At 59.2% G+C, this 228,528-nt stretch carries 209 protein-coding genes, 4 tRNA genes and 1 riboswitch (2 of these 214 cut by a window edge); of the genes, 152 read left to right on the forward strand and 61 right to left on the reverse strand.

Annotation, left to right across the window (positions count from 1 at the left end; translation table 11 throughout):
- The 3 genes from scpB to rluB all read left to right on the forward strand — a co-directional run.
- Window positions 1-229: the end of an SMC-Scp complex subunit ScpB gene (gene scpB, locus HU718_RS08645; RefSeq protein WP_186616388.1), read on the forward strand. 767 nt of this gene lie to the left of the window's left edge; the window shows 229 of its 996 coding nt (coding positions 768-996); the start codon falls outside the window, past its left edge; its stop codon occupies window positions 227-229.
- A 128-nt stretch (window positions 230-357) separates the two neighbouring features.
- Window positions 358-549, forward strand: a complete 192-nt coding sequence (locus tag HU718_RS08650; RefSeq protein WP_007919669.1) for a DUF1289 domain-containing protein — start codon at window positions 358-360, stop codon at window positions 547-549.
- 143 nt (window positions 550-692) lie between these two features.
- Entirely contained in the window at window positions 693-1,913 is a 1,221-nt protein-coding gene (gene rluB, locus HU718_RS08655; RefSeq protein ID WP_095122761.1) for a 23S rRNA pseudouridine(2605) synthase RluB, read from the forward strand.
- 197 nt (window positions 1,914-2,110) lie between these two features.
- On the opposite strand, the gene HU718_RS08660 is transcribed toward rluB, so the two are convergent.
- Both HU718_RS08660 and HU718_RS08665 read right to left on the reverse strand, forming a co-directional pair.
- Window positions 2,111-3,076, reverse strand: coding sequence for a M29 family metallopeptidase (locus HU718_RS08660; RefSeq protein ID WP_186616387.1), 966 nt, complete (start codon window positions 3,074-3,076; stop codon window positions 2,111-2,113).
- A 71-nt stretch (window positions 3,077-3,147) separates the two neighbouring features.
- Window positions 3,148-3,285: a hypothetical protein gene (locus HU718_RS08665; protein WP_003222780.1), complete on the reverse strand. Its 138-nt coding sequence runs from the start codon at window positions 3,283-3,285 to the stop codon at window positions 3,148-3,150.
- An 893-nt stretch (window positions 3,286-4,178) separates the two neighbouring features.
- Between HU718_RS08665 and HU718_RS08670 the strand changes: the two genes are divergently transcribed.
- Window positions 4,179-5,597, forward strand: a complete 1,419-nt coding sequence (locus HU718_RS08670) for an amino acid permease (RefSeq protein WP_095122757.1) — start codon at window positions 4,179-4,181, stop codon at window positions 5,595-5,597.
- A gap of 68 nt (window positions 5,598-5,665) precedes the next feature.
- Here the strand turns inward: HU718_RS08670 and glyA are convergent, their stop codons facing one another.
- Window positions 5,666-7,015 carry a serine hydroxymethyltransferase gene (gene glyA, locus HU718_RS08675; protein WP_186616386.1) on the reverse strand — a complete coding sequence of 450 codons (1,350 nt, stop codon included), beginning with the start codon at window positions 7,013-7,015 and terminating at the stop codon, window positions 5,666-5,668.
- A gap of 532 nt (window positions 7,016-7,547) precedes the next feature.
- On the opposite strand from glyA, the gene HU718_RS08680 reads away from it, so the two are divergent.
- Both HU718_RS08680 and HU718_RS08685 read left to right on the forward strand, forming a co-directional pair.
- On the forward strand, window positions 7,548-8,153 hold the full coding sequence (locus HU718_RS08680; protein WP_186616397.1) for a helix-turn-helix transcriptional regulator: 606 nt from the start codon (window positions 7,548-7,550) through the stop codon (window positions 8,151-8,153).
- A complete protein-coding gene (locus tag HU718_RS08685; RefSeq protein WP_016987923.1) occupies window positions 8,137-9,015 on the forward strand; it encodes a queuosine precursor transporter in 879 nt (292 codons plus the stop codon). Before HU718_RS08680 ends, HU718_RS08685 begins: the two co-directional genes overlap by 17 nt.
- A gap of 53 nt (window positions 9,016-9,068) precedes the next feature.
- On the opposite strand, the gene queC is transcribed toward HU718_RS08685, so the two are convergent.
- From queC to HU718_RS08710, 5 genes are all read right to left on the reverse strand, one after another.
- Window positions 9,069-9,767 (reverse strand): 7-cyano-7-deazaguanine synthase QueC, encoded by a 699-nt coding sequence (gene queC / locus HU718_RS08690; RefSeq protein ID WP_007919656.1) that lies wholly within the window; start codon window positions 9,765-9,767, stop codon window positions 9,069-9,071.
- A 197-nt stretch (window positions 9,768-9,964) separates the two neighbouring features.
- Complete coding sequence (locus tag HU718_RS08695; RefSeq protein ID WP_186616385.1) at window positions 9,965-10,432, reverse strand: SUKH-3 domain-containing protein; 468 nt, start codon at window positions 10,430-10,432, stop codon at window positions 9,965-9,967.
- Between the two features lie 200 nt (window positions 10,433-10,632).
- Window positions 10,633-11,184, reverse strand: a complete 552-nt coding sequence (locus HU718_RS08700; RefSeq protein ID WP_225936848.1) for an Imm15 family immunity protein — start codon at window positions 11,182-11,184, stop codon at window positions 10,633-10,635.
- On the reverse strand, window positions 11,185-15,762 hold the full coding sequence (locus tag HU718_RS08705) for an RHS repeat-associated core domain-containing protein (protein WP_225936849.1): 4,578 nt from the start codon (window positions 15,760-15,762) through the stop codon (window positions 11,185-11,187).
- A 116-nt stretch (window positions 15,763-15,878) separates the two neighbouring features.
- Window positions 15,879-16,142 (reverse strand): PAAR domain-containing protein, encoded by a 264-nt coding sequence (locus tag HU718_RS08710; protein WP_150730758.1) that lies wholly within the window; start codon window positions 16,140-16,142, stop codon window positions 15,879-15,881.
- Between the two features lie 455 nt (window positions 16,143-16,597).
- Between HU718_RS08710 and arfB the strand changes: the two genes are divergently transcribed.
- The gene (gene arfB, locus HU718_RS08715) at window positions 16,598-17,011 is read left to right on the forward strand and encodes an alternative ribosome rescue aminoacyl-tRNA hydrolase ArfB (RefSeq protein WP_007920134.1); all 414 of its coding nucleotides are present in this window, start codon (window positions 16,598-16,600) and stop codon (window positions 17,009-17,011) included.
- On the opposite strand, the gene HU718_RS08720 is transcribed toward arfB, so the two are convergent.
- From HU718_RS08720 to phhA, 6 genes are all read right to left on the reverse strand, one after another.
- Window positions 17,008-18,195: an MFS transporter gene (locus HU718_RS08720; RefSeq protein ID WP_186616396.1), complete on the reverse strand. Its 1,188-nt coding sequence runs from the start codon at window positions 18,193-18,195 to the stop codon at window positions 17,008-17,010. The genes arfB and HU718_RS08720 overlap by 4 nt on opposite strands.
- Before the next feature lie 114 nt (window positions 18,196-18,309).
- Complete coding sequence (locus tag HU718_RS08725) at window positions 18,310-18,492, reverse strand: hypothetical protein (RefSeq protein WP_025113527.1); 183 nt, start codon at window positions 18,490-18,492, stop codon at window positions 18,310-18,312.
- 70 nt (window positions 18,493-18,562) lie between these two features.
- Complete coding sequence (locus HU718_RS29805; protein WP_016987951.1) at window positions 18,563-18,694, reverse strand: hypothetical protein; 132 nt, start codon at window positions 18,692-18,694, stop codon at window positions 18,563-18,565.
- Between the two features lie 267 nt (window positions 18,695-18,961).
- Window positions 18,962-20,155 (reverse strand): amino acid aminotransferase, encoded by a 1,194-nt coding sequence (locus HU718_RS08730; RefSeq protein WP_186616384.1) that lies wholly within the window; start codon window positions 20,153-20,155, stop codon window positions 18,962-18,964.
- On the reverse strand, window positions 20,155-20,511 hold the full coding sequence (locus HU718_RS08735) for a 4a-hydroxytetrahydrobiopterin dehydratase (protein ID WP_003222798.1): 357 nt from the start codon (window positions 20,509-20,511) through the stop codon (window positions 20,155-20,157). The genes HU718_RS08730 and HU718_RS08735 overlap by 1 nt, the downstream gene beginning before the upstream one ends.
- A 117-nt stretch (window positions 20,512-20,628) precedes the next feature.
- Entirely contained in the window at window positions 20,629-21,420 is a 792-nt protein-coding gene (phhA, locus tag HU718_RS08740; RefSeq protein ID WP_007920123.1) for a phenylalanine 4-monooxygenase, read from the reverse strand.
- A gap of 374 nt (window positions 21,421-21,794) precedes the next feature.
- Here phhA and HU718_RS08745 point away from each other — a divergent pair, with 374 nt between their 5' ends.
- From HU718_RS08745 to HU718_RS09005, 53 genes are all read left to right on the forward strand, one after another.
- Window positions 21,795-23,354 (forward strand): sigma-54-dependent transcriptional regulator, encoded by a 1,560-nt coding sequence (locus HU718_RS08745; RefSeq protein ID WP_077571627.1) that lies wholly within the window; start codon window positions 21,795-21,797, stop codon window positions 23,352-23,354.
- Window positions 23,355-23,665: 311 nt separating this feature from the next.
- On the forward strand, window positions 23,666-24,406 hold the full coding sequence (locus tag HU718_RS08750; RefSeq protein WP_038363771.1) for a flagellar basal body rod protein FlgF: 741 nt from the start codon (window positions 23,666-23,668) through the stop codon (window positions 24,404-24,406).
- A 45-nt stretch (window positions 24,407-24,451) separates the two neighbouring features.
- Entirely contained in the window at window positions 24,452-25,237 is a 786-nt protein-coding gene (flgG, locus tag HU718_RS08755) for a flagellar basal-body rod protein FlgG (RefSeq protein WP_007920118.1), read from the forward strand.
- 52 nt (window positions 25,238-25,289) lie between these two features.
- Entirely contained in the window at window positions 25,290-25,985 is a 696-nt protein-coding gene (gene flgH / locus HU718_RS08760) for a flagellar basal body L-ring protein FlgH (protein WP_007920116.1), read from the forward strand.
- Between the two features lie 27 nt (window positions 25,986-26,012).
- Window positions 26,013-27,101 (forward strand): flagellar basal body P-ring protein FlgI, encoded by a 1,089-nt coding sequence (locus HU718_RS08765; protein WP_163013628.1) that lies wholly within the window; start codon window positions 26,013-26,015, stop codon window positions 27,099-27,101.
- Between the two features lie 11 nt (window positions 27,102-27,112).
- Entirely contained in the window at window positions 27,113-28,405 is a 1,293-nt protein-coding gene (gene flgJ, locus HU718_RS08770; RefSeq protein ID WP_186616383.1) for a flagellar assembly peptidoglycan hydrolase FlgJ, read from the forward strand.
- Window positions 28,406-28,429: 24 nt separating this feature from the next.
- The gene (gene flgK, locus HU718_RS08775; RefSeq protein ID WP_102900438.1) at window positions 28,430-30,475 is read left to right on the forward strand and encodes a flagellar hook-associated protein FlgK; all 2,046 of its coding nucleotides are present in this window, start codon (window positions 28,430-28,432) and stop codon (window positions 30,473-30,475) included.
- A gap of 13 nt (window positions 30,476-30,488) precedes the next feature.
- Window positions 30,489-32,057, forward strand: a complete 1,569-nt coding sequence (locus tag HU718_RS08780; protein WP_095122737.1) for a flagellar hook-associated protein 3 — start codon at window positions 30,489-30,491, stop codon at window positions 32,055-32,057.
- A 108-nt stretch (window positions 32,058-32,165) separates the two neighbouring features.
- Entirely contained in the window at window positions 32,166-35,759 is a 3,594-nt protein-coding gene (locus HU718_RS08785) for a glycosyltransferase (RefSeq protein WP_186616382.1), read from the forward strand.
- An 848-nt stretch (window positions 35,760-36,607) separates the two neighbouring features.
- Complete coding sequence (gene rfbF / locus HU718_RS08790; protein ID WP_095122733.1) at window positions 36,608-37,381, forward strand: glucose-1-phosphate cytidylyltransferase; 774 nt, start codon at window positions 36,608-36,610, stop codon at window positions 37,379-37,381.
- Entirely contained in the window at window positions 37,363-38,445 is a 1,083-nt protein-coding gene (gene rfbG, locus HU718_RS08795; RefSeq protein WP_095122731.1) for a CDP-glucose 4,6-dehydratase, read from the forward strand. Before rfbF ends, rfbG begins: the two co-directional genes overlap by 19 nt.
- Window positions 38,442-39,002, forward strand: coding sequence for a dTDP-4-dehydrorhamnose 3,5-epimerase family protein (locus HU718_RS08800; RefSeq protein ID WP_150730752.1), 561 nt, complete (start codon window positions 38,442-38,444; stop codon window positions 39,000-39,002). Before rfbG ends, HU718_RS08800 begins: the two co-directional genes overlap by 4 nt.
- The gene (locus HU718_RS08805; protein WP_186616381.1) at window positions 38,999-40,225 is read left to right on the forward strand and encodes a class I SAM-dependent methyltransferase; all 1,227 of its coding nucleotides are present in this window, start codon (window positions 38,999-39,001) and stop codon (window positions 40,223-40,225) included. Before HU718_RS08800 ends, HU718_RS08805 begins: the two co-directional genes overlap by 4 nt.
- Window positions 40,222-41,073 carry an NAD-dependent epimerase/dehydratase family protein gene (locus tag HU718_RS08810; protein WP_102900442.1) on the forward strand — a complete coding sequence of 284 codons (852 nt, stop codon included), beginning with the start codon at window positions 40,222-40,224 and terminating at the stop codon, window positions 41,071-41,073. The genes HU718_RS08805 and HU718_RS08810 overlap by 4 nt, the downstream gene beginning before the upstream one ends.
- Window positions 41,070-42,140, forward strand: coding sequence for a class I SAM-dependent methyltransferase (locus HU718_RS08815; protein WP_150708281.1), 1,071 nt, complete (start codon window positions 41,070-41,072; stop codon window positions 42,138-42,140). The genes HU718_RS08810 and HU718_RS08815 overlap by 4 nt, the downstream gene beginning before the upstream one ends.
- 17 nt (window positions 42,141-42,157) lie before the next feature.
- Window positions 42,158-42,895, forward strand: coding sequence for a cephalosporin hydroxylase family protein (locus tag HU718_RS08820; protein WP_093439633.1), 738 nt, complete (start codon window positions 42,158-42,160; stop codon window positions 42,893-42,895).
- Window positions 42,896-42,949: 54 nt separating this feature from the next.
- Entirely contained in the window at window positions 42,950-45,865 is a 2,916-nt protein-coding gene (locus HU718_RS08825; RefSeq protein ID WP_186616380.1) for a glycosyltransferase family 2 protein, read from the forward strand.
- A gap of 23 nt (window positions 45,866-45,888) precedes the next feature.
- Window positions 45,889-46,890 (forward strand): UDP-N-acetylglucosamine 4,6-dehydratase (inverting), encoded by a 1,002-nt coding sequence (gene pseB / locus HU718_RS08830; protein ID WP_095122719.1) that lies wholly within the window; start codon window positions 45,889-45,891, stop codon window positions 46,888-46,890.
- Window positions 46,887-48,044, forward strand: coding sequence for a UDP-4-amino-4,6-dideoxy-N-acetyl-beta-L-altrosamine transaminase (gene pseC, locus HU718_RS08835; RefSeq protein WP_150730748.1), 1,158 nt, complete (start codon window positions 46,887-46,889; stop codon window positions 48,042-48,044). The genes pseB and pseC overlap by 4 nt, the downstream gene beginning before the upstream one ends.
- Before the next feature lie 31 nt (window positions 48,045-48,075).
- Window positions 48,076-48,696, forward strand: coding sequence for a pseudaminic acid biosynthesis-associated methylase (locus tag HU718_RS08840; RefSeq protein WP_110719977.1), 621 nt, complete (start codon window positions 48,076-48,078; stop codon window positions 48,694-48,696).
- Window positions 48,693-49,388, forward strand: a complete 696-nt coding sequence (pseF, locus tag HU718_RS08845) for a pseudaminic acid cytidylyltransferase (RefSeq protein ID WP_186616379.1) — start codon at window positions 48,693-48,695, stop codon at window positions 49,386-49,388. Before HU718_RS08840 ends, pseF begins: the two co-directional genes overlap by 4 nt.
- Complete coding sequence (gene pseG, locus HU718_RS08850; RefSeq protein WP_095122711.1) at window positions 49,385-50,890, forward strand: UDP-2,4-diacetamido-2,4,6-trideoxy-beta-L-altropyranose hydrolase; 1,506 nt, start codon at window positions 49,385-49,387, stop codon at window positions 50,888-50,890. Before pseF ends, pseG begins: the two co-directional genes overlap by 4 nt.
- Window positions 50,883-51,935, forward strand: coding sequence for a pseudaminic acid synthase (gene pseI / locus HU718_RS08855; protein WP_186616378.1), 1,053 nt, complete (start codon window positions 50,883-50,885; stop codon window positions 51,933-51,935). Before pseG ends, pseI begins: the two co-directional genes overlap by 8 nt.
- 226 nt (window positions 51,936-52,161) lie before the next feature.
- Window positions 52,162-53,088: a ketoacyl-ACP synthase III gene (locus HU718_RS08860; RefSeq protein WP_095122707.1), complete on the forward strand. Its 927-nt coding sequence runs from the start codon at window positions 52,162-52,164 to the stop codon at window positions 53,086-53,088.
- Window positions 53,089-53,175: 87 nt separating this feature from the next.
- Complete coding sequence (locus HU718_RS08865; protein ID WP_186616377.1) at window positions 53,176-54,465, forward strand: motility associated factor glycosyltransferase family protein; 1,290 nt, start codon at window positions 53,176-53,178, stop codon at window positions 54,463-54,465.
- A complete protein-coding gene (locus HU718_RS08870; RefSeq protein WP_150708275.1) occupies window positions 54,462-54,728 on the forward strand; it encodes a hypothetical protein in 267 nt (88 codons plus the stop codon). Before HU718_RS08865 ends, HU718_RS08870 begins: the two co-directional genes overlap by 4 nt.
- A gap of 242 nt (window positions 54,729-54,970) precedes the next feature.
- Window positions 54,971-55,822, forward strand: coding sequence for a flagellin domain-containing protein (locus HU718_RS08875; RefSeq protein WP_007920059.1), 852 nt, complete (start codon window positions 54,971-54,973; stop codon window positions 55,820-55,822).
- Between the two features lie 73 nt (window positions 55,823-55,895).
- Complete coding sequence (locus tag HU718_RS08880) at window positions 55,896-56,252, forward strand: flagellar protein FlaG (RefSeq protein ID WP_007920057.1); 357 nt, start codon at window positions 55,896-55,898, stop codon at window positions 56,250-56,252.
- 82 nt (window positions 56,253-56,334) lie between these two features.
- The gene (gene fliD / locus HU718_RS08885) at window positions 56,335-57,777 is read left to right on the forward strand and encodes a flagellar filament capping protein FliD (RefSeq protein ID WP_186616376.1); all 1,443 of its coding nucleotides are present in this window, start codon (window positions 56,335-56,337) and stop codon (window positions 57,775-57,777) included.
- 129 nt (window positions 57,778-57,906) lie between these two features.
- Window positions 57,907-58,305: a flagellar export chaperone FliS gene (gene fliS, locus HU718_RS08890; RefSeq protein WP_095122701.1), complete on the forward strand. Its 399-nt coding sequence runs from the start codon at window positions 57,907-57,909 to the stop codon at window positions 58,303-58,305.
- A gap of 11 nt (window positions 58,306-58,316) precedes the next feature.
- The gene (fliT, locus tag HU718_RS08895; RefSeq protein WP_095122700.1) at window positions 58,317-58,613 is read left to right on the forward strand and encodes a flagellar protein FliT; all 297 of its coding nucleotides are present in this window, start codon (window positions 58,317-58,319) and stop codon (window positions 58,611-58,613) included.
- A 172-nt stretch (window positions 58,614-58,785) separates the two neighbouring features.
- The gene (locus tag HU718_RS08900; RefSeq protein WP_007920053.1) at window positions 58,786-60,261 is read left to right on the forward strand and encodes a sigma-54 dependent transcriptional regulator; all 1,476 of its coding nucleotides are present in this window, start codon (window positions 58,786-58,788) and stop codon (window positions 60,259-60,261) included.
- Window positions 60,262-60,388: 127 nt separating this feature from the next.
- Window positions 60,389-61,582 carry a sensor histidine kinase gene (locus HU718_RS08905; protein WP_180988111.1) on the forward strand — a complete coding sequence of 398 codons (1,194 nt, stop codon included), beginning with the start codon at window positions 60,389-60,391 and terminating at the stop codon, window positions 61,580-61,582.
- Between the two features lie 5 nt (window positions 61,583-61,587).
- On the forward strand, window positions 61,588-62,979 hold the full coding sequence (locus HU718_RS08910) for a sigma-54-dependent transcriptional regulator (RefSeq protein ID WP_150708274.1): 1,392 nt from the start codon (window positions 61,588-61,590) through the stop codon (window positions 62,977-62,979).
- 128 nt (window positions 62,980-63,107) lie between these two features.
- Window positions 63,108-63,437 (forward strand): flagellar hook-basal body complex protein FliE, encoded by a 330-nt coding sequence (fliE, locus tag HU718_RS08915; protein ID WP_095122696.1) that lies wholly within the window; start codon window positions 63,108-63,110, stop codon window positions 63,435-63,437.
- Between the two features lie 15 nt (window positions 63,438-63,452).
- Window positions 63,453-65,240, forward strand: a complete 1,788-nt coding sequence (fliF, locus tag HU718_RS08920) for a flagellar basal-body MS-ring/collar protein FliF (RefSeq protein WP_038363829.1) — start codon at window positions 63,453-63,455, stop codon at window positions 65,238-65,240.
- Entirely contained in the window at window positions 65,233-66,252 is a 1,020-nt protein-coding gene (gene fliG / locus HU718_RS08925) for a flagellar motor switch protein FliG (RefSeq protein WP_007920042.1), read from the forward strand. The genes fliF and fliG overlap by 8 nt, the downstream gene beginning before the upstream one ends.
- Before the next feature lie 4 nt (window positions 66,253-66,256).
- Window positions 66,257-67,063 (forward strand): flagellar assembly protein FliH, encoded by an 807-nt coding sequence (fliH, locus tag HU718_RS08930; RefSeq protein WP_186616375.1) that lies wholly within the window; start codon window positions 66,257-66,259, stop codon window positions 67,061-67,063.
- Complete coding sequence (gene fliI, locus HU718_RS08935; RefSeq protein WP_095122692.1) at window positions 67,053-68,411, forward strand: flagellar protein export ATPase FliI; 1,359 nt, start codon at window positions 67,053-67,055, stop codon at window positions 68,409-68,411. The genes fliH and fliI overlap by 11 nt, the downstream gene beginning before the upstream one ends.
- A gap of 6 nt (window positions 68,412-68,417) precedes the next feature.
- Window positions 68,418-68,870 (forward strand): flagellar export protein FliJ, encoded by a 453-nt coding sequence (gene fliJ / locus HU718_RS08940; protein ID WP_034153294.1) that lies wholly within the window; start codon window positions 68,418-68,420, stop codon window positions 68,868-68,870.
- 158 nt (window positions 68,871-69,028) lie between these two features.
- On the forward strand, window positions 69,029-69,334 hold the full coding sequence (locus HU718_RS08945; RefSeq protein ID WP_102900456.1) for an STAS domain-containing protein: 306 nt from the start codon (window positions 69,029-69,031) through the stop codon (window positions 69,332-69,334).
- A gap of 5 nt (window positions 69,335-69,339) precedes the next feature.
- The gene (locus HU718_RS08950) at window positions 69,340-71,043 is read left to right on the forward strand and encodes an ATP-binding SpoIIE family protein phosphatase (RefSeq protein WP_186616374.1); all 1,704 of its coding nucleotides are present in this window, start codon (window positions 69,340-69,342) and stop codon (window positions 71,041-71,043) included.
- Between the two features lie 31 nt (window positions 71,044-71,074).
- The gene (locus HU718_RS08955; RefSeq protein ID WP_186616373.1) at window positions 71,075-71,422 is read left to right on the forward strand and encodes an Hpt domain-containing protein; all 348 of its coding nucleotides are present in this window, start codon (window positions 71,075-71,077) and stop codon (window positions 71,420-71,422) included.
- A 104-nt stretch (window positions 71,423-71,526) separates the two neighbouring features.
- Entirely contained in the window at window positions 71,527-72,897 is a 1,371-nt protein-coding gene (locus HU718_RS08960) for a flagellar hook-length control protein FliK (protein ID WP_186616372.1), read from the forward strand.
- Window positions 72,898-73,594: 697 nt separating this feature from the next.
- Complete coding sequence (gene fliL / locus HU718_RS08965) at window positions 73,595-74,098, forward strand: flagellar basal body-associated protein FliL (protein WP_007920033.1); 504 nt, start codon at window positions 73,595-73,597, stop codon at window positions 74,096-74,098.
- Between the two features lie 9 nt (window positions 74,099-74,107).
- The gene (gene fliM, locus HU718_RS08970; RefSeq protein ID WP_007920032.1) at window positions 74,108-75,076 is read left to right on the forward strand and encodes a flagellar motor switch protein FliM; all 969 of its coding nucleotides are present in this window, start codon (window positions 74,108-74,110) and stop codon (window positions 75,074-75,076) included.
- A 57-nt stretch (window positions 75,077-75,133) separates the two neighbouring features.
- Window positions 75,134-75,583: a flagellar motor switch protein FliN gene (fliN, locus tag HU718_RS08975; protein ID WP_095122682.1), complete on the forward strand. Its 450-nt coding sequence runs from the start codon at window positions 75,134-75,136 to the stop codon at window positions 75,581-75,583.
- The gene (fliO, locus tag HU718_RS08980) at window positions 75,584-76,036 is read left to right on the forward strand and encodes a flagellar biosynthetic protein FliO (RefSeq protein WP_150708268.1); all 453 of its coding nucleotides are present in this window, start codon (window positions 75,584-75,586) and stop codon (window positions 76,034-76,036) included.
- Window positions 76,036-76,794, forward strand: coding sequence for a flagellar type III secretion system pore protein FliP (gene fliP / locus HU718_RS08985; protein WP_095122677.1), 759 nt, complete (start codon window positions 76,036-76,038; stop codon window positions 76,792-76,794). Before fliO ends, fliP begins: the two co-directional genes overlap by 1 nt.
- Complete coding sequence (gene fliQ / locus HU718_RS08990) at window positions 76,791-77,060, forward strand: flagellar biosynthesis protein FliQ (protein ID WP_041072975.1); 270 nt, start codon at window positions 76,791-76,793, stop codon at window positions 77,058-77,060. Before fliP ends, fliQ begins: the two co-directional genes overlap by 4 nt.
- Before the next feature lie 3 nt (window positions 77,061-77,063).
- A complete protein-coding gene (fliR, locus tag HU718_RS08995) occupies window positions 77,064-77,849 on the forward strand; it encodes a flagellar biosynthetic protein FliR (RefSeq protein WP_038363857.1) in 786 nt (261 codons plus the stop codon).
- Between the two features lie 3 nt (window positions 77,850-77,852).
- Window positions 77,853-78,992 carry a flagellar biosynthesis protein FlhB gene (gene flhB, locus HU718_RS09000; RefSeq protein ID WP_102900461.1) on the forward strand — a complete coding sequence of 380 codons (1,140 nt, stop codon included), beginning with the start codon at window positions 77,853-77,855 and terminating at the stop codon, window positions 78,990-78,992.
- 139 nt (window positions 78,993-79,131) lie between these two features.
- Window positions 79,132-79,368, forward strand: a complete 237-nt coding sequence (locus HU718_RS09005) for a hypothetical protein (RefSeq protein ID WP_095122673.1) — start codon at window positions 79,132-79,134, stop codon at window positions 79,366-79,368.
- 165 nt (window positions 79,369-79,533) lie between these two features.
- On the opposite strand, the gene HU718_RS09010 is transcribed toward HU718_RS09005, so the two are convergent.
- The 3 genes from HU718_RS09010 to HU718_RS09020 form a co-directional block, all read right to left on the reverse strand.
- Window positions 79,534-79,893 (reverse strand): DUF6124 family protein, encoded by a 360-nt coding sequence (locus HU718_RS09010; RefSeq protein ID WP_186616732.1) that lies wholly within the window; start codon window positions 79,891-79,893, stop codon window positions 79,534-79,536.
- A 616-nt stretch (window positions 79,894-80,509) separates the two neighbouring features.
- On the reverse strand, window positions 80,510-84,127 hold the full coding sequence (locus HU718_RS09015; RefSeq protein ID WP_217868272.1) for a hypothetical protein: 3,618 nt from the start codon (window positions 84,125-84,127) through the stop codon (window positions 80,510-80,512).
- 289 nt (window positions 84,128-84,416) lie between these two features.
- Window positions 84,417-84,776, reverse strand: a complete 360-nt coding sequence (locus HU718_RS09020) for a DUF6124 family protein (protein WP_217868273.1) — start codon at window positions 84,774-84,776, stop codon at window positions 84,417-84,419.
- A 587-nt stretch (window positions 84,777-85,363) separates the two neighbouring features.
- On the opposite strand from HU718_RS09020, the gene HU718_RS09025 reads away from it, so the two are divergent.
- The 15 genes from HU718_RS09025 to HU718_RS09095 all read left to right on the forward strand — a co-directional run bounded on the left by HU718_RS09025 (window position 85,364) and on the right by HU718_RS09095 (window position 100,856).
- The gene (locus tag HU718_RS09025; RefSeq protein WP_186616609.1) at window positions 85,364-86,032 is read left to right on the forward strand and encodes a hypothetical protein; all 669 of its coding nucleotides are present in this window, start codon (window positions 85,364-85,366) and stop codon (window positions 86,030-86,032) included.
- Between the two features lie 281 nt (window positions 86,033-86,313).
- Window positions 86,314-88,443: a flagellar biosynthesis protein FlhA gene (gene flhA, locus HU718_RS09030; RefSeq protein ID WP_095119910.1), complete on the forward strand. Its 2,130-nt coding sequence runs from the start codon at window positions 86,314-86,316 to the stop codon at window positions 88,441-88,443.
- An 11-nt stretch (window positions 88,444-88,454) separates the two neighbouring features.
- On the forward strand, window positions 88,455-89,795 hold the full coding sequence (flhF, locus tag HU718_RS09035; protein WP_008077677.1) for a flagellar biosynthesis GTPase FlhF: 1,341 nt from the start codon (window positions 88,455-88,457) through the stop codon (window positions 89,793-89,795).
- A gap of 116 nt (window positions 89,796-89,911) precedes the next feature.
- Window positions 89,912-90,742 (forward strand): flagellar synthesis regulator FleN, encoded by an 831-nt coding sequence (fleN, locus tag HU718_RS09040; RefSeq protein ID WP_003222917.1) that lies wholly within the window; start codon window positions 89,912-89,914, stop codon window positions 90,740-90,742.
- Complete coding sequence (gene fliA, locus HU718_RS09045; protein WP_093439777.1) at window positions 90,739-91,479, forward strand: RNA polymerase sigma factor FliA; 741 nt, start codon at window positions 90,739-90,741, stop codon at window positions 91,477-91,479. The genes fleN and fliA overlap by 4 nt, the downstream gene beginning before the upstream one ends.
- Window positions 91,480-91,645: 166 nt before the next feature.
- Window positions 91,646-92,017 (forward strand): chemotaxis response regulator CheY, encoded by a 372-nt coding sequence (locus HU718_RS09050; RefSeq protein WP_161986607.1) that lies wholly within the window; start codon window positions 91,646-91,648, stop codon window positions 92,015-92,017.
- Between the two features lie 18 nt (window positions 92,018-92,035).
- Window positions 92,036-92,824 (forward strand): protein phosphatase CheZ, encoded by a 789-nt coding sequence (locus HU718_RS09055; RefSeq protein ID WP_007920000.1) that lies wholly within the window; start codon window positions 92,036-92,038, stop codon window positions 92,822-92,824.
- A gap of 54 nt (window positions 92,825-92,878) precedes the next feature.
- Entirely contained in the window at window positions 92,879-95,149 is a 2,271-nt protein-coding gene (locus HU718_RS09060) for a chemotaxis protein CheA (protein WP_150729829.1), read from the forward strand.
- 49 nt (window positions 95,150-95,198) lie between these two features.
- Window positions 95,199-96,347: a protein-glutamate methylesterase/protein-glutamine glutaminase gene (locus HU718_RS09065; protein WP_038363876.1), complete on the forward strand. Its 1,149-nt coding sequence runs from the start codon at window positions 95,199-95,201 to the stop codon at window positions 96,345-96,347.
- Window positions 96,347-97,087: a flagellar motor protein gene (locus HU718_RS09070; RefSeq protein ID WP_186616610.1), complete on the forward strand. Its 741-nt coding sequence runs from the start codon at window positions 96,347-96,349 to the stop codon at window positions 97,085-97,087. Before HU718_RS09065 ends, HU718_RS09070 begins: the two co-directional genes overlap by 1 nt.
- 12 nt (window positions 97,088-97,099) lie before the next feature.
- Window positions 97,100-97,990, forward strand: coding sequence for a flagellar motor protein MotD (gene motD / locus HU718_RS09075; RefSeq protein WP_034151519.1), 891 nt, complete (start codon window positions 97,100-97,102; stop codon window positions 97,988-97,990).
- Window positions 97,991-98,033: 43 nt separating this feature from the next.
- Window positions 98,034-98,822 (forward strand): ParA family protein, encoded by a 789-nt coding sequence (locus tag HU718_RS09080; protein WP_008077691.1) that lies wholly within the window; start codon window positions 98,034-98,036, stop codon window positions 98,820-98,822.
- 105 nt (window positions 98,823-98,927) lie between these two features.
- Window positions 98,928-99,887, forward strand: coding sequence for a CheW domain-containing protein (locus HU718_RS09085; RefSeq protein WP_186616611.1), 960 nt, complete (start codon window positions 98,928-98,930; stop codon window positions 99,885-99,887).
- Between the two features lie 90 nt (window positions 99,888-99,977).
- Window positions 99,978-100,463, forward strand: coding sequence for a chemotaxis protein CheW (locus HU718_RS09090; protein WP_007919980.1), 486 nt, complete (start codon window positions 99,978-99,980; stop codon window positions 100,461-100,463).
- Window positions 100,464-100,856, forward strand: a complete 393-nt coding sequence (locus HU718_RS09095; RefSeq protein ID WP_186616612.1) for a DUF2802 domain-containing protein — start codon at window positions 100,464-100,466, stop codon at window positions 100,854-100,856.
- Between the two features lie 105 nt (window positions 100,857-100,961).
- On the opposite strand, the gene HU718_RS09100 is transcribed toward HU718_RS09095, so the two are convergent.
- Window positions 100,962-101,291 carry an EscU/YscU/HrcU family type III secretion system export apparatus switch protein gene (locus tag HU718_RS09100; protein ID WP_016987484.1) on the reverse strand — a complete coding sequence of 110 codons (330 nt, stop codon included), beginning with the start codon at window positions 101,289-101,291 and terminating at the stop codon, window positions 100,962-100,964.
- A complete protein-coding gene (fliK, locus tag HU718_RS09105) occupies window positions 101,288-102,862 on the reverse strand; it encodes a flagellar hook-length control protein FliK (protein WP_186616613.1) in 1,575 nt (524 codons plus the stop codon). Before fliK ends, HU718_RS09100 begins: the two co-directional genes overlap by 4 nt.
- A 197-nt stretch (window positions 102,863-103,059) precedes the next feature.
- On the opposite strand from fliK, the gene ccmA reads away from it, so the two are divergent.
- From ccmA to HU718_RS09165, 12 genes are all read left to right on the forward strand, one after another.
- Window positions 103,060-103,695: a cytochrome c biogenesis heme-transporting ATPase CcmA gene (gene ccmA, locus HU718_RS09110; protein ID WP_108226830.1), complete on the forward strand. Its 636-nt coding sequence runs from the start codon at window positions 103,060-103,062 to the stop codon at window positions 103,693-103,695.
- Window positions 103,692-104,360 carry a heme exporter protein CcmB gene (gene ccmB, locus HU718_RS09115; protein ID WP_007919970.1) on the forward strand — a complete coding sequence of 223 codons (669 nt, stop codon included), beginning with the start codon at window positions 103,692-103,694 and terminating at the stop codon, window positions 104,358-104,360. The genes ccmA and ccmB overlap by 4 nt, the downstream gene beginning before the upstream one ends.
- Before the next feature lie 78 nt (window positions 104,361-104,438).
- A complete protein-coding gene (locus HU718_RS09120) occupies window positions 104,439-105,194 on the forward strand; it encodes a heme ABC transporter permease (RefSeq protein WP_186616614.1) in 756 nt (251 codons plus the stop codon).
- Window positions 105,191-105,367 carry a heme exporter protein CcmD gene (ccmD, locus tag HU718_RS09125; RefSeq protein ID WP_003222944.1) on the forward strand — a complete coding sequence of 59 codons (177 nt, stop codon included), beginning with the start codon at window positions 105,191-105,193 and terminating at the stop codon, window positions 105,365-105,367. Before HU718_RS09120 ends, ccmD begins: the two co-directional genes overlap by 4 nt.
- Window positions 105,364-105,819: a cytochrome c maturation protein CcmE gene (gene ccmE, locus HU718_RS09130; RefSeq protein WP_186616615.1), complete on the forward strand. Its 456-nt coding sequence runs from the start codon at window positions 105,364-105,366 to the stop codon at window positions 105,817-105,819. Before ccmD ends, ccmE begins: the two co-directional genes overlap by 4 nt.
- A gap of 3 nt (window positions 105,820-105,822) precedes the next feature.
- A complete protein-coding gene (locus HU718_RS09135) occupies window positions 105,823-107,811 on the forward strand; it encodes a heme lyase CcmF/NrfE family subunit (RefSeq protein ID WP_127926331.1) in 1,989 nt (662 codons plus the stop codon).
- Window positions 107,808-108,344 carry a DsbE family thiol:disulfide interchange protein gene (locus HU718_RS09140; protein WP_095119917.1) on the forward strand — a complete coding sequence of 179 codons (537 nt, stop codon included), beginning with the start codon at window positions 107,808-107,810 and terminating at the stop codon, window positions 108,342-108,344. Before HU718_RS09135 ends, HU718_RS09140 begins: the two co-directional genes overlap by 4 nt.
- The gene (locus HU718_RS09145; RefSeq protein WP_110720776.1) at window positions 108,341-108,811 is read left to right on the forward strand and encodes a cytochrome c-type biogenesis protein; all 471 of its coding nucleotides are present in this window, start codon (window positions 108,341-108,343) and stop codon (window positions 108,809-108,811) included. The genes HU718_RS09140 and HU718_RS09145 overlap by 4 nt, the downstream gene beginning before the upstream one ends.
- Entirely contained in the window at window positions 108,808-110,010 is a 1,203-nt protein-coding gene (gene ccmI / locus HU718_RS09150; RefSeq protein ID WP_150729783.1) for a c-type cytochrome biogenesis protein CcmI, read from the forward strand. The genes HU718_RS09145 and ccmI overlap by 4 nt, the downstream gene beginning before the upstream one ends.
- A gap of 25 nt (window positions 110,011-110,035) precedes the next feature.
- Complete coding sequence (locus HU718_RS09155) at window positions 110,036-110,440, forward strand: hypothetical protein (protein ID WP_095119920.1); 405 nt, start codon at window positions 110,036-110,038, stop codon at window positions 110,438-110,440.
- 208 nt (window positions 110,441-110,648) lie between these two features.
- Window positions 110,649-110,861 carry a type II toxin-antitoxin system HicA family toxin gene (locus HU718_RS09160; RefSeq protein WP_186616616.1) on the forward strand — a complete coding sequence of 71 codons (213 nt, stop codon included), beginning with the start codon at window positions 110,649-110,651 and terminating at the stop codon, window positions 110,859-110,861.
- The gene (locus HU718_RS09165; RefSeq protein ID WP_064390887.1) at window positions 110,861-111,265 is read left to right on the forward strand and encodes a type II toxin-antitoxin system HicB family antitoxin; all 405 of its coding nucleotides are present in this window, start codon (window positions 110,861-110,863) and stop codon (window positions 111,263-111,265) included. Before HU718_RS09160 ends, HU718_RS09165 begins: the two co-directional genes overlap by 1 nt.
- A 69-nt stretch (window positions 111,266-111,334) precedes the next feature.
- Here the strand turns inward: HU718_RS09165 and HU718_RS09170 are convergent, their stop codons facing one another.
- A complete protein-coding gene (locus HU718_RS09170; RefSeq protein WP_186616617.1) occupies window positions 111,335-112,522 on the reverse strand; it encodes an MFS transporter in 1,188 nt (395 codons plus the stop codon).
- Window positions 112,523-112,765: 243 nt separating this feature from the next.
- On the opposite strand from HU718_RS09170, the gene HU718_RS09175 reads away from it, so the two are divergent.
- A complete protein-coding gene (locus HU718_RS09175) occupies window positions 112,766-113,386 on the forward strand; it encodes a DUF5666 domain-containing protein (RefSeq protein ID WP_150707789.1) in 621 nt (206 codons plus the stop codon).
- Window positions 113,387-113,626: 240 nt separating this feature from the next.
- On the opposite strand, the gene HU718_RS09180 is transcribed toward HU718_RS09175, so the two are convergent.
- The 8 genes from HU718_RS09180 to gcl form a co-directional block, all read right to left on the reverse strand.
- The gene (locus tag HU718_RS09180; RefSeq protein ID WP_150707790.1) at window positions 113,627-114,625 is read right to left on the reverse strand and encodes a sulfate ABC transporter substrate-binding protein; all 999 of its coding nucleotides are present in this window, start codon (window positions 114,623-114,625) and stop codon (window positions 113,627-113,629) included.
- 104 nt (window positions 114,626-114,729) lie between these two features.
- Entirely contained in the window at window positions 114,730-115,554 is an 825-nt protein-coding gene (locus tag HU718_RS09185; protein WP_038363916.1) for an ion transporter, read from the reverse strand.
- Window positions 115,555-115,575: 21 nt separating this feature from the next.
- Window positions 115,576-116,490, reverse strand: a complete 915-nt coding sequence (locus tag HU718_RS09190) for an urea transporter (protein WP_150707791.1) — start codon at window positions 116,488-116,490, stop codon at window positions 115,576-115,578.
- A 146-nt stretch (window positions 116,491-116,636) separates the two neighbouring features.
- Window positions 116,637-118,052 (reverse strand): pyruvate kinase, encoded by a 1,416-nt coding sequence (gene pyk, locus HU718_RS09195; protein WP_099758384.1) that lies wholly within the window; start codon window positions 118,050-118,052, stop codon window positions 116,637-116,639.
- Window positions 118,049-119,323, reverse strand: a complete 1,275-nt coding sequence (locus HU718_RS09200; RefSeq protein WP_186616618.1) for a glycerate kinase type-2 family protein — start codon at window positions 119,321-119,323, stop codon at window positions 118,049-118,051. The genes pyk and HU718_RS09200 overlap by 4 nt, the downstream gene beginning before the upstream one ends.
- Before the next feature lie 154 nt (window positions 119,324-119,477).
- Entirely contained in the window at window positions 119,478-120,371 is an 894-nt protein-coding gene (locus HU718_RS09205; RefSeq protein WP_007919937.1) for a 2-hydroxy-3-oxopropionate reductase, read from the reverse strand.
- A gap of 162 nt (window positions 120,372-120,533) precedes the next feature.
- Window positions 120,534-121,316 carry a hydroxypyruvate isomerase gene (gene hyi / locus HU718_RS09210; protein ID WP_150729788.1) on the reverse strand — a complete coding sequence of 261 codons (783 nt, stop codon included), beginning with the start codon at window positions 121,314-121,316 and terminating at the stop codon, window positions 120,534-120,536.
- A gap of 179 nt (window positions 121,317-121,495) precedes the next feature.
- Window positions 121,496-123,271, reverse strand: coding sequence for a glyoxylate carboligase (gcl, locus tag HU718_RS09215; protein WP_007919935.1), 1,776 nt, complete (start codon window positions 123,269-123,271; stop codon window positions 121,496-121,498).
- A gap of 268 nt (window positions 123,272-123,539) precedes the next feature.
- On the opposite strand from gcl, the gene HU718_RS09220 reads away from it, so the two are divergent.
- Together HU718_RS09220 and HU718_RS09225 are read left to right on the forward strand one after the other, a co-directional pair.
- Window positions 123,540-123,980, forward strand: coding sequence for a GlcG/HbpS family heme-binding protein (locus HU718_RS09220; RefSeq protein WP_186616619.1), 441 nt, complete (start codon window positions 123,540-123,542; stop codon window positions 123,978-123,980).
- Between the two features lie 213 nt (window positions 123,981-124,193).
- On the forward strand, window positions 124,194-124,652 hold the full coding sequence (locus HU718_RS09225) for an REP-associated tyrosine transposase (RefSeq protein ID WP_016987507.1): 459 nt from the start codon (window positions 124,194-124,196) through the stop codon (window positions 124,650-124,652).
- 114 nt (window positions 124,653-124,766) lie between these two features.
- Here HU718_RS09225 and HU718_RS09230 read toward each other — a convergent pair whose 3' ends face one another.
- Window positions 124,767-125,372, reverse strand: coding sequence for a TetR/AcrR family transcriptional regulator (locus HU718_RS09230; protein ID WP_007919931.1), 606 nt, complete (start codon window positions 125,370-125,372; stop codon window positions 124,767-124,769).
- Between the two features lie 135 nt (window positions 125,373-125,507).
- Here HU718_RS09230 and HU718_RS09235 point away from each other — a divergent pair, with 135 nt between their 5' ends.
- Complete coding sequence (locus HU718_RS09235) at window positions 125,508-126,422, forward strand: DUF808 domain-containing protein (RefSeq protein ID WP_110720785.1); 915 nt, start codon at window positions 125,508-125,510, stop codon at window positions 126,420-126,422.
- A 174-nt stretch (window positions 126,423-126,596) separates the two neighbouring features.
- Here the strand turns inward: HU718_RS09235 and HU718_RS09240 are convergent, their stop codons facing one another.
- Entirely contained in the window at window positions 126,597-127,385 is a 789-nt protein-coding gene (locus tag HU718_RS09240) for an MlaA family lipoprotein (protein ID WP_095119931.1), read from the reverse strand.
- A complete protein-coding gene (locus HU718_RS09245; RefSeq protein ID WP_095119932.1) occupies window positions 127,378-128,676 on the reverse strand; it encodes a serine/threonine protein kinase in 1,299 nt (432 codons plus the stop codon). Before HU718_RS09245 ends, HU718_RS09240 begins: the two co-directional genes overlap by 8 nt.
- 224 nt (window positions 128,677-128,900) lie before the next feature.
- Here HU718_RS09245 and HU718_RS09250 point away from each other — a divergent pair, with 224 nt between their 5' ends.
- Window positions 128,901-129,269 carry a hypothetical protein gene (locus HU718_RS09250; protein WP_102900806.1) on the forward strand — a complete coding sequence of 123 codons (369 nt, stop codon included), beginning with the start codon at window positions 128,901-128,903 and terminating at the stop codon, window positions 129,267-129,269.
- Between the two features lie 107 nt (window positions 129,270-129,376).
- On the opposite strand, the gene HU718_RS09255 is transcribed toward HU718_RS09250, so the two are convergent.
- Window positions 129,377-130,972: a glycoside hydrolase family 17 protein gene (locus HU718_RS09255; protein ID WP_186616620.1), complete on the reverse strand. Its 1,596-nt coding sequence runs from the start codon at window positions 130,970-130,972 to the stop codon at window positions 129,377-129,379.
- Between the two features lie 285 nt (window positions 130,973-131,257).
- On the opposite strand from HU718_RS09255, the gene HU718_RS09260 reads away from it, so the two are divergent.
- The 3 genes from HU718_RS09260 (at window position 131,258) to HU718_RS09270 (ending at window position 134,317) form a co-directional block, all read left to right on the forward strand.
- Window positions 131,258-132,109, forward strand: coding sequence for a glycine betaine ABC transporter substrate-binding protein (locus HU718_RS09260; protein WP_095119935.1), 852 nt, complete (start codon window positions 131,258-131,260; stop codon window positions 132,107-132,109).
- Between the two features lie 241 nt (window positions 132,110-132,350).
- On the forward strand, window positions 132,351-132,662 hold the full coding sequence (locus HU718_RS09265; RefSeq protein ID WP_007919908.1) for a DUF485 domain-containing protein: 312 nt from the start codon (window positions 132,351-132,353) through the stop codon (window positions 132,660-132,662).
- Window positions 132,659-134,317: a cation acetate symporter gene (locus HU718_RS09270; RefSeq protein WP_186616621.1), complete on the forward strand. Its 1,659-nt coding sequence runs from the start codon at window positions 132,659-132,661 to the stop codon at window positions 134,315-134,317. Before HU718_RS09265 ends, HU718_RS09270 begins: the two co-directional genes overlap by 4 nt.
- Before the next feature lie 1,315 nt (window positions 134,318-135,632).
- On the opposite strand, the gene gltA is transcribed toward HU718_RS09270, so the two are convergent.
- Complete coding sequence (gene gltA, locus HU718_RS09275; protein WP_007919904.1) at window positions 135,633-136,922, reverse strand: citrate synthase; 1,290 nt, start codon at window positions 136,920-136,922, stop codon at window positions 135,633-135,635.
- Between the two features lie 363 nt (window positions 136,923-137,285).
- Between gltA and sdhC the strand changes: the two genes are divergently transcribed.
- The 12 genes from sdhC to HU718_RS09335 all read left to right on the forward strand — a co-directional run bounded on the left by sdhC (window position 137,286) and on the right by HU718_RS09335 (window position 151,664).
- Window positions 137,286-137,660, forward strand: a complete 375-nt coding sequence (sdhC, locus tag HU718_RS09280; protein ID WP_016773673.1) for a succinate dehydrogenase, cytochrome b556 subunit — start codon at window positions 137,286-137,288, stop codon at window positions 137,658-137,660.
- Window positions 137,654-138,022 carry a succinate dehydrogenase, hydrophobic membrane anchor protein gene (gene sdhD / locus HU718_RS09285; RefSeq protein WP_003222999.1) on the forward strand — a complete coding sequence of 123 codons (369 nt, stop codon included), beginning with the start codon at window positions 137,654-137,656 and terminating at the stop codon, window positions 138,020-138,022. Before sdhC ends, sdhD begins: the two co-directional genes overlap by 7 nt.
- Before the next feature lie 3 nt (window positions 138,023-138,025).
- Window positions 138,026-139,798, forward strand: a complete 1,773-nt coding sequence (gene sdhA / locus HU718_RS09290) for a succinate dehydrogenase flavoprotein subunit (protein ID WP_186616477.1) — start codon at window positions 138,026-138,028, stop codon at window positions 139,796-139,798.
- 11 nt (window positions 139,799-139,809) lie between these two features.
- On the forward strand, window positions 139,810-140,514 hold the full coding sequence (locus HU718_RS09295; protein WP_038364054.1) for a succinate dehydrogenase iron-sulfur subunit: 705 nt from the start codon (window positions 139,810-139,812) through the stop codon (window positions 140,512-140,514).
- Between the two features lie 251 nt (window positions 140,515-140,765).
- Complete coding sequence (locus HU718_RS09300) at window positions 140,766-143,597, forward strand: 2-oxoglutarate dehydrogenase E1 component (protein WP_093439917.1); 2,832 nt, start codon at window positions 140,766-140,768, stop codon at window positions 143,595-143,597.
- A gap of 42 nt (window positions 143,598-143,639) precedes the next feature.
- A complete protein-coding gene (gene odhB / locus HU718_RS09305; RefSeq protein WP_077571706.1) occupies window positions 143,640-144,863 on the forward strand; it encodes a 2-oxoglutarate dehydrogenase complex dihydrolipoyllysine-residue succinyltransferase in 1,224 nt (407 codons plus the stop codon).
- 97 nt (window positions 144,864-144,960) lie between these two features.
- Entirely contained in the window at window positions 144,961-146,397 is a 1,437-nt protein-coding gene (lpdA, locus tag HU718_RS09310; RefSeq protein ID WP_095119941.1) for a dihydrolipoyl dehydrogenase, read from the forward strand.
- Between the two features lie 182 nt (window positions 146,398-146,579).
- Window positions 146,580-147,746, forward strand: coding sequence for an ADP-forming succinate--CoA ligase subunit beta (gene sucC, locus HU718_RS09315; protein ID WP_007919879.1), 1,167 nt, complete (start codon window positions 146,580-146,582; stop codon window positions 147,744-147,746).
- On the forward strand, window positions 147,746-148,627 hold the full coding sequence (sucD, locus tag HU718_RS09320) for a succinate--CoA ligase subunit alpha (protein WP_008082972.1): 882 nt from the start codon (window positions 147,746-147,748) through the stop codon (window positions 148,625-148,627). The genes sucC and sucD overlap by 1 nt, the downstream gene beginning before the upstream one ends.
- A gap of 319 nt (window positions 148,628-148,946) precedes the next feature.
- Window positions 148,947-150,260, forward strand: a complete 1,314-nt coding sequence (brnQ, locus tag HU718_RS09325) for a branched-chain amino acid transport system II carrier protein (protein ID WP_007919876.1) — start codon at window positions 148,947-148,949, stop codon at window positions 150,258-150,260.
- A gap of 265 nt (window positions 150,261-150,525) precedes the next feature.
- Window positions 150,526-151,263: a DUF599 domain-containing protein gene (locus HU718_RS09330; protein ID WP_064117359.1), complete on the forward strand. Its 738-nt coding sequence runs from the start codon at window positions 150,526-150,528 to the stop codon at window positions 151,261-151,263.
- On the forward strand, window positions 151,263-151,664 hold the full coding sequence (locus HU718_RS09335) for an MAPEG family protein (protein ID WP_186616478.1): 402 nt from the start codon (window positions 151,263-151,265) through the stop codon (window positions 151,662-151,664). The genes HU718_RS09330 and HU718_RS09335 overlap by 1 nt, the downstream gene beginning before the upstream one ends.
- 77 nt (window positions 151,665-151,741) lie before the next feature.
- Here HU718_RS09335 and HU718_RS09340 read toward each other — a convergent pair whose 3' ends face one another.
- A complete protein-coding gene (locus HU718_RS09340; RefSeq protein ID WP_102900808.1) occupies window positions 151,742-151,978 on the reverse strand; it encodes a hypothetical protein in 237 nt (78 codons plus the stop codon).
- Window positions 151,979-152,136: 158 nt separating this feature from the next.
- Between HU718_RS09340 and HU718_RS09345 the strand changes: the two genes are divergently transcribed.
- The 4 genes from HU718_RS09345 to HU718_RS09360 all read left to right on the forward strand — a co-directional run bounded on the left by HU718_RS09345 (window position 152,137) and on the right by HU718_RS09360 (window position 155,846).
- Window positions 152,137-152,613: a PaaI family thioesterase gene (locus tag HU718_RS09345; RefSeq protein ID WP_186616479.1), complete on the forward strand. Its 477-nt coding sequence runs from the start codon at window positions 152,137-152,139 to the stop codon at window positions 152,611-152,613.
- Complete coding sequence (locus HU718_RS09350) at window positions 152,610-153,062, forward strand: PaaI family thioesterase (RefSeq protein WP_134175169.1); 453 nt, start codon at window positions 152,610-152,612, stop codon at window positions 153,060-153,062. Before HU718_RS09345 ends, HU718_RS09350 begins: the two co-directional genes overlap by 4 nt.
- A gap of 82 nt (window positions 153,063-153,144) precedes the next feature.
- Window positions 153,145-155,049 (forward strand): molecular chaperone HtpG, encoded by a 1,905-nt coding sequence (gene htpG, locus HU718_RS09355; protein WP_186616480.1) that lies wholly within the window; start codon window positions 153,145-153,147, stop codon window positions 155,047-155,049.
- A 68-nt stretch (window positions 155,050-155,117) separates the two neighbouring features.
- Complete coding sequence (locus HU718_RS09360; RefSeq protein ID WP_150729798.1) at window positions 155,118-155,846, forward strand: dienelactone hydrolase family protein; 729 nt, start codon at window positions 155,118-155,120, stop codon at window positions 155,844-155,846.
- A gap of 231 nt (window positions 155,847-156,077) precedes the next feature.
- On the opposite strand, the gene HU718_RS09365 is transcribed toward HU718_RS09360, so the two are convergent.
- Window positions 156,078-156,944, reverse strand: coding sequence for a pirin family protein (locus HU718_RS09365; protein ID WP_150729799.1), 867 nt, complete (start codon window positions 156,942-156,944; stop codon window positions 156,078-156,080).
- Between the two features lie 61 nt (window positions 156,945-157,005).
- Window positions 157,006-157,422, reverse strand: coding sequence for an OsmC family protein (locus HU718_RS09370; protein ID WP_150707804.1), 417 nt, complete (start codon window positions 157,420-157,422; stop codon window positions 157,006-157,008).
- 130 nt (window positions 157,423-157,552) lie between these two features.
- Here HU718_RS09370 and HU718_RS09375 point away from each other — a divergent pair, with 130 nt between their 5' ends.
- Window positions 157,553-158,608, forward strand: coding sequence for an amidohydrolase family protein (locus HU718_RS09375; RefSeq protein WP_189684098.1), 1,056 nt, complete (start codon window positions 157,553-157,555; stop codon window positions 158,606-158,608).
- A 130-nt stretch (window positions 158,609-158,738) separates the two neighbouring features.
- Window positions 158,739-160,364, forward strand: a complete 1,626-nt coding sequence (locus tag HU718_RS09380; protein ID WP_150729801.1) for a methyl-accepting chemotaxis protein — start codon at window positions 158,739-158,741, stop codon at window positions 160,362-160,364.
- 271 nt (window positions 160,365-160,635) lie between these two features.
- Here HU718_RS09380 and HU718_RS09385 read toward each other — a convergent pair whose 3' ends face one another.
- The 3 genes from HU718_RS09385 to purM are packed head-to-tail and all read right to left on the reverse strand — an operon-like array spanning window position 160,636 to window position 163,066.
- The gene (locus tag HU718_RS09385) at window positions 160,636-161,349 is read right to left on the reverse strand and encodes a DUF3108 domain-containing protein (protein WP_102900814.1); all 714 of its coding nucleotides are present in this window, start codon (window positions 161,347-161,349) and stop codon (window positions 160,636-160,638) included.
- Between the two features lie 8 nt (window positions 161,350-161,357).
- Window positions 161,358-162,008: a phosphoribosylglycinamide formyltransferase gene (gene purN, locus HU718_RS09390; protein ID WP_186616482.1), complete on the reverse strand. Its 651-nt coding sequence runs from the start codon at window positions 162,006-162,008 to the stop codon at window positions 161,358-161,360.
- Window positions 162,008-163,066: a phosphoribosylformylglycinamidine cyclo-ligase gene (gene purM, locus HU718_RS09395; protein ID WP_034156237.1), complete on the reverse strand. Its 1,059-nt coding sequence runs from the start codon at window positions 163,064-163,066 to the stop codon at window positions 162,008-162,010. Before purM ends, purN begins: the two co-directional genes overlap by 1 nt.
- A 373-nt stretch (window positions 163,067-163,439) precedes the next feature.
- Here purM and HU718_RS09400 point away from each other — a divergent pair, with 373 nt between their 5' ends.
- The 5 genes from HU718_RS09400 (at window position 163,440) to HU718_RS09420 (ending at window position 168,106) form a co-directional block, all read left to right on the forward strand.
- Window positions 163,440-164,498, forward strand: coding sequence for a DUF2066 domain-containing protein (locus HU718_RS09400; protein ID WP_186616483.1), 1,059 nt, complete (start codon window positions 163,440-163,442; stop codon window positions 164,496-164,498).
- 34 nt (window positions 164,499-164,532) lie between these two features.
- Window positions 164,533-165,606, forward strand: a complete 1,074-nt coding sequence (locus HU718_RS09405) for an AI-2E family transporter (protein WP_034156235.1) — start codon at window positions 164,533-164,535, stop codon at window positions 165,604-165,606.
- Between the two features lie 206 nt (window positions 165,607-165,812).
- Window positions 165,813-166,517, forward strand: coding sequence for a DnaA regulatory inactivator Hda (hda, locus tag HU718_RS09410; protein WP_007919828.1), 705 nt, complete (start codon window positions 165,813-165,815; stop codon window positions 166,515-166,517).
- A 215-nt stretch (window positions 166,518-166,732) separates the two neighbouring features.
- Entirely contained in the window at window positions 166,733-167,350 is a 618-nt protein-coding gene (locus HU718_RS09415; protein ID WP_007919826.1) for a C40 family peptidase, read from the forward strand.
- 219 nt (window positions 167,351-167,569) lie between these two features.
- Window positions 167,570-168,106, forward strand: coding sequence for a C40 family peptidase (locus HU718_RS09420; protein ID WP_007919825.1), 537 nt, complete (start codon window positions 167,570-167,572; stop codon window positions 168,104-168,106).
- Window positions 168,107-168,178: 72 nt separating this feature from the next.
- On the opposite strand, the gene HU718_RS09425 is transcribed toward HU718_RS09420, so the two are convergent.
- Complete coding sequence (locus tag HU718_RS09425) at window positions 168,179-169,492, reverse strand: PQQ-dependent sugar dehydrogenase (protein WP_186616484.1); 1,314 nt, start codon at window positions 169,490-169,492, stop codon at window positions 168,179-168,181.
- Between the two features lie 66 nt (window positions 169,493-169,558).
- The gene (locus tag HU718_RS09430) at window positions 169,559-170,143 is read right to left on the reverse strand and encodes a hypothetical protein (protein WP_077571724.1); all 585 of its coding nucleotides are present in this window, start codon (window positions 170,141-170,143) and stop codon (window positions 169,559-169,561) included.
- A gap of 162 nt (window positions 170,144-170,305) precedes the next feature.
- A riboswitch (cobalamin riboswitch) is annotated at window positions 170,306-170,535 on the forward strand.
- 80 nt (window positions 170,536-170,615) lie between these two features.
- On the opposite strand from HU718_RS09430, the gene cobO reads away from it, so the two are divergent.
- The 14 genes from cobO to HU718_RS09495 all read left to right on the forward strand — a co-directional run bounded on the left by cobO (window position 170,616) and on the right by HU718_RS09495 (window position 182,201).
- Complete coding sequence (gene cobO / locus HU718_RS09435; protein WP_003223053.1) at window positions 170,616-171,227, forward strand: cob(I)yrinic acid a,c-diamide adenosyltransferase; 612 nt, start codon at window positions 170,616-170,618, stop codon at window positions 171,225-171,227.
- Window positions 171,224-172,624 carry a cobyrinic acid a,c-diamide synthase CobB gene (locus tag HU718_RS09440; protein WP_186616485.1) on the forward strand — a complete coding sequence of 467 codons (1,401 nt, stop codon included), beginning with the start codon at window positions 171,224-171,226 and terminating at the stop codon, window positions 172,622-172,624. The genes cobO and HU718_RS09440 overlap by 4 nt, the downstream gene beginning before the upstream one ends.
- Complete coding sequence (gene bluB, locus HU718_RS09445) at window positions 172,621-173,271, forward strand: 5,6-dimethylbenzimidazole synthase (protein WP_186616486.1); 651 nt, start codon at window positions 172,621-172,623, stop codon at window positions 173,269-173,271. Before HU718_RS09440 ends, bluB begins: the two co-directional genes overlap by 4 nt.
- The gene (gene cbiB, locus HU718_RS09450; RefSeq protein WP_186616487.1) at window positions 173,268-174,176 is read left to right on the forward strand and encodes an adenosylcobinamide-phosphate synthase CbiB; all 909 of its coding nucleotides are present in this window, start codon (window positions 173,268-173,270) and stop codon (window positions 174,174-174,176) included. Before bluB ends, cbiB begins: the two co-directional genes overlap by 4 nt.
- On the forward strand, window positions 174,169-175,161 hold the full coding sequence (gene cobD / locus HU718_RS09455; protein WP_102900824.1) for a threonine-phosphate decarboxylase CobD: 993 nt from the start codon (window positions 174,169-174,171) through the stop codon (window positions 175,159-175,161). The genes cbiB and cobD overlap by 8 nt, the downstream gene beginning before the upstream one ends.
- On the forward strand, window positions 175,158-176,609 hold the full coding sequence (locus tag HU718_RS09460; protein ID WP_150707814.1) for a cobyric acid synthase: 1,452 nt from the start codon (window positions 175,158-175,160) through the stop codon (window positions 176,607-176,609). The genes cobD and HU718_RS09460 overlap by 4 nt, the downstream gene beginning before the upstream one ends.
- Window positions 176,610-176,745: 136 nt before the next feature.
- A complete protein-coding gene (cobU, locus tag HU718_RS09465) occupies window positions 176,746-177,267 on the forward strand; it encodes a bifunctional adenosylcobinamide kinase/adenosylcobinamide-phosphate guanylyltransferase (protein ID WP_064390933.1) in 522 nt (173 codons plus the stop codon).
- Entirely contained in the window at window positions 177,264-178,319 is a 1,056-nt protein-coding gene (cobT, locus tag HU718_RS09470) for a nicotinate-nucleotide--dimethylbenzimidazole phosphoribosyltransferase (RefSeq protein WP_186616488.1), read from the forward strand. Before cobU ends, cobT begins: the two co-directional genes overlap by 4 nt.
- Entirely contained in the window at window positions 178,316-178,891 is a 576-nt protein-coding gene (gene cobC / locus HU718_RS09475; RefSeq protein ID WP_186616489.1) for an alpha-ribazole phosphatase family protein, read from the forward strand. The genes cobT and cobC overlap by 4 nt, the downstream gene beginning before the upstream one ends.
- Before the next feature lies 1 nt (window position 178,892).
- Window positions 178,893-179,624 carry an adenosylcobinamide-GDP ribazoletransferase gene (locus HU718_RS09480; RefSeq protein WP_186616490.1) on the forward strand — a complete coding sequence of 244 codons (732 nt, stop codon included), beginning with the start codon at window positions 178,893-178,895 and terminating at the stop codon, window positions 179,622-179,624.
- Between the two features lie 175 nt (window positions 179,625-179,799).
- A complete protein-coding gene (locus HU718_RS09485) occupies window positions 179,800-180,204 on the forward strand; it encodes a MarR family winged helix-turn-helix transcriptional regulator (RefSeq protein WP_007919794.1) in 405 nt (134 codons plus the stop codon).
- A gap of 53 nt (window positions 180,205-180,257) precedes the next feature.
- Window positions 180,258-181,466 (forward strand): MFS transporter, encoded by a 1,209-nt coding sequence (locus HU718_RS09490; RefSeq protein WP_186616491.1) that lies wholly within the window; start codon window positions 180,258-180,260, stop codon window positions 181,464-181,466.
- Window positions 181,463-181,585: a hypothetical protein gene (locus tag HU718_RS29810; protein ID WP_263596898.1), complete on the forward strand. Its 123-nt coding sequence runs from the start codon at window positions 181,463-181,465 to the stop codon at window positions 181,583-181,585. The genes HU718_RS09490 and HU718_RS29810 overlap by 4 nt, the downstream gene beginning before the upstream one ends.
- Window positions 181,586-181,640: 55 nt before the next feature.
- Window positions 181,641-182,201, forward strand: coding sequence for a glutathione peroxidase (locus tag HU718_RS09495; protein WP_095119966.1), 561 nt, complete (start codon window positions 181,641-181,643; stop codon window positions 182,199-182,201).
- Window positions 182,202-182,380: 179 nt separating this feature from the next.
- On the opposite strand, the gene HU718_RS09500 is transcribed toward HU718_RS09495, so the two are convergent.
- The 3 genes from HU718_RS09500 to HU718_RS09510 all read right to left on the reverse strand — a co-directional run bounded on the left by HU718_RS09500 (window position 182,381) and on the right by HU718_RS09510 (window position 184,782).
- On the reverse strand, window positions 182,381-183,652 hold the full coding sequence (locus tag HU718_RS09500; RefSeq protein ID WP_102900832.1) for an OmpP1/FadL family transporter: 1,272 nt from the start codon (window positions 183,650-183,652) through the stop codon (window positions 182,381-182,383).
- A gap of 146 nt (window positions 183,653-183,798) precedes the next feature.
- Window positions 183,799-184,281 (reverse strand): hypothetical protein, encoded by a 483-nt coding sequence (locus tag HU718_RS09505; RefSeq protein WP_095114106.1) that lies wholly within the window; start codon window positions 184,279-184,281, stop codon window positions 183,799-183,801.
- Between the two features lie 276 nt (window positions 184,282-184,557).
- The gene (locus HU718_RS09510) at window positions 184,558-184,782 is read right to left on the reverse strand and encodes a hypothetical protein (protein ID WP_034156218.1); all 225 of its coding nucleotides are present in this window, start codon (window positions 184,780-184,782) and stop codon (window positions 184,558-184,560) included.
- Between the two features lie 962 nt (window positions 184,783-185,744).
- Here HU718_RS09510 and HU718_RS09515 point away from each other — a divergent pair.
- Together HU718_RS09515 and HU718_RS09520 are read left to right on the forward strand one after the other, a co-directional pair.
- Complete coding sequence (locus tag HU718_RS09515; RefSeq protein ID WP_095119969.1) at window positions 185,745-186,068, forward strand: SEL1-like repeat protein; 324 nt, start codon at window positions 185,745-185,747, stop codon at window positions 186,066-186,068.
- Window positions 186,069-186,243: 175 nt separating this feature from the next.
- Complete coding sequence (locus HU718_RS09520) at window positions 186,244-187,608, forward strand: DNA recombination protein RmuC (RefSeq protein ID WP_186616500.1); 1,365 nt, start codon at window positions 186,244-186,246, stop codon at window positions 187,606-187,608.
- Window positions 187,609-187,718: 110 nt separating this feature from the next.
- Here the strand turns inward: HU718_RS09520 and HU718_RS09525 are convergent, their stop codons facing one another.
- Together HU718_RS09525 and HU718_RS09530 are read right to left on the reverse strand one after the other, a co-directional pair.
- Window positions 187,719-191,189, reverse strand: coding sequence for a hybrid sensor histidine kinase/response regulator (locus HU718_RS09525; protein ID WP_186616492.1), 3,471 nt, complete (start codon window positions 191,187-191,189; stop codon window positions 187,719-187,721).
- A gap of 258 nt (window positions 191,190-191,447) precedes the next feature.
- Window positions 191,448-191,990, reverse strand: coding sequence for a TetR/AcrR family transcriptional regulator (locus tag HU718_RS09530; protein WP_186616493.1), 543 nt, complete (start codon window positions 191,988-191,990; stop codon window positions 191,448-191,450).
- Between the two features lie 91 nt (window positions 191,991-192,081).
- Between HU718_RS09530 and HU718_RS09535 the strand changes: the two genes are divergently transcribed.
- The 4 genes from HU718_RS09535 to HU718_RS09550 all read left to right on the forward strand — a co-directional run bounded on the left by HU718_RS09535 (window position 192,082) and on the right by HU718_RS09550 (window position 196,862).
- The gene (locus HU718_RS09535; protein WP_186616494.1) at window positions 192,082-193,269 is read left to right on the forward strand and encodes an MFS transporter; all 1,188 of its coding nucleotides are present in this window, start codon (window positions 192,082-192,084) and stop codon (window positions 193,267-193,269) included.
- 50 nt (window positions 193,270-193,319) lie between these two features.
- Entirely contained in the window at window positions 193,320-193,631 is a 312-nt protein-coding gene (locus tag HU718_RS09540; protein ID WP_108227172.1) for a cupin domain-containing protein, read from the forward strand.
- Between the two features lie 105 nt (window positions 193,632-193,736).
- Window positions 193,737-194,888: a TDT family transporter gene (locus HU718_RS09545; protein WP_186616495.1), complete on the forward strand. Its 1,152-nt coding sequence runs from the start codon at window positions 193,737-193,739 to the stop codon at window positions 194,886-194,888.
- A gap of 99 nt (window positions 194,889-194,987) precedes the next feature.
- Window positions 194,988-196,862, forward strand: coding sequence for an MFS transporter (locus tag HU718_RS09550; protein ID WP_150707825.1), 1,875 nt, complete (start codon window positions 194,988-194,990; stop codon window positions 196,860-196,862).
- Window positions 196,863-196,976: 114 nt separating this feature from the next.
- Here the strand turns inward: HU718_RS09550 and sugE are convergent, their stop codons facing one another.
- The 3 genes from sugE to rdgC form a co-directional block, all read right to left on the reverse strand.
- Window positions 196,977-197,291, reverse strand: a complete 315-nt coding sequence (gene sugE / locus HU718_RS09555; protein WP_003223093.1) for a quaternary ammonium compound efflux SMR transporter SugE — start codon at window positions 197,289-197,291, stop codon at window positions 196,977-196,979.
- Window positions 197,292-197,410: 119 nt separating this feature from the next.
- Window positions 197,411-198,376, reverse strand: a complete 966-nt coding sequence (locus HU718_RS09560) for a bile acid:sodium symporter family protein (protein WP_160056940.1) — start codon at window positions 198,374-198,376, stop codon at window positions 197,411-197,413.
- Between the two features lie 148 nt (window positions 198,377-198,524).
- Window positions 198,525-199,445, reverse strand: a complete 921-nt coding sequence (gene rdgC / locus HU718_RS09565) for a recombination-associated protein RdgC (RefSeq protein ID WP_007919763.1) — start codon at window positions 199,443-199,445, stop codon at window positions 198,525-198,527.
- Between the two features lie 159 nt (window positions 199,446-199,604).
- Between rdgC and HU718_RS09570 the strand changes: the two genes are divergently transcribed.
- From HU718_RS09570 to HU718_RS09590, 5 genes are all read left to right on the forward strand, one after another.
- Window positions 199,605-199,680, forward strand: a tRNA-Val gene (locus HU718_RS09570).
- Between the two features lie 19 nt (window positions 199,681-199,699).
- Window positions 199,700-199,776 (forward strand) — tRNA-Asp (locus tag HU718_RS09575).
- Window positions 199,777-199,966: 190 nt separating this feature from the next.
- Window positions 199,967-200,042, forward strand: a tRNA-Val gene (locus HU718_RS09580).
- 19 nt (window positions 200,043-200,061) lie between these two features.
- Window positions 200,062-200,138: transfer RNA gene (locus tag HU718_RS09585), tRNA-Asp, on the forward strand.
- Between the two features lie 205 nt (window positions 200,139-200,343).
- On the forward strand, window positions 200,344-201,726 hold the full coding sequence (locus tag HU718_RS09590; protein WP_186616496.1) for a hypothetical protein: 1,383 nt from the start codon (window positions 200,344-200,346) through the stop codon (window positions 201,724-201,726).
- On the opposite strand, the gene HU718_RS09595 is transcribed toward HU718_RS09590, so the two are convergent.
- Together HU718_RS09595 and HU718_RS09600 are read right to left on the reverse strand one after the other, a co-directional pair.
- Window positions 201,708-202,871, reverse strand: a complete 1,164-nt coding sequence (locus HU718_RS09595; RefSeq protein ID WP_225936850.1) for a catalase family protein — start codon at window positions 202,869-202,871, stop codon at window positions 201,708-201,710. The genes HU718_RS09590 and HU718_RS09595 overlap by 19 nt on opposite strands.
- Window positions 202,868-204,676, reverse strand: coding sequence for a di-heme-cytochrome C peroxidase (locus HU718_RS09600; protein WP_186616497.1), 1,809 nt, complete (start codon window positions 204,674-204,676; stop codon window positions 202,868-202,870). The genes HU718_RS09595 and HU718_RS09600 overlap by 4 nt, the downstream gene beginning before the upstream one ends.
- Window positions 204,677-204,945: 269 nt before the next feature.
- Here HU718_RS09600 and bamJ point away from each other — a divergent pair, with 269 nt between their 5' ends.
- From bamJ to HU718_RS09635, 7 genes are all read left to right on the forward strand, one after another.
- Window positions 204,946-205,662, forward strand: coding sequence for a BamJ family beta-barrel-assembly machinery protein (gene bamJ, locus HU718_RS09605; protein WP_007919751.1), 717 nt, complete (start codon window positions 204,946-204,948; stop codon window positions 205,660-205,662).
- 294 nt (window positions 205,663-205,956) lie between these two features.
- Entirely contained in the window at window positions 205,957-206,412 is a 456-nt protein-coding gene (locus tag HU718_RS09610; protein ID WP_016987828.1) for a YkvA family protein, read from the forward strand.
- Window positions 206,413-206,524: 112 nt separating this feature from the next.
- Window positions 206,525-206,866 carry a helix-turn-helix domain-containing protein gene (locus HU718_RS09615; RefSeq protein WP_095119981.1) on the forward strand — a complete coding sequence of 114 codons (342 nt, stop codon included), beginning with the start codon at window positions 206,525-206,527 and terminating at the stop codon, window positions 206,864-206,866.
- Window positions 206,863-207,234, forward strand: coding sequence for a hypothetical protein (locus HU718_RS09620; RefSeq protein WP_003223109.1), 372 nt, complete (start codon window positions 206,863-206,865; stop codon window positions 207,232-207,234). Before HU718_RS09615 ends, HU718_RS09620 begins: the two co-directional genes overlap by 4 nt.
- The gene (locus HU718_RS09625; protein ID WP_186616498.1) at window positions 207,235-207,642 is read left to right on the forward strand and encodes an SEL1-like repeat protein; all 408 of its coding nucleotides are present in this window, start codon (window positions 207,235-207,237) and stop codon (window positions 207,640-207,642) included. It begins immediately after the preceding gene.
- Between the two features lie 239 nt (window positions 207,643-207,881).
- Window positions 207,882-212,645, forward strand: coding sequence for an RHS repeat-associated core domain-containing protein (locus HU718_RS09630; RefSeq protein WP_217868274.1), 4,764 nt, complete (start codon window positions 207,882-207,884; stop codon window positions 212,643-212,645).
- On the forward strand, window positions 212,645-213,004 hold the full coding sequence (locus HU718_RS09635; protein ID WP_186616720.1) for a hypothetical protein: 360 nt from the start codon (window positions 212,645-212,647) through the stop codon (window positions 213,002-213,004). The genes HU718_RS09630 and HU718_RS09635 overlap by 1 nt, the downstream gene beginning before the upstream one ends.
- 69 nt (window positions 213,005-213,073) lie before the next feature.
- On the opposite strand, the gene HU718_RS09640 is transcribed toward HU718_RS09635, so the two are convergent.
- Window positions 213,074-214,858: a bifunctional diguanylate cyclase/phosphodiesterase gene (locus HU718_RS09640; protein WP_186616721.1), complete on the reverse strand. Its 1,785-nt coding sequence runs from the start codon at window positions 214,856-214,858 to the stop codon at window positions 213,074-213,076.
- Between the two features lie 134 nt (window positions 214,859-214,992).
- Complete coding sequence (locus tag HU718_RS09645) at window positions 214,993-217,077, reverse strand: carboxy terminal-processing peptidase (protein ID WP_186616722.1); 2,085 nt, start codon at window positions 217,075-217,077, stop codon at window positions 214,993-214,995.
- A 138-nt stretch (window positions 217,078-217,215) separates the two neighbouring features.
- On the opposite strand from HU718_RS09645, the gene HU718_RS09650 reads away from it, so the two are divergent.
- Window positions 217,216-218,178 carry a zinc-binding dehydrogenase gene (locus tag HU718_RS09650; RefSeq protein WP_095119987.1) on the forward strand — a complete coding sequence of 321 codons (963 nt, stop codon included), beginning with the start codon at window positions 217,216-217,218 and terminating at the stop codon, window positions 218,176-218,178.
- A gap of 145 nt (window positions 218,179-218,323) precedes the next feature.
- Here the strand turns inward: HU718_RS09650 and HU718_RS09655 are convergent, their stop codons facing one another.
- From HU718_RS09655 to HU718_RS09680, 6 genes are all read right to left on the reverse strand, one after another.
- Window positions 218,324-218,977, reverse strand: a complete 654-nt coding sequence (locus HU718_RS09655; protein ID WP_007916329.1) for an HAD family hydrolase — start codon at window positions 218,975-218,977, stop codon at window positions 218,324-218,326.
- A 111-nt stretch (window positions 218,978-219,088) separates the two neighbouring features.
- Window positions 219,089-220,078, reverse strand: coding sequence for an ABC transporter ATP-binding protein (locus HU718_RS09660; protein ID WP_186616723.1), 990 nt, complete (start codon window positions 220,076-220,078; stop codon window positions 219,089-219,091).
- Window positions 220,075-220,875 carry an ABC transporter permease gene (locus tag HU718_RS09665; RefSeq protein WP_034156555.1) on the reverse strand — a complete coding sequence of 267 codons (801 nt, stop codon included), beginning with the start codon at window positions 220,873-220,875 and terminating at the stop codon, window positions 220,075-220,077. The genes HU718_RS09660 and HU718_RS09665 overlap by 4 nt, the downstream gene beginning before the upstream one ends.
- Window positions 220,862-221,698, reverse strand: coding sequence for an ABC transporter permease (locus HU718_RS09670; RefSeq protein ID WP_172604543.1), 837 nt, complete (start codon window positions 221,696-221,698; stop codon window positions 220,862-220,864). Before HU718_RS09670 ends, HU718_RS09665 begins: the two co-directional genes overlap by 14 nt.
- Before the next feature lie 5 nt (window positions 221,699-221,703).
- On the reverse strand, window positions 221,704-222,510 hold the full coding sequence (locus HU718_RS09675; protein WP_150708792.1) for an alkaline phosphatase family protein: 807 nt from the start codon (window positions 222,508-222,510) through the stop codon (window positions 221,704-221,706).
- Window positions 222,511-222,691: 181 nt separating this feature from the next.
- Window positions 222,692-223,759, reverse strand: a complete 1,068-nt coding sequence (locus tag HU718_RS09680) for an ABC transporter substrate-binding protein (RefSeq protein ID WP_186616724.1) — start codon at window positions 223,757-223,759, stop codon at window positions 222,692-222,694.
- Between the two features lie 351 nt (window positions 223,760-224,110).
- Between HU718_RS09680 and HU718_RS09685 the strand changes: the two genes are divergently transcribed.
- Window positions 224,111-224,824, forward strand: a complete 714-nt coding sequence (locus tag HU718_RS09685) for a UTRA domain-containing protein (protein ID WP_102901192.1) — start codon at window positions 224,111-224,113, stop codon at window positions 224,822-224,824.
- A gap of 566 nt (window positions 224,825-225,390) precedes the next feature.
- Here the strand turns inward: HU718_RS09685 and HU718_RS09690 are convergent.
- Window positions 225,391-226,725: an amidohydrolase gene (locus tag HU718_RS09690; protein ID WP_186616552.1), complete on the reverse strand. Its 1,335-nt coding sequence runs from the start codon at window positions 226,723-226,725 to the stop codon at window positions 225,391-225,393.
- A 64-nt stretch (window positions 226,726-226,789) separates the two neighbouring features.
- Window positions 226,790-228,528 carry the 3' portion of a mechanosensitive ion channel family protein gene (locus HU718_RS09695; protein ID WP_186616553.1) on the reverse strand. The gene runs 415 nt beyond the window's last position, so only the last 1,739 of its 2,154 coding nucleotides appear in the window; its start codon lies off the right edge, out of view; its stop codon occupies window positions 226,790-226,792.

A 228,528-nucleotide genomic window follows, 5' to 3' on the forward strand; every position in this document is an offset into this window, starting at 1 on the left:
GCCGCAGATCGCCGAGCCAACCATTGAAGTTGAACTTGAAGCTGAGCCAGAAGCCGAACCGGAAGAAGACATTCTTGGCGTCGCCGAAGCCCGCGAGAAGCTGTTGGCCGCCGTCGCCGCCCTCGAACAACCGGCGCCAGCGCCCGAGCCGGAGCTAAGCGAAGAAGAAGCCGAAGCCCGCGCCCTGGCCGAAGCCATCGAAGCCGAGCGCCGCGAATTCGAAGACTGATTACGAACAACTGTGGGAGCGAGCCTGCTCGCGAATGCGGTGTGTCAGACAACGATGATGTCGACTGACAGAGCCCTTTCGCGAGCAGGCTCGCTCCCACAGGAAACGGTGCATATTCGGAGTGAGTGATGAGTTCCACCAAAGACCCGTGCATCAGCCTCTGCAAATTCACCGACGACATCTGCCTCGGCTGCGGCCGCAGCAAGCGTGAAATCAAGGCCTGGAAGAAACTCGACAAGGACGACAAGCGCACCGTACTGGCCGAAGCCGCGCTGCGCCTGATCAAACTCGGTGGCGCCGGTCGGCGGAAAAAGAAATAACTGTCGATCGATCAGCTAGTCTCTGATGCGCGACGGCGCACATCCGCGTATGATTCGCGACCCTTCGCCGATCCCTTCGGCCGAGAACCCAGATTTCAATGCTTCAGGCGCCGCCTGAACAGACCACACCGGGAGGTGCCCAGATGAGCGACATCATTCAGAAAGACGACCAGGAAATCGGCCCAGCAGGCGAAAAGCTGCAGAAAGTCCTCGCCCGTATCGGCGTCGGTTCGCGCCGTGACGTGGAATCCTGGATCAGCCAGGGCCGGATCAAGGTCAATGGCAAAGACGCCACCCTCGGTCTGCGCGTCGACATGCACGACGCCATCACTATTGATGGCAAGGTGATCAAGCGCGAAGAGGCGGCCGAATCGGTGCGCCGCGTGATCATGTACAACAAGCCCGATGGCGAGATCTGCACCCGTGACGACCCGGAAGGCCGTCCGACCGTGTTCGACAAGCTGCCGCGTCCGAAAGAAGGGCGCTGGATCAACATCGGTCGTCTCGACATCAACACCACCGGTCTGCTGATGTTCACCACCGACGGTGAACTGGCCAACCGCCTGATGCACCCGTCCTACGAGATGGACCGTGAGTACGCCGTGCGTGTACGCGGTGAAGTCGACGACGAGATGATCGAGCGTTTGAAGGCTGGCGTGGTGCTGGAAGACGGCCCGGCCAAGTTCACCGACATCAAACAGGCACCGGGCGGCGAAGGCTTCAACCACTGGTATCACTGCGTGGTGATGGAAGGCCGTAACCGTGAGGTTCGTCGTCTGTGGGAATCGCAAGGTCTGGTGGTCAGCCGTCTGAAGCGCGTGCGTTTCGGCCCGGTGTTCCTCAACTCCGACCTGCCGATGGGCCGCTGGCGCGAAATGAGCCAGTACGAAGTCGACATCCTCAGTGCTGAAGTCGGCCTGACGCCGGTTGCCATGCCGCAGCTGAACGCCAAGAGCAAAGACAAACTTGAGCGTATGCAGCGCAAATCGTCGCGGCCGATGGCCAAGACCGAGCGCGTCCGCACGCTGCGTCCAGCCGCTGGCGCGCCGACCGGCCCACGTCCAAGCCGTGAGCCGCAGATCGAAGGCGAGCGTCCAGGTCGCAAGCCAGTCGCCCGTGACGGCGAGCGCACTCCGCGTCCAGCCAACGGTCGTACTGAACGTGGCGAGCGTGGTGCGCCTGCCGGTCGCGGTACGCCAGTGGCGGATCGTCCAGCGGACACCACCAACAAGCGTCCGGCCAAACCTGCGCCGAAGCGTCCGGGGATCAAGCTGGTTGATGGCGACAAGCCGTCGGGCAAGCGTCGTGGTGCGCCGGCCGGTTCCGGTCAGCGTCCAGGGTTTGGTCGCAAGAAACCGGAGTAAGGCAGCTGTGAGCTTCTAGCGGCAAGCTTCAAGCTAAAGCAGAAACGCCAACCTCAGGGTTGGCGTTTTTTTTCGTCTGGCAGAAGTCATGTAGCGACTGATTCGGCCTCTTCGCGAGCAGGCTCGCTCCCACATTGGAATTGCGTGGAACATAAATTCCCTGTGGGAGCGAGCCTGCTCGCGAAGGCGTCAGTCGCCTAAAACACAAAACGCCCATCAAACACCGGCTTGTCATCCAGCGCCAACACCCCGCCAGAAAAGATCAGATCCAGATGATGACTACCCTTGGCGCCACCGCCCAAGCCAAGGTGCAAGCCACAATGCCGCTCCTCAAATCCGGCATTACGCGCATACAAATCCTTCACGCCTTCATTGGTGCCAATCCCCAACTCCTCAATCCGCCGGTTTGAAGGGTTGGCATCCAGATACTTGTTGAAATCATGCTCCAGCCCCGGCACCTCGGTGGCGATGCGGCTGATGGTGGAATTCTCGATCCACAGCTCCAGCGGCGACTCCAGCACGCCGTACTTGCGCGCGAACGGAATGGTGCTGAGGAACGTGCCCTTGAACTTCACATGGCCATTGATGGCTTCACTGTGCGTGGCGATTTCGCCGGGCGCCAGGTCGAAGTTGCCGACGCCGTTGATGTCGGTCCACTTCTTGATGCTGCTCAGCGGCGTTTCGAACCATGAGCCGTCATCGTCCTTGAAGCTCAGCGTGGTCGCCTGGGACATGCGCTGGATCAGGTGACTGTTGAGCCCGGCGATGCGCTGCGGGGTGACGCTGAAGGTGTCGTAGAAATAATCGCCGTAATCCTTGAACAGCAGCGACTTCTTCCAGTTTTCTGCCATCACGCCTTGCAGCGCACGGACGAACTCCGGGCCGTCGGGACGCGGGTTGGGCAGGGTGGAAGAGTCGTAGAAGAAAATGTACAGATCGCTGTCGGTAATCGCCGAAGTCAGCGTTGCGGTGCTATCCAGGTCCAGACGTCGGGCGCTGAACTGGAAACGAGGATGATCGCCAGCCTGTTCGGCGATCGCGCCGGTCAGCGCTTCATAATCAGCCGTGTGGCCGAGCAGTACCTTCGCCGAGTCGAGGCCGGCAAGGGCAGGGTGGTGTTCTAGGTAGTAAAGGAAATGCGAGATCGCGCGGGGCTTATCCATGAGTCCTCCCTGACTGACCGTGAAGAAAGTGGCAGGCACGACCGGCCGGATCGTGCCTGCCCGGTGATGTCTTACAGAGGCCACATCGCCGTGCCGAACGGAACTACCGCGTCGGCTTGCATCATTTCTACTGCTGCCTCGTGGGTCGGTGCTTCAAACCATTCGTCCAGTTGCAGTTCGGTATCCAAGTCTTTTTCCAGTGCTTGCATGGTCGATCTCCTAGATGACTTTCACGGTTGTGACTGGCCGGTCGAGGTGGCCGGCAAGACGTGAAGAACCTAGTTCAGGGTTTTTTGTAATGCAAAAAATTATTCATTTAATTTTTAAATAGACTTTTTATTCTGTTTTTTTTCTGGGTTTTTCTTATTTGAAAACAAAAAACTAAGTCGTGGTTTTCATTAGCAAGCTAGCGACCGTCAATTTGCAGACGTCCGACAGAATTTTCTGAAATGGAAACTCTGCGTTACGCATCGTAAAGAAATGTTTACGAAAAACCCGATAAAACCGAGTGAAACCAACCCGTCATGACCGCTGTAAGGAAAAGCTGCCGCAGCCTGCTCCGCCGCGGGCCGGGCAGGGCTCTGGCACGCTTGTTTCAGCGGCGTTTGCAGGGTGAGATGCGCCCCATGCCTGTCGTGCAGGTGCATAACAAGAAGGAGGCGCAATGAACGCCGTGACTGATCTCCACCTCTCTCCGTGGGACGGTTTTTTCCTCGTCCACGCCGATGGCCTGCAAAGGCCTGACTCAATTTTTGCAGCCGCTCGGGTGTCTCGAGGCGGACACACGCAATCCCGGCAACCATCACGCTGATCCAGCGGGGTCTGGCAGCAGGGGGTTAGCGGTGTACAATGCGCCGCGTTTTAACTGTGACCCTCTGCGTAATCGCAAAAATCTCAAGGCTATCCGCCTTGTTCACTCCGTCGCGCCACAAGCGTTTCGGGTTCGATTTCGTCACAGATAAAAACAAACAGGTGACGCATGACCGTTGTAAATAAGCTGAACTCCTGGTGCCTGCGCTGGGGTTTGATCGGGGCTGCTTGAAATCGCAACCTTGCAGCAACGTCTACTGAACATCATCAAACCTTGCGTGAGACCTTTTTCATGAGTGGACAACCCTCGCAATCAGGCGAGCTGAAACGCGGCCTGAAAAATCGCCATATTCAACTGATCGCCCTCGGTGGCGCGATCGGTACCGGATTGTTCCTCGGCTCGGCCGGGGTACTGAAATCCGCCGGCCCGTCGATGATTCTCGGCTACGCCATCTGCGGCTTCATCGCCTTCATGATCATGCGCCAGCTCGGCGAGATGATCGTCGAAGAGCCGGTGGCCGGTTCCTTCAGCCATTTCGCGCACAAGTACTGGGGCGGCTTTGCCGGCTTTCTGTCGGGCTGGAACTGCTGGATTCTGTACATTCTGGTGGGCATGTCGGAGCTGACCGCAGTCGGCAAATACATCCACTATTGGGCCCCGGACATCCCGACCTGGGTCTCTGCGGCAGCCTTCTTCGTGCTGATCAACGCGATCAACCTGGCCAACGTCAAAGTCTTCGGTGAAGCCGAGTTCTGGTTCGCGATCATCAAGGTTGTGGCGATCGTCGGCATGATTGCGCTCGGCAGCTACCTGCTGGTCAGCGGCAACGGCGGTCCGCAAGCGTCGGTAACCAACCTGTGGTCGCACGGCGGGTTCTTCCCGAACGGCGTCAGCGGACTGGTGATGGCCATGGCGATCATCATGTTCTCCTTCGGCGGTCTGGAAATGCTCGGTTTCACCGCCGCTGAAGCCGACAAGCCGAAAACCGTGATCCCGAAAGCGATCAACCAGGTGATCTACCGGATCCTGATTTTCTACATCGGTGCACTGGTGATCCTGCTGTCGCTGACCCCATGGGACAGCCTGCTGGAAACCCTCAACGCGTCCGGCGATTCGTACAGCGGCAGCCCGTTCGTGCAAGTGTTCTCGATGCTCGGCAGCAACACCGCCGCGCACATCCTCAACTTTGTGGTGTTGACCGCAGCGTTGTCGGTGTACAACAGCGGCACCTACTGCAACAGCCGCATGCTACTGGGCATGGCCGAGCAGGGCGATGCGCCGAAAGGTCTGGCGAAGATCGACAAGCGTGGCGTGCCGGTGCGGTCGATTCTGGCTTCGGCGGCGGTGACCCTGGTCGCTGTGTTGCTCAACTACTTTATTCCGCAGCACGCGCTGGAACTGCTGATGTCGCTGGTGGTTGCGACGCTGGTGATCAACTGGGCGATGATCAGCTTCTCGCACTTCAAGTTCCGCCAGCACATGAACAAGACCCAGCAGACGCCGCTGTTCAAGGCGCTGTGGTATCCGTACGGCAACTACATCTGCCTGGCGTTCGTTGCGTTCATCCTTGGCGTGATGCTGCTGATCCCGGGCATTCAGATCTCGGTGTATGCGATTCCGCTGTGGGTCGTGTTCATGTGGGTCTGCTACGTGATCAAGAACAAGCGCGGTGCGCAGCAGGCCGTGCACGCGGCAGGTGCTGCCAAGTAAGCGCTGACGCAGAAACACAAAACCCGGCCTGAGCGCCGGGTTTTTTTATGGCTGCAAATGTTGGAACGCTATTGATAGTCGGCGAGAGGATAGTCCCTGCACAGGGTTTCGACCTCTGAGCGAAACTGCGTGAGGAGCAGCGGTTCCAGGGTGTAATCCTGTTCGCCGAGCGGCGCCACCGTATTCAGAATCCGCACGATCAAATCGACGATCTGGCGGCTGCCGTGGACATCGACCCGGCGTTGCGCCAGCGCGCCCGTGCCGATACGCAGCCCGCTGGTAACCAGTGCCGAGCGGGGATCCTCGGGTACGCGATGTTTGCTGACGATGATCCCGCAGTGCCCCAGCGCCGCCTCCGCGATAGCCCCCGTGATGCCACCCCGCAAGCGAACCAGCACCGTGTGGTTTTCACTGCAGCCGCCGACCACTTCATACTCCTTGGCCTGAAACGCTTTGGCCATTTCATCCGCCGTGCTGCGGATCTGCGCCATGCAGGCATCGAATGCTGCGGACATTGCATAACCCAGCGCGGCAGCTTTCGCAGCGATCATGTTGGCAGCAGGCGCGCCCTGCATTCGCGGGTAAACGGCTTGATCAAGCAGGCGACTGAAGGTGGTCCGCAAGCCAGGAATCTTGGTGTTCGCATCAGCACCGCTGAGAATCACGCCACCACGAGGCCCGGCGAGTTGCTTGTGCGTGCAGGTGACGGTGACATGGGCGGCGTCGATCGGACTTGGGTGGCGCCCGGTGGCGACCAGCCCGGCGATATGCGAAATGTCGGCGAGCAGGATGGCCCCGGCTTCATCGGCAATTTCGCGAAACCGCTTGAAGTCCACTTCGCGCGAATAGGCGCTGGCGCCGCAGAGGATCACGCGTGGGCGATGGGCGAGTGCGAGCAGGCGCACCTTGTCGTAATCGATCAGGCCGTCTGCTGTCGTGCCGTACTGAATCGCCTTGTAGTAGGCGCCGGAAAACGCGGCGAGGCTGCCATGCGTGAGATGACCGCCGTGTTCCACCGCCATGCCCAACAAGGTATCGCCCGGCTCTAGCAAAGCTGTGAGCACTTGGTAAACGGCGTTTGACGCTGAGTGTGGCTGCACGTTGGCGTATTGCGCGCCGAACAGTTGCCGCGCCCGGCGGATGGCCAGCGATTCGACCCGCTCGACGTTCTCGCACCCTGCGCTGTGGTGCTTGCCGGACATGCCTTCAGCGGTCACGTTGACCAGCACGGAAGCGGAGGCCGCCAAGGTTCGCGGCTGGACTGCGCAGGAGGAGGAGACCAGTGAAAGCGTGTGCTGTTGACGCGTGACTTCAGCGTCGAGAATGGCCGCCAGTTCGGCGTCTTCTGCGCGAAGATCCGCCAGGCCGCGTCGCAGCAAGTCAGCCTGGTTCTTGAGCGGTTCAGTAATGACTGCCATTGCTTGATTCCTTCCCTGGTTTTGCGTGATTTGCGCATGTCCTTGCTTGCCAGATCTGTACAGGCGAATCCGTGTTTTGACCGCTGTGCGCGCAAAACTAAACCCTGTACAGGCCTCCCGGTTTTTCGTTCTTTCACTCTTGAGAATGAGACGCCGGGTTGACGCATCATAAATTTTTCAGTGAGGAACGCCACAGAATTAATCAAAAAAATGAACATTATTCAAAGAAAATGATTCTTTTTGTGGTCGCGTCGGGTGTAAAACAGGCATTGCCCGGTGCCGATTTTCCGGCCTTGGGTGGAAGTCGAAAGGAACTGACGAGTCCGTACGGAGGCTGAAATGACCCCGCACGTTGGCGGAAGCCGCCTGTGAAAGCTGACTTTTTATACCGAACCCAGGGAGGGAGAATGCTATGATCCTGCGCGGCACTGACAGGGATATAACTGCAATTTCCTACCTCACTTGTGTATGTTCGGAATGATCATTCGGGACGTGACATTGATTGCAGTTAAAAATGGATGATAAGCATGTGATGCACAGAAGAGAAAGATCGGAGAATCTGAAGAACAACATCAAATACCTGATAAAGAGTCGCGGGGAGACGCAACTGTCCTTGTGCAACTCCAGTGGTTTGACCCGAACGACCATCTACAACATCCTTGAAGGCAAGGTGGTCAATGTCCAGCAGTCCACTGTGCGCAAGATTTCTGATTTCTTCGGGGTGTCTTACGAAGAAATAGAGACGATTGATTTTGAAGAAAAGGAAATCATCGAAAGCAGTATTTCGCCACAGGGGAACATGAATCCGGCGGCGGTGCCTGTCATCAAGGAAAGTCTGCTGCTGCAAAGTCTGGATAAGAGAATTGGTGAGTTGGCCACGATTTATCCACTGACTTACTATTTTGGCGCGTCCTTTAACCTGATTGGCGTTTTGCTGGAAAATGAAATCAGCGGTATGAATGAACCTGGCGATCTGTTGATCGTGCAGAAAGGAGCGTCGACCAGCGACAGGGAAAAGCTGGTGTATGACAAAATCACAGCGAAGTTATCTATAAGCCATGAAGGCAGCTTTGATACGGATCGTGTATGCGTAATCGGAGATGTAATCGAGGAACGATTTAATGGATTGCAGTGTTGATGTTGAAAACAGCAAGTACAAGTTGCTGGGGTTCGAAAATGGAAAAAGCCTGGCCGTTATCATGGTTATTGCGACAGGCAAAATAATTAAAATAAAGCTAAGTGAAGTGTTGAATAGTGAGATTATGGATAATCTGAATAAAATCGAAGTGAAAAACCTCTACAAGAAGTTTTACTCCCAGGGCGGCGCACTCACCGCTTACGAAATCAATGACCGTCATGAGAGTTCCTGGATGATCTACATCATCCTGAACCTGATGCTGTTCACGCTTTACATTTTTACCAGTATTGCAGCGACAAAACCGATCTACCTCGAGTATTTTGATATTGTCGTAACGCCGGGCACCTTCCTCTATCCGCTGACATTCCTGATCGTCGACTTGCTTAACGAAACGTTTGGCCTGAGGCTCGCGCGAAAAGCGATCCTGTTCGCGTTCATCAGCAACGCCGCGATTATCATTCTGCTGGCCATCACGACTCATCTTCCGGGATTGCCGGGCTGGAAACTCGATGGCGCTTACAATGATGTTATCAGTCAGTTGTCAGCAGTTCTGGTAGCGTCTTCTATATCGTTTCTGGTTTCCGAGAACATAAACTCGTACCTGTTGTGCAAAATCAAAGAACTCACAAATTCCAGATTTCTGTTTTTGCGAGTGTTTTTAAGCACATTGTTTGCTGTGATCATCGACAGCTTTCTGTTCTGCTATATCGCTTTCTACGGGACGATGGAAAATAGCGCGATACTGGGCATGATCTACGTTCAGATCGCAATCAAGGTAGGTTTTGCCTTCTTTAATATCTTGCCGGCCTACGGCGCAAGATCATTGTTCAAGAAATACCTGACGGGTGCGCAGACGCAATAAAGAGAGGAGGGCGCTCACTCGGCATGCTTGAGTGAGCGCTTCTTTTTGCGGTTTTACTTTAAGCCAAGTTTCTCTTTCAAACGTTGAGTCACCTGTACTTTATTGTTCAGGAACTCATTCAAGCCTTTGGCGCGAAGATTACAGGCGTCGCAATCGGAACATCCAGTGCCCTTGATGCCGTTGTAGCAAGTCAGTGTTTCTTCGCGAACCAGATCCAGTTGATGGTGGTAATCAGCCAAGGCCCAGGTTTCTGCCTTGTTCAGCCACATCAATGGCGTATCCAGTTGCAGCTTGTAATCCATGCCCAATTCAAGGGCTTTATTCAAGGCCTTGACGAACTCATCCCGGCAATCGGGATAGCCCGAGAAGTCGGTTTCACAAACACCGGTAATGACCGTTTTGGCCTGGACTTGATAGGCATAGATAGAGGCCAGGGTCAGAAACAGAATGTTCCGCCCTGGAACAAAGGTGCTTGGCAGGCTCTCGCCGGAACTGTTCACGGTCGGGACCGGAATGTTATCGCGGGTCAGGCTGCTGATGGCTAGCTCATTGAGCAAGGACACATCCAGCGTTTTATGCACGGTGACACCGAGCTTTTTCGACAGCTGCTGCGCCACTTCAATTTCCGCGTGATGACGCTGACCATAGTCGAACGTGATGCAGTGGACTTCATCGTAATGGGTCAGGGCGTGGATCAAGCACGTGGTGGAGTCCTGCCCGCCGCTGAATACGATAACTGCTTTGTTGGTCATGGTTATGCTTCCTGCATTGAGGTCTTGAGGGCAAAGAGGGAGATGATACTCGAAATAGGGATGGAGTTCGGTGCCGAGTCCAGATGCGCGCGTGAGTCCGTGAGCGGCGATCTTGAGGTGGAGTGAGGCTTCAATACCTGAATAATAGGCATGTTAAATAGGAACCGTTTTTAGACCGTTGCTAAAAGCAGAGGGATTTAAACAACTGGCACGGCGCCCGGTGTGGCCAGCGCCACTTGCTCACCGCACTTGCGCCCAAACACTAGCTTTTCCATCGCTTCGACAAAAGTTCTGCCCTGCAGCCAGAACCCGTCATGAATGAAACTCATGGCGTAGCAGCGACCTTTTTCGTCCATCAACAGTGCAGCGTGGCCATGATGAATTTCGGCGATGTTCACCAAGGTGCTGCCCAAGCGTTGCTGCCAGGCCAAGAAGTCTTCATCTCCATACAGGTGCTTAAAGGCGCAAAACGCTACATCGCTGGTAGCGCAGTCTTCGCCTGGGCCGCAGGTGCCGACGGTCAGGCCGGCCAGTTGTTCGAGCAGAGCAGCGGCCGGATGTTCGCGCGGGACGAAATCCGGCAATGGCACGATATGGGTCACAGGCCAACCGGCAGCCAGGAACAGTGGGTGGAGAGTCTCGGGAAGTTCGATCAGCGGGTGCATTGGGAGCGTCCAGGCGTAGGCAGCGTTTCTGCATTAACGGTCGCCCCGATGAAGTTGGTTTCAAGAGTTATTTCTATATTGTCTATATTTTTCAGTTGAAATAGGTCGTTAAGCATTAACTTGAATTCGTCAGGCTTTCATAATTCGAATGTAAAAAATATTTTTTATCTAGGTGTTTGATATTGCACATGCGTAACACCTTAATGCTCAGAGCTTAAAGAGTTTGACTCCTTAATTTTACTGCTCGATATTTTTGGGACGGCAAAAATCCTAATAATTTCATCTTTGGATGCGGAGTCATAAAACCTGCTTTCATGAAAGTCAAAAACAGTCTCAAAACCTAACATGTGAAAGTTCTTTTTTACTTCTTTCATTTCTCGTGACACTGCTTTTCTTTTTTTTACGCGTATCTTATCCATAAACCCGTTTGAAGCAGGTCCTGGATAAACAAAAATATTTGGAATAATGACGTCACCCTCATCTAGTCCATCAAAATCGGTGAAAGTAATGGCGTAGAAATCTGGCTTGTCTGTCGTCCCCATTATCTTTATAGAATTCATTAAAAAGATAGCGGTACTCACTAGGAATTCCGAAACTTTATCGTTGTTCATCTCCTCTTTTAAAAAATCCAAGCGGCTGTATCTGGATACGATCGGTATCTCTTCGAAGCTTTCGTAGCTTTCAAAGAACACGTTCATGTTGTTGTACGGTTCTTTACTTATGATTTTGTTATAAAGTTCAACCAGCTTCATTTAAGGGATACTCCATCCATGATCGTTTAGCCATTCTTTTGTTTTCTTGGAAAAAGTCACGTCCCCTTTTCCTTTATCATGTATTGACCCATCAAGATTGTATCCGGACCCGCACTTGCAGTGTGCATGCCATTGGCTGCTAGGTACACTCTGTTCAGGCTCGTCAATTCGAGTAATTTCCGCAGGTGCTTGGCCTCTTCTAACCTTTGATTGAGCCTGTTTGGGTGTGCCTCCAGGTTGTGCACCTTTTTTAGCCAATCCTAATGGATCGACCCAGTTCGAAGGATTCGGAGCGTACTCGAAGAGGTTCAAACCTCCAGCGTAGCCAATCGGATCTTGACTAATAAACCGCCCAACCCCCGGATCATAGTACCGATACCGATTGTAATGCAGCCCCGTCTCATGATCGTGATATTGACCCTGGAACCGTATCGGGTTCATCACACCATGCTGCCGCGCCCACTCCGAGCGCTGCTCCGTCACCTGTCCCCACGCCTTGTATTGCGCGGTCCAGGCCAGGTTGCCTTGGGAATCAGTCAGTTCTTGCGGGGTGCCGAGGTGATCACACTGATACCAGGCCAACGCGTCAAACGGTAATGCCGTTGCCTTGTGATTCCACACCGGGTCTTCATCGAGGCTGTATTCACCGGTGTAATCCGGCAGCCCAATCAGATCGATCGGCGCGTGCCGTACAGCTTGTGCAACAGGGACAAAAGTGCCGGGTTCGAAGACGTAGTGCACCGTGCGACCCGGTTCGCCATCGCTTTGTGCCGGACTGCTTTCCCAGGCGAGGTTGTCACCATCCCAACCGTACAAGGTGAAGCCGCAACCCAGCTCGCGCTGTTTGCGCGCGTGTTCGTTTCTGTTCCAGAGAGAGCCTGCTTCAGGACGCTGTTTGTAATGTGCGCGGGAGTTTTTGTGCAGGCGGCGTCCCAGTGCGTCGTAGGCGAAATCCACGCTCAGGCGCGGGTCTTCGAAATGCACCAGTCGATCAAACAGATCCCAACGTAGATCACTGCGTTGGCCGTTGTGCCAGCGCTGAATCTGGTTGCCGCGTTCGTCGTAGTCGTAGTGGGTGCCGGCGTATTCGCGCAGGAGGTTATCGACCAGTTTGCTGCGTGGTGGGGTCAGGTCCAGTGGGCGGCGAATTTCTGTCGCCTTGTCGTCGAGCAGGTTGCCGGCCGGGTCGAAAGCGAAGGTTTCCACGCCTTGACGTGTGGTGGCGCTGAGCAGTCGGCCGACCGGATCGTAGCGATAGGCGAGCGGGCCGCGACGGCTGTCGTTGATGTCGGTCAGTTGGCCGGCGGCGTCGTAGCTGTACTCGCGTTTGAGCAGCGTGGATTTGTCGTCGCTGCGGCCCAGCAGTTGTTCTTGCAAACGGCCGGCCGGGTCCCAGCTTTGGGTTTGCAGCAGGTGGTTGCCTTGATGGCGGGCGACTTCGCGGTGCAGGTCGTCGCGTTCGTAGCCGATCAGTTCGTGTTCATCGAGGCGTAGGCCGAGCAGGTGGCCGCTGCCGTAAGTCAGCCAGCTGACGCGGTGGCCGTCGGGGCGCACGCTGGCGACTCGTTGGTTGAGCACGTCGTACTCGTGCTGCCAGATCGCGACGGTGGGTTTTTCCAGTCCGAGGTAATGTTGGTGTTCGCGCAGCAGATTGCCGGCCGGGTCATGGAACCATTGCAGGCGGCTGTCGGCGTTGTCGGCCAGCACCAGGTTGCCGTTGCCATCGTAAGCGAAAGTCTCGCTTTGCGATTGGTCGCCCAAGGTGGCACGACGTTCGGTCAAACGGCCCATCGGGTCGAAGTTCAGCGAGATGACGCGTTGGCCATTGATCGATTGCGCGAGGCGCCCGGTGAGCGGGTCGTACTGATAACGCGTGCTGCGTCCATCGAAACCACGTTCTTCGAGCAGGCGTCCGACCGGGTCGTAGTGGAAGTGCGCACGCTGTTCGTTTTCGTTTTCCAGCGCCGTTAACCGTCCGAGACGGTCCCAGCGATAGCGCAGGGTTTGCTCTGCGGCATCGACACGTTCAGCGATCAAACCGGCAGCGCTATAGCTCCAGGTGGTGCAACGATCGAGAGCGTCGACATGCGCCAGCAGCCGACCTTCGGCGTCGCGCTCAAAGCGCTCTTCGGTCTTGTCCGGGTGCTTGATCAGCACCAGTTGGCCGGCCTTGTATTCGTACTCGGTGGCGTTGCCGGCAGCGTCGGTGAAGCAGATCATCTGCCCCAGTTCGTTGTACTCCCACGCGCTGGTTTTGCCCGAGCAATCGACGTACTCGACCAGTTGCCCGGCGTCGTTGTAGTCGAGGGTTTTTTCGTTGCCGTTGGCGTCCTTGATCGCGGTGGGCTGGCCGGATTTGTTGTAGGCGTATTCGGTTTTGTTGCCCAGCGGATCCAGCGCTTCGACCAGGTTGCCTTGGTCGTCATAGGCGCGCTGCCACTGACCGCCCTCGGCGTCACTGATCTTGATCAGCAGGTCCTGATCATCGTAGGCGTAATGCATCACCGTGTGATCGGCGCGGATGTGTTCGAGCAGGTTGCTGCGCTCATCGTAGCTGTAGCGATCGGTGCTGCCATCGGCATTGACGCGGCGCACGATGTTCTTGGCCTCGTCGCGGAAGAACCATTCCGAACGCTCGTCGGCGTAGCGAATGCGATAGGTGTAGCCAAGGATGTCGTAGTAGTGCCAGGTCTCGTTGCCAAGCGCGTCGGTGACGTAGGTCAGACGGATGTTTTCGTCCCACTCCAGGCGCGTGTCGAAGCTGCCGTCGTCGGCCCATTCGCGAATGGCTTTGGCCTTGGCGCTCGATCCGTCCCACTGCAGGTTCATGCCGCGCCCGGTGCGGTCGGTGTAGCGGGTGATCAGGTGATGCTCGAACTGATATGACCAGACGGCGCCGTTCTCGTCCTGTGCCTGAATCAGGTCGCCATAGGCGTCGTACTGATAGGCGCAGAGCTGGCGCAGCGGTTCGCCGTCATCGATCTGCCAGAGGCCGATAAACCGGCCGTGATCGTCGATCATCGTGCCGAGGTGCAGGTGCACTTTGGTGAAGTCGTTTTCCTGATAGGTGATCAGGTCGGAGAGCAGCGAGTGTTCGCCGTGACGATGCTCGTAATGCAGCATCACTCCGGCGCCGTTGCGCAGTGAGATGTTGCTCAGCACAAAGCGCTGGCCACGGCGGACGTAGGTTTCCTTGCGCTCGAAACCACGGCACAGCAACAACTGCTCTTCGCTGTTGCGGACCAGGGTGATGTCTTCGATGGCGTCGTAGTGGAACAGGCCGACTTTAGGCAACGGATAGCTGTGGTCACGGCCGTCGGCGCCGTAGAACGTCAGGCCATCATCCAGGCAGTCAAAGCGCGTGGTGAATTCGCTGATCCAGCGAGCGCCGAGGTCGCTCTGATCGTAGGCGTCGAGGCGTGAGTTGTAGGTGCGCGTCCATTCGATCGGGAAGGGGCCGGGCAGGCTGAAATCGGTATGGCTGAGGCTTTCCGAACCCAAGGCAAAGTTGATGCTGAATTCAGTGGCACATTTACAGGGACCTTTCTCCGGATTGGGCGCGCTTTTCGCTGGGGCTTGCTTGTTGTTAACACCCAATTCGCCTTCCGCTGCCGTGTGGGTGGCCTTACCGGTCTTCTCCGTATGGACCGCGGCGTTCTGGCCATGGGCATAGCGCTTGCGCCACAGGGTCACGGCACTGGACAGGATCTGCAGCAGCCAGCCGATGGAGTTCTGCACATTTTTATCGTCGAGCTTGCTCAACTGCGTGCGCAGTTCCGGGCCCATCGCGCGCAGTTTTCCGGTCTCGGTGGTGATCTGTGTCTGGAGCTTGGTCGACACCAGATTCTGCGCGACGCTGTTGGCCAAGCCCTTGCCTGCCGCTTTCAAGGCGCTGTTGGCCGCCGCTAAAAAGTTGTCGGCCGTCGCGAGGGGGTCGTTGAGGAGTTGGCCACGCCCGACGCTGGCTCTCGCGCTGGCTTCCTCCAGATCACCCTTGGCATCCAGCCGGCCAAGGGCCGTTGTTTCGATACCGGTGGCAATCTCGTTGATGATTTGTTCGCCGAGCTTGCCAGCGTCCGCCAGAATCCCCGGCAACTTGCCTTTGGCTTGCTCAACAAAGTCATCGAGGGTGCCGATGATCGAGGCGTTCAGGTGACCGACCAGTACCTCGATCACGGAAGTGCTGAGCAGCAACTTGCCGCTGGCCCTCATCTCCTGACGTACCAGAAACAGCGTCGGCCGCAGGGTCATGCGCGCCGCTGCCATCGACGGCGGCAACGGCAAGACGCCGATCAGGTTGATGCCAAGGCTGGCCCACGTGAGCAAGTCGCGTTGCTTGGCGTCCGACAGGGTGACAATGTCACTCAGCGCATCGACGAGCGCCATGATGTTGCCGACCACCGGCAAGAAACCGGCGTAGTTCTTGATCCGGTCAAGCGTGACCACGCCATCGGTGGCGGATTGCAGCCAGGCATCGAAAGCCGCCGCACTGCTGGCGACGTCCTGAACGTCGATGGCATTGAGTGGAACGATGGCAGCTTGGGGCTCACGTTTTGCGACAGCAGTTTCAGTGGTCATTACGGCATCTCACCCGGCGACAAGGTCCGGGCTTTGCGGGCAAAAATTGAAGACCTCAATGAGCGGGCGAGAAAAAGCCGCCTCTCAGAGGTACGCATCAAAGTGAAAAAACGGAATTAGCTGACGACAGCGCCTTTCGGGCCACTGGCAATCAACGCGGCGCCGCAGGCGGTTTTCATGCCGTTCAGTGCGATGGGTGTGCCATCGACGGTGTAGGTGCTGCTGCCCTCGGCAATCGGGAAAACCCCTTTGCACAATGGGCAACTGACCTTGTGACCGACCCCGGCAATCGGCTTGCCGTTGAGGTCGGTCTGAGAGAAGGCTTCGAGCACTTTGCCACCGTGCGTGGTGGAGTCGCCCAAGCGAATTGCGTCTTTCATTGCGTCATTCCTTTGACCGAGGGTGGCTGGCTCGGCGAGCAACCCTGTCGTTCCTGCCTGCGTTCAGCACGCGTTAGTGCCGATTTGATATCAAAATCCGTGCCAGCCACTATATGGCCGCTACGCAGTAAGGGTTTGCGCCGGATGCCTGTGGGATAAATCGATTTTTGCTGGGGAAAAACGGTTCAAAGTGCGCAAGAAGTTGCGCAGTGCTGTGCAACTTCTTGCGCACTCGGCTACAGGGCCCGTTTGGCATGGGCTGCAGACGATTGACGGGCGTTTTTTTGAAGACAGGTGCGCAAGAAGTTGCGCACTTGGGCGGCTGATGAATTCTGACAAATCGATGCCGATTGCACTGATCTCAGCGTGAACAGGCGAAGGTCTGCAGTGGATCTTCAGCAGGTTCAAGGTCTGTTTCGCGGTATCCTGCGCGTTCTGATTACGGACGTTTTTCCATGCTGGTGATTTCCAACAACGTGCATCTGCCGGATGCCGAGATCGAACTGACGGCCATTCGCGCCCAGGGCGCCGGTGGGCAGAACGTCAACAAGGTCTCCAGCGCCATGCACTTGCGCTTCGACATACCGGCCTCGTCGTTGCCCGAGTTCTACAAGGAGCGGCTGCTGGCGCTGCGCGACAGTCGCATCACCAGCGATGGCGTGCTGATCATCAAGGCCCAGCAATACCGCACGCAGGAAGCCAACCGCGCCGATGCGCTGGAGCGTCTGGTCGAGCTGATTCTCAGCGCCACCAAAGTCGAAAAGAAACGCCGTCCGACCAAGCCGACCCTCGGTTCAAAGAAGCGCCGGCTCGAATCGAAAACCAAGCGCGGCAGTATCAAGGCCGGGCGCGGCAAGGTGGATTTCTAGTCTTCGCGATACTTGGCGGTGTGCTTGTACAGATACACGCTCAGTGCCAATCCGCTTAACGAGGCGAGGGCAGCGAAGAGGAAGATCGAGGCAAAACCGAAACCCGCCGCAATCGCCCCGGCCAATGGCCCGGTGATCCCCAGCGACAAGTCGATGAATAGCGAGTAAGCGCCGACGGCTGCGCCGCGACTGGAGGCCGGCACCAGATTCACCGCTTCTACACCCAGCGCCGGGAACACCAGCGAGAAACCAAACCCGCTCAACGCCGCACCGGCCAGCGCCCAGTGCGCGTCCGGCGCCAGCCACAACAGCAACAGGCCAAGGGTTTCCACCGACAGACAGGCAATCGCCACGCGAAAACCGCCGAGGCGGTTGATCAGGTTGCCAAACAGCAATCGCGCACCGATGAAGCTGGCCCCGAACAGGCTCAGGCACAGCACCGCGTTGTCCCAATGCTGGGTGGCGTAATACAGAGTGATGAAGGTGGCGATGGTGCCGAAGCCGATCGAACCCAGTGCCAGACCGCAGCCATGGGGAAACACTTTGCCGAGCACATGCATGAACGGCAGACGTTCGCCGGCGACAATCGGTGCCGGCGTTTTTGGCCACGCGAGCAACAGGCCTAGCGCGGCGAGCAGGATGATGCTGACGCCCATGCTCCACAACCCCAACTGGCCGACCAGCCACACGCCGAACGGTGCGCCGACCGCCAGTGCGCCGTAACTGGCGATGCCGTTCCAGGAAATCACTTTGGCCGTGTTTGCCGCGCCAACGCGGCCGATGCCCCAGCCAATCGAGCCGGAACCGACGAGGCTTTCGGCGCTGCCCAGCACCAGACGGCCAATTAACAGACTGATCAAACTGAACATCGGCATGCTCGGGGTCCACGCCGAAATCAGCATGAACACACCGCTCAAGCCACACCCGGCCAAACCAATCATCACTGCACGTTTGCTGCCCTGGTTGTCGATGATCTTGCCGGCGTACGGGCGGCTGAGCAGGGTGGCGAGGTATTGCACGCTGATCACCAGACCGGCGATCACTGCGCCAAAGCCCAGATCGCTGTGGACGTAACCTGGCAACACCGCGAGCGGAATGCCGATGTTCAGGTAACCGATAAAGGTGAAGAGGACGATGGAAACGACTTGCAGCGTAACCGCCAGGGGGCGCTGGGGTTCTGGCATAGAGGACGACATGGGTAACGATCCACGGGAGCGGCAGATTAGATAGGCTGCTTATGATACCGGCGCGGACGGATCTGGGGCGGGAAAAGTAAAACTATTTGCCGGGTGGGTGTTTCAGGATTTGGCCGGGGCAACCAGTTGTGTGGTGACCAGCGCAGCCAGGGCGTTTTCTTCGCTGCCGAAACGGGCGAGCAGGGCGGCTTGTTTCTCGGGCGAGAGACGGTTCCAGATCTCGATCATTTTCTCGGTGGCGCCGATCAGGACGGCAGCTTGGCTTTCGGAGAATTCGTCGGTCATGGCGGGCTCGGGTTTCAGGCAGTGTGGAAAGCGCATGTTAGCGCTTTCCACACGGTCTGTACGACGGGTCTTACTCTTCGTTGTCGGCCGGGCGGCTCTCAACGGCTTCTTTCGGTTCGGGCTGCCCCGCGCCGGCTTGTTGCGTGGTCGTCTGCTCAGGTACGTGCAGGCTTGGGAAGGGGAGATTAGGAATCTCGTGCATGGTTGCGCTCCTCGCTAAGTCTGTTGATAGATCTGGTAGATCCGCGCTTTTAGAAAGCCTGCGAAGGATACAGCAGGAAAAATGACAATCAGACTTTTAATTCAAATTAATGCGACAGATGGCCGCAGGGGAGGGCAAAACCCAAAGGTCACCACAAAACAAATGTAGGAGTGAGCCTGCTCGCGATAGCAGTGTATCAGTCAACTAAGATGCTGGCTGATACACCGCTATCGCGAGCAGGCTCACTCCTACAGGGGTATTGCGGTGTTACTTGCTGACGTCGGCGATGGCTTGTGCCAGCAGGGCGAGGCGCGTAGCGTCGATACCGGCGACGTTCGCCCGGCCCGAGCTGACCATGTACACGCTGTGATGCTCGCGCAGTTGCTTCACTTGCTCCGGCGACAGGCCGGTGTAAGAGAACATGCCGCGCTGCACACCAATGTGTGCAAAACGCTCGCGCAGGCCATGCGGTTCCAGCGCTTCGACCAAGCCGCTACGCAGTTGCGCAATGCGCAGACGCATGGCTTCCACTTCATCGGCCCAGCGCGCTTTCAGCTCCGGGTCGGCGAGGATGGTCGCGACCACTGCCGCGCCGTGATCCGGCGGCGTCGACCACAGGTTACGGGCGATGTTGGCCAGTTGGCTGCGGATGTCGATGAGCTTGTCGGCGGTTTTCGCGCAGACGATCAGCGCGCCGGTACGATCGCGGTACAGGCCGAAGTTCTTCGAGCAGGAACTGGTGATCAGCAACTCTGGCACTTCTGCCGCGAACAACCGAGTCGACCAAGCATCCTGCTCCAGACCGTCGCCAAAACCCTGGTAGGCAAAGTCGATCAGCGGCAGCAGGTTGCGGCTGCGCACCACGTCGAGCACACGCTGCCAGTCGTCATGATTCAAATCGAAACCGGTCGGGTTGTGGCAGCACGCGTGCAGCAGCACCACATCGCCTTTCGGCACTTCATTGAGCACGGCGAGCATGGCTTCGACGTCGAGGCGGTTGTCGCTGCCCACATACGGGTAGTGACTGACCTTGACCCCGGCCGCGGCGAAAATGGTTTCGTGGATCGGCCAGGTCGGGTTGCTCAGCCACACGCCTTTGCCCGGCAGGCACTGGGCGATGAAGTCGGCCGCCAGACGCAGGGCACCGGTGCCGCCCGGGGTCTGGGTGGCGCCGGCACGTTGTTCGGCGATCAGCTTCGAGTCGGCGCCAAGCACCAGCTCATTGATGACTTTGCCGAACAGCGGGTTGCCGTGGCCACCGATGTAGGTCTTGGTGTCCTGGCTTTCGACGAGGCGCGCTTCAGCGATTTTCACCGCTTCCGGGATTGGCGTCAGGCCCTGGGCATCCTTGTAGACGCCAACGCCCAGGTCGAATTTGCGCGGGTTGCTGTCCTGCGCATACGCCTCCATCAAGCCGAGGATCGGGTCGCCGGGTACCCGGCCGATGGCGTCGAAATGCATTACTTGCGTCCTTCTGCAGTCTTGGCCACTTCGTCAGTGCGCGCGGCCATGATGAAGTCGTTGCGGTGCAAGCCTTTGATCGAGTGGCTCCACCAGGTCACGGTGACTTTGCCCCACTCGGTCAGCAGGCCCGGGTGATGACCTTCGGCCTCGGAGATCTCACCGACAGCGTTGGTGAAGGCCAGCGCGTGTTTGAAGTTCTTGAACAGGAAGACCTTCTCCAGTTGCATGATGCTGTCGCGTACTTCGATGTTCCAGTCAGGGATCTGCTTGATCAGGATCGGCAGTTCTTCGTCGCTGACTTGTGGCGCATCGGCGCGGCAGGCTTCGCAGTGGGCTTGGTTCAAAGTGGACATGGCGTATTCCTGAAATCGAGTGTGTTTTTTTTATTAAAGCGTTTAAGCCGTCAATGCCGTCACGCTAAACCAAAGTAACGGCGACGGACAGGCTCAATTGTCAGCAAAAGTCGCGGTTCACGCGGCTTTCGGTTTCGGCGGAAATTTCGGTGCGTGCAGACCCAACTGCATGCCTTGGCGAACCATGGCCATGATGTCTTCATGGGCCACGTCGAACAGACGCTTGAGGTTCGGCAGGACAAAGTACAGCGGTTGCAGGATGTCGATGCGATACGGCGTGCGCATGGCTTCCAGCGGATCGAAGGCCTGATGCTCGGGTTCGTCCGACAGCGAGTAAACGGTTTCTTTTGGCGAGGACAGGATGCCGCCACCGTAGATGCGTTTGCCTTGCGGGGTGTCGACCAGGCCGAACTCGATGGTCATCCAGTACAGGCGCGCCAGATAAACGCGTTCTTCCTTGGTGGCCTGCAAACCGAGCTTGCCGTAGGTGTGGGTGAATTCGGCGAAATACGGGTTGGTCAGCAGCGGGCAGTGACCAAAGATCTCGTGGAAAATATCCGGCTCTTGCAGGTAGTCCAGCTCTTCACGGGTACGAATGAATGTAGCGACCGGAAATTGCTTGCTGGCCAGCAGTTCAAAAAACGTCTGGAAGGGAATCAGCGCCGGCACGCGGGCGACCTGCCAACCGGTGGTCTCGCCGAGCACCTTGTTGATCTCGCCGAGTTGCGGAATGCGGTCGTGGGGCAGACCGAGTTTTTCGATACCGTCCAGGTACTCCTGGCAGGCACGCCCTTCAATCACTTTCAGCTGGCGAGTGATCAGCGTGTTCCACACCGCGTGTTCTTCGGCGGGGTAGTCGATAAAACCTTGCGCATCGGGCTCGCGGGCCACGTATTGCGTCTGCTTCATACTGCTCTCCTGCTAGGGGAATTCGTTCTTGTTATGTCCAGCGATGGATTCAGAATTACCTGAGAGCGGATTGATGTGCAGCAGGTTGAATAGCCTGCGCGTAGGAAATTTCTCTGTAATTCGTAAAGTTATCGTTACGGTTTGGCGGATATCTCGCGTTTGCAGTGATTCATGGGTTTGAAAAGGCGGTTGGCTGTCACATAATCTTGACAACTATCTGCGTGCCGCCACAGAAAAGTCTGGCGCGGTCCCCCTGTAGGAGTGAGCCTGCTCGCGATAGCGGTGTATCAGTCAGCATCAATATCAACTGACCCAAAGCCATCGCGAGCAGGCTCACTCCTACAGGTTTCTCATCGTTTATTCGGGCGATTTATATGCGCATCAAAGTCCACTGCCAGAACCGCATCGGCATCCTGCGCGACATTCTCAACCTGCTGGTCGCCTACGGGATCAACGTCGCGCGCGGTGAGGTCGGTGGCGAGCACGGCAATGCGATCTACTTGCACTGCCCGAACCTGATCAATATCCAGTTCCAAGCGCTGCGCCCGAAATTCGAGGCGATCGCCGGGGTGTTCGGCGTCAAGCGGGTAGGGCTGATGCCCAGCGAACGACGGCACATGGAGTTGAACGCCTTGCTCGGCGCGCTGGAGTTTCCAGTGCTGTCGATCGACATGGGTGGCTCGATCGTGGCGGCCAACCGTGCGGCGGCGCAGTTGCTCGGCGTGCGGGTCGATGAAGTGCCGGGGATTCCGCTGTCGCGCTACGCCGAAGATTTCGACTTGCCGGAACTGGTGCGCGCCAACAAATCGCGAATCAACGGCATGCGGGTCAAGGTCAAGGGCGACATCTTTCTCGCCGATATTGCGCCGCTGCAATCGGAGCACGACGACAGTGAAGCCATGGCCGGCGCAGTGTTGACCTTGCATCGCGCTGACCGCGTTGGCGAGCGTATCTACAATGTGCGCAAGCAGGAGCTGCGTGGTTTCGACAGCATCTTCCAGAGTTCGAAAGTGATGGCCGCCGTGGTGCGTGAAGCGCGGCGTATGGCGCCACTGGATGCGCCGCTATTGATTGAAGGCGAAACCGGCACCGGTAAGGAATTGCTCGCACGCGCTTGCCACCTCGCCAGTCCGCGCGGGCAGTCGCCGTTGATGGCGCTCAACTGCGCAGGCCTGCCGGAGTCGATGGCCGAGACCGAGTTGTTCGGTTACGGCCCGGGCGCGTTCGAAGGTGCACGCGCCGAAGGCAAGCTCGGGCTGCTGGAATTGACGGCGGGCGGCACGCTGTTTCTTGACGGTGTCGGTGAGATGAGCCCGCGTCTTCAAGTGAAGTTGCTGCGCTTTTTGCAGGACGGTTGCTTTCGCCGGGTCGGCAGTGATGAAGAGGTTTATCTGGATGTGCGGGTGATCTGTGCGACGCAGGTCGACTTGTCGGAGCTGTGTGCGCGCGGTGAGTTTCGCCAGGATCTGTATCACCGCTTGAACGTGCTCTCCCTGCACATCCCGCCGCTGCGTGAATGCCTCGACGGACTGACGCCGCTGGTCGAACACTTTCTCGATCAGGCCAGTCGGCAGATCGGTTGCTCGCTGCCGAAACTGGCACCGGCGGCGATGGATCGGCTCAGTCATTACCACTGGCCGGGCAACGTGCGGCAACTGGAGAACGTGCTGTTCCAGGCGGTTTCGCTGTGCGATGGCGGTACGGTGAAAGCGGAGCATATTCGTCTGCCGGATTACGGCGTGCGTCAGCCGCTTGGCGATTTCTCGCTAGAGGGTGGGCTGGACGAGATTGTCGGGCGCTTCGAGAAAGCGGTGCTGGAGCGGTTGTATTCCGAGCATCCGAGCAGTCGGCAGCTGGGCAAGCGGTTGGGGGTTTCGCACACCACCATTGCCAACAAGCTGCGTGAATATGAAGTCGGCAAAACCGAGTCGTAGCCCAAACATGTGTGGGTAGTGATGGCCTCTTCGCGAGCAGGCTCGCTCCCACAGGGGTATGCATTTCAAATGTGGGAGCGAGCCTGCTCGCGAAAGCGATAGTCCAGGCAACACCAGCGCCAGACATTGCCACCTACCGGCATAACACCGCCGGTTTTTCGACTTCGATACATTTCAGATTTCCCCTCGCCATCCCCCAAGTCCTTTGTTTACCGGGCCTTTGTGCGCCAGAAAAAAGTTGGTCTGCAAATTGCTTATGGCTCAGCAGTACAGCGGTGGGCGGCAAACGTCCGGCATGCAGAGGAAAGAGTGTGGACAAGTACCTTTATGTGGCAATGACCGGCGCCAGCCAGAATGCGCTGGCGCAAAAGGCGCATGCCAACAACCTGGCGAACATCTCCACCAACGGTTTTCAGCGCGACCTGGAGCAGGCGCGTTCGATGCCGGTGTTCGGCGACAGCTTTCCGGCGCGTGCGTTTGCCATGAGCGAACGGCCCGCCACCGACTTCACCCCAGGCTCGCTGGTGCAGACCGGTCGTGACCTCGATGTCGCGGTGACCGGCAACGGTTTCATTGCCGTGCAGAACCCTAACGGCGGCGAAAGCTACGTGCGCACCGGCAGCCTCAACGTCGACGCCCTCGGCGTTCTGCGCGCCGGCAACGGCATGCCGGTGATCGGCAACGGCGGTCCGATCGCCGTGCCGCCCGAGCAGCAGATCGAAGTCGGTGAAGACGGCACCATCAGTATTCGTGCGATGGGCGAAGGCCCGCGCGTCATGGCGGAAGTCGACCGGATCAAACTGGTCAACCCGGACATCAAGAACATGAACAAGGGCCTCGACGGCTCGATCTACACCAAGGATGGCCAGCCGGCGCAGGCTGATGCCAACGTCAAGCTGGTGTCGGGTTTCCTCGAGTCGAGCAACGTCAATGCAGTGGAAGAGATGACCTCGGTGCTGGCATTGGCCAAGCAGTTCGAGTTGCACGTCAAGATGATGAACACCGCCAAAGACGACGACCAGGCCATGGCTCGGGTCTTGCAGATCAGCTAATTATCAGAACGTCGCGCCGAAAAACAGGCGCACGAGGAGAATCGAATGCTTCCGGCTCTATGGGTTGCCAAAACCGGTCTGTCCGCCCAGGACACCAACCTGACCACCATTTCCAACAACCTGGCAAACGTGTCGACCACGGGTTTCAAACGTGATCGCGCCGAGTTCCAGGACTTGCTGTATCAGATCAAGCGTCAGCCAGGCGCTCAGTCGACCCAGGACAGCGAACTGCCGTCGGGTCTGCAACTGGGTACCGGTGTGCGCATCGTCGGCACCCAGAAAAACTTCACCGCCGGCAGCCTGCAAACCACTGAGCAGCCGCTGGACATGGCCATCGACGGTCGCGGTTTCTTCCAGATTCTGCAGCCAGACGGCACCACGTCCTACACCCGTGACGGTACCTTCCACCTCGATTCCAACGGCCAGATCGTCAACGCCAGCGGTTTCGCTCTGGAACCGGCCATCGTCATTCCGAACGATGCCCAGACCTTCACCGTCGGCCGTGACGGCACGGTGTCCATCACTGTCGCTGGCAACGCCGCGTCTCAGGTGATCGGCAATCTGCAAACCGCCGACTTCATCAACCCGGCCGGTCTGCAAGCCGTGGGCAACAACCTGTTCCTGGAAACCGCCGCTTCCGGCGCGCCGCAAGTCGGCACCCCGGGTCTGGCCGGTTTCGGTACCACCCTGCAGAACACCCTGGAAACCTCCAACGTCAGCACTGTTGAAGAGATGGTCAACATGATCACCACTCAGCGCGCTTACGAGATGAACTCCAAGGTGATCTCCACCGCTGACCAGATGCTCTCGTTCGTAACGCAGAATCTGTAATCAAGTCTATGAGGCGGCCATGAGGTCGCCTGCAACACCGTGAGGTAGGGTCATGAATCGCTTTGTATCTGTTCTGGCATTGAGTGGGGTCGTCTCGCTCGCGGGCTGCGTCGCCCCGACGCCCAAGCCCAATGACCCTTACTACGCCCCGGTGTTGCCGCGCACGCCGTTGCCGGCAGCGGCCAATAACGGCTCGATCTATCAGGCCGGTTTCGAGCAGAACCTGTACAGCGACCGCAAGGCTTTCCGGGTTGGTGACATCATCACCATCACCCTGAATGAGCGCACACAGGCGAGCAAGAACGCCAACTCGCAGATGGACAAGAACAGCGATAACAGTGTCGGTCTGACTTCGTTGTTCGGCTCCAGCCTGACCACCAACAATCCGATTGGTGGCGGTGACCTGAGTCTGAACGCCGGCTATAGCGCCGACCGCTCGACCAAGGGCGACGCCAAGTCCGGGCAGAGCAACAGCCTGACCGGTTCGATCACCGTGACCGTCGCTGACGTGCTGCCCAACGGCATCATCGCCGTGCGGGGCGAGAAGTGGCTGACGCTGAACACCGGTGACGAACTGGTGCGCATCGCCGGCCTGGTACGCGCCGATGACATCGCCACGGACAACACCGTGTCGTCGACCCGGGTCGCCGATGCACGCATCACCTACTCGGGTACCGGCGCATTTGCCGATACGAGTCAGCCAGGCTGGTTCGACCGTTTCTTCCTCAGCCCGCTGTTCCCTTTCTAGGTGGCTACGTTGAATCTGAAAAGCTTCATGCTGGCGGCGACCCTGATGTCCGCCGCTTTTGCTGCCCACGCCGAGCGGCTGAAAGATATCGCCAGCATTTCCGGCGTGCGTTCCAACCAGTTGATCGGTTACGGCCTGGTGGTCGGGCTTAACGGCACCGGCGACCAGACGACGCAAACCCCGTTCACCCTGCAGACCTTCAACAACATGCTCTCGCAGTTCGGCATCAAGGTGCCGCCGGGATCGGGCAACGTGCAGTTGAAAAACGTCGCGGCGGTGTCGATCAGTGCCGATTTGCCGGCGTTCGCCAAACCCGGTCAGCAGGTCGATATCACCGTGTCCTCGATCGGTAACTCCAAGAGCTTGCGCGGCGGCACCTTGTTGCTGACCCCGCTCAAGGGTATCGACGGCAACGTCTACGCGGTCGCTCAGGGCAACCTGGTGGTTGGCGGTTTCGATGCCGAAGGGCGTGACGGTTCGAAGATCACCGTCAACGTTCCGTCGGCCGGTCGTATCCCGGGCGGTGCCTCGGTGGAGCGCTCGGTGCCGAGCGGTTTCAACCAGGGCAACAGCCTGACGCTGAACCTCAATCGCTCCGACTTCACCACTGCCAAACGTATCGTCGACAAGATCAACGACATGCTCGGCCCAGGCGTCGCGCAAGCCATCGACGGCGGTTCGATCCGTGTCACTGCGCCGCTCGATCCGAGTCAGCGCGTCGACTACTTGTCGATCCTGGAAAACCTCGAAGTCGATCCGGGTCAGGCGGTGGCGAAAGTCATCATCAACTCGCGTACCGGTACCATCGTCATCGGCCAGAACGTGAAAGTGTCGCCAGCCGCCGTGACCCACGGCAGCCTGACCGTGACCATCACCGAAGACCCGATCGTCAGCCAGCCGGGCCCTCTGTCCAATGGTCAGACGGCTGTTGTGCCGCGCTCGCGGGTGAATGCCGAGCAGGAAGCCAAACCGATGTTCAAGTTCGGCCCGGGCACCACCCTCGACGAGATCGTGCGGGCGGTGAACCAGGTCGGCGCGGCACCGGGTGACTTGATGGCGATTCTCGAAGCCTTGAAGCAGGCCGGCGCGTTGCAAGCCGACCTTATCGTGATCTGAGGCCGACCGTTATGGATATGCGCAAAAGCGGTCTGGTCAGCAGCAGCGATTCGGGTTCCTACTCGGACCTCAATCGCCTGAACCAACTCAAGGTCGGCGACAAGAACAGCGATGCGAACCTGCGCAAAGTGGCGCAGGAATTCGAGTCGCTGTTCCTCGGCGAAATGCTCAAATCGATGCGCTCGGCGACCAACGCCTTGGGTGAAGACAATCCGCTGAACACGCCGGCGGCCAAGCAGTATCAGGAAATGTACGACCAGCAACTGGCCGTTTCCATGTCCCGCGAGGGCGGTGGTATTGGCCTTGCCGACGTGCTGATGCGGCAGATGTCGAAGAACAAACCGCTGGCGCCGGGCGAAGCCGCTGCCGCGTCCGCGGCCAAGCAGGAAGAGGCCAAGGCAAAAGCTGCGGCCGTGGTCACACCGGTTGCCGCTGGCACCGTTGCCACCAACGGCCCGTTGTCGCGCCTCAATGGCGAGCGCCCGTTGTGGGCGTCTCGTTCGGTGAATGCGCCGAACACGCAACTCGCTCATCGCAATGACATGGAAATGATCAACCAGCGTCGTCTGGCCTTGCCGCCGAAACTGGCTGATCGTTTGCTGGCCGGGCTAGTGCCGTCGGCCACACCGGCAGTCGCAACGCAATTGCCGCAGCGCGCCACGACCGCAGCCACGACCGGTGCCGGGCCGCTGTACAACGGCGACTGGCTGGCGCGCGCCGAGGGCGAAAAAGCCTCTGGCGGCCAGATGCAGGTCTACGGTCGTGCCATGGCGCAGATTCCGCTCGCGCCGGCGAAGAAAGCCTTCAGTTCCGCCGACGAGTTCGTCAACACCATGCTGCCGATGGCCAAGGAAGCTGCCGACCGCATCGGCGTCGATCCGCGTTATCTGGTGGCGCAGGCTGCGTTGGAAACCGGTTGGGGCAAGTCGGTCATGCGCGCCCAGGATGGCAGTAGCAGCCACAACCTGTTCGGCATCAAGGCGAGCAGCAACTGGAAGGGCGATTCGGCCCGGGCGATCACCAGCGAGTTCCGCAATGGCGCGATGGTCAAGGAGACGGCCGAGTTCCGTTCCTATGCCTCGTACAAGGACAGCTTCCACGATCTGGTGACTTTGCTGCAGTCCAATAATCGCTATCAAGATGTCGTGAAGTCTGCCGATAACCCAGAACAGTTTGTACGCGAGTTGCAAAAGGCCGGTTACGCCACCGACCCGAACTACGCAAGCAAGATTTCGCAGATTGCCAGGCAGATGAACAGTTTCCAAAACTACGCTGCGGCGGGTGTCTCCACCACGCCTTTATAAGGCACAAGGTATAAGGTCTGAACCATGAGTTTGCTCAATATCGGGATGTCGGGACTGTCGGCCAGCCAGTCCTCTTTGGCTACGACAGGCAACAACATTGCCAACGTCGACACCGCCGGTTATTCACGTCAGCAAACCGTGCAGGGCACCAAATCCTCGCAACAGTACGGCAGCGTTTTCATCGGCACGGGTACAACCCTGGCTGACGTGCGTCGGGTGTACAACTCCTACCTGGAATCCCAGCTGCACACGGCGACCTCGCTCAACAGCGAAGCGGCCTCGTACCTGGCTCAGGCCACGCCGCTGGACTCCATGCTGTCCGACACCAACACCGGCCTCACCGGTGTACTGCAAAAATTCTTCACCTCGATGCAGGGCGTTTCGACGTCTGCGACCGATGACACCTCGCGTCAATCGGTGCTGACCGGTGCGCAGGCGCTGACCAGCCGTTTCAACTCGATCGCCAAACAGCTCAACGACCAGAACACCACCATCAATGGCAGCCTTGGCGACATGGCAGCCCAGGTGAACAAACTGGCCACCTCGATTGCCAACCTGAACCAGAAGATCGGCGAGATCTCCACCAGTGGTGGGGCGCCGAACGATCTGCTCGACAGCCGTAACGAAGCCGTGCGCCAGTTGTCCGAGCTGACCGGCGCGCAGGTCGTCGAGCGTGGCACCAGCTTCGACATCTACGTCGGCAGCGGCCAGCCACTGGTCATAGGCAACTCCGCCAATTCCCTGAGCACTGTGCCGCTCAAGGATGACCCATCGCGCATGGGCATCCAGATGGATCGCGGTTCGAGCACCATCGACATCACCTCGGTGATCAGCGGTGGCGAAATCGGTGGTCTGCTGACCTATCGCAAAGAAGTTCTCGATCCGTCGCTCAACGAACTGGGCCGAGTGGCGCTGGTGATCGCCGATCAGATCAACAGCCAGCAAGCCCAGGGCATCGACAAGAACGGTGACTTCGGCGCCGCGATTTTCAACAACATCAACAGTGCCGCGCTGATCAGCCAGCGCAGCATCGCGAAGGATGGCAACAGCGCAGGCTCGGGCAACCTCGATGTCACCATCAAGGACACCGGCAAGCTGACCACCAGCGATTATCAGGTGACGTTCACCAGCGCCACCGACTACTCGGTCAAGCGTTCCGACGGCACCGATCTGGGCACCTTCAGCACCACCACCAATCCACCGCCAGTGATCGACGGTTTCACCCTCGCACTCAAGGGTGGGGCGTTGAGCGCCGGTGACAGCTTCAAAGTGACGCCGACCCGCAATGCCGCCGCGAGCATCCAGACGGTGCTCACCGATCCGAAGAAAGTCGCTGCGGCCGGTCCGTTGACCGGTGTGGCCAGCGCTGCCGGCCTGGGGACTTACACGCAGCCGACGCTCAGCGACAAGATCGATATCTACAACCCGACTGCCCAGGCTGACATGCAGGCGGCACTGAAGAATTCGACGCCGGTCAAACTGGTGTTTGGTGACGTCACGGGCGGCAGCCAGTCTTACAAATTTGTGGATGCCAAGGGCGGCCTCATCAGCAGCGGCACTATCGTTCCCGGTCAAACGAACACGCTGGACCTGAAAGTCGGCATCGTCGATGCCAGCGGTAACCCGGTGCTGGACACCAGCGTCACGCCGAACGTACAGAAAACCTTCACCGTGCAGACCACCGTCGGCGGCACGCCGAAGTCGGGCGAGTCCTTCACCATGAATCTGACCGGTGCGGCGTCTTCGGACAACCGCAACGCGCAATCGCTGGTCGCCCTGCAAACCAAGCAGACCATCGACACCGGTTCGGCCAGCAAGGGCATCAGCCTGACTGACGGCTACAACAAGCTGGTGACCAACGTCGGCACCAAGACCGCTCAAGGCAAGTCCGACAGCACCGCGACCACAGCGATTCTGGACAATGCCAAAGGCGCCCGCGATTCGCTGTCCGGAGTCAACCTGGATGAAGAAACCGGCAACCTGGTCAAATACCAGCAGTACTACACAGCGTCTTCGCAGATCATCAAAGCTGCGCAGGAAACTTTCGCCACGCTGATCAACAGCCTTTAAGGAGTCGTAATTCATGCGCATTTCCACCGCCCAGTATTACGGCACGCAAGCGTCGGACTATCAGCGTAACTTCAACAAGGCTGTTGCCAGCGCCAGCGAGGCGAGCAGCCTGACGCGCATCAACACTGCCGCGGATGATCCGGTCGGTGCCGGTCGTTTGCTGCAACTGGGTCAGCAGGCGGCGATGCTGGATCAGTACAAGACCAACGTTGATACCACCAAAAGTGCGTTGACCGTGCAGGAGTCCACGCTGGACTCCATCACTACCGCACTGGCACGCGCCAAGGAACTTGCCCTGGCGGCCAACAACGGCACGGCCACCGACAAGGACCGCCAGGCTTACGCGTCGGAGCTCGGCCAGATCCAGCAACAAGTGCTGGGCCTGATGAACTCCAAGGATGCCAGCGGCAATTACCTGTTCTCCGGTTCGAAAACCGATACCGCGCCGTACTCGCAGAATGCCGACGGCACCTACACCTACAACGGTGACCAGACCACGATCAATCTGGGCATTGGCGACGGCATGACGGTTGGCACCAACACCACCGGTTGGGCCGCTTTCCAGCAGACCATCAATACCGCGCGCACCAACGTCACCATGACGGCGCCGGCCGTGGATGACGGCCGCGTTGTGCTGTCCAACGGTACGGTCGGCACTGCCGCCACCTATGATTCCAAATTCACTGCCGGCCAGCCGTACACCGTCAGCTTCCTCAGCAGCACCCAGCTGAAAATCACTGATGCCCTGGGCAACGACGTGACCGCTGAAGCGAGCCAGAACGGTCTGGTCAGCAACAGCAGCGGTGCCAACCAGACGGTCAGTTTCCGTGGCGTCGACATGAAGTTGAATATCAACTTGAAGACCGGCGACACCAACCCGGACGCGGTGATTGCCGGTCACAGCTTCCAGTTGTCGACCGCACCCGACTCGTTCACCACCACGCGCAGCCCGGGCAACCCGTCGAGCGCGGTGATCACCGGTTCCAGCATCACTGATCAGGCTGCCTACACTGCGGCATTCCCGCAGGGCGGCGCCGTCCTCAAGTTCACCAGCGCCACCGCGTTCGATCTGTACGCAGCGCCGGTCACTGCCGACAGCAAACCCGTGTCCTCGGGCACTATCGTCGGTAACAACGCTACCGCGGCGGGCGTCACGTTCGCACTCGGCGCTGCCCCGGCTGCCGGTGATCAGTTTTCGATCCAGCCGAACGACCACCAGACCCAGAACGTGCTCGACACCCTGGGCCAGATGATCACGGCGTTGAACACTCCGATCGATGGTGATCCGGTGGCCAAGCAGAAATTCCAGGGCGCGATGGAGGCGGGTATCGGCAACATCGATGCGGCCAACAATCAAATCGGCAACGCAGTCACCGAGATCGGTGCCCGTGGTCAGGCTCTGGATATGCAAGCCATCACCAATGACAGCCTGAGCACCGCGAACACCACCACCCAAGGTTCGATCCGTGATTCGGATCCGGCCGAAGTGATGACTCGTCTGACCTTGCAGCAAACCATGTTGCAAGCTTCGCAACTGGCGTTCAGCAAGATCAGCCAGTTGGGTCTGTTCAACAAGATCTGACCGTCAGCGGGCGTGTAAGCGCCCGTTTGGCCTGCCCCTCAGTTATGTTTTTTAGCGGTTTCAAGGGCTCGCTTTTTCGAGCGGGCTCGTACCGCCTGTGAGCCCGCCGTGAATTCACTTCCTCTTGTCAGCCTCGTCATTCCCGCCTTCAATCCGCGCTTTTTCGAGCGGACGCTGAACAGCGCCGTCAGCCAGAATTACGCCAATCTTGAAATCATCGTATGCGATGACAATCGTGGCCACGAGATCGAAGACATCGTTACGCAGGTGACAGAGCAGACCGGGTTCGCAGTGCGTTACGTGCGCAACCCGCGAACGCTGGGGCTGGTCGGCAACCTGAAGGCCTGCCTTGAGCAAGCCCGGGGCGAGTTCATCAAATTCCTGTGTGACGATGACCTGCTGTATTCGGCCTGTATCGAACAGCAAGCCCACGAGCTGCGGCGCGAAGAAGTCAGTCTGGTGGTCGCGCAAAGGTTGTTGTGGGATGCCAACGACATCATCCTGCCCGCGCGTCTGGAAAACAGCTCGTTATCGCCGGCCAGTGGCTTGCTCAAAGGCGACGATGTACTAAGCATCTTCGAAAAATTTCCAGTCAACGTGCTTGGCGGTTTCAGCAGCGCAATGTTCCGGCGCGCCGACGTCGCCGAACTGCTGCCGGCCCTGACCGAGGACGGAGCCTGCTTCGTCGCGACGCTGGATTTTGCCTTGTACGTCTGTTTGCTGCGGCGCGGCAACCTGTTGGTCTCCAACAACGTGCTGAGTGCCGAACGTCTCTACCCCGAGCGTCTGAGCGCGCAGCAACCGATGAAAGACGCGGCGGAGATCGAGCGCGAGTGGGTCTCGCAAATGCTCAAGGTCCGCAGCGGCGAGTCGGCACCGGCGCCGGGCTGGGTTCGTTATGTGCCGTTGACCAAGGCCGATGAGTCGCCTCGGGTCTGGGAAGAGCTGCCGCTGAGCCGTACCCTCGGCACCAAGCAGAGCCGTCAGGAGCTGGGGGTCGGTGTCGACAGCTTCAGTTTCGGCGAACTCTATGCACAATGGCTGGCGGTTCGGGTGTTGACCGAGGCGCAGCGCCAATGGCTGCCGGAAACCCTCGCAGGCTGGCCGCATCAGCCGCGCATCGTGCCGATCATCATTGATGGCCAAGGCAGCCGCGATGGTCTGGAACGTACGCTTGATGCGCTCGCCGCTCAGGATTATCCGCCAGAGCTGGTTCTGGTGCTGTCCACAGTTTGCAGCGAAGCGAAGCTGGATGGTCGGGTGTTCCACATGCCGTTGCAGGGTGACGGCCTGGAGCAGATCAACGCTCTGCTGCCGCAACTGGAAGGCGCCGACTGGTTTTATCTGCTGCAGCCAGGTGACTGCCCGGTGGCGCCAGCGTTGTTGGTGATGGCCGATCGCATTGCGCACGCAAGTGCGTTGACGTGCCTGTACAGCGACGAAGGCAGCCTGCGCGATGGTGAGTCGGCAGAGCCTGCGTTCAAACCTGATTTCAACCTTGACCTCATGCGCAGTTACCCTTACGTCGGGCGTGCCTTGGCGTTCCAGCGTGAACGTTTTCTGGCCCTTGGCGGTTTTACCTCTACGTTCGCCGAACTCGCGCCCCACGATGTGCTTTGGCGTATGGTTGAAAGCGATGGCCTGCAAGTGGTCGGGCACATTGCTGAGGTGTTGCTGGAGTCGAAATTCGATCTCTCGCAATGGCTCACTGATCCTGGTGTTGCGCAGCAAAGCCCGCGCATTCTCGCAGCGCATCTGCAACGCCTGGGCATCGCTCATGAAATCCGCGACGGTAACAGCGGGCTGCTCAATCGCGTCGACTATCACCATGCCCGGCGCCCACTGGTGTCGGTGGTCATTGTCACGCAGGACCAGACTGCCGCGTTGCAGCGCTGCGTCGAGACACTGCTGGAGAAGACCGCCTACACCGAGTACGAATTGCTCTTGGTCGATAACGGCTGCAAAAGCGCCGAAGCGCTGGCGTGGCTGGACGGTATGGCGCAAATGGGCAGCGAGCGGATTCGCGTGCTGAGCTATCCGCAAAAGGGCAATGCGGCAGCGGTGCACAACTTTGCCGTCAGCCAGGCGCGCGGTGAGTATGTGTTGATGCTCAATGCCTTTGCGGTGATCACCCAGAGCGATTGGCTCGACGAACTGCTCAATCATGCGCAGCGTCCGGAGGTCGGGGTGGTCGGCGCCAAGCTGTTCAACCCGGACGGTGGCGTGCTGCACGCGGGTCTGATTCTTGGCTTGAACGGGCCGGTCGGGTTGCCGTTCTATGGCCAACCGGTGCAGTCGGAAGGGTACATGCACCGCCTGCAAGCGGTGCATGACCTGAGTGCCGTCGGCGGCGATTGCCTGATGATTCGCAAGTCGGTGTTCGAAGCTGCCGGCGGGCTGGACGAGCAGGACCTCAAGCAAACGCTCAATGTCGTGGACCTGTGTCTGCGGGTTGGCCGCGACGGTTATCTGGTGGTGTTGAACCCCCATGCCATCCTGGCCGTGGGTGCACGGCCAAGTGCGATGGCGACACCGGAGGAAGAAGCGCAGCACATCGAGGAGAGGGACACCTTCTACCAGCGCTGGCTGCCGCTGGTTGCGCGTGACCCGGCCTACAACGTCAACCTGACGTTGCAGGGCGTGGGCGCCACCAACTTCAGTCTGGAGCCGGGCCTGCGCACCGGGTGGAGTGCATTCTCCAAGGCACAGTTACCCAATCTGCTGGTGGTGCCGATCAACGCTTCCGCCATCGGCCATTACCGCATGAGCCAGCCGATGATCGAGCTGGAAGCGGCCAATCGGGCAGAAGGGCGCATTTGCTACGGCTTGCCGTCGATCATCGACATCGAGCGTCAGTCGCCCGACGTGATTGTTCTGCAAGGGCGCTACTCGGAGCACGCCATCGATGAAATTCCTCCGCTGAAAAAGTACTTCAACGCTCGACGGATCTTCGAACTCGACGACTATGTCATCGACGTTCCCCACCGCAACGCGCACATCCGCAACATGCCGAGCAAGCAGGACATGGAGCGCATGGTGCGCCGCGCGATCGGCCTGTGTGATCGCGCGGTCGTATCCACCGCGCCGCTGGCCAACGTGCTGTCGGACATGCACCACGACATTCGTGTCGTCCCTAACATGCTGGCCAAGGACTTGTGGGGCCACCTGCGCAGCCAGCGTCGGACCTCGAAGAAACCCCGGGTCGGCTGGGGCGGCGGCACCAGTCACCACGGTGATCTGGCGGTGATCGCCGAGGTTGTTCGTGAGCTGGCCAATGAAGTCGACTGGGTGTTTTTCGGCATGTGCCCGGATGACCTGCGTCCCTACATGCATGAGTTCCATGGCGTCATCGGCCTGGACGTGTACCCGGCGAAACTGGCCAGTCTCAACCTTGATCTCGCGTTGGCGCCGCTGGAGTTCCATATCTTCAACGACTGCAAGAGCAACTTGCGGCTGCTGGAATACGGCGCCTGCGGTTACCCGGTGATCTGCACGGATACTGAGGCCTATCGCGGTTATTTGCCGTGCACGCGGATCAAGACCAACAGCACGGATGAATGGCTGCAAGCGATCCGTATGCACTTGGCCGATCCGGATGCCAGTTATCGCATGGGCGATGAATTGCGTGAGGTGGTGCTGCGCGATTACGTGTTGCGCGGCGATAACCTGCGCTACTGGGAATACGGCTGGCTGGCGGATTGATCGAGCGGGGCTTGGCGGCCTTTGGGCCGACCATGCTCTTGGGGTTTTTGGGGTATATCCGTTGCTGTGGGTGTTGCTGATCAGGGTTCCGCCCTTACGGCGGGTCACTTTTTCCAGACGCCGAAAAAGTAACCAAAAAGGCTTGCTCCTGCGTGCGGCCCACTCGCTGGGGCTCGGGGTTCCTTCGCTGCGGGATCGATCCGGGCGCAGCGTCTCCGGTTTGCTACGCTGCACCTCCTCTCGCTGTGTTTGGCTGCGCCAAACGGTCGCTGCGCTCCCACCCCCGGATCAATCCCTCCACTCAGCCTTCCGACGTCGCCTTACAGATCAAAAGCTGCAGCCGAGCTAACGCTCATCCTGTTGAGTGGTGAAGGGCGCAGCGTGGTCGGCTTTGGATTTGTGGTGGATTCGCCCCTCACCCCAGCCCTCTCCCGAGGGAGAGGGAGCCGATTTGTGGGCTTTTCAAAGCTTGAGTTCGACTCGGTATCGCACGTCGGCGTAGCTCGCCCAGACACCTCGTTCAGTCCCCTCTCCTTACGGGCGGTCCGACGTTTCGGGAGGGCTAGGGTGAGGGGCTTTTGATCTGTTTCAGAATCTGAGTTCGACTCGATATTTCACGTCGGCGTACTTCTCGCAAACTACTCGATCAGTCCCCTCTCCCTTTGGGAGAGGGTTAGGGTGAGGGGCTTGTGGAGCTGGCGCGTTTCCTGCAAGTCCCCTGTAAATCGCCATAAAACGAGCGTTCGCGGTCACTCCAGCGGCGCACGGATCGGCAAAAGGTTTAGCCAGAAGGCCCGCAAAGCTCAAGAAAGCGGCGCGCAGCCCGGTGAAGAACAAGAGGGGAGACGATGAAGGCAGTTATTTTGGCGGGTGGCCTCGGCACGCGCATCAGTGAAGAGTCGCACCTCAAGCCCAAGCCGATGATCGAGATCGGCGGCAAGCCAATTCTCTGGCACATCATGAAGCAGTATTCCGCCCACGGAATTCACGACTTCGTGATTTGCCTTGGCTACAAGGGCTATGCGATCAAGGACTTCTTCGCCAACTACTTCCTGCACACCTCCGACGTCACCTTCAACATGCGTGAAAACCGCATGGACGTGCATCAGAATTACAGCGAGCCGTGGAGCGTCACGCTCATCGACACCGGTGAGGAAACCATGACCGGTGGCCGTCTGCTGCGCGCTGGCCGTTATCTGCAGGATGAAGAGGCTTTCTGCTTCACCTACGGCGACGGCGTTTCCGATATCAACATTGCGCAACTTGTGGATTTCCATAAAGGCCACGGCCGTCTCGCGACCGTCACTGCCGTGCAACCGCCGGGTCGTTACGGCGCGCTTGAGCGTCAAGGCGATCAGGTGCTGGGCTTTACCGAAAAACCTCGCGGTGACGGTGGCTGGATCAACGGTGGCTTTTTCGTACTGTCGCCAAAAGTGCTGCCGTACATCGCCGATGACGCGACCACTTGGGAAGCCGAACCCTTGGCGCGTCTGGCCGCGGACGAACAGTTGAAAGCCTTCGAGCACGAAGGCTTTTGGCATCCGATGGACACCCTGCGCGACAAGAACCATCTCGAAGCGCTGTGGCAGAGCGGGGAGGCCCCATGGAAGCAATGGGCCTGAGTGCGGATTTCTGGCGCGGCAAACGCGTCCTCGTCACCGGACATACCGGTTTCAAAGGCAGCTGGCTGACCCTGTGGCTGCAAAGCCTCGGCGCGCAAGTCAGCGGCTTTTCTCTGGATCCGTCGACTGAACCGAGCCTGTTCGAACTGGCGCGCGTGCACGAAGGCATCAACGATCAGCGCGGTGATCTGCGTGATCTCGGCGCTTTGCTGGAAGTCATCGCTGATACCGAGCCGGAGATCGTTCTGCACCTGGCCGCGCAGCCGTTGGTGCGCGAAGGCTATCGTGATCCGCTCGGTACCTATTCCAGTAACGTCATGGGCACGCTGAACCTGCTCGAAGCGATTCGTCAGGTCGGCTGCGTGCGCGCCTGCGTGCTGGTGACCACCGACAAGGTCTACGCCAACAAGGAATGGCTGTGGCCATACCGCGAAGACGAAGCCCTTGGTGGCCACGATCCTTACAGCAGCAGCAAGGCCTGCTGTGAACTGCTCGCACAGTCTTATGCCGCGTCGTTTTTCCCCGCCGACAAATACGCCGAACACGGTCTGGCCCTGGCCACCGCGCGCGCCGGCAACGTCCTCGGCGGCGGTGATTTTGCCCCAGAGCGACTGATTCCCGACGTGCTCAAAGCCTGGACCGCCGACGAGCCGGTGACCCTGCGCTATCCGCAAGCCGTACGCCCGTGGCAGCACGCGCTGGAGCCGCTCGCCGGTTACCTGCAATTGGCCGCCGGCCTCTACGAGCAAGGGCCGGAATACGCTGGGGCGTGGAACTTCGGCCCGGGCGAGGCGGACATGTGCAGCGTTGGCGAAGTCGTCGAACTGCTCGCCAGCCGCTGGCCGCAAGCGCGTGGTCTGCGCATCGAAAAAAGCGAACTGCACGAGGCGGGTCTGTTGCGTCTGGACAGCAGCCGCGCGCGCCAACTGCTCGGCTGGCAACCACGCTGGACCTTGCAGGCATGCCTGACCCAGACCCTCGACTGGCACCTGGCGTGGCAGAACGGCGATGACATGCGCACCGTCACCCTCGGCCAATTGAACCTGTACCGAGGCGCGCTGTGAGCGAGTTTTCCCTGAAGGCGTTGCCGCTGGCCGGGTTGTTCAGCGTTCAGCACAAACGCTTCGAAGATCAGCGTGGGCACTTCGCCCGGCTGTTCTGCGAAGGCAGCCTGAGTGCGTTCGGCAGTGAATTCCATATCCGTCAGATCAACCATTCCTGCACTCGCGAGAAGGGCAGTGTGCGCGGTCTGCATTATCAGAATGGCAACGCCCCGGAAGCCAAACTGATCACCTGCCTGCGCGGTGAAGTGTGGGACGTGGCGGTGGATCTGCGTCCCGACTCCGAAACGTTTCTGCACTGGCACGCCGAGCACCTGAAGGCCGGTGATGGTCGCAGCCTGTTGATCCCGTCCGGGTTCGCCCACGGTTTCCAGACGCTGACCGAAGATGCCGAATTGCTTTACTTGCACAGCGCCGATTACGCGCCGGAGCATGAGGGCGGGCTGTCGGTGAACGATCCACGGTTGGCGATCGCCTGGCCGTTGCCTGTCAATAATTTGTCAGCGCGTGATTCCAGCCATCCCGCGCTCGATCAACACTTTGCTGGAGTGCGTCTATGAACTGCCGTGGGTGCGCCGCACCGCTGAGCCTGCCGCTGATCGACCTCGGCACCTCGCCACCGTCCAACGCTTACGTGCATGCCGATCGCCTGGAGCAGGCCGAGCAGTGGGTGCCGCTGAAGGTCGCGGTGTGCCAGCAATGCTGGTTGGTGCAGACCGAGGACTACACCAGCGCCGACAGTCTGTTCGACGCTGAGTACGCCTACTTCAGTTCGTTCTCCAGCACCTGGCTGGCCCATGCTGAGTGCTATGTCGCCGAGATGGTCGAGCGCTTCGGCCTGACTGCCGACAGCCGCGTGGTGGAAATCGCCGCCAACGACGGTTACCTGCTGCAGTACGTGGCCGGTCGCGGTATTCCGTGTCTGGGCGTCGAGCCGACGCGCAGCACTGCGCAAGCGGCGCGGGAAAAAGGCCTGGAAATCCGCGAACTGTTCTTCGGTCGCGACACTGCTGCGCAATTGAAAAGCGACGGCTGGGGCGCCGATCTGATGGCGGCCAACAACGTGCTCGCGCATGTGCCGGACATCAACGATTTCCTCGGCGGCTTCGCGACCCTGCTCAAGCCAACCGGCGTGGCCACCTTCGAATTCCCGCAACTGCTGACGCTGATGGCGGGCGCGCAGTTCGACACGCTGTATCACGAGCATTATTCCTATCTGTCGCTGACCGCCGTGCAGACCCTGTGCGAGCGCAATGGTCTGGAAGTGTTCGACGTCAGCCAACTGACCACCCATGGTGGTTCGCTGCGCGTATTCGTCCAGCGCAAGGACGGCCAGCGCCGTGCGGTTCAACCTGCGGTGCAGCAACAATTGCAAGCCGAACTGGATGCCGGGGTAAAAACCGCCGAGTACTACGCCACCCTCGCGCCTGCCGCTGAACGCATCAAGCATGAACTCTTGCGCTTCCTTTTGCAGGCCAAGGCCGACGGCAAACGTGTGGTCGGTTACGGCGCGGCGGCCAAGGGCAACACCTTGCTCAACTACGCCGGGGTCAAACCGGACCTGCTGGCCTGGGTGGCTGATGCCAATCCGCACAAGCAGGGCAAGTTTTTGCCGGGCAGCCGCATTCCGATTGTGGCGCCGGCGCAGATCGATCTCGAAAAACCGGACTACGTGCTGGTGTTGCCGTGGAACCTGCTGCACGAAGTCAGTCAGCAACTGGCGCAAGTGCGTCAGTGGGATGGCCGCTTCGTGATCGCCGTGCCTGAGTTGAGCGTGCTGTGAAGGTTCTGGTCACTGGCGCCACAGGGTTTGTCGGTCGGCATCTGGTCGCGGCGTTGCTTGCACGCGGCTGCAATGTTCGCGCCGTGGCGCGCAACGCAGAAACCGCGCAAGGCATGCCGTGGATCAACAACGTCGAGTTCATCGCCGCGGATATTCACGCCGCCGATCTCGATATCCACGCGTTGACCGATGGCATCGACGCGCTGGCGCATCTGGCCTGGCCGGGTTTGCCGAACTATCGGGCGCTGTTCCATTTCGAGCACAACCTGATGGCTGATTACCGCTTTATCAAAAGCGCGGTCGAGGCGGGCGTGCAGCAGGTGCTGGTGACTGGCACCTGTTTCGAATACGGCATGCAAAGCGGGCCACTCAGCGAAAGCACCGAGCCGCAGCCGAGCAATCCTTACGGTCTGGCCAAGCACACGCTACAGCTGTTTCTGCAAAATCTGCAGCAGGAACAACCGTTCACCTTGCAGTGGGCGCGCTTGTTCTATCTGCATGGCGAAGGTCAGAACCCCAACAGTCTGTTGGCGGCACTGGACCGGGCGATCGATGCCGGTGAGCCGTCGTTCAACATGTCGGCCGGTGAGCAGCTGCGCGATTTTCTGCCGATTGAGCGCGCTGCCGGTTACCTCGCCGCGATCCTGCAAAAAACCGACTTCAACGGCGTGATCAATTGCGCCAGCGGCCAACCGGTGTCCGTACGTGCGTTGGTCGAACAACGCCTGCGCGAACGCGACGTGTCGCTGCATCTGAACCTCGGCCACTACCCATACCCAACCCACGAACCCCTGGCGTTCTGGGCGGTGACCGAGCGTTTGCAACAGTTACTGGGAGAGCCGCAATGAAGCACGAGTTGTACCGGGTCACCGACCTGCCGGTGCTGCAGAACCGCACCTTTGCCGATGCCGCATCGGCACAGGCCTCGGCCAGTGCCGATATGCTGCTGGTGCAGGACGAGCGCAGCGGTTTGATCTTCAACGCCGCGTTCGACGCCGACAAACTCAGCTACGACGCCGATTACCAGAACGAACAGGCGCATTCCGGCCAGTTCCAGAAGCACTTGAGTGACGTCGAAGGCATCATCGCCAAGCACTTCAAGGGTCAGGAACTGATCGAAGTCGGCTGCGGCAAGGGCTACTTTCTTGAGTTGCTCAAGGGCCTCGGTTATGCGATCACCGGCATCGATCCGGCGTACGAAGGCGAAAACGCCGACGTGATCAAGGCGCCGTTTACCCGTGGCCTGGGACTGGCGGCTGATGCCATCGTGCTGCGCCATGTGCTGGAACATATTCAGGATCCGGTGAGCTTCCTCGCTGAAATTGCCAACGCCAATCAGGGCGGGCAAATCTACATCGAAGTGCCGTGCTTCGACTGGATTCTCGAGCACAAAGCCTGGTTCGATCTGTTCTACGAACACGTCAATTATTTCCGCCTCGATGACCTGCGGCGGATGTTCGGCACGGTGCACGAGGCTGGTCACCTGTTCGGTGGCCAATACCTGTACATCGTCGCCGACCTTGGGACATTGCGCCTGACCCCGGAGCAACCGGTGCCGCGCCTTGCGCTGCCTGACGGGTTCACCGCCAGCCTCGACCGTGCCGTGCAGATCATTCAGTCCGCCCCCGAGCAGGGTTCGGCGATCTGGGGCGCCTCGTCCAAAGGCGTGATCTATTCGCTGTTCCTGCAACGCGCCGGGGTGGCAGTGGATCGTGTGGTGGATATCAACCCGGCCAAGCAGGGGCGTTATCTGCCATTGAGCGGCGCACGGGTGTCCTCGCCACAAGAGGCGATGGACGCGCTGCCCGAGGGCGCCAACCTGTTTGTGATGAATTCCAATTACCTCGAAGAGATCAAGCGGATGACCGGTGGACGCTACGTCTATCACGCCGTCGACAGCGCTTCGTTTCAGTGACCCTTGAGATTATTAAAATGACCGACAACAGCATCAACCAAGCCTTCGAAGCCGAGTGCCGGGAACAGATTGCCCAGCAGGGTGACGACCAGAAACTCACCGGCCTGGCCCGCGATTTCTTCAATGAATCGGCCAAGCACAAATACAGCTACCACTTCTCGTGGATGGGCCGTCCGATCATCCAGCTGCCACAAGACATGATGGCCATGCAGGAGATCATCTGGCAGGTCAAACCGGATCTGGTCATCGAGTGCGGCATCGCCCACGGCGGTTCGATCATCTACTACGCCTCGTTGCTGGAACTGCAAGGCCACGGCGAAGTGCTGGGCATCGACCTCGACATTCGCCCGCACAACCGCGAAGCGATCGAAAGCCACCCGATGGCCAAGCGCATCAAGATGATCGAAGGTTCGAGCATCGACGCCGGCATTGCCGCCCAGGTGCAGGCTGCGGCCAAAGGCAAGAAAGTCATTCTGGTGCTCGACTCCAACCACACCCACGATCACGTCCTCGAAGAGCTGCGTCTGTACGCTCCACTGGTGTCGGTCGACAGCTACTGCGTGGTGATGGACACCGTGGTCGAAGACATGCCGGCCGATTTCTTCCCGGATCGCCCATGGGGCCCGGGCGACAACCCGAAAACCGCCGTGTGGAAATACCTCGAAGAGAACCAGGATTTCGAGATCGACCAGCAGTTGCAAAACAAGCTGCTGATCACCGTGGCGCCGGACGGCTATCTGCGTCGCGTCCGTTAATTCGCAACATCACCAAGCGTTGTTTCGGCGAGTCGCCGGTTGTGGAGAGAAGTTATGCAAGGCAAGTACAGTACTGAACTGGCGCTACCGCTCGAAGAGCTATTGACCGTCGTCCTGATTACTCACAATCGGCCGGCGTTTCTGCGCCGGGCGGTGAAGTATTACAGCAGCTTGCCCTGCAGGATCATGGTGCTCGATTCGACACTCGAACGACCTGAAGGCGACTTCTCCGCCGTCGATTACCACCATGTGCCGCAGTTCGCCTACTGGGGCATGCAGGCCAAACTGGCCTATGGTGTCGAGCATCTGACCACGCCGTACATGGTGCTGGCGGCCGACGACGACTTCATCCTGCATGATTCGCTGGCAGAGTCCGTTGGCTTCCTGCATGCCAACCCTGATTACGGTATGTGCCACGGCTACTGCCTGATGTACCTGTCATTGGCCCATGGCGTGAACTACTACCGCCGTGACAAGAAAGTCCAGGAAGACTATGCGTCCGAGCGGGCGCAGGATCGCGTCCTCGATTACATGAGCCAGTACATCCCGCCGTTCTACGCGGTAACCCGTACTGACCTGATGAAAAACTGGCATGCGGCGCTGCCGCCGGGGACCAATTTCCAGTGGCAGGAAATTGGCCACGTCTACTACCTGCTGGCCAGTGCCAAGGCGCGCATCCTGCCGATTCCGTACGTGGTGCGCGAGATCAACTACGGTGTCTCCGAGCACAATACCGATGTGTATCACTCGCTGACCTACGTCGACGCCAAATCGGTCGCCGAACGCGAGGCGTTTGCCGAGTTCCTCGTCTCGCTGCCTACCGCTATCGAAGGGCTGGATGCCGGGCAGGCCAAGGCCTTTGCCCTGGAGAGTTTCGAGGCAATGGCCGACAGCCTGAAGTCCGGGCGGGCGCTGACCGCCGAGCTGATTATCGAGTCGACCTGGAACCAGGAACTGAAGTCGCCGGATCGTCGTTTTGGCCCGCTGCAGTATGTCGAAATGCCGTTTTACAACCAGGCATTCTTTGAGCGTCTGGAGCAGTTCGAATTCATCTTGCACACGCTGCCGGCCGGTCGCATGCAACTCGAAGGGCTGGAAGGCGTGTGGGCCCGTCAGGCGCATCTGTTGCAGGCGCGCAACAACGACACGGCGGAAAGTGTGGTTGACCGGTTGTGGCAGGCCCATGATCTCAACGCCTTCAACCAGACTGTGGTCAAACGCCTGGCGGCGCAGCTGGACGTTGTCGGTGACGAAAGCGCCGCGCAAGCCATGCGCGAGTGGATCGCCCGTCTTGAAGCGCTGACGGTCGACGATCATCAGCCAGTCTTCGGCAAAATGAAGTCCGGTCGCCTGTTGCAGTGGCTGGCGGCTCGCACGCCGGCGATCGAACAACTCGAGTCGATTGGCCAACATCTGGCGACTGAAGGCGGTGGCCCGCAATTCGGCATTTTCCTGCTCGATCTGGACAACGACATCGACAAGTTGCAGGTGTCGCTCGACAGCCTGCTGGAAGGTCACTGCAAAGCGTTCAGGATTGTCGTGTTCACCACCGGCGAAGCACCGGCGGCGACGACGGCACAAAACACTCTGCACTTTGTCCGTGTTACCCAAAGCAACTTTGTCGACAAGCTCAACCAAAGCGCTCAGCAGTCGCCAAGCGATTGGTTACTGCTGGGAGAGGCGGGTGACCAGTTCACCGCCAGCGGCCTGTTGCGCGCCAGCCTGGAACTGATGTCGGCAGAGGGTGTGCGTGCCGTCGCCACCGACGAGATCCAGCGCAAGGACAATGGCGCGCTGGTTGACGTGTTCCGCCCCGGTTTCAATCTGGATCTGCTGCAAAGCGTGCCGGCACTGATGGCGCGCCATTGGTTGATCCGTCGCGAAGTGTTGCTCGACGCCGGCGGTTATCAGGCCGATTTCAGCAAGGCGCTGGAATTCGACCTGCTGCTGCGCATTATTGAGCAGGGTGGCCTCGATGGCCTCGCGCACCTCGACGAGCCGTTGCTGATCACTCAGGCGGCAGAGCTTGAAGAGAACGCCCACGAGCGTCAGGCATTGTTGCGTCATCTGGGTAATCGCGGCTACAAGGCCAAGGTCACGTCGACGGCGCCGGGCACCTGGCAGATCGATTACCGTCACACCGAACAGCCACTGGTTTCGATCATTGTGCCGGTCATCGATGATCTGCCAGTGCTGCGCCGCTGCCTGGAAGGCGTGTTGCTCAGAACCCGTTACAGTCGTTATGAAGTGTTGCTGGCGGCAAACGCCAATCAGTCGGCAGCGGTCAACGACTGGCTGGGCACGCTGCGCCACGCCAAAGTCAATGTGTTGCGTGCCGATCAGCCGCTGAGCGAAGTCGCGCTGTACAACGCTGCCAGCGAGCAGGCTCAGGGTGAGTATCTGGTACTGCTGGCCGCAGACAGTGAAGTCGTCAATCCGAACTGGATCGATTCGCTGCTCAACCACGCCCAGCGTCCGGAAGTGGGCATCGTCGGTGCGAAATTGGTCGACCGTGACGGCAACATCGCTCAGGCCGGTCTGATTCTTGGCCTCAACGATGGCGTGGGATCGGCCTTCATCGGTGATAAACACGCGGCAGCCGGCTACATGCATCGTCTGGCCGTCGAGCAGAATTACTCGGCCGTGTCGAAGGTCTGCCTGATGGTGCGCAAAGAACTGTTCAACGTCCTTGGCGGGCTGGACGAAGTGACCTTCGTCGAGGGTTATGCCGATGTCGATCTGTGCCTCAAGGCCGGTCAGGCCGGTTACCTCACCGTGTGGACGCCGTTGGTGCAGGTGCTGCATACCGGTGAGCTGCCGCAGGCGCCGCAAGCACTGGCGGCACTGCGTGAAAAATGGAGCGATGTCTTCGCGCAGGATCCGGCTTACAACGCCAACCTGGCGCTGGGCGGCAAAGGTTTCACCCTGGGTGAAAATGCCTCGATCAACTGGGCACAGTTGCTCGCTTAAGCGTGCCGGACAGGAATCAGCATATGTTCAACGGTAAATCGATTTTCATCTCCGGCGGCACCGGCTCGTTCGGGCGCAAATTCATCGCCCGTCTGCTGGAGCAATACCAGCCCAAGCGCGTGGTGGTGTTCTCCCGTGACGAGTTGAAGCAGTATGAAATGCAGCAGACGTTCAACGCGCCATGCATGCGTTACTTCATTGGTGATGTGCGTGACGCCGATCGCCTGCGTCAGGCCATGCGCGGCATCGACTACGTGGTGCATGCCGCGGCGTTGAAGCAAGTGCCGGCGGCGGAATACAACCCGACCGAATGCATCCGCACCAACGTCAACGGCGCGGAGAACATCATCGCCGCCGCCATCGACAACGGGGTGAAAAAAGTTGTCGCGCTGTCTACCGACAAGGCGGCCAGCCCGATCAATCTGTACGGCGCAACCAAGTTGCTTTCGGACAAATTGTTCGTCGCCGCCAACAATATTGCCGGCGAGCAGGAAACCCGTTTTGCCGTGGTGCGCTACGGCAACGTGGCTGGCTCGCGCGGTTCGGTGGTGCCGTTCTTCAGCAAGCTGATCGCCGACGGTGCTCAGGAGTTGCCGATCACCGACGAACGCATGACACGGTTCTGGATCACCCTCGACCACGGCGTGCAATTCGTCCTCGACAGCTTTGCGCGGATGCACGGCGGCGAAGTGTTCGTGCCGAAGATCCCGTCGATCCGCATCGTCGATCTGGCGCGCGGCATGGCTGAACATCTGCCGCACAAGCACGTCGGCATTCGACCCGGTGAAAAGCTGCATGAGTTGATGGTGCCACTGGACGATGCGCGGATGACCCTTGAGTTCGAAGATCACTACACGATCCAGCCGTCGATTCGCTTCACCAGTGTCGATGTCGATTTCGCCGTCGACAGACTCGGTGAGCAGGGGCGTGTCGTCAGCGAAGATTTCGAGTACCGCTCCGACACCAACCCGCATTTTCTCTCGGTCGGGCAGATCGCCGATCTGCACGCGAAGCTCTCGGTATGATTCCCTACGGTCGGCAAAGCCTCGATCAGGCAGACATCGACGCCGTCGTCGAAGTGCTGCAGTCGGACTGGCTGACCCAAGGGCCGAGCATCGAGCGTTTCGAGCAGGCAATGGCCGAGCGTTGCCAGGCTGACTTCGCCGTCGCGGTGTGCAACGCCACGGCGGCGCTGCACATTGCCTGTCTGGCCGCCGGTCTGGGGCCGGGTGAGCGTTTATGGACGACGCCGAACACCTTTCTTGCCTCGGCCAACTGTGGACGTTATTGCGGTGCCGAGGTTGATTTCGTCGACATCGATCCGTTGACCTGGAACCTCGACGCCTTCGCTCTTGCAGCGAAACTCGACCAGGCCGAGCAGGACGGCACTTTGCCGAAAGTGCTGGTGGCGGTGGCGTTCTCCGGGCAGAGCTGCGACATGCGCAAGATTGCCGAACTGGCCGAGCGCTACAACTTCACCGTGATCGAAGATGCGTCTCACGCGGTCGGTGCGTCCTACGCAGGACGTCCGGTTGGCTGCGGTCAATTTGCAGCAATGACGGTGTTCAGTTTTCACCCGGTGAAGATCATCACCAGCGCCGAGGGCGGCATGGTGTTGACCAATCGTCCGGAGCTGGCCGAGCGCCTGCAACGTTTGCGCAGCCACGGCATGACCCGCGATCCGCAGCAAATGACCGAGGCCAGTCATGGCCCGTGGTACTACCAGCAGATCGAGCTGGGCTTCAATTACCGCATCACCGATCTGCAAGCCGCGCTGGGTTTGTCGCAACTGAGCAAACTCGACGACTTCATCGACCGGCGCCGCGAGCTGGCCGCGCGTTACGCTCGGCTGCTGGCGTACTTGCCGGTAACGTTGCCCAGCCCTCAGCCCGAGGCGCAATCGGCTTGGCACCTGTATGTGATTCGGCTGCAGACCGATCGCATCGGCCTCAGTCATCGTCAGGTGTTTGAAGGCTTGCGTGCTGCCGGTGTTGGCGTGAATCTGCACTACATTCCTGTGCACTTGCAGCCGTACTATCGCGACCTGGGTTTCGCCGAGGGCGATTTCCCCGAGGCCGAGCGTTATTACGCCGAGGCGATCAGCCTGCCGCTGTTTCCGCTGTTGAGCGATGCGCAACAGGATTACGTGGTCGAGCAATTGCGTCGGCTGACCGAATAATTGCCGCTGAGGCAAAGGATGAGTATCTGCAATGCGTCATTTGAGTGAGCAGGAAAAGTTCTGGCAGGGCGACTTCGGTAACCAGTACGTCGAGCGCAATGTCGGCCAACCGCTGGTGGCGACGAATCTGGCGTTGTTTGCCAAAGCGCTGAGCCGTGCCGCAGGCATCGAGAGCCTGGTCGAACTGGGCACTAACGCCGGCAACAATTTGCAGGCATTGCATCAACTGCTGCCCCGTTGCCAGCTGTTCGGCGTCGAGATCAATGACAGCGCCTGTGCTCAGGCTCGGGCGTTGGACATCGCACAGATCTGGCATGGCTCGCTGTTCGATTTCCCGCGCGAGCGCCGTTACGACCTGACCCTGAGTAAAGGCGTGCTGATTCACTTGGCCCCGGAGCTGTTGCCGACCGCTTATGCGCAGTTGTACGCGTTGAGCCAGCGCTACATCCTGATCGCCGAGTATTACAATCCGGCACCGGTGGAAGTGTCCTATCGTGGCAACAGCGGCAAGCTGTTCAAGCGCGATTTTGCCGGTGAGATGCTCGATCGCTATGCCGATCTGCACCTGCTGGATTACGGTTTCGTCTATCACCGCGATCCGCAATTCCCGGCAGACGATGTCACCTGGTTCCTGTTGGAAAAACGTCCTTGAGCAACGTTGCAATCATCCCGGCCCGTGGCGGCAGCAAACGCATCCCGCGCAAGAATCTCTTGCCATTCGACGGCGTGCCGATGATTGTCCGTTCGATCCGCACTGCGCTGGAATCGGGTTTGTTCGATCAGGTCGTGGTCAGCACCGACGATGGCGAAATTGCCGATGTGGCGCGAGCCCATGGCGCGCAGGTGCCATTTTTGCGCCCGGCAGACCTCGCCGATGATTTCACCGGCACGGCGGCAGTGATCGTGCATGCCTTGCAGCAGTTGCCGGCGTTCGATTACGCCTGTTGCGTGTATGCCACGGCGCCGCTGTTGCAGGCACGCTATCTGCGTCAGGGCATCGAGTTGCTGGAGCAGCACCTGGACAAGTCTTTCGCGTTCTCCGTGTGCAGTTTCGGTTTTCCGGTGCAGCGTGCGCTGACGCTGGACGGGCAGGGTGCGTTGAGCGCTTTGTATCCGGAATATCGCAATACACGTTCGCAGGATTTGCCCGAAGCATTTCAGGACGCCGGTCAGTTTTACTGGGGGCGCACTGAGGCGTGGTTGCGCGGCGAGGTGCTCTATTCGCCAGCCAGCCTGCCGGTGATTCTGCCCCGGCATCTGGTGCAGGACATCGACACCCTTGAAGACTGGAAGCGTGCCGAATACCTATATGCCGCGCTCAAGGCGGGTGGAGAGCTGCAATGAGAGTGCTGATTCGTGCCGACGCCTCGCCAACCATCGGCAGCGGCCACATTGCCCGCTGCCTGACGCTGGCGCGAGTGTTGCGCGGGCAGGGCAGCCATGTCGCGTTTGCCTGCCGAAAATTGCCCGGGCATCGGCTCGATATGCTCAGCGCCGAAGGGTTCGAGACATTCGCGTTGCCGGATCTCTATTGTGATGAAGATCCACAGCAAGCCATCGAATCAATGCTGCCGTGGCAGGCCGACATCGACGCGCTGGATCTGTTGTTGGCCGGCCATGCCGGGTTCGACTGGATCATCGTCGATCATTACGGCCTCGATCATCACTGGCAAACCGCCGCCCGGCGCTGGGCGCAGCGCATAGCGGCAGTCGACGATCTGGCTACCCGGCGCTACAGCGCAGATCTTTTGCTCAATCAGAACTTGTCCGGTCTGCATGAAAATTATCAGCCGCTGTTGCCCGACGGCTGTCGCACCTTGCTCGGCCCGCGCTATGCCATGTTGCGCGAAGAGTTCTGTTGCCCGGCCATCGAAATCAAACCCAGGGCTCGCCGCGTGCTGGTCAATTTCGGCGGCTTCGATGCGGCCATGCAGACCCATCACGCGATGCTCGCCCTGGCCGATTACAGCGAGCTGCAAGTGGACTTTGTCGCCGGTGCCGACAACCCGGCGTGGACGCTGATGCAGGCCTTGGCCGAGACGCGGCCGAACTGGCGCCTGCACAGCTTCGTCAGCGATTTCCATCAGCGCATGACTGAAGCGGATCTGTTTATCGGCGCCGGGGGCGGCACCAGTTGGGAGCGGGCGGCGATGGGGTTGCCGACGATTTGCATTGCCGTGTCAAACAACCAGCAGAGCAACGGCGAAGTCATGGCCGCGGCGGGCGCGCATGTATTCATGGGCGCTCGTGAGCAGGTCAGTGTCGAGCAGTTGCGCGACGCCATCGGCTTTGTCACCGGCAATCATTATTTGCGCCAAAGCCTGGCCGAGCGCTCGCGACAACTGGTCGACGGACGCGGTGCCGAGCGTGTCGCGGTGGCACTGGCCGGAGCGGTGCTGAAGGTGCGTGCGGCGACCCTGGATGATGCGCAGTTGCTGTTCGATGGGCGTAATGCCGAAACGGTACGGCGCTGGTCGCTGGACAGCGGCGTGATCGATTGGCCGCAGCACCTGAATTGGTTGACGGCGAGTTTGCGCAATCCACAGCGTCTGTTGTTGATCGCCGAGGCGGATGACGGTGCGGTCGGCGTTGTGCGGTATGACCTGCGCGGGTTTGAAGCCGAAGTCTCGATCTACCTGCTGGAACGACGGATGGGTCTGGGGTGGGGCAGGGCGCTATTGGCCCGAGGCGAGGCGTTTGTTGCCGCGCACTGGCCGCAACTGACGGTCATCACCGCTCGGGTGTTGCCGGACAATCGTCCCTCGTTGAATGTGTTTCGTGACGCCGGGTTCACTCAGAGTGCCTGTGCGTTCACCCGTGTTTTGAAGGATTACCCGCATGACTAGTTTCAAGATCGGCAACCGCTTGATCGGTGCCGACGCGCCACCCTTCATCATTGCCGAGATGAGCGGCAACCATAACCAGTCACTGGACGTCGCCCTGCAAATCGTCGAAGCGGCGGCCAAGGCCGGCGCGCATGCCTTGAAGCTGCAAACCTACACCGCCGAAACCATGACGCTGGATCTGGCTGAAGGCGAATTCTTCATCAAGGATCCGAACAGTCTGTGGGCGGGTACTTCGCTCTACGATTTGTATGAAAAAGCCCATACACCGTGGGAGTGGCATGCGCCGATTTTCGCCCGCGCAAAAGAACTGGGCATGCTCGCGTTCTCCACCCCGTTCGATGACAGCGCCGTGGACTTTCTCGAAAGCCTCGATGTGCCGGCCTACAAGATCGCCAGTTTCGAAAACACCGATTTGCCGTTGATTCGCCGTGTAGCCGCCACCGGCAAGCCGCTGATCATCTCCACCGGCATGGCCAGCATCGCTGAACTGGATGAAACCGTGCGCGCCGCCCGCGAAGCCGGCTGCAAGGATCTGGTGCTGCTCAAATGCACCAGCACCTATCCGGCGACGCCACTCAACAGCAACGTGCGAACGATCCCGCATCTGCGTGAGTTGTTCGGTTGCGAGGTAGGCCTGTCGGATCATTCAATGGGCGTCGGCGTGTCGGTAGCGGCGGTGGCGCTGGGCGCGACGGTGGTGGAAAAACACTTCACCCTCGACCGTTCAGCAGGTGGCGTCGATGCCAGTTTCTCGCTGGAGCCGGCAGAAATGGCCAGTCTGGTGGTGGAAACCGAGCGCGCCTGGCAGGCCATGGGGCAGGTGCATTACGGCGTCACAGAGGCTGAACGCAAGTCGCTGGTCTATCGCCGCTCGCTGTATGTCACGGCCGACATGGCCGCCGGTGACAGCTTTAGCGGGGACAATCTGCGCGCCATTCGCCCGGGTCTTGGTCTGCCGCCCAAGCACACCGACGCCGTCCTCGGCCGCCGCGCACGCGCGCCAATCAAGCGCGGCACGCCGCTGGACTGGTCGTTGGTCGAATAACCTGATCTGCACCGATTCGGCAAAATAGCGTGACCTGCGAGTCATAACGCGCATCTTCACTGTATTGTATTGATCGGGGAGATGGCGCCTGGCTCGTTTTCGATTCCAGTGATAGCCCTTTGCGCTCCCCGTGGCTGCCCGTTGTGGCGGCCGTTTTCTGTTTGTCGGCGCCCCTCGAAATCCTTGCGAGCGGTGGTCTTGGGCTGTTTTTTATTGGGAAGCCGTAATGATTGGCATAAAAAGCATTGCGAGCTACGTTCCTGTAGCCGGCGTGGACAATTACGCACAAGGTGCAAAATTCGAGAAGGATGAAGAATTCATCCTTGGCAAGATCGGTTCGGCGTTTCTGCCACGCAAAGACGCTGAACAGGAAACCTCCGATCTGTGCGTGGAAGCGGCCAATGCGCTGTTTGCCAGCAACCCTGAACTGAAGCGTGAATCGATCGACGCCTTGATCGTCGTCACCCAGAACGGTGACGAAGAAGGCCTGCCGCACACCGCAGCGATCGTGCAGGACAAACTCGGTCTGCCGACCAACGTTGCGGCGTTCGACATTTCCCTGGGCTGCTCCGGTTATGTCTACGGCATCTACGCGATCAAGGGCTTCATGGAAGCCGCCGGCCTGAAGAATGGTCTGCTGATCACCGCTGACCCGTATTCGAAAATCGTCGATCCGGAAGACCGCAACACCACCATGCTGTTCGGCGATGCCGCCACCGCTACATGGATGGGCGAAGATCCGACCTGGGCGCTGGGCAAGGCCAAGTTCGGTACTGACGGTTCCGGTGCGCCGCACCTGAAAGTCACCGATGGCGTGTTCTTCATGAACGGTCGTCAGGTGTTCAACTTTGCTCTGCTGAAGGTGCCGGCACACTTGCACGAGTTGCTCGATGACTCTGGTTTGAAGGCGGATGACATCGATGCCTTCTGCATTCACCAGGGCAGTGCGGCGATTGTCGATGCCGTGGCGCGGCGCTTCGAAGGCGAGCCGGAGAAGTTCATCAAGGACATGGTCGAGACCGGTAATACCGTGTCGTCGAGCATTCCGTTGCTGCTGGAAAAACACGTCATCGATTCCGACTGGCAGCGTATTGCCCTGAGCGGTTTTGGTGTCGGTCTGTCGTGGGGCTCGGCGATCATCTATCGTCCTTGAGTCCGAGCAAAAACGGCGGATACAAAAATAGCGTTCAAGGTTAACCTTGAACGCTATTTTTTTGCCTGAAACGGAGCGCGAGGCGCCATGAGCGAGTTTTTTCAAGCCAATGCCGAGGTGTTGCAACGGCGTTGGCCGGCGCTGTTCGAACGACTGATGGCGGAAGACACTGCGACCGTCCAGGCCGAACTGGTGCAGGGGTTGGGTTCGACGCTCAGCGTCAATGGTGTTCAGCTCACCAGCCGCCATGACCGCATCCATGAAGCCCGGATTCAGGCGGCAAGCCTGGCGGACAAGCCGCAATTGCATGTCTACGGTACTGGCCTCGGCGATTTGCCCAGCGTGCTACTGGAGCGCGAAGGGCTTGAGCGGTTGTACGTGCACATCCTCAATGGCGCATTGTTCGCGCTGGTGGTGCAACTGCTCGATCAGCGCCAGTGGCTGGAAGATCCGCGCGTCGAGTTGTTTTACGCCGGCGATCATCCAGACTTTTTTACGCCGTTTTTTGCCCTGCCTGCCGAGATGCTGCTGGCCGACGATTTCAACGCGAAAGTCCGTGATCGCTTGGTCAGCGAAGTCCACCTGAGCTTCAACAATCGGGATTTCGATCCGCAGTCAACGGAGATTCAACAGCGTCTGCAGGAATGTCTGCCGGTGCTGCTCGCCGATGCGGATGTGGCGCAATTGTTCGGCACCTGTGCCGGCCGGGAAATCTACGTGATCGCCACCGGGCCGACGCTGGAGCAGCATTACCAGCGTCTGGCGGCAATCCGTCAACGCGCCGAACGCCCGTTGTTCATCTGTGTCGACACTGCGTATCGACCGCTGCGCGAACACGGGATTGTGCCTGACCTGGTGGTGAGCATTGATCAGCGCATCAGCTTTCGCCATTTGCCATTCGAGGAGTCCGACGGCATTCCGCTGGTGTATCTGCCGATGAGCGATCCGTCGGTGTTGAAGGCGTGGAAGGGCAAGCGTTACGGTGGTTATTCCGCGAGCCCGATCTACGCGAACCTGCGTGAGCAGCACCCGCGAGCGCAGTTGCACGTGGGCGGCAGTGTGATTCACCCGGCGGTGGATCTGGCGGTAAAGATGGGCGCCACCGGCATCACGCTGTTTGGTGCTGACTTCGCCTTCCCGATGAACAAGACCCATGCTGGTTGGAACGACGGCGAGCTGGGGCCACCGGTGAATCAGGCGCGGCATTGGGTGCGTGATGGCCATGGTCAGCGGGTCAGCACACAGCTCAACTTTCGCGGTTATCTGTGCGTGCTGGAGCGCTATATCGCTGCGCATCCACAGGTCGAGTTTCTCAACAGCAGCCGCTCCGGGGCGCTGATCGCCGGAACCGGTTTCAATCCGGAGTTTGTGCAATGAGTGCGTTGAGTCTCTGCAAGGATGAATGTCGCCAGTGTGCGGGTTTGTTTCGCCTCGGGCGCGATGTCGAGGCGGCGCTGACGATGGTCGATGTGTTTGAAAAGGCCCAGCAATGTTTAGCGTCTGCCCCGACAGAGGTTCAGCAGGTGTTGGCGCAACTGTTATTGCAAATGCTCGAATGCCAGGAGCGCCAGGACTGGTTGGGGCTGGCTGACTCTATGGAGTACGAGCTGGTGGATTTGCTGGGAAGTGTTCCGGCCTGAACACGCCGACAGCACTGGCCCGCAGGTTTGCACGGCAGTCGGTTTTATGACGTCATTTTTTCGCGGGTGATGTGCTGCTAAGTCTTTGTTTTCGCGGGGGTGGCAGGGTGATGGCAAAATTTTTTCAAAAAGCCCTCAAGCAACCTGCAATCCCGACGATAACTATTACGAAGGTTCTCTAGGCCATACCCGGCGGTTGCCAGGGCCGGAAGCCGCAGTACCCAACCAACGAGGAATTCGTCATGGCTTTAACAGTAAACACCAACACCACGTCGTTGAACGTTCAGAAAAACCTGAACCGCGCTTCCGACGCTCTGTCGACTTCGATGCAGCGCCTGTCTTCCGGCCTGAAAATCAACAGCGCTAAAGACGACGCCGCTGGCCTGCAGATCTCGAACCGTATGTCCTCGCAGATCCGTGGTAACACCCAAGCCATCCAGAACGCCAACGACGGTATCTCCGTTGCCCAGACCGCTGAAGGCGCTCTGCAAGCTACTACCGACATCCTGCAGCGTATGCGTGAACTGGCTGTTAAAGCACGTAACGGTACCAACGGCACTGCTGACCAGACCGCTACCAACGCTGAATTCGCTCAGATGTCCGACGAGATCACCCGTATCTCGGCTTCGACCAACCTGAACGGCAAAAACCTGCTGGACGGTTCGGCTGGTACTGTGACCCTGCAAGTGGGCGCAAACACCGGTTCGGCTAACCACATCGACCTGGTACTGAGCTCCAAGTTCGACGCAGTAAGCCTGTCGGTAGGTAGCGGTACTCTGTCCCTGACCGGTGCTACCGTAACTGGCGCTTCGCAGAACATCGACAACGCGATCACCGCGATCGACGCTGCAATCGCTGCCATCGGTGCAACTCGTGCCAGCCTGGGTGCCTCGCAAAACCGTCTGACCAGCACCATCCAGAACTTGCAGAACATCACCGAGAACACCACTGCTGCACAAGGTCGCGTACAAGATACCGACTTCGCCGCAGAGACTGCTAACCTGACCAAGCAGCAAACCCTGCAACAGGCTTCGACCTCTGTTCTGGCTCAAGCCAACCAACTGCCTTCCGCTGTACTGAAGCTGCTTCAGTAATTTCGGATCGAGTTTGGGCGGGGGAGTGCGCTGGTCGCGCTCTCTCGCCTTTTTACGTTAAGAGGTGATGGGCATGGACATGAGCGTAAAGCTTAACGTGTCTTATCCGGCTCCCAAGCCAGTAACGCCGGTTGCTGACAAACCGTCAGAGACGCCTAAAGTTGCCAAGACTGAAGCGCCGGTCGCTGCGAAGAGTCAGGATTCGGACGACGCCAAACTGAAACTGGCGGTGCAGGAGATCGAAAAGTTTGTACAGTCGATCAAGCGCAATCTGGAGTTCTCGATTGACGAGCATTCCGGCAAGGTCATTGTCAAAGTGATCGCAAGCGAGACGGGTGAGGTCGTTCGACAGATTCCCTCCGCAGAAGCCTTGAAGCTGGCAGACAGTCTGGCCAACGCCAGTCACGTGTTGTTCGACGCCAAAGTCTGATAGCTGGCATGAATAGTGTTTGTCCGTTCTCAAGACGCATGTAACGGTCAAAAGAATGGCAACAATCTGAAGGGAGATGCACATGGCAAGTCCAATTCTACCGGGTTCCGGACTGGGTTCCGGCCTGGACATCGGCGCGATCGTGACCGCGCTGGTCAACGCCGACAAGTCGCCGAAGCAGACGCAGATCGATAATGCGACCAAAACCAACACCCTGAAGATTTCCGGTGTCGGTACGCTGAAAAGCGCATTGGCCGCCTACCAGAAGGCAATGACCGATCTGGGCAGCAAGACCAACCCTGCGTTTGCCGGCTACACGGCGACCTCGGCTACCCCGACAACACTGACCGCTACCTCCGATAACACGGCTGTTTCGGGTACATACAGTGTCGTGGTGAATAACCTGGCCACCGGCTCGAAAGTAGCCAGTGCATCGTTTGCCGGCGGTGCGGCCAGTGCCATTCCGAGTGGTACCCTGAAAATCAGTCAGAATGGCACTGATTACAATGTCGATATTCCGGCCAATGCCACCTTGCAGACCACCCGTGACGCCATCAACAAGGCGCAGGGGGTCAACGGTATTTCCGCCAACATTGTGACCGACAGCTCGGGTGCTTCGCGTCTGGTGATCAGTTCGAACAAGACGGGCGCCGGCTCCGACCTGACGGTCAGTGGCATTGCCGGTCTGGAAATCGATGGCACCAAGGTCATGTCTGCCACCCCGACCGCGGGTGATTCCGGGTCTGTGGGCGATGTTGCCAAGGATGCGAAGCTGACCATTGATGGTCTTGCCGTTACCAGCAAGAGCAACACCGTGAGCGGCGCCATCAGTGGCCTGACCATGAACCTGGTGGAAGCCAGCCCTACGGCGGTGAAGGTCTCTGTCGATACCAACACCAAGGGTTTGCAGGCTTCGGTTCAGCAGTTCGTAGATGCCTTCAACACGCTCAAGACCACCATCGACAGCCTGTCCAAGGCAACGACGGACGAAGATGGCAAGTTGACGGTGCAGGCGGCGTTTACCGGTGATTCTCTGCCGCGTACGTTGATTGCCGATATTCGAGCTCAGTTGACCACTTCGTCGCCAGGCGAGCTGGGTGTGCTGTCGCAGATTGGTGTCATGACTGATCGTGACACCGGTAAGCTGACGTTGGACGCTACTGCCTTCAACAAGGCTATGTCTCAGCCAGGCATGACGGGCCAGGTGCAGCAGCTGTTCTCCGGCACCGACGACAAGAACGGTCTGTTGGCGCGCATGAGCAAAGCGGTCGATCCTTACCTCAAAGCTTCTGCTGATGGTAAAACCACCACCGGTTTGCTTGATCAGCGCATGACCATTCTGACCAACAACACCCGCAGCCTCACGTCGCAGCAATTGGCGCTGGACCTGCGTGTGGCCAACCTGACCAAGACGTTGACTGCCAAGTACAACGCCATGGACTTGCTGGTAGGGCAGATGAAGGCTACGGCAAGCAATATCACGTCGTTCTTCAGCTCGCTGAACGCGCAGCAATCCGCGAAGTAACAGGCAGGAACGACAAAAACCCGGCTACGCTTTATCGGCGTGTGCCGGGTTTTTGTCTTCTGCTCTAAAGTTTTGTGATTCGTTGGCGATACACTGGTTATACGAGTCATTGTGGCAATGAGGTAGAACATGAATCCGATGTTAGCCCTTCGGCAGTATCAGAAAGTCGGCGCACACGCTCAGACATCCGAAGCGAGCCCGCACCGTCTGGTGCAAATGTTGATGGAAGGTGGACTGGCGCGTATCGCTCAGGCCAAAGGCGCCATCGAGCGCAAGGATATTCCAGGCAAATGCACTTCGATCAGCAAGGCGATTGGCATTGTCAGTGGTCTGCGCGAAGGTCTGGATCTGGAAAACAGTGCGGATACGCTGGCGGACCTGGATGGGCTGTATATCTACATGATGAAGCGCCTCGCCGAGGCGAACATCAGCAGCGATCTGCGCATTCTCGACGAGGTTGCAGGTCTGCTGAGTACGGTAAAAGAAGGCTGGGACGCGATCGCGCCTACGCCAGCTCCGCAGTTCTGAAGGAGATCGTCATGAGTCTTGTATTGCAGCGAATCGCCGATACCCGTGAAGCGTTGGTCACAGCTTTGGCCGAGCGTAATTGGGAAGCCATTGGCGAGCTGGATCTGGCTTGCCGTTCCTGCATGGAAGACGTCATGGCTGAGGCTTCGCTGGACGAGGTCGCGTTGCGCGACAATCTTGAAGAGTTGCTCCATGTCTACAAGGAGCTTCTTGAGGTGGCCATGGGTGAGCGGCAAGCAATTGCCAACGAGATGTCGCAGATCACCCAAGCGCAGAACGCGGCAAAGGTTTACCATCTGTTTGGTTAATTAACACTCAGTTAATCCAGACATGTGCGCCATAAATTTGACTGTGCACGGTTTTTTGACTTAACTAGTGGCTGTTTTCAGATTTCAGGCGTCTACAGGCACATGGTGTCCTGCAAGCGTCTCGCTTGCCCCTAATTTCGGGCATTGAGTTGACTAGGGAAGTTGCTATTGCATGTGGCGTGAAACCAAAATTCTGCTGATCGATGACGATAGCGTCCGCCGCCGCGACCTGGCGGTGATTCTAAATTTTCTTGGCGAAGAAAATTTACCCTGCGGCAGCCATGACTGGCAGCAGGCAGTCGGCTCTTTGTCGTCTAGTCGTGAGGTCATTTGCGTACTGATCGGGACGGTTAATGCTCCTGGCGCGCTTTTGGGCTTGCTAAAGACACTCTCAACCTGGGATGAGTTCCTTCCGGTTTTGTTGATGGGCGATAATTCTTCCGTCGACTTGCCTGAAGACCAGCGTCGTCGTGTGCTTTCGACCCTCGAAATGCCGCCCAGCTACAGCAAATTGCTCGATTCGCTGCACCGTGCCCAGGTCTACCGCGAGATGTATGACCAGGCCCGCGAGCGCGGTCGTCATCGCGAACCCAACCTGTTCCGCAGCCTTGTCGGCACCAGTCGTGCAATTCAGCACGTGCGCCAGATGATGCAGCAAGTTGCCGACACCGACGCCAGTGTGTTGATCCTCGGCGAGTCGGGGACCGGCAAGGAAGTGGTTGCGCGAAACCTGCATTACCACTCCAAGCGCCGCGATGCGCCATTTGTGCCGGTCAATTGCGGGGCGATCCCGGCAGAGCTGCTCGAAAGCGAATTGTTCGGCCACGAGAAGGGCGCCTTCACCGGTGCAATCACCAGCCGTGCCGGTCGTTTCGAGCTGGCCAACGGCGGTACGCTGTTCCTCGACGAAATCGGCGACATGCCGCTGCCGATGCAGGTCAAACTGCTGCGTGTCTTGCAGGAACGCACCTTCGAGCGCGTGGGCAGCAACAAGACCCAGAGCGTCGATGTGCGCATCATCGCGGCAACGCACAAGAATCTCGAAAGCATGATCGAGATCGGCACTTTCCGCGAAGACCTCTACTATCGCCTGAACGTGTTCCCGATCGAGATGGCGCCGTTGCGTGAGCGTGTCGAAGACATTCCGTTGCTGATGAACGAACTGATCTCGCGCATGGAGCACGAGAAGCGCGGTTCGATCCGCTTCAACTCGGCAGCGATCATGTCGCTGTGCCGTCACGGCTGGCCAGGTAACGTTCGCGAGCTGGCCAACCTGGTCGAGCGCATGGCGATCATGCATCCGTACGGGGTGATCGGCGTGGTCGAGTTGCCGAAGAAATTCCGCTACGTCGACGACGAAGACGAGCAAATGGTCGACAGCCTGCGCAGCGATCTTGAAGAGCGCGTGGCAATTAACGGCCACACGCCGGACTTCACCGCCAACGCCATGCTGCCGCCGGAAGGCCTGGATCTGAAAGACTACCTGGGTGGTCTGGAGCAGGGCTTGATCCAGCAGGCACTGGACGATGCCAATGGCATTGTGGCGCGTGCCGCTGAGCGCCTGCGCATCCGTCGTACCACCCTGGTCGAGAAGATGCGCAAATACGGCATGAGCCGGCGCGATGGAGATGAACAGGCGGAGGATTGACGCCTGTTTTTCAACTGCTTCATTTATAAGCAGTTTTTTTTAGGCACGGGTATTGCTACAGCCCTCGCAACGTTCCGTTTAACTGACGGTCAGCCAAGCGAGAAGCACAATGCCCCAAGCCGCCCAGATGTCTTCTGCCTCCAGTCCCGAGGGGCAACCGTCCTCCGTAGAACAGGCAAGCCGACAGGGTCTTGAGCAGGCCTTCGAGCTGTTCAGCCAAATGTCCAGTCAACTGACGGACTCCTACAGCATGCTTGAAGCGCGGGTCACCGAGCTCAAGGGTGAACTGGCTGTGGTCAGCGCCCAGCGTATGCAGGAGCTGGCGGAAAAAGAGCGTCTGGCCAACCGTCTGCAAAACCTCCTCGACCTGTTGCCTGGTGGTGTCATCGTGATCGATGGCCACGGTATCGTCGTCGAAGCCAATCCGGCGGCAATCGAACTGTTGGGTCTGCCGTTGGAAGGCGAGCTGTGGCGCCACGTGATTGCTCGCTGCTTTGCCCCGCGTGAGGACGACGGTCACGAAATTTCCTTGAAAAACGGCCGACGCCTGTCGATTGCTACCCGTTCGCTGGACGCCGAGCCTGGGCAATTGGTGCTGCTCAACGACCTGACAGAAACCCGCCATTTGCAAGACCAGTTGGCGCGCCACGAACGATTGTCTTCGCTGGGGCGGATGGTCGCTTCGCTGGCCCACCAGATCCGCACGCCGCTGTCCGCCGCTTTGCTCTACGCCAGTCATTTGACTGAGCAGGAACTGCCAGTCGCCACTCAGCAGCGTTTCGCCGGGCGGCTGAAAGAGCGCCTGCATGAATTGGAGCACCAGGTGCGCGACATGCTGGTGTTCGCTCGCGGTGAATTGCCGTTGACTGATCGCCTCACTCCGAACGCTTTGATGCAGGCGCTGCAAGCGGCGGCGCTGACCCATGTGCAGGATCTGCCCATCCGCTGGCAGTGCGACAGTCATGCCGGAGAGCTGTTGTGCAATCGCGATACGCTGGTCGGTGCGCTTTTGAATTTGATCGAAAATGCGATTCAGGCCAGTGCCGCAGACGTGCGCCTGAAAGTGCATTGCTACACCCGCGACAACGCCTTGCGCATCAGCGTCAGCGACAGTGGCAGCGGAATCGAGCCCTTGGTGCTGGAGCGTCTGGGCGAGCCGTTTTTTACCACCAAAGTGACCGGCACTGGCCTCGGGCTGACCGTGGTCAAAGCGGTGGCACGGGCGCATCAGGGACAATTGCAGTTGCGTTCGCGGGTCGGCCGCGGCACGTGCGCGCAGGTCATCCTGCCGCTGTTTTCCGCTGCACAGGGAGCTGAGTAAACGACATGGGCATCAAGGTTTTGCTGGTCGAGGATGACCGTTCGTTGCGCGAAGCGCTGACCGATACGTTGTTGTTGGCCGGCCATGACTACCATGCGGTCGGTAGCGCTGAGGAGGCGTTGACCGCGGTCGCTCGCGAAGCATTCAGCCTGGTGGTCAGCGACGTCAACATGCCAGGCATGGACGGACATCAATTGCTCTCATTGTTGCGCGCTCGTCAGCCGCAGTTGCCGGTGTTGCTGATGACTGCGCATGGCGCCGTTGAGCGCGCGGTCGATGCGATGCGCCAAGGTGCAGCGGACTATCTGGTCAAACCTTTCGAACCTAAAGCCTTGCTCGATCTGGTCGCGCGGCATGCGCTGGGCAATATTGGCGCGAGCGAAAGCGAAGGCCCGATCGCGGTCGAGCCGGCGAGCGCGCAACTGCTCGAGTTGGCCGCGCGCGTTGCACGCAGCGACTCCACGGTGCTGATTTCCGGCGAGTCCGGTACCGGTAAAGAAGTGTTGGCGCGCTACATTCACCAGCAATCCCATCGCGCCAGTCAGCCGTTCATTGCGATCAACTGCGCGGCGATCCCGGACAACATGCTCGAAGCGACGTTGTTCGGCCACGAGAAGGGCTCGTTCACGGGAGCCATCGCGGCGCAGGCCGGCAAGTTCGAGCAGGCCGATGGCGGTACGCTGTTGCTCGACGAAATCTCCGAAATGCCTCTGGGTCTGCAAGCCAAATTGCTTCGCGTGCTGCAAGAACGCGAAGTCGAGCGGGTTGGCGCGCGCAAACCCATTGCCTTGGATATTCGTGTGGTCGCCACCACCAACCGCGATCTGGCGGGCGAAGTAGCGGCGGGGCGTTTCCGTGAAGACCTTTTTTACCGTTTGTCGGTTTTCCCACTGGCTTGGCGTCCACTTCGCGAGCGCACTGCCGATATCCTGCCGCTGGCCGAAAGGTTGTTGGCCAAACACGTCAATAAAATGAAGCATGCGGCGGCGAAACTCTCGCCTGACGCGCAAGCGTGTCTGACTGCGTACCCGTGGCCGGGCAATGTGCGTGAACTGGATAACGCCATTCAGCGTGCGTTGATCCTGCAGCAGGGCGGTTTGATTCAGCCGCAGGATTTCTGTCTGGCCGGTCCCGTGACGTACACCGCGATGCCCGTCGCCGCGCCGGTTTCAGCGGTGCTTCGCGAGGTGGAAATCGAAGCGGATTCGGCCGGCGCCCTGGGCGATGACCTGCGCCGCCGGGAGTTTCAGATGATCATCGACACCCTGCGTGCCGAACGTGGCCGCCGCAAGGAAGCCGCAGAAAAGCTCGGCATCAGCCCGCGCACCCTGCGCTACAAACTGGCGCAAATGCGCGATGCCGGGATGGACGTCGAAGGTTATCTGTTCGCCACCTGACGTCTGCCGCAACGATTTGAAAACGCTTTTCTGAAAGGGGTGCCCATGAGCTGGCACCCTTGTTGCTAATACCTGTGTACCCGCCGAGTGAGTGTCAAAAAATTGCGGGCCGCCCAAGAGAGTAGACCATGAGCCAAGGTATTGAATTTAATCGGTTGATGATGGACATGAAGGCCATGAAATTGGACGCCATGTCTGCACCGAAATCGACGACCGCTGTCCCTGAGCTGGGAGGCAGCAGCTTTTCCGACATGCTCGGTCAGGCGATCAACAAGGTCAGCGATACCCAGACCGCGTCGACTCAGTTGGCCAACGCATTTGAAGTGGGCAAAAGCGGCGTCGACCTGACGGACGTGATGGTCGCTTCGCAAAAAGCCAGCGTGTCGTTCCAGGCTCTGACCCAGGTACGCAACAAGCTGGTTCAGGCTTATCAAGACATCATGCAGATGCCGGTTTAAGGACGAGATTGAGTCATGGCAGAAGCAGTCGCCGATAACGTTCCGGCCAAGGCCACCCCGATAGACGGCAAACCGCCGCTGTTCGGCCTGTCCTTCCTGGAAAACCTCTCCGAGATGACCATGCTGCGTCAGGTGGGCCTGTTGGTCGGCCTGGCTGCGAGCGTGGCGATTGGCTTTGCCGTGGTGCTGTGGTCGCAGCAGCCGGATTACCGTCCGTTGTATGGCAGCCTTGCCGGTATGGACGCCAAGCAGGTCATGGACACCCTGGCCTCCGCCGACATCCCTTACACCGTTGAACCGAACTCCGGCGCCTTGCTGGTCAAGGCCGATGACCTGTCTCGTGCACGGATGAAACTCGCCGCTGCTGGTGTCACTCCCAGCGACGGCAACATCGGTTTCGAAATCCTCGACAAGGAACAGGGTCTGGGCACCAGCCAGTTCATGGAAGCGACGCGTTACCGTCGTGGCCTCGAAGGTGAGCTGGCCCGGACCATTTCCAGCCTGAACAACGTCAAGGGTGCCCGCGTGCACCTGGCCATTCCGAAGAGCTCGGTGTTTGTGCGTGATGAGCGCAAGCCAAGCGCTTCGGTATTGGTCGAGTTGTACTCCGGTCGTTCGCTGGAGCCAGGTCAGGTCATCGCGATCATCAACCTGGTGGCGACCTCCGTTCCCGAGCTGAGCAAATCGCAGATCACCGTCGTCGATCAGAAGGGCAACCTGCTCTCCGATCAGGCGGAGAACTCCGAAATGACCATGGCCGGCAAGCAGTTCGATTACAGCCGTCGCATGGAAAGCATGCTCACCCAGCGCGTGCACAACATTCTGCAACCGGTATTGGGCAACGATCGCTACAAGGCGGAAGTTTCGGCTGACATCGATTTCAACGCTGTCGAGTCGACCGCCGAGCAGTTCAACCCGGATCAACCGGCGTTGCGCAGCGAGCAGTCGGTCAACGAACAACGCACCGCCAGCAATGGCCCGCAAGGTGTGCCGGGTGCCCTGAGCAACCAGCCGCCGTCGCCAGCCTCGGCACCGCAAACCACCGGTGGTGCCGCAGCGCCAGCCGCGATGGTGCAGCCAGGTCAGCCATTGGTTGACGCCAACGGTCAGCAGATCATGGACCCGGCCACCGGCCAGCCAATGCTCGCGCCGTACCCGGCCGACAAGCGTCAACAATCGACCAAGAACTTCGAACTCGACCGTTCCATCAGCCACACTAAACAGCAGCAGGGTCGCCTGAATCGTCTGTCGGTGTCGGTGGTTGTCGACGATCAGGTCAAGGTCAACGCGGCCAACGGCGAAACCAGCCGTGCGCCGTGGAGCGCCGACGAATTGGCGCGCTTCACCCGTCTGGTCCAGGACGCGGTCGGTTTCGACGCCAGCCGTGGCGACAGCGTCAGCGTGATCAACATGCCGTTCTCCGCCGAGCGCGGCGAAGTGATTGCCGATATTCCGTTCTACTCCCAGCCATGGTTCTGGGACATCGTCAAACAAGTGCTGGGTGTGTTGTTTATCCTGGTGCTGGTGTTTGGTGTGCTGCGTCCGGTGCTAAACAACATCACCGGCGGCGGCAAAGGCAAGGAGCTGGCCGGTCTTGGCAGCGACGTGGAACTCGGCGGGATGGGCGGCCTGGACGGCGAACTTTCCAACGACCGCGTGAGCCTCGGTGGTCCGCAGAGCATTCTGTTGCCGAGCCCGAGTGAGGGTTATGACGCGCAACTGAATGCAATCAAGAGTCTGGTGGCCGAGGATCCGGGTCGCGTGGCTCAGGTCGTGAAAGAGTGGATTAACGCAGATGAGTGATAACCGAGCCGCAACCGTCAAACTGAACAAGGTCGACAAAGCCGCGATTCTGCTGCTGTCCCTGGGTTCGACCGATGCCGCGCAAGTGCTGCGCCACATGGGCCCGAAAGAGGTTCAGCGTGTGGGTGTGGCCATGGCGCAGATGGGCAACGTCCATCGCGAACAGGTCGAGCAGGTCATGAGCGAGTTCGTCGACATCGTCGGCGACCAGACCAGCCTGGGCGTCGGTTCCGACGACTACGTGCGCAAAATGCTCACCCAGGCCCTGGGTGAAGACAAGGCCAACGGCTTGATCGACCGCATCCTGCTCGGTGGCAACACCAGTGGCCTCGACAGCCTGAAATGGATGGAGCCGCGCGCCGTTGCCGACGTGATCCGCTACGAACACCCGCAGATTCAGGCAATCGTGGTCGCATACCTCGACCCGGATCAGGCCGGTGAAGTACTCGGCAACTTCGACCACAAAGTGCGTCTGGACATCATCCTGCGCGTCTCGTCGTTGAACACCGTACAGCCAGCGGCACTGAAAGAGCTCAACCAGATTCTCGAAAAGCAGTTCTCCGGCAACTCGAATGCCTCGCGCACCACCCTGGGTGGCATCAAACGCGCGGCGGACATCATGAACTTCCTCGACAGCTCGATCGAAGGCCAGCTCATGGACTCGATCCGCGAAGTCGACGAAGACCTGTCCGGTCAGATCGAAGACCTCATGTTCGTGTTCAACAACCTCGCCGATGTCGACGACCGTGGCATTCAGGCGTTGCTGCGCGAAGTGTCTTCCGACGTGTTGGTGCTGGCCCTCAAGGGTTCGGACGAAGGCGTCAAAGAGAAGATCTTCAAGAACATGTCCAAACGTGCCGCCGAACTGTTGCGCGACGACCTCGAGGCCAAAGGCCCGGTGCGCGTCAGCGACGTCGAAACCGCACAGAAAGAAATCCTCACCATTGCCCGTCGTATGGCCGAAGCCGGCGAAATCGTACTCGGTGGCAAGGGTGGCGAGGAAATGATCTAAGCCCATGGACAAGCACGACGACGATGTGACGGATCTGATCCGTGCCCGCGATGTCCGTGGTTTCGAATCCTGGGCGATGCCCAGCTTCGACCCGCCGAAACCGGAACCCGAGCCAGAGCCGGAGCCAGAACCGCCGGAAATGGAAGAAGTGCCGCTGGAGGAAGTCCAGCCACTGACCCTGGAAGAACTCGAAAGCATCCGTCAGGAGGCTTACAACGAAGGCTTCGGCATCGGCGAAAAGGAAGGTTTTCACAGCGCCACGCTCAAGGTGCGTCAGGAAGCCGAGGTGGCGCTCAGCGCCAAACTTGCCAGCCTCGAGCAACTGATGGCGAACCTGTTCGAGCCCATCGCTGAGCAGGACACGCAGATTGAAAAGTCGCTGGTCGACCTCGTGCAACACATCACCAAACAGGTGATCAAGCGCGAACTGGCCATCGATTCCAGTCAGATCGAACACGTCATGCGCGATGCGCTCAAGCTGTTGCCGTTGGGTGTCGACAACGTGCGTCTGTACGTCAATCCGCAGGACTTCGAGCAAGCCAAGGCTCTGCGCGAGCGCCATGAGGAAACCTGGCGCATCGTCGAAGATGAATCGCTGTTGCCGGGCGGCTGCCGGGTTGAAACCGAGCACAGCCGCATCGATGCGAGCATCGAAACCCGCGTGGCTCAGGTCATGGCCAAACTGCTCGATCAGCTACACGAGCAGGCCTTGCATCCGGCCGATGCGGATCTGAGCCTGGATATTCCCGAAGACGTAAAACCGGCGGCCACGCCTGAAGAGCCGCTCGCGGACCACCCCGATGCGCCTTGAACGCACCAGTTTCGCCAAGCGCCTGAGCACTTACGCTGAGGCTACCGAGATTGCCGGCGCGCCGATTCTTGAAGGTCGCCTGCTGCGCATGGTTGGCCTCACCCTCGAAGCCGAAGGCCTGCGCGCCGCCATGGGCACGCGTTGCCTGGTGATCAATGACGACAGCTATCACCCGTCTCAGGTGGAAGCGGAAGTCATGGGTTTCTCTGGCAGCAAGGTTTTCCTGATGCCGGTCGGCAGCGTTGCCGGCATCGCCCCCGGCGCCCGTGTGGTGCCTTTGGCTGATACCGGTCGTTTGCCGATGGGCATGAGCATGCTCGGTCGCGTGCTCGATGGCGCCGGACGTGCGCTGGATGGCAAGGGCGGCATGAAGGCCGAAGACTGGGTGCCGATGGACGGCCCGACGATCAACCCGCTCAACCGTGATCCGATCAGCGTGCCGCTGGACGTTGGCATCCGTTGCATCAACGGTTTGCTGACGGTCGGTCGCGGCCAGCGTCTGGGTCTGTTCGCCGGTACCGGTGTCGGTAAATCGGTGTTGCTGGGCATGATGACGCGCTTCACCGAGGCCGACATTATCGTCGTTGGCCTGATCGGTGAGCGGGGTCGAGAAGTTAAGGAATTCATCGAGCACAGCCTCGGTGAAGAAGGCCTCAAGCGCTCCGTGGTCGTCGCCTCGCCGGCGGACGATGCGCCGCTGATGCGTCTGCGCGCCGCGATGTACTGCACGCGGATCGCCGAATATTTCCGCGACAAGGGCAAGAACGTCCTGTTGCTGATGGATTCGCTGACCCGTTTCGCCCAGGCGCAGCGGGAAATCGCTCTGGCCATCGGCGAGCCGCCAGCGACCAAGGGTTATCCGCCATCGGTGTTCGCCAAGTTGCCGAAACTGGTGGAGCGCGCTGGTAACGCGGAGAAGGGCGGCGGTTCGATTACCGCGTTCTACACCGTGCTGTCCGAGGGCGATGACCAGCAGGACCCGATTGCCGACTCGGCGCGAGGCGTGCTCGACGGCCACATCGTGCTGTCCCGGCGCTTGGCCGAAGAGGGGCACTATCCGGCCATCGACATCGAAGCCTCGATCAGCCGGGTAATGCCGGCCGTGGTCTCGGCGGAACACATGCAGCGCGCGCAATACTTCAAACAGTTGTGGTCGCGTTATCAGCAGAGCCGCGACCTGATCAGCGTCGGCGCTTATGTTGCCGGTGGCGACCGCGAAACCGACATGGCGATTTCCCTGCAACCGCAGTTGGTCCGGTATCAGCGTCAGGGCCTCAACGACAAAATCAACATGGGCGAAAGCCAGGCCTATCTCGAAACCCTGTTCGCCCCTGCGGCGGGCGGCTAACCGGTCATGGCCACTGTCAGTCGAGCCGCGCGTCTGGCGCCGGTGGTGGACATGGCCGAGCAGGCCGAGAAAACTGCCGTGCAACGGCTGGGCTATTTCCAGGGCCAGGTCAAAGTCGCTGAAAGCAAACTGGCTGACCTCAATGCCTTCCGGCTGGATTACTCGCAGCAATGGATCGTGCGCGGCAGCACCGGCGTAAGCGGGCAATGGCTGCTCGGTTTTCAGGGCTTTCTGGCGCAACTCGACACGGCGGTTGATCAGCAGCGGCAGAGCCTGGTCTGGCACCAGAACAAGCTCGACAAGGCTCGCGAGGAATGGCAACAGGCGTTCGCCAAGGTCGAAGGGCTGCGCAAACTGGTGCAACGTTATCGCGAAGAGGCGCAACGCCTTGAGGACAAGCGCGAGCAGAAGCTGCTCGATGAATTGTCGCAGCGTTTGCCGCGACAGAATCCCTTCTGAAACAAGATCAAGAGATCGCAGCCTTCGGCAGCTCCTACAGGGGATCAGTGTAGGAGCTGCCGAAGGCTGCGATCTTTTGATCTGGCTTCTAACCTTGCTGCAACCCTGTCCAAGTGCTAAACCTTGTACAGGTTCGTCAATGACAAGGAAGCCAGTCAATGTCAGTCGTTACAGAAGTCTCTCCAGATGGTCAAAAACTGACGATTTTGGTCAAGGGTCGCTTTGATTTTGGTCGCCATCAGGAGTTTCGCGAGTCCTATGAGCGACTCAAAGAGAAACCCGAATCCATTGTGGTCGACCTGAAAGAAGCCACTTACCTCGACAGTTCCGCACTGGGCATGTTGCTCCTGCTGCGCGATCACGCCGGCGGTGACAATTCGGACGTGCGCGTGGTCAACAGCAACTCCGACGTGCGCAAGATCCTCGCCATCTCCAATTTCGACAAGCTCTTCGACATCAGTTGACGGCCATGCAGGTGCAAGAGCCGCTGACCATTCTGATCGCCGAAGACAGCGCCGCCGATCGCTTATTGCTGTCGACCATCGTCCGCCGCCAGGGTCACCAGGTCCTGACGGCGGCCAACGGTGCCGAAGCGCTCGATCTGTTTCGCCGTCAGCAACCCGATCTGGTCTTGATGGACGCGATGATGCCGGTCATGGACGGCTTTGAGGCCGCAAGGCAGATCAAGGCGTTGGCCGGCGAAACGCTTGTGCCGATCATCTTCCTGACGTCGCTGACCGAAAGCGAGGCGCTGGCCCGTTGTCTGGAGGCGGGTGGTGACGACTTTCTGGCGAAGCCTTACAACCAGGTGATCCTTGCCGCCAAAATCAAGGCGATGGATCGCTTGCGCCGCTTGCAGGCGACCGTGCTGCAACAGCGCGACCTGATCGCCAAACACCATGATTACCTGCTAAACGAGCAACGTGTGGCCAAAGCGGTGTTCGACAAGGTGGCGCACTCCGGTTGCCTCAGCGCGCCGAATATTCGCTACCTGCAATCACCGTACGCGCTGTTCAACGGCGACTTGCTGCTGGCGGCGTACACGCCGGCGGGCGACATGCATGTGTTGCTCGGCGATTTCACCGGTCACGGCTTGCCGGCAGCAGTGGGCGCGATGCCGCTCGCCGAAGTCTTTTATGGCATGACCGCCAAGGGATATGGCTTGGCCGAAACCCTGCGTGAAATGAACGCAAAGCTCAAACGTATCCTACCGGTGGACATGTTTTGCTGTGCGACGCTGCTGTGCCTGAGCTTTCAGCGACGTTCTGTAGAAGTATGGAATGGCGGCATGCCCGACGGGTATTTGCACCGGATCGCCACGGGCGAACGCGAGCCACTGAGCGCGCGTCATTTGCCGCTCGGTGTGCTGAGTCCGCTAGCGTTCGATGACCGTACTGAAGTGCATTCGATGACGGTCGGGGATCGGGTTTTTCTGCTGTCTGACGGCGTCATCGACACCAGTGATGTCAACGATCAGTTGTTCGGCGTCGAGCGTTTGCAGCAGGTGTTCGCCGCCAATCGCGAGCCGGATCGCTTATTCGAGGATATCGAGCAGGCGCTGCGGGATTTTCGCGGCGAGGCGCGCGACGATGTCAGCATGGTCGAGGTCAGCCTGCTGGAAACGGCGCAGGTCAAGCCGTCGGCCCCGGTGTATTCCGACAGCGGCCAGTCGTGCCCGCTCGACTGGTCGGTGAGTTTCGAATTCCGTGGCGCCACGCTCAAGCGTTTCAATCCGTTGCCGTACCTGCTGCAGTTGCTGCTTGAGGTGCATGGGTTGCGGGCGCAGAGTGGTGCTTTGTATAGCGTGCTCGCCGAGTTGTATTCCAATGCGCTGGAGCATGGCGTGCTCGGTCTGGATTCCAGTCTCAAGCGCGATGCGGCGGGTTTCGCTCGCTACTATCAGCAGCGCAATGATCGTCTCGAGGCGCTGCAGGACGGTTTCGTACGCGTGCATTTGCAGGTGCAGCCACAAGGCGAGGGCGGTTGTCTGGTGATTCGGGTTGAAGACAGCGGCAAGGGATTTGATGTGGCGCGAGTCATGGAGCGTCCGCTGGACGGCGTCCGTTTGTCGGGGCGCGGCGTCAGTCTGGTCCGGCAATTGGGGCGCAACGCCAGTTGGTCGGACGAAGGTCGTAGTGCCCGCGTGGAGTTTTCCTGGGTGGTTGAGGCATAATCCGCGCAATTCTTGATCAAGGAGTGAACAAGTGACTGACACACATATTGATCGCGAGGCGCTGAGCGTACTGCGCGAAGTCATGGAGGGGGGTTATCCGGAGCTTCTGGATACCTTTCTGGCGGATTCCGAAAGTCGCTTGGGCGAGTTGCAAAAGACCTCTGATGCCAAGGTGTTGTCGGAAGTTGCCCATAGTTTCAAGGGCAGCGCCAGCAACATGGGCGCTGTCCGCTTGGCGGCGCTCTGCCAGGAACTCGAATCGGACGCAAAAGACAAGAGCCCGGCGGAAATAGTCAAACTGGTCGCTGAGATCAGTGGCGAATTTGCTGAAGTTCGCCCGGTTTACGAAAGCGAAAAACATCCCGCTCACACGCACTGATCCCGCCGCCCGGCGCTTTTCTCAAGCGTCGGGCGAAACTGGCCCGGCACTTGCAGCTATCTCCGTAACTGTACCTACGATCCCAGTGCAGCGGAGACCGTTTCATGCCTGCGACCCCCAACATCCTTCTTCAGAATGCCGCTCAGGCCAAGGCGCAAGCCGCCTCGGCCAAAACGTCGGCGATGGCCGTAGACACTGGGGATAAAGCCTCAAGCTTCGCTAAAGTGTTCGCCGATCAGGGATCGGGCAAGCCTGTTGCCAGCACTGACAACTCGCCCAAGCCGTCGCGTGACAAAGTGGCCGACAACAGCGGCAAAAAAGATATCGGCAAGGATCAGTCTGCCGCTGCACAACCGGCAGTTGCCGACAGCGGCAACGACTTGCCTGCCGATAAAACCGTAGCGACCGATGACACCGCCGCCAGCAGCGACGACAGCGCGGACAGCACCCAGACCCCAGTGGTGGATGCTGCGCCGGTTGACCCGACGCTTGATCCGGCATTGGTCGCCGCTGTGCAGCCAGTGGTCACGGCGCCAGTGGCGCAAGCCCCGGCCGTTGTCGCCACCGTCCAGCCTGAAGCTGAAACACCTGCGCTCGCCGCATTGCCGGGTATGGTCAAAGATCCGGCACCGACCACCGACAGCGATTTCGACCCTTCGGCCGATCCGCTCGACTCGCTGCCGGCCGTGCGCATGGCGATGGAGCAGGGCGGGCACATTTCCGCCGCCAGCCAGGCGCAACCGAAAACGACGCCTGCTCAGGCTCAGGCCGACGGCGAATTGACTGCGGCGCAGAACTTCGCCGCCGGCATGGCCAGCATGCTTGACGTGCAAGCCGACAAGGACAGCACCAGCCAGGGTGGCGAGAAAGCCTTCAGCGGTTTGATCGACGATGGCCTCAAAGATCTCAAGACGGCGACCAGCGATACCCGCGTGGATGACTTCGCCAACCGTCTGGCGGCATTGACGCAGGCCGCCACGCCGAAGACCGCGAACGCGGTGCCGGTGAATCAGCCGATCGCCATGCATCAGAGCGGCTGGACCGAAGAAATCGTCAACCGCGTCATGTATCTGTCGAGCGCCAATCTGAAGGCGGCGGACATTCAGTTGCAGCCGGCCGAGTTGGGCCGTCTGGACATTCGCGTGAATATGGTCCCTGACCAGCAGACCCAGGTCACGTTCATGAGCGCGCATCCAAGCGTGCGTGAAGCGCTCGACGGGCAGATGCATCGTCTGCGCGATATGTTCAACCAGCAGGGCATGGGCCAGGTCGACGTCAATGTCTCCGACCAGAACCGTGGCTGGCAGGGCCAGCAAGGTCAGGAGCAGGCGCAGCAGGGCCAGAGCGGTCGCACCAGCGCTGCCGGCGGTCGCCTCGATTCGGCGGATGAAGAATTGGCGCCTGCCGCCATTGCTGACGCCGCTGCGCAAACCACCAGCGTGATCGGCAGCAGCGCCGTCGACTACTACGCCTGATCAAATCAACAGCCCCTCACCCTAACCCTCTCCCGGAGGGAGAGGGGACTGATCGAGGGATGCTCGCGAAGTACGCCGACCTGATAGTTCTGCTGTGAATCCATAATCGATCCGGTCTTTCAGGTCGACGTATCACGACGGGGCCCCTCACCCTAGCCCTCTCCCGGAGGGAGAGGGGACTGATCGGGGGATGCTCGTGAAGTACGCCGACCTGATAATTCTGCTGTGAATCCATAGTCGACTCGGTATTTCAGGTCGACGTATCACGACGGGGCCCCTCACCCTAGCCCTCTCCCAGAGGGAGAGGGGACTGATTGGGGGATGCTCGTGAAGTACGCCGACCTGATAATTCTGCTGTGAATCCATAGTCGACTCGGTCTTTCAGGTCGACGTTTCGCGACAGGGCACCTCGCCCTCACCCTAGCCCTCTCCCGGAGGGAGAGGGGACTGATTGGGGGATGCTTGTGAAGTACGCCGACCGGATACTTCTGCTGTGAATCCATAGTCGACTCGGTCTTTCAGGTCGACGTATCACGACCAAACACCTCGGTCGGCCCCCTCTCCCTCCGGGAGAGGGCTGGGGTGAGGGTGCCTTTGACTTTAGCGTTGTCTCCACCATCACCGACACTTCTGGCATAACACTTGCTCTTGCCTTGCCGTGCGACTGTGAAAACCCGAATAGTGACGGATTATTGGCATGGCGAAGAGCGAAACAGCAGCAGTGAAAGACCCCGCAACCAAAGGCAAACTCAAGCTGATCATTGTGATCGTGCTGGCGTTGCTGTTGGCCATTGGTGCATCCGTGGGGGCGACCTGGTTCTTCATGCACAGCGCCCAGAGCAAACCTGCCGAGGCCGCCGATGCGGCGCCTGTCGGCAAGCAGCCAGCGATCTTCGAGCCGATGGCGCCAGCGTTTGTCGCCAACTACAACCAGAACGGCCGTCAGCGCTACATGCAGGTGAGCATCACCATGCTGGCGCGTAACCAGGCCGATCTGGAAGCGCTCAAAGTGCACATGCCGGTAATCCGCAACAACCTGGTGATGCTCTTCTCCGGTCAGGATTTCGCCACCTTGGCGACCCCGGTCGGCCAGGAGATGTTGCGCCAGAAGGCCACAGCCAGCGTCCAGGAAGTGGCGCAGAAAGAGCTCGGCAAAGTGGTGATCGAACAGTTGCTTTTCACTAATTTCGTACTGCAGTAGGAACACGACATGGCCGTGCAGGATCTGCTGTCCCAGGATGAAATCGACGCGCTGTTGCATGGCGTCGACGATGGTCTGGTACAGACCGATAACGCTGCCGAACCCGGCAGTGTCAAAAGCTACGACCTGACCAGCCAGGATCGCATCGTCCGTGGACGCATGCCGACTCTGGAAATGATCAACGAGCGTTTTGCCCGCTACACCCGCATCAGCATGTTCAACATGCTGCGCCGCTCGGCGGACGTTGCCGTCGGTGGCGTACAGGTGATGAAGTTCGGCGAATACGTGCACTCGCTGTACGTACCGACCAGCCTCAACCTGGTCAAGATCAAACCGTTACGCGGCACCGCGCTGTTCATCCTCGACGCCAAACTGGTGTTCAAACTGGTGGACAACTTCTTCGGCGGCGACGGCCGTCACGCCAAGATCGAAGGGCGTGAATTCACCCCGACCGAACTGCGCGTGGTGCGCATGGTGCTGGAGCAGGCCTTCGTCGATTTGAAAGAAGCCTGGCAGGCGATCATGGAAGTCAACTTCGAGTACATCAACTCGGAAGTAAACCCGGCCATGGCCAACATCGTCGGCCCGAGCGAAGCGATCGTAGTCTCCACGTTCCACATCGAACTCGATGGCGGTGGCGGCGACCTGCACGTGACCATGCCGTACTCGATGATCGAGCCGGTGCGCGAAATGCTCGACGCCGGTTTCCAGTCCGACCTCGACGATCAGGACGAGCGCTGGGTCAACGCCCTGCGTCAGGACGTACTCGATGTCGATGTGCCGATCGGCGCCACCGTGGCTCGCCGCCAGTTGAAACTGCGCGACATCCTGCACATGCAGCCGGGCGATGTGATCCCGGTCGAGATGCCGGACGAAATGATCATGCGCGCCAACGGCGTGCCGGCCTTCAAGGTCAAGATGGGCTCGCACAAAGGCAACCTCGCGTTGCAAGTGATCGAGCCGATCGAGCGTCGCTGAAGCGGCGCTCCAACCCCCCAAGCATTTAACTGAATTTTTGCCCGCCGAGGACAAATGATGAACGACGATATGAACGCCCAGGACGACCAGGCACTGGCTGACGAATGGGCTGCTGCCCTGGAAGAAACCGGTGACGGTCAAGCTGACATCGACGCCTTGCTGGCCGCCGACGCAGCCGGCGGCTCGCGTCTGCCGATGGAAGAGTTCGGCAGCGTGCCGAAGAACAACGATCCGGTGACCCTCGACGGCCCGAACCTGGACGTGATCCTCGACATCCCGGTATCGATCTCGATGGAAGTCGGCAGCACCGACATCAACATCCGCAACCTGCTGCAACTCAACCAGGGTTCGGTGATCGAGCTCGATCGTCTGGCCGGCGAGCCGCTGGACGTGCTGGTCAACGGCACCCTGATCGCGCACGGCGAAGTAGTAGTGGTCAACGAAAAGTTCGGCATCCGCCTGACTGACGTGATCAGCCCAAGCGAACGCATCAAGAAGCTGCGCTGAGTGAAACGGTTTCTCTGGGCTCTGCTGGCATTGCCATTGAGCGTGCTGGCTGCCGAGCCGTCGACAGCCACGACAGTGCCTGCCGCCACCGCGCCGATGGTCACCAGCGGCGTGGCCGGGCAACTGACGCAACTGGTGTTTGGCCTGTTGCTGGTGCTGGGCGTGATCTTCTTCCTCGCTTGGCTGTTGCGCAGGGTGCAGCAGGCCGGGCCGGCAGGCAAAGGGCAAGTGATCGAGCTGATCGGCTCACGCGCACTGAGTCCGCGTGACCGCTTGCTGCTGGTGCAGGTCGGCAACGAGCAGATTCTGCTCGGCCTGAGCCCCGGCACCATCACCGCGCTGCACGTGCTCAAGGAGCCGGTCGAGGTGCCGAGTACCAGCGAGAAAGCGACCCCGGAATTTGCCCAGCATCTGCTGAAGATACTCGGCAAGGATCAGAAGGATACGAAGTAATGGGTGCGCTACGCATCGTCTTGACGCTGGCCCTGATGCTGGCCGCGCCGCTGGCGTTCGCCGCCGATCCGTTGTCGATCCCGGCGATCACGCTGGGCACCAACGCCGATGGCGCGCAGGAGTATTCGGTCAGTCTGCAGATCCTGCTGATCATGACCGCGCTGAGCTTCATCCCGGCGGCCGTGATTCTGATGACCAGCTTCACCCGGATCATCATCGTCTTCTCGATCCTGCGTCAGGCCCTCGGCCTGCAACAGACGCCGTCGAACCAGATCCTCACCGGCATGGCACTGTTCCTGACCCTGTTCATCATGGCCCCGGTGTTCGACCGGGTGAACAAGGACGCGCTGCAACCGTATCTGGCGGAAACCCTTACCGCCCAGCAAGCGGTGGAGAAGGCCCAGGTGCCAATCAAGGACTTCATGCTCGCGCAGACCCGCACCAGCGATCTCGAACTGTTCATGCGCCTGTCCAAGCGCACCGACATCGCCACCCCGGATCAGGCGCCGCTGACCATTCTGGTGCCGGCGTTCGTCACCTCCGAGCTTAAAACCGCGTTCCAGATCGGCTTCATGATCTTCATTCCGTTCCTGATCATCGACCTCGTCGTGGCCAGTGTGCTGATGGCGATGGGTATGATGATGCTGTCGCCGCTGATCATCTCGCTGCCGTTCAAGATCATGCTGTTCGTGCTGGTGGATGGCTGGGCGCTGATCATCGGCACCCTGGCCAGCAGTTTTGGAGGTGTCTCGCCATGACGCCGGAAGTTGCGGTCGATATCTTTCGTGAAGCCCTTTGGCTGACCACATTGATGGTCGCGATTCTGGTGGTGCCGAGCCTGTTGGTCGGCCTGTTGGTGGCGATGTTCCAGGCCGCCACGCAGATCAACGAACAGACCCTGAGCTTCCTGCCGCGTCTGCTGGTGATGCTGGTGACCCTGATTGTGGGCGGTCCATGGATCGTGCAGACCTTCATGGAATACATCATTCAGTTGTACAAAAACATCCCGATGGTCATCGGCTAAGCCATGCAATCGCTGCTTCAGCTGACCGACACCCAGATCAGTACCTGGGTGGCGTCTTTCATGTTGCCGCTGTTTCGCGTGGCGTCGATGCTGATGGTCATGCCGGTGTTCGGCACCACCCTGGTGTCGCGCCGGATCCGCCTGTATTTCGCCGTGGCGATCACCGTGTGCATTGCCCCGAGCCTGCCGCCGATGCCGGCGGTCAGTCCGCTGGATCTGAGTGGCTTGATGTTGATTGCCGAACAGATCCTCGTCGGTGCGGTGCTGGGGTTTTCCCTGCAGCTGTTTTTCCAGGCGTTTGCCGTGGCAGGGCAGATTGTCGCGATCCAGATGGGCATGGGTTTCGCCTCGATGGTCGACCCGGCCAACGGCGTCTCGGTGGCGGTGATCGGGCAGTTCTTCACCATGCTCGTCACGTTGCTGTTCCTGTCGATGAACGGCCATCTGGTGGTCTTCGAAGTCCTTACCGAAAGCTTCACCACGCTACCGGTCGGCAGCGGTCTGATGACCGCGCATTACTGGGAACTGGCGGGCAAACTCGGTTGGGTACTGGGGGCGGCGCTGTTGTTGGTGTTGCCGGCGGTCACCGCGCTGCTGGTGGTCAACATCGCGTTTGGCGTGATGACCCGTGCCGCGCCGCAACTGAACATCTTCTCCATCGGTTTTCCGCTGACCCTGGTGCTTGGTCTGTTCATCGTCTGGGTCGGTCTGGCGGACATTCTCAATCAGTATCAGCCGCTGGCCACTGAAGCCTTGCAGCTGTTACGCGAACTGGCTCGGGCGCGCTGAGTCATGGCAGAGAGCGAAAGCGGTCAGGACAAAACAGAAGACCCCACGGAAAAACGCAAAAAGGACTCCCGCGAGAAGGGTGAGATTGCCCGCTCCAAAGAGCTCAACACCCTGGTCGTGACCATGGCTGGTGCCGGTGCGCTGCTGGTGTTTGGCGGCATGCTGGCCGAAGACCTGATGGAGCTGATGCGCCTGAACTTCACGCTGTCGCGTGAGGTGATCATGGATCAGGGTTCCATGGGCGCATTTTTGTTGAAGTCGGGTCAGATGGCGCTGGTGGCCATCCAGCCGTTCATGATCACGCTATTGCTGGCAGCCCTGATCGGGCCGATCTCCCTCGGTGGCTGGCTGTTTGCGGCCGGCTCCATGGCGCCCAAGTTCAGCCGGATGAACCCGGCGGCGGGCCTTAAGCGGATGTTTTCCTTCAAGGCTGTGGTCGAGTTGCTCAAGGCCCTGGCCAAGTTTCTGATCACCTTGGGCGTGGCGTTGGCGGTGTTGTCGGCGGACGTCGATGACTTTTTGCGGATCGCCCACGAGCCGCTTGAAATGGCGATCATTCACAGCGTCACGCTGGTCGGCTGGAGCACGTTGTGGCTGGCCTGCGGCCTGATCATCATCGCCGCCGTCGACGTGCCGGTGCAGCTCTGGGAAGCCCACAAGAAACTGCTGATGACCAAGCAGGAAGTGCGCGACGAGCATAAGGATCAGGAGGGGCGTCCGGAGGTCAAACAGCGCATCCGCCAGACCCAGCGCGAGATGTCGCAACGCCGCATGATGGCGGCGATTCCTGACGCCGACGTGGTCATCACCAACCCGACGCACTACGCCGTCGCACTCAAATACGATTCGGAGAAGGGCGGCGCGCCGATACTGCTGGCCAAGGGCAGCGACTTCCTCGCACTGAAGATTCGCGAAATCGCCGTGGCCAACAACGTCATGCTCCTCGAATCGCCGGGGCTGGCGCGTTCGATCTACTACTCCACCGAACTGGATCAGGAAATCCCCGGCGGCCTGTACCTGGCGGTTGCCCAGGTCTTGGCCTACGTCTACCAGATCCGCCAGTACCGCGCGGGCAAGGGCAAGCGCCCGGATCCGCTCAAGGACGATTTGCCGATTCCGCCAGACTTGCGCCGCGATTCCTGACGTTGCGGCGAAGCCATTTGTCTGCGCTCCCCCATGACTGTCAACTCTGACAGGTGCAGTCGCCGTGATTTTGCAGTTTGATGCAAGGTGCGGCCGCGCACTGACGCGGTCAGGCAGGCGAGTGCAAGGGAGCAAGGCAATGAAAGGTATTTTCAGCAGCTACGATGAAAAAACCGGAAGAGGCACCATCACGCCGAAGCAATCGGGACGATCCCTTTCCTTTGCCGAAGCCACAGGTTTTTTTCTGACGGCCAAAGAATACCGATTCAGCATTCCATTGCCCGATGCCCTGCAGGCGAACGTCAAAGTCGGCAACGAGGTCGAGTTCGAATTGCCCAAGAGCAAGAATGGAAAAGTAAAAATCCTCCGGTATTGAGCAATTGATCGCAAAGCCGCTGAAACGGGGCGGCGGTTTTATGATCGTTCCCACGCGCAGCAAAGGAATGCAGCCCGGGACGCTCCGCGTCCCTTCCAAAGCCGAACGCGGAGCGTCCGTTGAGGCATTCCCACGCAGGAGCGTGGGAACGATCATCGCGTGTCGCTACTGCGGCAACTCCAGATTATCCATCACCCGATTCACCGCCAGTTCGCCGAGCATGATCAGCTGTGCAATCCCCAACAGTGTCCTGCGCTGCGACGCCGGTTTGAGATGGGCGAAGTCATGGGCGATGGTTCTGGCTGAGGCAAGTGTTTCGCTGGCATCGGCCAGCAGTTCCTCGTTTTTGAAATCCGCGGTGACGGCGTACATCCGCCGGGTTTTGCGTGGCGGTGGAGTGGAGCCGGGTGGGCAGAGGTAGTGATCGAGGGCGCGGTCGGCGGCTTCGTGGAGTTTTTTTGAATCGAGGGATTCGTAGGGCGAGGTGAGGTCGATTTCGGGTGGGTTTGGCGTTGGTTTGATCATGGTGAAGCTCCTTGATTGCTGGAGCTGCCACATTTCGCTGCGAAACGAAAAGAGGTGGCAGCTGTACGCAGGTTCGCAGACCGGGAATCAAGGAACCCGGCATACCCGAAGGTATCCCGCGCACAGCCGCCATGAAGCATCATTGCCATTAATCTTGATGGCAATGCACTGGAGCGCTGTGCGCCTTGATTGATCCGGGCTGCGAAACCCGATCGCTGATTCGTCAGCGACCGCCCCACAATAGAACCCGACCCCAAAGCGCACAAGCCGGCGGATTCTGGCGTAGCTGTAGGCAAAGGCGCAAGAATTTGTAGCCTGGAAGGCGTGTCTGAAGGTGTCTTTTAAACGCCAGCGTTTAATGTGCACTTTGTGCTGACCTCACGAGCCTCTTCGCGAGCGGGCTCGCTCCCACATTTGGAACGATCGCGTTCCCCCTGTGGGAGCGAGCTTGCTCGCGAAAGGGCCATCCCGGTCAGCAGAAAAACCTCGATAAGCCCCGCTGTTTACATCACTGGTTAAATAAATTCGTCCCCTTTGTGCGGTCCCCTTTGTGCGATCCTATGCGGAAAAAAGTGGCAGTGAGGATTGTCTCAGACAAGTCCTAGCCCAGTAGTTATTACAAGCTTATTGTTATTTCATCCACGAAGAACCCATCGTCAGACGTTTGCGACTCCCCAGAGGCTTCAATTTCAAAGTAGGAGATGTATCGTCCTGGAGGGGCGCTGTACTGATGGTAATGTTTATTAGTAGTGCTAAACGTTAGTGCGTTTCTTGCTATGAGATTGCCACTGGTATCAAAGAAACTAATGGCGTTAGATTGATTCATATGAAAGATTGCAAATTTTATATTTGTAAGTGCTCCTGCCCAGCTAATTCTCATGGTGCCGCCAGAACCGACGATTAAAGACCTTCTTCCAAGGCCGTATTCAGGACTTCTCTCCGTGTTTGAAATGGTCATAGTCCTCAAAGACTGCTTCACTACGGTTAAAGTCAACCCGCTCGGTAGTAGTACCGGATCATTTAAGCGGATTTCACGAGCAGAGCTCTGTTCAAAATCTTCATATAAGCTTCTAGTTACCGTCAGCTTTCTTACCGCCGATACCGCGCCCGCTCCATACAATGCTTTGGCGGTAAAGCTATGCACGGCGACGGTCAGGCCCGCGACCAGTAACGTCCAGACGCCAGTGGTTGCATCGGCGATGGGCTGACCTTTGGTCGTCGTGCCATCTAGCACCTCGACTTTCTGACCTTTGGCAGCAATCCCGGAGAGAGTTACAGCCGTTTCTACCGTGAACCCTGCGTCAGGAATTTCGACATCGCTCGGCGAGCCCTTCACGTTGGTCAGCGTAGGCGCGGTGGCCGCCGTCACGGTCAGCGACCAGACCGCCGACTCGACACCCGTGCCGTACAACGCCCTGGCCTTGAAGTTGTGCACTGTCAGGCTCAGGTCTTTCACTTCCAGTTCCCACTTGCCGGTGGTGCCATTCACCTCTGCTATGCCCTTCGATGTCGTTTCATCAAAAATCTCTACTTGCAGACGTGGCATCGCCGTGCCGGTCAACTTGATGCTGTTATCGACGGTCACGGTGTTATTGGGTATTTCCACTCCTTTCGAGTCCTTCACCGAGGTGATTTCCGGTTTCACATCTTCCACAGCCTTGATCTTGTAGGCCTTCACCGGCCCGACAATCGCGTCCGCTTCGACCTGACTTGAGGTCAGTGCCAGTTTGTAATGCAGCTCCAGATCTGTGTCGTGCCCCAGATCCTTCAAATAACTGTAGGGGATGACCTGCTCATATTTTCCGGTGTCGATCCAAGCCTGATAGACCGCGGAGCCCGGTACTTTCCACACCACGCGATCATGCTCATTTCCTTGAGCATTCTTGCCCTTGAGCACCAGCCGCACGGGGTGACCAGCTTTCATGAACGCCCACACCCCGGCGCGGAATGTCGCGCCCGCCGTGACCTTGCTCAGATCCAGCTCATCCCCCTCGGCCTGCACGATGCTGAGCTTGTCCAGCTCCGCAGCGGGCAGCGGTGTGACTGTCACCGTGAGCGCTAGCGATGGGAATTTGTGGGTTCCCTGCGTCACTTCGTATTGAAGGGTGAAGGTTTTCGCCGTGTTGCCGATGTTGGCGGCAATCGCTTCCGGCGGGATCAGAAATTCAACGCTGCCACTGGCGACCCCCGATTTGGGCGCGATGGTCGGAGAGCCGGCGCCGGGCGTACCGCTCATGGTCAGTTGAATGCTGTGTTTGTCGTTCATGCCGGTGTAGGCCACGATTACCCGGCCACCGGTTTGGGCATTGAGCGGTGCCAGAGTCACAGCGGCGCCGCTGCCTTGCGCTTGCGGCATCTGCGGCGTTGGCAAAGGATTTTCCAGTGCCACCCCGACATCGAACTTCAACGGCTCGGCATAACTCGTCCCGCCGGCGGCGCGTTTGATCTCGTACCGGGCGATCACCGATCCGCCTTCATTGCCCTTGATCAGCTCGGCCCCGATGGGGAAGGGTACCGGTTGTCCGGCGGTGAACTCGCTCAGCTTGATCGAGTCGGTATATTCGCCGGTGATCGAACCGTGCCAGAACATGAAGACTTCATCGCCTTTGACCGTCTCGGTATACACCACCGTCAGGGTGGTGCCGGCGGTGTCGGCGGGCAGGACGCCGTTCACCACGCCGGCCACTTCCGGTTGCGGCAGTTCCAGGCGGGCCTCGCCGACTTGCAGGATCTCGGTGTGGATCGACTCGCGAATGGCGCGGGTGGTCTCGTACGGGTCCAGCGTGGCGAGCACCGTCTCGGCGATCAATTGCTGGTAGTAGAACTCGGCCTTGCCGCCGTTGACCGGGGCCAGGTGTTTGCCGTCGATGTTGTACAGCAGCGGTTGGGCCGCGACGATGTCGTTACGGGTGATGGGACGTGAAGGCAGGTCAGGCAGGTAGGGCTTGAGGCCTGGCGTGGTGCCGAGCATGAATATCTTGAGGACCTGGCCTTCGGCAAAGGATTTGTCGAAGGGGATTTCGACACGCACCTGGGGCAGTGCGGGATCCAGTGCTCCGGAGTTCTCGTCCAGCATTTTCGGCGCGGCCAGCCGTTGGACTTCGCCGATGGCGCGGATGAATTGGCCTTTGGAACGTAGATCAGGGGATGCGTCGGCCTTTTCCAAGCGGTACGACAAGGTGATCTGCGACTTGGCCAACTGGCGCAGCACGGCGTTGGGAACCTTGTCGTCAGTAACGCTCGGCACGCTTGTCAACGCCGCGCCTTCTACTTCCAGATCAATCGGTGGCCCTTCGACCGGTGTGCCCTTGATCCTGATGTAGGGAATGTCACCGACCGTGAACTTGCTGGTATCCGTGGCGATGATTTGCACGGTGCCGTCGGCGTCGCCCAGCTTGTCGACGTCCAGCACGTTGTTCAGTGTTTCCTTGAGCAACGGCGCCCCCAGCCGTGTTGCATCCACCGCCACCACGATGCGTTGCTCGGCACTCCAGTCCTCGGAGCGGTTAAAGACGCAGTCGTACACCTCGAAAACCACGGCCACGCCGGACGTTTCCGCATCACCGGCCTCTCGGATGATCGCTTCCGTGATGCTGATGATGATCGGCGCCTTGCCTTCGGCCTGTTCCTGAGTCAGCGCAGCACTGAACACGTAGATGCCGCCCCAGCTGAGACGACAGACATCGCCCGCCGCCGCGAAGGGGTAGGGCGGTGTGCCGTCAGCCTTGCCAATGCTGATCGGCACGCCAGCGGCGACGTTGTCCTTGTCGATGCCGCCGTCAACGATCTCCTTGGGAATCGTCATGATCAGCTTGGAGTGCCCGCCATCATCGTTGTCGTCATCGCCGCCGGGGCGCGTGAGTTTGACCAGCACCTGCATGACTTCGGACGCTTGATCCATGCCGCCCAGGGGCTTGACCACATAGGACACCGCAAAACGGCCATCGACCATGTGCCGGGACGGCACGAACATGCGCAACTGCGTATTGACCTCGGTCGCGTCGACAGTTTCCACCCAGACGTTCTGCCCGGTGCCCCAAAAGATCGTCAACCTGTCGCCTTGCGCCATGTTCCCCCACGGCCCGGCCTGGCACAGCAGACCGTTAAGGGGAAAGTTGCCCAGCGCGGCCGCGATGTTGATGCCCCAGATGTCGGGGTCCTGCGATACCGGGTCCTTGCTGCGACCGGGGATGTTGAGTTCTGTGAGGGCGAGAGGCTGATCAGGCGTTGACATGGCATCGGCTCCGTGCGGGAAGGGGACGGAGTGAGTTAACGCGCAATAAGGAAACTGCGCACCTGTCAGATCTGACAGGTGCGCGGGGGTATCCGACGAGCGGTTGTTTGCTTTTTCCTGCTTGAGCGATGTGGAGGCTTTGAAGACGCCTTCGCGAGCAGGCTCGCTCCCACAGGTTCGGTGGTGTGAACACAGCCTGGTGATCGACACCGATTCCTGTGGGAGCGAGCCTGCTCGCGAAGGCGTCAGCCGCCCCGACTCAGCACTCAAGGTGCGTCACAGAGGCGCGCTACTGCGGCACCTCCAGATTATCCATCACCCGATTCACCGCCAGTTCACCGAGCATGATCAGCTGCGCAATCCCCAACAAAGTACGACGCTGCGACGCGGGTATGAGATGGGCGAAGTCCTGGGCGATGGTTCTGGCTGAGGCGAGCGTTTCGCTGGCATCGGCCAGCAGTTCCTCGTTTTTGAAATCCGCGGTCACGGCGTACATCCGCCTGGTTTTACGTGGCGGCGGGGTGGAGCCGGGTGGGCAGAGGTAGTGATCGAGGGCGCGGTCGGCGGCTTCGTGGAGTTTTTTTGAATCGAGGGATTCGTAGGGGGAGGTGGGGTCGGTTTCGGGTGGGTTGGGTGTTGGTTTGATCATCGGTAAAGCCTCTAGAGTAGTGAAGCTGCCACCGTTCGCTGCTAACGAAGGAGGTGGCGGCTGTACGCGGGTTAGCAGACCAGGACTCTAGAACCCGGCGCACCGAAGTGCCCCACGCAAAGCCGCCATAACGGCGACGGACTTTGTGCGTCTAGAGTTGACCCGGGCTGCTAAACCCGATCGCTGAAGTAATCAGCGACCGATCCACAATAGAACCCGCCCCCAAGGCGCACAAGCCGGCGGATTCTGGCTTGGCTGTAGGCAATGGCGCAAGGACGTGTAGCCTTTAAGACGTGTCTTGAGGTGTCTTTTAAACGCCAGCGTTTAAAAGGGATTTTGCGCTGACGTCACTAGCCCCTTCGCGAGCAGGCTCGTTCCCACATTTGGAATGCAATCCCCTGCAGGCCTTCGCCTGCTCGCGACAGCGGTCTGTCTGGTTTGAATGGAAAAGCGGAAGACGGGGGGGCAGGCCCGGTTTACCGTCTGTCCGAAACCCCGCCCAACCTGATAGTTCTGACAGTAGACGCTTCGCTCCCGCTGAGGTGCCATGGGCATGGGAATAGTCCCGTAGCGCAGAGAGCACGATCATGGCAGAGGCTATCTATAAAAAGCTTGAAGGAATGACACTGGACTTTGTTTCAGGTCGGCTGGAGGAGAACCCGAAGGAGCGGAGCATCCGTTACACGGCGAGCTTCGATCTGGATCTGGACTTCACCCACTTTGTGCAAATGGCCAATGTTTATATTCCGGGTTATCTCGATAATCCGGTCAACGCCATCAGACCCGAGCTGGACGGCCTGGCTTACCACTATTCCTACAACTACCTGTTTGATGCGGCGGGGAACATTCGCGACAACCAGGCCTTGTTCGATCTGTTCACCTCGCCCAGCTATTACATGGATCAGTGGGCGACCGGTCCTGAGCTGGCAGTGCGCTTTGGCAAGCCGACGTTTGAAAGGGGCGGTCGCACGTTACGCATCACGGCGCGCAAGGATTTTCGATCGCTGCAAGATGATCACTTGATTCAACTCGGTGAGTTGCCGGTCATCCAGTTCCATTGGGCACTCAATCTGCTGGAAAGCCACCTGACAGGTCCCGGGACCCGTGCGCCGGAGACCAAGGTGGTTTTCATGTACATGGATGAGGATTTCGTCGAAGTGGAGGGAGAGCAATTGCTGCGCGGTACGCAGTACCTCAATGGCAAAGAACTCAAGTTCGGCGAAATTTTGCCCAAGCAGATTCTGATCGCGCAGTGACCGGCGTTTAGACGAGATTCTCAGGTTTACCTTTCGTCTGAGAGCGCGTCTGACTTGTCAGGTTTTACAGGTGTGGGAGCGTGCCTTTGCGTTTTGATTGCTGGGGGTTGGCAGTTGCTTGATGAGATCTGCTGACTCCGCTTTACCTGAAAAGATCGCTTCTCGCCCCGCTCAATCCCCTCTATTTCACTTCGCTGCAAAAGTTGGAAAGCTTCTTGCAGTACCCGCCGTGAGCCCGCTCTGGGCGTCAAAAGTTTGCTTTAAAGGAACGGGGAAAACCGGTGGATCGCTCTCAGTTATTCAACACAGCTCGCTCGAATGTTGCCGACCTCAGTCGAGGCAATCTGGGCGTGCCGTTGTTGCTGCTGGTCATGTTGGCAATGATGATGTTGCCGATTCCGCCGTTCCTGCTCGACGTGTTTTTCACCTTCAACATCGCGCTGTCGATCGTCGTCCTGCTGGTCTGCGTGTATGCGCTGCGGCCGCTGGATTTCGCCGTGTTCCCGACGATTCTGCTGGTCGCGACCTTGCTGCGGCTGGCGTTGAACGTGGCCTCGACGCGGGTGGTCATGCTCCACGGTCAGGACGGCCACGCCGCTGCCGGTAAGGTGATTCAGGCCTTCGGTGAGGTGGTGATCGGCGGTAACTACGTGGTGGGTATCGTGGTCTTCGCGATTTTGATGATCATCAACTTCGTCGTGGTGACCAAGGGTGCCGGGCGGATTTCCGAGGTGAGCGCGCGTTTCACCCTCGATGCGATGCCCGGCAAACAAATGGCGATCGACGCCGACCTCAACGCCGGTCTGATTGACCAGAACCAGGCCAAGGCGCGCCGTCAGGAAGTCGCCCAAGAGGCCGAGTTCTATGGTTCGATGGACGGTGCCAGCAAGTTCGTCCGTGGTGACGCCATCGCCGGCCTGCTGATTCTGTTCATCAACCTCATCGGCGGTATGGCCGTCGGTATCTTCCAGCACAACATGAGCTTCGCCGACGCCGGCAAGGTTTACGCCTTGCTGACCATCGGTGACGGTTTAGTGGCGCAATTGCCATCACTGTTGTTATCTACAGCCGCGGCGATCATGGTGACCCGTGCTTCCGGTTCGGAAGACATGGGCAAGCAGATCAATCGCCAGATGTTCGCCTCGCCGAAAGCGCTGGCGGTGGCGGCCGGGATGATGGCGGTCATGGGCCTGGTGCCGGGTATGCCGCACTTCTCGTTCCTGACCATGGCCGCGCTGGCCGCTGGTGGCGCGTACCTGTTCTGGAAGAAGCAGAACGTGGCCAAGGTCGTGGCGCTGGAAGAGGTCAAGCGTCAGCAGGAGCTGCTGCCGTCGCCGGCCCGTGCCATGGAAACCAAGGAGCTGGGCTGGGATGACGTGACGCCGATCGACATGATCGGCCTGGAAGTCGGCTATCGCCTGATCCCGCTGGTGGACCGCAATCAGGGCGGGCAATTGCTGGCGCGGATCAAGGGCGTGCGCAAGAAACTCTCGCAGGATCTGGGCTTCCTGATGCCCACTGTGCATATTCGTGACAACCTCGATCTGGCGCCCAGCGCCTATCGCCTGACCCTGATGGGGGTGATCCTCGCCGAGGCCGAGATCTACCCGGATCGCGAGCTGGCGATCAACCCGGGCCAGGTCTACGGCACGCTCAACGGTATCAACGCCAAAGATCCGGCTTTCGGCCTGGAGGCGGTGTGGATCGAAATCAGCCAGCGGGCCCAGGCACAATCGCTCGGTTACACCGTGGTCGACGCCAGCACCGTGGTCGCCACGCACTTGAACCAGATTCTGTACAAGCACTCCAGTGAGCTGATCGGCCACGAAGAAGTGCAGCAACTCATGCAATTGCTGGCCAAAAGCTCGCCGAAACTGGCTGAAGAGCTGGTGCCGGGCGTGGTCACGTTGTCGCAGTTGCTCAAAGTGCTGCAGGCGCTGTTGGCTGAACACGTACCGGTGCGCGATATCCGCAGCATTGCCGAAGCCATCGCCAACAACGCCGCGAAGAGTCAAGATACCGCCGCGTTGGTCGCCGCTGTACGGGTCGGCGTATCCCGCGCCATCGTCCAAAGCATTGTAGGCACTGAGTCGGAGCTGCCTGTGATCACCTTGGAACCAAGGTTGGAACAAATATTGCTCAATAGTCTGCAGAAGGCAGGACAAGGCTCGGAAGAGGGCGTTCTGCTGGAGCCAAGCATGGCCGAGAAGCTGCAGCGTTCGCTCATCGAAGCGGCGCAGCGTCAGGAAATGCAAGGTCAGCCGGTGATCCTTTTGGTCGCTGGCCCGATCCGCGCGATGCTCTCGCGCTTTGGCCGCCTCGCAGTCCCTGGATTGCATGTGCTGGCCTACCAGGAAATACCGGACAACAAGCAAGTGACCATCGTTGCGACAGTAGGGCCCAACGGCTGAGGTAGTGGTTTATGCAAGTTAAGCGTTTCTTTGCCGCCGATATGCGTCAGGCCATGAAGCTGGTTCGTGATGAGCTGGGCGCTGATGCCGCCATCATTGGTAACCGCCGCATTGCCGGCGGTGTCGAGCTGACGGCGGCACTGGATTACAAATTGTCGGCGCTGGCGCCACGGGTTCCGAACATGGAACTCGAAGACGAGCTGCGCAAGACCCAGTCGCGCATCGTCACTGCCCAGGCCGAGTTGAGCCTGCGTGGCGAAGCCGATGGCAATAGCAACCGCCAGATCTTCGCCGGCCTGCCGTTGACCGCTGGCCTGCCGCTGACTGCCGCTGAACCGCTGAGCGAGCCGACTTACGCCGCCCCGGCGCGTCCGGCCCCGGCGCCTGCGCAGTCCTCCGGCGGTGTTGATCCGCGCGCACTGGATTCGATGCGTTTTGAATTGAACAGCCTGCGCGAGCTGATGGAAGTTCAGCTCGGCACTCTGGCCTGGAATCAGCTGCAAGGCAGCCGTCCGGCGCAAGCCAACCTGTATCGCCGTCTGCAACGTATCGGTCTGTCCGGCCCGTTGTCGCGCGATCTGCTGGCGATGATCACTGATATCGAAGAACCGCGTCAGGCCTGGCGCATGCTGCTTGCGCATCTGGCGCGGATGATTGCCGTGCCGGAAGTCGAGCCGCTGGAAGAGGGCGGTGTGATTGCCATGGTCGGCCCGGCCGGCATGGGCAAGACCACTACACTCGCCAAGCTTGCCGCGCGTTATGTGCTGAAATACGGCGCGCAGAATGTCGCGCTGGTGAGCATGGACAGTTTCCGCATCGGCGCTCAGGAACAACTGAAGACGCTGGGCCGCATTCTCAATGTGCCGGTGACTCACGTCGATCCGGGCCAATCGCTGGTGCAGGCACTGGATCCACTGCTGCGCAAACGCGTGGTATTGATCGATACTGCCGGCCTGCAAGCCAGTGATCCGGCGCTGCGCATGCAGCTGGAAAGTCTGGCCGGACGTGGCATTCGTTCAAAAAATTATCTGGTCTTGGCAACCACCAGCCAGAAACAGGTTCTAACCGCCGCTTATCACAGTTACAAGCGTTGCGGGCTAGCCGGGTGCATCCTGACTAAACTGGATGAAACGGCCAGCCTTGGCGAAGTGTTGAGCCTGGCGATCAGTCATGAATTGCCGGTCGCGTACCTGACCGATGGCCCACGGATTCCGGATGATTTGCATCTGCCGCGCCGTCATCAACTGGTCAGCCGCGCCGTCAGCGTGCAAATGCAGGAAGAACCCAGCGAAGAAGCCATGGCTGACATGTTCGCTGATATCTATCACAGCCCGACCAAGCAGGTAGGCTGAGGTATTCATGAACAGTTTTTGTACCTACATCGATGGTCTGCCATGCATTGTTCCGGTTGTGAACGCGCAGCCAGTAATGTGGCCTCCGTCTATGCAAGACAAGGTAAAGAAATAACATGGGCAGCATGCATCCCGTACAGGTGATCGCGGTGACCGGCGGCAAAGGTGGCGTCGGCAAGACTAACGTGTCAGTGAACTTGTCGCTGGCGCTGGCAGAGCTTGGCCGTCGGGTCATGCTGCTGGACGCCGACCTCGGTCTGGCGAACGTTGACGTATTGTTGGGGCTGACCCCTAAACGCACGCTGGCCGACGTCATCGAAGGCCGTTGCGAGTTGCGCGACGTGCTGTTGCAAGGCCCCGGTGGCATCCGCATCGTCCCGGCCGCGTCCGGCACGCAGAGCATGGTGCACCTGAGCCCGGCGCAACACGCCGGTCTGATTCAGGCGTTCAGCGACATCGGCGACAATCTCGACGTATTGGTGATCGACACCGCTGCGGGTATTGGTGACTCGGTAGTCAGTTTTGTACGCGCCGCGCAGGAAGTGTTGCTGGTGGTCTGCGACGAGCCGACGTCCATTACCGACGCCTACGCGCTGATCAAACTGCTCAACCGCGATTACGGCATGAACCGCTTCCGCGTCCTCGCCAACATGGCGCAGAGCCCGCAGGAAGGGCGCAACCTGTTTGCCAAGTTGACCAAGGTCACGGATCGCTTCCTTGACGTCGCTCTACAATACGTCGGCGCCGTGCCTTACGACGAAAGCGTGCGTAAAGCGGTGCAGAAGCAGCGTGCGGTGTACGAAGCCTTTCCGCGTTCCAAGTGCGCACTGGCGTTCAAGGCGATCGCGCAGAAGGTCGACACCTGGCCGCTGCCCGCCAACCCGCGTGGCCACCTTGAGTTTTTCGTCGAGCGCCTCGTGCAGCAAACGGCAGGGCCCGTGCTATGACAGCAAGCGGTATGAACTACTACAAGAAGTCAGCACGTGACGCGCAGTACGAGTTGATCGAGCGTTACGCGCCACTGGTCAAACGCATTGCCTATCACTTGCTGGCACGCTTGCCGGCGAGTGTGCAGGTCGAAGACCTGATCCAGGCCGGGATGATCGGCCTGCTCGAAGTCTCGACCAAATATGACGCCAGCAAAGGCGCCAGTTTCGAAACGTACGCGGGCATACGAATCCGCGGCGCGATGCTCGACGAAGTGCGCAAAGGGGACTGGGCGCCACGCTCGGTTCACCGCAATACCCGGATGGTCAGCGACGCAATTCGCTCAATTGAAGCTAAAACCGGCCGTGATGCTAAAGATCACGAGGTTGCGGCCGAACTCCAATTGAGTCTCGACGATTACTACGGGATTTTGAATGACACCTTGGGCAGTCGCCTGTTCAGTTTCGACGACCTGTTGCAGGACGGCGAACACGAAGGGCTGCACGAGGATGGCGCGAGTGCTCATATGGAGCCGTCACGCGATCTGGAAGATGAACGCTTCCAGGCGGCGCTGGCGGACGCGATTGCCAATTTGCCGGAGCGTGAGCGACTGGTGTTGGCGCTGTACTACGACGAAGAGCTGAACCTCAAGGAGATCGGTGAAGTCCTTGGCGTCAGTGAATCGCGGGTCAGCCAGTTACACAGCCAGTGCGCGGCCCGTTTGCGGGGGCGTTTGGGGGAGTGGCGAGCGCGCTGAAGGCAGTGTGGGGACACTGCGAACGAGGCTGGTGCGGTGATGAACGGCACCGGTCTTGCTCTGTTGTGCTCCAGACAGTCTTCGAGTGCTGCGCCGATTGATTGAAGTGGCGCGTCCAGGTGCTGGGCGCGTTTAAGACTGCTTGGAGGTCGAATTGAACAAAGACATGAAAATCCTCATCGTTGATGACTTCTCAACGATGCGGCGGATCATCAAGAACCTGCTGCGTGATCTTGGGTTCACCAACACCGTCGAGGCTGACGATGGCGTGACTGCCATTCCAGTGCTCAACAGCGGAAGCATCGACTTTCTGGTAACGGACTGGAACATGCCGGGCATGACCGGTATCGACCTGCTGCGCCACGTGCGTGCCGATGAAAAACTCAAGCACCTGCCAGTGCTGATGGTGACTGCAGAAGCCAAGCGCGAGCAGATCATCGAGGCCGCTCAGGCCGGTGTAAACGGCTACGTAGTCAAACCTTTCACGGCTCAGGCGTTGAAAGACAAAATCGAGAAGATTTTCGAACGCATCGGCTGATGAACGCGCGGGGGAGCTATGGAGCATAACGAATCTTCACAGGGCGATTTCGAGTCGACCCTGAAAAAACACGCGGTCGAACTGGTCGAAAGCCTTGAAAAAGGCAGGTTCGGCGACGCTGTGCAACTGATCCATGAGCTCAATCAGACCCGTGACCGTGGCCTGTATCAGGAAGTGGGCAAGCTCACACGTGAACTGCACAGTGCGATCGTCAACTTCCAGATCGACCCGAACATGCCGCAGGCCGAGGAAGTGTCGCAAATCACCGACGCCACCGAACGCCTGGGCTATGTGGTCAAGCTGACGGAAGCCGCGGCCAACCGCACCATGGATCTGGTGGAAAGCGCCACGCCGGTGGTCAACAGTCTGGCTGATGAAGCGCAGACCTTGAGTGCCGATTGGGGTCGCTTCATGCGTCGCGAGGTCGGGGCTGAAGAGTTCCGTGAACTGGCGCGCCGGGTCGACGGTTTTCTGTCACGCAGCAGCACGGACAACCGTGCGGTGTCGAGCAATCTCAACGACATCCTGCTGGCCCAGGATTACCAGGACCTCACCGGTCAGGTGATCAAGCGTGTGACTCAACTGGTCACCGAAGTCGAAAGCAATTTGCTCAAACTCGTGCTCATGGCCAGTCAGGTCGACCGCTTTGCGGGCATCGAACATGACCGCGCCGCGATGCTTGCAGAAAAAGATCCACAAAAACATCTCTCGCAGGGTGAAGGTCCGCAGATTCATGCCGATAAACGAGAAGACGTTGTGTCCGGTCAGGACGATGTGGACGATTTGTTATCCAGCCTCGGGTTCTAGAGTTTTGGAATTTTAGGTTTTTTGGGTTTTTAGACCTGTAGGAGCACCCCATTAATGAGCTTCGGCGCCGATGAAGAGATCCTTCAGGATTTCCTGGTTGAGGCCGGCGAGATTCTTGAGCAACTGTCCGAACAACTGGTCGAGCTGGAAAGCCGCCCGGATGACGCAGATCTGCTCAACGCAATTTTTCGCGGTTTCCACACTGTAAAAGGGGGCGCCGGCTTCCTTCAGCTCAATGAGCTGGTGGAGTGCTGTCACATCGCCGAAAACGTGTTCGACATCCTGCGCAAGGGTGAGCGTCGCGTTGATGCAGAACTGATGGACGTTGTCCTCGAAGCACTGGACGCGGTGAACAGCATGTTCACTGAGGTTCGTGAGCGTGCGCCGATCACCGCGGCCACCCCGGAACTGCTGGCCGCCCTGGCGCGTCTGGCCGAACCGCAATCGGCGGACGCAGCCCCGGTTTCGCCAGTGGCCGAGATGATCGAAGAACTGGTCGTCGAAGGCGACGCGTCGGGCGACATCACCGATAACGAATTCGAACAGCTGCTGGATTCGCTGAACGCCGTCAAGGCCGAAGCCGAGGCCCCGGCCGCTGCTGCACCTGCGCAAACGGCCGCTGAAGCCGCGAGCGATGAAATCACCGATGCCGAGTTCGAGTCGTTGCTCGATCAGTTGCACGGCAAGGGCCAGTTCGCGGTGGACGCGGTTGCACCAGCGGCGGCAGCCCCTGCGGCTCCGGCCAAGGGCGACAGCTCCGACATCACCGACGACGAATTCGAAGCCCTGCTCGATCAGTTGCATGGCAAGGGCAACTTTGCCGTGGACGCGCTGGAGTCGGCGATTGCTTCGGCACCGGCGCCGGCTGCTCCAGCGGCCGCCGCTGCCGGCAGCGATCTGATCAGCGATCACGAGTTCGAATCGCTGCTCGACGAATTGCACGGTAAAGGCAAGTTCTCCGAAGTCGGCACCGCCGCTGCTGGCAGTGCTTCGACCGTCGCCACGCCTGCCGCCAAGGCACCGGCCGCTGCTGCAGCGCCCAAGCCTGCCGCCAAGCCTGAGCCAAAAGCCGAAGCGCCAAAACCGGCTGCCGCTGCTGCACCGGCTCCGGCCCGTGCGCCGGCAACACCGCCACCGGAAAAACCGGCAAGCGAAGCCGAAACCACCGTGCGCGTCGACACTGCACGTCTCGACGAAATCATGAACATGGTCGGCGAGCTGGTGCTGGTGCGTAACCGTCTGGTGCGCCTGGGTCTGAACAGCGGCGATGAAGCCATGCAAAAGGCCGTGTCGAACCTCGACGTGGTCACGGCTGACTTGCAGACTGCCGTCATGAAGACGCGGATGCAGCCGATCAAGAAGGTCTTCGGGCGCTTCCCGCGCCTGGTTCGTGACCTCGCGCGTCAGCTCAAGAAAGAGATCAACCTGGAACTGGTGGGTGAAGAAACCGACCTCGACAAAAACCTTGTCGAGGCCCTGGCCGACCCGCTGGTCCACTTGGTGCGCAACGCCGTCGACCACGGCATCGAGTCGCCGGAAGAACGCGAAGCGTCGGGCAAGGCCCGTGGTGGTCGTGTTGTTCTGGCGGCCGAGCAAGAGGGCGACCATATCCTGCTGTCGATTTCCGATGACGGCAAAGGCATGGACCCGAACGTCCTGCGCGCCATCGCGGTTAAACGCGGTGTGATGGACAAGGACGCGGCCGATCGCCTCAGCGACACCGAGTGCTACAACCTGATTTTCGCCCCGGGTTTCTCGACCAAGACCGAGATATCCGACGTCTCCGGCCGTGGCGTCGGCATGGACGTGGTGAAGACCAAGATTTCCCAGCTCAACGGTTCGATCAACATCTACTCGACCAAGGGCCAAGGCTCGAAGATCGTCATCAAGGTGCCGCTGACCCTCGCGATCATGCCAACCCTGATGGTGATGCTCGGCAATCAGGCGTTTGCGTTCCCGCTGGTCAACGTCAACGAAATCTTCCACCTCGACCTGTCGACCACCAACGTCGTCGACGGTCAGGAAGTGGTGATCGTGCGGGACAAGGCGCTGCCATTGTTCTACCTCAAGCGCTGGCTGGTCAGCTCCGCCGCTCACGAAGAGCAGCGTGAAGGCCACGTGGTGATCCTTTCGGTGGGCACCCAGCGGATCGGCTTCGTCGTCGATCAACTGGTCGGTCAGGAAGAAGTGGTCATCAAGCCATTGGGCAAAATGCTGCAGGGCACTCCGGGCATGTCCGGCGCCACCATCACGGGTGACGGCCGCATCGCGCTGATTCTCGATGTTCCAAGCATGCTCAAGCGTTACGCCGCACGGCGTATTTGAATCCGGGGCGGCGGGGCGACAACGTCCCGCTGCACCTAATGGAGTGTTTATGGCAGTCAAAGTCCTGGTGGTGGACGATTCGGGTTTTTTCCGCCGCCGCGTCTCGGAAATTCTTTCAGCGGATCCGAGCATTCAGGTGGTCGGCACCGCCACCAACGGTAAAGAGGCGATCGATCAGGCGCTGGCACTCAAGCCGGACGTGATCACCATGGACTACGAGATGCCGATGATGGATGGCATCACGGCAGTGCGGCACATCATGCAGCGCTGCCCGACCCCGGTGTTGATGTTCTCCTCGCTGACCCACGAAGGCGCCCGGGTCACCCTCGATGCGCTGGACGCCGGCGCGGTGGATTTCCTGCCGAAGAATTTCGAAGACATCTCGCGCAATCCCGAGAAGGTCAAGCAATTGCTGTGCGAGAAGGTGCATAGCATCTCGCGCAGTAATCGTCGTTTCAGTGCTTATAGCGCACCGGCTCCAGCCGCAGCGCCAACGCCTGCACCGGCTCCGGCGCCATCCAGCTTCAGCAGCCACAGCACCAGCGCACCGGCACGTCCGGCACCCGCGCCTGTGCATGCACCTGCTCCAAGCCGTGCTCCGGCTGCCAGCGCTTCGTCGCCGGCACCGAAACGCAAAGCCTACAAACTGGTTGCCATTGGTACGTCGACGGGCGGCCCGGTTGCCCTGCAACGCGTGCTGACTCAGTTGCCAGCGAACTTTCCGGCGCCGATCGTGCTGATCCAGCACATGCCGGCAGCGTTCACCAAGGCGTTTGCCGAGCGTCTCGACAAGCTGTGCCGCATCAGCGTCAAGGAAGCCGAGGATGGCGACATCCTGCGTCCGGGCCTGGCGTTGCTCGCTCCTGGTGGCAAGCAAATGATGATCGATGGCCGTGGCGCGGTGAAAATCCTCCCGGGCGACGAGCGTCTGAACTACAAGCCGTGCGTGGACATCACCTTCGGTTCGGCGGCGAAATCCTACGGCGACAAAGTTCTGGCGGTCGTACTGACCGGTATGGGCGCCGACGGCCGTGAAGGCGCGCGTCTGCTCAAGCAGGGCGGTAGTGCCGTGTGGGCGCAGGATGAAGCCAGTTGTGTGATCTACGGCATGCCGATGGCCATCGTCAAAGCCGACCTCGCCGACGCGGTATACAGCCTCGACGACATCGGCAAACACATTGTCGAGGCGTGTATCTGATGGATGTTCTAAGCCTTATCGGGATCATCATGGCGTTCGTCGCCATCATCGGTGGTAACTACCTTGAGGGTGGTCACCTCGGTGCGCTGGCCAACGGCCCGGCGGCATTGATCGTACTGGGCGGCACCATCGGTGCCGCACTGCTGCAATCGCCGATGAGCGCGTTCAAACGCGCCATGCAGATTCTGGCGTGGATCTTCTTCCCGCCGCGTGTGGACTTGGCCGGCGGCATTGATAGCGTGGTCAACTGGAGCCTCACCGCACGCAAGGAAGGTTTGTTGGGTCTGGAAGGCGTGGCCGATGCCGAACCGGACAACTACTCGCGCAAAGGCCTGCAACTGTTGGTCGACGGTGCCGAGCCGGAAGCGATTCGCAGCATCCTCGAAGTGGATTTCTACACCCAGGAAGCCCGCGACATCGAAGCCGCGAAAGTCTTCGAAAGCATGGGCGGCTACGCGCCGACCATCGGCATCATCGGCGCGGTGATGGGCCTGATCCACGTGATGGGCAATCTTGCTGATCCGACCCAGTTGGGCAGCGGCATTGCTGTGGCTTTCGTCGCGACCATCTATGGTGTGGCCAGTGCCAACCTGATCCTGCTGCCGGTGGCAGCCAAATTGAAGTCAATCGCGTTGCGGCAGTCGCGTTATCGCGAAATGTTGTTGGAAGGCATTTTGTCGATCGCCGAAGGTGAAAACCCTCGCTCCATTGAGTTGAAGCTGCAAGGCTTCATGGATTAAGGGAATAACCTCATGGCACGTCGTCGCCACCAGGAAGAGCATGTAAACCACGAACGCTGGCTGGTTTCCTACGCTGACTTCATCACGTTGCTGTTCGCGTTCTTCGTGGTCATGTACTCGATTTCGTCGATCAACGAAGGCAAGTACAAAGAGATTTCAGAAGCGCTGGTCGGGGTCTTCAAGGACTCCGACCGCGCGCTCAAGCCGATTCCGATTGGTGACGAGCGGCCGAAAACCGTGACCCCGGCCAAGCCGCTGGTCAAGGACGCCGAGCAGATCGACGCCGGTATCGCCGGCGCCAGCGATCCGCTGAAAAGCATCGCCGATGACATCAGCGCTGCGTTCGGCGACTTGATCAGTTCCAACCAGATGACTGTGCGTGGCAACGAGCTGTGGGTCGAGATCGAACTCAATTCCAGCCTGTTGTTCGGCAGTGGCGATGCCATGCCGAGCGACATTGCCTTCAACATCATCGACAAGGTTGCAGCGATTCTGAAACCGTTCGACAACCCGATTCACGTCGAAGGCTTCACCGATGATCAGCCGATCCGCACCGCGCAGTACCCGACCAACTGGGAACTGTCCTCGGCGCGGTCGGCGAGCATCGTGCGCATGCTGGCCATGCAGGGTGTGAACCCTGGCCGATTGGCGTCGGTGGGTTACGGCGAGTTTCAACCGGTGGCCAACAACGCTACCGCTGAAGGCCGGGGGAAAAACCGCCGGGTGGTTCTGGTGGTGTCGCGCAATCTCGATGTACGTCGCAGTCTCACGGGCACCGGAACCGCCAATGCGCAACCGGACGCTGCGTTGAAGCGTGCTGGCACACAAACTGCACCGACCCCGGTCAAGACGCCGGGACGCGAGAGTGCCGTCAATTCTCCGTCACCCGCATTAACACGCTGAGCTATGTCTCGGTCGAGCATATCGGCCGGGAGGAACGAACTGAATGAGAGTCTGGGCAGTCGCCAATCAAAAGGGTGGTGTCGGTAAAACCACATCTTCCATCGCTTTAGCCGGATTGCTGGCCGAGGCGGGCAAGCGCGTGGTTGTGGTCGATCTCGACCCGCACGGCTCGATGACCAGCTATTTCGGCTACGACCCCGACAGCCTGGAACACAGCAATTACGACCTGTTTCTGCACAAGGGCAGCGTGCCGCAAGGCCTGCCGGGGCAATTGCTGTTGTCGACCAGCGACGAACGCATTTCCCTGCTACCGTCGAGCACCGCATTGGCAACCCTTGAGCGTCAGTCGCCGGGGCAGAGTGGTCTGGGTCTGGTGATCGCCAAGAGTCTGGCGCAGCTGTGGCAGGACTTCGATTACGCGGTGATCGACAGCCCGCCGTTGCTCGGCGTGCTGATGGTCAACGCCCTCGCGGCGAGCCAGCAACTGGTGATCCCGGTGCAGACCGAACACCTGGCCGTCAAAGGTCTGGAGCGCATGGTCAACACCCTGGCGATGATCAACCGCTCGCGCAAACAGGCGCTGCCGTTCAGCATCGTGCCGACCCTGTTCGATCGCCGTACGCAGGCATCGATGCACACCTTGCGTGTGCTGCGTGACAAATTCCCCGACGAAATCTGGCAGGGTTATATCCCGGTCGATACCCGTCTGCGCGACGCCAGCCGTGCCGGTGTCACGCCTTCGCAATTCGACGGCAAGAGCCGTGGCGTGCTGGCGTATCGCGCGCTGCTCAAGCATCTGTTGGCGCAACAACTTGTTCCGCAGGTGGCTTGAGATGAACCTGTCCCGATCACGCATGCCTGACTTGCACAAATCCTGTGGGAGCGAGCCTGCTCGCGAAGCAGGCGACGCGGTTTCCCTGTCTGGCGCTGTTGGCCGATGAACCGCCCAATCAAGCTCACATCGCGTCCGCAATTGGCGCTGCAGTCTTATCTGGATAATTTGCTGCAGGACATTCCTGAGGAACTGCCGCCGGTCATTGAGGCGCAGCCTGAAGTTGTGGAAAGCAGCGAGGCGCTGGACGAGTTCCAGGCAGCGGTACTGGAAGAGCAGGCGCGTGACGCACAGAAAGCGGCCAGGCCTGCTGCGTCCGTTGTCGCGCCTGCCGTTGCACCTGTGGCGAAAGCGCCGGTTGCATTGATTGAAGAAACCGAGCCGGTTCGCGCGCCAGTCTCGACGCTCGCGCCGTTGCTGCAAACCCAGTTGCTGAAAACCGCGCCGGAACCGGCCGTGGTCGAACCGGCTCCGGCTCCGGTTGCACCCGCACCCGTCGAGCAAACGCTGGTGCCGCCATTGGTCGAAGTGCATCTGCCGCCGAACAACACGCCGCCACCGGTAGAAACCGATGGCCGCCCGGCCTGGGCCTCTGAAGCGTTCGAATGCCTGCTGTTCGACGTCGCCGGCCTGACGCTGGCCGTGCCGCTGGTATGCCTCGGCTCGATCTACTCACTGGCCGGCCACGAGCTGACGCCGTTGTTCGGTCAGCCGGAATGGTTCCTCGGGATCCTGCCGAGCCAGGCCGGCAACCTGAAAGTCTTGGACACCGCGCGCTGGGTCATGCCGGATCGCTATCGCGATGACTTCCGTCAGGGCTTGCAGTACGTGATTTCGGTACAAGGTTACGAGTGGGGCCTGGCGGTGCATCAGGTCAGCCGCTCGTTGCGTCTGGACCCGAATGAAATCAAATGGAGAAGTCACCGGGGTCAGCGGCCATGGCTCGCCGGCACCGTGATTGAGCACATGTGTGCATTGCTTGACGTTTCCGCACTGGCCGAGTTGATCGCCAGCGGTGGGGCAAAGCACTTCGGCGGCCACAAGCCGCTACATAAACCGACATAGCAGCCGACATAACAATCAGGCGACGGCATTGTTGAATGCCGCCACACAGAACACACACCGCTCAGAGCGGTTTTTTCGAGGGGTCAGGGTATGAGTAGTCAGGCGACGAATGCAAAAGGTTCTGAAGATCCGATCCTGCAATGGGTGACCTTCAAACTGGATAACGAAACCTACGGCATCAACGTGATGCGCGTGCAGGAAGTGCTGCGCTACACCGAGATCGCTCCGGTGCCGGGCGCGCCAAGCTACGTGCTGGGCATCATCAACCTGCGCGGTAACGTGGTCACCGTGATCGACACCCGTCAGCGCTTCGGCCTGAACAGCGGCGAGATCAGCGACAACACCCGTATCGTCATCATCGAAGCCGACAAGCAAGTCGTCGGCATCATGGTCGACAGCGTGGCCGAAGTGGTTTACCTGCGTCAGTCGGAAATCGAGACGGCGCCGAACGTCGGCAATGAAGAGTCGGCCAAGTTCATCCAGGGCGTGTGCAACAAGAACAACGAGTTGCTGATCCTGGTCGAGCTGGACAAGATGATGAGCGAAGAAGAATGGTCGGACCTGGAGAATATCTGATTGATTCTCGAGGTCGCGGTCATTGTCCTGTTCCTCTTCTGGGCAGGCACGCTGGCAATGTTTGTGTCGTACATCAAGGCGCAGCGGGTCATCGCTGCGCAACAGGCTCAGGGCGATGCGCTGCGTGATCAGCGCATCAAGGACCTGGCCAAGCGTGTCGACGATTACCAGAACGGCAACGTGCGCATGGGCGAAGCTCTGCATGAGTTGCGGGCGGTAGTCGGGCCGTTGCCGGACAAGATTGTTGCGCTGGAGCAGCGCGATCCATCGAGCCTGTCGTTCGCCCAAGCGGCGAAACTGGTGGGCATGGGCGCGAGCGTTGATGAACTGACTCAGTCCTGCGGGTTGACCCAGGCTGAGGCGGAGTTGATGCGCAAACTTCACAAGAACTGATCATTGCGGTCACGCTGAAATAGCCATTCGCGAGCAGGCTCGCTCCCACATTCGATCTCGGTCTAATGTGGGAGCGAGCCTGCTCGCGAAGGCGTCTTCGAAGTCTCAGTAATCATCCCCGCGATCGGTGACGTCCTTCTCGACCATCGGCGCATTCGGATCCTGCCCCTCGGGGAATTTCCCCTTCAGATTCCACGCAAACGCGATGATCTCGGCGATCGTGCGATACAGCTCTTCAGGAATGCTGTCGCCCAGTTCCATCCGCGCCAGCAAGCGCACCAATTCAGCATTCTCGTAAATCGGCACTTCGCAATCGCGAGCAATGCGCAGGATTTCTTCGGCCAGTTCGTCGTCACCCTTGGCGGTGAGGGTCGGGGCGTGGTTGCCGTCGTATTTGAGGGCGATGGCCTGGCGTGGGGCAGTGGAATCGTTCATGCGGTTTCGTCGACCCAGCGGTGTTCGAGACGGGTTTGGTTGCCTTGCGGCGGGGTGCCGAGGTGGCAGTCGATGTCGCCGACGTTGAGCCCGCGATCGAGCAGGCGCTGGCGCAGAGCGAACAGGTTGTTTTCGATCAGGTCAGCGGTGTACGGCCGTTCGGCCCACAGTTGGCTGGACAGGCTGCCGGCGATCAGTTGCGCCTGAATCTGCATCGGCCCGAGCGGTTCCATGTCGAACGCCAGATCGACGCGCCACAGTTGTTGCTTGGGCTCGCGCTCGTCGCGGCGCTCGTTCGGCTGCGGTTCGCGCTCCGGCGCTTCTTCACGCTGGAACTTGACCTGCAACGGCACGATGTCCTGCAGGTTGCGCATGGGGATTTCCAGCTGCCAGGTGCTGAGCAGACGCCCATCGTCGGTAACGCCGGTCTGCTCCAGACTTGATAGTTGATGGCTTTGCAGGCGCGATACCGCAGCGGCGGCGAGGCGCAACAACTGTTCCAGATCGCCTTCGCCGTCCAGGCTTTGCAGCAAACGCTCGGGCAGCGGGAAGCTGCTCGGCACAGGTTTGGCGCTGACCTGGCCGAGCATGCCGAGGGCGTTACGGACGAAACTCGGCAGTGCTTGCGCCAGGGTGTTGGCGGCGATGATCGCGTTGAAACTGGTGCTGCTCGGCAGGCCCGGAGTCAGCTGCGCGATCAGCTTGAGCAGATCGGCCTTCATGTCCGGGGCCAGCGTCGGAGTTTGTCCGGTCAGCAGTTTGGCTTCAAGGAATGCGCCGCTGTTGGCCAGCGCCAGTGCGACGCCTTTGGCGGTGCTCAGTTGTTGCACGTCCGGGAGGCTGGCAAGGAGTTTGTCGACCACTGCGCGCAAATTCTGCGATGTCTGATCGGTATCGCTCGGCAGATTCTGCAAAGCATTCAGCAACCCTATCAGGGAAGCCTGACGACTTTGCTGGCCGAGCAGTTGCTGACTGACGGCCAGTTGTTCCTGGCGGCTGCTCATCGGCAGAAACTTGAGAGTTTGTGCATCTTCGACCAACGCCGACAGCAAAGTGCCGATGCGCAGCGGCTGTGGACTGTCGATGGTCAGTGTGCTGCCGCTCTGCGCGGTGTTGAGCAAACTGACCAAGGAGCGGAACACCGCTGCCTGCCCCGGCGTCTGCGGCAGCGCCTGCGAGGTCAGCACTTTGCCTTGCAGCAGCGTACCGACCGGCAATTGCGCGGTGTCGATGCGGGTGAGGGTGGCGACGCTGCTGGCAATCGCCTGCTGCACGGTAATCGCCAGATTGCCCGCCGAGGGCTGAGTGATCGCCAGACTGGTGCCTTGGGGTAACGGCAGATTGCTGGTCGCCTGCACAGTGGTCTGGCGTCCGCCGTCGACGGTCACCTTGAGCAATAACTGAAAGGTCTGATCCGCCTGCTTGAGCGACAACACCTCGGCTTTGGCGCTTTGCCCGGCGCCGATCAGGCCTTCGACCGGGGTCAGCAGCTTGAGCAGCTCACCGACCTGCGGGCGAACGGTCGCCGGGGTGGTGGGCGGGAGCGGAAGGATGTTCATTTCGCCTGTCATACGCGGACACAACCTGAGGAAAATGCACTCTTGAGAGTAAGGCACGACATGTATAATGCCGCCCGTCTTGCGCTTCGAATAAAAAACATAGCAATTGTTTGACCCAGCTCTCTAGATCGAGCCGTCAATGCATCTATGCTGCATCTCTTTAACGGCCGCGCCAGAGCCGACTTGAACCGTATAAGGCCCGTGATCCCTTGACCAGTCCTGTCCTGCAAACCGTTGCCCTCGCGTGTGAACGTGATCTGCGGCTGCTCTTCGAAAATCTCGAATTGAGACTCGCCAGTGGCGATATGGTGCAGATCAGCGGACCCAACGGCAGCGGCAAGACCAGCCTTTTGCGTCTGTTGTCCGGGCTGATGCAGCCGACCGCCGGACAAGTCCTGCTCAATGGCCAGCCGCTGACCGAACAACGCAGCGAACTCGCCCGCAACCTGCTGTGGATCGGCCACGCCGCCGGGATCAAGGATTTGCTGACCCCGGAAGAGAATCTGTCGTGGCTCTGCGCCCTGCATCATCCCGCCGAACGCGAGGCCATCTGGCAAGCGCTGGCAGCTGTAGGATTGCGCGGTTTCGAAGATGTTCCCTGCCACAGCCTGTCTGCCGGTCAACAACGCCGCGTGGCGTTGGCACGCCTGTATCTGGAAAGCCCGCCGTTGTGGATTCTCGATGAGCCGTTCACCGCGCTGGACAAGCAAGGCGTGGCGCAGCTCGAAGAACATCTGGCCGGGCACTGCGAACGCGGTGGTCTGGTGGTGTTGACCACGCACCACACGTTGAGCCGGATGCCGGCCGGTTATCGCGACATCGATCTGGGGAACTGGGCAGTATGAGTGTGTTTGGCCTGCTGGTTGCCCGTGAATCCCGACTGCTGTTTCGCCGCCCGGCGGAACTGGCCAATCCGCTGATTTTCTTCGCCATCGTCATCGCGTTGTTCCCGCTGGCCGTCGGCCCGGAAACTCAAGTGTTGCAAAACCTGTCCCCCGGGTTAGTCTGGGTGGCGGCGCTGTTGTCGGTCCTGCTCTCGCTGGACGGGCTGTTCCGCAGTGATTTCGAAGACGGATCCCTGGAACAGTGGGTCCTTTCGTCGCACCCGCTGCCACTTCTGGTCTTGGCCAAGGTGCTGGCACACTGGCTCTTCTCCGGTCTGGCACTGGTTCTGCTCTCACCGCTGCTGGCGTTGATGCTCGGTTTGCCTGCCGCCTGTCTGCCGGTTTTGCTGCTTTCGTTGCTGCTGGGAACACCGGTGCTGAGCTTGCTCGGCGCGGTGGGCGCGGCGCTGACGGTCGGTTTGAAGCGTGGCGGCCTGTTGCTGGCGCTGCTGATCCTGCCGTTGTACATCCCGGTGTTGATCCTTGGCAGTGGCGCCTTGCAGGCAGCCCTCCAAGGCATGCCGGCGACCGGGTATCTGCTGTGGCTGGGTAGCCTGACCGCCCTGGCGATCACCCTGACACCCTTTGCAATAGCTGCTGGCCTGAAGATCAGCGTCGGCGAATAATGAGGTCTGGTTAAAATTTAACCAGCAAAGACCCTGAGACTGCTCACACCGATGAGCGGCACCCGTGATGGAAACAGTATGAACTGGACCTGGTTTCACAAGCTCGGCTCGCCCAAGTGGTTTTACGGCATCAGCAGCAAGTTCTTGCCGTGGCTGAGCATCGCAGCGTTGCTGCTGATCGGCGTCGGCGTCATTTGGGGCCTGGCCTTTGCGCCGCCGGATTATCAGCAAGGCAACAGCTTTCGCATCATCTACATCCACGTACCCGCCGCGTTGCTCGCTCAGTCGATCTACGTGATGCTGGCGGTGTGCGGTGTTGTGGGGTTGGTGTGGAAGATGAAACTGGCCGACGTCGCCCTGCAATGCGCCGCACCGATCGGCGCGTGGATGACCGCCGTGGCGCTGGTCACCGGGGCGATCTGGGGCAAACCGACCTGGGGTTCGTGGTGGGTCTGGGACGCGCGCCTGACCTCGATGCTGATTCTGCTGTTCCTGTATTTCGGCGTGATCGCGCTGGGCAATGCCATCAGCAACCGCGACAGCGCCGCCAAAGCCTGCGCGGTGCTGGCCATCGTCGGCGTGATCAACATCCCGATTATCAAATACTCGGTGGAGTGGTGGAACACCCTGCACCAGGGCGCGACCTTCACCCTCACGGAAAAACCGGCGATGCCGGCGGAAATGTGGCTGCCGCTGTTGCTGACCGTGCTGGGTTTCTACTGTTTCTTCGGCGCCGTGCTGTTGCTGCGCATGCGCCTCGAAGTGCTCAAGCGTGAGGCCCGCGCCAGTTGGGTGAAAGAAGAAGTGCAGCACAGTCTGGAGGCCGCTCGATGAGTTTTGCTTCATTCGGCGACTTCCTCGCCATGGGCCATCATGGCCTGTATGTCTGGTCGGCCTACGGCATCTGTCTGGCGGTGCTGATCCTCAACGTGGTGGCGCCGATTGCGGCCCGCAAGCGCTATCTGCAACAAGAGGCGCGTCGTCTGCGCCGGGAGAACGGCAAGTGAATCCGCTGCGCAAGAAACGTCTGATCATCATTCTGGCCATTCTGGTCGGGGTCGGCGCTGCCGTCGGCCTGGCCCTCAGCGCCCTGCAGCAGAACATCAATCTGTTCTACACCCCGACGCAGATCGCCAACGGCGAAGCACCGCAAGACACGCGCATCCGCGCCGGCGGCATGGTTGAGGCTGGTTCGTTGCAGCGCTCGAAGGATTCGTTGGACGTCAAATTCGTCGTCACTGACTTCAATAAATCCGTGACCATCGCCTACCGCGGCATCCTCCCGGACTTGTTCCGCGAAGGGCAGGGCATCGTCGCCCTCGGCAAGCTCAACGCCGATGGCGTGGTGGTGGCCGATGAAGTGCTGGCCAAGCACGATGAGAAGTACATGCCGCCGGAAGTGACCAAAGCCTTGAAAGACAGCGGTCAGTCCGCACAAACGCCTGCGAAGGAGGGTTGATCGATGACGTCGGCGATTTTTATTCCTGAGTTGGGTCATCTGGCGATGATTCTGGCGCTGTGTTTTGCGCTGGTGCAGGCCGTGGTGCCATTGGTCGGTGCCTGGCGCGGCGACCGTTTCTGGATGAGTCTGGCCCAGCCCGCCGCGTGGGGGCAGTTTGCCTTTTTGCTGTTTGCGTTTGGCATTTTGACCTACGCGTTCATGACCGATGACTTCTCCGTCGCGTATGTGGCGAACAACTCCAATACCGCTTTGCCGTGGTATTACAAATTCAGCGCGGTGTGGGGTGCCCACGAAGGTTCATTGCTGCTGTGGGCACTGATTCTCGGTGGCTGGACCTTCGCGGTGTCGGTGTTCTCCCGGCAGTTGCCGCAGGTGATGCTCGCCCGCGTTCTGGCGGTGATGGGCATGATCAGCACCGGTTTCCTGCTGTTTCTGATCCTCACGTCCAACCCGTTCAAACGCATCCTGCCGCAAATGCCCAGCAATGGCGCTGACCTCAACCCCTTGCTGCAAGACATCGGCCTGATCGTTCACCCGCCGATGTTGTACATGGGTTACGTCGGCTTTTCGGTGGCGTTCGCCTTCGCCATTGCCGCTTTGATGGGCGGTCGACTCGATGCCGCGTGGGCGCGCTGGTCGCGGCCATGGACCATCGTTGCCTGGGCGTTCCTCGGCATCGGCATCACCCTCGGTTCGTGGTGGGCCTATTACGAACTCGGCTGGGGTGGCTGGTGGTTCTGGGACCCGGTGGAAAACGCCTCGTTCATGCCTTGGCTGGTCGGCACCGCACTGATCCACTCGCTGGCGGTCACGGAAAAACGTGGCGTGTTCAAGAGCTGGACGGTGTTGCTGGCGATTGCCGCGTTTTCGCTGAGCCTGCTTGGGACGTTCCTCGTACGTTCTGGCGTGCTGACTTCGGTGCACGCATTTGCCTCCGATCCTGAGCGTGGCGTGTTCATCCTGATCTTCCTGTTGTTCGTGGTTGGCGGCTCGCTGACGCTGTTCGCCCTGCGCGCGCCAGTGGTCAAGAGTCAGGTCGGTTTCAACCTGTGGTCGCGGGAAACCCTATTGCTGGGCAACAACCTGGTGCTGGTGGTGGCCGCGTCGATGATTCTGCTCGGCACGCTGTACCCGCTGATTCTCGATGCCCTCAGCGGCGCCAAAATGTCGGTCGGCCCGCCGTACTTCAATGCGCTGTTCATTCCGTTGATGGCGTTGCTGATGATGGTGATGGCGGTCGGTGTGATCGTGCGCTGGAAAGACACCCCGGTGAAATGGCTGGCCAGCATGCTGACGCCAGTGCTGCTCGGCAGCGTCGCGCTGGCCGTGGTGGCCGGCGTCGCTTACGGCGATTTCAACTGGGCAGTGATCGCAACCTTCCTGCTCGCCGCTTGGGTATTGCTCGCGGGCGTGCGCGACATCGTCGACAAGACCCGCCACAAAGGTTTGATCAAAGGCTTGCCAACCCTGACCCGCAGTTATTGGGGCATGCAGATTGCCCACCTCGGCATCGCCGTGTGTGCGCTGGGCGTGGTGTTGTCGAGTCAGAACAGTGCCGAACGCGACCTGCGTCTGGCGCCGGGCGAGTCGATGGACCTGGCCGGTTATCACTTCGTCTTCGAAGGCGCCAAGCACTTCGAAGGGCCGAACTTCACGTCGGACAAAGGCACGATTCGGGTCATTCGTGACGGTAAGGAAATCAGCGTGCTGCACCCGGAAAAACGTCTGTACACCGTGCAGAACTCGGTGATGACCGAAGCCGGAATCGATGCCGGCTTCACCCGTGACCTTTACGTCGCCCTCGGTGAACCGCTGGACAACGGCGCGTGGGCGGTGCGGGTGCACGTCAAACCGTTCGTGCGCTGGATCTGGTTCGGCGGTTTGCTCACCGGGTTCGGTGGCTTGCTGGCGGCGCTGGATCGACGTTATCGGGTCAAAGTGAAAGCTAAGGTGCGTGAAGCACTGGGCATGACGGGAGCGGCGGCATGAGACGTTGGTTGATGCTGGTGCCACTGGCGATTTTCCTGCTGGTGGCGGTGTTTCTTTATCGCGGGCTGTACCTCGATCCGGCGGAACTGCCGTCGGCGATGATCAACAAGCCGTTCCCGGAGTTTTCCCTGCCAAACGTGCAGGGCGACAAGAACCTGACCAAGGCTGACATTCTCGGCAAACCGGCACTGGTCAATGTCTGGGGCACCTGGTGCATTTCCTGCCGGGTCGAGCATCCGGTGCTGAACAAACTCGCCGAGCGTGGCGTGGTGATCTACGGCATCAACTACAAGGACACCAACGCCGATGCCTTGAAGTGGCTGGCCGAATTCCACAATCCGTACGCGCTGGATATCCGTGACGATGAAGGCTCGCTGGGTCTGAACCTCGGCGTCTACGGCGCGCCGGAAACCTTTTTCATCGACGCCAAGGGCATCATCCGCGATAAATATGTCGGCGTGATCGACGAGCAGGTCTGGCGCGAAAAACTCGCCGCCAAGTATCAGGCGCTGGTCGATGAGGCCAAGCCATGAAGCGCTTTTTAGCCGCTGCCGTATTGGGCTTTAGTCTGGTCGGTGTGGCCCATGCGGCCATCGATACTTACGAGTTTGCCAAAGAAGGTGATCGCGAGCGTTTCCGTGAACTGACCAAGGAACTGCGCTGCCCCAAGTGCCAGAACCAGGACATCGCCGACTCCAACGCGCCGATTGCCGCTGACCTGCGCAAAGAGATTTTCCGCATGCTCGGTGAGGGCAAGGACAACCAGCAGATCATCGATTTCATGGTTGATCGCTACGGTGATTTCGTCCGCTACAAACCGGCGCTCAATGCCAAAACGGCGTTGCTGTGGTTCGGCCCGGCCGGGCTGCTGCTCGGTGGTGTCGTGGTGATCGCGGTGATCGTCCGTCGTCGTCGCGGCCAGCGTGCCGAGACTCCGCAAGCGCTGTCCAGCGAAGAGCGTCAGCGCCTCGACCAACTGTTGGATAAAAACCAAGAATGATTGATTTCTGGCTTGCCGCAGGGCTGTTGCTTCTGGTCGCCCTGAGTTTTCTGCTGATCCCGGTTTTGCGTGAGCGTCGCGCCCAGCGTGAAGAGGATCGTACTGCCCTGAACGTTGCGTTGTATCAGGAGCGTGTCGCCGAGTTGCAAGCGCAACAGGCTGAAGGTGTGCTCGACGCGGCGCAAATGGACAGCGGTCGTGCGGAGGCTGCGCGTGAGTTGCTGGCGGATACCGAAGGCGTCAGCGCGCCACGGGTTTCCCGACTGGGTAAACCCTTGCCGCTGTTGGCCGCTGTGCTTGTGCCGGTGTTGGGCCTGGGTCTGTATATGCACTTCGGCGCTGCCGACAAAGTCGAGCTGACCCGCGAATTTGCCCAGGCACCGCAGTCGATGGAAGAAATGACTCAGCGTCTGGAACGTGCTGTTGCGGCGCAACCGGATTCTGCCGAAGGCCTGTATTTCCTCGGTCGTACCTACATGGCGCAAGAGCGTCCGGCGGACGCGGCGAAGATGTTCGAACGCGCCGCCAACCTGGCCGGTCGTCAGCCGGAGCTGCTCGGTCAGTGGGCGCAGGCGCAGTATTTTGCTGACGGCAAGAAGTGGTCGACGAAAATTCAGGCGCTGACCGACGAAGCGCTGAAGGCTGATCCGAAAGAAGTCACCAGCCTTGGTTTGCTCGGTATCGCTGCGTTTGAAGGCGAGCGTTATCAGGAAGCCATCGATTACTGGAACCGTCTGCTGGCGCAACTGCCGCCTGAGGATAGCTCCCGCGCCGCGCTGCAAGGCGGGATCAAACGCGCCGCCGAACGTCTGGAAGCCAGCGGTGGCAAGGTTGCTCAGGCACCGGTAGCCGCGAAAGCCGCGCTGTTGAAAGTCAGCGTCGATCTGGCCAGCGAACTCAGAAGCAAAGTGCAACCGGGTGACAGCGTGTTCATCTTCGCTCGCGCCACCTCTGGCCCACCGGCCCCGCTGGCCGCCAAACGCCTGACCGTGGCCGATCTGCCGGTGACCGTCGAGCTGGGCGATGCCGACGCAATGATGCCGCAGTTGAAACTGTCGAACTTCCCTGAAGTCCAACTGGTTGCGCGCATCTCCCGCGCCGGCCAACCGACTGCCGGCGAGTGGGTCGGTCGCAGCGGCCCTCTGGCCAGCAGCACCACTGCGCTACAAAAACTGACCATCGACAGCCCGGACAAATAGCCGGACACAACAGGAAAGCACCGCCATGCACACCATCGCCCGAATCACAGTCCTCACACTGGCCCTGGGCTTGAGTGCATGTGCGGTGCAACGACCGGAACCGACCACCAACCTGCCGCCAATCCCACCGTCGCAGCCAAGCCCGACCCCATCGACTTCGCCGACCCCAGGCAAAAGCATCCCGGCGAAACCGGCCAAACCGGTTCCGCGCACCTCAGCCAGCTTCGCCCCACCACCGGGCGGCAACAGCCACTGGGACCAGAAACTCGGCGTCTACGTCCTCGACGACCAGACCAACACCTTCTACCGCCAGCGCACCTACTACCGCTGGAACAACGGCTGGAGCCGCGCCGTCAGCCCCAACGGCCCGTGGGAAGACACCAACATCCACGGCGTGCCGCCGGGATTGGGCAAGCAGTTCGGGCAGTGAATGAAAACGGCGATCTTTGGATCGCCGTTTTGCTGTGTGCCTGTTGGGTTCTCACAGAAATTGCTCATGGAAGTGCTGAACAGCGCTCAGGGTTTAGCAGTTTCAATCACACCCTGTAAAACAACCAGACGTCGTTCTGCCAATTTCTGTGCTTGAGTAAATATAACCCTAGAGTTATTTTTGTGAGGCCTAGGCAAGGAGGCGGTTGGTGCAGAGCAGGCTATTGATCAAGGAGCTGGAGGAGGCAGGCTGGACGCTGGATCGGGTCACCGGCAGTCATCACATCTTCAAGCACCGATACAACCCGTACACGATTCCCGTCCCACATCTGAAAAAGGATTTGCCGTTGGGAGCGGTCAAAAGCATCAGGAGGCGTGCCGGGTTATACAACCCGCCAGCCAGTTTCGAAGGAGATCCGTAATGCAATATCCAATCTGTATCGAGTGGGGAGACGAGAACACTGCCATCGGTATTCAGATCCCCGATATTCCCGGCGCCGTTACAGCAGGGGATAGCTTTGAAGATGCCTACAAGGCGGCGGTCGAAGTCGCCCACATCATGCTGCAGGAGATTGCGGCGGACGGGGAGTCGATTCCTATGCCGACTTCGGCATCCGCTCATCGCAGTAATCCGGACTTTGCCGACATGGGCTGGGGCATGCTGGAACTGGATATTTCGCCCTATCTCGGCAAGACCGAGAAGGTCAACGTAACGCTGCCCGGTTATGTGATTCAGCGCATCGATCGTTATGTGCGCGAGCACAACGTCAAAAGCCGCTCCTCCTTTCTGGCCGATGCGGCGATGGAAAAGCTGGTTCGATATTAAGCCTCATCGCTCCCCCAGGCTAAATGAATAACCTGTGGGAGCGAGCCTGCTCGCGAAGCTTTTGCTGCCTTACGCCGTTGCCAATGAACCACGCTGCGAAACACTCAAAAACCGCAACAACGCCAACAGCGGAAACACACTCCCCACAATCACGATCCACAACCAGCCGCCATGCTCATACACCGCACTGGCCACCGACGAGCCGAAGGCGCCGCCGATGAAGATGCTGGTCATGTATAGCGCGTTCAGACGGCCACGGCTTTTCGCGTCCAGCGAATAGACTGCGCGTTGGCCGAGGACCATGTTCATCTGCACGCAGAAGTCGAGCACCACGCCGGTCACGGCCAGGCCGATGACGCTATAGGCGGGGTGAATGAACGCCGGCAGGAAGCTCAGGCTGGCGAAGATCATGGCCAGTAGCGAAGCGATCCGGGTGTGGCCGGCGTCGGCCAGGCGTCCGCTGATCGGTGCGGCGATGGCACCGATGGCGCCGACCAGGGCGAAGATCGCGATCTCGCTTTGCGACAAACCATGGTTGCGTGCCAGTTCCAGCGGCACGGCGGTCCAGAACAGGCTGAACGTGGCGAACATGCAGCCTTGGTAAAACGCCCGTTGGCGCAGTACCGGTTGCTGGCGCAGGAGTGTCCACAGCGAACCGATCAGTTGGACGTAGGTGGCGCTATGATCCGGTTGGCGCTTGGGCACGGTCAGCGCCAGCACTACGCTGATCGCTGCCATCAGCGCTGCGGCAATCATGAACATCGCCCGCCAGCCCAAATGGTCGGCCACCACGCTCGACACCGGTCGTGCCAACAGAATACCCAGCAGCAAACCCCCCATGATCCCGCCGACGACCCGGCCACGGGATTCTTCCGGCGCCAAGTGTGCGGCCAAAGGAATCAGAATCTGCACCGACACCGAACTGAAACCGACCAACAACGAGATCAGCAAAAACACATTCGGCTGATCGGTAAATGCCGCTGCCAGCAGGCTGGCAATCGCCACCACGGTGGTGATGATCATCAATCGGCGGTTCTCCAGCAGGTCGCCCAGCGGCACCAGGAAGAACAGGCCCAGCGCATAACCGATCTGCGTCAGCGAGACGATGAAGCTGGCCATGGTGTCGGAGAGACCGATGTCCGGCGCGATCAGGCCAATGATCGGCTGTGCGTAGTAGATGTTGGCAACGATGGCGCCGCAGCAGAAGGCGAACAGCAGCACCATGCCTCGGGTCATTGCGTGAGTGGTGGTGGTCATAAGGTTTCTCGATCCAGCGAAAGGGAATGCGGTGAGGCTAAGGATTAATCCGCAAAGGCAGAAGACGCCGTCGGTTGATATCAGTTATTCCGTTGCGGAATGAACGGGTGCTAGCGGCGTGTCATCCATCGGCGGACCTTGCGTCCGACCGTCGGGGGTCGATGATACATTCACTTACATCCTGTTCGATAGCGTGCTTATGTTTGCATCGGCTTGTTCAATCTTGATGACTGGAGGATTGCAATGTTTCGTCAAAGGCTTCACCACATAGCAACGATTGCCCTGATCAGCCTGCTGGGCGCGATGAGCGTGCAGGCCGCTGATGCCCCCGGCATGCGCATTGGCGTGCGCGGAGAGATCACCGGGGTCAGCGCCGACACCTTGAAAGTCCACGTTAACAGTGGCGAGAACGTGGTGATCCAGTTGACCGGCGACACCAAGGTCCGCGCGGTCACCCTGGCCAATATCGAAGACATCAAACCCGGCAGTTACATCGGTTCGGCGGCGATGCCGCAAGAGGATGGCACGCTCAAGGCGCTGGAAGTGCATGTGTTTCCGCCGGAGCTGGCGGGTAGCGGCGACGGGCATCGGCCGTTCGATCTGGCCAAGGGCAGCAGCATGACCAATGGCAGTGTTGGCGATCTGGTGGTGAGCAACGGGCGGGTGCTGACGGTGAACTACAAGGGCGGGCAGCAGAAGATTCTGGTGCCGGAGGATGTGCCGATCGTCAATCTGCTGCCGGGGGATCGGAGTTTGCTGAAGGTTGGGGTGAAGATCGTTACGTTCGTGACGCAGAGTGCGGATGGCACGTTGACGGCGCAATCGATCTCAGCGGGTAAGGATGGGGTGACGCCACCGATGTAGAAGCCCCTCACCCTAACCCTCTCCCGGAGGGAGAGGGGACTGATTGGGGGATGCTTGAGAGGTACACCGACCTGAACTTGCTGTGGTGAATCCATAATCGATAAGGTCTTTCAGGTCGATGTAACTCGCCAGACACCTCGGTCGGCCCCCTCTCCCTCTGGGAGAGGGCTGGGGTGAGGGTCAAGCGGCCACAAAAAAAGGCGACCACTGAGGGTCGCCTTTTTCATGTCAGCCTAAACCTTACTGCCCGCTATAAATCTGATCAAAAACCCCACCATCATTGAAGTGAGTCTTCTGCACCGTACGCCAGTCACCAAAGGTTTTCTCAACCGAGAGGAAATCAACTTTCGGGAAACGGTCGGTGTACTTCGCCAACACCGCCGGATCACGCGGACGCAGGTAGTTTGCCGCCGCAATCTCCTGACCTTGCGGCGACCACAGGTACTTCAGATACTCATCTGCCGCCGCACGCGAACCTTTCTTGTCGACCACTTTATCGACCACGGAAACCGGTGGCTCCGCCTCAGCCGAAACGCTCGGATAGATCACTTCAAACTGATCACGACCAAACTCGCGGGCAATCATCTCCGCTTCGTTTTCGAAGGTCACCAGCACGTCGCCGATCTGGTTGGTCATGAACGTTGTGGTCGCTGCTCGGCCACCTGTATCGAGCACCGGCGCTTGCTTGAACAGTTTGCCGACGAAGTCTTTGGCCTTGTTCTCGTCGCCGCCATTCTTCAGCACATAACCCCACGCCGACAGGTAGGTGTAGCGACCGTTACCCGAGGTTTTCGGGTTTGGCACGATCACTTGCACGCCGTCCTTGAGCAGATCCGGCCAGTCTTTCAGGGCTTTCGGGTTGCCTTTACGGACGATGAACACCGTGGCCGAAGTGAACGGCGCGCTGTTGTTCGGCAGACGGGTGACCCAGTTCTCCGGGACCAGTTTGCCGTTGTCGGCGAGGGCGTTGATATCGGTGGCCATGTTCATGGTGATGACGTCAGCCGGCAGGCCGTCGATCACCGAACGCGCTTGCTTGCTCGAACCGCCGAATGACATCTGCACGGTGATGTTTTCGTTGTGCTCGGCTTGCCAGTGTTTCTGGAACGCAGTGTTGTAGTCCTTGTAGAAATCGCGCATCACGTCGTAGGAAACGTTAAGCAGCGTCGGGGCTGCCTGAGCGATGTTGGCCAAGGACAGGCCGGCGGCGAGAAGTGAGGCGCCAAAGAGTTTTTTCACTGCGCATTCCTTGTTTTATCTGTGTAGGAGCAGGGGGTGATGTTCAATTGCCACTGACTATAACGGGGCACGCATAGTCGTTTAAAGATTAAAAAGCTCTTTGCTTATTCCAGTTTCTTGAACAGAGCATTGCCGCATCGCGAACAGAACGCGGCGCCGTGTTCATGGCTGTTTTTCTTGCACACCGGACAGTCGTGTTGCAGCTGTTCGCCGCGCATGGCGTTGGCCAGTTCGGCGGTGAAAATCCCCGTCGGCACGGCGATGATCGAGTAACCCGTAATCATCACCAGCGACGAAATCACCTGGCCCAGCGGGGTCTTCGGCACGATGTCGCCGAAGCCCACGGTGGTCAACGTGACGATCGCCCAATAGATGCCTTTGGGAATGCTGGTGAAGCCGTGTTCCGGGCCTTCGATCACGTACATCAAGGTGCCGAACACCGTCACCAGGGTGCACACGCTGACCAGAAACACGACGATCTTCTGCTTGCTGCCACGCAGCGCCGACATCAAGTAATTGGCTTGCTTGAGGTACGGGCTGAGCTTGAGCACACGGAAAATCCGCAACATCCGAATGATCCGGATAATCAGCAAGTACTGCGCATCGCTGTAATACAGGGCGAGGATGCCGGGCACGATTGCCAGTAAATCCACCAGCCCGTAAAAGCTGAAGGCGTAGCGCAACGGCTTCGGTGAGCAGTACAGACGCAGGATGTACTCGCCAAGAAAGATGATCGTGAAGCCCCACTCGATGTAGGCCAGCACGTTCGCATAGTTCTGGTGAATGCTGTCGATGCTGTCGAGCATCACGATCACCAGACTGGCGAGGATGATCAACAGCAGGATGCCGTCGAAGCGACGCCCGGCGCGGGTGTCGCTCTGGAAAATCATCACGTAAAGCCGTTCGCGCCAACTGTTGCTGCTGTCCATGGATAACGCCTGAATCGAAGATCAGCGCAGCCTAGGTTGATTCTCCCCATGAGCGCAAGGCGCACGCTCGACGCTGGCTTTGCCAAGCATCTGGATGCCGGCGCGGATCAGCCAGCCGGCGAGGATGAACGGCGCGGTCAGGGTCGCAAGGCCAACCGCCGCAAACAACGGCGTAACCAGCAACGCGAGGACGATGCCGAGCAGCGGCAGCCACGGTTGTTGGCGTTGCGCGGAGAAGGCGAGGGCGGCGAGCACGGCGTTGTAGCTGCCCAAGCCAAACAGCGCAGCGCTGGTTTCGTGGTGCAGCAGGCTCGAACCGAGGCCGATCGCCGAGGCGAGCATTGCCCAGCAAAACGCCCGGCGATCAGCGATCAGCAAGCCAACGGCAATCAATGCGCCGGCCAGTGGATGACCAAGGAACATCACCTGGCCCAGACCGCGCAGTTCGGCGGTGAGCAGGTTCAGCGTGTTCAACTCGACATGCGCGACAGGCGCCGACGGCTCGGCGAACAGCAGCAAGACCCAGCTCATGGCCACGAACGGCGAGGTGTAGGCCGGAATCGATCGGCTGCTGTAGACATGTTTGAGCCATTGCTGCGTGACCATCGCGCTCAAGCCGCCGGCAGCAAGAATCAGCGGCGGCAGCATCGGCGACCAGGGGAAATACAGGCTCAGCAACAGGCCGAGCAAAATGCCGTTGTAGCTGAACAACCCGGCCTGGCGATCAGCCTTGGCGTAGTTGCGCCGTTGCGCAGTGAGCAAACCGGCGACGGCACCGAGCAGCGCACCGGCGAACAGCACCGGCGCCGTCAGCAGGATCGCCAACAGGCACAGCAGGCCGCACAGCGGATGGCGCTGGAGGAATATTTGACTGAAACCGTTGAGCAAAGCCTCGGCCCAGTCGGGGCAGTGGGTGTTGAAATGATTGGCAGGCATGGCAGTTCTGAAAGTCAGGGAAACCGAGGCGCCTTCTTCGCCAGCAGGCTGGCTCCCACATTGAATCTTTGTTCAGTCATTGAGTTTGTGATGCACACAAATCAACTGTGGGAGCGAGCCTGCTCGCGAAGAGGCCGGTACAAGCGCTAAATCAACGTTTCGATCCGCAGCGAGTTAGTCGACCCAGGCTGCCCGAACGGCACCCCCGCAGTGATCAGCAGCGTGTCGCCGCGCTCGGCCATACCCTGCGCCTGGGCGATTTCCAGCGCGGTCGAGCAAACCTCATCGACCTGACGCAGGCGATCGTTGACCACCGAATGAATGCCCCACGCCACGCTCAAACGCCGTGCGGTCTGCAGGTTCGGCGTCAGGTTGAGGATCGGCGCTTTCGGCCGTTCCCGCGCTGCACGCAAACTCGACGCACCGGATTCGCTGTAGTTGACCAGCACCGCCACCGGCAGCACGTTGCTGATACGACGAATCGCGCAGCTGATCGCATCGGAAACGGTCGCTTCAGCTTTCGGCCGGCTGACGTCGAGCTGGGTCTGATAGTCCGGACCGTTTTCCACCTGGCGAATGATCTTGCTCATCATCTGCACCGCTTCGAGCGGGTATTCACCGGACGCGGTTTCCGCCGACAGCATCACCGCATCGGCGCCTTCGGCCACGGCGTTGGCAACGTCAGTCACTTCGGCGCGGGTCGGGGCAGGGGAGAAGCGCATCGACTCAAGCATCTGCGTCGCCACCACCACCGGTTTGCCGAGTTCGCGGCAGGTGGTGATGATGTTCTTCTGAATCTGCGGCACGCTTTCGGCCGGCACTTCGACGCCGAGGTCGCCACGCGCCACCATGATCGCGTCGCTTAGTTCAGCGATTTCGCGCAGTTGCTCAACGGCGGAAGGCTTCTCGATTTTCGCCATCAAAAAGGCTTTGTCGCCGATCAGCGCGCGGGCTTCGACGATGTCCTGCGGGCGTTGCACAAACGACAGCGCGACCCAGTCCACACCCAGTTCCAGACCGAAGCTCAAGTCACGACGATCCTTGGCAGTCAGTGGGCTGAGGTCGAGCACTGCTTGCGGCACGTTGACGCCTTTGCGATCCGACAACTCGCCGCCGTTGAGCACGGTGGTGTCGATCGCGTCAGCGTATTTGGTGACCACACGCAGACGCAGTTTGCCGTCGTCGAGCAGTAGATCCATGCCGGCTTCCAGCGCGGCAATGATCTCCGGATGCGGCAGATTCACTCGACGCTCATCGCCCGGTGTCGCGTCCAGATCCAGGCGGAACGCCTGACCGCGATGTAACTGCACCTTGCCGTCGGCGAACTTGCCGACGCGCAGTTTCGGTCCCTGCAAGTCCATCAGAATGCCCAGCGGGTAGTTGAGCTGGCGCTCGACTTCGCGGATCCACTGATAGCGCTTGGCGTGGTCGGCGTGATCACCGTGGCTGAAGTTCAGGCGGAAGATGTTGACCCCGGCTTCGACCAGTTCACGGATGTCTTCGATGCCATCGACAGCAGGCCCGAGGGTGGCGAGGATTTTGACCTTTTTATCAGGCGTCATGATTTGCAGCTCTCAAGGATCAGGATGGCGCGGAAGTCGTTGACGTTGGTGCGGGTCGGCTCGGTGACGATCAGCGCATCGAGCGCCGCGAAATAGCCGTAGCCGTTGTTGTTATCCAACTCGTCGCTGGCGCTCAGGCCAAGAGCGGCGGCGCGGGCGTAGCTGTCCGGGGTCATGATTGCGCCGGCGTTGTCTTCCGAGCCGTCGATGCCGTCGGTGTCACCGGCCAAGGCGTAAACCCCGGGCTGGCCTTTGAGGCTGTCGGTGAGGCTAAGGAGGAACTCGGCGTTGCGCCCGCCACGGCCATTGCCGCGCACGGTCACGGTGGTTTCGCCGCCGGAGAGAATCACGCACGGTGCCGCCAATGGCTGGCCGTGATGGATGATCTGGCGGGCGATACCGGCGTGGACCTTTGCCACTTCGCGCGACTCACCTTCGAGGTCGCCGAGGATCAGCGTGCTGAAACCGGCCTGACGGCATTTCACCGCCGCAGCGTCCAGTGATTGCTGAGGGCGAGCGATCAACTGGAAGTGGCTGCGCGCGAGGCTTGGATCACCGGGTTTCACGGTTTCCGACTCAGGGCTTTGCAGCCAGGTGCGTACCGAAACCGGAATCTCGATGCCGTAGCGTTTGATGATCGCCAGCGCTTCGGCGGAGGTGCTTGGATCGGCCACGGTCGGGCCGGAAGCGATGACCGTGGCGAGGTCGCCCGGTACATCGGAAATCGCGTAGGTATAAACAGTGGCAGGCCAGCAGGCCTTGCCCAGACGCCCGCCCTTGATCGCCGAGAGGTGCTTGCGCACGCAGTTCATCTCGCCGATGGTCGCGCCGGATTTGAGCAGGGCTTTGTTGATCGACTGCTTGTCAGCGAGGGTGATGCCTGCGGCCGGCAACGCCAGCAGGGCAGAGCCACCACCGGAGAGCAGGAAGATCACGCGGTCGTCTTCGGTCAGGTTGCTGACCAGTTCGAGCACGCGTTTGGCCACGGCCAGACCGGCGGCGTCCGGTACCGGATGCGCGGCTTCGACCACTTCGATTTTTTCGCACGGGGCGCCGTGACCGTAACGGGTCACAACCAGGCCAGAGACTTCACCTTGCCAACTGCGCTCGACCACTTGCGCCATCGCGGCGGCGGCTTTGCCGGCACCGATGACGATCACCCGGCCGCTACGATCGGCGGGCAAATAGGCTTCGAGGACCTGGTTCGGATGGGCCGCGTCGATGGCTGTGGCAAACAGCTCGCGCAGCAGTTGTTGCGGATCGACCGACATGGCGGGCTCCCGGAATTCTTGTTATTCGAAAGGGCAACTCGGAACCCTTGTGGGAGCGAGCCTGCTCGCGAAGGCGGTGTGTCAGCCAACATGGATGTTGAATGTGCAACCGCTTTCGCGAGCAGGCTCGCTCCCACAGGGTTTTGTGCAGGCTTTATTTGTTATCGCGAATCGAGAAGTTGGCCATGTGTTCCAGACCTTTGATCAGCGCCGAGTGGTCCCAGTTGCTGCCACCGATCGCTGCGCAGGTGCTGAATACTTGCTGGGCGTTGGCGGTGTTCGGCAGGTTGATGTTCAGCTCTTTGGCGCCTTGCAGGGCCAGGTTCAGGTCCTTCTGGTGCAGGCTGATGCGGAAGCCTGGATCGAAAGTGCCTTTGATCATGCGCTCGCCGTGCACTTCGAGGATCTTCGAGGAGGCGAAACCGCCCATCAGTGCTTCACGCACCTTGGCTGGATCAGCACCGTTTTTCGAAGCGAACAGCAGGGCTTCAGCGACGGCCTGAATGTTCAGCGCAACGATGATCTGGTTAGCCACTTTGGCGGTCTGACCGTCGCCGTTGCCACCGACCAAGGTGATGTTCTTGCCCATGGCCTGGAACAGCGGCAGTGCGCGTTCGAAGGCATCGGCGTCGCCACCGATCATGATACTCAGGGTCGCAGCTTTGGCGCCGACTTCACCGCCGGAAACCGGTGCGTCGAGGTACTGCGCGCCTTTCTCGTTGATCTTCGCCGCGAAGGCTTTGGTCGCAGTCGGCGAGATCGAGCTCATGTCGATAACGATCTTGCCTTTGCTCAGGCCGGCGGCAACGCCGTCGGCGCGGAACAGTACGTCGTCTACCTGCGGGGTATCCGGGACCATGACGATGATGAATTCAGCTTCCTGCGCCACTTCGCGCGGGTTGGCCAGGGCGACGGCGCCAGCGGCGACCAGGTCGGCAGGGGCGGCGTCGTGGTGCGCCGACAGGAACAGGCTGTGACCGGCTTTCTGCAGGTTCGAAGCCATTGGGTGGCCCATGATGCCGGTGCCGATAAATCCGATTTTAGCCATGAGAAAATCCTCTTGTTTTTATTGCTGCTTCAAGCAAAAAGGGAGCTGCTTTTATGTGGGAGCGAGCCTGCTCGCGAATGCGATATGCCAGGCGCCACTGATGGTGAATGTGCCGGCCTCTTCGCGAGCAGGCTCGCTCCCACAGGGTTTTTGCAGTGTTCTTTAGATAGCGTTATGCGTTTTCAGCCAGCCGAGGCCTGCTTCGGTGGTGGTCAGTGGCTTGTATTCACAGCCAACCCAACCCTGATAACCGATGCGATCAAGGTGTTCGAACAGGAAGCGGTAGTTGATTTCACCGGTGCCTGGTTCGTTGCGCCCCGGGTTGTCCGCGAGCTGCACATGGTTGATCTCGCCCAGGTGCGATTGCAGGGTGCGGGCCAGATCGCCTTCCATGATTTGCATGTGATAGATGTCGTATTGCAGGAACAGGTTGGCGCTGCCGACCTGTTCGCGAATCGACAGGGCTTGCGCCGTGTTGTTCAGGTAGAAGCCCGGGATGTCGCGGGTGTTGATCGCTTCCATCACCAGTTTGATGCCCGCCGCTTGCAGCTTGTCGGCCGCGTATTTCAGGTTGGCAACGAAGGTTTTTTCCACGGTGACATCGTCAACGCCTTGTGGACGGATACCGGCCAGGCAGTTGATCTGGGTGTTGCCCAGCACTTGTGCGTAAGCAATCGCCAGATCGACACCGGCGCGGAACTCTTCAACCCGATCCGGCAGACACGCGATACCGCGTTCGCCCTTGGCCCAGTCACCGGCCGGCAGGTTGAACAGCACTTGGGTCAGACCGTTGGCGTCGAGCTTGGCTTTGATTTCAGCGGAACTGAAGTCGTACGGGAACAGGTATTCAACGCCGCTGAAGCCAGCCTTGGCGGCGGCGTCGAAACGGGCAAGGAAATCCTGTTCGGTGAACAGCATGGACAGGTTGGCTGCGAAACGCGGCATGGTGGTCTCCTAAAAAACGGATGTGACACGGTTGGTCAGACGAACGCGATCAAGTCCCCTCTCCTGGGGGAGAGGGTTAGGGTGAGGGGGAATCCTGAGTCTGATCCGAATTTTGCAAGCACCGCAAAACCTTTCCCTCACCCCAGCCCTCTCCCGGAGGGAGAGGGAGCTAATTACGATCAATCAAGCAGCGAAATCGCCGTTGGCGCATCGTTGCCGACCAGCGCCAGGTCTTCGAATTCGTTGACGGCGTTGATCTCGGTACCCATGGAGATGTTGGTCACACGCTCCAGAATGATCTCGACGATCACCGGCACCTTGAACTCTTCGATCATCTGTTCGGCCTTGCGCAGGGCAGGGGCGATTTCCGATGGCTCGAACACACGCAGCGCTTTACAGCCGAGGCCTTCAGCCACTGCGACGTGGTCAACACCGTAACCGTTGAGTTCCGGCGCGTTCAGGTTATCGAAGGACAGCTGCACGCAGTAGTCCATTTCGAACCCGCGCTGTGCCTGACGGATCAGACCCAGGTACGAGTTGTTCACCACGACGTGGATGTACGGCAGTTTGAACTGAGCGCCGACCGCCAGTTCTTCGATCATGAACTGGAAGTCATAGTCCCCCGACAGGGCCACGACTTTCCGGCTCGGATCGGCCTTCACCACGCCCAGCGCTGCCGGAATGGTCCAGCCCAACGGGCCGGCCTGGCCACAGTTGATCCAGTGACGCGGCTTGTAGACGTGCAGGAACTGCGCGCCGGCAATCTGCGACAGACCAATGGTGCTGACGTAGCAGGTGTCCTTGCCGAACACCTGGTTCATTTCTTCGTAAACGCGCTGTGGTTTGACCGGCACGTTGTCGAAGTGGGTCTTGCGATGCAGGCTGGCTTTACGCTGCTGGCAGTCTTGTAGCCAGGCACTGCGGTTTTTCAACTTGCCGGCGGCTTGCCACTCACGCGCCACTTCGATGAACACGGTCAGTGCTGCAGCGGCGTCGGAAACGATGCCCAGATCCGGCGTGAACACACGACCGATCTGCGTGCCTTCGATGTCGACGTGAATGAACTTGCGACCTTCGGTGTAAACGTCAACCGAACCGGTGTGACGGTTGGCCCAACGGTTACCGATCCCCAACACCACGTCGGATTTCAGCATGGTCGCGTTGCCGTAACGGTGCGAAGTCTGCAGGCCAACCATGCCCACCATCAGCGGGTGATCGTCCGGGATAGTGCCCCAGCCCATCAGGGTCGGGATCACCGGGATGCCGGTCAGCTCAGCGAATTCAACCAGCAGATCGCTGGCGTCGGCGTTGATGATGCCGCCGCCGGCCACCAGCAATGGACGCTCAGCCTGATCCAGCAAAGCCAAAGCCTTCTCGACCTGAACGCGGGTCGCAGTCGGTTTGGCCAATGGCAGCGGCTGGTAAGCGTCGATGTCGAATTCGATTTCGGCCATCTGCACGTCGAACGGCAGATCGATCAGCACTGGGCCTGGACGGCCGGAGCGCATTTCAAAGAACGCTTTCTGGAACGCGTAAGGCACCTGGCCCGGTTCCAGAACAGTGGTCGCCCACTTGGTGACTGGCTTGACGATGCTGGTGATGTCGACAGCCTGGAAGTCTTCCTTGTGCATACGGGCGCGGGGTGCCTGGCCGGTGATGCAGAGGATTGGAATCGAGTCGGCCGAGGCGCTGTAGAGCCCGGTGACCATGTCGGTACCGGCAGGGCCGGAAGTCCCGATGCATACGCCGATGTTGCCGGCCTTGGTGCGGGTGTAACCCTCGGCCATGTGCGAGGCGCCTTCAACGTGGCGAGCAAGGACGTGATCGATGCCACCGACTTTCTGCAAGGCGGAGTACAGCGGGTTGATGGCAGCGCCCGGGATGCCAAAAGCGGTATCAACCCCTTCACGGCGCATCACCAGAACGGCGGCTTCGATTGCTCTCATTTTGCTCATGGTTTTGTGCCTCTTTACGTTTTGTAATTGTATACAAGTGGCTTTGCGCAGAGTGTATTCAAGGCGGACGGCGCAGGTCAATCCATTTTCTCAAGCGCCTGTTTCATTCGTCGGAAGCCTGTCTGACTGTGGCTTTTCGTCGCATGTGGCGCTTTTCGAGAATTATTGTATACAAAAAAATAACTCATTGTGTTCTATTTGTTGCATCGGCCTGCGGCAGAAAACCGCAGGCCCACGACTTTCCCTATAACAAAATGAGGACGGCACCATGAGCGCTTTAACCTTGAAAGTCGCAGTCAACCTGGTCAACCAGGCCATCAATGCAGGGCGGGAAATCTCCGCCGCCCCCCTGACCATCGCGGTACTCGATACCGGCGGCCACCTGATCACCCTGCAACGCGAAGACGGCGCCAGCTTGCTGCGCCCGAATATCGCCATCGGTAAAGCTTGGGGCGCCATCGCCCTCGGTAAAGGCTCGCGCCTGCTGGCACTGGACGCACAACAACGCCCGGCGTTTATTGCCGCGCTGAACAGCATGGGCCAGGGCAGCGTCGTGCCGGCACCGGGTGGTGTGTTGATTCGGGATCAGGCGGGTAACGTGCTGGGCGCGATCGGGATTAGCGGGGATTTGTCGGATATTGATGAGCAGGTGGCGATCAGGGCGGTGGAGGCGTTGGAGTTGCGGGCGGATGCGGGGGTGGCTGCTTGATTTTGTAGCGTCTGATTAACCGCCTTCGCGAGCAGGCTCGCTCCCACATTGGATTTGTGCTCAGACACAAAATGTCTGAATACCCATGCTCCCTGTGGGAGCGAGCCTGCTCGCGAATACGATCTCAAAAACACATCTTGCTAAAAGTCTGACGCTTGGTCCGACAATCTCCGAACTAGCCTTTTCATGATCAGGACATGAAAAGGCAAAGGAATGCTGAATCTATCTGCTTCAAATCGTTTGCGCATCGGTCGTTACTCCGAACACAACCGCATCTACCTGCTGACAACCAATACGGCGGGAAGGCAGCCTGTTTTCAGCGACTTTGCACTGGGTCGATTGGTCGCCAGCCAATTTAGCGTCGCAGAGGAAATGGGCATTGCCAGTACGTTGGCCTGGGTTGTCATGCCAGATCATTTTCATTGGCTGATTGAATTGAAGCGCGGTTCGCTCGGCGAGTTGATGCAGCGTACAAAATCCCTCAGCACCAAAGCCGTGAATCTCTCGACGGGTCGACAGGCCAGTCTTTGGCAATCAGGCTTTCATGATCGTGCATTGCGCAGAGAAGAAGATTTGGTGAAGTTGGCTCGGTATATCGTGGCTAACCCGTTGCGGGCTGGTTTGGTTAAGAAGCTTGGCGACTATCCGCTGTGGGATGCGATTTGGGTTTGAGCGTTATTCTGTGTTGCCGCCATTCGCGAGCAGGCTCGCTCCCACAGGGGATTTGTGAACGCCACAGATCCAATGTAGGAGCGAGCTTGCTCGCGAAGCAGTCACCGCGGTCTATCAGTCCGGCTCACACCCTTTCAGCACCAAGCGGATAATCGTCTGCGCCGCCGCTTCATAATCCGCCTCGTCCAGCTTGTCCTTCCCCGTGACTGCAGAAATCTGCCAGTCGAAGTCGGCGTAGGTCTGGGTAGCGGCCCAGATGCTGAACATCAGGTGGTTGGGGTCGATCGGGGCGATCTGGCCGCGGTCGATCCAGCTCTGAATACAGTCGATGTTGTGCTTGGCCTGGCCGTTGAGCTGCTCGACCAGGTCAGCACTCAAATGTGGCGCGCCGTGCATGATTTCGCTGGCGAATACTTTCGAGGCGAAGGGCAGATCGCGGGAGATGCGGATCTTCGAGCGGATGTAGCCGCTCAGCACTTCGCTCGGTACGCCGTCCGGATTGAACGGGGTCGAGGCCTGCAAAATCGGCACGATGATGCTTTCCAATACCTCGCGGTAGAGGTTTTCCTTGGACTTGAAGTAGTAGTAGACGTTGGGCTTGGGCAATCCCGCCTTGGCGGCGATGTCGCTGGTTTTGGTCGCAGCGAAGCCCTTGTCGGCAAACTCCTCACTGGCGGCACGCAGGATCAGTTCTTTGTTACGCTCGCGGATTGTGCTCATAAACCCGGTGGTTCCTTGCCTGTTCTGGCGGTTGCGCATGGTAGCACCGGCCTCGCGCGACGCTCAAGAATGCCCCGCGTGGTCTAAGGTCGCGTTATGCTTCGCAACATTCATACATAAAAGGAAACAGGATTCATGGCAGGAAGCAGTTTGCTGGTGCTGGTCGACGATATTGCCACCGTGCTGGACGACGTGGCGTTGATGAGCAAAATGGCCGCCAAGAAGACTGCCGGCGTGCTTGGCGACGACCTGGCGCTCAATGCCCAGCAGGTCTCCGGGGTGCGTGCCGAACGGGAAATTCCCGTGGTCTGGGCTGTGGCCAAGGGCTCTTTCGTCAATAAACTGATTCTGGTGCCGTCGGCGCTGGCGATCAGTGCATTCGTGCCTTGGCTGGTCACGCCGTTGTTGATGGTCGGTGGTGCGTACCTGTGTTTCGAAGGTTTCGAAAAGCTTGCGCACAAATTTCTGCACAGCAAGGCTGAAGACGAGGTCGAACATGCGCAACTGACTGAGGCGGTTGCTGATCCGGCGACCGATCTGGTGGCATTCGAGAAGGACAAGATCAAAGGCGCGATTCGCACTGACTTTATCCTTTCGGCAGAGATTATCGCGATCACCTTGGGCACCGTGGCGGATGCATCGCTGACTCAGCAAGTGGTTGTGATGTCCGGTATCGCCATCGTCATGACTGTCGGCGTTTATGGATTGGTAGCGGGTATCGTCAAGCTCGACGATCTCGGTCTGTGGCTGACGCAGAAACCTGGGCAGGTTGCCAGGAAAGTCGGCAGCGCCATCCTCAGCGCCGCACCGTACATGATGAAAACCCTGTCGGTGGTCGGCACGGCGGCGATGTTCCTGGTCGGCGGCGGAATTCTCACCCACGGCGTGCCGGTGGTGCATCACTGGATCGAAGGCGTTGGTGCCGCGGCGGGTAGTGCCGGGTTTGCGGTGCCGATGTTGCTCAATGGCGTGGCGGGGATCATCGCTGGTGCGGTGGTGCTGGCGGTTGTTTCTGTCGTCGGCAAAATCTGGAAAGCGATCAAAGGCTGAACGCAGTAACCCTGTGGGAGCGAGCCTGCTCGCGAAAGCGTCGAGTCAGTCACCTGTTTCGAGTCTGATGCACCACATTCGCGAGCAGCCTCGCTCCCACACTGGATTCAGCTGATACCATGAAAAAGGGCCATTCGACTCGCATCGAATGGCCCTTTTTTGTGTCTGCCGGGATTACTCGGCAATCTGCAGCTTGCGTGACTCGGTGTAGACGTAACGTACTTTCTCGTACTCAAACGGTGAGTTCAGTTGACCGTAGCGGAAACTGGTCTGGTAGCGTTTGTCGACCGCACGCAGGGCCCAGATCTCCGGGTGGTTGGAGCTGACTTCCGAGACGTTGAGGAAGTTGATCGCCGATTCGGTGGTGTAATCCACTGCCAGGCCTGCGGTATCGCGGATGTTCGACGGGCCGAAGATCGGCAGTACGAAGTAGGCGCCACCCGGTACACCGTAGAAGCCCAGAGTCTGGCCGAAGTCTTCGCTCTGGCGTGGCAGGCCCATGGCGGTGGCCGGATCCCACAGGCCGGCAATGCCGATGGTGGTGTTGAGCAGCAGCCGCGCGGTGGTTTCCATCGAGCGCTGGCCCTTGAACTGCAACAGGCTGTTGACCAGGTTCGGCACGTCACCGAGGTTGTTGAAGAAGTTACTCACGCCCGTGCGCAAAAAGCTGGGTGTGATGTAACGGTAGCCATCGACCACCGGCAGGAACACCCATTGGTCGAAGCGATAGTTGAAGTGGTAAACCCGGCGGTTCCACGACTCCAGCGGGTCGTAGACGTTCAGCGCGTTGAGCGTCGAACGCTCGAATTCGCGCTGATCCAGCCCCGGGTTGAATTTGAGTTTGGACAGCGGCTCTTTGAAGCCGTCGCTGTCGACCACCACGGGCGCGTTGGCTTTACTGTTGTCGGCCTGGGCCACGCCTGCGCAGAGTAGCGCTGCAATCAGCAGGAGATGTTTAGCCACGGAAGAACTCCAGCATGGCGTCGCTGTTGACGCGGTAGTTAAGGTTGCCGCAATGGCCGCCCAGTGGATAAACAGTCAGGCGATCACCGAAGGTCTTGCGCAGGAAACCGAGGTCGCCCGGACCAAGGATCACGTCGTCGGCGTTGTGCATCACGGCTATTTTCGGGCTGTCGTGCAGGTAATCCTTGAGCGCATACAGGCTCACCTGATCAATCAGTTGCAGCAGGCTGCCGCCGTCGGTGCGCGCACGCCACATCGGAATCACCTGTTCGGTCAGATAGCAGTCGAAATCGCACTGCAGCGCACGCTTGAGGAACGGCGTGAGGCTGGTGCCTTCGGTGATCGGGAATTTCGGCGGTGTGATCAGGCCGCGACGGTTGATCAGGTCCGAGGTAAAGGCAATATCGGCTGCCGAGAAGCGGAACGAAGTGCCGATCAGCATCGCCATCTGTTCGTTGGTCAGGTGTTGCTTGGACTGCTGGAAGTCATAGAGCAGCGCGTCATTGAGGTCGATGTAGCCTTTCTGCTGGAAGTAGCGGGTCAGCTTGGACAGCACCAGCTCATAGAATGTGGTGCTGGTGTTGATGCCTTTGACTTCGGTCTGCACCAGCTTGTCGAGGTTGGTGATCGAGGTATAGAGGTTGACCGGTGGGTTGAGCAGCAGGACTTTCTTGAAGTTGAAGCTGCGACGCGTTTCGTCCAGATGCGCAACGAAGGCGGCATCGAGGGCGCCGAGGCTGTATCCGGTCAGGTAATACTCGGTGACTGGCAGCTTTGGATTCTGTGCACGAACGGCCTGCATCACCCGATACATGTCTTCAGCGTCTTCCTTGGTCACGCCCGGCGTGGCGAAGCGTGAAGCGGCGCTGATGAAGTCGAAGCTGGTCGGCGACGACAGCTGGACGACGTGGTAGCCGGCCTTGTAGTAGAGCTTTTTCAGATATTCGTTGAGCGTGCTGTCATAGCGCGCACCTGTGCCTGCGATCAGGAAGATCAGCGGCGCCGGTTTGTCCTGTTCGGCGATACGGTAGGTCAGCTTTTTCACCGGCCAGAAATTGTCCGGCAGGATGAACTCGCGCTCCGGACGCAGAGTGACGCTGCGGTCTGACTGATTGATGTCGTCGTCCAGCGGCAATTCCGGGCGCAAGTCCGGCGGGGTCGTGGCGATGGTCGCCTCGAACGGATTGGTCAGGGGATAGCCATAACTGGCGGCGTCGATATCCACCGCCAGTGCGGACGCACTCAAAATAAGGCCGCTGAACAGCGCGGCGAAGCGCAAGGAACGGAGCATGACTAGATCCCTTAGAGGAAGGTGCCGAATGAAGTTCGCAGGCTATGACCACCGGGTGTGCGCCAAAGTGCCATGCTGCGGCACCAAACAGGCAGAATTCGGAGTAATAGTAGCTGGACGATACACTTTGCACGGTGTGAATGAACAGTTAAGTGTTGTTAGCGCTTGCGTATGCATGACGGCAGATTAAGCTGGCCGCCGATTTCTCAAGATTGGAGTGCTTCATGTCCCGCCGCTTGCCCGTGATTGTGCTGCTCGTTCTGTTGCCGTTGTGGCTGGCCGCCAGTTATGGCGCGCGTTATGGCTTTATGGAAGACGGAAAGTGGGTGGGCATCTGCGTCGATGAGGCCAGCCGCTGGGAATGTCAGGTACGTTCCAGCCTGGGTTTGATGATTCACTTCAAAGTGCTGGGCTGGACGGCACTGGGTGCGGCGCTGATCGGTTTTGTCGTGCCCGGGCGGGCAGGGTGGTGGCTGGCGGTGCTGGCGCTGGTGTTCGGCGTGCCGGCACTGGCGTTGTACAACACCACGTTGGCGGTGTTTGCGTTGGTGATTGCCGGGTTGCGGTTGGTCCGTAAGTCCCGCAGCGCCTGACAGTCAGTCTTCGCGAGCAGGCTCGCTCCCACAGGGGATTTGTGAACGTCACAGATCCAATGTGGGAGCGAGCCTGCTCGCGAAGAGGCCTGATGCCACTCTGAAGATCAGAGGCTGCGAACCCGCAGGCAGCGCCACAAAGCAGCCACCATCAACACGCTGACCAAAGCCCAACCCCACGCCTGCTGATTCTGCAAACCTTCCTGATACAACTGCGGTGCAATCCCCGCGCCGACGATAAAGGTCAGCAAGGCAATTTCGCGACGCGGCACGCTCACCGGGCGGCACAGATAAACCAGCGCGGGCAGCACAAACGCCATGCTTGCAAAACTGCGATAACGCGGATCGAAGACCATCTCGAGCATCATCACCGCCGCGGCAAATCCTGCTGCCGCGACCAGCCAGCCGGCGCGTCGCTCCAGCAGATTGAATGCCCGTTCACGCCAGCCAGTACGAGCACTCAGCGTCAGCGCCGCATGCGCCAACACCAACAGGTTCAACGCGGTCAGCAAGCCGACCCACAGCCACTCACTGGTGAATCGCGTGGTCACCCGCGCCAGATCACCCCAAGCACCAATCGAACAAGCGGCGAGGGCGCCGAGCAGCGGCAACACCAGCGCCGAACGCGTGGTGCGAATGCGACCGCCAAGGATCAGCGTGCCAAGGAAAATCAACCCGCCGACCGCCAGCCATTCCTTCCAGAACGGCACATTGGTCACCGGCCCGGCCAGCACACCCTTATCCTGGCGATCGGCATCGAACAGTCCCCAATACCCACCGACCGCGCCTTCACTACCGCGCTTCCACGGCTGGTCAAACGCTTCGATCAGGTTGTAATGCCAGCCTTGCTTCTCGGCCATTGCGACAAAACCACGAATGAACTTGGCCTCGTTGACCCGACTCGGCAGGGCGGTCTCGCGCTGGCGGCCTTCGCTCGGCCAGCCGGTTTCGCCGATCATCACGTCTTTCGGTGCGAACTTATTACCGAACACTTGGCGCACATCCGCGACATGTTGCAGGGCAACGTCGATGTTTGACGGATCATCTTCCCAGTACGGCAGCAAATGGATGGTCAGGAAGTCCACTGCCGGCGCGACTTCCGGATGCTTGAGCCAGAACTCCCAGACATCGGCGTAAGTGACCGGTTGCTTGACCTGGCTCTTGACCTTGTTGATCAACCGGACCAGTTGCGTGCCAGTGACTTCCTTGCGCAGCAAGGCTTCGTTGCCGACGATCACCGCGCTGACCACGTCCGGGTTGGCGTTGGCCGAGGCGATCAGCAGGTCGACTTCTTTCTCGGTGTCCACCGGGTTGCTGTTGACCCACGCGCCGATCATCAATTTCAAGCCGTGTTTGCGCGCCAGATCCGGCAACGCCTCGAGGCCGCTCATCGAATAGGTGCGAATACATTCAAAGCGTGTTGCCAGCAATGCGAGGTCGGCGTCCATGCGCTCCGGGCGCAGCTTGAACGGCACGTCGAACGGTGATTGGTCTTTATCGAACGGGGTGTAGGAGGCGCATTGCAACTTGTGCGTCGGAGTCGCTGCGTCCGGCAGAATCACCGGTTGGCCAAGGCCATACCAGAAGCCGCCGAGGGCAAACAGCCCAAGCAGGCAGGCGAAGAGGTAAGGCAGAAGGGGAAAGCGGGAAGTCGCGGACATGGTCAGGCCGAGTGGCTGCAAAGCGACGCATGTTACCTGCATTTATAGAGGGTTGGTGGCCCGCATGATTTTGACATGCAAAGTTCGGGCGGATTATTTGGCGTCATTTATATAGTCGCGATTAATGGCCTTGTGATGTCGTTTCTCATTGTCTTGAGGTCGCTGGCAGAGCAGGTCGCGAGCGTCGTCAGGTTGATGATCGAAGCGTCAGCACTCCACTGATGTTCCAGCGAGTTTGCGGTCAGGCGTGATGGGGGCGCTGTGCACCATAACAATACGTTGACGTCGCCCGCCATCCGTCGGGCGCAGCATTTCGGGGAAGTAACGATGAAGATGCGACGACTTTTAGGCGCAGGTGCCGCTCTGGCGCTGGCGATGAGTGCGACACTGGCCAGTGCGGAAACCAAGACCCTGAACATCGGTTACGTTGATGGCTGGTCCGACAGCGTGGCGACCACTCACGTGGCGGCCGAAGTGATCAAACAGAAACTCGGCTACGACGTGAAACTGCAAGCCGTCGCCACCGGGATCATGTGGCAGGGTGTTGCCACCGGCAAGCTCGACGCCATGCTCTCGGCGTGGTTGCCCGTGACTCACGGCGAATACTGGACGAAGAACAAGGATCAGGTCGTCGATTACGGCCCGAACTTCAAGGATGCGAAAATCGGCCTGATCGTGCCCGAGTATGTGAAAGCCAAGTCGATCGAAGACCTGAAAACCGATGACACCTTCAAAAATCGCATCGTCGGTATCGACGCCGGTTCAGGCGTGATGCTCAAGACCGATCAGGCGATCAAGGATTATGGCCTCGATAAATACAGCCTCAAGGCCAGTTCCGGCGCCGGCATGATTGCCGAGCTGACCCGTGCCGAGAAGAAAAACGAATCCATCGCCGTGACCGGTTGGGTGCCGCACTGGATGTTCGCCAAGTGGAAACTGCGCTTCCTCGACGACCCGAAAGGCGTGTACGGCGCAGCTGAAACCGTAAACAGCATCGGCAGCAAAGAACTCGCGACCAAAGCACCGGAAGTGGCCAAGTTCCTGAAAAACTTCCAGTGGGCGTCGAAAGACGAAATCGGCGAGGTCATGCTGGCAATTCAGGACGGTGCCAAGCCTGACGCAGCGGCCAAGGATTGGGTCGCCAAGCACCCGGATCGCGTGGCTGACTGGACTAAATAAAAGCTTCACCGCCTAACCCTGTGGGAGCGAGCCTGCTCGCGAATGCGTTCTGTCAGTTGATAAAAATATCGACTGAACCGACGCCTTCGCGAGCAGGCTCGCTCCCACAGTTGTTTTGTGGCGTACCGGAAATTGGCAAAAGTGTCATGGCGTTCTACTACTAAGGTCGTCTGTTACCGCGCTCGCAGCCGCATACATTAGCTATGTTCCAACAATAATCTGTGCTGCGAGGATAAAAACAATGAACGACAGCATTTACCTCTCGATTCAAAACAGTCCCCGATTCAAGGAGCTGGTGCGAAAAAGGGAAAAGTTCGCCTGGATACTCTCGGCGATCATGCTCGGGCTTTACTCTGGCTTCATTCTTCTGATCGCTTACGGGCCGCATATCCTGGGCGCGAAACTCAGTCCTGAGTCCTCGATTACCTGGGGCATCCCGATCGGTGTCGGACTGATTCTCTCAGCCTTCATCCTCACCGCTATCTATGTGCGCCGCGCCAATGGCGAGTTTGACGACCTGAACAATGCGATTCTCAAGGAGGCTCAGCAATGATCCGGCGTCTACTGGCTCTATTGAGTGTTGCGGCTTTCGCGCCGAGTGTCTGGGCGGCTGACGCGTTGACGGGGGAGGTGGCCAAACAGCCACTGAACATTCCAGCGATCCTGATGTTCGTCGCCTTCGTTGGCGCGACGTTGTACATCACCTACTGGGCCTCGAAGAAAAACAACTCGGCGGCCGACTACTATGCGGCCGGCGGCAAGATCACCGGTTTCCAGAACGGTCTGGCGATTGCCGGTGACTACATGTCGGCGGCGTCCTTCCTGGGGATTTCCGCGCTGGTGTTCACCTCCGGCTACGATGGCTTGATCTACTCAATCGGCTTCCTGGTGGGCTGGCCGATCATTCTGTTCCTGATCGCCGAGCGTCTGCGTAACCTGGGTAAATACACCTTTGCCGACGTGGCGTCCTACCGCCTCGGGCAAACCCAGATTCGCACCCTGTCGGCCTGCGGTTCGCTGGTGGTGGTGGCGTTCTACCTGATCGCGCAAATGGTCGGTGCCGGCAAGTTGATCCAGCTGCTGTTCGGTCTGGACTACCACGTCGCGGTGATTCTGGTCGGTGTGCTGATGTGCATGTACGTGCTGTTCGGCGGCATGCTGGCGACCACCTGGGTACAGATCATCAAGGCCGTGCTGTTGCTGTCCGGTGCCTCGTTCATGGCGCTGATGGTGATGAAGCACGTAGGCTTTGACTTCAACACATTGTTCTCCGAAGCGATCAAGGTTCACGCCAAGGGCGAAGCGATCATGAGCCCGGGCGGTCTGGTCAAGGACCCGATTTCGGCATTCTCGCTGGGTCTGGCGCTGATGTTCGGTACGGCTGGCTTGCCACACATTCTGATGCGCTTCTTCACCGTGAGTGACGCAAAAGAAGCCCGCAAGAGTGTGCTCTACGCAACTGGCTTCATTGGTTACTTCTACATTCTGACCTTCATCATCGGCTTCGGCGCGATCCTGCTGGTCAGCACTAACCCGGCCTTCAAAGATGCGGCTGGCGCGCTGTTGGGCGGCAACAACATGGCGGCGGTGCATTTGGCCAACGCGGTCGGTGGCAGTATCTTCCTCGGCTTTATCTCGGCGGTGGCGTTCGCGACCATTCTGGCGGTTGTGGCAGGTCTGACGCTGGCCGGTGCTTCGGCGGTTTCTCACGACTTGTATGCCAGTGTGATCAAGAAGGGCAAGGCGAACGAGAGGGACGAGATTCGTGTCTCGAAGATCACTACCATTGCCTTGGCGGTGTTGGCGATTGGCTTGGGCATCCTGTTCGAAAGCCAGAACATTGCGTTCATGGTGGGCCTGGCGTTCTCGATCGCGGCGAGCTGTAACTTCCCGGTGCTGCTGCTTTCGATGTACTGGAAGAAGCTGACTACCCGCGGTGCGATGATCGGCGGCTGGCTGGGGCTGGTGAGTGCAGTTGGCTTGATGATCCTAGGCCCGACCATCTGGGTGCAGATTCTGCATCACGAGAAGGCGATCTTCCCTTACGAGTATCCGGCGTTGTTCTCTATGATCATTGCCTTTGTGGGGATCTGGTTCTTCTCGATTACCGACAAGTCGGCGGCAGCGGACAAGGAGCGGGCGCTGTTCTTCCCGCAGTTTGTGCGTTCGCAGACCGGGTTGGGGGCGAGTGGGGCGGTTTCGCATTGATGGTTTGATGGTTTTGTAATGTTGTGCTGAATGCCCCGGTTGAGAGATCGGGGCATTTTTTGTGGGCGGTTATCGGCTAGAGCTGTGTACATATCCGTTGCTGCGGTAATGGCTTCTTAGGGTTTCGCCCTTACGGCGACTCACTTTTTTTACAAGCGCCAAAAAAAAGTAAGCAAAAAAACGCTTGCTCCTACGTGCGGCCCGCTCGCTAAAGCTCGGGGTCCCTTCGCTCCGGGATCGATCCTGGCGCAGCGCCTACGGTTTGCTTCGCTGCACCTCCTCTCGCTGTGTTTGGCTTTGCCAAACGGTCGCTGCGCTCCCACGCCAGGATCAATCCCTCCACTCAGCCTTCCGACGTCGCCTTACAGATCAAGAGCTGCAGCCGAGCTAACGCTCATCCTGTTGAGTGGTGAAGAGCATGCGGTCGGCTTTTGTTCGGTATTGGATTCGCCCCTCACCCCAGCCCTCTCCCGAGGGAGAGGGAGCCGATTTGTGGGCTTTTCAAAATCTGAGTTCAACGCGCTATCGCACATCGGGGTAGCTTTCCCAAACACCTCGTTCAGTCCTCTCTCCCTCCGGGAGAGGGCTAGGGTGAGGGGCTTTTGATCTGATTCAGACTCTGAGTTCGACTCGGTATCTCAGGTCGGCGTAGCTCTGCCAAACACCTCGATCAGTCCCCTCTCCCTTCGGGAGAGGGCTAGGGTGAGGGGCTCTTGATCTGGCTTTTGATCTGGCTTTTGATCTTGCTTTGGCTTCGGCTTTTGATCTTTTGCCCCATCGGCAGGCCGAGCGGAGGTGTTCATCCGGGGGTAGGCGCGCAGCGCCGTGCGGCGTAGCCGCATACATCGAGAGGAGGTGCAGCGAAGCAAACCGTAGGCGATGCCCCCGGATGGACACCGTAGCGAGGGAACACTGAGCCTCAGCGAAGTGCCGTACGCCAGGGGCAAAGCCTTTTGGTTCCTTTTTGGCGTTTGAAAAAGGGACTCGCTGTAAGAGCGAAACCGCCAGCGGCAGCACCCGAAGAAACGGATATGCCCCCAATCCCAATCCCAATCCCAATCCCAATCCCAATCCCAATCCCAATCCCAATCCCAAACCCCAAACCCCAAACCCCAAACCCCAAACCCCAAACCCCAAACCCCAAACCCCAAACCCCAAACCCCAAACCCCAAACCCCAAACCCCAAACCCCAAACCCCAAACCCCAAACCCCAAACCCCAAATCCCAAATCCCAAAACCCAGCACAAACAAAAACGGCCTCTATATAAATAGAGGCCGTTCCCGGTACAACTAAGACTTCATCGCAAGACAGGTCTTATTTACGGTCTTCCAGCTTGGAAATATCACGCGACTCGTAACCAGTGTACAGCTGGCGCGGACGGCCAATCTTGTACGGGCTGGAGAGCATCTCTTTCCAGTGCGAAATCCAGCCAACAGTACGTGCCAGCGCGAAAATCACAGTGAACATGCTGGTCGGAATGCCGATCGCCTTGAGGATGATCCCCGAGTAGAAGTCGACGTTCGGGTACAGCGAGCGTTCGATGAAGTACGGGTCGGTCAGCGCGATCTCTTCCAGGCGCATGGCCAGTTCGAGTTGCGGATCGTTGTTGATGCCCAGTTCCTTCAGTACTTCGTCGCAGGTCTGCTTCATGACAGTCGCGCGAGGGTCGCGGTTCTTGTAAACGCGGTGACCGAAACCCATCAGCTTGAACGGATCGTTCTTGTCCTTGGCCTTGGCGATGAACTTGTCGATGTTGGAAACATCGCCAATCTCGTCAAGCATGGTCAGCACGGCTTCGTTCGCACCGCCGTGGGCAGGGCCCCACAGTGCGGCGATACCGGCGGCGATACAGGCGAACGGGTTGGCACCCGAAGAGCCGGCCAGACGTACAGTAGAAGTCGACGCGTTCTGCTCGTGGTCGGCATGGAGGATGAAAATCCGGTCCATGGCCTTGGCGAGCACCGGGCTGATCGGTTTGATCTCGCACGGGGTGTTGAACATCATGTGCAGGAAGTTTTCCGCGTACGTCAGGTCGTTGCGCGGGTACATCATGGGTTGGCCCATGGAGTACTTGTAAACCATCGCTGCCAGGGTCGGCATCTTGGCAACCAGACGGATCGCGGAAATTTCGCGATGCTGCGGGTTATTGATGTCGAGGGAGTCGTGGTAGAAGGCCGAGAGGGCGCCGACTACACCGCACATGACGGCCATCGGGTGGGCGTCGCGACGGAAACCGTTGAAGAAGGTTTTCAGCTGCTCGTGAACCATGGTGTGGTTTTTCACGGTGCTGACGAACTGGGCCTTCTGTTCTGCGGTCGGCAGTTCGCCGTTGAGCAGCAGATAGCAGGTTTCCAGGTAGTCCGACTTTTCAGCCAGCTGTTCGATCGGGTAGCCGCGGTGCAACAGAATGCCGTTGTCGCCGTCGATATAGGTGATCTTCGACTCGCACGAGGCGGTCGACATGAAACCAGGGTCGAAAGTGAAGCGGCCCGTGGCCGTCAGGCCCCGAACATCGATTACATCGGGACCAACGGTGCCGGTTAAAATGGGCAGCTCGACGGGGGCTGCGCCCTCGATGATCAACTGCGCTTTTTTGTCAGCCATGTGGCCTCCTATTTATGCTTGAACCATCAGACAGACCCCCCACGCAGGGCCCGCACCACTATAGTGAGATAAATTCGAATGTCAATTTGCCTAAAGTCTTGCTCCAGAAGGCTTTAAGCGTACTTTTTCCTCGAAATTGACTGCCATTTACGCCTTTTATACGACTTGTGCAATCAGCTATTTGGGGTAGGTGATTGCGTTGTCATTAGTAGCCTAACTGTCTATACTCGGCCACCGACCGCCAAGGGCTTTTGGGCTTGCTTTCATTGGGGGTCGCATCCCTGGGTGGTGGTTACCTGACCAGTGCACTCCCCAACAACTTTGCCCTGATTGTTAGGGGCTCTTCAGTGTGAAAAAAAAGCCGTGAAAAGCCAACGACCTGTAAACCTAGACCTAAGGACCATCAAACTCCCAGTCACTGCTTACACGTCCATTCTTCACCGTATCTCCGGTGTCATCCTCTTCGTGTGCCTTGCCATCATGCTTTATGCATTGGACAAGTCGCTGAGCTCCGAGGAAGGCTTCGGTCAGGTGAAAGCGTGTCTGACCAGTCCGCTAGCCAAGCTAGTGATTTGGGGCATCCTGTCCGCTCTGCTGTATCACCTGGTAGCCGGTGTGCGCCATTTGATCATGGACATGGGCATCGGTGAGACGCTGGAAGGCGGCAAACTGGGCTCGAAAATCGTTATCGCCGTTTCCGTGGTGGTAATCGTTCTGGCAGGAGTTTGGATATGGTAACTAACGTCACGAACCTGTCGCGTTCGGGCCTCTATGACTGGATGGCGCAACGTGTGTCTGCGGTCGTTCTCGCGGCTTACTTCATCTTTCTGATCGGATACGTCGTGGCCCATCCTGGCCTCGAGTATGCCCAGTGGCATGAACTGTTCGCCCACAACGGGATGCGTATTTTCAGCCTCCTGGCCCTTGTTGCTCTGGGCGCTCACGCCTGGGTCGGCATGTGGACCATCGCGACTGACTACCTGACGCCAATGGCGTTCGGCAAGTCCGCAACGGCGATACGTTTCCTTTTCCAGGCAGTATGCGGCGTTGCGATGTTCGCTTACTTCGTCTGGGGTGTGCAGATTCTCTGGGGTATCTGAGTCATGGCTAACATTCCAACGATTTCTTTTGACGCCATCATTATTGGTGGTGGCGGTGCCGGCATGCGCGCTGCGCTGCAACTGGCGCAGGGTGGTCACAAGACTGCCGTGATCACCAAGGTTTTCCCGACCCGTTCGCACACTGTATCCGCTCAAGGCGGCATCACGTGCGCGATCGCGTCTGCTGACCCGAACGATGACTGGCGCTGGCACATGTACGATACCGTCAAGGGCTCCGACTACATCGGTGACCAGGACGCTATCGAATACATGTGTCAGGAAGGCCCGGCCGCGGTTTTCGAGCTGGACCACATGGGTCTGCCGTTCTCGCGTACCGAACAAGGCCGTATCTACCAGCGTCCGTTCGGTGGTCAGTCCAAGGACTACGGTAAAGGCGGCCAGGCTGCGCGTACTTGCGCGGCTTCCGACCGTACCGGTCACGCCCTGCTGCACACCCTTTATCAGGGCAACCTGAAAGCCGGTACCACGTTCCTGAACGAGTACTACGCTGTCGACCTGGTGAAGAACCAGGAAGGCGATTTCGTCGGTGTGATCGCGATCTGCATCGAAACTGGCGAAACTTCCTACATCCGCGCCAAAGCCACCGTATTGGCTACCGGCGGTGCAGGTCGTATCTACGCTTCCACCACCAACGCCCTGATCAACACCGGTGACGGCGTCGGCATGGCTCTGCGTGCTGGCGTACCGGTACAAGACATCGAAATGTGGCAGTTCCACCCGACCGGCATCGCCGGTGCCGGTGTACTGGTTACAGAAGGTTGCCGTGGTGAAGGTGGTTACCTGATCAACAAGCACGGCGAGCGTTTCATGGAGCGTTATGCTCCGAACGCCAAAGACCTTGCCGGTCGTGACGTGGTTGCTCGCTCGATGGTTAAAGAAATCATCGCCGGCAACGGTTGCGGTCCGAATGGCGACCACGTGATGCTCAAACTCGACCACTTGGGCGAGGAAGTGCTGCACAGCCGTCTGCCAGGCATCTGCGAACTGTCGAAGACTTTCGCCCACGTTGACCCGGTTGTTGCGCCGGTTCCGGTTGTTCCGACTTGCCACTATATGATGGGCGGCGTTGCCACCAACATCCATGGCCAGGCGATCACCCAGAACGCCGATGGCGTGGATCAGATCATTCCTGGTCTGTTCGCGGTAGGTGAAGTGGCTTGCGTATCGGTGCACGGTGCCAACCGTCTGGGCGGCAACTCGCTGCTCGACCTGGTGGTATTCGGCCGCGCTGCCGGCCTGCACCTGGAAAAAGCACTGACCGACGGCATCGAATACGACGACGCTACCGAAGCCGACATCGAAGCTGCCCTGTCGCGCCTGAACGCACTGAACAACCGTACTGACGGCGAAGACGTAGCCACCCTGCGTCGCGAGCTGCAAAGTTGCATGCAGAACTACTTCGGCGTATTCCGTACCGGCGAATACATGCAGAAAGGTATCGCTCAGCTTGCTGACCTGCGTACCCGCATTGCCAACGTGAAGATCAACGATAAGTCGCAGGCGTTCAACACTGCCCGTATCGAAGCGCTGGAACTGCAAAACCTGCTGGAAGTGGCTGAAGCTACCGCCATCGCTGCCGAAGTACGTAAAGAGTCGCGCGGTGCTCACGCCCGTGAAGACTTCGAAGATCGTGACGACGAAAACTGGCTGTGCCACACCCTGTACTTCCCGGGTGACAAGCGCGTCACCAAGCGTGCCGTGAACTTCTCGCCGAAGACTGTTCCGACTTTCGAACCTAAAGTCCGGACTTATTAAGGGTGACCGCCATGTTGCAAGTCAGTGTTTATCGCTACAACCCTGATCAGGACGCTGCGCCGTTCATGCAGGAATTCCAGGTCGATACCGGTGGTAAAGACCTGATGGTGCTGGACGTGCTGGCCCTGATCAAAGAGCAGGACGAGGGTTTCTCCTATCGTCGCTCTTGCCGTGAAGGCGTCTGCGGCTCCGACGGCATGAACATCAACGGCAAGAACGGTCTGGCATGCATCACGCCGCTGTCCGCCGTTGTAAAAGGTAACAAGCTGATCGTTCGTCCGCTGCCAGGTTTGCCGGTTATCCGTGACCTGGTTGTCGATATGAGCATCTTCTACAAGCAATACGAGAAGGTGAAGCCTTACCTGCAGAACGACACGCCGGCTCCGGCCATCGAGCGTCTGCAGTCGCCAGAAGAGCGTGAAAAGCTCGACGGTCTGTACGAGTGCATCCTGTGCGCTTGCTGCTCGACCTCTTGCCCGTCCTTCTGGTGGAACCCGGACAAGTTCCTGGGTCCAGCTGCGCTGCTGCAAGCTTATCGCTTCCTGGCAGACAGCCGTGACACCAAGACCAACGAGCGTCTGGCTTCGCTCGATGACCCGTTCAGCGTCTTCCGCTGCCGGGGCATCATGAACTGCGTCAACGTATGTCCGAAAGGCCTGAACCCGACTAAGGCCATCGGTCACATCCGTAACATGCTGCTTTCGAGCGGCGTGTGATTCAGCTGCTGTAACCGCTGCACCGTAGAGGCTGTGGCGCGGGCTTCAACCCGCGTCATGGCTATAACCAGAGCAGTAGCCACAAGCTGCCGCTCTTATTTTGAAGAAATGAGACAAGCAGGGGCATCCGGGCTGGTACCCGGACTATCAGTGTGATCCTAAGTGGCTTGTTTTAGTCGCTGCATTCGGACTTCTGCAAGTTTGCTCGGTGTCGACATCGATGGTGTTCCCCTAACCGAGGGTGACCAAGCATGCAAGAAAGCGTGATGCAGCGCATGTGGAACAGCGCCTACCTTTCAGGTGGAAACGCTGCCTATGTGGAAGAGCTTTATGAGCTCTACCTGCACGACCCTAACGCTGTGCCAGAAGAGTGGCGCACCTACTTTCAGAAGTTGCCTGCCGACGGCAACTCTGCCACTGATGTTTCGCACTCGACAATTCGCGATCATTTCGTGCTGCTGGCAAAGAACCAGCGCCGCGCCCAACCGGTTTCCGCCGGCAGCGTGAGCAGTGAGCACGAGAAGAAGCAAGTTGAAGTGCTGCGATTGATCCAGGCCTACCGTATGCGTGGCCACCAGGCAGCCCAGCTTGACCCGCTGGGGCTGTGGCAGCGTCCTGCACCTGCAGACCTGTCGATCAATCATTACGGCTTGACCAATGCCGATCTTGATACGACCTTCCGTGCCGGCGACCTGTTCATCGGCAAAGAGGAAGCGAGCCTACGCGAAATTCACGAAGCGTTGCAGCAGACATATTGCCGCACCATCGGCGCTGAATTTACGCACATCACCGATTCCGAGCAGCGCCAGTGGTTCCAGCAGCGTCTGGAAAGCGTGCGTGGTCGTCCAACGTACTCCGCCGACATCAAGAGCCACCTGCTTGAGCGCGTGACTGCCGGTGAAGGCCTGGAAAAATACCTGGGCACCAAATACCCGGGCACCAAGCGTTTCGGTCTGGAAGGTGGCGAAAGCCTGATTCCGATGCTCGACGAACTGATCCAGCGTTCCGGTTCCTACGGCACCAAGGAAGTCGTCATCGGCATGGCCCACCGTGGCCGTCTGAACGTGCTGGTCAACACCTTCGGCAAGAACCCGCGCGAGCTGTTCGACGAGTTCGAAGGCAAGAAGAAGGTCGAGCTGGGTTCCGGTGACGTTAAGTATCACCAGGGCTTCTCGTCCAACGTGATGACCGCCGGCGGTGAAGTTCACCTGGCCATGGCGTTCAACCCGTCCCACCTGGAAATCGTTTCCCCGGTGGTAGAAGGTTCGGTGCGCGCCCGTCAGGATCGTCGTAATGACGCCACTGGCGAGAAGGTTCTGCCGATCTCCATCCATGGTGACGCTGCATTCGCAGGTCAGGGCGTGGTCATGGAAACCTTCCAGATGTCGCAAACCCGCGGTTTCAAAACCGGCGGTACCGTGCACATCGTGATCAACAACCAGGTTGGTTTCACCATCAGCAACCCGCTGGACTCGCGTTCCACCGAGTACGCCACCGACGTTGCGAAGATGATTCAGGCGCCGATCCTCCATGTGAATGGCGATGATCCGGAAGCCGTGTTGTTCGTGACCCAGTTGGCCATTGACTACCGCATGCAGTTCAAGCGTGACGTGGTGATCGACCTGGTCTGCTACCGTCGTCGCGGCCACAACGAGGCCGACGAGCCAAGCGGCACCCAGCCTCTGATGTATCAGCAGATCACCAAACAGCGCACCACTCGTGAGCTGTACGCTGATCGTCTGACCCAGGGCGGTGTTCTTGATGCAGAGCGTGTTCAGGCGAAAGTCGACGAATACCGCAACGCGCTGGACAACGGTCTGCACGTCGTGAAATCGCTGGTCAAAGAGCCGAACAAAGAGCTGTTCGTGGACTGGCGTCCGTATCTGGGCCACGCCTGGACTGCGCGTCACGACACCCGCTTTGATCTGAAGACCCTGCAAGAACTGTCCGCCAAGCTGCTGGAAATTCCGGAAGGCTTCGTGGTTCAGCGTCAGGTTTCGAAGATCTACGAAGACCGTCAGAAAATGCAAGCCGGCGGCCTGCCGATCAACTGGGGTTACGCCGAAACCATGGCGTACGCGACCCTGGCGTTCGAAGGTCACCCGATCCGCATGACCGGTCAGGACATCGGCCGCGGCACGTTCTCGCACCGTCACGCTGTGTTGCACAACCAGAAAGACGCAGGCACCTACATTCCGCTGCAGCACCTGTACGACGGTCAGCCACGTTTTGACCTGTACGACTCGTTCCTGTCGGAAGAAGCGGTATTGGCGTTCGAATACGGTTACTCGACCACCACGCCGGATGCGCTGGTGATCTGGGAAGCCCAGTTCGGCGACTTCGCCAACGGTGCACAGGTTGTTATCGACCAGTTCATCACCAGCGGCGAGCACAAGTGGGGCCGTCTCTGCGGTCTGACCATGTTGCTGCCACACGGTTATGAAGGTCAGGGCCCTGAGCACAGCTCGGCACGTCTTGAGCGTTACCTGCAACTGTGCGCCGAGCACAACATTCAGGTCGCCGTACCGACCACGCCAGCACAGATCTACCACTTGCTGCGTCGTCAGGTGATTCGTCCGCTGCGCAAGCCGCTGATCGTGCTGACTCCGAAGTCGCTGCTGCGCCACAAACTGGCCATCTCGACCCTGGAAGATCTGGCCGAAGGTTCGTTCCAGACCGTGATCCCGGAAATCGATGCACTGGACCCGAAAAAGGTCGAGCGTGTTGTTCTGTGTAGCGGCAAGGTCTACTACGACCTGCTGGAAAAACGCCGTGCCGAAGGCCGTGAAGATATCGCCATCGTGCGTATCGAGCAGCTGTACCCATTCCCTGAGGACGACTTGAAAGAAGTCCTGGCTCCATACACCAACGTCAAAAATGCCGTTTGGTGTCAGGAAGAGCCGATGAACCAGGGCGCCTGGTACTGCAGTCAGCACCACTTGCGTCGCAGCATCGGTAACCTCGACAAGTCTCTCGTACTTGAGTACGCGGGCCGTGAGGCTTCTGCTGCCCCAGCTTGTGGTTACGCATCGATGCACGCCGAGCAGCAGGAAAAACTCCTGCAAGACGCGTTTACCATTTAACGCCTTCGCGCACCTGAAACCGAATTTAAGGAATCACAGATAATGGCTATCGAGATCAAAGCCCCCACTTTCCCGGAATCGGTTGCCGATGGCACCGTTGCCACCTGGCACAAACAACCGGGCGACGCCGTCAAGCGTGACGACCTGATCGTCGACATCGAAACCGACAAAGTCGTACTGGAAGTGCTGGCCACCGCTGACGGCGTGCTGGGCGCAATCGTCAAGAACGAAGGCGACACCGTTCTGTCCGACGAAGTGTTGGGCTCCATCGAAGCGGGCGGCGCTGCTGCCGCTGCTCCAGCCGCCGCTGCTGCTCCGGCCGCTGCTGCCGCTGCCCCGGCTGCTGCTGAAGGCGAAGACGATCCTGTTGCTGCTCCTGCTGCGCGCAAGCTGGCAGAAGAAAACGGCATCAACATCGCTTCCGTTGCCGGCACCGGCAAAGGCGGTCGTGTGACCAAGGAAGACGTGGTTGCAGCGGTTGCTGCCAAGAAAGCCGCTCCGGCTGCCGCGCCTGCCAAGGCTGCTGCTCCTTCGGCCGCCGCTCCTGTGTTCGCTGCTGGCGACCGCATCGAGAAGCGCGTACCGATGACCCGCGTGCGTGCCACCGTGGCCAAGCGTCTGGTTGAAGCGCAGTCGAACATGGCGATGCTGACCACTTTCAACGAAGTCGACATGACTGAAGTCATGGCCCTGCGTTCGAAGTACAAGGATCTGTTCGAGAAGTCCCACAACGGCGTACGCCTGGGCTTCATGTCGTTCTTCGTTAAAGCAGCTACCGAAGCGCTGAAACGCTTCCCGGCTGTCAACGCGTCGATCGACGGCGGCGACATCGTTTACCACGGTTACGCGGACATCGGCGTTGCCGTTTCCAGCGACCGTGGCCTGGTTGTTCCGGTTCTGCGTAACGCCGAGCTGATGAGCCTGGCTGAAATCGAAGGCGGCATCGCAACATTCGGCAAAAAAGCCCGTGACGGCAAACTGTCGATGGACGAGATGACCGGTGGTACCTTCACCATCACCAACGGTGGTACCTTCGGTTCGATGATGTCGACCCCGATCGTCAACCCGCCGCAGGCAGCGATTCTGGGCATGCACAACATCATCCAGCGTCCTATGGCCATCAACGGTCAGGTCGTTATCCGTCCGATGATGTACCTGGCACTGTCCTACGATCACCGTCTGATCGATGGCAAAGAAGCTGTGACCTTCCTGGTGACCATCAAGAACCTGCTGGAAGATCCGGCTCGTCTGTTGCTGGATATCTGATAGAAGCAGTCGCGGGCTTCAAGTTTCAAGCTGCAGGAAAGGGCAGCTTGGCTTGGAGCGCGCGGCTTGAAGCTTTTCGCTAAAGAGGATTTTTTGAATGTCGCAGAAATTTGACGTAGTAGTGATCGGTGCTGGCCCTGGTGGCTACGTGGCTGCCATCAAGGCCGCGCAGCTGGGTCTGACCACTGCCTGCATCGAGAAGTACACCGACGCAGAAGGCAAGCAAGCCCTGGGCGGCACCTGCCTGAACGTGGGCTGCATTCCTTCCAAGGCGCTGCTCGACAGCTCCTGGAAATACAAGGAAGCGAAAGAAAGCTTCAATGTTCACGGTATCTCGACTGGCGAAGTCAAAATGGACGTCGCTGCGATGGTTGGCCGCAAGGCTGGCATCGTCAAGAACCTGACCGGCGGCGTTGCCACTCTGTTCAAGGCTAATGGCGTTACTTCGATCCAGGGCCACGGCAAACTGCTGGCTGGCAAGAAAGTCGAAGTCACCAAGCCAGACGGCTCGGTTGAAATCATCGAAGCTGAAAACGTCATCCTGGCTCCAGGTTCGCGTCCGATCGACATTCCGCCGGCTCCGGTTGATCAGAAAGTCATCGTCGATTCGACTGGCGCTCTGGAATTCCAAAGCGTACCTAAACGTCTGGGCGTGATTGGCGCTGGCGTGATCGGCCTGGAACTGGGTTCGGTGTGGTCGCGTCTGGGTTCGGAAGTGGTTGTCCTCGAAGCGCTGGATACTTTCCTGATGGCAGCGGACACCGCTGTTTCCAAGGAAGCGCTGAAAACCCTGACCAAACAGGGTCTGGACATCAAACTGGGCGCTCGCGTGACCGGCTCGAAAGTGAACGGCGACGAAGTCGTTGTGAACTACACCGATGCCAACGGCGAACAGACCATCACTTTCGACAAGCTGATCGTAGCCGTTGGTCGCCGTCCGGTGACCACTGATCTGCTGGCTTCCGACAGCGGCGTGACCCTCGACGAGCGCGGTTTTGTGCACGTTGACGATCACTGCGCGACCACCGTACCGGGCGTTTTCGCCATTGGTGACGTGGTTCGCGGCATGATGCTGGCTCACAAGGCATCGGAAGAAGGCATCATGGTTGTCGAGCGCATCAAGGGCCACAAAGCCCAGATGAACTATGACCTGATCCCTTCGGTTATTTATACTCACCCGGAAATCGCGTGGGTTGGCAAAACCGAGCAGGCCTTGAAAGCTGAAGGCGTTGAAGTTAACGTCGGCACCTTCCCGTTCGCCGCTTCCGGCCGTGCCATGGCCGCCAACGATACCGGTGGTTTCGTCAAGGTTATCGCTGATGCCAAGACTGACCGCGTATTGGGCGTGCACGTGATTGGCCCGAGCGCTGCAGAACTGGTTCAGCAGGGCGCGATCGGTATGGAATTCGGCACCAGCGCTGAAGACCTGGGCATGATGGTTTTCTCCCATCCGACCCTGTCTGAAGCCTTGCACGAAGCTGCTTTGGCAGTGAATGGCGGTGCCATCCACATTGCCAACCGCAAAAAGCGTTAACAGACAATAAGAAACCACGGCGGTAACGGCCCGTCGTGAGCCTTGCGAGCAAGTCTCACCGCGGAATGTCCGCTGGACGCAGTCTTGCGTAGCTCAGCTACGCAAGCAGCAGTCACAGGTGGCGCGGCACTCAAACGAGCGCAGCGCCGAATGCGCAGTACCTAACGAAGACGGTAAAAAGCATGAATCTTCACGAGTATCAGGGTAAGCAGCTGTTCGCTGAATACGGCCTGCCAGTTTCCACTGGTTACGCAGTAGACACCCCGGAAGCAGCAGCAGAAGCTTGCGACAAAATCGGCGGCAGCGAGTGGGTTGTCAAAGCCCAGGTCCACGCCGGTGGTCGCGGTAAAGCGGGCGGCGTCAAGCTGGTTCGCAGCAAAGAAGACGCCAAAGCCTTCGCACAGCAGTGGCTGGGCAAGCGTCTGGTGACTTACCAGACTGACGCCAATGGCCAGCCAGTCACCAAGATCCTGGTTGAATCGTGCACTGATATCGCTAAAGAGCTGTACCTGGGCGCTGTCGTTGACCGTTCGAGCCGTCGCATCGTGTTCATGGCTTCCACCGAAGGTGGCGTGGACATCGAGAAAATCGCTCACGACACTCCAGAAAAAATTCTCAAGGCCACTATCGATCCACTGGTTGGCGCTCAGCCATTCCAGGGTCGCGAGCTGGCATTCCAGTTGGGTCTGGAAGGCAAGCAGGTTGCTCAGTTCGCCAAGATCTTCGTAGGTCTGGCCAAACTGTTCAAGGATCACGACCTGGCTCTGCTGGAAGTGAACCCGCTGGTGATCAAGGCTGACGGCGATCTGCACTGCCTGGACGCCAAGATCAACATCGACGCCAACGCAATGTACCGTCAGCCTAAGCTGAAGACTTTCCACGATCCGTCGCAAGACGATCCGCGCGAAGCGCACGCTGCCAAGTTCGAACTGAACTACGTAGCACTGGAAGGCAACATCGGCTGCATGGTCAACGGTGCTGGCCTGGCCATGGGTACCATGGACATCGTCAACCTGCATGGCGGCAAGCCAGCCAACTTCCTCGACGTAGGTGGTGGCGCTACCAAAGAACGCGTAACTGAAGCGTTCAAGATCATCCTGTCCGACACCAACGTCGCTGCAGTACTGGTCAACATCTTCGGCGGCATCGTTCGCTGCGACATGATTGCCGAAGGCATCATCGGCGCTGTGAAAGAAGTCGGCGTGAAAATCCCGGTTGTTGTTCGCCTTGAAGGCAACAACGCTGAGCTGGGCGCTAAAGTACTGGCAGAAAGCGGTTTGAACATCATCGCTGCTACCAGCCTGACCGACGCTGCTCAACAAGTTGTCAAAGCTGCGGAGGGCAAATAATGAGCGTCCTGATCAATAAAGACACCAAAGTTATCTGCCAGGGTATTACCGGTTCGCAAGGTAGTTTCCACACCCAGCAAGCCATCGAATACGGCACCAAGATGGTTGGCGGCGTAACTCCAGGCAAAGGCGGCACCGAGCACCTGGGTCTGCCAGTGTTCAACACCGTTAAAGACGCAGTAGAAGCCACTGGCGCTACCGCTTCCGTGATCTACGTTCCGGCTCCTTTCTGCAAAGATTCGATCCTGGAAGCGGCATTCGGCGGCATCAAGCTGATCGTCTGCATCACCGAAGGCATTCCTACCCTGGACATGCTGGACGCTAAAGTTAAGTGCGACGAGCTGGGCGTAGTCCTGATCGGCCCTAACTGCCCAGGCGTTATCACTCCGGGCGAGTGCAAGATCGGCATCATGCCAGGTCACATTCACTTGCCAGGCAAAGTCGGTATCGTTTCGCGTTCCGGCACCCTGACCTACGAAGCTGTTAAGCAGACTACTGACGCCGGTTTCGGTCAGTCGACTTGCGTCGGCATCGGTGGTGACCCGATCCCGGGTTCGAACTTCATCGACATCCTGAAGCTGTTCCAGGAAGACCCGAAGACCGAAGCGATCGTGATGATCGGTGAGATCGGCGGTTCGGCTGAAGAAGAAGCGGCTGCCTACATCAAGGCACACGTGACCAAGCCGGTTGTTTCCTACATTGCTGGTGTGACTGCTCCTCCGGGCAAGCGCATGGGCCATGCTGGCGCAATCATCTCTGGCGGCAAAGGCACTGCAGACGAGAAATTCGCTGCTCTGCAAGACGCAGGCGTGAAAACCGTGCGTTCGCTGGCAGACATCGGCAAGGCCCTGGCCGAGCTGACCGGTTGGGCTGTCAAGTAAGCCTCGCGCTTAGCTGACGCTTCACCAAACAAAGGCCACCTTCGGGTGGCCTTTGTCGTTTCTGACATCCGCTGATTTATAGGCTTTCGCCCAATTACATGCAAAAACGCGACACGGAAACGTCGCGTATCGGATAGTTCGCCCTCTAACAGTGCGTTTGCAGGCCAAATTCGTTAGGCTAGCAGCCATTTTTGCGTCTGCCGCCCACAAGGCATGCAACGCGCTTTAAGGGTCAGTCCCATACGGATCGACAGCATTTCCCTAATTACACAGGGCAATCCCCCTCTAAATTCCGATTCAGTAGTGTGGTATTACCTTAATGAAAGTTTTGAAAGGTCAGGACATCCTGGCACTTGGCTTTATGACATTTGCCCTGTTCGTTGGGGCTGGCAACATCATTTTCCCGCCGATCGTTGGCTTGCAGGCCGGACCTCACGTCTGGATGGCTGCACTGGGCTTCCTGATCACCGCGGTCGGTCTGCCGGTGATCACCGTCGTTGCACTGGCCAAGGTCGGTGGGGCGATGGACGCGTTGAGCAGCCCGATCGGCAAGATCGCTGGCGGCATTCTCGCGGCTGCGTGCTACCTGGCGGTCGGCCCGCTGTTCGCCACCCCGCGTACCGCGACCGTATCCTTCGAAGTGGGTCTGGCGCCGTTGACCGGCGAAAGCCCGCTGGCGCTGTTCCTCTACAGCTCGGTGTACTTCCTGCTGGTGTTCTTCATCTCGCTCTACCCTGGGCGTTTGCTGGATACCGTTGGCCGTTTCCTCGCGCCGTTGAAGATCATCGCGCTGGCGGTGCTCGGCATTGCTGCATTCGCCTTGCCGGCGGGTGACATCGGCCACGGCACGCCGGAATACGTGGCGGCACCGTTCTCCCAAGGGTTCATCAATGGTTACCTGACCATGGATACCCTGGGTGCACTGGTGTTCGGCATCGTCATCGTTAACGCGATCCGCTCCCGTGGCGTCGAGTCGCCGGCGCTGATCACCCGTTACGCGATCATCGCCGGGCTGATTGCCGGTGTCGGTCTGGCGCTGGTGTATGTCAGCCTGTTCCGCCTCGGTTCCGGCAGCCACGAAGTGGCAGCAGGCGCGACCAACGGCGCGGCGGTATTGCACGCCTACGTGCAACACACCTTCGGTTCGTTGGGCAGCGGTTTCCTCGCGGTGCTGATCTCGCTGGCGTGTCTGGTGACGGCGGTCGGTCTGACCTGTGCTTGCGCTGAATATTTCAGCCGTGTGCTGCCACTGTCCTATAAGACCCTGGTGATCATTCTGGCGGCATTCTCGCTGCTGGTCTCCAACCTGGGCCTGACCAAGCTGATTGCGTTCTCGATTCCTGTGCTGACCGCAATCTATCCGCCGTGCATCGTTTTGGTCGCGCTGAGCTTCTGCAAAGACTTCTGGCATGAACACGGCCGCATTCTTGGTCCGGTGATGCTGGTGTCGTTCATCTTCGGCACCATCGACGCGCTGAAAGGCGCCGGTCTGGCCGGCTGGATGCCATCGCAGTTGTCGCACCTGCCACTGAGCGAGCAGGGCCTGGCCTGGCTGGTGCCGTGCGTGATGACGCTGGTGGTTGCAGTGGTTTGCGATCGCATGCTCGGCAAGCGCAGCGAAGCGGTTGCCTGACGTTGCCTGACCCGCCATAAGCGGGTCTTCAACGCTTAAACAGAAATGCCCCGTATCAATCGATACGGGGCATTTTTTATGCGCGTCAGGCAGTGTCTTTTTCCCTAGGCTAACGTCGAAGGGTTGCCGAAATCTCAATGTGGGAGCGAGCCTGCTCGCGAAAGCGGCGTATCGCGCAACATTCATGGCGGCTGACACACCGCTTTCGCGAGCAGGCTCGCTCCCACAAGTAATCAGTGCGTGTACACACCTCACAAGGAATTGCATGTCGTTCATCCAAGCCAACCTGATCCACCTGCTCGCCGCCATCTGGTTTGTCATCTGCTGGGGCGGTTATACCCGTTATGCGTCCTGGAAGGGCCGCGACACAGCGTGTCTGGCCAGTGTCCTGCACCTGTACCGCGAAGACTGGATGCGCCGCATGCTCCTGCGTGACAACCGCATTGCCGACGCCAGCGTGATCGGCAACCTTGAGCGCAACGCTTCGTTCTTCGCCTCTAGCACGCTGATCATCCTCGCCGGTATTCTCACTGTGCTTGGCGCATCTGAGCGGGCAGTGTCATTACTGGCAGATATTCCGATGGTGCAACAGGCGTCGCAGGGCATGTCGGAAATCAAGTTGCTGTGTCTGGCGATGGTGTTCGTCTATGCCTTCTTCACTTTCAGCTGGTGCATGCGTCAGTACAACTTTGCGGCCGTGCTGGTCGGCTCGGCGCCAATGATCGGTGAACGACATGTTTCCGAACAGGAGCGCAAGGCCTTCGCTGCGCGGGCGGCGCGGGTGATTTCGATGGCGGCCAACCAGTTCAACTTCGGGCTGCGCTCTTACTACTTCGGCATGACCATGCTGGCGTGGTTCGTCAGCCCGTGGTTGTTCATGCTGATGAGCGCCGGGGTGGTATTGGTCTTGTACCGCCGCGAGTTTCATTCCGACGTTCTCGATGTAATGGTCTATACCCCTACAGAGGCGCCCATCCCCGAGGCGAACAAAGAGGCTGCTTGATGAGTATTCCGTTCTGGTGTGTGTTTATCAGTGCACTGATGATCTATATCGCGCGTATGCCGGTGGGCAAAGCGATGAAAGAGCAGGGGGGGTACAACAATAACCTGCCGCGCCAGCAACAGGCGCAACTGACCGGTTACGGTGCGAGGGCGCTGGCGGCTCACCAGAACAGTATCGAAGCTTTCATCCTGTTCGCAGTCGGTGTGTTGATGGCGCACACCACGCAAACGGCAGGCTGGCTGATCGATACATTGGCGATCATCTTCGTGATCGCGCGGATCCTCTACTTGTGGTTCTATCTGGCCGATCTGCCCAAGCTGCGCAGTCTGGTATGGCTAGTTGGTTTAGTCTGTTCGCTGTTGCTGATGATTAGTCCGACTTTTAGAACTGTCTTGCTCTAAGTCGAGCGCGCCGCTAAATGGCAGGCAAAAGAAAACCCGCACTTGGCGGGTTTTCTTTTTCTGCAGCAAAAAGCAAATTATTGCTTCTTGGCAGCTTCTTCTTGTGCGGCCTGGTTCGATTCAGCCTGAGCTTTGGCAGCTTCGGCGTTTTCTTTCGCAGCGTCGTTCACTTTATCCTGCGCTTTGTTCATGTCCTGCTGAGCTTGTTCAGCATGTTGGTTGGCATCTTGAGCTTTGTCCTCGGATTTTTTATCGCAGGCAGCGAGACCGAGGGAAGCGGTCAACATCAAGGCAATAGCAAAAGTCTTACGCATGGGGTGTTTCTCCTTATGGAAAATAACTACTGGCCTTAAGAACTCGGCGCTACAGGTTAAGTTCCTCATTTCTTTCAGATATATAAGTTTGTTTTTACACGGAACTTTTGCTGTTTTGCTTACTACTGGCAAAAGGCTCTAACGAGAGTAATTATCATATGGCCGAAAACCCCGTTTTTGAGCGCGCGACGCGGTTTCTCTCCGCGCTGCGACACTGTCAGGTACTCGGATTGCGCGTGCACAGCGCGTCCAGCGAAGGGCTTACGGTGATCCTGCCGTACAGCGCGAAAATCGTAGGTAACCCACAGACCGGCGTGATCCACGGCGGCGCAATTACTTCGTTGATGGACACCGCCTGCGGAATGTCCACCCTTTGCGTTTTGCCGGAATTCGAGGTCTGCCCGACGCTCGACCTGCGCATCGACTACATGCATGCCGCCGAACCCGATAAAGATGTGTATGGCTTCGCTCAATGCTACCGGGTGACCACCGATGTGATCTTCGCCCGCGGTTTCGCTTATCAGGATGACCCTGAGCGGCCGATCGCCCATGTGGTCGGGACGTTCATGCGCATGGGCAAGGGCCTCAAAGGCACCAAAGGCTTTGGCGGCGTAATCAAAGGAGAAGGGCAATGAGTGACGACCTGAAGCAGCAGTTGCAGCAGGCTCACGCTCAGGGCGACTACGCGCCGCTCTTGCAGTTGATTCCCTACGCTGGGCTGATCGGCATCGAATGCTCACGTGTCGGCGATGAATTGTTGTTCAAGCTGCCGTCGAACAAGGACAACATTGGTAACCCTTTATTGCCGGCGATTCACGGCGGGGTGATTGCCGGATTCATGGAGCTGGCCGCCGCCCTGCATCTGTTGATCTTCACCGGTGCGCCTGGCGTGCCGAAGATCATCGACTTCTCCCTCGATTACCTGCGCGCCGGGCAGTTTCGCGATACTTGGGCCAAGTGTCAGGTCTGTCGCCAGGGCCGGCGCGTCGCCAACGTCGCGATCACCGCCTGGCAAAGTACCGAAAGCGAACCGATTGCCACCGCTCGTGCGCACTTCAAAATCGATGAGCCCTTGAAATCCTGAACAGCGCCCCAAACTCACAAGACAACCCGCCGCCGACCATTTCGGGTCGCGGCCACTGCCATCTGATTGGAGTTTGATGACCATGAGTGTGGAAACTCAAAAGGAAACCCTGGGCTTCCAGACCGAGGTAAAGCAGCTGCTGCACCTCATGATCCATTCGCTGTATTCCAACAAGGAAATTTTCCTTCGCGAATTGATCTCGAACGCCTCTGACGCTGTCGACAAGCTGCGCTTCGAAGCCCTGGCCAAGCCAGAGTTGCTCGAAGGTGGCGCTGATCTGAAAATCCGTGTGAGCTTCGACAAGGACGCCAAGACCGTCACCCTCGAAGACAACGGTATCGGCATGAACCGTGACGATGTGATCACCCACCTGGGGACCATCGCCAAATCCGGCACCGCCGATTTCATGAAGAACCTCTCGGGCGATCAGAAGAAAGATTCGCACCTGATCGGCCAATTCGGTGTGGGCTTCTACTCTGCGTTCATCGTTGCCGACCAGGTTGACGTATACAGCCGTCGCGCCGGTACCCCGGCCAGCGAAGGCGTGCACTGGTCGTCGAAAGGCGAGGGCGAGTTCGAAGTCGCCACCATCGACAAACCAGAGCGCGGCACCCGTATCGTTCTGCACCTGAAAGCGGCAGAAGACGAATTCGCCGATGGCTGGCGTCTGCGCAACATCATCAAGAAGTATTCCGACCACATTGCTTTGCCGATCGAGCTGCCGAAAGAAGCAACCGCAGTCGAAGGCGAAGAGGCTCCGGCCGTTGAGTGGGAAACCGTCAACCGCGCCAGCGCTCTGTGGACCCGTCCGCGCACTGAAGTGAAGGACGAGGAATACCAGGAGTTCTACAAGCACATCGCTCACGACTTTGAAAACCCGCTGGCCTGGAGCCACAACAAAGTCGAAGGCAAGCTCGAATACAGCTCGCTGCTGTACGTGCCGGCCCGCGCCCCGTTTGACCTGTACCAGCGTGAAGCGCCGAAAGGCCTGAAGCTGTACGTGCAACGCGTGTTCGTCATGGATCAGGCCGAGTCGTTCCTGCCGCTGTACCTGCGCTTCATCAAAGGCGTGGTCGATTCCAACGACCTGTCGCTGAACGTGTCGCGTGAAATCCTGCAGAAAGACCCGATCATCGATTCGATGAAGACCGCGCTGACCAAGCGCGTGCTCGACATGCTGGAAAAACTGGCGAAAAACGAGCCTGAGCAATACAAAGGCTTCTGGAAGAACTTCGGTCAGGTCATGAAAGAAGGCCCGGCAGAAGACTTCGCCAACAAGGAAAAAATTGCCGGTCTGTTGCGTTTCGCATCGACCCAAGGCGACGACGGCGAGCAGATCGTCGGTCTGGCCGACTACCTGGCCCGCGCCAAGGAAGGTCAGGACAAGATCTACTACCTCACCGGCGAAACCTACGCGCAGGTCAAGAACAGCCCGCACCTGGAAGTCTTCCGCAAGAAAGGCATCGAAGTGCTGCTGCTGACCGACCGTATCGACGAGTGGCTGATGAGCTACCTCAGCGAGTTCGACGGCAAGACTTTCGTCGACGTGGCACGTGGTGATCTTGATCTGGGCAACCTGGACTCGGAAGAGGACAAGAAAGCCGCAGAAGAAGTCGCCAAGTCGAAAGAAGGTCTGGTTGAGCGTCTGAAAACAGCGCTGGGCGATTCCGTGGCGGAAGTCCGGGTTTCCCATCGTCTGACCGATTCGCCGGCCATTCTGGCCATCGGCGAACAGGATCTGGGTCTGCAAATGCGTCAGATCCTCGAAGCCAGCGGTCAGAAGGTGCCGGATTCGAAGCCGATCTTCGAATTCAACCCAAGCCACCCGCTGATCGAGAAACTCGATGGCGAGCAGAGCGAAGAGCGTTTTGGCGACCTGTCGCACATCCTCTTTGACCAGGCTGCGCTGGCGGCGGGTGACAGCTTGAAAGATCCGGCCGCGTATGTGCGCCGTCTGAACAAGCTGCTGGTTGAACTGTCGGTTTAACCAAGTCGTAGAAAAACCCGCTTCGGCGGGTTTTTTCATTCTGGTGTTTAACCAATCAGGAGTCAGAAATGAGCCAAGTCACTGTACGTTCCGTGGTCTATCAGATTGACGGCCAGCCTTATGAAGGTCGTCTAGCGTTCGATGCCGAGCATAAGGGCGCGCGTCCGGGATTGTTGATGGCGCCGAACTGGATGGGCGTCAGCGCCGGTGCAGAAGAGATCGCCAAGTCGGTGGCGGCCAAGGGCTACGTGGTGTTGATTGCTGACGTCTACGGTCAGGCTGTGCGTCCGCAGAATGCTGATCAGGCCGGCGCGGCGATGATGCCATTGAAGGATGATCGCGCGCTGCTGCGCACGCGTATGCAGGCGGCGTTCGAGCAGTTGCAGAAGCAGGGCGAAGCGGCGGTGGATACTTCGAAGCTGGCGGTGTTTGGGTTCTGCTTTGGCGGTTGCTGTGCACTGGATCTGGCGCGCACCGGTGCGCCGGTGAAGGCCGCGGTGTCGTTCCACGGTACGCTGGATTCGCCGAACCCGGCGGATGCGCAGAACATCAAGGGCTCGGTGCTGGTGCTGCACGGTGCTGCCGACCCGTTGGTGCCGAAAGAGCAGTTGCCTGCGTTTGAAGACGAGATGAATGCGGCGAATGTCGATTGGCAGTTGCTGAGCTATGGCGGTGCGGTGCACTCGTTTTCTGACCCGCATGCGAATGTGCCGGGCAAGATGATGTACGACGCGAAAACCGCTAAGCGCGCGTTCAAGTCGATGCATGATTTGCTGGATGAAGTGTTCAAGGGCTAAAAGCCTGGAAAGCAAAAGCCCCTCACCCTAACCCTCTCCCGGAGGGAGAGGGGACTGAATGGGGGATGCTTGGGAGTGACGCCGACCTGAAAATGCTTATGTGAATCCGAAATCGTCTGCTGTGTTTAGCTGAACCCATAATCGACGCTATATTTCAGGTCGATGGATGACTGAAGACACCTCGGTCGGCTCCCTCTCCCTCCGGGAGAGGGCTGGGGTGAGGGTAAAGGCTTAACGCGGCAATTCAATCCGCTCAACTTCCCCCGGCACCGTCGGCCAGTCCCCGGCCGCCCATTTACGCCGTGCCTCATCAATCGCCGCCGGCTCGCTCGCAACAAAATTCCAGTTGATCCGCCGTGGCCCGTCCAATGGCGCGCCACCAAACACCACGGCGTGCACATCACTATCGGCGAACAAACTCATCTCCTCACCCGCCGGCAACACCACCAACGCATGCGGCTCAATCGCCTCGCCATTCAACTGCGCATCCCCACTCAGCACATAAACCGCCCGCTCTTCATGCTCGGTCGGAATCAGCAAAGTGGTCGCGGTCTGCATCTTCACTTCCGCATATAACGTAGGAGAAAGCACCGGCACCGGCGATTCCAGGCAAAAGCCTGACCCGGCAATCATGCGGATCTGTACGCCAAGGTTATCGCTGACCGGCAAGGTCGCCGCCGGGTGGTGACTGTAATGTCCCGGACCCTGCTCGTGATCCTTGGGCGACGCCAGCCAGATCTGTAAGCCATGCATAGTGAAACTCTGATCCCACAGCGGTTCCGGCGTGCGTTCAACATGCGCAATCGCGCTGCCAGCGGTCATCCAGCTGACATCACCGGCGCCGACCACCTGATCGGAGCCCAGGCTGTCCTTGTGCTGGATTTGTCCTTGGAACAGATATGTCAGCGTCGACAGACCGATGTGTGGATGCTGTCGGATGTTCATGCCTTTGCCCGTCGGATAAACCGTCTCGAGCATGTGATCAAAAAACACGAACGGCCCAACGCTGCGGCATTTGGCTGACGGCAAGGGGCGCAGAATCGGCTGGCCTTCAACGTCTTCGGCGCGCGGGCGGATGATCAGAGGTTGCGTGTCCATGGTGCATTCCAGGCTGAGCGGGTGATGCCAGAAGCATAACCCGCCGCTGGCATGAGGAGGATTACTGGCTGTCGAAGCCCTGCGGTGCATGGGTTTCGATGGTCACGTCAGTGGTGGTCATCAGCTTGTGAATCGGGCAACGGTCAGCGACTCGCAGCAATTCCTCGCGCTGGGCGTCGGTGAGTACGCCTTTGAGGGTGAGGGTGACGTGCAGGACGTATTTGCCTTTCTGCTCTTCACTGTTGTCGCGTTTGACGTCGACACCGACGCCGGTCAGCGGGATGTCTTTCTTCTTTGCGTACATCTTCAGGGTCAGCGCTTTACAGGCGCCGAGGGCCGCATCGAAGTAGTCGTGCGGCTCAGGTGCCGTGCCTTCGCCGCCGGCGGATTTCGGTACGTCGGCAAACAGTTCGTGGTCATCGATCTGTACGGTGTGACGAAAACCTTCAGCGGAGACGGTATTGACGGTAACGGTCATGGGAACCTCACTGGCAGTAGGAAAAGTCGCTTCGATCAAAAAAGACCTTGCAGTTATAGAGCATTCCCACCGGTACGCGTTCCACTTTCCTGCGGGGATGAACCCTTGTTGTCAGGGCGCGGTCTAGGCTATGCCTACTTCCTGGAGATTACTTGTGTCCCTGTATCGTTTGAGTCTTGCTTGTTTGTTGGTATTTGCCGGCAACGTCAGCGCCCGCGAATACACCTACAGCGATGCACACCTGCATTACGTGGATTTTTTCCAGGAAAGCGCGGGCATGGCGAAATTGCTGACGGCCATGCAGGACAATTCCATCGAGCATGTGATGATTTCCGGCATTCCGGTCGCGAAGAAGTGGCATGAGGACGAACCTAAGCGCCCGCGCTATTACGCCGGTGATGACGCTGATGCCTATTGGTACAGCGCGACTGACGTGATCGTTGCCGATGCGGTGCAGAAGCTGCCAGCCGAGAAGCGTCCCTACTTTCATCCGTTCCTCTCGGGCTTCAACCCCAACGACAAGAACTCCGCCGCGCACATCCAGCGCATGCTCGATCTGTACCCAGGGCTGTGGCAGGGCATCGGCGAGGTGTTCACCCGCCATGACGACCTAACAGCGCTGACGTCCGGCGATACGCCGCGTGCCAACAACGAAGCCATGACCAAGATCTATCACCTGGCCGCCGAGAACGATCTACCGGTGATGCTGCATTCCAACATCACTTCCAAGCGTGAGAAGAATCCGCTGTACCTGAAGGAAATCGAAGAGCCGCTGCGTAATCACCCACACACGCGATTCATTTGGGCTCACGCTGGCACCAGCGCTGAAATCCATCGGCATCAGACGCAACTGAGTTTCTTGCTGCCCACGCTGACGCGCATGCTTGAGGCGTATCCCAACCTGTTTATCGACTTGTCCTGGAGCATGCTCACGCCATACCTGCTAGACGAGCAGGGCACGCCGCGCGCGGAATGGCTAGCGCTGGTCGAGAAATACCCGGAGCGCTTCATGCTGGGTTCAGACGTAGTCGGGCGATTCAACAAACTCGGTGAGGAAATACACAGCTTCAAGCCATTCCTCGATGCATTGCCCGAGGACGTCGCGAAAAAAGTCGCTCGAGATAACTTCCTGGCGATCCTGCCGCGAACGGTGCTCAAGTCCGGCAAAACTGCGCTGAATCGTTAATGCCGACAGTTCGAAGGATCAAGGCCTTTTGATATCGCCTTTTCGTCTTACGCAATTTTTCGCCGGGCCGATACCTTCTAAAGCAACCAGCTGCAGGGTTGATGCAGCGCTTTTGGAAGGAACCAGAGCAATGAGTATCCGTAGTCTCAATATTGCCCCGCGCGCCGGCCTCGGTTTTGGCTTGTTGGCGCTGATGGTGTTTGCCTTGGGGGCGTTCGCTTTACTGCAAATGTCGAACATGCGCGCGCAGTCCGACGAGGTCGACAACAACTGGCTGCCGAGCGTGATGGCGGTCGGTGAGATGAGTCAGGACATGCTGCGCCTGCGGGCGCTGACCATGCGGCTGTTGCTCAATCGTGATCCGCAGGCGCTCGAGCAGAACGTTGCCAAACTCAATGAATTGCGCGGTGTGCTCAGTGAGGCCCAGCAGCGTTATGACGTGCTGATCGTACTGCCCGAGGAGCGCAAGCTGTTCGATCGCTTCAAGGTTGCCGAGCACCAGTACCTGGAGTTTCAGGCGCAGGTCATGCAGTTGTCGGCGCAGAATCGGGTCGAGGAGGCCGCGACCATTCTCAACGGTCAGATGAGTCCCTTGGCCGACGAAATCGCAGTGCTTTTGCGCGAACTGGTTGAGCTGAATAAACACAATGCCAATCTCGCCACCGAAGCAGCGCGGCTGGTGTTTACCAGTTCGCGGGTGTGGGTCGGGGTGATGATCGGCGTTACCGCGCTGATCACCATTGGCCTGGCCCTGCTGCTGACGCGCAGCATCGTGCTGCCGCTGGCGCAATCGCTGGGTGTCGCCGAGGTGGTGGCTGGTGGTGATCTGACTGGCGATATCAGCATCAGTGGCAAGGACGAGCCGGCGCGACTGCTGCACGCGCTCAAGAGCATGCAGCACAACCTGCGCGACACGATTCGGCAGATCTCCGAGTCCTCCAGTCAATTGGCCTCGGCCTCGGAAGAGCTGAGTTGCGTCACGGAAGACGCTACGCGCGGGTTGCATCAGCAGAGTCTGGAAATCGAGCAAGCGGCTACAGCGGTTAATCAGATGACGGCGGCGGTGGAGGAGGTGGCGAGCAATGCGGTGGCCACCTCCGAGGCTTCTCGTGAATCCGATCGCATTGCCCAGCATGGCCGCGAGCAGGTGCATCAAACGGTGCTGTCAATCGAGTCGCTGGCCGATGATGTGACCGCCAATGCGAGCCAGGTGGAAGATCTGGCGCAGAAGGTCTACGGCATCAGTAAAGTGCTGGACGTGATCCGTTCGATTGCCGAGCAGACCAATCTGCTCGCTTTGAATGCTGCGATCGAGGCGGCGCGGGCCGGTGATGCCGGGCGCGGGTTCGCGGTGGTAGCCGATGAGGTACGGGCCCTGGCGCATCGCACGCAGCAGTCGACGCAAGAGATCGAGCAGATGATTGGCGGGATTCAGCAGGGCACCGATTCGGCGGTGAGTTCGATGCAGCAAAGCAATGTGCGAGCGCGCTCGACGCTGGAGTTGGCCAAGGCTGCGGGGACTGCACTTGAAGAGATCGCCTCGGCGTTCACGCTGATCAACGAGCGTAATCTGGTGATCGCCAGTGCTTCGGAGGAGCAAGCGGCGGTGGCGCGGGAAGTGGATCGCAATTTGATGAACATCCGCGATCTGGCGATGCAGACGTCGGCGGGGGCGAATCAGACCAGTGCGGCGAGCCAGGAGCTGTCGCGGTTGGCGGTGGATTTGAACAGCATGGTGGCGAAGTTTTCGGTCTGAGTTTCGCCTTCAAAAGCCCCTCACCCTAGCCCTCTCCCAGAGGGAGAGGGGACTGACCGTGAGAGATTGGCGAGTTCCACCGACCCGATCTTGCGTTGGAGAATCCATAATCGACTCGATCTTTCAGGTCGATGCATAGCGCCAGACATCTCGGTCGGCTCCCTCTCCTTCGGGAGAGGGCTGGGGTGAGGGGCGAGCCAGGCACAAATCTCCAATCCAGCACGCAAAAAAAAGCCCCGCATTTCGCGGGGCTCTTTGTTCTTGCGGCGGATCAGCTGCCTTTAACGGTTTTACCGTTGACGGTGCCGTCCTGGAGCATGATGTTGTACTCCTTGCCGTCGGTTTCAACCTGTTGCAGGCGAACCAGCAGGTAATCCCAATCCTTGGCGAACCACAGGACGGTGATGCGCTTGCTTTGTGTCGGGTCGCGTACGCGCTCGACCTTGATCGCATCGATCTTGCCAGCCTTGGTTTCGACTTTTTCCGAACCCAGCACGCGGAAGTCATAGGTATCGACTTCGCCGTCATCGACCACTTGATAGCTCATGGTCTTCTTGCCGGCGGCGACGTCATGCTGCAGCGCCAGTTGATAGGTGGACTTGTCGACCATGCCGCGGTTCAGTGGGATTTTCACCGCGTCGCCACGGTCGGTGCCAGTGACCATTTTGCTGTTCCAGTCAAAATCCAGATCAGCCTTTTTCGCTTTGCCCAGGCCGCCACGTTCGAAGTGGTAGGACTGCGGCAGCAGGGTGTCCTTGTCCAGGGTCAGGGTGCTTTCTTCAGTCAGGCTGGCGATCATCATCGAGGCCTTGAAGCTGAGCTTCCAGACGCCGTTGGCTTCCTTGACCAGACTGCGCTCGGCGGTGCCGCTCATGGGCAGCTGCTTCCAGTCGGCGGTGTAGCTGGCGGAGAACGGTTGAAGTTCGGCTGCCTGCGCGAAGGGCAGGGCGAGCAGAGCGCAAGCGAAGAGCAGGGCGCGACGCATAATATCTCCTAGTTTCGAATCAAGTGGCCGCTGGCCGCGAGTAACTGGCCATCCAGTAATGCACCGTGTTCACCGAGTGCCAGCCTGCCTTCGGCAAACCAGCGTACTGCCATCGGGTAGATCAGGTGCTCCTGAACGTGGACTCGCTGCGCGAGACTCTGCGGCGTGTCGTGCAACTCTACCGGTAATACTGCCTGTACGACCAGTGGTCCGCCATCGAGTTCCTCGGTGACGAAGTGCACGGAGCAGCCGTGCTCAGTGTCGTCGGCCTCCAGCGCGCGCTGATGAGTGTGTAACCCTTTGTATTTGGGCAGCAGCGACGGGTGGATGTTGAGCAGGCGACCCTGGTAGTGGCGAACGAAATCAGCGCTGAGAATGCGCATGAAGCCGGCCAGCACCACGAGTTTCGGTTGGAATTCGTCGATCAGTTCGATCAGGGCAGCATCGAAGGCCTCGCGACCTTCGAATGCCTTGTGATCCAGTGAGCGGGTGGCGATACCCGCGTCACTGGCGCGTTGCAGGCCGTAGGCGTCGGCGCGATTGGAAATCACTGCAGCGATGCGGACCGGGCTGTCGCCGGTCCGCGTGCTGTCGATCAGAGCCTGCAAGTTACTGCCGGTGCCGGACAACAGCACCACGACATCACAGGTTGCGGACATTAATGAGCCTTAAGGTTCTGCAGATCAACCTGAGCAGCGCCTTCGGCAGCGGCAGCGATCTGACCAATGACCCAAGGCTGTTCGCCGGCGTCACGCAGGGTGTTCAGCGCAACTTCAACGTGTTCCTGAGCCACGCAGATAACCATGCCAACGCCGCAGTTCAGCACGCGGTGCATCTCGGTTTCGTCAACGTTGCCTTTTTCCTGCAGCCAGTCGAATACCGCAGGGCGAGTCCAGCTAGCCACGTCAACCACGGCCTGAGCGCCTTTTGGCAGAACGCGCGGGATGTTGTCGAGCAGGCCACCACCGGTGATGTGGGCCATGGCTTTGACGGCGCCGGTGTCTTTGATCAGCTTGAGCAGCGGCTTCACGTAGATGCGGGTCGGGGCCATCAGCAGGTCGGTCAGCGGTTTGCCGTCAAGCTGGGTGTTTTCGATGTCGGCGCCGGACACTTCGATGATCTTGCGGATCAGCGAGTAGCCGTTGGAGTGCGGGCCGGACGATGGCAGAGCGATCAGCGCGTCACCGGTGGCGACTTTCGAGCCGTCGATGATTTCCGATTTTTCCACGACGCCGACGCAGAAGCCGGCCAGGTCGTAGTCTTCGCCTTCGTACATGCCTGGCATTTCAGCGGTTTCGCCGCCAACCAGCGAGCAACCCGACAGTTCGCAGCCAGCGCCGATGCCGGTTACCACTTGGGCAGCGGTGTCGACATTGAGTTTGCCGGTGGCGTAGTAGTCGAGGAAGAACAGTGGCTCAGCGCCGCAAACGACGAGGTCGTTCACGCACATGGCAACCAGGTCGATACCGATGCTGTCGTGCTTGTTCAGGTTCAGCGCCAGACGCAACTTGGTGCCGACGCCGTCGGTGCCGGAAACCAGCACTGGCTGCTTGTAGCCGGCCGGGATTTCGCAGAGGGCGCCGAAACCGCCCAGGCCGCCCATGACTTCCGGGCGCGCAGTGCGCTTGGCGACGCTCTTGATGCGTTCGACCAATGCTTCACCGGCGTCGATGTCTACACCGGCGTCCTTGTAGCTCAGGGAGGGTTGCTTGCTCATGATCCAGGCCTTTAGGGGAGGGGATTCAGGGGTAACGACCGAGTTCAGCGGGAACTTCGAAATCGACGGGGCGATGGCCTCACGCGAGTTTCGAGGTGCCCGGCTGTTGCCGGTCTGCGAAGGCGCGCGATTTTATCAGGCTTGAGGGGCAGCGGCCATCCTCGCACCGACGGGCAGGGCCATATCTCGGGAAATTTTTTGCAATTGAGCCGTATGAACGCCTGTATAAGGTGGGGCAATTAACCGTCTATCGTTATCACTGTGCAAAAACTTACCGCTGTCGTGTGAATGTTTGGTGCTGGCAGATTGTCACAGCCTTGCTCAACCGATTCACGCGGCCTGTTCCAGCCGCTCCTGTCGACGGGAATTATCCATGCGTTTTTGTAAATTGTTGTTTGTGGGTTGTTTGTCTCTGATCAGCCTGGCGAGTCACGCCGAAAATCTCAAAGGCCTTTATCAAGTGCGTGAGCCGGTCAATGGCCAGGCGCCGCAAGAGCGTGATCGTGCCACGCAGGCGGCGCTGGATACGTTGGTGCTGCGTTTGACGGGCGATCCGAAAGCTGTGCAAAACCCGGGGCTGGCGGCGATTCGCAAGGATCCGCAGCAGATCATCAGTCAATTCGGTTTCGATGCCGGGCCGCCGGAGGTGCTGAAGGTCGATTTCGATCCGGCAACCACCGAGCAGGCGCTGCGTCGGGCCGGGTTGTCGTTGTGGGGCGCCAGTCGCCCGTCGATCCTGAGTTGGTGGCTGAACGATTCGGCCGAAGGTTCGAGTCTGGTCGGCGATGGTCAGGCCGCTGCTGCGCCGTTGCGTACGGCCGCGCAACATCGCGGATTGCCATTGCGTTTGCCGTTGGCAGACCTGAGCGAACAACTGGTTGCCACGGCGCCGGCGCTGGAAGGCACGGATCCGGCACCTTTGCGCGGCGCCTCCGAACGCTACAACGCTGACGCTTTGCTGGCAGTGCATGCCCGTGAAGAAGGCGGGCAGTGGCAGGCCAAGTGGCACCTGTGGCTGGGCGATCAGAAAGAGGCGGGCAGTGTGCAGGGCGCCGATCAGGCCGCTGTCGCTGACGCGGTGATGCTGGCGGTGGCTGAGCGACTGGCGCCACGTTTTGTTGCCAAACCCGGTGCTTCGGGGCAGCAGACCCTGGAAGTGCAAGGTATGAATCTGGAGCATTACGCGGCGCTGTTGCGGTTACTCGAACCGTTTGGCGTGCGTCTGCAAAGTGTTGATGGCGATCGCATCGTTTATCGGGTCAATGGCAGTGCCGACCAGATGCGTGCGCAGTTGTCGCTGGCGAAGTTGCAGGAGTTGCCGGCCGAGGCGCCGGCTCCGGTGGCAGTTCCACAGCCTGCAGTTGCAGGTGCAGCACCGGTCGCGGCTCCGGCCCCGACCCCGGCAGCACCGTCGTTACGGTTTCGCTGGTAAGTCTTTCCTTATATAGAAGCATCAGGAGTGGTAAATGGCCGATACGCGGCGTTGGTTCTGGCTCGGTGGGGTAGTCCTGCTTTGCGCGTTTGTATGGTTGCTGCACCCGATCCTCACGCCGTTTCTGGTGGCGCTGCTGCTGGCTTATCTGTTCGATCCTCTGGTGGATCGCCTGGAACGGCTCGGTTTGTCGCGTACCTGGGGCGTGATCGCGGTGTTTGCCCTGTTCACCTTGATCGTCACCGCGCTGTTGCTGGTGTTGGTGCCGATGCTCGCCAAGCAGTTGCTGCGTCTGTACGAACTGGCGCCGCAAATGCTCGACTGGTTGCAGCACACGGCGTTGCCGTGGGCGCAGGCGAAGCTGGGGCTGTCGGATGGTTTCTGGAAGTTCGACAAGGTCAAGGCAGCGATCAGCGAACACATGGGCCAGACCACCGATATCGTCAGCGTGGTACTGAGTCAGGCGACGGCGTCGAGCCTGGCGCTGATTGGCTGGCTGGCCAATCTGGTGCTGATCCCGGTAGTAAGTTTCTACCTGCTGCGCGACTGGGATGTGATGATGGCCAAGATCCGCAGCCTGCTGCCGCGTGATCGGGAAGAGACCATCGTATCGCTGGCCGGTGAGTGTCATGAGGTGCTGGGTGCGTTTGTTCGCGGTCAGTTGCTGGTGATGGTGGCGCTGGGCGTGATCTACGCAGCGGGCCTGATGATTGTCGGGCTGGAGTTGGGGCTGTTGATCGGTCTGATCGCGGGTCTGGCGGCGATCGTGCCGTACATGGGCTTCGTGATCGGTATTGGCGCTGCGCTGATTGCCGGGTTGTTCCAGTTCGGTGGCGATCTGTACCCGATGGTCGGGATCGTCGCGGTGTTCATGGTCGGTCAGGCGCTGGAAGGCATGGTGCTGACCCCGCTGCTGGTGGGCGATCGCATCGGTCTGCACCCGGTGGCGGTGATCTTCGCGATTCTGGCCGGCGGCGAGCTGTTCGGTTTCACTGGTGTGCTGTTGGCGTTGCCTGTGGCTGCGGTGATCATGGTGCTGGTGCGCCATGTGCACGATTTGTACAAGGACTCTGACATCTATAGTGGTATGGACGAGCCGGAGTTGTAATCGGGCAGGGCAGCCCGGCGAACAGCCGGGTTGGCCCGTGTCCTGCAGGCGCTGGCGCCAAAGAATCTGTCATAAAACCAGTGTGTTAACGCAAACCTTTGATTTTGCTTGGACTCTGTCGCATTGTGCGCTCAGCTTCACGGGTATAAACTTCGCAAACTTTACACAGAGGCCACTAACGGTTCCTTGAGAACTGTTCAGTCAGCATGAAACCGATTCAGCTGCCCCTAGGTGTGCGTCTGCGTGACGACGCCACCTTCATCAATTACTACCCAGGCGCCAATGCCGCTGCACTCGGCTATGTCGAGCGTCTATGCGAAGCCGACGCCGGCTGGACAGAAAGCCTGATCTACCTGTGGGGCAAACACGGCGTAGGGCGTACGCATCTGTTGCAGGCGGCATGTCTGCGTTTCGAGCAGATGGGTGAGCCGGCGGTGTACTTGCCGTTGGCCGAATTGATGGATCGCGGCGTCGAAATCCTCGATAACCTCGAACAGTACGAACTGGTTTGCCTGGATGACTTGCAGGTGATTGCCGGCAAGGCTGACTGGGAAGAGGCGATGTTTCACCTGTTCAACCGTCTGCGTGACAGCGGTCGGCGTCTGCTGATCGCCGCTTCTACCTCTCCGCGTGAACTGCCGGTCAAACTGGCTGACTTGAAATCGCGCCTGACCCTGGCGCTGATTTTCCAGATGCGTCCGCTCTCCGACGAAGACAAATTGCGCGCCCTGCAATTGCGCGCATCGCGTCGCGGTCTGCACCTGACCGATGAAGTCGGGCATTTTATTTTGACTCGCGGCACCCGCAGCATGAGTGCGCTATTCGACTTGCTTGAACAGCTCGATCAGGCCTCGTTGCAGGCTCAACGCAAGCTGACCATTCCCTTCCTGAAGGAAACGCTAGGCTGGTAACGGCGCGGCTTTCAGCGCGTTTCGGCATATTTAAGGCGCCAGAAAAATCCGCTTTCCTGCACGGTATGCAGGCCGCGTATCGGTTCAAATGGGCTTAAGCGCTTAGATGTAAACGAGAAACCGAGAAGTCACAAAAAGATCGATTGAATTTGCAAATGAGGCTGATAGCGGGCATAGTCTCGGCTTCTTTACAACTATCAGCCACGGTCGTGCCCATGCTAAAGCGCTTCGCACCCCTCGTGCCTCTCGCACTCGTCACCCTGTTGTACGGTTGTGCTGCTCATTCTCCAGTTCAAGAGCAGCCTCAACAGGTTAAAAATTCTGCCACGGCTCAGTCTTCCGTTATTTACCAGGAAGAGCTGGACACCGAAAAAGAACTCAACGAATTCAATGGCAAGAAGCCTTATCAGCTTCCTGTTCTGGCCGACAGCATCCTCGAACGCGGCATGTCCCTGATCGGTACCCGTTACCGTTTCGGCGGTACCTCTGAAGCCGGTTTTGATTGCAGCGGTTTCATCGGTTATCTGTTCCGCGAAGAAGCCGGCATGAACCTGCCACGCTCCACTCGCGAAATGATCAACGTGGATGCACCGCTGGTCTCGCGCAGCAACCTTGAGCCGGGCGATCTGCTGTTCTTCGCCACCAATGGTCGTCGCGGTCGTGTCAGTCACGCCGGGATCTACCTCGGTGACAACCAGTTCATCCACTCCAGCAGTCGTCGCAGCGGCGGTGTTCGCATCGACAGCCTGGGTGACAGCTACTGGAGCAAGACCTTCATCGAAGCGAAACGCGCTCTGGCCAACGCTCCGACTGTAGTCACTGCTCGCAAGTAATCCCCCGTTGTCGCTGCGTTCGCGGCGACAATCAGGCTTCCGGTAACGGAGTAGACCTAGACTTTACAAGGTGAAGTTAAAGTCTTACTTGAAGTTTGCCGCGTAGCCGCTAGAATCCTGTATCTATATTGATGGCAAACCGCCTGCGTGCTCACGCAGGCGGTTTTGTTTTCTGTCCTCCGGCAGAAAAAGCCGCAGCCAGATCAGGATGTTCTGCTTATGACGATGTCGGCCCGCCTCACCTTGATCTTCTTCGCAGCGCTGCTCAGCGCCTGCGCCAGTCGCACACCGCCTCCTGCGCCGGTGGTTCGCGCGCCGGTCGTGTTCGGCCCCTCCCAAGCTTTTTCACCGGCTGCTGAAGACGTGCTGTTTCGCGCGCTCGGTCTGGTCGGCACGCCTTATCGCTGGGGCGGCAACACGCCGGATTCGGGGTTTGATTGCAGCGGGCTGATCGGTTTTGTCTACCGTGATGCGGCGGGCATCTCTTTGCCGCGTTCGACGCGTGAGCTGATCGTTATGCAGGCGCCGAATGTCGGCAAGGAAGGCTTGCAGACCGGCGACCTGATCTTCTTCGCCACCAATGGCGGTTCGCAGGTCAGTCATGCGGGAATTTACGTCGGCGAAGGGCGCTTTGTGCATGCGCCGGCCACGGGCGGCACGGTCAAGCTCGACAGCCTGTCGAAGGCGTATTGGCAAAAGGCTTATCTGAGTGCCAAGCGGGTGTTGCAGCCGGAGCATCTGGCGCATAACCCGTAGTAAAAATCGCAGCAATCCTAATGTGGGAGCGAGCAGGCTCGCTCCCACAGTTGTTTCAGGTCACATTCAGCATCACTTCGTGGCCGACACTCGCCACACCTTGTTACCAACATCATCCGCCACCAGCAAGCCACCTTGCTGATCGATCACCACGCCCACCGGCCGACCCAAAGCATTCTCGTCCTTGTCGAGGAACCCGGTCAGCACATCCACCGGTGTGCCGCTCGGCTTGCCACCGGTAAACGGCACGAAAATCACTTTGTAGCCACTGTGCGGTTTGCGATTCCACGAGCCGTGCTGGCCGATAAACGCGCCTTCCTTGAACTGCGCCGGCAGGTTGTTGCCCTCGGCGAAGCTCAGGCCCAGCGAGGCGGTGTGTGGCCCGACCGCGTAATCCGGGGCGATGGCCTTGGCCACCAGGTCGGGGTTTTGCGGCGAAACGCGCACATCGACATGCTGACCGTAGTAACTGAACGGCCAGCCATAGAAACCACCGTCCTTCACGGAAGTGATGTAGTCCGGCACCAGATCACTGCCGATCTCGTCGCGCTCGTTGACCGCCGTCCACAGCGCGCCACTTTTCGGTTCCCAGGCCAGGCCATTGGGGTTGCGGATGCCCGAAGCGAAGATCCGGTGATTACCGGTCGCCCGATCGACTTCCCAGATCGCCGCGCGACCTTCTTCTTTATCCAGGCCATTTTCGCCGACGTTGCTGTTCGAGCCGACCGTGACGTACAGCTTGCTGCCGTCTTTGCTGGCGATGACGTTTTTCGTCCAGTGGTGATTCAGTGTGCCGCCGGGCAAATCGACCACCTTGATCGGCTGCGACTTGATCTCGGTCGCGCCGGGTTCGTAGTTGAAGCGCAGCAGGCGATCAGTGTCAGCGACGTAAAGATCATTGCCGACCAAAGTCATGCCGAACGGCGAGTTGAGGTTCTGCAGGAACACCGTCCGCGTTTCGGCAACGCCATCATGATCGGCGTCACGCAGCAAGGTGATGCGGTTCGGGCTCGGCACGCCAGCGCCGGCCTTGCCCATGACTTTCTTCATCACCCAGCCACGAATTCCACTGCTGTCATCAGGCTTGGGTGGGGCATTGGTTTCTGCCACCAGCACGTCGCCGTTGGGCAACACATAGAGCCAGCGCGGATGGTCGAGGCCTTCGGCGAATGCCGCCACCTGGGTACCGGCGGCCGCTGTCGGTTTGCCACCCTCGGGCCAGCCGATCGCCGGGGCGATGTTCACCGTCGGAATCAGGGTCTTGTTCGGTTCGGGCAGTTTTGGTGACGGGCCGGTGCCGTCGGAGACTTGCAGGCTGGAGGTTTCACCGCAGGCGGCGAGTCCTCCGGCGAAGGCGATGACAAAAACGAGCTGGGGCTTGCGCATTGCTGATCTTCCCTATGAATGCATTCCTAATCATAGAGGAGGGCGCAAGCCCGATGGTTCAACTGCTCAGCCGCGGGCTTCCTTGAACAGTACGGCGATGCCCGGGTGATAGTTGCCCGCTTCGCTGCGTAACTTGCGGTAGGCGTAGGGGAAATACCAGGCGACGGCGCAGGTGTGTTCCTTTTGCAGGTCGTCGACCATGTCCTGCAGCTCTTCGGGGCTGGCGCTGTGCTGAGCTTTTTGCGGGGCGACAAACAGGCAGCCAAGCTTGAGATCGCTGGCGTAGCTGATGCGCTTGGCGTCGTTAGTGATATCCAGCAGGGCTTGAGTCAGATTCAGGTTGGTAACCTTTGGCCAGCGCTGGGTGGCCTGGATAAAGGCGCGGTCTTCGGCACCGGCGAGAAACAGATCGGCGCGGGCATTGCGCTCGCCTTCTTCATTCTGTTTGCGCGTGGCAGTGTCGTTCAAAGTGACCAGTTCGGCCATCCAGGCCGCCGCCGAGAGCAATCCGAGATTGGCTTTCTCGTCATGCCAGTAAGGGGTGTCGCTGTCGCCGCGCACGGCGTTGTAGCGGTCGATACAGTCAAACCAGCGTTCAAGCACCGGGCGCAGAAATTCCAGGCGCGGGTTGCTGATGATCATGCCTTGCATCGTCATCATCCTTATTGTTGTAGTGGGCTTTTCGGGAAAAGCATGGCTCTTTGATATCATTTGTATCAGTGTGGCACAAGATTGGCGGCGGATAATTGATCAGCGGCACTTATTCGCCCGATGGCCGCCTCTTTAATTGACGCTCCACCCCCAACCCTCTAACCTTCGCGGCTTGTTTCAGGTGCTCTGTGACCGCTGTCGACAGAGTGAAACAGGGAAGCCGGTGAGGGTTGTCTTCAAGCGAAGAACCACCACGATCCCGGCGCTGCCCCCGCAACGGTAAATGAGTAAAAACTGCGCCTTGAGCCACTGCCTCGAAAGAAGCGGGAAGGCGCGCAGTCAGGCCAACGCCGCTCATGAGCCCGGAGACCGGCCTGATCCATCCAGCGGCATCACGGTGGGCGATGCCAGGCTTTTTGCCGTCTATTCTTGTGCCTGCCCGCCGTTATCCAGCCTCAACGGAGAGCTCCCCATGACTGATTCCCCCGAGCGCGACGAACGCCATCTGGCGCGTATGCAGCGCAAAAAAGCCGTGATCGACGAACGCATCGCCAACTCGCCTGACGAGTGCGGCCTGGTACTGGTGCTGACCGGCAACGGCAAAGGCAAAAGCAGCTCGGCGTTCGGCATGCTTGCGCGCGCCATGGGCCACGGCATGCAGTGTGGCGTCGTGCAGTTCATCAAGGGGCGCAACAGCACCGGCGAAGAATTGTTTTTCCGCCGCTTCCCTGAGCAAGTGCGCTTTCATGTGATGGGCGAGGGCTTCACCTGGGAAACCCAGGATCGTCAGCGCGACATCGCCGCCGCCGAAGCCGCGTGGGCTGTGTCCCGCGAACTGCTGCGCGATCCGTCGATCGGTCTGGTGGTGCTCGACGAACTGAACATCGCTCTCAAGCACGGCTACCTCGATCTTGATCAGGTGCTCAGCGATTTGCAGGCGCGTCCGCCGATGCAGCATGTGATCGTCACCGGTCGCGCGGCCAAGCCGGAAATGATCGAAATGGGCGACACCGTGACTGAAATGGGCATGCTCAAACACGCCTTCCAGGCCGGCATCAAAGCGCAGAAAGGCGTCGAACTTTGAATCAACCACGTCACTGCCCGGCGGTGCTCATCGCCGCGCCGGCCTCCGGTCAGGGCAAGACCACCGTCACCGCCGCACTGGCCCGTTTGCATCGCAATCAGGGGCGCAAGGTGCGTGTGTTCAAATGCGGCCCGGATTTTCTTGATCCGATGATTCTCGAGCGCGCCAGCGGTGCGCCGGTGTATCAACTGGACATGTGGATGGTCGGCGAGCAGGAAAGTCGTCGGCTGTTGTGGGAAGCCGCCGCGGAGGCGGATCTGATTCTGATTGAAGGCGTGATGGGTCTGTTCGACGGCACGCCATCCAGCGCCGATCTGGCGCGGCACTTCGGTGTGCCGGTGCTTGGCGTGATTGATGGGACGGCGATGGCGCAGACCTTTGGTGCGTTGGCGCTGGGCCTGGCGAAGTACCAGCCGGATCTGCCGTTTGCCGGCGTGTTGGCCAACCGTGTCGGCACGTTGCGGCATGCGCAGTTGCTCGAAGGTAGCCTCACTGAAGGCCTGCGTTGGTACGGCGCGTTGTCCCGCGAGACCGGTATCGAACTGCCGAGTCGACACCTCGGTCTGGTCCAGGCCAGTGAACTGAATGATCTGGATGTGCGCCTCGACGCCGCCGCCGATGCATTGGCCAGCAGTTGTGAGGTAGCGCTGCCACCGGCCGTGGAGTTCGCCGCGCCTGATGTGATCGCCGTCGAGCCGCTGCTGAAAAATGTGCGCATTGCCGTCGCCCGTGATGAGGCGTTTGCCTTCACTTATGGCGCGAGTCTGGATCTGCTGCGTGCGATGGGCGCTGAGTTGAGTTTCTTCTCGCCGATTCGCGATACGCAATTGCCGGAGGCGGATAGCGTGTATTTGCCTGGTGGGTATCCGGAATTGCACCACGTTGTGTTATCGCAGAACACCGCGATGCTTGAGGCGATTCGTGCGCATCATGCGGCGGGGAAACCGTTGCTCGCTGAGTGTGGCGGGATGCTGTATCTGCTGGATTCTTTGACTGACGTTGAAGGCACTCGCGCTGAGTTGGTCGGGCTGCTGAAGGGCGACGCGGTGATGCAAAAACGTCTGGCTGCACTGGCGCTGCAAGCAGTGGATTTGCCGGAAGGATCGTTGCGTGGGCACACTTATCATCATTCGCTGACGACTACCGAACTGGCGCCGATTGCACGGGGTTTGAGCCCGAATGGTGGGCGTGGGGCCGAGGCGGTTTATCGTGAGGGGCGGATGACGGCTTCTTATGTGCACTTCTATTTCCCGTCGAATCCTGCGGCTGTCGCTGCACTGTTCGCGCCGGACTTTGAGGACGCTATCGCGAGCAGGCTCACTCCTACAGTGGGCGATGTCGTGCCTGACGAAATGCAATCCCCTGTGGGAGCGAGCCTGCTCGCGAAGAGGCCATGACCGACAACGCATTCTCCGAAGCCGAGCGCCAAGCCGTCTATAAAGCCATCGCCGAACGCCGCGACATGCGCCACTTCACCGGCGGCAGCGTTGAACCAGAACTGCTGCGCCGCCTGCTTGAAGCCGCCCACCAGGCCCCAAGCGTCGGCCTGATGCAGCCCTGGCGCTTCATTCGCATCAGCGACCGCAGCCTGCGCAATCAGATCCAGAACCTCGTCGAAGAAGAACGCGTCCGCACCGCAGAAGCCCTCGGCGAGCGCAGTGACGAGTTCATGAAACTCAAAGTCGAAGGCATCCATGACTGCGCCGAGGTGTTGGTTGCCGCATTGATGGACGATCGCGAAAAACACATCTTCGGTCGCCGCACGCTGCCGGAAATGGACATGGCCTCGCTGTCCTGCGCAATCCAGAATCTGTGGCTGGCCTCGCGCGCCGAAGGTCTGGGCATGGGTTGGGTTTCACTGTTCGAGCCTCAGGCACTGGCTGATCTTTTGAAGTTGCCCGAAGGCGCAAAACCTCTGGCGGTTTTATGTCTGGGCCCGGTCAAGGAATTCTATCCGGCGCCGATGCTGGTACTCGAAGGGTGGGCGCAGGCGCGTCCGCTCAATGAGTTGCTGTTTGAGAATTATTGGGGAGTGAGTCAATGAGTGTGGCGTTGTTGAGTGTCGCCGCAGTGGCGCTGGATGCGCTGTTGGGTGAACCGAAACGCTGGCATCCGCTGGTGGCGTTCGGCAATTTTGCCGGGCGCATCGAGCAACGTTTCAACGCCGGTGGCCGGGGCTGGCGCAGCCATGGCGTCACCGCGTGGGTGATTGCCGTGCTGCCGCTGACCTTGCTCGCCACGGCGTTTTCCTGGGCGCCTTACGTGGGCTGGGTCGTCGAGATTCTCGCGCTGTATTGCGCCCTCGGCATGCGCAGCCTCGGTGAACATGTCGCGCCGGTGGCTGCTGCTTTACGTGCGGATGATCTGGACGAGGCGCGCAAGCGTGTTGGCTACCTAGTCAGCCGCCAGACCGATGAACTCGACAGCACTGCCGTCGCTCGCGCTGCCACTGAGTCGGTGCTGGAAAACGGCAGTGATGCGGTGTTTGCCGCGCTGTTCTGGTTTGTCGTGGCGGGTGCGCCGGGCGTGGTTCTTTATCGCTTGAGCAATACGCTGGATGCGATGTGGGGCTATCGCAACGAACGCTTCGAACGTTTCGGTTGGGCGGCTGCGAAAATCGACGACGTGCTCAACTACATTCCTGCGCGTCTGGTGGCATTGACCTACGCGCTGCTGGGCGAAACCCGACTGGCGTTGAAGTGTTGGCGCACACAGGCGCCGAAGTGGGACAGCCCCAACGCAGGTCCCGTGATGGCGGCCGGCGCCGGTGCGCTGGGGGTGGAATTGGGTGGGCCGGCGATTTACCACGGTGAACTTCACGACCGTCCGCAGCTTGGCGAGGGCGCAGCGGCTGACGCAGATTCCATCGACCGTGGCTGGCAATTGGTCCAGCGCGGCGTATGGTTATGGCTGCTGATTCTCTGCGTGGGGGCTGAATTCTATGCTTGAGCACGGTGGCCGGCTGCGCAAGGCGGCACACGATTACGGCATTGCCGAGGCGGACTGGCTCGACCTGTCCAGCGGCCTCGCGCCGTGGCCGTTCCCGATCCCGGAAATTCCGCTGCGCGCCTGGGCGCGTTTGCCGGAAACCGACGACGGACTGGAGCAAGCCGCGTGCGATTACTACGGTGCCGCGCAAGTGCTGCCGGTGGCTGGTTCGCAGATGGCCATCCAGTTGCTGCCGCGCTTGCGCCGGGCCGGCAAGGTCGGTGTGTTGTCGCCGTGTTATGCCGAACACGCCGAAGCGTGGCGGCGCAGCGGTTACATCGTGCGCGAAGTGTTGGAGCAGGAAGTCGAGTTCTTTCTCGACAGCCTCGATGTGCTGGTGGTGGTCAATCCGAACAACCCGACCGGTCTGAGTCTGACCCCGGCACGCCTGCTCGACTGGCATGCGCGGCTCGCCCGGCGCGGTGGCTGGCTGGTGGTCGATGAAGCTTTCATGGATAACACGCCGCAACTGAGCCTGGCCCCGCATGCGCATCAAGTCGGGCTGATCGTGTTGCGTTCGTTCGGCAAATTTTTCGGTCTGGCCGGGGTGCGTCTGGGCTTTGTCCTGGCCGAGCGCAAGTTGCTCAAACTGCTCGCCGAACAGGTCGGGCCATGGGCGGTGAGCGGGCCGACGCGGGTGCTCGGGCAAGCGTGTCTGCAAGACACCGAAGGGCACACACGCCAACGGATTCGCAGTGATGAGGCCAGTGAACGGCTGGCAGCGCTGCTTGAGCGCTACGGCTTCAAGCCGCAGGGCGGCTGTGCGCTGTTCCAGTGGCTGATCACCGAGCATGCCGAAATGCTGCATGAATTCATGGCCCGTCGCGGCATCCTCCTGCGCATCTTTACCCATAACAGCAGTTTGCGTTTTGGCCTGCCCGCTGATGCGGCGCAAGAGACGCGTCTCGAACAAGCTCTGATAGCTTTCGCCAAGGACCACCCATGACCACCCTGATGGTGCAAGGCACCACCTCCGATGCCGGTAAAAGCACACTAGTGACGGCGTTATGCCGCTGGGCGACGCGTCAAGGCGTGGCGGTCGTACCGTTCAAACCGCAGAACATGGCGCTCAACAGCGCCGTGACTGCCGACGGCGGTGAGATCGGTCGCGCGCAGGCGGTGCAGGCGCAAGCGGCGTTTCTTGAACCGCACACCGATATGAATCCGGTGCTGCTCAAGCCCAACAGCGACACCGGCGCGCAAGTGATCATCCATGGTCGCGCCGTGACTTCGATGAATGCCGTGGCGTATCACGACTACAAAGCCATCGCGATGAAAGCGGTGCTTGCGTCCCACGAGCGGCTCAGCGCCGCTTATCCGCTGGTGATGGTCGAAGGCGCGGGCTCGCCGGCCGAGATCAATCTGCGCGCCGGCGACATCGCCAACATGGGCTTCGCCGAAGCGGTGGATTGCCCGGTTTTGCTGATTGCCGACATCAATCGCGGCGGGGTTTTCGCCCATCTGGTCGGCACCCTGGAGTTGCTCTCGCCCGGCGAACAGGCGCGAGTCAAAGGTTTCATCATCAATCGCTTCCGTGGCGACATCGCCTTGCTGCAACCGGGCCTTGACTGGCTGGAACAGCGTACCGGCAAACCGGTGGTGGGCGTGTTGCCCTACGTGATGGATCTGCATCTGGAAGCCGAGGACGGCATCGATCAGCGCCAGACCGACAAGGCCGAACAAGTGCTGAAAGTGGTGGTGCCGGTGTTGCCGCGCATCAGCAACCACACCGACTTCGATCCGTTGCGTCTGCATCCGCAGGTCGATCTGCAATTCGTTGGCCCGGGGCAGGCGATTCCCGCGGCTGACTTGATCATCCTGCCGGGCTCGAAAAGCGTGCGCAGTGATCTGGCTTATCTGCGTGCCAATGGCTGGGATACGGCGATCTCTCGGCACTTGCGTTACGGCGGCAAAGTGCTGGGGATCTGCGGCGGTCTGCAGATGCTCGGCGAGCAGGTGCATGACCCGCTCGGACTTGAAGGTGCGCCGGGCACGAGTGCCGGTTTGGGCTTGCTGGCGTTCGAAACCACACTTGAGGCCGAGAAGCAGTTGCGCAATGTGCGTGGACGGCTGGCGCTGGAAGATGCCGAAGTCAGCGGCTATGAAATTCATGCCGGCGTGACCAGCGGACCGGCGCTGGAGAATGCGGCGGTGCATCTGGATGACGGTCGTTGCGACGGTGCACAGAGTGTTGATGGGCAGGTGTTCGGCACGTATCTGCATGGCCTGTTCGAATCGCCGGCGGCGAGTGCGGCGTTGCTGCGCTGGGCCGGTTTGAGCGATGTGCAGGCGGTGGATTACCACGGCTTGCGCGAGCGCGATATCGAGCGGTTGGCGGATCTGGTGGAGAAGCATCTGGATACCGAGCTGTTGCGCCGGCTCTGTGGGATTTGAGTTGCCTGTGCTGGCCTCTTCGCGAGCAGGCTCGCTCCCACAGTGAATGCGGTTAGCCATAAACTCATAACCCTGTGGGAGCGAGCCTGCTCGCGAAAGCGGCGATTGCCTCACTTGAATTTTCCTGGATAAAACCATGCTCCAACTGATCCTCGGCGGCGCCCGCTCCGGCAAAAGCCGCCTGGCAGAAAAACTCGCCAGCGACAGCAACCTCTCGGTCACCTACATTGCCACCAGCCAACCCCTCGATGGCGAGATGAGCGACCGCGTCGCCCATCACCGCGCGCGCCGTCCCGCTGAGTGGGCACTCATCGAAGAACCCTTGGAACTGGCCCGCGTCCTGCGCGAAAGCGCCAGCGCCGAGCGTTGCCTGCTGGTCGATTGCCTGACCCTGTGGCTGACCAATCTGCTGATGCTCGATGACGCCGAACGTCTCGCCGCCGAGCGCGAAGCCTTGCTCGAATGCCTGGCGTCTTTGCCGGGTGAAATCATTTTTGTCAGCAACGAGACCGGAATGGGTGTCGTGCCGCTGGGCGAATTGACTCGCCGCTACGTCGATGAAGCCGGTTGGCTACATCAAGCTCTGGCCGAGCGCTGTCAGCGTGTTGTCCTGACCGTCGCCGGCCTGCCCCTGACTCTGAAAGGACCTGCGTTATGACTCAAACCTGGTGGCTGAACCCGTGCAAAGCGGTCGATCTCAACGTCGTTGAACAAGCGGCGGCGCGGCAACAGCAACTGACCAAACCCGCCGGTTCCCTCGGTCGTCTCGAATCGGTGGCAGTGCAACTGGCCGGCCTGCAAGGTCAGGTCAAACCGACGCTGGCGCAGGTCTGGATCGCGATTTTTGCCGGTGATCATGGCGTGGTCGCAGAAGGGGTTTCGGCATTCCCGCAGGAAGTCACCGGGCAGATGCTGCTCAACTTCGTCAGTGGCGGCGCGGCGATCAGCGTGCTGGCGCGGCAGCTTGGCGCGCAGCTGGAAGTGGTCGATCTGGGCACGGTGAATCCCTCGCTGAACCTGCCGGGTGTGCGCCACTTGAACATCGGCGCGGGTACGGCGAACTTCGTGCTGGGCGCGGCGATGACTCAGGCCCAGGGCGAACGGGCATTGCAGGCCGGTCGCGACAGTCTGTTGCGGGCGAAAGCGGCGGGTGCGCAGTTGTTCATCGGTGGCGAAATGGGCATTGGCAACACCACGGCGGCGAGTGCCTTGGCTTGTGCCTTGCTCGATTGCCCGGTGGCGCATCTGACCGGCCCCGGCACCGGGCTGAATGCCGAAGGTGTCAGTCACAAGGCGCAAGTGATCGAGCGCGCGCTGGCATTGCACGCCGCACAGCGTGGCGATGTGTTGCAGACCCTGTTCAATCTGGGTGGTTTTGAAATCGCCGCGTTGGTCGGCGCGTATCTGGCCGCGGCTCAAGAAGGTGTGGCGGTGCTGGTTGACGGCTTTATCTGCACGGTCGCTGCGTTGGTCGCGGTGCGTTTGAGTCCGGCCTGTCGCGAGTGGTTGCTGTTCGGTCATCGTGGCGCGGAGCCGGGCCATCGTCATGTGCTGGAAACGCTGAAGGCCGAGCCGTTGCTGGAACTCGGCCTGCGTCTGGGCGAGGGCAGTGGCGCGGCGCTGGCGGTACCATTGTTGCGTCTGGCCTGTGATCTGCACGGGCAGATGGCGACATTCGCCGAAGCAGCAGTGGCGGATCGTCCGGCATGACCTTGCATCTGGATCTGCTGCGCCATGGTGAAACTGAACTGGGCGGTGGTCTGCGTGGCAGTCTCGACGATGCGCTGACCGAAAAGGGCTGGGCGCAGATGCGTGTGGCGGTGGTCGAGGGCGGGCCGTGGGATCGGATCATCAGTTCGCCGTTGCAACGTTGTGCGCGGTTTGCCGCAGAGTTGGGTGAGCAACTGAACCTGTCAGTGCATCTGGACAAGGATCTGCAGGAACTGCATTTCGGCACATGGGAAGGGCAGAGTGCGGCGGCGTTGATGGAGACGGATGCCGAAGCGTTGGGGCTGTTCTGGGCCGATCCGTATTCGTTCACGCCGCCGCAGGGTGAACCGGTCAGCGAGTTCGCGGCTCGGGTGCTGGCGGCCGTTGCGCGCCTGCAAAGTGCTTACGCCGGTGAGCGGGTTCTGCTGATCAGTCACGGCGGGGTAATGCGCCTGTTGCTGGCGCAAGCGCGGGGGTTGCCGCGCGAACAACTGCTCAATGTCGAAGTCGCTCACGGCGCGTTGTTTGCGCTGACGGTTCAAGCGGATGGTTCGCTCAAGGAAGGTCGCTGACATGTTGCCGCTGTGGATCGCCCTGCAATTTCTCAGCAGCCTGCCGATTCGTTTGCCGGGGATGCCCGAGCCGGAGCAACTTGGGCGGTCGTTGCTGTTTTATCCGCTGGTGGGATTGCTGTTCGGCGTGATCCTGTGGGCACTGAATCTCGCCTTGAGCGGCGCGCCGTTGTTGCTGCATGCGGCGTTGTTGCTGACGGTGTGGGTGTTGCTCAGCGGCGCACTGCACCTGGATGGTCTGGCCGATACCGCCGATGCCTGGCTCGGCGGTTTTGGTGATCGCGAGCGTACGCTGACGATCATGAAAGACCCGCGCAGCGGGCCGATTGCGGTCGTGACGCTGGTGTTGGTGTTGTTGCTCAAATTTGCTGCGTTGTTGGCGTTGATCGAGCAGCAGCAAGGTCTTGCATTGGTGATCGTACCGTTGCTTGGGCGGGCGGCGTTGCTCGGGTTGTTTCTGACTACACCGTATGTGCGTGCGGGTGGGTTGGGACAGGCGTTGGCTGATCATTTGCCGCGCAAGGCCGGGTGGTGGGTGCTTGGCTTCAGTGCGCTGGCTTGCGTGGTGATTGCCGGGTTCAGTGCCGTCGTTGCGCTGGTGATTGCTGTCGGTGTGTTTGTCTGGCTGCGGCAGGTGATGATGCGGCGGTTGGGCGGGACGACCGGTGATACAGCGGGGGCGTTGCTGGAATTGCTGGAGATGGTGGTGCTGGCTGGATTGGTTTTGGTCTGACAGTTTTGGATTGTCTGTGCAGGCCTCTTCGCGAGCAGGCTCGCTCCCACAGGGGAGCGCATTGCAAATGTGGGAGCGAGCCTGCTCGCGAAAGCGGTGTGTCAGACACCAAAAATGATATGGGTAAACTCATCTGTAACTTGATTTAACATAGTCGCGGGTATATACACGCATCATGCTTCCTTCTCAGTGTTTGTGCACCAACCTGCGTCGCGCCGCTCGTGGCGTCAGCAGGCATTACGACGGCGCTCTCGACGGCTTCGGGATCAACGTTGCCCAGTATTCTTTGCTGTGCAACCTGCAGCGTCTGGATCAACCGAGTATTTCCGAGCTGGCCGAAGCCATGGGCCTGGACCGCAGCACCCTCGGGCGCAATTTACGGGTGCTGGAAGGTGAGGGGCTGGTGGCATTGGCCGAGGGCGAGGACATGCGTAACCGCATCGTCAAACTCACCGAGACCGGCGTGCAACGCCTGGCAGCAGCACTGCCGGCCTGGGAAGCGGCGCAGCAGCGGTTGATCGATCGACTGGGTGCCGAGAAGCGTGAAACCTTGCTCAGATTGCTGGATGAACTGGCCTGAGGCCGGTTTTTTCCAAACTCAAGCGGGTATATACCCGCAAGCGGAGAATAATAATGACATCGATGTGGCGTACGTGCGGTTGGGTTTTGGTCGGAAGTGCGCTGATTTTGGCGTTGTCATTGGGCGTGCGGCACGGTTTTGGCCTGTTTCTGTCACCGATGAGCGCGCAGTTCGGCTGGGGGCGAGAGGTGTTTGCCTTCGCCATTGCCTTGCAGAACCTGATCTGGGGCCTGGCGCAGCCGTTTACCGGTGCGCTGGCCGACCGTTTCGGTGCGGCAAAAGTGGTGCTTATCGGTGGGGTGCTTTACGCGGCGGGTCTGGTGTGCATGGGCCTGTCCGACTCGGCGGTGACGCTGTCACTGAGTGCCGGTCTGCTGATCGGTATTGGCCTTTCGGGCACTTCGTTCTCGGTCATTCTTGGTGTCGTGGGTCGTGCTGTGCCGCCAGAGAAGCGCAGCATGGGCATGGGCATTGCCAGCGCCGCCGGTTCGTTCGGCCAGTTCGCCATGTTACCGGGCACCCTCGGATTGATCGGCTGGCTCGGCTGGTCGGCCGCGCTGTTGGTGCTGGGCCTGCTGGTGGCGTTGATCGTGCCGCTGGTGAGCATGCTCAAGGATAAGCCGCTGCCGGTGCTCGGCCATGAACAAACCTTATCCGAGGCACTGCGCGAAGCCTGTTCGCATTCGGGTTTCTGGTTGTTGGCATTCGGCTTTTTTGTCTGCGGTTTTCAGGTGGTGTTCATCGGTGTGCACCTGCCTGCGTATCTGGTCGATCAGCATCTGCCCGCCAGTGTCGGCACCACGGTGCTGGCGTTGATCGGCCTGTTCAATATCTTCGGCACCTACACCGCCGGTTGGCTCGGCGGGCGTATGTCCAAACCGCGTCTGCTGACAGCGTTGTACCTGTTGCGCGCGGTGGTGATTGTGCTGTTTCTGTGGCTGCCGGTGACGACCACGTCGGCCTACCTGTTTGGCATGGCGATGGGTTTCCTGTGGCTGTCGACGGTGCCGTTGACCAACGGTACGGTGGCGACCTTGTTCGGGGTGCGAAATCTGTCCATGCTCGGCGGCATCGTGTTCCTGTTCCACCAGTTGGGTTCGTTCCTGGGTGGCTGGCTGGGCGGGGTGGTGTATGACCGAACCGGGAGTTATGACTTGATCTGGCAAGTTGCTGTTCTTTTGAGTCTGCTGGCGGCCGCGCTGAACTGGCCGGTACGCGAGCGTCCGGTCGCACGCCTGCAAGCCGCGGCGAGTGGCGCATGAGTCGATTCTGGCCACGATTGGTCATCGCTGCACTCGGCGCCGCTGTGCTGGCGCTGGTGTGGTGGGGCTGGCATCAGGGCGGTCTGGCGCTGATGCAGTTGGGCATGAGCATTTGCTAGAAGCGGGGATGACGAGTAACGTCGAATTCTGAACGAATGCTCAAGGATGCTCGACATGCTGATGCGCTGGTGTGCTGTTCCCGCGTTGCTGATGGCGTTGACTGGTCTGGCCCAGGCCGCCGACTGTCCCGAATTGCTGCAAGGCTCGCTGCCCAAACTGCGAGCCAAGGAATCCATCGATCTGTGCAAGCAGTACGCCGACAAACCGTTGGTGGTGGTCAACACCGCAAGCTTCTGCGGTTTCGCGCCGCAGTTCGAAGGCCTTGAGGCGCTGCATAAGCGCTACGAAGGGCAAGGGCTGGAAATGCTCGGCGTGCCTTCCAATGACTTCAAGCAGGAGTCCAAGGACAGCGCCGAGACCGCCAAGGTCTGTTACGCCAATTACGGCGTGACGTTCGCCATGACCGAGCCGCAGAAGGTTCGTGGTGATGATGCTGCGCATCTGTTCCAGGTGCTGGCCGCACAGAGCAGCGCACCGAAGTGGAATTTCTACAAGTATGTGGTCGATCGCCAGGGCAAGGTGATCGCCAATTTCTCCAGCCTGACCAAGCCTGATGATCCGGAATTTATTGCCGCGATCGAAAAGGCTATCGCCTCGAAACCCTTGAAGCCCTGACCTGTAGGAGCTGCGGCACGCTGCGATCTTTTGATTTTAAAAAAACAGATCAAAAGATCGCAGCCTCGTTGCACTCGACAGCTCCTACAGGTCGCACAAATTTCAGGCATTAAAAAGCCCCGCCTCTGCAAAGAGAGCGGGGCTTTTTGTGGGCGAGGGGTTAGCCTCGCCACACACCATCAGAAGCGGTAAGTCGCGCCGACACCGAAACCGTTTGCCGAGTTTTCATACTTGGCGTCGTAGCTCTGGCCACGGTTGTTTTCGTTGCGGATCTTCACTGACTCTTCTTTCAGGTACGAGTAAGCGACGTCGATGGTCAGGTCGTCGGTCGGGCTCCAGCCGGCACCGATACTGAAGATGGTGCGGTCGCCAGTCGGAATGCGTGGCGAACGGTCTTCGTTATTGGTCGGCGACTGGTCGAAGGTCAGACCGGTACGCAGTACCCATTCCTTGTTCAGCTGGTACGAAGTACCCACGGCGTAGGCCCAGGAGTCGTGCCAGTTCTGGTCTTCGTTGATCGAACCGAACTGGCCGGCCAGCAGCGGCTGCACACCGGAGTTTTTCACGGTGATTTTTTCCAGCTGGCTCCAACGGGTCCAGGTGGTACCGGCATACACGTTCCAGCGATCGTTGATCGCCTGGGTAACCGAGAGGTCGACCGATTCGGGTGTGGTGATCTTCAGCGAAGCGTCGTACTTCTGGCTGGCGCCCAGACCGACTGCGGCCAGTGCGCCGTAGTTGACCTTGGTGTTGCCTTCGAGCTTGTAGTCGACTTTCGAGTGATAGGTCAGGCCCACGCGAGTGGTGTCGGTGGCTTGTACCAGCAGGCCGACGTTGTAGCCCAGGGCGGTGTCGTCACCCTTGATCTTGACCTTGCCGTCCGGCAGGGCTTGAGTGATCGACAGGTTGGATTCCAGCGCGCCGTCAATGCGGTTGATGGTCGGGCCGAAACCGATCGACACCTTGTCGTTGAAGGCGTAGCTGATGGTCGGTTGGAAAGTGATGACTTGCACTTCGGACTTGCTGCCGAAGTAACGGCCGGCAAAACCGTTTTCATAATCAGTGATCAGGCCGAACGGCACATAAACACCGAGGCCGAATGCCCAATGCTCATCGATCGGTTTGACGTAGAAGCCCATAGGTACAGCGGTGAAGGGCACCATGTCGCCTTTGTTGCTGCCGCCGTTAGGGCTGGAGCTGGCATTGCTGATATCGGTATGAGCATCGACAACGGCTACACCACCGGTAACTTGTTCACGCTTGATGCGCGACATGCCGGCAGGGTTGCCATAAACAGTACTTGCGTCGTCAGCAGAAGAAGATCGCCCGGCAAAACCAGTCCCCATCCCACTGATGCTTTGTTCGTTGAGGGCAAAGCCGGCCGCGAAAATTTGAGTGGAGGCAAGGGTAACGGCGAGGCTAAGGGTGGTTTTGAGCATGACTTTTTTCATTATTAGAACTCCTGATGATCACCGGGGCGAAAATTACCAACATTTTCGTCCCAGCGCTATAGTCCGTATGCCTTGAGTTAGAGCGGTTTTGTAGGACAATCCGACCAAAATCGCGACCTGTTGTGCGATCTTCTGAAACCGGTCGGTCAGCAGGCGACCTGATTCACCGTTGAAACACAGGTGTGCCAGGCGTAAGTGAAGTCGCGCAGGCGACCTTGGGGTTGAAAGGTCTGACGCCAGATACGCGCCATTCCCAGCAAGTCATTCGAATCGGGGAGTGTGGGGTTTTGCTCTTCCACAAGGAGCCAGGCAATAGCCGTGGCGTAACGCAGATTCACCGTCAGTTCCAGATGCGGGCCAGTCAGGAAAGCATGCTGGCTGGCGAGGCCGCGAACCAGGCTGGCGCGTTCCGGATCGAGTGCCAGGTAATCATCCCAAAGGGCTTGATGGCGGTGCTCGGCGATGCGGTAAAGCCCGTGGCCGCGGCGGTCATGCAGGGCTGAACCCAGGGCTGACTGGCTGGCGGCGATGCCGAGCAGCAGAGATTCGGCAGTCGCGCTGTGACGTCCCAGGTAGATCAGCGTGGGACGGATCACGTAGCGGCACAGTTCGCTGGCAGCGATACCCATAAAACCCTCGGTTCTTGTTATTGATGGCGAGTCCTGAAGGGGGGGGCTTGGCAGCAGTGGATCGGTTCAGGCTCGCCGCAAGCGGATCACGCCGCTTGAGTTGAAGTGTAGTGTCATATTCGCGACGTAAAGGCCTGTTTTTAAAATATTTCCGGCTTCGAGTTATAACCGTTATATCCGTTGGTACTTAAGCGCCAACGGCTAAAAGTGAAACATCAGGCAATAAAAAGCCCCGCATTTTGTGCGGGGCTTTTGCTTTTGCAGCCTTTTCGGCTCTCAGGCAATCAATGCCTGACGGGTACGGTCGATCACGGCCTGCAGCGGTTCGGCGCTGGAGTACTGATCGGGGTACAGACGCTCGCTGTGGCGGGCGATACCGTGTTCGTTGACCAGTGTGAAGCTGAAGCAGCCTTTGCGAGCGGCCATGATCAGGCAGTTCATTGGTGCAAAAGCGTTGGTTAGGGTGCGAATGGCATCCTGAGTATGGATTTGAGTAGACATAGTTATTAGGTGTTCCTACAAATGACACGGATAAGAACCGTGCAACGTTAAAACGTTCCAGTAACGTCGACCACCATTGGTCGAACGAAGAACCCGACTGGAACAAAGCAGCCAGTTTGAAGCGCAATTAAGTTGGCGCGCTTGGGCTGGCAGGTAGGTACTTAGGAGGGCAGGCAACACATCAAGGGCAAAGGTTCTGGGCCCGGGGTGAAGATCCTGATCAATTTGCAGGTTGGTTCGGTCAGAGTAAGTGGTCTTCGCAACACCCTTCGCATCATTCGAAGGCAGTGTCGTCGCAAGATTTACCTGGAAACCATCGAGGGGTCGTTCCCGCTTTTTTCGATAGGGCTTCTTGGTAGAAGGCTGACCGTGGGGATGTGTTCGACCGGAATTGACTTTCAGCTTGGTACTAACGCCGCGGATACTAACGGATCGAAATGCTTAAAGCAAACCCTGGTTTGAAAAAGACTGAAATCGACCACTGCTTCAGCTCCGCTGAGCTGCAGAATCAGCCCAGATGGTGCAGATTGCTACCGTTGGTCGGTGTAGCTCCACTCACAAAACTGTGTGTTTACGCCGCTTATCCCCAGAGTCATGGTGAAAACGCTCGGAAAAAGTGCATCGATATAACCCAGTAACAGGTACTTGTGCACATTAGTTGCGCGACCTGTAACGGCACTGTCACATCAATCCTGACCCCGATGGCTGCCTGTAACGAAAGTTTAAGTCAATGAAAAACATCGCTTTTTTTTGTTGGTGAAAAAATCGTCAGTTTGACTGCGGGCCCCATTCCATAAGGCTTTGCGAGGGTTGGAGGGCGGTTGTCCACTGAGTTATCCACAGCTTCTGTGGATTGTCCCGAGCGCTTGCTCTAGGACGGGCGTGCCGGGTTGTTTTTCGACTTTACCTGTAAGAAAAAGAGAGTAGAGTGGCGCGCCTTCCGATTCGTCCCACAGTGCTTTATGAAGTTTCGCTCAGTATCAGACTCTGTAACCTCAGAACCTCCCCGTGTTACTCCGCCCAAGCGCTTTACCGTTCGCGTTGCCGAATGGCTGCTCGACAGCCCGCGCCTGAGCGCCAGCCACAATGCCAAACACCTCGCTGGCCGCCTGCTCAAGCAACCGGCGCGTGAAGGTGTCGTCGCCGCGCAAAGCCGTCTCGGTCAACTGATGTGCCGCGAGTGCGGTAACGCTCGGGATCGGCGCATCGGTCAGGATCTGCTGCGCCAGGCCGCCCGCGCTGGTGATCGTCGCGCGCAACAGGAACTCGGTCTGCTCGAAGACTGAGCTGTCCAAGACCTGACACCTTGGTTAACCTTCAGGCTTTATCGAATCGGCAGGAGTCGTTATGGCTATGGACTTGACCAGCGTGTTGCTCGGTCTCGCAGGGGCAGGGCTGCCATTGTTGGCACTCGCCTGGCAGCTGCAGCGCCGGGCGAGCAATGGCCAAGCCGAGGTCGCCTTGCTCGAAGAACGGCTGGCCATGGCCCAACTGGCCCAGGACGGACTCAACGCGCAGCTCGACGCCAGCCGCGATGAAATCGCCGATCTCGGCCAGGCCAATGCCGCCAAGCAGGCTGATCTGGCCGCTTTGCGTCGGGAAGTCGAACTGTTGCAGATCGAACGTGACGACGCCCGCGATGCCTCCCACGCCTGGAACCTCGAACGCGCCAATAAGGAAGCTGAGCTGCGCCGCCTCGACGCACAGGCTGCTTCGCTTAACGCCGAACTGCGCGAGCAGCAGGAAAGTCATCAGCAACGCCTCAGCGACCTGCAAGGTTCGCGCGATGAACTGCGGGCGCAGTTTGCCGAACTGGCCGGGAAGATCTTCGATGAGCGCGAGCAGCGCTTTGCCGAAACCAGTCAGCAACGGCTCGGTCAGTTGCTCGATCCGCTGAAAGAACGCATTCAATCCTTCGAAAAACGTGTGGAAGAAAGCTATCAGGCCGAGGCCCGCGAGCGCTTCTCTTTGGCCAAGGAGCTTGAACGGTTGCAGGCGCTCAACCTGCGTTTGAGCGACGAAGCGACCAACCTGACCCGCGCCCTCAAAGGCCAGAAAACCCAAGGCAACTGGGGCGAGCTGATTCTTGAGCGTGTGCTCGAACACGCCGGTCTGGAGAAGGGCCGCGAGTACCAGACGCAGGTCAATCTCAAAGGCCCGGACGGCGAGCGCTTCCAGCCTGACGTGATCATTTACCTGCCGGGCGACAAACAAGTGGTGGTGGACTCCAAGGTGAGCCTCACCGCCTATCAGCAATACGTGGCTGCCGACGACGACAGCCTCGGGCAGATTGCGATCAAGCAGCACGTCCTGTCGTTACGCAATCACGTCAAAGGCCTGGCCGGCAAGGACTACAAGCGTCTGGAAGGGCTGCACAGCCTGGATTTTGTTTTGCTCTTCGTGCCGATCGAAGCGGCGTTTTCGGCGGCGTTGCAGGCCGAACCCAGCCTGTTCCAGGATGCCTTCGACCGCAACATCGTCATCGTCAGCCCGACCACGTTGCTGGCGACGCTGCGGGTGATCGACAGCCTGTGGAAGCAGGAGCGCCAGACTCAGAATGCCCGGGAAATCGCCGAGCGCGCCGGGTGGCTGTACGACAAGTTTGTGCTGTTTATTCAGGATCTCGACGAGGTCGGCAATCGTCTGCAACAGCTGGATAAAGCCTACAGTTCAGCGCGCAACAAGCTCACCGAGGGGCGCGGCAATCTGGTCAGTCGCAGTGAACAGCTGAAGTTGCTCGGTGCGCGGGCGAGCAAGAGCTTGCCGGCGGATTTGCTGGAACGGGCGATGACCGATGTCGATGGTCTCGTCGAACTCCCGGAATAGCCCGAAAAGCTTCGTCGGATCGCCGCCCGGAGCAGGCTCGCTCCCACAGGGATCACCTAAACCTTGTGGGAGCGAGCCTGCTCGCGAAGGCGTCAGTGCAGCACGTGCACCTACAACGGCAAATACCGACTCAACAACGCCCGCAACGCCGCCGGCTTCACCGGTTTGGCCAGATAATCCAGCCCCGCCGCATGCACCTGCGCAACCATCTCCGGTCGCCCGTCAGCACTGATCACCACCCCCGGCACCGGCTCACCCAGATGCGTGCGCAACCACGCCATCAACTCGGTACCGGTATCCCCGTGATCGAGGTGATAGTCGACCAGCGCCACTTGCGGTCGCACCCCGTCGTTCAACAACGCCGCGCATTCCTCACGATTACGCGCCGTCCATACCTGACAGCCCCAGCGGCTCAGCAGGCTGTTCATGCCGATCAGAATGCTGTCTTCGTTGTCGATGCACAGCACTTGCGCGCCACTCAGCAATTTGCCATTCAATTCAACCGCGGCGCTCGCCGGCACGGCTTGTGAGCGAGCCAGCGGCACGCTGACGCTGAACACACTGCCGCGCCCCGGCCACGAACGCACACGCAAGGTATGCCCGAGTACACGGCACAAACCATCGGCAATCGCCAAACCCAGCCCGAGACCTTTTTCGGCGCGGGTCTGATGGCTGTCGAGGCGCTTGAACTCCTCGAAAATTACCTGCTGTTTATCTTCCGGAATCCCTGGTCCGCGATCCCACACTTCCAGACACAATTCGCCGCCACGTCGACGTACACCCAGTAACACCGGGCCTTTGGCGTAGCGAAATGCGTTGGTGAGGAAGTTCTGCAGAATTCGTCTGAGCAATTTGATGTCGCTGTCGATGCGCAGATGACTGCCGCGTACACGGAAGGTCAATCCCTGTTCCTGTGCCAGTGCCTTGAACTCGGCACCGAGAGTGTCGAACAGCTCATTGACGGCGAACGGCTTGCGATCCGGGTTGATCTTGCCGTTTTCCAGTCGGGAGATATCCAGCAGATCGCTGATCAGATCCTCGGCCGAGCGCAACGAACTGTCGAGGTGTTGCACCAGTTTTTGCGCCTCGCTGCTCAAACCGTCGTCCTGATGGGAGAGGGCGGCGGAGAACAGCCGGGCGGCGTTCAGCGGCTGCATCAAGTCGTGGCTGACCGCCGCGAGGAAGCGGGTTTTCGACTGGTTGGCGGCTTCGGCGGTGCCTTTGGCTTCGGTCAGCGCGACGTTGAGTTGCGACAGTTCCTGAGTGCGTTCGCTGACCCGTTGCTCGAGCCCTTCGTTGGCTTCGGTCAACGCCTGCTCGGCTTCGCGGAACGCGGTGATGTCGGTGAAGCTCATGACGAAACCGCCACCGGGCATCGGGTTGCCGATCAGCTCGATCACCCGGCCGTTGGGGAACAAACGTTCAGAGGTATGCGCGCGGCCCTGACGCATCCAGTGCAAACGCCGGGCAACGTGGACTTCCGCTTCACCGGGGCCGCACAAACCGCGCTCGGCGTTGTAGCGAATAATGTCGGCAATCGGTCGGCCGACGCTGATCAGACCATCCGGGTAGTTGAACAGTTCGAGGTAACGCCGGTTCCAGGCCACCAGTTTAAGTGACTGGTCGACCACGCTGATGCCTTGGGTGATGTTCTCGATCGCACCTTGCAGCAGAGCGCGGTTGAACTGCAGTACCTCGGAGGCTTCGTCGGCGATGCGAACGACGTCTTCCAGTTGCATTTCCCGACCTTCGATGGCGGCTTTTACTACAGCACGCGTCGAAGAAGCGCCAAGCACACCGGCCAGCAAGCGCTCGGTATGGGCGATCCATTCGCCGTCGGCATTCTGGTTCGGGTTGAAGCCTTTGCCTTGGCGATAGGCGAAGCGAATGAAGCTCTGGCGCGCACGTTCCTCACCGACGAAACGCGCGGCCAATTGCAGCAGGTCGTCGATTTGTACCGCCAGCATCGAGCGCGCACTCGGCCGTGCACTGATCTCCTGACCGATGAAGCGCCCGGCCTGCCAGTGCTCCGACACGCGCGTGCGGGATAACACCGAGACCCAGGCGAACAAGGTGAAGTTACCGGCCAGCGACAACACCACACCTTGGGTCAGCGGGGTAATTGGCAGGTTCAGTGGATTGCTGTGCAGCCACGCCAGCCCCGGAAAACTGCTCAGCGACCAGCCCAAGCTGTGCGCGGCAATCGGCAGGATCAACGTGTAGAACCAGAGGAAAGTGCCCGCGGCCAAACCTGCGAAAACGCCGCGACGGTTGGCCTGTTTCCAGTACAAGGCACCGAGCATGGCGGGCGCCAGTTGAGTCACGGCGGCGAAGGCGATCTGGCCGATGGTCGCCAGACTCGCAGTGGAGCCGAGCAAGCGATAGCTGACGTACGCCAGCAGCAGAATCACCACGATGCTCACGCGCCGCACCGAGAGCATCCACTGGCGGAACACTTCGAACGGGCGCTCGGCGTTATTGCGGCGCAGCAACCATGGCAACAGCATGTCGTTGGAGACCATGGTCGACAGCGCCACGCTGGCGACAATCACCATGCCGGTTGCCGCTGATGCGCCACCGATAAACGCCAGCATCGCGAGCGCCGGATGCGCCTGCGCCAGTGGCAGGCTGATCACGAAGGAGTCGGGCAGTACGTCGCTGGGCAGCAGCATCTGACCGGCCAGCGCGATCGGGACTACAAACAATGCGGCCAGCGCGAGATAGGCGGGAAACACCCATTTGGCCAGACGCAGATCCTGCGGATCGATGTTCTCCACCACCGTGACGTGGAACTGCCGTGGCAGGCAGATGATCGCCATCATCGCCACGCCGGTCTGCACCACCATCGACGGCCAATTGATGGTTTCTTTCCAGTATTCCTCCAGGCGCGGGGCGAGCATGGCCTGGTTGAACAGGTCATCGAAACCGTCATACAGGCCATAGGTGACGAAGGCGCCAACGGCGAGAAAGGCGAACAGTTTGACCAGCGATTCGAAAGCAATTGCCAGCACCATGCCCCGGTGGTGTTCGGTGGCATCGAGGTTGCGCGTACCAAAAACGATGGTGAACAGCGCCAGCACCAGCGACACGATCAGCGCGGTGTCCTGGGCGCGAGTGCCCATGGCGTCGGCACCGGCGCCGATCAACAGATTTACGCCGAGGACGATACCTTTGAGTTGCAGGGCAATGTAGGGGAGGACGCCGACCAGACAGATCAGCGCTACGACCACTGCCAGCGATTGCGATTTGCCGTAGCGCGCGGCGATAAAGTCAGCGATGGAGGTGATGTTCTCCTGTTTGCTGATCATCACCATTTTTTGCAGGACCCACGGCGCGCCCACTAACAGCAGGATCGGCCCGAGGTAAATCGGCAGGAATGACCACAATTGCTCGGCGGCTTGACCGACAGCGCCGAAGAACGTCCAGCTGGTGCAATAAACTGCCAGCGACAGGCTGTACACCCAGGCACGCACGCGCGGCGGCAACGGCGCGCTGCGCCGGTCGCCGTAGAAGGCGATGGCGAACATGATGGCCATATAGGCCAGGGCGACGGCGGCGATCAGCCCGGTGGACAGCGACATGCAACACTCCCGACAAAAGACTCCCCGGCACTCCTGCCCGGGCGGACAGTCTCGCATGCGCGGGGCGGTTAGTCAGTGTCGACCAAGGTCGTGGCGTGGCGGGGTGTCGCAGGTTTGAATGGAGGCGTTGTGCGTTGACATTGCCAGGCATCGAACCCTGTAGGAGCTGTCGAGTGAAACGAGGCTGCGATCTTTTGATTTTTCAAAATCAAGATCAAAAGATCGCAGCGTGCCGCAGCTCCTACATGAATATCGGCGTCAGTCCAGACGCAGCGCAATATCAATCAGCCGATGCAGCTCATCCGCCTCCAGCGCCGCCGCCGAAAACAGAATCCGGAACACCACCGGCGCCACCACCAGATTGATCAACCGATCAACACTCGGCGCCACCTCATCCGGGTGCCGCTCAATGATTGTCTGCAACTGCGCGCCAATGATCGTCACGCAATAGCCCGGCGTAGCGCTCGCCTGCACGTCGCGCATCATGTTGCGCCCAGGCTCGGAACTCATCTCGTCGAGATACTGCTCGGCCCACGCGCGAATATCGCTGCGCAAGCTGCCGGTTTGCGCCGGTTCGCTGTCCGGGCGCATGCGGGCGAGGGCGACGTCTGCTAGCAACGCGGACAGATCACCCCAACGCCGGTAAATCGTCGATGGCGTCACCCCGGCGCGAGCGGCGATTTGCGGGACGGTCACGCTCGAGCGCTCCTGTTCTTGCAGGAGCGCACGGACTGCCGAATGAATTGCATCTTGCACCCGGGCACTGCGGCCGCCGGGGCGTAAACCTTCTTTAATAGCCATGCGGCAGACCTTAACACAAAGAATTTGCTTTAAGCGCGAGGCAGTAGCACACTCCGCAAAAGCAAAAAATTAGCTTTTGCGGAGTGTGCCCATGATTAGCCTTGCTTCCAATCGATCCAGCCTGTGGTTTCTGGCGATCACCTTACTCAGTTTTCTCGCTGCTTCCACGGCGCCGACGCCGCTGTATCACTTGTATCAGGATCAACTGCATTTCTCTGCAGCCGTTCTGACCCTGATTTTCGGCGTCTACGCCCTCAGCCTGTTGGCGGCGCTATTAACTGTCGGCTCGCTTTCCGATCACCTGGGACGCAAACCGGTGATCTTCACCGCCGTGTTGCTCAACGCGTTGGCGATGCTGCTGTTTATCTATGCCGACAGCGTGGCGTGGCTGATCAGCGCGCGTGTTCTGCAAGGATTTGCCACCGGCATGGCCACCGCTGTTTTAAGCGCGACCCTGCTCGACACGGATCGCCAGCAGGGGCCGTTGATCAACAGTGTCGCGCCGTTGCTCGGCATGGCCTTGGGCGGCATGGGCTGCGGTTTGTTGGCCGAATTTGCGCCGGCGCCGTTGCAACTGACCTATTGGCTGCTGCTCGCACTGTTTGTATTGCAGGGCATTTATGTGTGGCGTCTGCCGGAAAGCGTTACGCCGCAAGCCGGAGCGTGGGCATCGTTGCGGCCGACTTTGCATGTGCCGGTGCAGGCTCGTTCAACGTTGTGGCGAGTGTTGCCGCTGAACACCGCAACCTGGGCGCTCGGCGGTTTCTACGCCTCCCTCGCGCCATCGCTGGTGCGCACCGCCACCGGTTCGACGTCCAATCTGATCGGCGGCGCAACCGTGGCTGCCCTGACGGTGACCGGTGCATTGATGATTTTCATGATGCGCAATCGTCCCGCCGCGCGAGCATTGCAGTTGGGCGCGAGCCTGCTGCCGATCGGTCTGGTGTTGATTCTGCTGGGCGTGCACAGCGCCAGTCTGTCGGTGTTTTTCCTCGGCACGCTGGTCGCCGGTTGCGGCTTTGGTTCGGGATTTCTCGGTGCCGTGCGCAGCCTCGTGCCGCTGGCTTTGCCTCACGAACGGGCGGGGTTGATGGCGGCGTATTACGTACTCAGTTATCTGGCGTTCTGTCTGCCGGCGTTGCTCGCCGGGCACTTGTCGCGCAGCTACGGTCTGCTGGCGACCACCGATGGTTACGGGGCGATTTTGATCGCCTTGGCTGTCGCCGCGCTGTTGCTGAGCCTGCGTCCAGCGCCATCCAAGGTGTGCCGCGTTCCATAAACGGCGCGCTTTCGGTTAGCCTTGCCCAGCCTCTTCTCACGGATCGACTCATGAAGATTATTCGCAGCAAGACCTTCACCGCCGAGCGCGCCTGGGGCGCGCTGGACATCGCCAACATGAACGGCATCACCACGCGCCTGCACTGGACGGATCAGCCGTACAAATGGCACATCAACGACGGCGAGGAAGTGTTTGTGGTGCTCGATGGCCAAGTGCTGATGCATTATCGCGAGCAGGGCGAAGAAAAACAGGTGCAGCTGGATGTCGGCGACATCTTCTATGCGAGCGTCGGCACTGAGCACGTCGCCCATCCACAAGGCGCGGCGCGGATTCTGGTGATCGAGAGCGAAGGCAGCGTCTGAATGCTTATTGGTAAAACAGATAACAGTTAGAGATATTACCCGTTATATAGATATTCGATTCGGTTCTACCATGGACTCAACCTCACCAGAGGACAGGAGTTCATGATGATTTGCCCCAACAGCGCCAAACCCGGCATCAAGCCGTTCAGCCAACTTCAGCATCCACGCGAAGTGATCCGTCAATTCACCCCGAACTGGTTCGCCGCGACCATGGGCACCGGTGTGCTGGCGTTGGCGCTGGCACAACTGCCCCTGGCCATTCCTGGCTTGCACGTTATCGCTGAAGGTTTGTGGTTGTTCAACATTCTGTTGTTCACCCTGTTTACCGCTGCGTACGCTGCGCGCTGGATCTTGTTCTTCGATGAGGCGCGGCGGATTTTCGGCCACTCCACGGTATCGATGTTCTTCGGCACCATTCCCATGGGCCTGGCGACGATCATCAACGGCTTTCTGTTGTTCGGCCTGCCGCGTTGGGGGGACGGCGTGATTCATCTTGCCGAAGTGCTGTGGTGGATTGATGTGGCCATGTCGCTGGCTTGCGGCGTGCTGATTCCGTACATGATGTTTACCCGTCAGGAACACAGCATCGACCAGATGACCGCCGTTTGGCTGTTGCCGGTAGTGGCGGCAGAAGTGGCAGCGGCCAGCGGTGGTTTGCTCGCTCCGCACCTGACCGACGCCCATTCGCAACTGGTGGTACTGACAACGAGCTACGTGCTCTGGGCCTTTTCCCTACCGGTAGCGTTCAGCATTCTGACGATTCTGCTGCTGCGCATGGCCCTGCATAAACTGCCCCACGAAAACATGGCCGCTTCGAGCTGGCTGGCCCTCGGCCCGATCGGCACCGGTGCGCTGGGCATGTTGCTGTTGGGCGGTGATGCGCCAGCGATTTTCGCGGCAAACGGTTTGCAGGGCATCGGCGAAATCGCTGCGGGTCTGGGGCTTATTACGGGGATCACCCTGTGGGGCTTCGGGTTGTGGTGGATGCTGATGGCGCTGCTGATCACCGTGCGTTACTTGCGTGACGGCATCCCATTCAACCTCGGCTGGTGGGGATTCACCTTCCCGTTGGGCGTGTATTCGCTGGCAACCCTGAAGCTGGCGAGCACTCTGAACCTGACGTTTTTCAGCGTCGTCGGCACGCTGTTGGTGATTTTGCTGGCGGTGATGTGGCTGATTGTCGGCAAACGCACCGTGCAAGGTGCGTGGCGTGGCGAGCTGTTTGTCTCGCCGTGCATCGCAGGTTTGAAGAAATAACCTGAAAGTTTTAGGTAAGGTGTGGCCTGGATCGCGGTTCGAGAATCCAATAAGCAGTACCCAGGCCTCTCTACCTTAAACATCAGGGAAACACGGAAGATGAGTCACCCCTCACAGTTCAACCTGCTGCGCACCCGGCGCTTCCTGCCATTCTTCATCACGCAGTCCCTTGGCGCGTTCAACGACAACGTGTTCAAGCAGTCGCTGATCCTCGCCATTCTTTATCGGCTGACCATCGAGGGTGACCGTTCGATCTGGGTCAACCTGTGTGCGTTGCTGTTTATCCTGCCGTTTTTCCTGTTCTCGGCATTGGCCGGGCAGTTCGGGGAGAAGTTCGCCAAGGACGCGCTGATCCGTCTGATCAAGCTCGCGGAAATTGCGATCATGGCCGTAGGATCGGTCGGTTTCCTCTTTGATCACCTGTCGCTGATGCTGGTGGCGCTGTTCGCCATGGGCACGCATTCGGCGCTGTTTGGACCGGTGAAATATTCGATCCTGCCGCAGGCGCTGCGTGAGGATGAACTGGTTGGCGGCAACGGCCTGGTGGAAATGGGCACGTTTCTGGCGATTCTCGCCGGGACGATTGGCGCCGGGGTCATCATGTCATCGACCCACTATGCGCCGTTGGTGTCCTGCGCGATCGTCGGGATTGCCGTGCTGGGCTATCTGGCCAGCCGCAGCATTCCCCGTGCAGCGGCAGCGTCGCCTGAGATGCGTCTGAACTGGAACATCTTCAGCCAATCCTGGGCCACCTTGAAACTTGGCCTGGGCCAGACCCCGGCGGTGTCGCGCTCGATCGTCGGCAACTCGTGGTTCTGGTTTGTCGGGGCGATTTATCTGACGCAGATTCCAGCCTATGCCAAAGAGTGGATGCACGGTGATGAGACCGTGGTCACCCTGATTCTGACGGTGTTCTCGGTCGGTATCGCGCTTGGCTCGATGCTCTGCGAGAAACTGTCTGGGCGCAAAGTCGAGATCGGCTTGGTGCCGTTCGGCTCGTTTGGTCTGACCGTGTTCGGTTTGCTGTTGTGGTGGCACTCCGGCGGAATTCCCGACAGCGTCATCGGCCACAGCTGGATTGAAGTGCTCGGTTTCGTGCACACATGGGCAGTGTTGATTGACATCCTCGGCCTCGGCATCTTCGGTGGTTTCTACATCGTGCCGCTGTATGCCTTGATCCAGTCGCGCACCGCTGAAAACGAGCGCGCGCGGGTGATTGCCGCCAACAACATTCTCAACGCGTTGTTTATGGTGGTATCAGCCATCGTCTCGATCGTGCTGCTGAGCGTGGCCAAGCTGTCGATCCCGCAGTTGTTCCTCGTGGTGTCGCTGCTGAATATCGGCGTCAACGCCTACATCTTCAAGATCGTCCCCGAGTTCAGCATGCGTTTCATGATCTGGCTACTCAGCCATTCCATGTACCGCGTCGAGCACCGTAACCTTGAGGCGATTCCCGATGAAGGCGCGGCATTGCTGGTGTGCAACCACGTGTCGTTCGTCGATGCCTTGCTGATTGGCGGTGCGGTGCGTCGGCCGATTCGCTTTGTCATGTACTACAAGATCTACAACTTGCCGGTACTGAACTTTATCTTCCGCACGGCGGGGACGATTCCGATTGCCGGACGTAATGAAGACATCCAGATTTACGAAAAGGCTTTCACCCGGATTGCTCAATATCTGAAGGACGGCGAGCTGGTGTGCATCTTCCCGGAAGGCAAGTTGACCGCCGACGGCGAGATGAACGAATTCCGGGGCGGGCTGACGCGGATTCTCGAGGAGACGCCGGTACCGGTGATTCCGTTGGCGTTGCAGGGGTTGTGGGGGAGTTTCTTCAGTCGCGATCCGAATAAAGGTGTGTTTCGGCGGTTGTGGTCGCGGGTGACGTTGGTGGCGGGAGCGCCGGTAGGCATTGATGTGGCTGAGCCGGCGAAGTTGCAGGGGTTGGTCGGGGAGTTGCGCGGGGCTGTCAGATAGCCGGCGATTTTAAGGGCCTCTTCGCGAGCAGGCTTGCTCCCACAGTTGATCGTATTCCTCTGACGGAACGCGATTGAATGTGGGAGCGAGCCTGCTCGCGAAAGCGGTAGTGGCTCAAGCGCTGACCTTAAGCCCAATCAACCCGGTAATGATCAACGCCACACTGGCCAGCCGAATCAACGCCATCGACTCGCCAAACAGGATGATCCCGGCAATCACCGTGCCCACGGCACCAACACCGGTCCAGATCGCATAGGCCGTACCCAGCGGCAATTCTTTCATCGCCAGGCCAAGCAGGCCAAGGCTGATGGCCATGGCCGCAACGGTCAGTACGGTGGGGAGCGGGCGGGTGAAGCCGTCGGTGTATTTCAGGCCGACGGCCCAGCCGACTTCGAACAGGCCGGCGAAAAACAGAATGATCCAGGACATGCAAGACCTCCATCGATTGACGGGGTCGTCCCCAGATTAATGACTCGATCGAGCCGCAGGGTCGTCCCCGCGTTGCGCGCTAGTTTGACCAGCATTAACCCGGGGATCAAGTTTCGAGGTCAGTCAGCCGCTTGCTGCGCCAGTGTCTCGCGATCTTCCTTTTCACTCATGCGCCGGAAGTACGTCGACAGCAGGGCTCCGGAAATATTGTGCCAGACGCTGAACAGCGCGCTCGGCACCGCTGCCAATGGCGAAAAATGCGCACTGGCCAACGCGGCGCCCAACCCCGAATTCTGCATGCCCACTTCCAGCGCCAGCGACTTGCGTTGGGCCAGCGGCAGCTTGAACAGGCGTCCGGTGAAGTAGCCCAGCAGATAACCGAAGCTGTTGTGCAGCATCACTACGGCCATGATCAACAGGCCGGATTCGGCGATTTTCGCCTGGCTGGCGGCCACGACGGCGGTGACGATGATCACAATGCTGACCACCGACACCAGCGGCAACACATCGACGGCGTGACGAACCTTGTCGCCGAGCAAACGCTGGGCAACCACGCCTAGGATGATCGGCAGCAGCACCACTTGCAGGATCGACCAGAACAGCTCCATGAACGACACCGGTAACCACGCCGAGGCCAGCAGCCAGATCAGCGCCGGGGTCAGCAGCGGGGCGAGGAGGGTGGTGACGGCGGCGATGGCCACCGACAACGCCAGATCACCGCGAGCCAGCCAGGTCATCACGTTGGACGACGTGCCGCTTGGGCAGCAGCCGACCAGAATCACCCCGACGGCGATTTCCGGCGGCAGATGAAACACTTGGCAAAGTAACCACGCCACGCCGGGCATGATCACGAAATGGGCAACCACGCCCAGCGCCACACGCCACGGGTGGCGGGCAACAGCGGCGAAGTCGTCGAGTTTGAGGGTCAGGCCCATGCCGAACATGACCAGCCCGAGCAACGGTACGATCGCGCTTTTCAGGCCGAGGAACCACGCCGGTTGCAGAAACGCAATCACAGCAAAAATCAGAACCCAGTAAGCGAAGGTGTTGCCGACAAAGCGGCTGAGTGCAGCCAGTGCGCGCATGGCTTGATCCTTATTATTAAATGATCAACACAAAAACAATTGTGGGAGCGAGCCTGCTCGCGAAAGCGGCGTGCCAGATACATTAATGTTAACTGTCACTCCGCATTCGCGAGCAGGCTCGCTCCCACAGTTTTGAAACTCGTCAGGATCAGATGCCTTGAGGAGTCTCTTCGCCACCCAACGCTTCCACCAGCGCCGGCAGGAAATCACCGAAGGTCAGCATCATCAGGGTGAAGCTGGCATCCAGTTGACCCAGTGCCTCATCACCACCGTCCTGTTCCGCCTGATCCTGCAGCAGATCTTCGAACTTCAGACGTTTGACAGTCATCTTGTCGTCGAGCATGAACGACAGTTTGTCCTGCCACGCCAGCGACAACTGAGTGACGACTTTGCCGGTGCTCAGGTGCAGCTGGATTTCTTCGCTGGTCAGGTCCTGACGCTTGCAACGCACGATACCGCCGTCTTCGTGGGTGTCGCGCAGTTCGCACTCGTCCAGTACATAGAAGTCATCGGCGGCTTTTTGCGTGGTGACCCATTCGGTCATGGTCGCGGTAGGCGACATTTTCACGGTCAGCGGACGAACGGGCAGGGTGCCGATCACTTCACGCAGGGTCGACAGCAGGTCTTCGGCACGTTTCGGGCTGGCCGAGTTGACCAGGATAAGACCCTGTTTTGGCGCGATGGCAGCGAAGGTCGACGAGCGACGGATAAAGGCGCGCGGCAGGAACGCCTGGATGATTTCATCCTTGATCTGGTCGCGTTCCTTCTTATAGACCTTGCGCATCTGCTCGGCTTCGATCTCTTCGACCTTTTCCTTGACCGCGTCACGCACGACGCTGCCCGGCAGAATGCGTTCTTCTTTACGCGCAGAAATCAGCAGGAAGTCGCCGCTGACGTGCACCAATGGAGCATCTTCGCCTTTGCCGAACGGCGCGACGAAACCGTAGGTGGTCAACTCCTGGCTTGCACATGGACGCGCCAGTTTGGTGGCCAGTGCAGTTTCCAGCGCCTCGGCATCGACAGGCAGGTCTTGGGTCAGGCGATAGATAAGCAGGTTTTTGAACCACATGGGGTGAGTCTCTCCTTTATACAAAGGGGGGCATTATTGTCTTCGCCGTCTCATAGGCCAACCCTTCTCTAAGCCTTTGGAAGGCCTGAGAAAATTATTTAAAAAAGTGCTTGCCAGAGGTTGGGTCGCTCCGTAGAATGCGCGCCACACCGAAGCGAAGGGTGATTAGCTCAGCTGGGAGAGCGTCTGCCTTACAAGCAGAATGTCGGCGGTTCGATCCCGTCATCACCCACCATTCGTTTCAAGTGTTTAGCGCAGCGGTAGTTCAGTCGGTTAGAATACCGGCCTGTCACGCCGGGGGTCGCGGGTTCGAGTCCCGTCCGCTGCGCCATATTCGGTAACCTGGACCACTGAACGCCAGGTCACCACGGAAGAACCCGCCAAGGCGGGTTTTTTTCTGCTCCAAGGTTGTACCCGCGGGATGTGTCGTTTTACTGGCTTTCGGATTTATTTGAAAAAACTTCAATTAAATCAACACTTTACGAAAACTTGTGGCATAATGCGTCCCGTAACGAAGCGAAGGGTGATTAGCTCAGCTGGGAGAGCGTCTGCCTTACAAGCAGAATGTCGGCGGTTCGATCCCGTCATCACCCACCATTCGTTTCAAGCGTTTCGCGCAGCGGTAGTTCAGTCGGTTAGAATACCGGCCTGTCACGCCGGGGGTCGCGGGTTCGAGTCCCGTCCGCTGCGCCATATTCGGTAATCTGGAACACTGAACGCCAGATCACCACAGAAAGCCCGCCTTGTGCGGGCTTTTTGCTGTCTGGGATTTGGGTATTTTTCGCGACCCATAACTATGTAGTGCCTGCCGGTTCCGTCGCTTTCGGACAATGAGCAATGTTCTTCATGACGCTTCTACGTCATAGAGCCAGCCAATTGCCCGACGAGAGCCAATCCAATGCCAAATCTTGCTGAAACTTCTGCCGCCGATGACGGCCAAGCGCTGTCGTTCCTGTCATCCAGTCCCGCCTTTCTTTCCAGCGATGACGCCGCTGCCTGCCTGCACGGCCTGTTGAAGGCCCCGCGAAACGGCGAATTCAACGGGTTCATTCTGAAAACCGTTGATGCACGATTCATTTGCGCAGAGCGCATAGATGCGCCGATGGCCGACGACAAGAACCAGCAAAGCGACGCAACCACCGGGCAACATGGCATACCCGGTGTAGTCGTCAGCGCGGCGGGGGAGCTGATTGTCCCGAGCGGCCTCACCCTTGAGGCGAGTTTTCACGCCCGTCCGGTGAAAGCGCAAGGTGCCGATGAGGCCACAACCGAATGGATTCAGCGTAATCGTTTCTTCGCAATCTCGGATTTGTCGGAAGTGATGAATACGCACCGAAAATTCGCGAAATGCTATCTATCCGCGCGTAATGGAGGGCTTCTGTCATACACATCGAAAAACTCGTCGTTTGAACAGGAGCTTTCGCCGCGACTTACCAGGAAAAGTAACGGCCAGCCTCGACGATTCGAGGAGTTGTATGAAGATGGTTCGATTCCAAGCAGCCTGTGGATCTTGCTGACGTTGGCCGCCGGAACAACAACGGTCGTCGTAACCGGTGATCTCTGGCGGCACCGCGGCCACCTCAATGCCAGTTGGAGGGCGGATATCCTGCAAGTACAGCCGGCAAACTCAGCAATGCCGATCTTCGGGCCGATCTTTCGGGATGCCAAGGATGTCGCGCTTTATCTGCATACCAAATTACCTGAGTCGACGGCAGCGCAGCCAAATGTCGGCTTCATCCTCAAACATAATGTCAGTGATTTTTTTATCCTGACCGAACCGGTTTCCAGCCCTTACGCCAGCTTCGACCGGGCACTACTGTTTCCCAAGGATCAGCACGGCAATCCATTGATCCCCCGCGAATTTCGTGTGCATGGCATTTACCATTCGATTCAGCCATTACCATCGGCACGTCTGGCACCGAGCGAAGTGGACCTTCAGCAGAATTTCTTCTCTGCAGCGGACCTCAAGGTCAGTCTGGACCATGTAATCGTGGCACCTCATCAACGTGTTTTCGCCATCACCCGCGATGGGGCGGTGCTACGTTTCGCCAAGCCGGTCATGCCCAAGGTCCGCGCGCTGCTTGTCGAACTGGCGCAAGGCCTTGAGCAGAAGTTGATCACTGGCGGGATCACGCCGACGATATTTGTCGACAAAGTTGCCGACGCCGGGATCCTCAGTGTTCTGTTCCCGAGCAAGACCTGGCCCACCATGGGAAGGATCACGGCATCGACCAGTATTGTTGCCCGCAGGCACCATACGGATCATTCGCTGTTGCGTTGATGGCGATAGTCGCTAATTGCCTCGTACACCGCTTTGCGCAGCCGGTTGATGCCGCCGATCGGGCGATGTGCCTCAACGCCAAACCAAGGATTGAACGACAGGTTGTCGCATTGCAGATTCAGCGCCGGATCATCGAAATCCTGCGGCGGCAGCGTGATTCGCGCTACGGTTTCGAAAGGCGCATCCTGCTCGCGCCATTCGATGCTGGTGTCTTCGATCGGCATGTATTTATTGGCATCCTGGCGCTGGATTTGCAGCATAAAACAGGCCGGTACCCGATCCGTCGACAACTGCTGACTCAGCGCGCTGCGCAGGAAGTTCGGCAGGTCGTGGTTCTGTTTGGGCAATGTGTATGCGGGGCAATTGTCCGGATCGGGTACTACACGAAACTTTGCATTCGCGTCGCCGAATTTGTAGGGCGAAACCGAAAAGTATGTAGTCGCCGTCGGGCTGTCCGGCGGCGGCGACAATGTTGCCAGGGCAATAAACAAATGACGGATCTGCCAGCTGCGCGGGTCCCATCCGGGGAAAAACGCCATGACCTTTTTGCCTTCAGCCTGCGCTGCCACATTCTGACGATACTCGGCGACATCGCTGACAAAGAAGTTCGGATGGCTGAACATCACGAAATCCTGTTCATGCGCTGCCTGACGGTTGTCGAGCAACTGTTTTCCCGAAACGTCCAGCAGTTTGATCGCCATGCCCCTGGCGTCGCGGATGCTGTCGAACTGTGGGTAGGCATTGCCATTGGACAGGCGAATCATTGCCTGCCAGGTTTTGCCTGGCTCACTGAATACGCCCTGGCGCAGCGACTGCGCCAGTTCCGGCAGAACCTGCACCTGAGCCTTGACGCAGCCGTGCGCCTTGGCATGTGCGTCGCGCAGATACCGTGTGCTTTCGCGATGTTGATCGACGATGCGCACGGCAGTCTGAATCACGTCCTGAGTCATCGCGGCTTCGCCGGGCGGAATCTGCTCCAGCGTCGAAACCGGGCCGCGGTGCTGCCAGGCAAACCATGCCGTGGCAGTGGCCCAGCCGAGGAGGCCGATGATGACCATTATCAGCAGGACTTTGCCAAGCAGACGTCCAAGCCACAACCAGACTCTGGCCAACAGCGGCAGTTCTTTCTTGAAGGCCGAGATCATGGCAGTTGCGCCTCCAGTGGGCCGCCGAGGACTTTCAGGTATTCAAGCAGCGCCCAGCGTTCTTCAGGCAGCAGCAGCCGGCCAATCACACCGTTGCCGCGCTCGCCAGCGCGGAATTCATGGCCACTGTTGTGGTTACCAATGATGCGCGTGTCGAACAGGAAGCCATTGGTGAAGGCTTCGGTGCGATAACCCAGATGTCGCGGATCGTATTCAAATGTGCCTTTGAAAAAGGTCGTGGCGCGCTCATCTTGCGGCGACAGCAACTGATAAAGGCTCGGCACCGAGCCGTTGTGCAGAAATGGCGCAGTAGCCCAGACACCGGCTAGCGGCCGGGCCTTGTAGGCGACTTTTTCGCGCACGCCGATTGGCAGGCCGAAGCCGTCCAGCCGGGGCTTTTCCTGTGGTGTGACGTTGGCGTCGCGGTAGGCGCGGTCTTCGACGAAGGCAGTGACGTAAGCCAGGCCTTTGGCCACTGACAACTGGCTCAGATCCAGAGGTTCCTTGGGTGTCGGGTGCAGTTTGACGTCCAGGGTTTCGAGTTCCTTCAGGTCCCATTGCAGGGCGGTCAGGTCGAAACGGTGGGTGGCGATATTGTTGGCGGCGGTCGGGTCGGTGCCGATGACATCGACCGGCAGCATGTGCAAATGCTGCACCCAGCGCTGACCTTCCTGCGTCTGGCGCGGTACGTGACAACCGGCGCAATTCTCGGCAAACAGCGTGCGCCCCTTGGCTGCCATTGGTTTGTCGATGGCGCCAAGCAGCTCCTCTGGCCAAGTGGGCGGCTTGAGCTCTTGCAGGGTTTCTTCGATCTTGTGCAAATCACGCACGCGCACGCTGGAGGCATAGCGTGCAGTGCCTTGCAGCGGCTGGCCGTTGCCATCGAAAAAATTCAGGGTGGTGCCGACGCCTAACGCTTCGCCGATGTTGCGCGCCATCGGCTGCTGCGCCGAGCCGTTCCACTGCACCCAATCGAACGTCCACATGTCCCAGAGCTGCGGGTAATCCACAGGGGCATTGGCCACGCGGTAGTTGGCGGGGGAAATTGCATCGCCAAATGTCGCGTTGGCAATACGTCCAAAGGCGTCGGCGCGGCCGGGACCTTCTTCGGTCGGGTAGAGGCCGCGATGGGTATCGTTCCAGGCGACTTTAAGGAATGTGTTCAGTGAAGTTTTGAAGTCTTTGCGCAATTGCTCGTGGCGCGCGTCGTATTCTTCGCCCAGCACGGTTCTGGCAAAGCGTTCGAATTTCCATGGGTTGTAGTAAGTCGCGGTCAGACTTGCCACCAGAGCCTGTCCGAAACTTCCGCCGCGCAAAGTAGGCACACTGGAAGGCAACACATGTTGCGCGGTACCGCCGTCGATCCGTACGGCCTGGCCTTTGAAACGCAATTCGCCGGTGTGGCAAGCGGCGCAAGTGATGTCCAGATATTGCTCGGAGCTGCCGGGATTCTGGTGCCGGGCAAAACCGACGGGGAGGTTACCCGGATTGTTCGCGGTGGCTTTCTGCTGCGGATCAATCAGAAAACCGAAGCGCGCGAGGTAATCGGGCGAGGCGAAACGTTGCGCCGAGAAGGGCAGTTCCAACGCCTGGAACCACTCATAGCGCAGGCCTTTGACCTGCGTACCCTGAGGCGTGAAATAGTAGGTTTGCCGGTCTTCGTCACTCCACTGATCGAGGTAATGCACCTGCTCGGCGGGGATATAGAAAGGCAATTTCGGATTGGCGACGTAATACAGCACCACTGCGATCACGAGTCCCAGCAGCACGACGATCAGGGTCAGCACACGGAATAAAAGGCGCAAGATAAACATCCTTGTCGAATTGTTCCGCTGTTATGCCTGAGCCTGCACTATGCGGCAAGTGGCCATTACGCCAGATGATGCAGGAAGAAACGACGCTGATTGTCGGGACAAGATGACAGAAGCTTCATCGTCGCTTCGCGCCAATGCGTTTTAATCCCTGAACTTATCGGAAGTTTCCTGCTCTCATGCCGGTAGCCATTGGTCGTGGCGGCCTGATAAGCTCGCGGCTTTACTCGATTGCCCTTTCGGCGCATGAACAAGGAAATAGCATGAAACAGCATCGGTTGGCGGCGGCGGTTGCCCTGGTTAGCCTGGTCCTCGCGGGTTGTGATTCGCAGACCAGCGTAGAGCTGAAAACCCCGGCGCAAAAAGCTTCCTACGGTATCGGCCTGAACATGGGCAAGAGCCTGGCTCAGGAAGGCATGGATGATCTGGACTCCAAAGCGGTAGCCCAGGGCATCGAAGATGCCGTTGGCAAGAAAGAACAGAAGCTGAAAGATGAAGAACTGGTCGAAGCCTTCGCTGCACTGCAAAAGCGTGCTGAAGAGCGCATGGCCAAGATGAGCGAAGAGTCGGCAGCCGCCGGCAAGAAATTCCTCGAAGAAAACGGCAAGAAAGCCGGTGTGACTACCACCGCTTCGGGTCTGCAGTACGAAGTGGTCAAGAAAGCCGACGGCCCACAGCCTAAGCCGACTGACGTAGTGACTGTTCACTACACCGGCAAGCTGACCAACGGCACCGTATTCGACAGCTCCGTCGAGCGCGGCAGCCCGATCGATCTGCCGGTAAGCGGCGTGATCCCGGGTTGGGTTGAAGGTCTGCAACTGATGCACGTTGGCGAGAAGTACAAACTGTACATCCCTAGCGATCTGGCTTACGGCGCTCAGTCGCCAAGCCCGGCAATCCCGGCCAATTCGGTTCTGGTCTTCGACCTTGAACTGCTGGCCATCAAGGATCCAGCCAAAGAAGCTGCTGCTGCCAAGTAATTGGTAAAGGCTTCAACAACAACGCCTCGCTTATGCGGGGCGTTGTTGCATCTGGAGTCTGGCAAGGGTAAACAGAGCGAACCGATGCCGGTCGCGAGAGTCATAGCCATTGAGGCTGCCCGCGCTAGCCGCCCTGAGCAGCCAAGTCAATGAAATATTGGGGTTTTTTATGTGAGTAAAAAACGCCCGATCTGAGCGCAGCCCTTATGAAACGGGGCTTTCAGCGCTGAAATGCAGCTCTGTTCACAAGGTTATCCACAATTTGTGTGGATAACATTTCAACGGGAGGAATAGATGAAAGCTCCGTGGAATTTCGCTCGATTCCTGCCCCTGGCCGGTCGCCTGCTGGCACGCGGCCGCTTGCCGACCTTATTGTTTGCGGTCGCCAGCAAAGGCGCCGCGCAAGGCAATCGCCTCGGTAAACTCAAGGACGACTTACGTTTACTCCAGGCGTTGTGCCTGGCCTATTGGCGCGGCGAGTATCGGGCCATCAGTGGCAAAGCATTGATTTCGGTCGTGGCGGGGTTGATGTACTTCCTCAGTCCGGTCGATGCGATTCCGGATTTCATTCCGGTGTTCGGCATGCTCGACGACATTGCCGTTCTCGCCTGGCTGATGAAAACCCTCGACGATGAACTCAATGCTTTTCGTCTTTGGCGCAACCGTCAGCAGCCGGAAAAACTCGCCGTCGTCGAACGCCTGCCGGATACACCCGAACAACTGCAACTTCAGGGGCCGAAAAAAACCTGATTATCAATACCCTCGTACAGATAGATACCCCCCGCGACCTTGGCCGCTGTTAGGATTACACTTCTAGGGAAAAGTGCCGACTCGCTAAGTGTTGTTGTCCTACGGGGTAGTCATGGATATTCAGATAATTGCACGCGATGGCGAACCCGAATACGCGGTTCTGCCGTGGGCTCAGTATCAGGCTCTACTAAAAGCAGCAGGCATCAACGAAACACCGTCGCGTCCGGCAGTCACGCCGCTCGCGGCCACACCAGACCCGATTCTTCCAGGCCTGGATCAACTACGCAGTTTGCGCGAAGGGAAGGGCATCGCCATTGAGGCGCTGGCCCGCACGGTAGGCATCAGCCCGTCTTATCTGGCCATGATCGAAAGTGGCGAGCGTCAGCCTGACGCCGCGATTCGCCGCAGCCTGGCCTGGGAATTGACGGTGCCAGGGTGGAGGGATGAATCGTGAGCGTACGCATCAGTCGTCAACATTGGGACGGATTGCTCGGAGAACTGGATCAGGCGCGCCGCCAGCGTCATCTTCTGACTTATCGGGCCTTGCTTGAGCGGTTGCAATTGCCGACACCGGCCATGCAAACCTTGACTGCCGCGCTTGAGCATCTGGCCGCGCTGGATGCCAAGGCCGAACAACCGTTGCGCAGTTCACTGGTGATCAGCCAAGGCGCGAGTCGCCTGCCACGCACCGGTTTCTTTGAATGTGTTGAACGTCTGGGACGTTTTTCAGGGCCGTCGGATGGTGTTGCTGCGGCCTCTTGGCATGCCTCGGAAGTTGTCCGCGTTTTTGAATACGAGTACCCGGAATCGGCGGAGGCCTGAGTGTTTTTACGACTCAAGGCGCGGGCCAGTTACTGGCTGGCCCGCAGGCTGTTTCACTGGTCATGGTTTGTTCACCAACCGCGTGGCTGGCGCTGGCTCGAAGGGCAGTTTGCGCGCATGGCCAGCCTCGGCGATGTCGATGCGCAAAGCTTCTATGGGCACATCCTGACCTTTCGTGGTGTCGGCCTGGGTGCACGTGAAGAAGGTGTGCGCCTGTTGCGGCTGGCGGCACTTGCTGGTGATGGCAAAGCGGCTTACCAGGTCGGTGTGATCAGCCTGGCGGGAACACCGAGCAAGTCGCCGGATCCTGTCGAAGCCGCACGCTGGTGGGGCATGGCCGCCAAGGCCGGGCATCCGTTGGCTGAGCTCAAATTAAAAGAGTTGAGTACTCGCGATTCAACACAGTAAATCCATTTATGTCCGCTCAAATAAACGCGGCGTGAGGTTTTCCTCTCGCCGCGTTTGCGTTTTTGCGCGCTTGTTTATCTATGAGCGATTTATTACAGACAAGTCCTACAGTTATCGCCTACTTGCCTGACTTCTTTCCTGATTGATCCCCCGCACAGTTCCCGCGCCTAATTTTTGCGCGAGGGAACGCTCATGTTTGATCTGCTTATTCAGTCCACTTCGCACATCCGCGTGCGCTGATGGACGCCGTCACCCGCATCGAGCAAGCACTCGACAGCTTTCCCGCCACCCTCAGCCTTTACCGCGAGCAGCTCAAGCATTGGGCCAGTCGAGCGGCGGACGAAGTCAGCCACGCCGCAGATCTGCCGTCGCTGATGGGCATGGAGCGGGTCATTCGCTTCGGCTCCGATAGCACTGTCGTCAGCAGCACTGACAACGAATTTTTCTCCGGCGTCGTCCAGTGCCCGGAGAGCGGCCCGATGCTGATCGAAAGCAAATTCGAGTCGGTCTACGACATTCCGCTCGGCAACATCGTGGTCGATGTGATCGCCATGGACGGTGGCGCAACCACCCCCATCACCCTTGATGCGCAAGGCAAGGGCTCTTTCAAAGGAGTACCTGGAAAGTTCTATCGGGTGCTGGTGCACAGCGATGTCACTCCGGATCAGGTCGAGGATCTTTTCAAAGCCTATGACGGCCTGACCGCTGAGCTGGATGGCTGGCTGCGCAGCGAGTGGCAGGGTTTCAAGCCGCAGTGGTCGCAGTCGGTGGCGACGGCAGCGGGCAACGGCATGCTCGCCGGGAGTTGGGCGGCGATCGAGGGGGTGTGGGACAGCATTGGTTTGCTGTCGGACATTCTCAAGGATCCCGGAGCGTTCGCCGAGCGGTTGGGTGAGGGCGCCACGCAGTTGATGGCGCTGGCAGCGACAGCCCCCGACGTCATGGAAAAGCTTCAACTTCTGGTCAGTGACGAAGCTGCACTGTGTTTGTTGCTGCGCACGGCCAGCCTTTGGCTGGAGATGCTCCCGCCCAGTGAAATCGCCGGCAAAACCGCTGAAGCGGCATCGATGATGATGGTGCAGTTGCTTATCGATGTGCTGATCAGCCTCGTCTTGACGTTCGTCAGTGGTGGCGCAGGCATCGCTTATCTGACGCTGCGTCTGGCGGATCGCGCCGTTCAGTTGCTGTCGGCGGTGAAGCGTTTGGTGCAGGCGATGTTCGGCATCGTCGAGGGTTTCATCAAATACGTCGATCAATACAAAAGCGTTGCCGCCCGAGGCATCGCCGCCGGGGTGAAAAAGGGCCGGATGCAATTGCGCTGGAATGCGCAGCGCAACACCTTGTTGAAGAAAGACGAGCCTCACGACGACTCGCCGGATCAGGCGAAAAATCCCAACGGTGACAGCGCCGATTGCGTGCCCTTCACCTGCACCAATGGCTGCCCGGTGTCGATGGTCACCGGTGAAGAACTGCTGACCCTGAGCGATGCGGTGCTCGATGGGGTGTTGCCGTTTGAGTTCACGCGGTTGTATCGCAGCAGCGCCGCCGAGATCGATATCGGGCTGGGGTTTGGCTGGAGCCATTCGCTGGCGCATCGGCTGGAGTTTGAGAATGACTTTGTTGTCTGGGTCGATCACGAAAACCGGCGTACGCGTTTTCCGTTGCCGAGCGTTGAACGACCGGCGATTCACAACAGCCTGTCGCGGGCGGCGATTTTCCTTGGCGATGAACCGGAAGAACTGATCCTCGCGCTGGCCGGGGAAACGGCGCGGTTTTATCACTTTCGCACGGGACGGCTGACAGCGATCAGCGATGCCTATGGCAATCGTCTGACGGTGCAGCGCGATCGCTCTGACCGGGTGCAGCGACTGGACAACGGCGCCGGGCGTTCGCTGTTGTTGCGCTATGACCGGGCGCAGTTGCTGGGTGTTGATTATCAGGTGTTTCGCGAGGGTGCCTGGAGTACCGAACAGGCGCTGGTCAGTTACCGCTACGACGCTTATCAACACCTGATCGAGGCCAGCAACGCCGTCGGTGACAGCGAGCGTTACGACTACGACGACGCCCACGTGATCCTGCAGCGGCAACTGGCTGGCGGGGCGAGTTTCTTTTGGGAGTGGGAGCGGTCGGGGAAAGCTGCCCGTTGCGTGCGCCACTGGGCGTCGTTTTCGCAGATGGACACCCGTTATGTCTGGAATGACGACGGCAGTGTCGCGGTGCATTACGTCGATGGCACTGAAGAGGTTTACGTCCACGACGAGCGTGCGCGGCTGGTGCGCAAGGTCGAGGCCGACGGGGGCGAGCAGCTCAAGGCCTATGACTCCTCGGGCCGCTTGATCGCCGAGCAGGATGCGTTAGGCGCGGTCACCGAATACCGCTACGACGAGCTCGGACGGCTGATCGCGCTGATTCCGCCGGACGAGGCACCCACGTCCTACGAGTATCGCAACGGTTTCCTGTACCGGCGTTCGCGCGGTGAGGCGGTGTGGATCTACCGGCGCAATGCCGAAGGCGATGTCACCGAAGCGGTCGACCCCGACGGTCAGGTCACCCATTACTACTACGACACCCGGGGTCAGTTGCTGTCGATCCGCTACCCGGACAGCAGCCGCCATCGGCTGGTCTGGAATGTCCTCGGCCAGTTGACCGAAGAAACCCTGCCCGACGGTGGCGTACGGCGTTTTTCCTACGATGCACTGGGGCGGCGGACCACAACTGCCGACGAACACGGTGCAGTCACCCGTCAGCACTGGGACGCCGCAGGCCGACTGGCCCAGACGACTTTTCCTACCGGCAGCACCCGCGCCTACAGCTACGGCGCCTACGGTCAGGTCACCGCCGAGCGTGATGAACTGGGGCGCATCACCCGCTACGAATACGACGATGATCTGCACCTGGTCTCGCGGCGGATCAACCCCGACGGCACGAGGGTGCAGTACCGCTACGACCATGCGCAACTGCTGCTCACCGAGATCGAAAACGAGTCCGGGGAAAAGTACCGGCTGGACTACACGCCGACCGGGCTGATCCGTCAGGAAAGCGGTTTTGACGGCCGCCGCACGGCGTACGCCTACGACCTCAACGGCCATCTGCTGGAGAAGACCGAGTTCGGGGATGACGGCTCTTGTTTGCTCACCGCTTATGAGCGCGATGCTGCCGGGCGTCTTCTGGCCAAAACCCTGCCCGACGGCCTCAAGGTTTTTTATCAATACGACCGCCTCGGCCGACTGATCAGTGTCGACGACGGCCAGCAACACCCGCTGGCCTTCGAGTACGACCGTCAGGACCGGCTGATCACCGAACATCAGGGCTGGGGCACCCTGCGCTACAGCTACGACGCCTGCGGCCAACTCCAGCGCATGCGCCTGCCGGACAACAGCAAACTCGACTATCACTACGCCAAGGGCGGGGCGCTGGCCGCCATCGATCTCAATGGCGCATCGCTGACCCGGCATGTCTACCAGTCGGGCCGCGAACAACAACGCCAGCAAGGTCTGCTGCTCAGCGAATATGCCTACGACGACCAGGGCCGTTTGCTCGCCCACGCTGTAGGCCATCAGCATGATTCACTGTACCGCCGCGATTATGCCTACAGCGCCAACGGCAATCTGGCGCACATCGCCGACAGCCGCCACGGCCAGCGTACCTACGGCTACGACGCCCTCGATCGCGTGATCAGCGTTCGTCACTCACGCGACGAACTGCCGGAAAGCTTCGCCCACGACCCGGCCGGCAACCTGCTGATGCAGGACCGCCCCGGCCCCAGCCAGATCAAGGGCAACCGCCTGCTGATGCAGGGCGACCGCCATTACGACTACGACGCCTTCGGCAACCTGATCCGCGAACGTCGCGGCCGCGCGCAGACTCTCGTCACCGAATACCGCTACGACAGCCAACACCGCCTGATCGGCCTGACCCGCCCCGACGGACAAACCGCGTCTTACAAGTACGACGCCTTCGGCCGACGTATCAGCAAAACCGTCAACGGCGAGACCACCGAGTTCTTCTGGCAAGGCGACCACCTCGTCGCCGAAAGCAGCGAAAACGAATACCGCAGCTACGTCTACGAACCCGGCACCTTCCGCCCGCTCGCCTTGCTCGACGGCAAAGGCCCGAAAAAAGCCTGCCCGTTTTATTATCAACTCGACCACCTCGGCACCCCGCAAGAACTCACCGACTACAGCGGCGACATCGTCTGGTCGGCGCAATACGACGCCTACGGCAAAGTCGCCGCACTGACCCTGGCCGGCGAAGACTACCTGAACCAACCGCTGCGCTTTCAGGGGCAGTATTTCGATGGCGAAAGCGGACTGCATTACAACCGGCACCGGTACTACGACCCGAGATTGGGGCGGTATCTGACGCCGGATCCGATCAAGTTGGCCGGTGGGCTGAATCAGTACCAGTACGTGCCGAATCCGACGGGGTGGGTGGATCCGTTGGGGTTGACGTCGAACTGTCCGCCGCCGAAAAAGCCGGGTTGTAAGGTGTCGGGTGGGAGTAGTGGGGCTAAGGTTAATGAAGGTGAACCTGCACTGCCGAAGATGACTGCGCAGGAGCGTAGGGCGAGGATTGATGAACTGGCTGAAGAAAACGCATACCGACGTTTGCATGAAATGGAGGATCCACAAAATGGAGAGCATTTTTTAGAAAAACACGGCGCCCAAACAACCCTACAGTCTCAGTTTGAAAGAATTACTTCAGGCAGAAATCCAACGACTGGTGTTGTAGAGACCTACATAGGTGGATCAAAAAACGGACAGCCTAAAATCCCAAGCGCGGCCACTCATTTTTTCAGTCATAGAGACCAGTTAAATGCTATCTATAGAGCGAAACTAATACTTCGTCAAACCGATCTCCAAACGTCTAGAAGACCTATGGATATGGGGAAAATAATCGGGGAAGGTTATACGAAAGACGGAGTATACGGGCAGCAAAAGAAAGCTGTTGTTATTCTTAGAGCAAATGGCGACACCGTAACTTCGTATGCGGATTTTGATTGATGAAAAATTTATATAAAATTGTGGATGTAAAAAATTTGTTGTTTGTTTTTGATATCGAAAATACTTTTGATCTCGAGCGAGAGCGATTAATAGTCGAAAAAAACATAAATGATCCCCGGCAGTTAACAGAACTGTTCGATGCTTTATTAAAGCCGGAATTTTATGAGTACACAGATGCTGAGCAAGAATCTCTCATAGATACAGTCGATCATTTTTTGAAGGAGGATGACGATTTTGATCGTGTATTTAATCGAATGACGACATATTTTGATGATGAGGTTACGGATAGGCCAAGTTTCATGAGGACTTTGCTGGGGTGCTTGAAAAAATATCGAAGCGAAAAAAACTCTGGCTATTGAAGTTTCAGTTTTACAATATGCAATGAGAGAGCGGCACCTTTTGCGAGCAGTACGGCCCTCACGCGGGTTTTAAACGACTAGTTGCGACGTCTGATGTGCCGACGCTGTCGTAGCGTCGAGTACATGCACGCTATACCCCGGAACATTCTTCGCATGATGCTTCGCCTGCGAAGCCATTTCCGCGAGTTGGCTGGCATCGAGGTGTGCGCAGGCTTCGGGATGTAGATGCACGACGCCAATGGACAGTGACAACAACGGAAACTCCTGCCGCACCCCTTGGCGATTCGGCGCAATAAAACATCCAGCCTCAAGGTGTTCGGGGCGGTAGAAGCGTCGGCATTGGCTCTGAAAGTCATCAAGCAGTTGATTGAGTCGTTTGCGCCAGTCTTCGGGGCCGAGGACGAGCAGGAAGTCGTCGCCGCCAATATGGCCGACGAAGTCGCGGGAGGGGTCGACCCGTTCATTCAGGCATTGCGCCAGACACAGCAGAACTTCATCACCCCTTCCGTAGCCGTAGATATCATTGAAGGGTTTGAAACTGTCGATGTCGACGTAGCAAATAACTGACTCTCGTCCCTGCTGCAGCAACCGCGTCAAGCATTGCTGAATCGGCACGTTGCCGGGCAGCAGGGTTAGCGGGTTGGCGTAGCGCGCCTGCTGGATTTTCAGTTCGGTAATCAGTTTAAGCACGTCGATCACCCTGCCAAGGCCGAGGTAGCCGCCGTTAAGGGTGATGATGAAGTCCTCTTCGATGCGTTGGCGGGCGCGGCTGGTGATCAGGCGGCTGACCTGTTGCAGCGACTGGCTCATTTCCACGGCGAGGAAATCGTCGTTCATCAGGCGGCTGATCGGTTTGCGTGCAAACAGGTCGGTGGCGAACGGTTTGAGCAGGGCATCGGACAGGGAATGACGATGGACGATGCCGCAGGGTTGGCCTTGTTCGTCGAGTACCGCCAGTGAATTGAGGTTGGCCTGGCGGCGGAAGGCTTCCAGTACGGTGGCGGTTGGCGTGTCGCGATTCACGGCCGGCTGATCGTTGAGCAGGGCGCTGAGGTCGCTGCCTTCGTCGTTCAGCGCAACGCTGCTGCTGTCGTGTTTGGGCATCAAGGCGCGGGCATCGCGCGGTGGGTGTTCCTGGGGGCGGCCAAGCAGGTAGCCCTGCACCAGATCGACGCCCATTTCAGTCAGCACCGCGAGTTCTTCCGGCAACTCGATGCCTTCGGCGATGACTTGCGCGCGCGAGGCTTTGGCGATTTGCAGGATGGAGCCGACGAACTCGCGCTTCAACGCGTCCTGGTGAATGCCATCGATGAAGTGCCGATCGATCTTCACGTAGTCCGGGCGCAGTTCGGACCATAACCGCAGGCTCGAATAGCCGGCACCGAGATCATCAAGTGCAATCGAAAACCCCATGGCTCGATAGTGATGCAAGGCCGTTTGCAGTAACTGGAAATCGTCGATCGGTGTTTGTTCAGTCAGCTCGATGACGACCTGACTGGGTGGAATGCCGAAATCCTGCAGCAACTGCAACGTGCGCCCCGGTTGATGGGCGGCTTCAAGCAAGGATTCCGGCGAGACGTTGAGAAACAGTTTGCCCGGCAGTTGCTGCTCGTTGAAGCGCCGGCAAGCGCTCTGGCGGCAGGCGATTTCCAGTTCGCTCAAACGCCCGGCCTGACGGGCCACGGCGAACAGTGCGATCGGCGAGTGAAGAGGGCTGTTGGAAGGGCCGCGCGTGAGCGCTTCGTAGCCGAGAATGCGCCGTTCCGAGAGACTGATGATCGGTTGGAACAGGCTGTGTAAACCGCTTTGAGTCAGGATCGAGCTCAAGGCACTCAGCTGTTCGGTCGTGGTCATGGCAATCTCTGGCAATAAAAAAAGGACTGGGAGCGCTCTCGATGAAGAGAGTGGTTCCCAGTCCTTTATTGCACGACAGAATGATGACTGTTTGATGACGATCCGGGGATCGTCAGCACTAAATTGCCATCACCTTACTTCTTGGCCACCTGATTGCTCAGCTTCAGGTAATCCAGCAGGACGCGCCCGGTTTCACTCAGGTAGGCATCGTCTTCTGGTTTGACCTTGTCCGGGTCGGCGGCCGCGAGGGCGTCCTCGTCTTCTTTCTTCAGCTCTTTGAGCGGCTCTTCGCCTTTGGCTTTGCGACGGATGTTTTCCATCGCCAGTTGCTTGGCGTCGATGTCGTTGTGCTGGGCACGGCGCTCGGCTTCGTTGAGGCTGACGGTTTTTTCTTCCATCAGTTTCTGCGCCAGGGCCAGCTTGTCACGGATGAACACGAACTCGGCATCCTTGGCGGTGCGGGTGTCATGTTCGGATTTGAGCTGGGCCAGGAATGGCTTGAACGGATCGGCTGCCGGTTTGATCGCCGCGCGGATGGTGTCCCACGGCATGGCTTCCGGCAGTGCGCTCTCGCCGATTTCCTTGGTGTCGATCAGCGACGGGTAGTCGATGTCCGGCAATACGCCCTGATGCTGGGTGCTCTGACCGGAGACCCGGTAGAACTTGGCCAGAGTCAGTTTCAGTTCGCCATGGTTGAGCGGCTGAATGGTCTGCACGGTGCCTTTACCGAAGGTCTGGCCACCGATGATCAGCGCGCGGTGATAGTCCTGCATGGCGCCGGCGAAGATCTCCGAAGCCGAGGCGGACAAGCGGTTGACCAGCAACGCCATCGGACCTTTGTAGAACGCGCCCGGGTTTTCATCTTCGAGTACGTCGACACGGCCATCGGCATTACGCACGAGTACGGTCGGGCCTTTGTCGATGAACAGACTGGTCAGCTCGGTGGCTTCCTGTAGGGAACCGCCGCCGTTGTTGCGCAGGTCGATGACCACGCCGTCGACTTTGTCTTTCTGCAGCTCGGTGAGCAGCTTCTTGACGTCGCGGGTGGTGCTCTTGTAATCCGGATCACCGGCACGGAACGCCTTGAAGTCGAGGTAGAAGGCCGGGATCTCGATCACGCCGAGCTTGTAGTCCTTGCCGTCCTGTTTCAGGTTGAGCACGGACTTCTTCACGGCCTGATCTTCGAGCTTCACCGCTTCACGGGTGATCGGCACGATCTTGGTGGTCTGGTCGTTCGGCGCATTGCTCGCCGGAATCACTTCCAGACGCACCACGGTGCCTTTCGGGCCGCGGATCAGCTTGACCACTTCGTCCAGACGCCAGCCGACCACGTCGACCATCTCTTTGTTGCCTTGGGCAACGCCGATGATCTTGTCGGCCGGGGCGACCTGCTTGGTCTTGTCGGCCGGGCCTGCCGGCACCAGACGCACGACTTTCACCTGGTCGTTGTCGCTCTGCAACACGGCACCGATGCCCTCGAGGGACAGGCTCATGTTGATGTCGAAGTTTTCCGCGTTATCTGGCGACAGATAGTTGGTGTGCGGATCGTACGACATGGCGAAGGTGTTGATGTACGCCTGGAAGATGTCTTCCGGACGGGTCTGGTCCAGGCGCGCCAACTGATTCTTGTAGCGCTTGGTCAGGGTTTCCTGGATCTGTTTCGGCTCTTTGCCGGCGATCTTCATCCGCAGCACTTCGTCCTTGACGCGTTTGCGCCACAGGTCGTCGAGTTCAGCCGTGGATTTGAGCCAAGGGGCGTCCTTGCGATCGATCAGCAAGGTCTCCTTGGTGGTGAAGTCCATCTTGTCGACGCCTTTGTTCAGCTCGGCAAGGGCGAAGTCCAGCCGCGACTTGACGCGGTCCAGATAGCGTTTGTAGATGGTGAACCCGGCGTTGAGGTCGCCGCTTTTGAGGAAGTCGTCGAACTGGGTCTTCCACTTGTCGAATTCGGTGATGTCGCTGGCCATGAAGTAGCTGCGCGACGGATCCAGCAGCTTGAGGTAGCTGTCGTAGATGATCACCGAGCGCGCATCGTCAAGCGGCGGCTTGCTGTAGTGGTGACGCTTGAGCAACTCGACGACGTTCAGGCTGGCGATGACTTCATCGCGATCAGGCTGCAATTTGTCCCAGCTGTTGGCTGCGAATGTATTGCCCGACACCGGCAACAAACCGATACCGATGAAAAGAGCGAGGGCGGTGCTGGGGAGCAAATGCTTCATGCTGATTCGACGCGGGGACAATTGATAACGCATATTAGGCCGTCTTTGAAGTCGCCGGTTCTACGAGAGCCGGTCGCATAATGCAAAAAGCCCGGCGCTACAGCTTCGGGCTCAGTCCAGACTCACTATGGAGGCACTGTGAAGGCATTGCAAGGCGTTGACGGTCAAGTGGCATGGGTTGAAGAGCCGAGTCCTACGTGCGATGTAGGACAAGTCCGCATCCGAGTGGCGGCAGCGGGCCTCAATCGCGCCGATTTATTACAGAAAGCAGGGCTTTATCCGCCACCGCCAGGGGCCAGCCAAGTGCTCGGTCTTGAGTGCTCCGGGGTCATCAGCGAGGTCGGCGCGGGCAGTGCGTGGCAGGTCGGCGATCGGGTTTGCGCCTTGCTGGCCGGGGGCGGGATGGCCGAAGAGGTGGTGGTCGACGGGCGGCACGTGCTGCCGGTTCCCGAAGGCGTCTCGCTGATCGAGGCGGCGGCATTGCCCGAGGTTTACGCAACAGTCTGGCTGAATGTGTTTCAACTTGCGGCGCTCAAACCGGGTGAGAAAGTTCTCTTGCACGCCGGCGCAAGTGGAATCGGTTCAGCCGCCATTCAGTTGTGCAAGGCGTTTGGCAATCCGTGCTGGGTCAGCGTCGGTTCGGCCGAGCGTCTGGCTTACTGTGAGGCGCTGGGTGCGCAGGGCGGGGTGGTGCGCACCGATGATCTGGAGAGTCTGCGTGATTTCGGGCCGTTCAATGTGATTCTCGATCCGGTCGGCGGCAATTATTCGGCGCTGAACCTGAAGCTGATGGCGCTGGATGGGCGCTGGGTGTTGATCGGTTTGATGGGCGGGCGTGAGGCTAAGCTGGATCTGGCGCAGGTTTTGGCCAAGCGTGTGCAACTGCTGGGCTCGACGTTGCGCAGCCGCGACGATCAGTTCAAGGCGGATCTGTTGAGTGATCTGGGCCAGCAGGTGTGGCCTTTGTTCGCCGAAGGGCGGTTGAGTCCGCAGTTGGCCAAGGCGTTTGCGGTGAAGGATGCCGAGGCGGCGTTTGCGGAGTTGGCGAGTAATACCGTTTCTGGAAAATTGGTATTGGTGATTGACGAAAGTCTGAGCTGAGATCAAGGCAAAAAGCCCCTCACCCTAACCCTCTCCCAAAGGGAGAGGGGACTGAACGGGTTGTTCTGTCGGGCTACATCGACCTGACACATGGAGTTGAACTCAGGTTCGGGGTGTCAGCCTGCAATTGCAGATTAAATCTTTGTCATTTCCAGAGATGGATTGGCCAGTTGGCCTTTTCGGCGTGCTCCAGCAGCACTGGGTCCGGATTCACCACGTGCGGGAAATCTACCTTCAACAGCAACGGCAGATCATTGCGTGAGTCGGAATAGAAACTCGCACCTTCCAGGTTCTCTTCTTCAGCATCCAGCCATTCCAGCAAACGGGTGATCTTGCCTTCGCGGTAGGTCAGGGTGCCAACGGTATGCCCACTGTAAACGCCGTGGGCGACTTCCAGTTCGATGCCGAGAATTTCATCGATGCCCAGTCGATCGGCGATCGGTCTGACCAGGTGCGTGCCCGACGCCGAGATCACCAGAATCCGGTCTCCGGCCTTGCGGTGGGCGGCGATGGTCTTGGTCGCGTCGCTGAAGATGATCGGTTCGATGAAGTCTTCAACCCATGGCCCGACCAGGTGCTCGACTTCTTCCGGCGTGCGCCCGATCAGCGGTTCGAGGCTGAACTCCATGTAGTCTTCCATGCGCAATTTGCCATGGCTGTAGGCGTCCATCAGTTCGTTGTTCTTGCGCATGAACGATTCAGGATCGACCCAGCCCAGGCGCCCCATTTGCTCGCTCCAGAGGGTGGCGCAGTCGCCGTGGATCAAGGTTTCGTCCAGATCAAAAATTGCCAAAGCCATCGGTTCTCTCCGAGAACAGCTGCGAGCTACAAGCGTCGAGCTGCAAGAATTGAAATCAGTTACGCCGCAGTCTACAACTTGAAGCTTGTAGCTCGAAGCTTGCAGCTGCTTTTAAGCTACTTCACACAGGGCCGTCGGATCGATGGAAAGTGCCAGACGCTGACCGTCGGGATGCAGATCGGCGGCCGAGCGGTTGAGCACATCCACTACCAGTTCCACGCCGCGCGCCTCGATCCGGTAGCGAATGACGTTGCCGAGCAGGCTGTGGCTGCGGATCTGCGCATCGAGTTCGCCTACCAGGCTCAGCTCGATGGCTTCCGGGCGAATGGCGATGCGGTGGTTGATCGGGCGCTGCAGCAGCTTCGACGCGTCGTCGGCATCAAGCAGGTTGTAGTTGCCGATGAAGCCGGCGGCGAACACATCGACGGGCGCCGTGTAGAGGGTTTCGGCGTCGCCGCTTTGTACGATTTTTCCTTGATTCATCAGGAAAATACGGTCAGACATGGTCAGCGCTTCTTCCTGATCGTGGGTGACGAAGATCGTAGTCAAACCGAGTTCGCGCTGAATCTGGCGGATCTGCTCGCGCAGGTGCTTACGAATGCGCGCATCGAGCGCCGACAGCGGCTCATCCAGCAACAGCAAGCGCGGACGCGTGACCAGTGAGCGAGCAAGGGCGACGCGCTGGCATTGTCCTCCGGACAGTTGATGCGGATAGCGGCTGGCGAAGTCGTTCAGTTCAACCAGTTTCAACACCTCGGAAACGCGTTTATGGCTGTCGTCGGCGTTGACCTTTTGCATGCGCAAACCGAAGGCAACGTTCTGCTCCACGGTCATGTTGGGGAACAGCGCGTAGCTCTGGAACACCATGCCGATCCCGCGTTTCTGTGGGCTCAACGGCACGATATCGACGCCATCGAGCAGGATCTTGCCGCCATCCACCGGCGTCAGGCCGGCGATGCAACGCAGCAGAGTGGATTTGCCGCAACCGGACGGACCGAGCAGGGTGACGAACTCGCCCTTGTTGATCTCGCAGTCAATGTCGCTGAACACCGTGGTGCCCGCGTAGTTTTTCTGCAGGTGTTGGACGCTGACATAGCTCATTCGCTTTTGTCCTTGTTCAAGATGTTGGCGATCCAGGTCAGGACCAGCACGAAAAAGAAGTACGAGATGACCAGCGCACTGGTGAAGTGGCCGCTGCTGTTGCGCATGTTGTTCAGATAGACCTGCAGGGTTTCGTAACGGGTGCCGACCAGAATATTGGCGAAGACGAACTCACCGAACAGGAACGAGAACGACAGCAGCAACGCGACCATCAGGCCTTTGCGCAGGTTGGGTAGCACCACCAGGAACGCCGCCTGAAAGGTGCTGGCGCCGAGCAGTTGCGCCGCGTCCATCAAGTCGCGCAGGTTGATCGCTTGCAGGTTGTTGGTGATCGCCCGGTACATGAACGGCAGGGCCACGGTGAAGTAGCAACCGATCAGGATCCATGGCGTGCCGACCATCGCCATCGGCCCGGAACCGTAGAGCTGCAACAGACCCACCGACGACACCACCGGCGGCACCGCGAAAGGCAGCAGGATCAGGATGTTCATCAGCGCATCGAGTTTCGGGAAGTGGTAATGCACCACAAACAGCAGTGGCAGGATCAGCACGACTGAAAGCACCAGCGCGCCAACGCAGACCAGCAACGACTGGCCGAATGCGTGCAGGAAACGCGGATCGCTCCACAGCTGGATGTACCACTTGAAGGTGAAACCGCTGGGCAGGATGGTCGCTGACCAACTGCTGGCGATCGAGTAGACCAGCGTGCCCGCCAGCGGCAGTAAGAGGATCGCGAACAGCAGGTAAACCACGACGCGGTGGTAGAGGCCGGCCGGGCCGGATTCAGCGCGAGACATGGTAGCTCCTCTTCAACAGCAGTTGATGCACGACGGTGACGATGGTCATCAGCGCCACCAGCACCACGGCCAGGGCACTGGCCAGATTCGGGTCGAGGGAAATATCGCCGGAGACCATTGCTGCGATACGGATCGGCAGGACGTTGAAGTTGCCGGTGGTCAGGGCGTAAACCGTAGCGTAGGCGCCGAGGGCGTTGGCCAACAGGATCACGAACGTACCGAGCAACGCCGGGGTCAGTACCGGCAAACCGATGTGCCGCCAGAACTGCCAACCATTGGCGCCAAGCAGTGCGGCGGACTCGCGCCAGTCTTCGCGCAGGGCGTCGAAGGCCGGGTAGAGCAGAAGCACGCCAAGCGGAATCTGGAAGTAGGTGTAAAGGATGATCAGGCCGGTTTTCGAGTACAGGTTGAAATCCTGAATGATCCCCGACTGCTTGAGCATGATGGTGATGCTGCCGTTGAAACCGAGCAGGATGATGAACGCGAAGGCCAGAGGCACCCCCGCGAAGTTGCTGGTCATGTTGGCGAAGGCGTTCACAAAGTTGCGCAGTTTTGAATCGACCCGGCGCAAGGAATACGCACCGAGTACGGCAATGATGATGCCGAATACGCTCGACCAGAAACTGATCTCGAGACTGTACTGGATCGCCTGCAAGTAGAACTTCGAACTGAAGATCTTGCTGAAGTTGGCGAAGCCCCAGCCGAACTCTTCCGATTGCAGGCTGTTGATCATCACCCAGACCAGCGGGGCGATTTCGAAGACGATAAAGAACAGCGCGAAGGGCACCAGGCACAACGCCGCCAGCCATTTGCCGCGAGTCATCGAGTTCACTTGAGCAACTCCCGGCACACAGGTTTGTCGTGGGGCACGCCGAGCAGTTCGCAGACGGTGCCGCAGATTTCCGTCTGCTTGGGTGCGGCGCTCGCGTCGAGGCTGAACGCGTCACCGAGGACAAACAGTGGCACTTGGCGCTCTTCTGGCAACAGGCCGTTGTGCGAGCGATCGTTGTTCATGCCGTGGTCGGCGGTCACCAACACCTGATAGCCAGCGTCGAGCCAGCTCTGCAGATAATCGGCGAGGATGATGTCGGCGAAGCGCGCGCTGTTGCGGTATTGCGAAGAGTCGAGACCGTGCTTGTGCCCGGCGTCGTCGATGTTCATCGGGTGGATCAGCAGGAAGTTCGGATCGTGGCGCAGGCGCAGGTTTTCCGCGTCGGCGAACAGGTGCGAATCCGGATAGTGATCGCTCCAGTAGAAATGCCCGTGCTGGATCGGCAGCGACAGATTGTCGGTGTGGCGGTCGCGTGCCGCCACGAACGGTGAACGGTTATATAACTCGCTGACCCAGTGATACGCCGCCGCAGCGGTTTTCAAACCGGCATCGCGGGCGTAGTGATAAATGCTGCGCTGGTTGGACAGGCGCGAGACGTTGTTGTGGACGATGCCGCTGTCGATCGGCGGCACGCCGGTGAGGATGCATTCATAAAGCGGTCGGGACAGGGCCGGCAGTTCGCACTCCAACTGGTAGAGCGCGGCGCGTCCTGCGCCAACATAAGCCTGCAGATGCCCCATGGCGTGACGCGCGACCTCGTAGTTGAGGCCGTCGAGCACGACAAGGATGACGTTGTGCTTCATAGGGGCAAAAACTCCGCGAAACAGGAAATTTCAGATTCAGCCGAGATCCCCTGTGGGAGCGAGCCTGCTCGCGAATGCGGCAGATCATTCAACATTGACGTTGACTGCCACGACGCCTTCGCGAGCAGGCTCGCTCCCACATTTGGATCTTCAACAGATCACACAGTAGTGATCAGCCGCTTTATTTCATCTCTACGATGACTTCCTCGTTCCACTGCTGTGGCAGGGCCTTGGAAGTCTTTTCCCACGCATCGGCGTCTTTGATCGGGGTGACCTTTTTGTACTGCTCGTTCGGCAGCAGTTTGGCCTTCACGTCTTCCGGCAGTTGCAGGTGCTCGGCGCGGATCGGGCGGGCGTTGCCGCGGGCGAGGTTGGTCTGGCCGGCGTCGCTGAAGATGTATTCGCGGGTCAGCTTGGCGGCGTTCGGGTTTTTCGCGTACTTGTTGATGATCGTGGTGTAGCCGGAAATCACCGAGCCGTCGGACGGGATCAGCACCACGTAGTCATCCGGGTTGGCCATTTTGGCTTTGTAGCTGAGGCCGTTGAAGTCCCAGACCACACCGACTTCGATCTCGCCTTTTTCCATGGTGGCGATGGTCGGGTTGGCCATCGACAGGCGACCTTGCTTGGCGATGTCAGCGAACAGCAGCAGCGCAGGCTTGATGTTTTTCTCGTCGCCACCGTTGGCCAGTGCGGCAGCCAGAACGCCGTTGGCGGCTTGGGCGGCGGTGCTCACGTCACCAATGGAAACCTTGTATTTGCCGCCCTTGAGGTCAGCCCATTTGGTCGGTACTTCGGAGCCGTGCAGCAGCTTTTTGTTAATGATGAACGCGATGGTGCCGGTGTAGGCCAGTGCCCAGTTGCCGTCCTTGTCCTTGGCCCAGTCCGGGACTTGATCCCAGGTGCTTGGCTTGTACGGTTGCACCACGCCTTGCTTGACCGCGATCGGGCCGAAGGCCGCACCGACGTCGCCGATGTCGGCGGTGGCATTGTCTTTCTCGGCGGCGAACTTGGCGATTTCCTGGGCGGAACTCATGTCGGTGTCGATGTGCTTGAGGCCGTAGGTTTTGGCCAGGTCTTCCCAGGTGCCTTTCCAGTTGGCCCAGTCATCGGGCATGCCGACACTGTTGACGGCGCCTTCCGCTTTCGCAGCGGCTTCGAGGGTTTTCAGATCGGTGCCGGCGGCCATGGCCGAGGTACACATTGCAATGGTCGAGCCTAACAGTGTTGCCAGGAAAAGCTGTTTCATTCCGAAGCTCCTTGGTCGTGTTCAACGCTGCGTTTGCGGTGGTTGTTGGTCTAGGTCAGCAATACCTGAGCCAATTTAAGGGGGCTGGATGACACTTTGATGTCGGCGGCCTTGTGGCAGGCCTTTTATTTGCCCGGTATTGGCGGGTGTCAGATAAGCGTAGACCATGCCCAAACGCCCGGAGAGCAAGGGACTTGGCCGATGTATTGCAAGTCGTGAAGACGACCGTTCGGTAGTTTTGTCATCTCTCGGTCATCTGCACTGCCTAGGCTTGCATCATCAGAAAACGGCTTGATCGCCGTGCGGTTTTGCCCTGAAACAGTGCTGGTCTAGTCCAGATAGGTAACGTTGATGCGCGATGAGGCAACAAAAGCGGTGACAGCCATTGGCCAGGTGTTGCAGGAGCAGCTCGATCACGGGTTGTTGGCAGCGGGCAGCAAGTTGCCGGCCGAGCGCAAGCTCAGTGAGTTGTTCGGCACCACACGGATTACTGTGCGTGAGGCGTTGTTGCAGTTGGAGGCGCAGGGGCAGATTTATCGTGAGGAGCGCCGTGGCTGGTTCGTCTCGCCGCCGCGTCTGGCGTACAACCTGATGCAGCGCAGTCACTTTCACGCGATGGTCAGTGCGCAGGGGCGTGTGCCGTCGACCGAGGTGATTTCGGCGCGGTTGCAGCCGGCGTCGGCGGCGGTGTGTGCGTGGTTGCAGTTGCCGGCGTTGTCGAGCGTGATTCAGATTTGCCGGTCGCGGCGCATTGATGGGCGGTTGGTGCTTTATGTTGAGCATTATTTGAATCCGCAGTTTTTTCCGGGGATTCTGGGGTTTGATTTGAATCAGTCGATGACCGAGTTGTATGCGCGGCATTACGATTTGCACTATGGGCGGGTGCGCTTTGAGATTGTGCCTACGTCACTGTCTGTGGATGCGGCGGCGGCTTTGCGGGTGTCGGTGGGGAGTCCGGGGTTAAGGATTGCTCGGGTTAATTATGATCAGCATGAGCGGTTGATTGATTGTGATCTGGAGTTTTGGCGGCATGATGCGATTCATGTCGGGGTTGATGTTGTTTGAGCGTTTTGGGGGTATATCCGTTGCTGCGGGTGTTGCTGATTAGGGTTCCGCCCTTACGGCGGGTCACTTTTTCCAGACGCCGAAAAAGTAACCAAAAAGGCTTGCTCCTGCGTGCGGCCCGCTCGCTGGGGCTCGGGGTCCCTTCGCTCCGGGATCGATCCGGGCGCAGCGCCTACGGTTTGCTTCGCTGCACCTCCTCTCGCTGTGTTTGGCTTCGCCAAACGGTCGCTGCGCTCCCACCCCCGGATCAATCCCTCCACTCAGCCTTCCGACGTCGCCCGTGGATCAAGATCAAGAGCGGTACTCGAGCTTGCGCTCATTGTGTTGAGTGGTGAGAAGCAGAAGCGATATAGGTTTACCGGTTGGACTCAATCCCTGTGGGAGCTGGCTTGCCGGCGATGGCGGCCTGACAGCCGACCTGTTTCTTGCGGATGTACTCGATCCCTTGTAGGAGTGAGCCTGCTCGCGATAGCGTCCTGACAGCCGACCTGTTTCTGACAGGCTGCACACGGTCCAAATGTGGGAGCGAGCCTGCTCGCGAAAGCGCCCCCACAGTCACCTCATCCCTACTTGCCTGTCCCCGCATTGGCATACAAATAATCCGTCGCCAACGAGGCCAATGTCCTCACGCCTACCACCAACGCCGACTCATCCACAAAGAACCCCGGATTGTGATTCGGCGCGGCCTTGCTCATGTCCTGATCCCGCGGTGTCACGCCGAGAAACACAAACAAACCCGGTACTTCCTTGGCATAGAAAGAAAAGTCTTCCGCGCCGCCCACCAGCGGTGCATTCACCACATCATCCTTGGCCGCCCACTTCAACGTCGGCAGCATTTTTTCCGTCAGTGCCGGGTTGTTAATGGTCGGGTCGTATTTTTCGATGATGGTGACATCCGCTTTCGCGCCACCGCTTTCGGCGATTTTTTCCACGGTCTGGCGGACGTCGGCGTGCAGTTTCTGGCGGATGCCGTAGTCGTAGGAGCGGATCGTGCCGGTCATGTCCACGGATTCGGGAATGATGTTGTAGCGCGTTCCGCCGTTGATGGTGCCGATGCTGACCACTGACGGGTAAGAGGATATGTCGGTGCGGCGGCTGACCACGGTTTGCAGGCCGACGATGGTTTGCGCGCCGACGGTGATCGGGTCGATGCCGTCCCATGGGCGGCCGGCGTGGGTCTGTTTGCCGAGGATTTTGATCCGTAGATCGTCGGAGCTGGCGAGGGTGGCGCCGGGGCGGTAGGCGATCTGGCCGGCGGGGACGCCGGCCCAGACGTGCAGGCCGAAAACGGCGTCGGGTTTTGGCGATTTCATTACGCCTTCCTCGATCATCATTTTTGCGCCCCAGGTGTTTTTGCCGTCGGGGATGAAGTCGCTTGGGCCTTCCTCGGCGGGCTGGAAGTAGAACACCACGGTGCCGGGCAGGGTGTCGCGCATGCCTGTGAGAATTTTCGCCGTGCTCAGCAGGATCGCGGTGTGGGCGTCGTGGCCGCAGGCGTGCATGACGTCGACTTCTTTGTCGAGGTAGGTGCCTTTGGCTTTCGAGGCGAACGGCAGGTCGGAGACTTCCTTGACCGGCAGCGCGTCCATGTCGGCGCGCAGGGCCACGGTCGGGCCGGGGAGGGCGCCTTTGAGGACGGCGACCACGCCGGTACGGGCGACGCCGGTTTTGACGTCCAGGCCCATCGCTTTGAGTTGTTTGGCGACCAGCTCGGCGGTGCGTTTTTCCGTGTTGCCGAGTTCTGGATGAGCGTGGATGTCGCGGCGGGTTTCCAGCAGTTCCGGTTCGAGTTTTTGCGCCTGTTCGGCGATCGTTGTGCGGGTGCTTTCCAACGTCGCGGCGCCAGCGTGGCTGGCGAACAGGCTGAGTAGAACGGCTTGGGCAATGCGCGTCAGTTGCATCGGTTTCTCCTTGATTATTGTTGTCGGGCTTCCCTGCCTGTGACTGCAACCGCGCGCTTGAGTGCTATTCCTTCGGCTCGCCGCCACCGGCAGTGATCACTTGCACGCTCATGCGCGGCGTTGCCAGATCGAGTCCGGCTTCGTCGAGATGGCGCTTGAGCGACAGGTTGAAGGCTCGGGACACTTCCCACTGTTTGATCGGCGCGGTCTTGAACCGTGCGCGCAGGATCGCGCTGCCGGATTCGAAACTTTCGACGCCCTGTATCTCCAGCGGCGACCAGATGTTGCGTCGCTGCAATGGATCGGTGCGCATCTTCTGGCCGACTTCACGCATCAGTTTGATCGCGTCGTCGATTTCCATGTTGTACGGCACCGCCACACGGAAGATCGCGTAGCCGAACTCCCGTGAGTAGTTCTTGATGCTTTTGATTTCGCTGAACGGGATGGTGTGGACGATGCCGTCGATATCGCGCAGGCGCACGGTGCGGATGGTCAGGCCTTCGACGGTGCCGAGGTGCCCGCCGACATCCACGTAATCGTCGATGGCCAGCGAGTCTTCGATGATGATGAACAGACCGGTGATCAAATCCGCAACCAGCGACTGCGCGCCGAAACCGATGGCCAGACCGATCACACCGGCACCGGCCAGCAGTGGCGTGACGTTCATGCCCATGTTCGCCAGCGCGACGATCAACGCGATGATGAAAATCGCCACGAACAGCACGTTGCGGATCAGCGGCATCATCGTTTGCGCACGGGCATTCGCCAGACCTTTGCGCGAGCGGGTGAGGGCGTGATGCACGGCGGTGTCGGCGAGGATCCAGATCAGCCAGGAGAAAATCAGTGTGCCGATCAGGCTGAACAGTTTGACGCTGACATCATGCCCTTCGCCCTCGGCGAAACCGATCAGCGACTGGCCCCACACGCGCAGGCCGAGTTCGATGAAGACCAGCCAGACCACCAGGTGCGCGAGAGTGTAGAAGAAGTTTTTCAGGCGTTCGGAGTACAGCGCGTGGCGTTTCGGTCCGCGTTGCGGTTTCAGTGAGTGGCGGCGCACGAGGCCGTTGATCACCATGCACATCACCAGCAGCACGGTGCAGATCAGCGATTGGCGCAATGCCGTGCTGGTGTCGCCGGCGGAAACGAACGTGGCGAACAGCGAGATGCCGACCAGCACCAGCGCCGGCACGTACCAGAAGGTACCGAGGATTTCGATGGTGTCGCTGAGGGCGCGGCGGGTCAGGCGTCGCGACAGCGGCTGGTTGCGGATCAGGTGCGCAATCGGTCGGCGGAAACGCAGGATGAACAGACCAGTCGACAGCGCCGCGAGGACATTGGCGATGGTCGCGGCGGTGTGGGCCAGATGCACGCCCAGGCTTTCGATCAGGCGTGGATCGTTCAGCGCCTCACCGAACGCGGCGAAGCTGCCGATCAGCCACAGCGGCCGAAACGCCTGATGACGCAGGATGTACAGCGCCCGATGGCGATGCGGGCCATCGAGCAGGGAAAACGCGATCACGCAGATCGCCGAGAAACAGGTGCCGACCACCAACGCATAGGCGAGCACCATCGCCAGGCTTTTGCCCAGTGAAGACGGCAATGCGTAGCTCATGTAAACCGTCATCACCAAGGCGATCAGCCACGGCCCGAGCTTGCGTAATGCAAAGCGCAGCATGTCGAGGGCTTTGGGATGCTGCGGCAATTCTTCGGTGAGGCCGAAGCGCATGCGTACCCGATGGCCGAGCCAGATCAGCGCGGCGGCAAGCAGACTCCACACGGCGAGGATCATGGCGAAGCCGAAGA

It is taken from the genome of Pseudomonas tensinigenes (assembly GCF_014268445.2).
GTDB classification, from domain to species: Bacteria; Pseudomonadota; Gammaproteobacteria; order Pseudomonadales; family Pseudomonadaceae; genus Aquipseudomonas; species Aquipseudomonas tensinigenes.

What these genes read in the sequence shown, in the direction of transcription:
- HU718_RS09655 (WP_007916329.1), bottom strand. Translation starts at nt 218,977, where the DNA reads ATGGCTTTGGCAATTTTTGATCTGGACGAAACCTTGATCCACGGCGAC.
- fliG (WP_007920042.1), top strand. Translation starts at nt 65,233, where the DNA reads ATGAGTGATAACCGAGCCGCAACCGTCAAACTGAACAAGGTCGACAAA.
- rdgC (WP_007919763.1), bottom strand. Translation starts at nt 199,445, where the DNA reads ATGTGGTTCAAAAACCTGCTTATCTATCGCCTGACCCAAGACCTGCCT.
- pseB (WP_095122719.1), top strand. Translation starts at nt 45,889, where the DNA reads ATGTTCAACGGTAAATCGATTTTCATCTCCGGCGGCACCGGCTCGTTC.
- HU718_RS09090 (WP_007919980.1), top strand. Translation starts at nt 99,978, where the DNA reads ATGAGTAGTCAGGCGACGAATGCAAAAGGTTCTGAAGATCCGATCCTG.
- sdhD (WP_003222999.1), top strand. Translation starts at nt 137,654, where the DNA reads ATGGTAACTAACGTCACGAACCTGTCGCGTTCGGGCCTCTATGACTGG.
- HU718_RS09550 (WP_150707825.1), top strand. Translation starts at nt 194,988, where the DNA reads ATGAGTCACCCCTCACAGTTCAACCTGCTGCGCACCCGGCGCTTCCTG.
- HU718_RS08865 (WP_186616377.1), top strand. Translation starts at nt 53,176, where the DNA reads ATGAGCGAGTTTTTTCAAGCCAATGCCGAGGTGTTGCAACGGCGTTGG.
- fliA (WP_093439777.1), top strand. Translation starts at nt 90,739, where the DNA reads ATGACAGCAAGCGGTATGAACTACTACAAGAAGTCAGCACGTGACGCG.
- HU718_RS08820 (WP_093439633.1), top strand. Translation starts at nt 42,158, where the DNA reads ATGACCGACAACAGCATCAACCAAGCCTTCGAAGCCGAGTGCCGGGAA.
- HU718_RS09360 (WP_150729798.1), top strand. Translation starts at nt 155,118, where the DNA reads ATGAGCCAAGTCACTGTACGTTCCGTGGTCTATCAGATTGACGGCCAG.
- HU718_RS09230 (WP_007919931.1), bottom strand. Translation starts at nt 125,372, where the DNA reads ATGAGCACAATCCGCGAGCGTAACAAAGAACTGATCCTGCGTGCCGCC.
- HU718_RS08875 (WP_007920059.1), top strand. Translation starts at nt 54,971, where the DNA reads ATGGCTTTAACAGTAAACACCAACACCACGTCGTTGAACGTTCAGAAA.
- fliL (WP_007920033.1), top strand. Translation starts at nt 73,595, where the DNA reads ATGGCGAAGAGCGAAACAGCAGCAGTGAAAGACCCCGCAACCAAAGGC.
- HU718_RS08910 (WP_150708274.1), top strand. Translation starts at nt 61,588, where the DNA reads ATGGGCATCAAGGTTTTGCTGGTCGAGGATGACCGTTCGTTGCGCGAA.
- HU718_RS09545 (WP_186616495.1), top strand. Translation starts at nt 193,737, where the DNA reads ATGATTTGCCCCAACAGCGCCAAACCCGGCATCAAGCCGTTCAGCCAA.
- HU718_RS09070 (WP_186616610.1), top strand. Translation starts at nt 96,347, where the DNA reads ATGGATGTTCTAAGCCTTATCGGGATCATCATGGCGTTCGTCGCCATC.
- HU718_RS09480 (WP_186616490.1), top strand. Translation starts at nt 178,893, where the DNA reads ATGTTGCCGCTGTGGATCGCCCTGCAATTTCTCAGCAGCCTGCCGATT.
- HU718_RS09685 (WP_102901192.1), top strand. Translation starts at nt 224,111, where the DNA reads ATGCGCGATGAGGCAACAAAAGCGGTGACAGCCATTGGCCAGGTGTTG.
- rluB (WP_095122761.1), top strand. Translation starts at nt 693, where the DNA reads ATGAGCGACATCATTCAGAAAGACGACCAGGAAATCGGCCCAGCAGGC.
- HU718_RS09540 (WP_108227172.1), top strand. Translation starts at nt 193,320, where the DNA reads ATGAAGATTATTCGCAGCAAGACCTTCACCGCCGAGCGCGCCTGGGGC.
- HU718_RS09615 (WP_095119981.1), top strand. Translation starts at nt 206,525, where the DNA reads ATGGATATTCAGATAATTGCACGCGATGGCGAACCCGAATACGCGGTT.
- HU718_RS08880 (WP_007920057.1), top strand. Translation starts at nt 55,896, where the DNA reads ATGGACATGAGCGTAAAGCTTAACGTGTCTTATCCGGCTCCCAAGCCA.
- rfbF (WP_095122733.1), top strand. Translation starts at nt 36,608, where the DNA reads ATGAAGGCAGTTATTTTGGCGGGTGGCCTCGGCACGCGCATCAGTGAA.
- HU718_RS09295 (WP_038364054.1), top strand. Translation starts at nt 139,810, where the DNA reads ATGTTGCAAGTCAGTGTTTATCGCTACAACCCTGATCAGGACGCTGCG.
- pseC (WP_150730748.1), top strand. Translation starts at nt 46,887, where the DNA reads ATGATTCCCTACGGTCGGCAAAGCCTCGATCAGGCAGACATCGACGCC.
- ccmD (WP_003222944.1), top strand. Translation starts at nt 105,191, where the DNA reads ATGAGTTTTGCTTCATTCGGCGACTTCCTCGCCATGGGCCATCATGGC.
- flhB (WP_102900461.1), top strand. Translation starts at nt 77,853, where the DNA reads ATGGCAGAGAGCGAAAGCGGTCAGGACAAAACAGAAGACCCCACGGAA.
- HU718_RS09170 (WP_186616617.1), bottom strand. Translation starts at nt 112,522, where the DNA reads ATGACCACCACCACTCACGCAATGACCCGAGGCATGGTGCTGCTGTTC.
- motD (WP_034151519.1), top strand. Translation starts at nt 97,100, where the DNA reads ATGGCACGTCGTCGCCACCAGGAAGAGCATGTAAACCACGAACGCTGG.
- HU718_RS09505 (WP_095114106.1), bottom strand. Translation starts at nt 184,281, where the DNA reads ATGGGTATCGCTGCCAGCGAACTGTGCCGCTACGTGATCCGTCCCACG.
- HU718_RS09335 (WP_186616478.1), top strand. Translation starts at nt 151,263, where the DNA reads ATGAGTATTCCGTTCTGGTGTGTGTTTATCAGTGCACTGATGATCTAT.
- HU718_RS29805 (WP_016987951.1), bottom strand. Translation starts at nt 18,694, where the DNA reads ATGCACGAGATTCCTAATCTCCCCTTCCCAAGCCTGCACGTACCTGAG.
- fliE (WP_095122696.1), top strand. Translation starts at nt 63,108, where the DNA reads ATGAGCCAAGGTATTGAATTTAATCGGTTGATGATGGACATGAAGGCC.
- pseI (WP_186616378.1), top strand. Translation starts at nt 50,883, where the DNA reads ATGACTAGTTTCAAGATCGGCAACCGCTTGATCGGTGCCGACGCGCCA.
- fliK (WP_186616613.1), bottom strand. Translation starts at nt 102,862, where the DNA reads ATGACAGGCGAAATGAACATCCTTCCGCTCCCGCCCACCACCCCGGCG.
- gltA (WP_007919904.1), bottom strand. Translation starts at nt 136,922, where the DNA reads ATGGCTGACAAAAAAGCGCAGTTGATCATCGAGGGCGCAGCCCCCGTC.
- HU718_RS08730 (WP_186616384.1), bottom strand. Translation starts at nt 20,155, where the DNA reads ATGCATTTCGACGCCATCGGCCGGGTACCCGGCGACCCGATCCTCGGC.
- sugE (WP_003223093.1), bottom strand. Translation starts at nt 197,291, where the DNA reads ATGTCCTGGATCATTCTGTTTTTCGCCGGCCTGTTCGAAGTCGGCTGG.
- HU718_RS09380 (WP_150729801.1), top strand. Translation starts at nt 158,739, where the DNA reads ATGAGTATCCGTAGTCTCAATATTGCCCCGCGCGCCGGCCTCGGTTTT.
- HU718_RS09415 (WP_007919826.1), top strand. Translation starts at nt 166,733, where the DNA reads ATGCTAAAGCGCTTCGCACCCCTCGTGCCTCTCGCACTCGTCACCCTG.
- HU718_RS09100 (WP_016987484.1), bottom strand. Translation starts at nt 101,291, where the DNA reads ATGAACGATTCCACTGCCCCACGCCAGGCCATCGCCCTCAAATACGAC.
- flhF (WP_008077677.1), top strand. Translation starts at nt 88,455, where the DNA reads ATGCAAGTTAAGCGTTTCTTTGCCGCCGATATGCGTCAGGCCATGAAG.
- HU718_RS09675 (WP_150708792.1), bottom strand. Translation starts at nt 222,510, where the DNA reads ATGAAGCACAACGTCATCCTTGTCGTGCTCGACGGCCTCAACTACGAG.
- HU718_RS09645 (WP_186616722.1), bottom strand. Translation starts at nt 217,077, where the DNA reads ATGAAGCATTTGCTCCCCAGCACCGCCCTCGCTCTTTTCATCGGTATC.
- fliQ (WP_041072975.1), top strand. Translation starts at nt 76,791, where the DNA reads ATGACGCCGGAAGTTGCGGTCGATATCTTTCGTGAAGCCCTTTGGCTG.
- cobU (WP_064390933.1), top strand. Translation starts at nt 176,746, where the DNA reads ATGCTCCAACTGATCCTCGGCGGCGCCCGCTCCGGCAAAAGCCGCCTG.
- HU718_RS08685 (WP_016987923.1), top strand. Translation starts at nt 8,137, where the DNA reads ATGGATTGCAGTGTTGATGTTGAAAACAGCAAGTACAAGTTGCTGGGG.
- HU718_RS08670 (WP_095122757.1), top strand. Translation starts at nt 4,179, where the DNA reads ATGAGTGGACAACCCTCGCAATCAGGCGAGCTGAAACGCGGCCTGAAA.
- HU718_RS08680 (WP_186616397.1), top strand. Translation starts at nt 7,548, where the DNA reads ATGCACAGAAGAGAAAGATCGGAGAATCTGAAGAACAACATCAAATAC.
- pyk (WP_099758384.1), bottom strand. Translation starts at nt 118,052, where the DNA reads ATGACGCCTGATAAAAAGGTCAAAATCCTCGCCACCCTCGGGCCTGCT.
- HU718_RS09590 (WP_186616496.1), top strand. Translation starts at nt 200,344, where the DNA reads ATGCCAAATCTTGCTGAAACTTCTGCCGCCGATGACGGCCAAGCGCTG.
- HU718_RS09515 (WP_095119969.1), top strand. Translation starts at nt 185,745, where the DNA reads ATGAAGTTTCGCTCAGTATCAGACTCTGTAACCTCAGAACCTCCCCGT.
- HU718_RS09500 (WP_102900832.1), bottom strand. Translation starts at nt 183,652, where the DNA reads ATGAAAAAAGTCATGCTCAAAACCACCCTTAGCCTCGCCGTTACCCTT.
- HU718_RS09155 (WP_095119920.1), top strand. Translation starts at nt 110,036, where the DNA reads ATGCACACCATCGCCCGAATCACAGTCCTCACACTGGCCCTGGGCTTG.
- HU718_RS09270 (WP_186616621.1), top strand. Translation starts at nt 132,659, where the DNA reads ATGATCCGGCGTCTACTGGCTCTATTGAGTGTTGCGGCTTTCGCGCCG.
- glyA (WP_186616386.1), bottom strand. Translation starts at nt 7,015, where the DNA reads ATGGCAGTCATTACTGAACCGCTCAAGAACCAGGCTGACTTGCTGCGA.
- fliF (WP_038363829.1), top strand. Translation starts at nt 63,453, where the DNA reads ATGGCAGAAGCAGTCGCCGATAACGTTCCGGCCAAGGCCACCCCGATA.
- ccmI (WP_150729783.1), top strand. Translation starts at nt 108,808, where the DNA reads ATGATTGATTTCTGGCTTGCCGCAGGGCTGTTGCTTCTGGTCGCCCTG.
- odhB (WP_077571706.1), top strand. Translation starts at nt 143,640, where the DNA reads ATGGCTATCGAGATCAAAGCCCCCACTTTCCCGGAATCGGTTGCCGAT.
- cobT (WP_186616488.1), top strand. Translation starts at nt 177,264, where the DNA reads ATGACTCAAACCTGGTGGCTGAACCCGTGCAAAGCGGTCGATCTCAAC.
- HU718_RS09265 (WP_007919908.1), top strand. Translation starts at nt 132,351, where the DNA reads ATGAACGACAGCATTTACCTCTCGATTCAAAACAGTCCCCGATTCAAG.
- pseG (WP_095122711.1), top strand. Translation starts at nt 49,385, where the DNA reads ATGAGAGTGCTGATTCGTGCCGACGCCTCGCCAACCATCGGCAGCGGC.
- HU718_RS09120 (WP_186616614.1), top strand. Translation starts at nt 104,439, where the DNA reads ATGAACTGGACCTGGTTTCACAAGCTCGGCTCGCCCAAGTGGTTTTAC.
- flgG (WP_007920118.1), top strand. Translation starts at nt 24,452, where the DNA reads ATGCTTCCGGCTCTATGGGTTGCCAAAACCGGTCTGTCCGCCCAGGAC.
- HU718_RS08710 (WP_150730758.1), bottom strand. Translation starts at nt 16,142, where the DNA reads ATGAAAGACGCAATTCGCTTGGGCGACTCCACCACGCACGGTGGCAAA.
- HU718_RS09490 (WP_186616491.1), top strand. Translation starts at nt 180,258, where the DNA reads ATGACATCGATGTGGCGTACGTGCGGTTGGGTTTTGGTCGGAAGTGCG.
- HU718_RS08725 (WP_025113527.1), bottom strand. Translation starts at nt 18,492, where the DNA reads ATGACCGACGAATTCTCCGAAAGCCAAGCTGCCGTCCTGATCGGCGCC.
- gcl (WP_007919935.1), bottom strand. Translation starts at nt 123,271, where the DNA reads ATGAGCAAAATGAGAGCAATCGAAGCCGCCGTTCTGGTGATGCGCCGT.
- arfB (WP_007920134.1), top strand. Translation starts at nt 16,598, where the DNA reads ATGCTGGTGATTTCCAACAACGTGCATCTGCCGGATGCCGAGATCGAA.
- HU718_RS09420 (WP_007919825.1), top strand. Translation starts at nt 167,570, where the DNA reads ATGACGATGTCGGCCCGCCTCACCTTGATCTTCTTCGCAGCGCTGCTC.
- fliN (WP_095122682.1), top strand. Translation starts at nt 75,134, where the DNA reads ATGAACGACGATATGAACGCCCAGGACGACCAGGCACTGGCTGACGAA.
- hda (WP_007919828.1), top strand. Translation starts at nt 165,813, where the DNA reads ATGAAACCGATTCAGCTGCCCCTAGGTGTGCGTCTGCGTGACGACGCC.
- flgK (WP_102900438.1), top strand. Translation starts at nt 28,430, where the DNA reads ATGAGTTTGCTCAATATCGGGATGTCGGGACTGTCGGCCAGCCAGTCC.
- HU718_RS09085 (WP_186616611.1), top strand. Translation starts at nt 98,928, where the DNA reads ATGAACCGCCCAATCAAGCTCACATCGCGTCCGCAATTGGCGCTGCAG.
- HU718_RS09220 (WP_186616619.1), top strand. Translation starts at nt 123,540, where the DNA reads ATGAGCGCTTTAACCTTGAAAGTCGCAGTCAACCTGGTCAACCAGGCC.
- purN (WP_186616482.1), bottom strand. Translation starts at nt 162,008, where the DNA reads ATGTCCGCAACCTGTGATGTCGTGGTGCTGTTGTCCGGCACCGGCAGT.
- HU718_RS09350 (WP_134175169.1), top strand. Translation starts at nt 152,610, where the DNA reads ATGAGTGACGACCTGAAGCAGCAGTTGCAGCAGGCTCACGCTCAGGGC.
- HU718_RS09595 (WP_225936850.1), bottom strand. Translation starts at nt 202,871, where the DNA reads ATGATCTCGGCCTTCAAGAAAGAACTGCCGCTGTTGGCCAGAGTCTGG.
- HU718_RS08665 (WP_003222780.1), bottom strand. Translation starts at nt 3,285, where the DNA reads ATGCAAGCACTGGAAAAAGACTTGGATACCGAACTGCAACTGGACGAA.
- HU718_RS09430 (WP_077571724.1), bottom strand. Translation starts at nt 170,143, where the DNA reads ATGCAAGGCATGATCATCAGCAACCCGCGCCTGGAATTTCTGCGCCCG.
- sucD (WP_008082972.1), top strand. Translation starts at nt 147,746, where the DNA reads ATGAGCGTCCTGATCAATAAAGACACCAAAGTTATCTGCCAGGGTATT.
- HU718_RS08650 (WP_007919669.1), top strand. Translation starts at nt 358, where the DNA reads ATGAGTTCCACCAAAGACCCGTGCATCAGCCTCTGCAAATTCACCGAC.
- fliH (WP_186616375.1), top strand. Translation starts at nt 66,257, where the DNA reads ATGGACAAGCACGACGACGATGTGACGGATCTGATCCGTGCCCGCGAT.
- HU718_RS09660 (WP_186616723.1), bottom strand. Translation starts at nt 220,078, where the DNA reads ATGAGCTATGTCAGCGTCCAACACCTGCAGAAAAACTACGCGGGCACC.
- HU718_RS09670 (WP_172604543.1), bottom strand. Translation starts at nt 221,698, where the DNA reads ATGACTCGCGGCAAATGGCTGGCGGCGTTGTGCCTGGTGCCCTTCGCG.
- HU718_RS09245 (WP_095119932.1), bottom strand. Translation starts at nt 128,676, where the DNA reads ATGCTCCGTTCCTTGCGCTTCGCCGCGCTGTTCAGCGGCCTTATTTTG.
- HU718_RS09010 (WP_186616732.1), bottom strand. Translation starts at nt 79,893, where the DNA reads ATGATCAAACCAACGCCAAACCCACCCGAAATCGACCTCACCTCGCCC.
- HU718_RS09370 (WP_150707804.1), bottom strand. Translation starts at nt 157,422, where the DNA reads ATGACCGTTACCGTCAATACCGTCTCCGCTGAAGGTTTTCGTCACACC.
- HU718_RS08870 (WP_150708275.1), top strand. Translation starts at nt 54,462, where the DNA reads ATGAGTGCGTTGAGTCTCTGCAAGGATGAATGTCGCCAGTGTGCGGGT.
- HU718_RS09260 (WP_095119935.1), top strand. Translation starts at nt 131,258, where the DNA reads ATGAAGATGCGACGACTTTTAGGCGCAGGTGCCGCTCTGGCGCTGGCG.
- HU718_RS09460 (WP_150707814.1), top strand. Translation starts at nt 175,158, where the DNA reads ATGACCACCCTGATGGTGCAAGGCACCACCTCCGATGCCGGTAAAAGC.
- HU718_RS09610 (WP_016987828.1), top strand. Translation starts at nt 205,957, where the DNA reads ATGAAAGCTCCGTGGAATTTCGCTCGATTCCTGCCCCTGGCCGGTCGC.
- fliJ (WP_034153294.1), top strand. Translation starts at nt 68,418, where the DNA reads ATGGCCACTGTCAGTCGAGCCGCGCGTCTGGCGCCGGTGGTGGACATG.
- htpG (WP_186616480.1), top strand. Translation starts at nt 153,145, where the DNA reads ATGAGTGTGGAAACTCAAAAGGAAACCCTGGGCTTCCAGACCGAGGTA.
- ccmB (WP_007919970.1), top strand. Translation starts at nt 103,692, where the DNA reads ATGAGTGTGTTTGGCCTGCTGGTTGCCCGTGAATCCCGACTGCTGTTT.
- brnQ (WP_007919876.1), top strand. Translation starts at nt 148,947, where the DNA reads ATGAAAGTTTTGAAAGGTCAGGACATCCTGGCACTTGGCTTTATGACA.
- HU718_RS29810 (WP_263596898.1), top strand. Translation starts at nt 181,463, where the DNA reads ATGAGTCGATTCTGGCCACGATTGGTCATCGCTGCACTCGGCGCCGCT.
- HU718_RS09560 (WP_160056940.1), bottom strand. Translation starts at nt 198,376, where the DNA reads ATGCGCGCACTGGCTGCACTCAGCCGCTTTGTCGGCAACACCTTCGCT.
- HU718_RS08950 (WP_186616374.1), top strand. Translation starts at nt 69,340, where the DNA reads ATGCAGGTGCAAGAGCCGCTGACCATTCTGATCGCCGAAGACAGCGCC.
- HU718_RS08705 (WP_225936849.1), bottom strand. Translation starts at nt 15,762, where the DNA reads ATGACCACTGAAACTGCTGTCGCAAAACGTGAGCCCCAAGCTGCCATC.
- rfbG (WP_095122731.1), top strand. Translation starts at nt 37,363, where the DNA reads ATGGAAGCAATGGGCCTGAGTGCGGATTTCTGGCGCGGCAAACGCGTC.
- fliP (WP_095122677.1), top strand. Translation starts at nt 76,036, where the DNA reads ATGGGTGCGCTACGCATCGTCTTGACGCTGGCCCTGATGCTGGCCGCG.
- HU718_RS09425 (WP_186616484.1), bottom strand. Translation starts at nt 169,492, where the DNA reads ATGCGCAAGCCCCAGCTCGTTTTTGTCATCGCCTTCGCCGGAGGACTC.
- fliR (WP_038363857.1), top strand. Translation starts at nt 77,064, where the DNA reads ATGCAATCGCTGCTTCAGCTGACCGACACCCAGATCAGTACCTGGGTG.
- HU718_RS08960 (WP_186616372.1), top strand. Translation starts at nt 71,527, where the DNA reads ATGCCTGCGACCCCCAACATCCTTCTTCAGAATGCCGCTCAGGCCAAG.
- HU718_RS09345 (WP_186616479.1), top strand. Translation starts at nt 152,137, where the DNA reads ATGGCCGAAAACCCCGTTTTTGAGCGCGCGACGCGGTTTCTCTCCGCG.
- HU718_RS09005 (WP_095122673.1), top strand. Translation starts at nt 79,132, where the DNA reads ATGAAAGGTATTTTCAGCAGCTACGATGAAAAAACCGGAAGAGGCACC.
- HU718_RS08825 (WP_186616380.1), top strand. Translation starts at nt 42,950, where the DNA reads ATGCAAGGCAAGTACAGTACTGAACTGGCGCTACCGCTCGAAGAGCTA.
- fliS (WP_095122701.1), top strand. Translation starts at nt 57,907, where the DNA reads ATGAATCCGATGTTAGCCCTTCGGCAGTATCAGAAAGTCGGCGCACAC.
- HU718_RS08695 (WP_186616385.1), bottom strand. Translation starts at nt 10,432, where the DNA reads ATGCACCCGCTGATCGAACTTCCCGAGACTCTCCACCCACTGTTCCTG.
- HU718_RS09690 (WP_186616552.1), bottom strand. Translation starts at nt 226,725, where the DNA reads ATGCAACTGACGCGCATTGCCCAAGCCGTTCTACTCAGCCTGTTCGCC.
- HU718_RS09050 (WP_161986607.1), top strand. Translation starts at nt 91,646, where the DNA reads ATGAAAATCCTCATCGTTGATGACTTCTCAACGATGCGGCGGATCATC.
- HU718_RS09165 (WP_064390887.1), top strand. Translation starts at nt 110,861, where the DNA reads ATGCAATATCCAATCTGTATCGAGTGGGGAGACGAGAACACTGCCATC.
- HU718_RS09400 (WP_186616483.1), top strand. Translation starts at nt 163,440, where the DNA reads ATGCGTTTTTGTAAATTGTTGTTTGTGGGTTGTTTGTCTCTGATCAGC.
- cbiB (WP_186616487.1), top strand. Translation starts at nt 173,268, where the DNA reads ATGAGTGTGGCGTTGTTGAGTGTCGCCGCAGTGGCGCTGGATGCGCTG.
- fliT (WP_095122700.1), top strand. Translation starts at nt 58,317, where the DNA reads ATGAGTCTTGTATTGCAGCGAATCGCCGATACCCGTGAAGCGTTGGTC.
- HU718_RS09530 (WP_186616493.1), bottom strand. Translation starts at nt 191,990, where the DNA reads ATGGCTATTAAAGAAGGTTTACGCCCCGGCGGCCGCAGTGCCCGGGTG.
- fliM (WP_007920032.1), top strand. Translation starts at nt 74,108, where the DNA reads ATGGCCGTGCAGGATCTGCTGTCCCAGGATGAAATCGACGCGCTGTTG.
- HU718_RS09250 (WP_102900806.1), top strand. Translation starts at nt 128,901, where the DNA reads ATGTCCCGCCGCTTGCCCGTGATTGTGCTGCTCGTTCTGTTGCCGTTG.
- HU718_RS08745 (WP_077571627.1), top strand. Translation starts at nt 21,795, where the DNA reads ATGCGCATCAAAGTCCACTGCCAGAACCGCATCGGCATCCTGCGCGAC.
- cobO (WP_003223053.1), top strand. Translation starts at nt 170,616, where the DNA reads ATGACTGATTCCCCCGAGCGCGACGAACGCCATCTGGCGCGTATGCAG.
- HU718_RS09135 (WP_127926331.1), top strand. Translation starts at nt 105,823, where the DNA reads ATGACGTCGGCGATTTTTATTCCTGAGTTGGGTCATCTGGCGATGATT.
- HU718_RS09330 (WP_064117359.1), top strand. Translation starts at nt 150,526, where the DNA reads ATGTCGTTCATCCAAGCCAACCTGATCCACCTGCTCGCCGCCATCTGG.
- HU718_RS09680 (WP_186616724.1), bottom strand. Translation starts at nt 223,759, where the DNA reads ATGAAACAGCTTTTCCTGGCAACACTGTTAGGCTCGACCATTGCAATG.
- HU718_RS09025 (WP_186616609.1), top strand. Translation starts at nt 85,364, where the DNA reads ATGGCAGAGGCTATCTATAAAAAGCTTGAAGGAATGACACTGGACTTT.
- HU718_RS09140 (WP_095119917.1), top strand. Translation starts at nt 107,808, where the DNA reads ATGAGACGTTGGTTGATGCTGGTGCCACTGGCGATTTTCCTGCTGGTG.
- HU718_RS09060 (WP_150729829.1), top strand. Translation starts at nt 92,879, where the DNA reads ATGAGCTTCGGCGCCGATGAAGAGATCCTTCAGGATTTCCTGGTTGAG.
- HU718_RS09485 (WP_007919794.1), top strand. Translation starts at nt 179,800, where the DNA reads ATGCTTCCTTCTCAGTGTTTGTGCACCAACCTGCGTCGCGCCGCTCGT.
- HU718_RS08700 (WP_225936848.1), bottom strand. Translation starts at nt 11,184, where the DNA reads ATGAAGCTGGTTGAACTTTATAACAAAATCATAAGTAAAGAACCGTAC.
- HU718_RS08815 (WP_150708281.1), top strand. Translation starts at nt 41,070, where the DNA reads ATGAAGCACGAGTTGTACCGGGTCACCGACCTGCCGGTGCTGCAGAAC.
- HU718_RS09190 (WP_150707791.1), bottom strand. Translation starts at nt 116,490, where the DNA reads ATGCCTGCCAATCATTTCAACACCCACTGCCCCGACTGGGCCGAGGCT.
- HU718_RS08860 (WP_095122707.1), top strand. Translation starts at nt 52,162, where the DNA reads ATGATTGGCATAAAAAGCATTGCGAGCTACGTTCCTGTAGCCGGCGTG.
- flgH (WP_007920116.1), top strand. Translation starts at nt 25,290, where the DNA reads ATGAATCGCTTTGTATCTGTTCTGGCATTGAGTGGGGTCGTCTCGCTC.
- HU718_RS08945 (WP_102900456.1), top strand. Translation starts at nt 69,029, where the DNA reads ATGTCAGTCGTTACAGAAGTCTCTCCAGATGGTCAAAAACTGACGATT.
- sucC (WP_007919879.1), top strand. Translation starts at nt 146,580, where the DNA reads ATGAATCTTCACGAGTATCAGGGTAAGCAGCTGTTCGCTGAATACGGC.
- HU718_RS08735 (WP_003222798.1), bottom strand. Translation starts at nt 20,511, where the DNA reads ATGTCCACTTTGAACCAAGCCCACTGCGAAGCCTGCCGCGCCGATGCG.
- HU718_RS09255 (WP_186616620.1), bottom strand. Translation starts at nt 130,972, where the DNA reads ATGCAGGTAACATGCGTCGCTTTGCAGCCACTCGGCCTGACCATGTCC.
- flgJ (WP_186616383.1), top strand. Translation starts at nt 27,113, where the DNA reads ATGGATATGCGCAAAAGCGGTCTGGTCAGCAGCAGCGATTCGGGTTCC.
- HU718_RS09200 (WP_186616618.1), bottom strand. Translation starts at nt 119,323, where the DNA reads ATGTCGGTCGATCCGCAACAACTGCTGCGCGAGCTGTTTGCCACAGCC.
- HU718_RS09065 (WP_038363876.1), top strand. Translation starts at nt 95,199, where the DNA reads ATGGCAGTCAAAGTCCTGGTGGTGGACGATTCGGGTTTTTTCCGCCGC.
- HU718_RS09365 (WP_150729799.1), bottom strand. Translation starts at nt 156,944, where the DNA reads ATGGACACGCAACCTCTGATCATCCGCCCGCGCGCCGAAGACGTTGAA.
- HU718_RS08720 (WP_186616396.1), bottom strand. Translation starts at nt 18,195, where the DNA reads ATGCCAGAACCCCAGCGCCCCCTGGCGGTTACGCTGCAAGTCGTTTCC.
- HU718_RS09635 (WP_186616720.1), top strand. Translation starts at nt 212,645, where the DNA reads ATGAAAAATTTATATAAAATTGTGGATGTAAAAAATTTGTTGTTTGTT.
- bamJ (WP_007919751.1), top strand. Translation starts at nt 204,946, where the DNA reads ATGAAACAGCATCGGTTGGCGGCGGCGGTTGCCCTGGTTAGCCTGGTC.
- HU718_RS08840 (WP_110719977.1), top strand. Translation starts at nt 48,076, where the DNA reads ATGCGTCATTTGAGTGAGCAGGAAAAGTTCTGGCAGGGCGACTTCGGT.
- fliD (WP_186616376.1), top strand. Translation starts at nt 56,335, where the DNA reads ATGGCAAGTCCAATTCTACCGGGTTCCGGACTGGGTTCCGGCCTGGAC.
- lpdA (WP_095119941.1), top strand. Translation starts at nt 144,961, where the DNA reads ATGTCGCAGAAATTTGACGTAGTAGTGATCGGTGCTGGCCCTGGTGGC.
- HU718_RS09145 (WP_110720776.1), top strand. Translation starts at nt 108,341, where the DNA reads ATGAAGCGCTTTTTAGCCGCTGCCGTATTGGGCTTTAGTCTGGTCGGT.
- fleN (WP_003222917.1), top strand. Translation starts at nt 89,912, where the DNA reads ATGGGCAGCATGCATCCCGTACAGGTGATCGCGGTGACCGGCGGCAAA.
- HU718_RS09015 (WP_217868272.1), bottom strand. Translation starts at nt 84,127, where the DNA reads ATGTCAACGCCTGATCAGCCTCTCGCCCTCACAGAACTCAACATCCCC.
- HU718_RS09300 (WP_093439917.1), top strand. Translation starts at nt 140,766, where the DNA reads ATGCAAGAAAGCGTGATGCAGCGCATGTGGAACAGCGCCTACCTTTCA.
- HU718_RS09630 (WP_217868274.1), top strand. Translation starts at nt 207,882, where the DNA reads ATGGACGCCGTCACCCGCATCGAGCAAGCACTCGACAGCTTTCCCGCC.
- HU718_RS09495 (WP_095119966.1), top strand. Translation starts at nt 181,641, where the DNA reads ATGCTGATGCGCTGGTGTGCTGTTCCCGCGTTGCTGATGGCGTTGACT.
- HU718_RS08900 (WP_007920053.1), top strand. Translation starts at nt 58,786, where the DNA reads ATGTGGCGTGAAACCAAAATTCTGCTGATCGATGACGATAGCGTCCGC.
- HU718_RS08780 (WP_095122737.1), top strand. Translation starts at nt 30,489, where the DNA reads ATGCGCATTTCCACCGCCCAGTATTACGGCACGCAAGCGTCGGACTAT.
- HU718_RS09055 (WP_007920000.1), top strand. Translation starts at nt 92,036, where the DNA reads ATGGAGCATAACGAATCTTCACAGGGCGATTTCGAGTCGACCCTGAAA.
- HU718_RS09535 (WP_186616494.1), top strand. Translation starts at nt 192,082, where the DNA reads ATGATTAGCCTTGCTTCCAATCGATCCAGCCTGTGGTTTCTGGCGATC.
- HU718_RS08805 (WP_186616381.1), top strand. Translation starts at nt 38,999, where the DNA reads ATGAACTGCCGTGGGTGCGCCGCACCGCTGAGCCTGCCGCTGATCGAC.
- HU718_RS08660 (WP_186616387.1), bottom strand. Translation starts at nt 3,076, where the DNA reads ATGGATAAGCCCCGCGCGATCTCGCATTTCCTTTACTACCTAGAACAC.
- HU718_RS09175 (WP_150707789.1), top strand. Translation starts at nt 112,766, where the DNA reads ATGTTTCGTCAAAGGCTTCACCACATAGCAACGATTGCCCTGATCAGC.
- cobC (WP_186616489.1), top strand. Translation starts at nt 178,316, where the DNA reads ATGACCTTGCATCTGGATCTGCTGCGCCATGGTGAAACTGAACTGGGC.
- bluB (WP_186616486.1), top strand. Translation starts at nt 172,621, where the DNA reads ATGACCGACAACGCATTCTCCGAAGCCGAGCGCCAAGCCGTCTATAAA.
- hyi (WP_150729788.1), bottom strand. Translation starts at nt 121,316, where the DNA reads ATGCCGCGTTTCGCAGCCAACCTGTCCATGCTGTTCACCGAACAGGAT.
- fliI (WP_095122692.1), top strand. Translation starts at nt 67,053, where the DNA reads ATGCGCCTTGAACGCACCAGTTTCGCCAAGCGCCTGAGCACTTACGCT.
- HU718_RS09185 (WP_038363916.1), bottom strand. Translation starts at nt 115,554, where the DNA reads ATGGACAGCAGCAACAGTTGGCGCGAACGGCTTTACGTGATGATTTTC.
- sdhA (WP_186616477.1), top strand. Translation starts at nt 138,026, where the DNA reads ATGGCTAACATTCCAACGATTTCTTTTGACGCCATCATTATTGGTGGT.
- HU718_RS09340 (WP_102900808.1), bottom strand. Translation starts at nt 151,978, where the DNA reads ATGCGTAAGACTTTTGCTATTGCCTTGATGTTGACCGCTTCCCTCGGT.
- cobD (WP_102900824.1), top strand. Translation starts at nt 174,169, where the DNA reads ATGCTTGAGCACGGTGGCCGGCTGCGCAAGGCGGCACACGATTACGGC.
- HU718_RS09525 (WP_186616492.1), bottom strand. Translation starts at nt 191,189, where the DNA reads ATGTCGCTGTCCACCGGGCTGATCGCCGCCGTCGCCCTGGCCTATATG.
- phhA (WP_007920123.1), bottom strand. Translation starts at nt 21,420, where the DNA reads ATGAAGCAGACGCAATACGTGGCCCGCGAGCCCGATGCGCAAGGTTTT.
- HU718_RS09080 (WP_008077691.1), top strand. Translation starts at nt 98,034, where the DNA reads ATGAGAGTCTGGGCAGTCGCCAATCAAAAGGGTGGTGTCGGTAAAACC.
- HU718_RS09385 (WP_102900814.1), bottom strand. Translation starts at nt 161,349, where the DNA reads ATGCGTCGCGCCCTGCTCTTCGCTTGCGCTCTGCTCGCCCTGCCCTTC.
- HU718_RS09205 (WP_007919937.1), bottom strand. Translation starts at nt 120,371, where the DNA reads ATGGCTAAAATCGGATTTATCGGCACCGGCATCATGGGCCACCCAATG.
- HU718_RS09640 (WP_186616721.1), bottom strand. Translation starts at nt 214,858, where the DNA reads ATGACCACGACCGAACAGCTGAGTGCCTTGAGCTCGATCCTGACTCAA.
- HU718_RS08765 (WP_163013628.1), top strand. Translation starts at nt 26,013, where the DNA reads ATGCTGGCGGCGACCCTGATGTCCGCCGCTTTTGCTGCCCACGCCGAG.
- queC (WP_007919656.1), bottom strand. Translation starts at nt 9,767, where the DNA reads ATGACCAACAAAGCAGTTATCGTATTCAGCGGCGGGCAGGACTCCACC.
- HU718_RS09020 (WP_217868273.1), bottom strand. Translation starts at nt 84,776, where the DNA reads ATGATCAAACCAACACCCAACCCACCCGAAACCGACCCCACCTCCCCC.
- HU718_RS08905 (WP_180988111.1), top strand. Translation starts at nt 60,389, where the DNA reads ATGTCTTCTGCCTCCAGTCCCGAGGGGCAACCGTCCTCCGTAGAACAG.
- HU718_RS09235 (WP_110720785.1), top strand. Translation starts at nt 125,508, where the DNA reads ATGGCAGGAAGCAGTTTGCTGGTGCTGGTCGACGATATTGCCACCGTG.
- HU718_RS09665 (WP_034156555.1), bottom strand. Translation starts at nt 220,875, where the DNA reads ATGTCTCGCGCTGAATCCGGCCCGGCCGGCCTCTACCACCGCGTCGTG.
- purM (WP_034156237.1), bottom strand. Translation starts at nt 163,066, where the DNA reads ATGAGCAAGCAACCCTCCCTGAGCTACAAGGACGCCGGTGTAGACATC.
- HU718_RS09225 (WP_016987507.1), top strand. Translation starts at nt 124,194, where the DNA reads ATGCTGAATCTATCTGCTTCAAATCGTTTGCGCATCGGTCGTTACTCC.
- HU718_RS09510 (WP_034156218.1), bottom strand. Translation starts at nt 184,782, where the DNA reads ATGTCTACTCAAATCCATACTCAGGATGCCATTCGCACCCTAACCAAC.
- HU718_RS09375 (WP_189684098.1), top strand. Translation starts at nt 157,553, where the DNA reads ATGCCTACTTCCTGGAGATTACTTGTGTCCCTGTATCGTTTGAGTCTT.
- HU718_RS09405 (WP_034156235.1), top strand. Translation starts at nt 164,533, where the DNA reads ATGGCCGATACGCGGCGTTGGTTCTGGCTCGGTGGGGTAGTCCTGCTT.